The sequence below is a fragment of the Colwellia sp. F1 genome (assembly GCF_056238625.1).
On record NZ_JBWDLI010000006.1, the window covers coordinates 1 to 223213 of the forward strand.

Sequence of the window (223213 nt, forward strand, 5' to 3'; positions counted from 1 at the left end):
TTCATGCCCAACGCTTTGGCTAGTGCTAGGCACAATTAACCATGTGATTTTAGCTAAAATAAAAGCAATATAAATTAACAAGCCAAGACTCAGCGCTTGTGCTATTTTTTTATGCGGTAATTTTGCTAGCGCAGCATTAAGCGGTATAAGGTAATTAGTTAAAGCCATTAATTTTGTAAACTTCTTTTTTTGGGTTAAATCATTAAAAGTGCTCATTCACTTTTAAAATAAAACAGGTTGCTTCTAATTTAAGGCTAACGATAATACTTGACCATTAGCTCACCAACAAGCAATGTCCGTGGTTTTTTAACGAATATTTACAAAAGAAGTGTAAAAGAATGCGCGCTAAGGCGTAAATATGTTATTTTCCTACCGAATTATCGAGCCAAATTGGTTACACTTAACCAAGCTGTGTAATTCTCAACTAAGGGGATAAAGTAAACCGACCACTTTATGGCAATAAAAACTATGAATAGTTCAACTTTATTAGCTTCTGTTCAATTGATAGGCAGTTAAGGTATTATGACAAACTCTAAAGATATAGCATCTTCTTCAACGCGATTAGACAAATGGCTATGGGCCGCACGTTTTTATAAAACACGTGCTATTGCAAAACAAATGATAGACGGTGGCAAAGTGTTTTATAATGGTCAGCGCACTAAGTCAGGCAAAGCAGTCGCGTTGGGTGATGTCATTAAAGTTCGCCAAGGCTTTGATGAAAAAGAGGTAGAAGTGATCGCATTGGCAGACAAACGTCGCGACGCAACTTTTGCACAAACATTATACCAAGAAACTGCAAGCAGCATGGAGATTCGAGCTAAAAATAGTCTAGCCCGCAAGCAGGGAATTTTACTCAGCCCTGCCAGTGATACCAAACCGGATAAAAAACAACGCCGTAAACTACGTGAATTTAAAGAAAGGATATAATCGTTATGCCGACAACTGACACACATACAACCAACAACACGGCTGATGTACTTAATCGCTATTTATTTACCGATAGGCATGTACGTGGCGAATTAGTTCAGTTAAGTAAAAGTTACCAAAGTATTATTAACAACCACAATTACCCTGTTGGTGTACGTTTGTTATTAGGGGAGTTACTTGCTGCGACCTGCTTACTGACGGCAACCTTAAAGTTTGAAGGCGAGATTACTGTCCAGCTTCAAGGGGACGGTCCCGTCGGTTATATGTCTGTGAATGGTGACAACAAACAAAGATTACGCGGTATTGCTAAAGTTATAGAGTCCGACAAAGCAAATAATGCCCATTCATTAAGTGAAATCATGGGTAAAGCGAATATGATCATCACAGTTAAACCAAGCCAAGGCGAACCTTACCAAGGGGTTGTTGCTTTAGATCAGCCAACACTCGCCCAGTGTTTTTCTCGTTACTTTGAAATTTCCGCGCAAATTCCAACGCAAGTCTGGTTATTTAGCGATGACAATAAACAACAAGTCGCTGGCAGCTTAGTGCAACTGTTACCAGACGGTGATGGTAGCAGTGAAAATAAAGCACAGCAGCAACAAGATTTTGAACACTTAGCACAGCTCACTAATACCATTAAAGCAGATGAAATTTTTTCTTTAGAAGCAGAAACACTGCTTTATCGCTTGTATCATCAAGAAACTGTTAGCCTGTTTGACCCTCAGGTTGTTAGTTACCACTGTGGTTGCTCTAATAACAAATGCCTTGCTGCTATCGCACAAATTGAAGGCAGTGAAATTGAAGCTATTTTAGCCGAGCAAGGAAAGATCTCGATGACATGTGAATATTGCCTGACCACTTATGATTTTTTTACTGAACAATTAAAAAGTTTCATTTCGAAAGATAGCCATTAATTCCATCTCATTATTTTTTAAAAAATCAGCTAAAAAACACCCTTTTGGATAATTATTACGTCAAAGGGTGTTTTTGCACTCTCCCTTGCAGCCCTTGTTATTATTAATGTTGTAAACTTACAAACAATACCTATTATCTCAAGCACTACCATTCACGTTGCTTATAATGAAAACTTTCATACTGGCTTATTTTTTACTTTCGTTTTGTTAATTTATCAAATAGAATGTCGACTTATCAGCTTGATGAAAGTTTTCACCCGTTGGTACACACTTAAAATACACAATTCGCTCAAACTTATAATAGAGCTAAACTTTGTCATACCCTAGGAGTATATTTGCTATGGCCGCCCAAAAAAACTCAATTGACTTGTCGCAATACGGCATTAATGATGTTACTGAAATTGTTTACAATCCATCGTATGAGTTACTTTTTAGTGAAGAAACTAAGGCAGGCCTTAACGGCTTTGATAAGGGCGTAGTCACTGAACTGGGTGCAGTTAATGTCGATACGGGTATTTTTACCGGCCGCTCTCCTAAAGATAAATATATTGTCCGTGATGATATTACTCGTGATACGGTTTGGTGGTCTGATCAAGGTAAGAATGATAACAAACCCATGAGCCAAGATACTTGGTCTGAACTCAAGGGCTTAGTCACTCAACAGCTTTCCGGCAAGCGCTTATTTGTTGTTGATACTTATTGTGGCGCCAATGATGATACTCGCTTAAAGGTGCGTTTTATTACTGAAGTGGCCTGGCAAGCACATTTTGTAAAAAATATGTTTATTCGCCCAAGTGATGAAGAGCTAAAAACGTACCAACCTGATTTTGTCGTTATGAATGGTGCTAAAACGACTAACCCCAACTGGCAAGAACAGGGGTTAAACTCTGAAAACTTCGTCGCGTTTAATTTAACAGAAAAAATTCAGTTAATTGGCGGTACTTGGTATGGCGGCGAAATGAAAAAAGGTATGTTCTCTATGATGAACTACTACCTTCCATTGCAAGGAATTGCTTCTATGCATTGTAGTGCCAATGTTGGTAAAGATGGGGATACCGCAATTTTCTTTGGGTTGTCGGGTACCGGCAAAACAACGCTGTCTACAGATCCTAAACGCCAATTAATTGGTGATGATGAACATGGCTGGGATGACAATGGCATCTTTAACTTTGAAGGTGGCTGTTATGCTAAAACGATAAAATTAAGCAAAGAAAATGAGCCTGATATTTATAATGCTATTCGCCGTGATGCGTTACTCGAAAATGTCACGGTTGCAACTGACGGCACCATTGATTTTGATGACAATTCTCGCACTGAAAACACACGTGTTTCATATCCTATTCATCATATTGATAACATTGTTAAGCCAGTTTCTCGTGCTGGCCATGCTAAGAAGGTTATTTTTCTTACCGCTGACGCTTTTGGTGTATTACCGCCCGTTGCAAAGTTAACACCTGCGCAAACAGAGTATTATTTCTTGTCTGGTTTTACTGCTAAATTAGCTGGTACAGAGCGTGGTATAACTGAACCAACCCCAACGTTTTCAAGCTGTTTTGGTGCGGCATTTCTAAGCTTGCATCCAACCCAGTATGCCGAGGTTTTGCGTAAACGTATGACAGCTGTTGGCGCCGAAGCTTATTTAGTCAATACTGGTTGGAATGGCACAGGTAAACGTATTTCAATTAAAGCGACTCGTGCGATTATCGATGCTATTTTAGATGGCTCTATTGATCAAGCTGACACTACCATAGTGCCTATGTTCAACTTAGCAGTACCGAATACGATTGCCGGTGTTGAAGGTGACATTCTTGACCCCAGAAACACCTATAAAGATACTAATGAATGGCATAATAAAGCAGAAGATTTAGCCAAGCGCTTTGTTAGTAACTTTGACAAATTTACTGATACCGAAAACGGCAAGGCACTTGTTGCTGCCGGGCCACAACTGTAGCTTACGTGTCCAATAAAAAAGCCACTGACAATGTTATTGTCAGTGGCTTTCTAATATGCGCTCTGTGCACAAGGGTAAGTTCATAGATACAGGCTATAACCATATCGATGTAAGTAACTAAGACTATGGTGTACTAGCGTTTCAATGGCAAATACACTGTTGCTTGTAGCCCACCACTTGGTTTATTAGCAAGCTCTATACGTCCGCCGTGTGTATCAACAATACGTTTAATAATCGCTAACCCTAAACCACTCCCCTCTGTGCCCCGAGCTTTATCTCCTTGCGTGAAAGGTTGAAAAAGTCTTTCAATATCAGCCTCTGGTATCCCTTCTCCTTCATCAGTCACAATGAAATAGGCATAATTACCTTCACACCCCGTAATAACCTCTATATCTCCTTGGGTATAACGTAGCGCATTTTGAATTAAATTAGCCAACGCCCGTTTAATAGCAACATGATGTAATGGTATTTCTGGGCAATCATTGGCTGTAAAAACAATGTGGCGATCAGCTGGGGTTTCAACATTCAGTACTTCTGAAACAAGCAGATTTAAATCTCCTAACTCTGCCTTATCTTTTGCCCCGTGGCGAAGATAATCGATAAACTGGTCAATAATATTATTCATATCATCGATATCATTTTCGATCCCCTCTTTTAAAAAATTGTCCAGCTCTGACATCATTTCAGTTGCTAAGCGAATTCGAGTTAATGGTGTACGTAGATCATGAGAAATACCCGCCATTAATAGATTACGATCGCTTTCTAGTTGCTTAATCCCTTTAGACATATGATTAAATGCCTGCGTTACTGCCATAATTTCCGAGGTACCATGCTCGGTTAACGGTTCAGGAAAGTTACCTCGCCCTACTTCTTGAGCGGCCCGTTGTAGTGAACGTAAAGGACGGTTGAGTTGTCGAACAAAGAGCCAGCCGCCTGCCACACTCAAGACACCAATAATACCAAGAAAAAACACCAGTGGCGAAATGTTAGCTTCTTCTAAGCCCATAAGTGGTATTTTAACCCAAAGGTTAGGGGCTTGGGGAGGACGGATCCAAAATAGGTACTCATCGCCTTGAGAGATTCTAACTTCAGCAGGCCCGCCAAGTAGGGCTGACATCTGCTCACTACGATAAGGGTAGTACCCCGCCGAAGCTAAGCCTAACTGTAAGGCGTCTTGTTCAAGATAAACCCCAATACCAGTTTCATGATGAAAAGCTTCTGCCATTTTAGGGCTTAAGCGGGCATCGTCCAAATCGATAAAAACAACCCGAACTTGCTTAGCTAATAACTGATTTATTTGCTGCTGGTTTGGTTCAATAACATATAACGCAAAGGCAATATAAGAAACCACTTGGTTTACAAATAACAAAAAGCCTATCAATAAAACCGTTTGGCCAAAAGCACTGCGGGGTAATACGTTCATGAAAAGCCTTTAACGGTTGATGAAAATTGTACCGGCAACAAATAACCTACGACGCGATCACCTTTATTTATGTCATATGCTGGCAAGGAATACGAGCCTATACCGATGTACCATCAGGCACAAAAACATAACCTAAGCCCCAAACGGTTTGTAAATAGCGTGGTTTGGCTGGGTCTACTTCTAGCATGCGGCGTAATCGGGAAACTTGCACATCAATACTACGCTCAAGCGCTGAGTAGTCACGGCCACGTGCCAGGTTCATTAGTTTATCGCGCGACAATGGTTCTCTTGGGTGGGTCACTAGCGCTTTCAACACAGCAAACTCACCGCTTGTGAGTGGCATGCTTACATCACCTTTTACCATTTCACGGGTTGCTAAATTAAGCTCATATTCACCAAAAACAATATTGCTTTCTGCCATGGAGGGGGCACCAGGCGCCTCTTGTATTCTGCGACGTAATACCGCTTTTATTCTCGCCAGTAATTCTCGCGGATTAAATGGTTTAGGCATGTAATCATCGGCACCAATTTCTAAACCAATAATTCGGTCAACTTCATCGCCTTTTGCGGTTAGCATCACAATAGGAATATTATTGTTATTTTGGCGTAAACGCCGACAAATTGATAAGCCATCTTCTCCTGGCAACATTAAATCAAGCACCAACAAATGAAAGTTTTCCCGTTCAAGTAACCGGTCCATTTGCTCTGCATTTGCAGCACTTCGAACGACAAATCCTTGCTCAACTAAATAACGCTCTAATAAAGAGCGTAAGCGCATATCGTCATCTACCACGAGTATTTTTTGGGTTTCTTTGGACATTTTATTCTCACAAAAGTTAGGCTTTTTCTTAAAATTACTATAAGCGATATAGTAAATAATTCAAAAGAGCGTTTGGTAAATGTTTCAGGCTATTTGTTACAATTTATGACTAACTTCTACCGTTTCAAGTACGTTAAAAGACCGCCTACATGTAGTCATATTTATTGTAGATAATTAATGGCTTGTGTGGAAACGCATTGCGTAAAACTCTTTTTTCGTTCGCTGCGAGGTAAAGCGGCAATAGTGCTTTTTACTAACGCCATTTTTTCTTGTCGTTCTGCTTTGGGCAAATGTGCTAATTGAGCATGAAAACAACCTAATAGACCAAAATTTAACGCAACTTCGGATTGCATGTTATCCTGATCAAGGCAGCGCATAAGTTTTTCAGCTAGGCGGTTTTTGTCCATCTTGAGAACAAGCTCATCAAGTTGGTAGCTCACTGGCGCTATTTTCCGAGCTTCATTACAAGCATATAGCATATCGGCAACGGCAACAATTGGCGTAAGCTTTTGATGCTGCTCACTAAACTTTTCTTTCAACCAAGCATTGTGCTGTGCTGTTTGTTCACTCTGTGTTTGAGTGTTTTGCTGTGCACTGACGGGTAAAGCAAGTATTGATATGCACAAATACAGGGAGATTACAATTTTTTTCATTTGGTCACTTAGCTTACTTGTTAATAAGTAAGCTAAGTATACCGTTTCTGTTTTAAGATACTAGTTTCGAGTTTTTCATCTTACCTTCGTTTATTTGCTAACAATAGTAGCTCTGCTCGCTCGATTTAAACCAATACTTTTTGTTCTAATTTTCACTGGCGCTTTTACCGCCACGGGTTTGCTGTACGTTTGCCAATGACCATCTTGCTCTTGATATTCTATTGGCAAACCTTTAATAGCGGTATTGGCTTTTAATTGACCTTTTTCTATAATTGCACCAACGGTCGGTAAACGATAAAAAACACCAAAGCGTTCTAATTTAGCTAATTCTTTTAGGCCGATGGTTTGTGAAAAAGCTAACCAATCTTGATCTCTTTTTATTTTTAACGCTGGGGTAAAGTAGCCAGTATCTTTATTATACTTTTTGCCGTTATAGTCATACGGCAACTGCCAACTTGCTTGGTGCCAAGCACGTTCAGCTAAAGCAAATAAGCGCGGATAAATCATATACTCTGCCCTTTCTTCACTACGCACAGTTTCACTCCATAACTGGCCCTGAATACCTTTTACGCGATAACCTTTTGCTAACGGTTGATGGCTAATATTGCCCTGTTCATCGGTTTGTAACCTGTCATCCACTTCAAAATATTTTCCTGAGGTATCGACACGAAACTCAGCATGAGCCGGTAGGTTATCTGGCATAAAGTTAAACAGTGAACGTGTGGTAGTGCGTCGAGAAGCCCAGTGGTAACCTGGCTCTTTTGGGTCAATTTGATAAGGAAAATCAAAATAAAGCACATCAGGGATAGACAGTACCACATTCCAACCGCGACGTGACTGCTCACTTACCTGCTGGTTAGCGCCCCACGGCAATGCCCCCCAAATATAGGAATAGGTATCGGCCGGCATGTTTTCAACACCTGTTGTTTGCAAACCGTCATTCCAACCGCCAACATCAATACCTTTATTAGCAATCATGGTGGCAACACGTTCAATAAAGTGTGCAGCTAGATGCGCTTTACCAATTTTTGACATTAACGGCTGACAAGCTGGTGAGTCTACCCAAGCCCCTGCTGTTTCGTCCGCGCCAATATGATAAAGCGTTAATGGGTGCTCTGCCTGCTGGTGCATTTTTTGTAATTCATCGACGACTTTATTCACAAACTGGTAGGTCGACTCCATACAAACGTTTAACGTATTGTCATTATAGTTTTGAATAGATCGATATTGCGTTTTGTCGGAAAAATCTGATAACAAATACGCTTTCGCTGCGACTTCATCGCCTTGTGCCATAAAGCTATTGTATCTTGCCTCCATTGATTTAATGGCGGCACGAGAATGCCCTGGCATGTCTAATGACGGAATCACCTGAATATGATGTTTAGTAGCAAAGTGTAAAATGTCTTTGTAGTCGTCGACTGAATAAAAACCATCACGCTCGCTTGCTTGTGCGCCACCAAGCTGTGGCTGTAAACATCGCTTGTCAGATAAATCCATGCAACGGTTACCACCGACTTGCGTAAGCTCAGGCAAACCGGGTATTTCTAAGCGCCAAGCTTCATCTTCAGCTAAATGTAAATGGAGTTTGTTTAATTTATAAGCGGACATTTGTTCAATTAAACGAAAAATAAATGCTTTGTCATGAAAATTTCTTCCTACATCGACATGCTGTCCGCGATACTCATAATGCGGTTGATCTACGACAGTAAGTAAAGGTAGTAGCTGGCTATTTAGTTGTATTAAGCTCGCGATACTTTGTAAACCATAAAATGCGCCAACATCATCATGTGCCGTGATCGTGATGTTATCTTTATTAATGGTTAGCTGATATTGACCTGAGCGCCAATCACTCGGCTTAGTTGATTTTTCATCTACTGTTATCGATAGGGTTGATTTTGCCTCTTGAACGACTGCAAACCCTAACAAAGCTAAACGCGATAATGCTGCTGAAACTGCAGACTGATTTACGCCTGCTAAAGAAAGTTTCACGCCTTGAGAAAAGTTAAACTGGCCAGTACTATCTAAAACTTTAACTGACGTTGGGGTAGGAATAATAGCGTAAGCTAGTTGTTCAGCATTTTGCTCTAGTTGCTCAAGATCTGCCTCGTTTTCATATAGCCAAGCCGGTGATGCATATTCATTTATATCGCCTACTGACGAGATTATTTGTGTTGGTAGATTAGTAAAAGGGATAACCCAGGGCTGTTGCTCTAACCCTGTAACTGGGTCGGTATACGTTTGCGTACTTTTTATCACTGCAGGTTTGAGATCATTGGCGGCGAGCCAATAATTAGGCATTAGTTGTGATTCGGTTAGTAAACTACTTTGCACCCATAACTTCACTTTTTTAGTTTCGTTTGCTTTAAAGCCTGAAAAAGTTGTCTTAGGTGTAATTTGGTTAATATCACCGTTAAGATGTGTTAAGGTAAAGTCACTACTGCGGCTTGCATAAGTAGGGTAAACTTGCGAAAAGTTAATGGTAAAACCATTAACGGCTACAGTCGTTGGATTTGTTAACCAAACTTCTGCGCCATAACAGCTTACGACTTCTTTACCTTCTGCGTCGGGGCAATCTGTTTCAATATTTGAGAGAAATTTATACTGAACTTTTAACGTATTGGCTAATGTATTCAGTTGCGGTTGATTTATGCCTAAGGTTTGAGTTTGCTTTGGTGGCTCGCTTTGACACGCCACTAACAAGAGCAATAATGGCACTGTTACTAGAGTATAAAAAGGTAATTTGGTCAATAGTATATCCTTTAGTTTTTTTCATGGTTAAATTAATACTATTTAGGTTTTATCTAAATACTATTATTTAGCTATTGATCTTATTGGACTAAAAGGAATTTCCCCACCAATTCCACAGCTAACATTAAGGTTAACACAACTAAAAATAACTAACCCACTTATATTTACCATACTGACACTTAATCTCGCACTTGCCCTTAGTATCACTGCGCTAATGACTAGCAAAATGCTATTAAGTAGACCTTTTTACTTTTAACATACCATGTTTTACTGCCATAGTTTGCGCTAAACTTACCACCTCGCTATGACAGTGTTGCTTTTGTGTATCTTATTGAGAAAGTAAAAATTTCAAGCATTCATTCCATTTTTATCGTATATTTAACATTGTAAACTTTAACTTTTGCCCTAGCTCAAGTTACGGTTTCATCATTAGGATTGTGAACGCTTAAAAAAGTGTCAATACATAAGCCCTTATTTTCACTTTTTAAATACAATGAAAAAAATCAGGAAGAAATTATGAATGCAGATAAAATTATAGAGCAACTCACAGAGATGACTTTACTCTACGGGCCCAAGTTGGTCAGTGCAATCGCGGTATGGATCATTGGTGGATGGATTATAAAAGGTATCAGTAGTGCTTTTAATAAAGCATTGACCAAAAGCAAAACCGATCCATCGTTAATACCTTTTTTAAATGGTATTGTTAACGGCTTATTAAAAGTAATGTTGGTTATCACTGCCCTAGGTATGCTGGGCATTGAAATGACGTCATTTATCGCTATTCTTGGTGCTGCCGGTTTAGCTGTGGGTATGGCACTATCTGGCACATTGCAGAACTTTGCTGGTGGTGTAATGCTGCTTATTTTCAAACCTTTTAAAGTCGGTGATTTTGTTGAAGCACAAGGATATTCAGGTACTATTTCTCAAATACAGATTTTCAATACCATAATGAAAACGCCTGATAATAAAACGATTATTATCCCTAATGGAGGCTTATCTACCTCATCAATGATCAATTACTCAACCGAGGCCAAAAGACGCGTTGATTGGACTATTGGTATCGCTTACGGTGATGATGTAGACAAAGCTAAGGCTGTGATTAAACGCCTATGTGCAGAAGACCCCCGCATTTTAAAAGACCCTGAAGTATTTATTGCAGTATCAGCATTAGCAGATAGCTCTGTCAACTTTGCTGTAAGAGCTTGGGTAAATGCTGCTGATTACTGGGGTGTACATTTTGAATTAAATGAAAAAGTATATAAAACGTTTGAAAGTGAAGGATTAAATATTCCTTACCCTCAAATGGATGTTCATATCCATAAAGATGCTTAAGTATCTAACCTTAAAAAAGGCTAACCAAACAAATTGGTTAGCCTTTTTTATATGAAATATTATTAATAGCTTTAGTAAAATTAACCGCTACCTTGTAGCTAACTTTTTTCCTGCCTTCTATCAATTGAACTACGTACTATGTTTACTGCAAACCAATAGGCTATGACCCAAACCTATATCGTCAATGCGCTGCTCTATCATTAAACCACTCGCTTCTACTAACGCGATAAATTTATCTGCCGCATACATACGACTATTGCCATTAGCAAAACAAGTAAAGTAAAGTGAGGTCGCATTTAAACTAAACGCTGCGGCATCAAATCTTTGAGCATCCCAAAACGTTTCTAAAATAAACACACGTTGCGACCCCGAGATACCGTTAGCTATATTTGTTAGAATGGTTTTAATTTGAGGCTCTGAGAAGCAATCTAAAAATTGGCTCATCCAATAAATATCAGCATTGGCAACTAGCGCTTGCTCAGGGTCTAACATATCACAAGGAAATTGATGAAAACGATCAGTTAAACCCACTTTTGCTATATTTTCTTGAGCTTTTGCTAATTGTGGTGGCAAGTCCATAATGGTCACCTCAATCTCATTATTATACTGTAAGCATTTAGTGGTAAAGCGCCCAGTGTTTCCACCAATATCTACAATGTGCTTAGGGTTGTTGGCAAAAACTAAAGGTAGTATTTCATCAAAGGCATGATCTGAATAAAAGTGGTCAAATGCAAACCAACTTTCCCGACTTTTCTCTGGGAGATCAGCTAAATGGGGGTACAAGGTTGACCAATCACCAAACACTTTCAACCCTTCGGGTTTTCCTGTTTTTATTGACTCAGTAAGCTGCGCTAATCCTTGATAGCCAAAGTGTTGGGTAAAATCAAAATTAACCACAGACATTTCATCATGTAGCAGAAAAAAAGCCACCTTGGTTAAGGTGTAACGCGGGAGAGTTGGTTGCGCACCTTGCTCAGGCTTGGTGTCAACAGTCGTCACTAACCCGCAAGTTAAGGCAAAATCTACTAAAACACTCACACCATACTCACTAACATTGACGGCATCGACAATGTCAGTTAATAGCACACCTGCACGCCTGTTTTTATCAATGTATTGTAAAATCCCTAACTCTTTCATCGCAACGGTTGCCTGAAAAATATAGGGTGAAAAGGCAATATGCTGCGCCTTAGATTTAGCCTCCACAACTGAAAGCTCACCTTGCTCAGGTAATTGAATCATTTATTTTTATCCATATAACATGTTTATTAATACTTAGTATTGAGTGACTTAGCGCTCACAGTGCTTTAAATATTAACGGTAAAGTTAGGGCGAGTAAACGGCTTATTTACCTTCATTACGTTAATGTACTTTTCAGCATTAAAAACGCTGAAGAGTCATTAGTAAACAGCGATTTTTTACGCTATTATTTATATTCACAGCACCATCCATCACTATAAAGGAAATAAAACACTATGAAAAAATTAATTTTAGCTCTTGTACTTGCTACGCTAACCACTTCGGCTTATGCACGAGATGATATTAGCAAATACTCTATTGCTAACCTACTTAGCTCATCAAAAGCGAAAGAAGTACTTTTAGATGTACCTTTATATTTTTCAACCCAAAAACACAAACCTGTTGCTAAGAAATATGGCGAGGTGGCAACGAATAAAAAAACCAATGCCTTTATGAAGTCTGACACTGAAGCTTGTGAATGGGTGATGTTAAGCGCATTAATTGCCTTACAAGAGCGTGCAATGCGTGAAGGGATGGATGCTGTAGTTAATATAAAGTCTAATTATAAAAACAATATTTTTGCCAGTGAGACTGAGTTTGTATGCGGCGCTGGGAATGTAATGGCGGGTGTAGCATTAAAAGGGACCTTAGTAAAGTTTAAATAATAGCTTAAGGTAAGTGAGCAGTAACCGCTTAAGTTTACGGGTTACTGCAGCTTTAAAAAGTATAAAAATTGGATAAGGCAAATTAAGAAATTTTTTGCTATAACGCTCGATAAAGGCTGTATATTTATAACAACAAGCTTTGATTAATTTCATGGTATATATCAGCCGCATTAATAAGCGAGCTGGCAGTGAGCTTAGGGACGCCATAAACAATACTTTTAACACCAAACTCTGCTTTAATGTGCTTTAACAATAAAGCAAAGTCTCCATCACCTGATAACAGCACCACGGTGTCAATATTACCGCTGGCCGCTGCAGTTAACACATCTATCGTAATGCCCACGTCCCAGTCGCCTTTTGCTGAGCCATCGCTACGTTGAATAAAGGGTTTTAATTTCACAGTAAAACCAATATGTTTTAACGCTTTTTGAAATTTATGCTGTTGCTCATCGCTGCGCTGTATCGCATAGGCATTTGCTTGCACTATAGCCCCTTGAGACATGAGTGCTTGCCAGATAACACGGTAATTAAATTGCCGTTGATAGGCGTCTCTTGTGGTATAATAAATATTTTGTACGTCAACAAAAACAGCCATTTTTTTCAAAGCTTTTTCCTTTAACCGTTAATTAACTATCATCTATAATAACAGTTATTTATGCATTACTGTCGATTGAATAACAAGCAAATGAAGTGCTTATCTGTTAATTCGTGTTATCTTGAAGTGGTTTAGGTATAAATGGTAAACTTACCCCTTTGAGCTTCCTTCATTGTTAATAGTAGCAGCCATGACATCTGTAATACGTTCTTTTTTTTATTTATTATTAAAACTCCCGCTGAGTTTATTCTTACGTAGCAAAATAGTACTCGATGCAGCAATACCTGCTGAGAAATCAACACAACCTATTTTTTATATTGTGAGCCATCAATCTGCCAGTGACTTATTAGCACTTCAAAAGGCCTGTAAAAAACAAAAATTACCTGATCCCTTTAGTCGCGTTAAAATCAATAACAAACTTTTTGACCGCACTATCTGCTTAGCCAAGCCTACAGCACTGTTTGGATTTAAGCGCAGTAATACCAAGGCATTACAGCAAGGTCTAGCTGTCCTAAACGAGCACCATAGCGATAAAAAATTAGACGCCCAACTTATCCCCGTCAATCTTATTTGGGGGCGTATTCCTACCAAAGAAAAAAACAATGCCACTGTATCTTCTTTACTAGCCGAGCAAGCTTCACCCACTTGGTTAAGAAAGTTTTTTATCGTATTATTTTTAGGTCGTGATAATTTAATACGCTTTAGTGAGGCCGTATCTTTACGTAACATGTCTGACAATCACGGTAATGATGAAGATAGCGCCCATAAATTATTACGCGTAGCACGCTTTCATTTTTATCGTCAAAATATTGCAGCAAAAGGCCCTAGGCTTATTCATCGTCAGCAAATGTTTACCGCATTATTCGCTAATCCCGCCGTAAAACGCATCATTAAAGATGAGGCTAAAAGCAAAAACATAAGTGTCGATAAAGTGAAAAAGCAAGCCCATAGCATGATGGATGAGATAGCAGGTGATTATAGTGTGTCTTTAGTGCGTCTGGGCGAAAGAATTTTACGTTGGTTATGGGCTAGGCTATATACAAATATTAAAGTAAATAACTCGCAAGTATTGAGGAAGTTAGCACAAGATGGCCACGAAATTATTTATGTCCCCTGCCATCGCAGTCACATGGATTACCTATTACTGTCGTATGTGATTATGCAAGAAGGTTTAGTTATGCCCCGTATTGCCGCGGGCATAAATTTAAACTTTTGGCCTGCAGGGCCTATTTTTAGAAAAGGTGGAGCTTTTTTTATTCGAAGAAGCTTTGCGGGTAATCGCTTATATTCAACTATTTTCCGTGAATATTTGGGCTTACTTTTTGAACGAGGTTATGCTGTAAAATATTACACCGAAGGCGGTCGTAGCCGCACCGGTAGATTACTAGCCCCTAAAACTGGCATGTTAGCGATGACCATTCAAAGCTTATTGCGCGGAATAGAACGCCCTTTAACTTTAGTACCCGTATACTTAGGCTATGAACACGTGATGGAAGTAGGTACCTACCATAAAGAACTTAGCGGTAGCGAAAAGAAAAATGAGTCTATTTGGGGGGTACTAAAAGCGATTAAAAGCTTACGAAATTATGGCAATGGTTATGTCAACTTTGGCGACCCCATTAATATCAATAAGTATTTAGACACAAATATAGCCAATTGGAAAGACGCCATTGACCCCGTCGAGCCACAAAAACCAAACTGGCTAACGCCGACTATTAACGATATTTCACACCAATTAATGACGCGTATTAATCAATGTGCTGCACTAAATGGAGTCGCTCTCGTTGCTTTAATTTTACACGCCAGTGAAAATAAAGCACTAGCAAAGTCTGACTTAGAAAAACATTTAGATTTCTTCCTCACCATTCAACGAAAAGCTCCTTTTAGTGAGCAATTAACCATACCCGAAGATGACGGCGCAGCGCTACTTGCTCATGTTATTTCGTTAAATAAAGTGACTATTTCCGAAGACAGTTTTGGCACTATCATTTCACTTAACAGCTCAGCAAGTTTAGAGATGCGGTATTATCGTAATAATATTCTTCATACTTATGCGCTAACCTCGTTAATATGTAGATTATTAGTTCACAATAATAAAATTTCGCACGAGCAAGTTATTGCACAATGCATTAGCTTATTAACCGCGCTCAAAGATGATTTATTTCTATGGCAAACGCCCGAAAAAATCACCTCACAAGTTGAGAGCCTACTAGCGGCCTTAGCAAGTACAGACATTATCAAGCAAACAAATGAAAACTGCTGGGCATTAACACAAAACACTCAACAACTAAACCAAGTACACTTAATGGCTGAGTGCATTGATGAGAGTATACAACGACTCGCCATCATCAGTTCATTAGCAACACGGTTAGCGCCACTGACCAGAAGGGAGTTAGAAGAAAAGGTAGTAGCCATTGCTAAACGTTTAGCGATTTTAAATAATATAACCGCCCCTGAGTTTATTGATAAAAAGTCACAAGCAACATTAATCAATACCTTACGAGAGCAAGGGTACATGACATTAAATGAAGATGGCTTACTTGCCGTATGTACTAGCATGGTTGAGCTTAAGTCGACTGTAACTAATTTAGTCTCTATTGAAGTACTACAAAGTATTGCAAGATAAGGCGTTAACAAGCCAAAAGCCGCTAACAAGTTTTGTTATCGGCTTTTATCTCTGCAAGTATTGGCCGATTAACAGCCTATTACTATAGGTGTTTAGCCGCTGACTGCAACGCTAACGACACCTGCTCAATACCTTCTTTAGCAATTTTATTACTGAGCTCGGCTTGTTTACTACTTAACAAAGATATCCCTTCAACTTCCATATCAAAAGCTTTCCATTCCCCTGTTCTTTTATTTTTTCTCATTTTAAAAACAACATTAATTGTAGGCGCATTCAGTTCAATTATTTGCATTTTTATTGCCACAATTCTTTTACCTTCAACTGACTTTTCAGGTTCAAAAATAACTTTTTGGGTTTTATATTGCTGTAAAGCCGTAGCATAAGTGCTTGATAAATGAGCGCGCATGGCACTAACAAATTGCGACCGCTGCGCCTTACTGATGGTTTTTAAATGCTTACCCAAAATACGATATGACGCATACCTATAGTCAATTGATGGCATTAATTCCTCTTCAACAATACGCTGCATGGTTAAAGGGGAATCTTTAATTTCCTGTTGGCTGGCAGCAATACGAGTAAACAAATTATTACCAACACTTTCTAAAACAACATAAGGAGACGGAGGCGTCTCAGATGATAAGGCTAATGGGGAGAATGCCAACAGTGAGAACACTAGCAAACAGGCCATGACGATATTTTCTATACGTTGCATTTAATTACTCCTAAAATAGTTATTTTGCTAACTGATGATTGCTAGCAGAACATACCGACCGGACGGTATGTCTAATAAACGAATCATATCACCGACCGATCAGTTTGTAACTATTTTTTTAATGCACGAATATAAAGACAAAGCTCTAGAATAACTTGCTGAAATAACGTTTTATTGCGTGAGCTTTTACTTAACGTTGTCGCGCCATGAAAGCTTGCCACAATAAAATAAGCTACCTGAGCAAATATTAAACCTGAACGCAAGTCACTCTTTACTCGCTCTAACGCTTCAACAATTAGACCGTTGAGTTTTTCTTGCATTGATAAAATACGTAAACGAAAACCTTCATCAACATTTGCCATTTCTTCACAAAGGTTATTTAATGGGCACCCACTCACCGCTTCACTAGCAACCATACTTTCACACATACCAGTAAAGAACTCACACAAACCTTCTATTGGATCAACTTGGCTTAAGGCTGGTTGCCAAGTATCTAAAAATGCTGGTACATAGTTTTCTTCAAAAACGGCATAACCTAACGCTATTTTGTTATCAAAGTGATAATACAAAGCACCTTTAGAGATACCACAACGGTTAAGTATGCTCGACAAACTTGTGGCTTGAAAGCCATGTTGATGAATTTCATCTGCAGCGACAGCAAGGATTTTTTTGCGTGTTTTTTCAGCATCACTCATGATTACCGCTCTTAAGGGGGATAAAATAGACCGGTATAAATACTAACAAACCCATTGGTCTGTTGCAATTAAGCTAAACTGAGTTACTCACCTGTTATGCTCAAACAGGACTGTCATCCCGCTATAGTTGCTTTTATAATAAGAAAACAATTAGCCGACGAAGATTCTACACCACATCGAAAACACCAATTATTTGCCCCTTGGTGTTTTCTAGCATAAACCAATTTTAGGTTACTAGGATTATTTTTTAAGTCGACGTGACACTAAGCCCATTATTCCTAAAGCTAAAATAGCAAGTGTTGATGGCTCTGGCACAGAAGTTGTTGAAGTAGTAATTTGAAAAGCCGCTGTGTTGCCCGTAAAGTCAAAAAATTGTGTTGTAAAGTATGATATATGAATACTGTTATCTGTAAATGACAATGAAGGCGTTATGTTGGGAGTCACTAAATTATTACTCAGCAATGTTATGCCAGATATATATTCATCACTATCAAATTGAATATTATCAATATAGACATCAAAGGTTTGAAAATCCCAATCATCTTGTGAGTCTAACAACAATATATTAGTTAATGGATTATAATCTATCCAAACCAAACCACCTCCCCAACCGCTCGGGTTGTGTAGGTAATCTCCATCAGCTGGGGTAAATTCATAACCTGCACCAATAGACTGTGCAAGTTCTTGATAAACAAGCGCTGTTCCTATACTTGGAAGGTCGGAGTGGGTGACAAAGTCGCCTTGTATCAAATTAGCACTAGCAACACTGAGTAAACTGCTCGTCAGTAATATTAATCCCGTTATAGTTGCTTTTAAAAAGTTCATTTGAGTATCCTTTACAGTAATTTTGGTAGAGTGTAGTTGTAATAGTAATTTAAAACAAAGCAAAAGGCATACCAAAAATAAAATATGTTTAAATTACAAAAAGATAGTTACAATTACAATGCCAATATAAATTATATATGTAAAAAAATACGACACTAAAATAGCTTACAATATTGTTAATAGCATAAAGTAAATCGCAACTGTTAAAGCATACAAAAGCTCTGTTTAGTGAAAGCCTTTAATTTTATGAAAGAATTTACTATTGTTGGTCAGTATTGATACACTCTAGCTTTAAACAATAGCAAGGTGTAAAATATACCTTACGGGTACCCTGTATGTATATTAACCACAACAGCATAACTTAAGCACCTAATATTAAATTATTAAATGACTACGCGGTGTTTCAAATGATTACAATGGAAATGGAATTTATCCCTCCCTTAAACATAAGGAAATAATGTGGCGATTACAATAAAAAATTATTCCAAGACTGAAGAGAGAAGGTTTATTCTCAAGCTTTTTGCCTTAGTTGGTTCGTTAATGACCGGCATAATGGCAATTGTTGCGCTATTTGCGCAAAATTTTCCGTTATTTTTCAGCCTAGTCATCTCGTCTATTATTTTTATCTCTCCTTTCTTTATTAAATTGAAAGATGAAATCGCTAGTGCCCTTGTTTTATACCCGCTTTATCTATTAATGTTTTATTTGGTCCTCACCGGTGGTAGTGGTGGTACCGGTCCTGTGTGGATTTTTATAATATCACCAGTGACATTTTTTATACGTGGCTTAAAGCGAGGGATTGTTGATATTACATTCTTTATTATTGGTGTAATCATGAGTTTGATTTTAGGTAGCCACTTTAAAATTTATGAATATGACTCTCCAGAATTAATATTAAGAACTATCTTATCTTTTATTATAGTGGCACTGTTAAGTGGTTTATATGAGTATTTTAGGGATAAATATAATCAAAAACTTATTGCTTTGGCTAACGCCAATGAACTATTGGCCACAACAGACTCGTTAACTAATTTACCCAATCGTCGCTTTACTTTAGAGCAACTCACGTTAAACGGTAAAACCCGAGGTAATACTGAGTGCCTTTCTATTGCCTTAATCGACATTGATGATTTTAAAAGAATAAATGATACATACGGCCACTTAGTTGGTGACCAGGTACTAAAACATTTGTCTGATATTTTTGTAAAAATGAGCCGGCATAACGACATTGTTTCTCGCTGGGGTGGAGAAGAGTTTTTATTTGTATTAAAAAGCACAAACATTGAAGGCGCTTTTAACCTAGTTGAGAAACTTCGCCTAAAAGTGGAGTCTTCACCAATGAAAGTAAACAATAACGACCTATACCTTACTTTCAGTGCTGGCGTAGCTGAACTTTCACCTACAGACACTTTAGACACAGGTATTAAAATCGCGGACGATAATTTATACAAAGCCAAGAGAAACGGTAAAAACCAAGTATATTACTGACAGTATACTCCCCTCTCTTGCACTCTGATTTTTTAATCCGCGCTTAGAGTACCCTAGGGAAATCAAATACTTAGAAACCTGCTAAAACAATTTTTCCGATTGATTTCCCTGACTCTATTTCTTGATGGGCTGTGCGTAAGTTAGCGGCATTGATCGCCCCTAAATTCTTGCCTTTTGTGGTTTGAAGGTAGCCTTGGTCAATTAATTTTTTAATCTTGTTCAATATATTATGTTGTTCATTCATATCTGCTGTGGTGAATAAAGAGCGGGTAAACATAAACTCCCAGTGTAGCGACAAACTTTTCGGCTTCAGTTTTTTAATATCTATCGACTGTGGGTCATCAATAAGCGCTATCTTTCCCATTGGCGCTAATAGCTCAACATAACTGTCTAGGTATAAATCTGTATGAGTTAAGCTTGCGACATGGGTTACTTGCCCAATATTAAGTTGTTCAATTTGAGTTACTAAGGGTTTTGAGTGATCAATAACATGATCTGCGCCCAGTTTTTTTACCCATTGCGCTGAACTGTCGCGTGAGGCAGTAGCAATCACTGTCGCCCCTGTTAAAACACGCGCCAATTGAACTAAAATAGAGCCAACACCACCTGCCGCACCAACAATTAAAAGAATGTCATTTGACCGCGCTTTACTACCTGCAGACTGTTGCTTAATAGCCAAGCGTTCAAACAGTAACTCCCAAGCCGTGAGAGAGGTTAGTGGTAAAGCAGCGGCTTCACTGTCTGATAAACTTTCAGGTTTATTGCCAACAATGCGCTCATCAACTAATTGATATTGCGCATTACACCCCTGACGATTTAAATCGCCAGCATAAAAAACATTATCACCCGCTTTAAATTGGCTAACTAGGTCACCTACTGCCGTAACTTCGCCAACGGCATCCCAACCAATTACTTTATATTGGCCTTTTTCTGGGGCAACATTTTGACGAATTTTACAATCAACCGGATTAACCGCAATAGATTTAATCCGTACTAATAAGTCATGGCCTGATGCAACAGGTTGCGGTAGGTCAATATCAACTAAAGATAAAGGATTATCTATAGGTAAAGACGCTTGATAGCCAATCGCTTTCATGAGTGTTCTCCAAGTGGGTTTATATTTGCCAGCGTTGATTCGTAAGAAATAGGTATCAGCGGGTTAATATTTTAGTAAATACCTGACTTTAGTAAATACTGAGCAAACCTAAACCGCTTTAAGGTTAAATAATAGCAGTACGCCTATTGCAACTCAATAGACGATCGGTCTATTATTAATAAAGAAAAATAAAATTGCATAATGGATGAATAAAATGAACACATCTACAGTAAAACCACGCCGTGGCAGGCCAGCAAAAGTATCAGCTGATAACCAAGACACCAAAGCTAGGTTAATTCGCAGTGGCCTTGAACAGCTTACTGAAAGCGGTTTTGCTTCGTCAGGCATAGATAAAATTTTAAAAAAAGTGCAGGTGCCCAAAGGTTCTTTTTATCATTACTTTGCCAGCAAAGAGGCATTTGGACAGGCTGTGATAGAAAACTATGCGAAATATTTTGCTAACAAACTCGACACCTGTTTGCTCGATCAGTCTTACCCGCCCTTAACGCGCATACGTAACTTTGTCGAAGACGCTAAAATAGGCATGAGTCGTCATCATTTCAAACGAGGCTGTTTAGTCGGTAATTTAGGTCAAGAAGTCGACTTACTGCCTGAGAACTACAGACAACTACTTATTAATATTTTTAACACTTGGCAAGATCGCATAGCAAAATGCCTTAAAGCGGCACAAAAAGCCGGTGAAATATCAAATCAAGCGAATTGTGAGCTATTAGCCGAATTGTTTTGGGTTGGCTGGGAAGGCGCCGTTAGCCGCTCAAAACTAATACAGAGCACCAAGCCTTTAGATAATTATTGCGATCATTTTATCTCGAGCTTACCTAAGTAAAAATTTATTTACCACTCAATAGACGATCGGTCTACAAAGGAGAATATTATGTTTAAAGGTATTTTAATTGAAAAAGATGATAAAAGTTACCAAGCAAGCGTTAAAAGCATTGATGAAAGCATACTACCAGAAGGTGATGTTACCGTTAGCGTTTCACATAGTACGCTTAACTATAAGGATGCTTTAGCTATCACAGGAAAAGCGCCTGTGGTTAGGCAATTCCCCATGATTCCTGGCATTGATTTAGTCGGCACGGTAACACACAGCGACAGTAATAAATTCACTGTGGGTGATGCCGTTATGCTAAATGGTTTTGGTGTAGGAGAAAACCACTGTGGTGGCTTGGCTGAAAAAGCGCGCTTAAAAAGTGAATGGTTGCTCCCGCTACCAAAAGCATTTTCACCACGCCAAGCAATGGTCATTGGTACGGCAGGCTATACCGCAATGCTTTGTGTTATTGCGCTTGAAAAACATGGTATTACACCCGACAAGGGTGAAATACTGGTCACTGGCGCTAACGGCGGTGTTGGGAGTTTTGCCATTGCTATACTGTCTAAACTCGGTTATAACGTTGTTGCATCAACTGGGCGAATTGAGCAAGCGCAATACTTAGAAAAATTAGGGGCAAAGGACATTATTGATCGTAATACCTTGTCTGAGCCTGGTCGCCCCTTAGCCAAAGAACGATGGGCTGGCGCTATTGATTCAGCAGGCAGCCACACGCTAGTAAATATTTGCGCTAGTATGCAATATGGTGGCGTTGTTGCGGCTTGCGGCTTAGCACAAGGCATGGACTTGCCTGCCACAGTTGCCCCTTTCATTTTACGTGGTGTTACATTAGCCGGTATTGATAGTGTTATGCGCCCTATCGAAGACCGACTAGAGGCCTGGCAGCGCCTTGCTGACATTTTAGCCCCTGAGGTGTTTGACGTTATTGCTACCGACATTAGCTTAGAAGAAGCACTGATGGTGGCAGAAGATTTAATTTCTGGTCAAGTGCGTGGTCGCGTTATTGTACGTATGAACCAATAACATAGAAAATACACAATCGATTGTGTAGCGGGGCAATGGCAAAGTCATCTGCTACACAATATTTCATCTTATCAAGCGTTAAGACATAAATATATTGGTGCTTACGCCCTTCTCTCTCGCAATTACTCCTGCTTTAAGTATATACTTAAGAAAAATAAAATGACTGACCAAATCACGCTTTGAACGCCATTGAAATAAAAGACTTAAGCTTTAAATACCCTCAAAATAATTATTATTCCTTAAGCGGTGTTTCCTTAAACATTAAAGCACAGCGCTGTACCGGCATTATTGGGCCAAATGGTGCAGGTAAGTCGACCTTTATTTCTGCTTTATGTGGTTTAATCCCTAACTTTGAGGGAAGCATTCAATACTTATCAAACGCTGGTAAACCTTCTGCAACATTAGTTGACAGTGTTCAAAGTAAAGTAGCGCTAGTACCGCAAGAATACGCGTTTTATCCTCAGTTAACGGTGTTACAAAACTTACGTTACTTTTTATCGCTATGTCTAGTGAATAAAAATGAGTGGACAAGAGTGCTTAATGATATTCTTAACCAATGTGAGTTACAGCATGTTAAAAATAAAAAAGCCAAGCGTTTATCTGGTGGCTACAAACGCAGACTCAATATCGCTATTGCGCTGGTGAAAAAGCCCGAAGTATTGTTTTTAGACGAGCCAACCGTTGGGATAGATCCCGAGTCAAGAGCGGTAATTATTCGCCTGCTTGAACGCTTTAAAACACAAGGAAAGACCTTACTTTTCACCTCGCACATGCTTGATGAAGTAGAAAAGATTTGTGACGATATTATTGTTTTTCGTGATGGTAAAGCGCTGATGAATGAAGAAAAGCAAAAAAATAATATTTTACTTTCGATCAGTTTTAATCAAGCACCTGAGAATAGTAGTTTTTTAAATTCATATAAACAAAATGCGCCGCTTTCCTATCAAAAAATACTGAAATCCCAGGCTGAATTGTCTACTCAATTACAGCTATTATCTCAATTTTCAGCGCAAATCAGTCATCTCAATTACTCTGCCAATTCTGTTGAGTGTATTTATCATCATACACAGGTGGCTCAATGATACTTAACAGTTTAAAAAAAGAAGCTCTCATCCTTATCAATGATATTCACAGCATTGGCGTGTTGTTGATCTTACCGGTCGCTTTTATGTTAATTATGACCTTTGCTATGAGCGGTCAAACAGAAGATGCTCTTGGTAAAGTAAGTATCAAAATTAACACTAATACCCAGCATGTATATGGTGATGCTTATCAGGCCTATTTACAGCAACAAGGTTTTACAATAACCACTGATAAGAGCGCGGCCGATCTCGTCATTGCCTTGCCTGATAATTTTGACGAAAAAATATTAACGGGGTTATCAAAAAACTCTATTACATTAAAGCTCAATTCAACGGTTACACCGTCGATGCAACCTATGATAATTCAATTAGTGCATGCGGCATTATCAAAATTACGGCTACATGTTTACATGCTAGATATCGGCGATTTAGACGAACAAACCTCCTTAGCAGAGCAAGTAACCGAGATAGATAACAACGCCAATGTTGCGCACTATTTTTTAATTAATACAGCCGAGCAACCCTTAACGTCACCAACATTATACAGCGTGCCTTCATGGATTATTTTTGGCATTTACTTTATTGTGTTACCTGTTTCTATTACCGTCATCAATGAACAACAAAATGGCACGCTCATTCGATTAAAAACCTTTCCTATTAGTACTTCGCATTATTTTTTTACCAAAGTCAGCGCTTTTTGTCTGTTAAGCACTGTCCAATTTATCCTCTTAAGCCTCATTGGTATTTTCGCTGTGCCTGTACTCACCGCGCAGCCTACTATTGCTGTTGATAACTGGCCACTTTATACTTTGTCTGCTTTGATTATAGTTATTTCGGCGAATGCCTTGGCTTTTATTATTGCGGCATTAGTCAACAGTTATGAACAAGCCATAGTGCTAGGTGGCGGTATTAATATATTATTGGCGGCAATCAGTGGCTTTATGGTACCGATGAATATTATGCCAGAAGTAATGACAACGATAGCCAGTTGGTCACCTTTATATTGGTCAGCCGAAATTATTCGAGCAACCTTTATGCACAACAACACTGAGTTAATATTTGCCTACTTAACTAAGCTATTACTGTTTAGTGTGATAGGTTTTACGCTAGCAAGATACTTATTTGTCATAAAAATTAGGAAGTTAATGTGGAGCTGACACAGTTAAAAGAAAACCTTAAAAAACTTATTGTACAAGAGTGTGAAAAAGAAGATGACATTACTTGGCAAGAAATTTTAGACGATGAGCAATTATTTGGCTCAGACTCACGCATAAATTTAGATTCACTTGACGGGTTACAGTTATCACTGGTGTTAAAGAAAACTTTTGGGGTAAAAATAGAGGGCTCAACAGAAAGCCGAAAACACCTCACCACCGTTAATAATATAGCCGCATTAATTAATGAACAAAAAGCTTAATACGCAACAACTTTCCGAGCAAAAAGTGACAGACAATTTAGCAGCTGTCGTGGTTAGTGCGTCCTCGTCTATGAGTGCATTAGGGCAGCAACAAGACTTAGCTAATCTAACAAGTGACCCACTACCTCTGGCGAACGTGCCTGTGGGTGATAGGTACGCTTTATATTACGCAATAAAAAACAAACCGCTCAAGAAATCTTTTCAATTGATGATGACCTTATTAATTGAACAAATCACGCTATTACTAGCACAGTTGCCCCTCACCGATGCGCAATTAAAAAAGACCATGCTGTTTATTGGCTCAACTTCTTTAGACATTGGCTGTGTTAAATCAAAAAACAGCAGCGCTATTTGGTTATCGCAAACCGATAAAATAGGCCAACAACTTGTCGATCACTTTTCACTGCATCCACTTCATTTTACCTTTAATACCGCCTGCACTGCTGGAACTAATGCGCTTGTATACGCCACGCACTTCATAAAACAAGGTAAAGCTGAACATGCCATTGTTATTGGTTTTGAGTTTTTTAACCAATTATCACTTAATGGCTTTGACTCCCTTGATTTAATAAGTAACACCAGTGTTAAACCTTTTTCTACTGAGCGCGACGGTTTGATCTTAGGTGAAGGGATAGGCGCGGTGTTATTGTCGAAAAGCCAACCTAAAAGTCAGCCCGAACAAGGGTATTTAGAAATACTTGGTGGCTATTCCGCTTGTGATGACTACAGCTTAACCATTACAGAAGAAGCAGGCACACATATTGTTGAGGTAGTCGATAAAGCCTTACAAAACACCGGTATTAAACACAGTGATATTGATTTAATCAAGGTGCATGGCACCGCTTCAATTAAAAGTGATTTAGCTGAATATAACGCGTTAAAACAATTATTTAGTGCTATGCCCAAGGTTTGTGCCTTTAAATCATTCATTGGCCACACACTCGGTGCATGTGGGGTAATTGAATTAGCCCTGTTTGACCATTTCACCCGCAATACCTATTTACCTGAGCAACCTAAACAAACATTAGCGGAGGCAAATGAACATAGCGAGGCATTAGCCTTACCTTTTGTAACATCGGCTAGCCAACTAGCACAAGCGCAAACGCTGTTGTTTAATCATTTTGGTTTTGCTGGTAATAATGCCGTATTAGTTATTAAAAAAAGTGGGCCGAGATAAGCATGAGCAAACTGCAAATAAAAGCACATGAAGTAGTACGTTTTCCCACTGATGTACTAGACAAAGAAATAAGAGCAACGGTTAAAGCAGAAACAGGCTTTTCAGTAAGACGTTTAGATAAAGTGACACTGATAGCATTAAGTGCTGTCGACCGATTGTTAAAGCACAACGACACAGCAAAAAACCTCGCGTTATACAGCGGCGCTGAATACATGTCGGTTGATCTTTTTCAGTCTGTTATTATTAGTATGGAAAATAACGACACTATTCGCCCTTATGATTTTATCGCCACCGTTGGTAATGCGGCCAACTTTTATCTCACCAAAGAATTTAATATAAAAGGGCCTAATATTTTTCTAGGCTCCAGTAAAAATACGCTACTGAAAAATGCTTTACTGGCACAAATGGATATAACACTAGGACATTGCCAGCAAGCAATCATTGTTATTTGGCATATAAACAATGAAGAGCAACGCTGCCATGCTTTATTAATCGAGCCAGCGACTGCAGTAGAAAACATGAAAGAATGGCAAGTATCAGTCAGCACAAATGACGAATTATTAACTTTAGCGACACAGGGAAAATACCCAATTTTGTTGTCTTTGTCTGACAAATAAACTCCATGCCTATCATTGCACTTGCCGCCCACATTAATGCACCTTGGTTTACTCAGCAACATACCTATTGGCTTACTCAACTCAATAAAAAAGAAGCGCATCGCTACACTTTGATGAAGAGTAGGCGTAAACAACAACAAATGTTATTAAGCCGAGCCTTACTTAACCAAGCATTGGCCAAGTATAACTTTTCACTAAATGGTGCTTACGACATTGTAAATTACGCCACCTTAGTGCTACCTAATACCTCACAAACCTTCTCAATTTCTATCACGCATAGCGGTAACATGGCTGCCATTGTGATAAGCGATAAAGTCGCAAAAATAGGGATTGATATCGAACAAATAAAAAAAAGAAACTTTACGGAATTAGCCGCTGAAATATGCACAGTGCCTGAATTAGCACTGCTTAACAAGCGCGACAATATTAAAGCTGATTTTTATCAATTATGGGCAGTTAAAGAGTCTTTAGCCAAAGCCAGCCAAAGCCCACTCAACCATTTATACCAATGTGACTGCTCAACCGCACTCATGAATGACATCGGTACAATTACCTGGAAAAACAGCCACTACCATTTTAATCACCTTAATATTGAAGGTTATAAAGGCACTATTACAACCGATAGAGCACATATTCCTCCCATTGTAATAAATAGCGCTTCGCAGTAGCAAAAACTCACCGCCATAACAATGTGAAATTCATGACATTTGTCACATCAATTTAGTGACAAAACTCTCTACAATCATTTTATTGTTTACTTAATACTATTCCTGTCAACTAAACAGGAGAGTGACATGAAGATCAATAAAACATTAATGACGCTAACATTTATTATTGCTGTTGAACATAGCAGCGCAAATTACTTCCGCAATAGTATTTGATTTGCCAAGTCCTTTTTATCTAGGACCTTCTTTAGCGTGTTCATTAAGTCTTTTGGTTTACGGTATTTTTAGTCAAAAAGAATACCTACATGCTCACTTACAACACAAAAAAAATCAACAAATTGAACAGTTAGCCGCTATTGCTGAACGCGAACGCATTGCTCGAGATATGCACGACTTACTCGGACATTCTTTATCTTCATTAGCATTAAAGTCAGAGCTCGCTGAAAAATTAGCAAACAAAAAACAGTTTAATGATGCCAAAAAAGAGATGTCTGAAGTGGCCGCTCTTGCTAGGCAAACGTTATCATAGGTGCGTTTTGCGGTAACTGGTCTAAAACAACGCGGCTTACGTGCATCGCTTGAAAAATCAGCGAGAGAATTACAAAACATGGCGTTTGAAACGCAATGCTATATCCACACGGACAATTTACCACCCATGATAGAGTCAACCTTAATCATGCTGAGTAAAGAATGGATAACTAACATTTTTAGGCACAGTAACGGCAATAGCGCTTCTATTACCCTGACTTCTGAGTTAGATAATGTCACACTGATTATTAGCGACAATGGTACAACTACTGAGATAAAACCAGGCAATGGCATACAGGGTATGCGCTCGCGGGTCGCAGAGTTAGGTGGTTCTCTCAATATTAATTATGACCATGGCGTGAAGCTAGCCGTAGTTATTCCATGCGCTACAATAAAAGCAAAGCCAGAGGAGTCAGTAACTGTATGATCAAAATACTCGTCGTTGAAGATCAAGCCTTAGTACGCGGTGCCATTTGCAGTTTATTAGCATTAGAAGATGAGATAGAAATTGTTGGCCAAGCTGAAAACGGGCAAGTGGCATTAGCTATGTTAAAGCACATTAAGGTCGACTTTATTTTAAGTGATATCGAAATGCCTGTCATGTCAGGTTTAGCGTTAGCCGAAGCGATCCATGCTGAGTTTACAGGAATCGACATATTAATCATGACAACTTTCTCTAAATCGGGATATATAAAACGTGCCATGGCTTTAGGGGTAAAGGCTTTTATTTTAAAAGAATCACCCACTGAATATTTAGTTAGCGCAATTAAAAAGGTACAGAATGGCCAGCGCGTTATTGCCCCTGAGTTGGCACTAATGGCGCTAGATGATAATGACCCACTGTCAAACAAAGAGCGCCAAGCCATAAAGTTAGCAGGCGAGGGGCTAAAAACGGCAGAAATAGCCCAAACTTTGTTTTGTCTGAAGGAACCATCAGAAACTACTTATCTGAAGCTATATCTAAACTCAATGCTGCCAATCGTATTGATGCAGCGCGAATAGCCAAACAAAAAGGCTGGATTTAGTGCTAAATAAAAGCACTAGTGCTTAATGGTAACTATTGATAGTATTAATAGTTCAATTGTAACATCTCATGGGCAATACCACTTTAATACCCCCTAACCCATTGAAAAGCCTCAGTACTAACAATAATAAAAGGTAATTTCGTGAGCAGCAAAGAATATTTATTCCATCACCCTATTTGCTTTTGGTTTGGCTGTATTTTAATTACCTTAGGGGTACTTTCACATATGCCTATGTTTGTCCATGCCGCACAAATGAACTACCACATGGCGGGCATGGCAATGGATATGACCATGTTAATTGGCATGGCACTAATTCCCGTAGGTTTAGCTTTTTCTTGCCATGGCTTAATGCCAAGGCTAGCAACCCTACGCGTGAATAATGCCACTGACATAATACCGTTTCATGTTGCTGATACCAGCCCGTTAAACAAGGAGCATATAAAATTAGTACTGGCACTATTAATTGCTGTTATTGTCGATGTTATGAAACCTGCCACACTAGGTTTTGTTATGCCCGGCATGACCCGTGAATATCAAATTAGCAATGAAACGGTAGGCATTGTCGCTTTAGTTGCGTTAACGGGTACTGCTTTCGGCTCTATTTTATGGGGACGAATGGCTGATTTATTGGGTCGTCGAGCTAGCATTTTATTATCAGCACTGATGTTTATCGGTACAGCAATTTGTGGCGCAATGCCCAGCTTTGAGTGGAACCTCATTATGTGCTTTTTAATGGGTTTATCTGCCGGTGGTTTGCTTCCCATTACCTTTACCTTAATGGCAGAAATGATCCCGTCGCACCATCGTGGTTGGTTACTTGTTTCATTAGGGGGGATTGGCACCTTGGTCGGCTACTTACTCGCTTCAGGCGCTGCAGCCCTACTTGAGCCCTTATTTAGCTGGCGCGCTTTATGGTTATTAGGGCTTCCTACAGGGCTTTTAGTGATTTTTTTAAATCAATATATTCCTGAGTCACCCCGTTTTTTAGCTAACGCTGGCTTAGTTAATCAAGCAAAAGCTGTATTACACAAATACAATGGTAAGTTGAATGCGCCACTACAAGCGGTTCCCACGGTAACGGCTGAGTCTGTCACCTTTACTGATCTCATGCGCAAACCTTACGGACTGATCACAATCGCTTTGTTCGGTACCGGTATTGCTTGGGGTGTGGTTAATTTTGGTTTTCTTTTATGGCTACCAACCAACCTTAGGGCAATGGGTATGAGCGCTGAAACAACCAACGGTTTATTAGCACAATCAGGTTTATTTGCACTCCCTGGTATTGTTGCCGTTATTTGGCTATATCACAGCTGGAGTAGTATCAAAACCTTGGTAATGTTTGTCATTTTAACTGCGCTTAGTTTAGCTTTATTTGTTACTGCTGACGCACTGAGCCAGTTAGATAAAACCATTATCATTATATCTACTGTGCTGTTATTGGTGAGCAGCAGTGGTGTAATTGCCATGTTAATTCCCTATGCTGCTGAGATTTACCCAGTACAACACCGGGGGATTGGTGTTGGATTTATCGCTGCTAGCTCTAAAATAGGAGGGATAATTGGCGCTATATTGGGGGTAAGTGGCTTATTCGAACAAGTGGGTTGGTCAGCTTTACTCTTGGCTATACCACTTACTCTCACCGCCATTGTTCTTATAAAAAATGGTATTGATACCCGAGGCCGACGTTTAGAAGACATTCATGGTGAATTAACTAATCGATAAGCGAAAAAACCGACAAAAAAGCCTTGTTTTATTGAAAACAAGGCTTTGCATTACCTACTTAACGGTTTTATTGTCAACAGTATTCACTGTAATCAAACCACTTAAAATGTATAACTGATGCCAAACTCAAATGAACGCTCTGGCCCAACATAAATACCTTGACGTAAGCCTGTAATATAACGTTTATCGGTTAAGTTCTTCACCGAGCCAAACAAACGCAAATTATCGGCAACATTGTATTGCGCTGTTAAATCAAGCAAGGTATACGATGGCATTAAACCACCCCAAATACCGCCTGCTGCGCCTGATGGTATAACTTCTGTATTACTTGCATCACCATATTGCTCACCACGGTGATGTGCAGTCAGTGCGGTATTAATACTCTCGTATTGATAATTTAACGATACGTTAGCGACTATTTTAGGTGCATAAGGTAATCTTTTACCTTGGTTTTCACCACTTAAAAATTTTGACGTCGGCACCCAAGTAGCGTTACTGTCAATACTAAAGCCACCGCCAAGGTGATAGGCTAACATAAACTCCATACCGCGATGCTCTGTTTTGCCGGCATTAGACTGTGACAAGTTTGGATCGCTGTTACCCGTGACCACTTGGTTGCTGAAATCCATAGCAAAGGCTGCTACTTCATAACTAATATCTCCCTGGCTACCACGCAACCCTAATTCGTAGTTGGTAGAGCGCTCACCGTCTAACTCTTGGTCAGTTAAACCATCAAGCGCCACACCATTAGAAGCGGGTGAAAATGCACGATAAACACCACCATAAACTTGTGCGAATTCATTTAGGTTATAAGTAGCACCAACCCCTGGCAATAATTCAGTATTACTTGTTTTAGCGGTAGCATTATTTTCTGTTAAAATAACCCGTTTTTGCTCATATGACTCAACCCGAAGGCCTGGTGTTACTGCAAAGTTTTCACTCAGTTCAATGCGTGTTTGCCCATGTGCAGCATAACTTTCTGCTGAATCAACACGATGACGGTCATTAATACCGGTGCGGTCAGCACTACGTACGGCTCTGATACGGGTATCATTTGACTCTTCTTGCATGAAACGTACACCAAATTCACTATTAGCTGTCATCCCAAAAAGGCTATGATCTAAAGTTAAACGGGTTTCTATGCCTGCACGCTCAAATGAACGGTTATTACCTGTTAAATCATCTGTATAAACCCAACGACCGGCTTCATTTGAAGCGTCGGTATCAACACTATAGCGCCAGTAATCTCGGCTTACTTCACTCCAATAAGCTAAGGTTTTTAACGTTGCTTGGCCTGAAATTGTTAGTTCGTGGTTGATATCAAAAGCGGTTCTATCAGTTAAAAACTTATCGTCAGCGCCAGGGTTATAATCTGCACCTGCAAGGTAATCGTCTACCAGTAAACCGCGATAAGAGATATTAGCATCATTTTCATAACGCGATAATTTAATACCAAGCTTTTGGTCATTACTTAAAATAACCCCGGCTTTAGCCATTACATCGGTCATTTCATAGCCTTTATCCATAAAGCCATCACTAGTTGCGTGCGTTGCTATTACCCCAGCAAAAGCATCGCCTGAGGCATTTTTTCCGCCTGCCTCTAAACTAATTTCTTGCATATTAAACGAGCCTGCTCTGCCGGTGAGCATGACGCCGTCATCTGGTGTTTTGGTTTGATAGTTCACAACGCCGCCTATGGTTGATGGACCATAGCGAAGTGAAGACGAGCCTTTTAATACTTCCACTTGCTCAATACGTTGAATACGTGGGTTAAAATACCGGTCATTACCAATAAATAAACCTGGAGCCACTGGCACGCCGTCTTCTAACATTAAAGATTTAGACTCGCTTGCAGACAAACCACGCATACCTATATTAGCAACAATCGCTGTTTCTTCTTCACTTTTCGTATTGACACCTGGAATTCTGCGCAAAATATCTTCAGTAGACAAGGGTTGAATTTTTTCAATTTGTGCACGGTCAATTAGCACAACTGAGCCTGTATGCTCTGATATTACCGAGTTAGCATTACCAAGTACTTGAATCACCTCCAAGGTAGGCATAATAGTTTTATTTTTATCTTCAGCAATATTACCTGGTTGTTGAGCCATATTATTGAACGAGACTAAGGCCAGCGTAATCGCTAACGATAGAGAAGTTTTCGTTGTTTGCATACTGAGAAACCCTTAAAAGTGAAATATAATTATTAAATTGGCGCAATTAAAGCATGTAAACAAATGAGAATCAATATCATTAAGGTTTGATTTTTGTATTAAGTTAACAAGATTTGCTTTAGATCAGTAAAGCTTGATACAAGTACAGATAAAAAGTAACCGTTTAGTGAGGGTTACAAAAATATAGCTCACAAATTTTTACACACTAACGAAGCCTCAACATTCAACTTTATCTAGCCAGCGCCTCAAAAAACCATAAGGCAACCTATTAACTTTAGCTATTGATTCAAATTCCCCTTGAAAATGTCAGGCGATTAAGCACTGATTCAAGCGTGTTGATAACTCAACTTCAGCACTTCATAGGCGGCGTGAATATCAATAAAGTCTGCTGCACACCCCCCTTTATCGGGGTGAGTTACGGCTATTTTCTTTTTATATCTGTGACGTACCTCTGACCAACAGGCACTTTTTGTTAACCCAAACACTGCTAACGCCGTATCAATTTTATCTAGCGCACAGTATTGCTGCCAAAAACGCGAAAAAAGCCGACCAATTTCTTCAAGACTAATACTGTGTAAATTAGACCAATTTAAATAGTAATGAGCTAGCTGCGTATCACGGCTAACCAAAGAAGGCGTGCCTGTTCTAGGCGTGGTAAAATTATGTTTATTGGGGCTTGCCATTAAGTAAATATTTAATGGTGAAATGGTTAATGTAAAGCCCTTGTTTTGCATGTCGCTTTGTAGTTGGTAAAGGGCATTCATGACAAAAAAGTTCTTTTGAAAAATAACTATTTGAGCATCTAACTGTTGATTAATAAGCGACATAAGTTTTTGCTCACAAAGGTGCACTAAATCAATTAGCGTACAAGCACTATGTTGTGCTTTTAAATAGCGAAGTATGGGAATTATTAACGGGTTTTCCACCGCTTGCGACTCCTTTATTGTACAGTCCAATATTGCCACTAGCCTGTACTACAAGGTTAATAGCGTGGTAAAAAAATACTGGTATCGCTGATAAAGATTAACGTTCTGTATAATACCCTACTTTACCCTACATATTATGACTGAAATAACTGGCACAGCACTAAACAATATAGAAATTGATAGGCACTAAGAGGCATAAAATCCATAACAGCCTAAAATTATAACAATAAATTGCACTTAATTTAGTTGAATTACCTTAGGTGCTTAGGTAGAATTCGCAACATTCACCCTCATCCTTTTATTTATTTGCGGTATAAGTTCGCGGCACTAACTCGCGCTTTTCATTCGCGTTTTTTATCCGCACCAGAACAATAGGCAGTTACCATGGAAATTCATATTGAAAAATGCGCTGCTTGGTGTGGAAACTTACGTACAACTCAACACTGGCAACAGTGGGCTGCAGGCAAACTTGCTTATGAAGACCAAGATGATTTACCACTTTTAAAAGAAATTCCTGCCATGCAACGCCGGCGTTTAAGCCGATTTGCTAAATTAACCATGCAATGCGTACTTGATGTTGTCACGGATGAAGCCAATCATCTCCCTTGTGTTTTTTCATCTAGACACGGCGATTTACACAAAACATCAAAACTGATAGAAGATGTTGCCCAAGGCAGTGACTTGTCGCCCACCAATTTTGGTTTATCTGTACACAATGCTGTCGCTGGGTTGTACAGTATTTTTTCAAAAAACAAGCACACCATGACAGCAACCTCTGCTGGTGAAGATTCTTTTTTAATGGCGCTTATTGATGGCTACGCCAAATTAAATAGCCAACAGCTAGACAAAATCTTAATTGTTTATACTGATGAGGTTGTGCCTGATAAATACAGTCAATATGTATCACCTGTTGAAAAAACCATTGCTGTTGCCTTAGTTTTAACACGCCAGCAAAGCGATACGAATGCCACCATTACCTTTAAACCACAGCCAAATAACAGCATTACCACAAGGTTTCAACCATTAGCATTTTTATCGTTTATCTATGGGCAAGCTCCTCATGCTACGATTAACTCTACTCGGTATCAGTGGCAGCTAAGTAAAATATGATTAACTACTATTGGCGTGTGATTGCGACAGGCTCTGCATTTTCATTATTTGGTTTGGGCGCTATTATTCTGTCATTATTCTTCTTCCCTATCATTAGAGTACTATATTTAGGACAGGAAAATAAACGCCGAACAAGCGCACGTAAAATAGTCCATAAAACATTTAAAATGTTTGTTGCCTATATGCAGCTGGTGGGCATCATGAAATTAGAAATTGAAAATGAGCAGTTACTCAAAGCCAGCAAAGGCAACATGGTTATTGTTAATCACCCGTCATTAATTGACGTCGTCGTGCTCATTTCTATTATTGAAAATGCTGATTGTGTCGTAAAAGCCGGCTTATGGAAAAACATCTTTTTACAAGGGGTTGTGCGTAATACTGGCTACATTAATAATGAAGCAGACCCAGATAAATTCTTGCAAGATTGCAAAGAGTCGTTTGACGACGGTAATAATTTAATCATTTTTCCTGAAGGCACAAGAACCACACCAGGAGAAGCGATGAAATTTAAACGAGGTGCTGCTAATATAGCGCTACGTACAAAAACTAACATAACACCAATATTATTATTTGTTACACCAACAACATTAAGTAAAGAATTAGCCTGGTATCAAATACCTAAAAAAAAATTTACTTTTAAATTAGTGGTAAAGCCAGAGATTTCAATAGAGAAATACTTAGCCGCTGATGTTATTTCAAATTCGGTAAGGACACTTACCAGAGACTTACTAAAATATTACAATGAGGAACTCAGCATTTATGAAAGAGTTAATTAACCAAGTAAAACAATTAATTATTGATACTTTAGAATTAGAAGATATAGAGCCTGCAGATATTGACGACGACGAAGCATTGTTTATTGATGGCTTAGGTCTTGACTCAATTGACGCTTTAGAACTGGGTGTTGCCATTAAAAAAGCGTATAATGTAAAAATTGATGGCGATTCAGCAGACAGTAAAAAGCATTTTTACTCGGTAACCTCATTGTGCCAGTTTATAGCTGAAAATAAATAATTAGGTAGATATTTTACATGAAAGATAGAAATGATATTTACGAAATGATAAGTGATATTTTAGTCACTCTTTTTGAAATAGACGCGGAAGATATTTCACTGGACGCTAACTTATATGAAGACATGGATCTTGACAGTATCGATGCAGTAGATTTAGTGGTTAAGTTACGAGAGATCACGGGGAAGAAAATCGACCCAGAAGATTTTAAACTGGTCAGAACTGTAAAAGACGTTGTTGATGCCGTAGAAAAAATAACAAATAATTAATGACTCATTAATAGTGATAAAAACCATAGCGTTAGGACTTGTTTTCTTTTTATATCCCTTTATTGTATTTTTGGGATTAAAATGGTTTGAACCTTCAATACTTGCGCTTGCCTTAGTGTCATTAGCTTTGTTAAGAGTTTACTTTTCTAGCAACAAAAAGGCGATTCCGCTAATTAACATTGTGGCTATTAATGCTATTTTACTGCTGAGCTTCACTATTTTTATTAATTCAGCTTTTTTACTTAAACTCTACCCTGTGGTGATAAGTTTTAGCTTTTTTAGCATTTTTATTTACTCTATTTTTAAACCACCTGCCGTTATAACACTTATTGCCAGTGCCCGAGATAAAATAACAGAAAATGGCGTTAAGTATACGCGAAATGTCACCTTAATTTGGTGCGGCTTTTTTATTGCAAATGGCGCTATTGCTTTATGGACAGTGTTTCAAAGTGATGAATATTGGGCTTTATATAATGGCATTATCTCTTATGTATTAATGGGGATATTATTTGCGTGTGAATGGCTAGTTAGGCGAAATTTCAAGAAAAATGATCGATCAAATTACATTACCTAATTCAAATACTTTCTTTATCGAACAAAAGGCTAGCTTCGCTCAATGGCTAGGCTCGGTAAACTATCACCGCCAGTGTTTTGTCAATAACTCGGCCAGTACTTGGTTATTATATTGTGATGATGCTTATCAATTTTCAGTACTATTCTTCGGTTTATTAACTGCCAATAAAAAAGTTATTCTTCCTCAAAATGGTACCGCTAATCAATTGCAAGCATGCATGGGTTTTGCTGACGGTTTTGCAGGCTCTGCTGAGTTAGCCGTTAATAATGTCATCACTTATTGCCCACAAGGCTCGTTAGCTCTCTCTCGCCCTTTAAGTGTTGCTAGCACGAGCGAACTTACACTTTTTACCTCAGGCTCTACCGGTGCCGCCAAAGCAATTTATAAAAGCTTTCAGCATTTACTAACTGAAGTAGCACAATTAGAAGCTTGTTTTGGCGATAAGCTCAATAATTCAACGGTTGTATCTACTGTATCACACCAGCATATTTATGGCCTTTTGGTTAAATTAATTTGGCCAATTTGGTTTGGCCGAGACGTTTTATTACAACCTTATGAATACCCTGAACACCTATGTCACGATATACATAAATATAACTTACAAAAAATCACCTTAATAAGCAGCCCTGCACATTACCACCGCCTTGTTAAAGACAATGTTTACCGTGATATTAACAACAACATTTGCGCTTTATTTTCGTCTGGTGGCCCATTAAGCCTCGAAGCAAGCCAACAACTTGAGCAGCAGCTAGGACAAAGCCCAATAGAAATTTATGGCAGTACTGAAACTGGTGGCATAGCATGGCGACAAAGATCACTTGACAAAAGCAGCCTTTGGCGGCCTTTTAGTGATATAGAGCTTTCTACGCAAACCGATTCTCAGTGCTTAATGCTAAAATCTCCTTACTTTGACCATTGCGGCTGGTATATTACTGATGATCAAATAAAAATAGCATTAGATGGCCGCTTCGAACTACTCGGAAGGGTTGACCGCATTGTCAAAATTGAAGAAAAAAGAGTCTCACTTGACCATGTCCAACATTGCCTAAAATCCCTTGATTTTATTGACGATGCCTTTTGTTTAACGCAACTAAATAAGCGAGGTTTACAAATAGTGGCGGCGATAGTGTTAACTGATTCCGCTAAACAAGAATTAGCAAACAGCAGAAATTTGCTGTTTAATCGCAAAATCAAATCGCACTTAATCAATGATTTGGAAGTTATTGCCATACCAAAAAAATTTCGTTATTTAGCGGCTTTACCTTATAATTCGTCGGGGAAATTAAATAAATTAGCCATGGAGAAATTTTTTGAATAACGCGGTAATACTTCCAAAAATAGATCACATTGAACACAATGAAGAAACAATAACATTATCGTTAACCATTTCTGAAGATATTTATTATTTTGCTGGGCATTTCCCTAATGCACCTATTTTAGCTGGTGTAGTACAAGTACACTGGGCTTTGCACTACCTTAACAAACACTTTTCTATGCCAGTCAGTGATTATAAAAGTATTGACGCACTTAAGTTTCAAGTAATCATTGCGCCTAATTATCAAGTCAAGCTTTGCCTTAAAAAGCTTAACGATAACAAGTTTAGTTTTAGTTATAGCTCAAAACACGGCGAGCATTCTTCGGGTAGGGTTGTTTACCAATAATGAAATACTGCTTTGTTATTCCTTGCTATAATCATGACCTTGTCATTCGTGACACTGTTATTGCACTCATGCACTACCCATTTCCTATCATTATTGTTGATGATGGTAGCCAAGCTTCAACCAAAGCCGTATTACAACAAATAGCGCAAGAGTTTGACCAAGTCCAGTTAATTCATCACCTTGAAAATGGTGGCAAGGGCGCAGCTATGCAAACTGGGCTAGCGGCTGCCATAGAAAATAATAACACTCACGCCTTACAAATTGATGCTGATGGTCAACATGACTTAAATGATTTACAAGCTTTTTTTACTGAAGCAGAGCAATACCCCAACGCCTTAATAAGCGGACAACCGGTTTACGATGATACTATTTCTAAGGGCCGTTTTTATGGCCGTTATATCACCCACTTTTGGGTCGCACTTGAAACGTTATCATTTAAAATTATCGACTCTATGTGTGGTTACCGTGTATACCCACTTGCTGAATACCAACAGCTGATCAATACGGAAAGTTTAGGCAAGCGCATGGACTTTGACATAGAGGTTATGGTCAAGCTTATTTGGCAAGGTGTCGACGTACGCTTTGTTAAAACAAACGTGCATTACCCGGAGTTTGGCACCTCTCATTTTCATGCATTAAAAGATAATGTGTTGATCAGTAAAATGCATACCCGTTTATTTTTTGGCATGTTGTGGCGTTTACCCACACTATTACGCAGAAAGCTATTTCAACACAAAGGAAGCTAGATTTTATGGAGACTAAAGACGACCTACATTGGTCTAAATTTAAAGAGCGTGGTTCAATCTTTGGTATAGAAGTATTGGTTTTTATTCATAAATACCTAGGTAACTGGGTGTTTAAAGTTATTTTGTTTCCCGTGATGGTCTATTTTTATTTAACGGGTAGCGTCGCCCGCAATAGTATTCATCATTATTTAAGCAACCTTAATGCCCACCAACATCACATAACATTAACTAAAGCCCAGCGCTTTCGCGAAGGTTTTAAAGTTTTTTATAATTTTGGTTTAGCGATTGTTGATAAATTTGACGCTTGGTTAGGCAAGGTCAATATCGATGATATTGACATTGTCAATGATGGTGCCTATCAGGCGCTATTAAATGCTAATGGTGCTGTTATTTTTAGTGCCCACTTAGGTAATATGGAAGTTTGTCGCGCCATTTTTAGTTCTGGTGATCATAAACGCAAATTAAATGTGATTACTTATAATGAACACACCCCTTCTTTTAATAACTTTTTAAAAAAAGTTAATAAAGATGCCGCAATAAACTTTATTCATATTAATAATTTTGGCCCTGCTGACTCGATTCAACTGAAGCAAAAAATTGAAGAAGGTGAGTCTATTGTTATTTTTGCTGACAGAACCTCAGTTAATAACCCTGACAGCGTTTATCAAGTACCTTTTCTTGGTGAAAACGCCCCATTCGCCAAAGGGCCTTTTGCCTTAGCCGCTATTATGGAATGCCCAGTATTTTTAATGTTCTGTATAAAAGAAACAGGCAGGTACCAAGCTTATATTGAAGAGTTTGCCCAACCCACCAAAGTAAAACGCAAAGAGCGAACTGAGTACTTTAGAGGGCTAGCGGCTAAATACGCCCAGCGATTAGAATATTATTGTTATAAGTCACCATATCAATGGTATAACTTTTTTAATTTTTGGCACAACAGCAAAAATACAACACCGAAAGATTAAAAAAAGTTAATAGCAAAATAAGACTAACTACAATAATTGTCATATTAAAACACAGAGACGAAATAGTTTTGGAGAGAAATAAGTGACCACCCCTAAAAATAAAACAATTTTATTTGGTGAAGGCAATTTAACCATTGAAGATATTGTAACCGTAGCAAAATCTCATGACCCCATTGCTTTGTCAAAATCGCAAGACTTCAAACTACGCATAGACTCTGGCGTAAAGTTTTTAGAAAAAATATTGCGTGAAGAGGGCCACATCTATGGCGTAACTACCGGCTACGGTGATTCTGTTACCTACGAAGTGCCCACTGAACTCATTGAAGAGCTACCTATGCACCTAACGCGCTTTCATGGCTGCGGGCTAGGGGACTTTTTCACGCCTGAACAATCTCGCGCTATTTTAGCCACTCGCTTAGCTTCATTAACACGAGGCTATTCAGGCGTTAGCTGGAATTTATTAGACTTATTAGTTGCGTTACTTAACCATAATATTTTACCTGTTATTCCACAAGAAGGCTCAGTAGGCGCCAGTGGTGATTTAACGCCATTATCCTATATAGCAGGCACACTGATTGGTGAGCGTGACACCTATTACCAAGGTGAAATTGTTAACGCCGCCACAGCACTTGCACAAGAAGGCTTAACACCTATTAAGCTGCGTCCTAAAGAGGGCTTAGCCATTATGAATGGTACAGCTGTCATGACCGCTTTAGCCTGTACAGCCTATAAAAGAGCTGAGTATGCCACTAAATTAATGGCCAGAATAACCGCCTTATCAAGCTTGGCCTTAAAAGGTAACAGCAATCACTTTGATGATATTTTATTCAGTGTTAAGCCACATCCAGGGCAAAATCGCATTGCTAAATGGATTCAAAACGATTTAAATCATCATGAACACCCAAGAAACTCTCATCGTTTACAAGACCGATACTCCATCCGTTGTGCGCCACATGTTATTGGTGTTTTAGCTGATAGCCTACCTTGGCTTAGAAGCATGATTGAAAATGAATTAAACAGCGCAAATGACAACCCTATTATTGATGGTGTAGGTGAGCACATTCTACATGGCGGCCACTTTTATGGTGGTCATATTGCGATGGCAATGGACTCAATGAAAAACTGTGTCGCCAATTTAGCTGATTTAGCTGATAGACAAATCGCAACCTTAGTCGACATTAAAATGAATAATGGTTTACCACCTAACTTAACCGCCTCAACCGGTGAAAGAAGACATATTAACCATGGGTTTAAAGCAATACAGATTGGCTGCTCTGCCTGGACCGCTGAAGCCTTAAAGTTAACCATGCCAGCCAGTGTTTTTTCTCGATCTACTGAATGTCATAATCAAGACAAAGTCAGCATGGGCACTATTGCAGCACGGGATTGTTTAAGAATATTACAATTAACCGAACAAGTGTTAGCAGCAACATTGCTGGCAGCCGTACAGGGTGTTCGTATAAGAATGCTAAACGATGAACTTAGCCGCGCTTCATTAACTGATGACGTTCGTGTTATGGTTGATGATATAGCTGGTTTTTTTGACTTACTCGAAGAAGATCGCCCTACTGACGCAATTTTACGCCAAACGATAGAATATATTCAAAACGAACGCTGGATTCTTTATGCGCAAAACTAAAGGCTTTTTAACGGTAGCTCATGAGATTGATGTGCCGTTTTATGATGTAGACGCCATGCGTGTTGTATGGCATGGCAACTATGTCAAATACATTGAAGACGCCCGCTGTCAGTTGTTACGTAAATTCAACTATGACTACAATGATATGGAGGATTCGGGCTATTTGTGGCCGATTGTTGATATGCGACTTAAATATGTTAAATCAGCAAAGTTTGGCGATAGAATTCGTGTTGAAGCAACACTGGTTGAATATGAAACACGCTTAAAGATTGCTTATCGAATATTTAATATTGCCACCAATAAAGTATTAACCAAAGCTTATACTGTACAAGTTGCTATTAATATGGAGAATAGTGAAATGCAGTTTGAGTCCCCTAAAATATTACTGCAAAAATTAGCGCCACTTTTAGCCAGTGAACAATATTAACAATGAACATATTTACGGTTTTGCTATTATTATTTCTCGCTACTTGCTCGATATCTATTGACGCAAGTGAGCACATTGAACAGGACGCCAATGCAAGAGAAAACACCACTAATCGCGACACAGCAAAAGCCACACCCGGCGCCAGCACGCATCAAGTAAGTGCCAAAAAAGCAGGCAACAAACAAGCACAGGCTTTAGCAAGCCTACTTGTAAAACTGCAGTTAATGCAAGGCTTAGCAAGCTTTACACAAAAAAAACACCTTGCCTTTCTTAAGACTCCAATAATTTCAACCGGCGTATTAAAAATTTATAACAACAACGTTATATGGCAAGTCAACACACCTGTTTTTTCTAAACTGATCATTATTAACGATAAAGTATGGCAATTAATGCACCAAAGCAGCAACAAAGAGCAAAGTAAAGAGCCAGACAATTATCAAGTGGTTGCTAGCCATGCCAGTGTTGAAACCTTAGTTCGCGCTGTATTCACTGGCGAAATTAATCGTACACAATGGCATATTAGCCTTACTGAGCAACAATGTTTGCAATTAGCGCCAAAAACGCTAGTTTTATCACAAACAATTAAAGAGATTAAGGTTTGTCTACCCGATGAGCCAGATGCTAACCAGTTAGGGCAAAGGTTTGTAACCATCAAAGATGCCCAGAATAATTTAACTGAAATTGAGCTTAACACCATCACTAACCAACTTTCAGATGAAGATATTCGTGAATTTAACATCAATTAATAAACTCTACCTTTGGCTAGCACAATGTACTGTATTAGTATTGCTGTTAGTGTTGGTGGTGCTTGAAAAGCCACTCTCATTTAATACAAATTTAACCGCTTTATTTTCCACTGAGCAGAATGTTCAATGGCAAGCAGCGCAAAAGAAAATAGACGCCAATTTACATACCGGCTTACTTTATCTTGTTGGTCACCCGCAACAAGATAAAGCCACTCAAGCAGCAGAAAGCTTAGCGCAACAATTAGCTAAAATATCCGGTATTTCAACCGTTTTTGCCCAGCTTGATAACATCCCAAACCAGCAAAATATGCTCGACAGTTACACCGGCTTTGAGCAACAACTATTAACACCAACTTATACAGCGCATTTGGCTCAAGAAGATCAAAACGTTTTTGATTTACAATTTCAACTATTAAATCAATTAGGTGACCAATTAGTGAGCAAAACGCTTACTGAAGACCCTACGTTAGCATTCGCAAATTATTTAAACCGCTCACCATTTCCATCAAGTGCGCTTACCCTCACGCCTGATGGTTATTTAACACTTCGCTATCAAAACATGCATTATATTTTAGTAACCATGAGAACAAGCGAAGACGCCTTTCATCTTAATAGCGCTAAGCATATTGTGACACAGCTTGATCAGGTAAAAAAACAGCAAAACATAGATTATATCCGTACTGGAGCAATATTTTATAGCGTTGAAGCCAGTGAGCAAGCAAAGCAAGAAATGCAATGGTTAGGTGGTTTATCGATAGTAGCAACACTGTTATTAATTTATTTTGCTTACCGGCGCACCATAAGCCTTGTGTGCACTATTTTAGTCATTAGCATTAGTATTGCTTACGGGTTTTTAGGGCTTAACTTGTTTTTTGATGAGGTGAATATATTAACCATTGTTTTTGCGATCACCTTAATAGGCATTGCAGCTGATTATAGCTTTCATAGTCTAACTGAGTTAGAAAATACCACGCCAACACTGAAAAACCCATTAAAAAGCGTGACCGCTTCACTGGTGTTAACTTTTATAACCACAGCACTAGGGTATGTGCTATTAGTGCTAGTGCCTATTGTTATTTTTAAACAAATAGCGGTATTTACTATTTTTGGCTTACTCGGCGCGCTGGTTACTGTATTATTAGTGTTTCCTTATTTACATCATAAGGTTAACTTTCAAACCAGCCCAAAGGGCAGCAACCAGCACAGCGGCACTCAAGATGTGAATCTCAAGCATAAAGATAATAACAGCGTTTTTTTAGCAATCAATAAACATCACCAACTTATACTAAAAAACTGGCAAAGCCATCTTTACTTATTAATCATTTTACTGGCACTGTCTATTACCGCCCTCACTCAAAGCCCTTTTTCTGATAATGCGAAGTCTTTTTATCAAGTGCCAGTACACTTACTGCAAAATGAAAACAAAGTAAAACAAATGCTTGGACAAAAGTTTGATAATCAATACTTGTTATTACAGGGTGACAGCCAGCAACAGTTACTCGAGCGTGAAGAAAACGCAATTACGTTGCTCAATGAAATGCAATTGAATAACCGCTTTAGTAGCTACCAGGCTGTCGCCAGTTGGCTACCTTCAATAAAGCAACAACACAAAAACAACACCTTATTATTGGCAGCAAGTGAGCAAGGTCAATTTACCGCTTTAGCTAAGCTACTAGGCCGTCAAACCCTTGAAGTAAAACCGCTTGAGCAGTACTTATTACCGGATGCATGGTTTGAAAGCTCCCTTGGCAAAACATTTAAGCATTTATGGCTGCAAGACAATAACCAGTATTATTCTATGATTAAGTTTGCCGGAATAAACGATGCAAGTAGGCTTGCTCAAGAGCTAAGCATGCTTGAAAATAGTGTTTTTGTTGACAAGCTGGCCGACACAGAAACTGAACTCGCCACTTTCCGGCTAGTGCTAGCGTTTATATTTATGGTGGCTTGTTTAGCTGGCTTGCTCGTGTTTTATTGTCGCTATGGCTTGAAAAAGGCGTGTTATGGCGTGGCGGTACCTGCCTGTGCTTTTGTTATTGCACTAGCGTTAAGTGCTATTTTACAAGGTAATTTAACCTTATTTAATTTAGCAGCTGGCTTAGTTATTTTGGCATTAGGGCTTGATTATTCTATATTTTATGCCGAACATGGCTTTTCAGTATTGATTACCAAAACCACATTAATGTCAGCATTAAGTTCAATTTTTGTCTTTGCCATCTTAAGCTTTAGTTCTACGCCTGCTGTGGCAAGTTTTGGACAGACGGTATTTTTGGGTATCGTCATCACATTTTTATTTTCGCCAATAATCACTAAAATTTCAGGGAAAAGAGGTCAGAATGACAATAAATGAAAAATTTGATGTAATTATCATTGGTGCAGGCCCTTCGGGTTCAATTGCTGCTAGCATACTAGTGCAAAAAGGATGGCGAGTGCTTGTCATAGAAAAAGAGCAGTTTCCTCGTTTTTGTATTGGTGAGAGCTTATTACCGCAGTGTATGGCTTTTATTGAAGAGGCGGATATGCTTAACGCGGTGCAATCACAAGCGGAAAGTTTGGGCTTTCAATATAAAGATGGCGCGGCATTTTATCGCAATGGTGAGCATTGTAATTTTGATTTTAGTAAAAAATTTAGTGCCGGCGCAGGCAGCACTTTCCAAGTAAAACGTGCTAATTTTGATAAAGCACTTGCCGATAGGGCTGAAGAGATAGGCGCTGACATTCGCTATAAGCATGAAGTTACTGCCGTTGAGTTTACCCCAGAGTCTGCGATAGTGTCGGTTAAGAATGAGCATGAATCTCTTAATTTTGAAGCAGAATTTCTTCTTGATGCCAGTGGTTATGGCCGCGTACTACCGAGGTTATTATCACTAGAGTTACCCAGCACTCTTTCTGATCGGCGCGCGGTATTTTGTCATTTACAAGATGGTATAACCGATAAACACTACGACAGAAACAAAATACTGATTACGGTACACCCAGAAAAAAATGATATTTGGTATTGGTTAATTCCTTTTTCTGATGGTACTGTCAGCTTTGGTGTGGTTGGCGATGTGAATTACTATAACCCAGCTCACACCAGCGAAGAAGCCTTTGATAGTTTTCTAACGCAAGAACCCTATCTAGCAAACCTACTTAAACAGGCAAAGAAAATAACACCTATAAGAACATTGCAAGGTTATTCTTCCAATGTTACACAGCTATTTGGTGAGCGGTTTGCCCTGTTAGGTAACGCAGGAGAATTTCTAGATCCTGTCTTTTCTTCTGGTGTCACTATTGCTATGTATTCAGCATCATTAGCGGCCAACCTATTAGACAAACAACTCTCTGGTGACCATGTAACTTGGCAAACGGAATACGCCGACAATTTAAAGGCTGGCGTTGATGTATTTAAGCACTTTGTAATGTCTTGGTATGATACCGAATTACAAAATGTTATTTTCTTTCAAAAAGATGACAATGACGTTAAGTCTATGATTTGCTCTATTTTAGCTGGCTACGCATGGGATCAAGAAAATCCGTATGTTAATAAAACCGAACGTAGACTGAGCGCATTAGTAGACATTTGCCGACAAGGTAATCAAGGTTAATGCGCGCTTTGTATCAGCAACCCCAATACGCTGTATGGGGTATTGTATTGTTTTTTATAACCTCTTGCGCTGTCGTTAGCCCTAAAAACCAAGACACTAACTTTTATCAACTGCAAGCCCTACCGTATGCTTTACAGCATAAGGTATTTTTAGAGTCATTAACCTTTGAGCAAGCACACAAACGCACATTATTAACGCAAATAGAAACGCAAGAACACACGGTAAGCCTTGCCGCTATGACTTACAGCGGCTTGCCTGTACTGCAAGCCAAGTGGCATAAGAATGAAGGCTTGCAGGGTTTTGTCAGTGCAACTTTCGATAAAAGCATGGCTTTGCGTATCATTCGAGATATTCAGCTAGTAAAATGGCCCGAAGACAATATTCGCTCTGGACTTTTAATCGATTATAACTTATCAAGTGTTAAGGAAGGCCCTGAGCACTGGGTTCGAGAAATAACAAAAGCAGGTAAGCGTATTGTCCAAATCACTTATACCAAACACAAAATTGTCTTAATTAATGCGCTTGAGCATTACCAATTAACCATTGAGCCTGTGAATGAATAACACAAAAACCATTGAACTCTATATCAGTGACTTTGCCCTAGTAAACCCGCTAGGCAGTAACTTGCACGATATTAAAAAGAATATGCTACAAGGTGTGCGCAGTGGGCTAACTGAAAACGCCCAACTGCCTAATGAAGGCAGTTTATTTGTGGGCGCAGTTAACAAAAACTTACCTGATATCACCAACAGAGCAAAACACTTTAACACCCGTAATAATCAATTAGCAAAACTGGCTTTGCAGTCGCTTGAATGCGAGGTTAATGATTTAAAATTAACAGTTTCATCTGAAAAGATTGGTGTTATCGTCGGTACTAGCACTTCAGGTATTTATGAAGGTGAAAAGGCTGTTAAAGCTGAACTAGCAACAGGAGAGTTTCCGCCTGACTATGATTATCGCATGCAAGAAATGTTTAACTTAGCCGAATTTATTGCTGATGAACTTGACGTTAAAGGCCCAGCCTTTACCATTTCAACCGCTTGCTCTTCTAGCGCTAAAGCCTTTGTTACGGCAAAAGAGCTTATTCTATCTGGCGTCATTGATGCGGCTATTGTTGGTGGTGTAGATGCATTATGTGGTATGACAGTCAACGGCTTTTCTGCACTTGACTCAACCTCAAGTGGCCTATGTCAGCCGTCGAGTGCAACAAGAGATGGCATTAATTTAGGCGAAGCGGCTGCTTTGTGCGTACTGCGAAAAGACAAAGGCAGTATAAAGCTTTTAGGCTGTGGTGAATCAAGCGACGCACATCATATGTCTGCGCCGCATCCAGCCGGCGAAGGTGCCATTAGTGCCATGCAACAAGCAATCGATACGGCGGGCATTCTCCCTAACGAGGTCGACTATATTAATTTACATGGTACCGCGACCGAAAAAAATGATGCCATGGAAGCCAGTGCCGTTCATGCAGTTTTTGGTAGCGACACCCCCTGTAGCTCAGTAAAGGGTATGATAGGCCACACGTTAGGGGCGGCAGGCGCGACTGAAATTGGCTTATGTTGGTTAATGATGCAAGACAACAATCGGCATTTTATTCCCCATTGTTGGAACCATAACAAAGACGACTCATTAGCAGCAATCGCACTAACAGATGTTGGCCAACAAAGCAGCAAGCCAATTAAGCATTGCCTGTCAAATTCATTTGCCTTTGGTGGCAACAATGTCAGCATTCTTATTGGGGTTTAATATGACTCAAAGTTCTACAATAAATAAAAAACAAACAATCTTTACAATTGACCAAGTACTCCCGCATGCTCACCCAATGATACTGCTTGATTCACTGGTCAGTTTTTCTGAAGACAAAGCAAGCTGCTGCCATTTAATTACCGAGCAAAGCTTGCTCTTTGACCCAGAGCTACAGGGTGTGCCAAGCTATGTAGGCATAGAGTATATGGCTCAAAGTATTGCCGCTTATGCCAATGCAAATGAACTGATCAATAACAAACCAGTTGAGATTGGGTTCTTAGTCAGCAGTCGTAAATACAAGTCTGACTTGTCTGTTTTTAAACTGGGCATGGCATTGCAAATTACGGTACAGCAACTCTATAAAGATGAATCAGGGTTAAGTGCCTTTGACTGTGCTATATTCGTTAATAATAACGAAGTAGCTTCAGCACGGGTTAATGTATTTCAACCCGAAAACCCAACAGGGTTTTTAGCTGAGCAACTTTCTTCACCCCAAAACGCATAAAAAATACTGCTATTTAATCGAATAAATTTTACTTTTTTAAGAGGCTTATTGTCAAAATGAGACGTGTTGTTATTACAGGAATGTCGGCTATAACGGCATTAGGCCATAACTGGCAAGATTTTGAACAAAACTTGCGCAAAAAAATAAATGCTGTGCAAGTTGATGAAAAGCTAAAAAATATTGATGGTTTAAATACTCACTTATCTGCCCCCATTTTAGATTTTGTTAAGCCTGCCCATTACACCCGAAAACAAGTGCGCTCGATGGGCCGAGTTTCGTTAATGGCAACCACCGCCACTGAAACAGCACTTGCTGATGCCAACCTCTTAACAGGTGAGCATTTTAACTCTGGCAGAATGGGCGTTGCCTACGGCTCATCAATCGGTTCTACAGAGCCTTTGATCGCCTTTGGCGATTTATTAAAATCAGGCAATATGCAAGGCGTTACCGCCACCAGTTATATAAAAATGATGAGCCATACCACCGCGGTAAATATCGGTGTTTTCTTTGGTATAACCGGCCGCATTTATACCACAAGCTCTGCTTGTACTTCGAGCTCGCAAGCCATTGGCTATGCTTATGAAGCGATTAAGTTTGGTAAACAAGACATTATGGTTGCCGGTGGTGGCGAAGAACTCTGCCCGAGTGAAGTGGCTGTGTTCGACACACTTTATGCAACAACGACTAAAAACGCACAACCTAAAAAAACACCGAGCCCGTTTGATAATGAGCGCGATGGTTTAGTTATTGGCGAAGGTGCCTGCACTCTTATTTTAGAAGAATATGAACATGCTGTTGCTCGCGGTGCACCTATTTATGCCGAATTAGTCGGTTACGGCACAAATTCAGACGGTGTCCATGTCACGCAACCAACAAAAGAAACAATGGCAAAAGCAATCACAGAAGCCATGATTGATGCGAATGTTAAAGCGCAAGATATAGGTTATGTGAGTGCACACGGCACAGCAACGGATCGAGGCGACATTGCTGAAACCAATGCTACTGTCGACGCTGTCGCTAAAAATACTCCCATTAGCTCTTTAAAAAGCTACTTAGGCCATACGTTAGGTGCTTGTGGTGCAATAGAGTCTTGGGCCAGTATTTCAATGATGAATAATGGCTGGTTTTCACCGACCATAAACCTCGGCAATATTGACCCTGAGTGCGGCGAGTTAGATTACATTACAGGTGACGGACGAATGATTAATACTAATTATGTGATGAGCAATAATTTTGCTTTTGGCGGTATTAATACCTCATTAATATTCAAGCGGATGGATTAGCAACATGAAAAATGTTCTCGCACAAGCGCACGTGCCCGAATCTAGCTTTGGTAAGTGGTTTCTTCGTAGTCATACTTGGACTAACTATGTACTGGAAGTTGCAATGGAGGATCTCACCAAACTACTGAACGATAACACAACAAAGTTTGATGTTATTGCCGACGTAGGTTGTGGTTACGGGCGTTCATTAGAAAAACTGCATAACAGGTTCAACCCAGAAAAGCTTATTGCTATCGACATTGACCCCGAAATGATTGCTGCGACTAAAAAAGAAGTAGCATTGGCACAGTTACCGAATGTTGAGTATGTTTGCTGCTCTAGCTCTATGATTGATTTAGCCGACAACTCGGTTGATATGTTACTCTGCCACCAAACCTTTCATCACTTAATTTACCAAGAACAAGCAATTAATGAGTTCTTGCGCATATTAAAGCCTGGTGGCGTTTTATTATTCGCTGAATCAACAAAACGTTATATTCACTCGTTTATCATTAAATTGCTTTTTCGTCACCCAATGAAGGTGCAAAAAACAGCCGATGAGTATTTAGCCCTTGTTCGCAAGGCAGGTTTTTATGTTGCTGAAGATAAAATCTCTTATCCTTTTTTGTGGTGGAGTAGAGAAGATTTAGCGATTAAAGAAAACTGGTTTGGCATTGCCCCACCCGCAGAGCGAGAAGAGACCTTAATTAACCTGGTCGCACAAAAGCCAATAAAATAGCCAAACCAAGGTGCTTTTATTTGTATGATGCATTTGTCATGTACTAGTATGCTAAGTAACCTAAGCTTGATATCAGTTGGCGTTAAATTATGCCCCACTTACCACGGACAGATCTTAACGCTTATAAAGCCACACATTAGCGCGCCATACAGAGATAATTGACATGTTTTTTTGAAAAGCTTATGGTCTTTATACCGTCAGTATGGCTGATAAAACCTTCTTTAATTTTCTGACAGCTAAGACAGTGAGTAATAACCAATGAATGTTACAGAAATAATGAGTGAAGATATCATTTGTGTTGATCTAGATGATAGGCTGACTGTTGTTAGAGAATTGTTTATACAGCACAAGTTTCATCATTTAATGGTAACAGAGAGCACGAATGAACTAGTGGCTGTCATTTCTGAAAGGGATTATTTAAAAGCCACCAACGCTAACCTAGAGTTACCGACAGCTAACGCAAAAGACTTAGCGATGTTAAATAAACGCGTCCATCAAATTGTTTCTAAAAAACTCGTGGCAATTGATCAGTCTACGTCTTTTATTGCCGCGATAAAAATATTTCATGATACGGGCGTATCATGCCTACCGGTTGTTAATAGTGATAAAAAACCGATAGGAATAATAACATGGCGAGATATTGTTCACTGGCTTTACAGTAAAACTAACAAGCCATCGCCAGCATAGACTGCCCAAATTCAAGGTAAGCATTCACGTCTTCGCTAACACCTTTTACTTTAAGACGATCAGCGTAAGCAAGTCGTGCGCTCATTACTAACCAAAATGTTGCACTAACAAAGCCTAAAATACGCCATAACGTTGTCTTTGCCCACTTAAGCGCAAACGTAATAGATAATACATAGATAACAAAGCCTGCTAATTTAGACGATGCCCATCCATTGACTAGTGGGTATAACTTTAAAGGATTAACCGCGACCAAATAAATAACGCTACAAATAAATAGCGTATATAAAATATGTGGGCCTACTTTCAGTAGCTTATTATTGGCCTTGTCAGAGCCTTTCATCATTAACACAAAGTTAATAACGAAAAAGATAAACGTCAACATAATTATTGTCAGGTGTGCGTGCTTAACCATCATGTACATGTGATTTATTCCTACATTTATTATTTTAATTCAGTGTTAATCCAACTTTTTCTCGTGTAAATATACCCGTACGCATGGTGTTCTATCAAGCAACAAGTCCTGCCATCTTCTACTATTTACGGGGTTAACTCAAATGTTCTCGCGATATTGTTAATACTAAGTCTTGGCAAATTCAACAATGTGGTAAAGATAAAAACCTCAAAGCCGCCAAAAGCTGAGTTGAACCACACATACACCCTATGTTAACTTGATAGCTTGTAGGGTTTTTGGCTCACCCATTTTGCCACGGCATAATTAACTTCCTTTTCTTTCACACACTTTAGCGCTGCCTGTAATGCCTCACTGCGGAATAAATAAGCATTGTCATTAGACACTAAGTCTAATATATGAAACTTCTCTAACTGTTGATGCGTTTGTTTATTTGGACACAATAGCAATACTTCACAGTTTGAATCTTTCGCATCTTTGATCGCATTTTCCAGCGCAAGACCAACAGTGACATCTAGCATGGGCACATCCGTCAGATCGAGGATCATCACATCATAATTTGCAACACTTTTGTGCTGTTGAGAAATGGCCTTAGCGACGCTAAAAATCATTGGCCCTGACAGGTAGAAGAACAGTACTTTACCATTCGCTTTTTCAAGCAAGCCCCGCTCACTGTCTGTTAAAGGAACATCATCCCCATCAGCATCACTGATTGCTTTAACTTGACGTGCTTGCTCTCTGCTTAACCGTTCAATCACGATAATGTTAGAAATAAACACACCAAGCCCAACCGCGACAATTAAGTCAACAAAGACGGTGAGTAGCATTACACCGTACATTATTACCATCCCCTGAATACTGACTTGGTGCGCCCGTTGAATAAAACTCCAATCAAGAATATTAAAACCAACATACACGGCAATACCTGCCAACACAGCCATGGGAATAGGCTCTGTTAGCCCTCCCGCCACTACCACTACCAGCGCAAGTACTAAGGCTCTCATTATACCTGACATCGGAGAACGGGCGCCAACTTGTATGTTGGTTACAGTACCCATGGTTGCACCAGCCCCCGGTAAAGCACCAAAAAGCCCTGAAATCATATTGGCAATACCTTGACCACGCAGCTCTTTGTCTGAGTCGTGTTCTTTACGTATAAGCGCATCAGCAATTACCGCTGTCAGCAAAGTATCGATACAACCTAATGTACCGAGCACCAGAGCATCAATCACCATTTTAGTAAAAATTTCCGTATTAAAATGTGGAATAATTATAGAGGGTAAGCCAGCGGGTATTTCGCCAATTCTGCGAATACCTTCGCTACTGAAAAAAATCAAAGATAATACAGTAACAACAACCAAAGCAATGAGCTGCGCAGGAACGTATTTACGATATTTTTTAGGGTAGAAGAACAAAATACCTAAGGTAAGTAGACCTAAAAACAACTCACCAAATTTAATATTAGCTAACATAGTGGGCAGGGCTGATAAGGTGCCCATGACCCCACCCGATGGGTTCGCTTGCCCCAATAATGGCGACAACTGCAATATAATAAGAATCACGCCAATACCCGACATAAAGCCAGAAATAACACTATAGGGCATTAAGGTGATGTATTTCCCTAGTTTTAGAGTGCCTAGAAGAATTTGAAATGCACCTGCCATCATAACGATAGTAAAGGAGATTGCCATGCCCGTTTCTGGATATTTAGCCATCATGCTAGTTAATACGGCCGTCATTATTACTGTCATAGGGCCCGTCGGCTCTGAAATAAGACTAGATGAGCCACCAAACAAGGCGGCAAAAAAGCCGACCATTATCGCGCCCCAAAGCCCAGCTTCCGCACCTGCACCGGATGCCACACCGAAGGCGAGTGCTAAAGGTAAAGAAATGATTGCTGTGGTAACCCCACCGAACAAGTCACCTTTAACGTTAATGTCTTTAAAACGATTGCCAAACAAAGCGTTAATCCTCTTTTGAAAATAGGGTTACCATAGTTATACTCTTAATTTAATACATTTATAAACCAAAAAGTGCACGTTACCTGTACTATTTAGCACAAAAAATCAACAATGAGAAAAGATGCATCTTAAAAGTAAAGTATAATGATTATACACTCGATATTGATAACCCAATATATATTTATAACCCAATATCAATCACGCCATGCCAGTCATCTACCCGCCCGTTTAAATTGACATGTGTTAATGAGGCACTAATAGTGGTAGGAATATTACTGATTACTACAGCGTTTTTGGCATATAACTCAACCCCATTAAACTCTGCTTTACTATTCTCAAGGTAAGTAATGGTTAGTGCACTTAAACGCCCACCCCAAACTTCGGTATTACTGTTATGTAAAACCATCGCGTAACCTTCACTATGGTTAATTTTTAAATGGTTAAACTGAACAGCTGAATGATATAACGTAATTTTTTTTGCGTGTAAATTAGAAACGATCCCTTGCGGGCAGTTATGAATACTAACCAAAGAAAATTGTGTATCATTTAACCGTGACAAGGCATCATTTTTTGCGCAATCAATGGTAATATTTGCATTGGTTATGGTTATTTTAGGTGGTAATACTGCCTGATTACCGTTAATAAAAGCCTCTATTTGTCTAACTATTTCATCTGGGTATTCTTTTTGCGGTGAATGGCCAGCATCTGGGAAAATAAAGACAGAATGGGTATCAAGTAAGTAACTTAGCATGGTGGCCACTTGCACAGGCATCACCTGATCTTTCCCCCCCCAAATAATGAAAGTTTCTGGCGACTTTTGTCGAATAAGCACTGATAATTCTTCATTCATTACCGCAAGGGCGGCAATAGCATTAATATTATCTTCCAGTATAAATTTTCTGCCAACTGCGCTAAGTAAGACCTTGGTTGGGTCGGGAAGAAATTGATTTAACTTACTCACAGCACTTTTTACTGCAGACGAATATTCTTGCGCCACAGGCAGTTTATTACCCACATAATTAGCGGCAACGTGTTCACTGTAAGAAAATTTATTTAAAAAACCTGCGGCATCTATCAATATTAATTTATTAGCGAGTTCAGGCGCTTGTAGCGCTATTTGCACTGAAACATTGCCCCCCATAGAATGGCCTATAAGATAGTTAGTGCTATTAATAAGGGGAGGCAAAAGTTCAATTAATAAGGTGGCATATTTTTGTGGAGAAAAAAGATTTTTATTGCTATCAGACAGACCAAAACCGGGGAGGTCAAGCAATAAGAGATCATAGTCTTTTGATAGCCCCATCACTAAAGCTTTAAAGTCTTCCGCAGAACCACCCACTCCATGAATAAGCGTAATAGAGGGTTTTAACGCCTGCTTTTTTGTTTGATAGAAAGTAACCGAGCTATTATATTTTTCAGAATATACAACATTTTCTTCCAACCCGTAACTTTTGTGCCAATCATTAGCGAATGCTGGCGCAGCAAAAAGTTGCAACACTAATGCAATAACAAGGCAATAATAGCTGCTGTCACGGCTGTTATTTCTATACCGTTTTACAAAAAAGATACACACCTCCAAACGTTAACTTACATCCCGCTACAGCGCTGCTAATACGGGTTATATTTCTATCATGAATAATCTATATTTTTATTGCTAACAATGCCGCTTCTTCTATCGCTTTTTGTGCATCAATACGTTTTGCTATATGTGCACCACCAATAACATGGCACTGTTGTGGGGCAAGTGCAGCAGAGTATAGGTCATTTTCAATTTGTCCTGCACATAAAATAATTGTATCAACATGAATGACACGTGGCTTTTTTCGGATACTAATATGTAAGCCTTGATCATCAATTTTATCGTAAGTCACGCCAGACAACATAGAGACTTGCTTGTTTTTCAAACTGGCACGATGGATCCAACCCGTGGTTTTGCCTAAATCCGCACCAGGTTTTCTTATTTTGCGTTGTAACATGTAAACTTTTCTAATAGGCTCGCCATTGTTGGCCGGTTTTAATCCACCAGTGTATTTCATGTTTAAGTCTATACCCCAGTGATCAGCAAAAGCTTCAGCATCTACTGCCTTTACGGTATTAGTAATAAGCTCGGCAACATCAAAGGCAATACCACCCGAGCCAATAATGGCAACATTATTTCCCGCGACCTTCTCGCCCGAAATAATCGCTTGATAAGAAACCACACTGGGATGGTCAATGCCGTCTATGTCGGGTAAGTTGGCTTTCGTCCCTGTCGCTATGACCACTTCATCGAAATTCGACAGGGTAGCAGCATCAACGCGCGTATTAAGATGAAGATCAACCTTATGCTGGGCTAATTGGTAATGAAAATAGCGCAGTGTTTGATAAAAATCTTCTTTCCCTGGAATTTTTTTTGCTAAATTAAATTGGCCGCCAATTTGCTGCTCGGCTTCATATAAGTGCACTTGGTGACCACGTTGCGCCGCATATAAAGAAAAAGCCATGCCTGCAGGCCCCGCCCCCACAACGGCTATTTTTTTGGGAGTATTTGTCGGTATTAGCGCCAGTTCTTTTTCACGCGCTGCAAACGGATTTACTAAACAAGTCGCAACTTTATTTAAAAATATATGGTCTAAACACGCTTGATTACAAGCAATGCAGGTGTTAATCGCTTCTGGTTTGTTACCTTGCGCCTTGACGACAAAGTGACTGTCTGCGAGTAGCGGCCTTGCCATTGATACCATGTCAGCCCAGTTATTGGCTAAAATATTTTCCGCCAATGCTGGCGTATTAATTCTATTGCTGGCAACAATAGGCAACGATATTTCAGACTTTACATACTGACTAACGCTAGCATATGCCCCCGGAGGCACCATGCTTGCTATGGTAGGTACCCTTGACTCATGCCAGCCAATGCCAGTATTAATAATAGTGGCACCAGCCAACTCCATGGCTTTAGCTAACATAATAACTTCTTCAAGCGAACTGCCATGCTCTACTAAGTCGAGAATTGATAACCGAAAAATAATGATAAAGTTTTTACCAACGCGCAAGCGCGTTTGTTTCACTATTTCAACGGCAAAGCGAATTCTGTTTTCATAGCTACCGCCCCATTCATCTTGTCGGTGATTGGTTGTTTTAACAATAAACTGGTTAATTAAATACCCTTCTGAGCCCATTATCTCAACACCGTCATAGCCTGCTTCTTGTGCTAAAACCGCAGTAAGTACAAAATCTGCTATTTGTTTTTCTACTTCTGCACCAGTAAGCTCTCGTGGTGTTAATGGAATAATAGGGGATTGAAGCGCCGAAGGCGCGACAATTTGTTTTTGATAGGCATACCGACCTGCATGCAAAATTTGCATGCATATTTTTCCGTCAACTTCATGTACTGCTTTAGTAATAAGTTGATGGTCTTTAACATCATCATGAGTTGTCATTAAGGCGCGATTTGGGGCAAGCTTGCCTTCAATATTAGGCGAAATTCCGCCAGTAACAATTAACCCCACCCCACCTTGTGCTCTTAACGCATAAAAAGAAGCTAAGCGTTTAAACCCGTCCGCCGCCTCTTCAAGGTTAGTATGCATAGAGCCCATTAATACTCGGTTTTTTAATTGGGTAAAACCAAGATCTAACGGCGTTAACAGTCGAGAATAAGGCATATATTAATAGTCAGTGAGCTAGATTAATGATAAAAGCGTATTTTATCAGGTGTAAGCTGACTAGCAACAACGAGATTGCATTTTCTCATCTTTATTGCCAACATAGTAATTGCTACAGTAGTAAAGTTAAGCTGCCTGAAAACACAACATAAGGAATACACAGTGAAAAAATTAACGCTTAGATTAAAAAATAGTATTAATACCGCAGCATTATCATTGTTGATAATGAGCATGATTGGCTGTACTTCAACCTTTGACTCGTCAAGCTCAAATGCCTCAACCAACAAAAGTGACCCTGCCTTTTCAGAAGGTGCCACCGTTGTTGCGCTAGTGAATATTCACGCCGACTACGCTAACAATCGCCTTTATGCATTAAACTACCAAATGTCTAACTTAATACCTATGTGTAGTAAGTTTGTTATCAAAGATATTGGCAGCAAAGCAATTGAGATTTCACACCAAGGCAAGGTATACAATTATTTATGGGATAAACATACTCGCTCTGCAGGGCAGTCTTTGGCGCAAAACTTTAAAACCTTTTTTGGTGAACGTTGCGACAGCAATAGAGTTAAGCAGCTAAGTAAGCTAGACCAAAAAGGCATTGCACAAGGCACACCTTTATTAGGTATGACTAAAGAAGGTATAAAATATGCTATGGGTACACCACCCGTTCATGCAACACCTACATTAGAGCAAAACAGCTGGACTTATTGGGTAAATAAATGGGCTAGAAACATTTTAGAATTTGACAACAATGGCAAGTTAGTTCGTATTATTCAATAACGACACTCGCTTATAACCAAGCTACTTCAAGATGCGCGCTTGATGATGTCTGAGCTAATCACGGCTCAGGCGCATCTTATTATGACTAACTACGCCTTAGTTGGTAAGGCGTGTTCTTAAGCAGATTAATTTCGCCATGAAAATTACCACCGTGTTAGTACTCGCCGTGCTTTTAACCTTATTTTCAAGCAAAGCTAATGCACAAAACGATGTTAAAAACTTACTTATGAGCGGAGAAACCTTGCAAATTAGGCAAGCTGCTCGAATGATGACCGCTAATAAACAAAATACCGCTGAAAACGCCCGTTTAGTAGCCCGCATACTTGAACAAGAATTTGACAATGCCCCTACGAATAGAATTGATGCGCTGTCTTGGGGCTGTCGCGCTTTAGGTGCAACAGGCGACCACCAATATTTAGCCTTACTAAAAAAAATTCAGCAAAGTAACAGCGCCCATAGAAAGCTAAGAAAATATGCTGCAAGTGCTTATAAAACGCTACTTGCTACAAAACCAGTGTTTACGCAAAGTGGTGCTATAAAAACCCAACATAATATTAAGCTAAAAAACCAAACAAAATTAACAGGCCTAATACCGAAAGCATCACTTAACGCCACGGAAAGACAAATATTTGCCGTAGCCAAAGGCGAGTGGCAAGCAATTAAGTTTATTGCACAGCAACTAACAACGCCAAACACCACTGAAAAACCACCTCTCACCTTACTCGATGCATTAAGCCAATTTTTAATTGAAATGCATCACTACACGTTAGACAGTGAAAAAATTGATGTACTTGCTTGGATTTGTCGAGCATTAGAAGCAAGTAAGGATGGTCGATATAAAGCTATTTTACAAAATGTTGCCAGCAAAACAAGTAACAAAAAATTGCTTAATTATGCAAGGTCTGCGGCGCAGACACTGACACACACCCCTAGCACTTATCTCATTGGCAGTGTTGATTTTAAGCAGATACTAGCTGAGCTAGCACAAGAATAAGCGCTATACCTCCCTCACTGCTATAAGCGTCATCAATAATGAAAACGCGACGATGACACCCCATGCTTAGCGTCTTTTGCGTTTTCTTTTTGATTTTCTGTGTTTTAGGTTCACGGTAATGTCTTGGTCTGCTAATAGCTTGATTACACTATCTTCCGGCGAAGGCTCACCACCAAATAAACTTGGATTCGTTGAAAAACCAATAGGCTCTAGCGGTATATCATTAGAAGACTTATCTAGTTCGCCATTATTATTAAGATCTTGGAAAACTCTAAGTGCATACCTTCCGGGCTCTAATTGAGCAAACTTAACACTGTGATTGGCACTTTGGCTAAACTCTGCTTTGGCCTTTTGGTTAGTAGCCGCTGCTTCCTTTAGCTTTTGTTTATTATTGCCTTTTTCAAAAGCCCCCTTGTTTTCATCACGAAGAGCAAGCACCTTTTCACTGATCAGCTGGGCGTCTGCCCAACGGTTAGAATGTTCATCGGTGAGCAAATAAAGCTCCATCATGATGTTTTTATCTAAAGCTGTCACTTTTTTTATATGAACCGTCAACGCTAAAGCAAACACCGAGTAAGATACTAGTGTAAGACTAAAAAAAAAGGCTGTCAGGGTTAACTTAATCATGAGTTTGATTTTATTTAGTAGTGATTTCGGTATAATATACGCATTAAATTATACCCGTCTTAAATTTAATGAGCAATTAGGTGGTACTTGGTGCGAAAAATCCTCGTTGTTAGCTACTCTCAAACTGGTCAGCTAACTAAAATTGTTGACTCAATCATGGCCCCTTTGCATGAAAACAAGGAAATCCAAGTTGATTCCCTCATTATTAAACCAAAAGTGAAATACCCTTTCCCGTGGTCATTTTTTAAGTTTTTCCAAGTCATGCCTGAATCAGTCTATCTGCAAAAAATTGCATTAAACACCCCAACAATTAATGCTGGCACAACCATTGAAGATGCAGAGCAGCCCTATGATTTAATTGTTTTATCGTATCAAGTATGGTTTTTATCACCATCTTTACCCATCTCAAGTTTTTTACAATCAGCACAGGCTAAAACGTTATTTAATAATACCCCTGTGATGACAGTCATCGGCTGTCGAGGTATGTGGTTAACTGCACAAGAAAAAATGAAAGCCTTACTCGCTAGTGTCAACGCTAGGCTCGTTGATAATATTGTTTTAGCCGACCAATGTGGCGCGGGCTTTAGCTTTTTAGCTACACCATTATGGATGCTCACTGGTAAAAAGAAACCGTTATCTTGGGTGCCTGCTGCCGGTGTTTCGGCACAGGACATTGCTCAAGCAAAACGCTTTGGTGTGGCATTAAATACTAGGCTTGTTGAAGACAGTAGTGCTATAACAACGCCAGTCATGAGCAACTTAGCTGCTGTTAAGGTAAATGAAAAATTAATTTTAAGTGAAAAAATAGGCCACCGCAGTTTTAAAGTATGGGGGAAGCTGCTCATGCTTCTTGGCCCTCAAAATTCACTAAGGCGGTATGCTGGTTTGTGCTTTTATTTCATGTTTTTACTGGCATTAATTGTTACTATTGTGCCTATTACCGCATTAGTCATTAAATTAATTTCGCCTATTTTCAAAAAAAACATAGCAAAACAAAAAGCTTATTACGCACAACCCTCAGGAGAATAGAAAACAATGGCACAACGTGTTTTCATCAATAATCTTTCAGCCTTTCTGCCAAATGAAAAAGTAAACAATGCTGAAATGGAAGATATTATAGGTAAAATTTCTGGCAAAAAGTCTAGAGCTAAATCAGTTATATTACGTAGTAATGGTATTAAGTCTCGGTATTATGCCATTGACAAAGCGACTGGTGAATATAATTACACCAACGCTGCTTTAGCTGCAAAAGCGGTAAGAGGCTTATTTAACAACGACAATGACTTAAGCACTATTGATTGCCTGGTTGCCAGTACGTCAATGGCCGATCAAATAATGCCAAACCATGGGGTTATGGTGCATGGTGAGCTAAAAAATCCGCCTTGTGAGGTTGTGTCAACGGCGGGTATTTGTTTATGTGGCTTAACAGCGCTCAAGTATGCTTTTTTAAATATTAAAGCCGGTGAAAGCCATAATAGTGTGGTGGTTGCTAGTGAAGTTGCCTCAAGCATTATGCGCGCTGAAAAGTTTGAAGCTGAAAGTGAATATAAATTAGCACAATTAGATCAAAAACCAGAAATAGCCTTTGAAAAAGACTTTCTACGTTGGATGCTATCCGATGGCGCAGGTTCAGCTTTATTGTCTGACAAGCCAAATTCACATGGTTTGTCCCTTGAGATTGATTGGATAGAAACCTTGTCTTTTGCTAATCAAATGGAAGCCTGCATGTATGCGGGCGCAGAAAAAGTTACCGGTAACCTGCAAGGGTGGATGAGGTTTAACGATGAAGAACGTGCTCAACAGTCTATTATGTCGGTGAAGCAGGATGTTAAAATATTAAATGACAATATCGTTGCTATTACTGTAGAGCAAGCCTTGTCAAAAATAGCACAAAAGCGTCAGATCACACCTGAAGATTTTACTTATTTTCTACCGCATTATTCGTCAACCTACTTTAGAGACAAACTTTTTGCTGGCTTAGAAAACATTGCTTTTACTATTCCTTATGAAAAATGGTTTACCAATTTAACTGAAAAAGGCAATACAGGCTCGGCCTCTATCTTTATTATGCTTGAAGCCTTATTCAACTCAGGCCGCTTAAAGTCTGGCGATAAACTTTTGTGTTACGTTCCTGAAAGCGGACGTTTCTCTAGTGGTTTTATGCAATTAACTGTATCTTAAGGTTTGTCATGAAAAAGGAACAAGTCCCCCAAGACAGTTGTAAATCATACGATGGCCATAAAAAACTTATTTATGCCGTAGATGACAATGGCCACTATCAAGGCGTGCAGTCTTCGGGCTGGGAGGTGGAAGGTTTTGCCACTGAAATGGCCGTTCAAGCGCTAGACGAGCAAGTAAATAAAATGAAGCTCGCTTTGTTAGCGGGTGAAGTTTCGCCAATTGCGTATTATTTGCCTTTATACCGTTTTGACTTAATGTCGCTTGCCCACGCCACTGGATTCTTTCAATGGCAAATTAAGCGTCATATGACGACGGCTATTTTTGCCAAGTTATCAACTAAAAAACTCACTAAATATTGTCAAGCATTTAACATTTCACTTGAGCAATTAACACGACCGGTTATTAACGAATGAAAGCAATTGAAAATACTATAAGCCACCAGCAATCTTCTCATTGTGAATCAGGCGTGGTCGCCAATATGCTCAATTCGCAAGGTATGAACCTTTCTGAGCCCATGGTTTTTGGTCTATCTTCAGCACTGACTTTTGTTTACTTACCCCTAGTAAAAGTTGGCGGTTTACCGTTAATCGCCTATAGAATGCCGCCCAAATCAATTATTTCTGCTGTTTGTAAAAAGTTAAATGTGAAAATGACCTCACAAAAATTTTCAAACCCCGAAGCAGGAATGAAGGCATTAGACAAAGCCTTAAGTGAAGGTAAGCTCGTTGGCTTACAAACCTCGGTTTATTGGTTGCCCTACTTTCCTGAGGATATGCGTTTTCAATTTAACGCTCATAATTTAACAGTTTATGGTAAAAACGAACAAGGCGACTATTTAATTAGTGACCCTGTATTTGAAACAGTGGTTACCTGCCCTCCTGATGACTTAAAACGCGCACGCTTTGCCAAAGGCGTGTTAGCGGCAAAAGGGCTAATGTATGAAATGGAATTACCCAGTAAAGCCGTTGATTTAGCGCCTCAGATTAGAAGCAGCATTAAAAAAACCGCCAAAATGATGAATGGCCTTTTATTACCTTTTTTTGGTAATAAAGGTATTAGACATTTAGCTAAAAAAATTAAAACCCTTAAACACAAACCTCACCAAGATGCAGCGTTGTTTTTAGGTAACATAGTTAGAATGCAAGAAGAAATTGGTACCGGTGGTGCTGGCTTTCGCTTTATGTACGCCAGCTTTTTAGATGAAGCTGCCACACTATTAAATGATGACACTTTATTTGACATATCAAAATTCACTACTGAAATAGGCGATTTGTGGCGCGAATTTGCCATGAAATCAGTACTATTTTGTAAGAACAGAAAAAACGTCACCATAGACGATGTTGCTGCTAGCCTTGAAGTGTGTGCAGCACAAGAAGCTATGTTACGTGCTAAATTATTGCAGTGGAGTAAATAGATTATGAGTCGCAGCGTATTAGTTACAGGGTCAAGCAAAGGTATTGGCAAAGCCATTGCGATAAAATTAGCAGATATGGGGTTTGATATTTGTTTACATTACCATTCAGACATTAGCAGCGCCAACCAAGTAGCACAAGAAATCAGTGCTAAAGGTGTCAAGGCAACTATGGTTCAATTTGATGCCGCCGATAGAGCGCAAACCAAAGCAGCATTAGAGCAGCATATCACAGCACATGGCAGCTTTTATGGTATTGTTTGTAACGCGGGCATTTCTGCAGACACAGCATTTCCCGCTATGACAGCTAACGAGTGGGATAGCGTAATTCACACGAATTTAGATGGCTTTTATAACGTACTTCACCCATTAGTGATGCCTATGGTTAGCGCACGCAAAGGAGGACGCATTATTACCATATCTTCTCTTTCTGGTGAAATAGGAAATCGCGGGCAAGTGAACTACAGCGCCTCTAAGGCAGGTGTTATTGGTGCAACAAAAGCTTTAGCACTGGAACTTGCTAAACGCAAAATCACTGTAAACTGTGTTGCCCCAGGATTAATTGAAACTGAAATGGTTAATGATTTACCAATTGCTGAAATGAAAAAAATGATCCCCTTAAGAAGAATGGGCAAACCCGAAGAAGTAGCCAGTGCCGTCGCCTTCTTGATTTCTGATGACGCCAGCTATATCACAAGACAGGTAATTTCAGTCAACGGTGGTGTTGCCTAACCCTTGAAAAAGTATCAAGTACTATTTGCCCTTTTGGCAGTCACTGTATTAAGCAAAGCTGCAAGTGAACCTATGCTGCACAAAACACCTAATGAAAAGACTACGCGCTATTCATTAGGTGTTGGCATTTCTATGATGACAATTGATGACTATGTCGGTGCTGACGAGTCACAATTCTATATTTTACCCACACCTTATCTCTATTACCAAAGTGACGCTGTGCTTATTGACCGCAATGCCTTTGAAGGAAATTTATTTAAAAGTAAAAAGTGGCATCTAGTCTTAGATGCAGCAGGCTCAATACCGGTAAACAGTGACGAAAATAAAACGAGAAAGGGTATGAAAGACTTAAATTGGGTCGGCGAGTTAGGGCCTTCTTTAGAATATTACTTTACGGGTAACAGTCGTACTAACAATCGCACCTATATAGATCTTTCTCTACGTAAAGCCATCAATACTGACTTTAAAAAAATATCTGATACGGGTTGGACCGGACACGTTAGTCTGAACAATAAACACCAATTCCAAACAACTATTCTTGGTGGCAAAACCATTATTGATAGCTCAGCTGCCTTACTTTTTCATACTGATAAATACGCACAATATTTTTATTCCGTAACGGCCAATGAAGCCAATGAAAATAGAGCTGCTTATACTGCTGAAGGTGGCTATGCTGGAGCCCGATTATCGCTAGGGGGGACTTGGCGAAACGGTAATATTTGGCTTGGCGTGTTCACACGCTACACGCACTTAAATAATGTAGCGTTTATAAATAGCCCATTAATACGATCTAAAACAAACTTATTGCTGGGTATGTCTGTATCCTATATATTTGTAGACAAGTAGCGCACAACAGCGTTCTCAAAAACCACAGAGATGAATGAGGTTAATATGAACAGCGAACGAGAACTTTCCTATGTGTGGAGCCGTAAAATTCGATTGTTTCATTGGCTGAACGTGATAGCCATAACATTGCTTATTGCCATTGGTTTAATTATTTTCAATGCGAAATTACTCGGCGTCAGTAGCGATGGAAAAATACTATTAAAAACGATTCATGTCTTGGTTGGCTATACCTTTGCAGCCAATTTAATTTTTAGATTAATAGTTGGCTTTGTTGGTAAAAGCCACGAGCGTTGGAAACAGGTATTACCTTTTAACAAGGGCTTTACACAAGAGTTAATTGACTTTTCCCAACATAAAAAAACAGCCCATAAAGAGCACAACCCAGCAGGAAAACTGATGGTTTTCGCCTTATTATCATTAATGTCTATTCAAATGGTTTCAGGTTTAGTGATTGCTGGCACAGATATATATTACCCACCTTTTGGCAAGTATTTTGCTGAAAGTATCGCTATTGATAAACAGCAAGTTGAACTCATCAAGCCTGCGTCAAAAGAAAATGTTGATGAAGCAGCTTACCAAGCAATGCGCGCTGTACGTAAACCTTTTATCACCGCACACGTTTATGCTTTTTATGGGCTCCTTCTGTTAATTCCTTTACATATTTTAGGCGTTATTATTGCTGAAAGAAGAGAAAAAACTGCTTTGGTTTCTGCCATGATCACCGGCTATAAATACTTACCAAAGGATCAAGAGTAACCGTTATAGGTACTCAATAAAAATGCCAATAAAAATAACCATACCTACCCAGTGATTATGCAAAAATGCTTGAAAGCATTTATCACGCTCACGTTGACTAATTAACATTTGTTGATAACTAAATAAGCCTGCGGCAATAACTAAGCTTAATTGGTATGGCCAACCAAAGGCTAATAAGTCTCCCACGGTAAATAACAAACCTAATACAAGTAACTGCATAAAGCCGATAATGCGCTTGTCGTACTTACCAAATAAAATAGCGGTTGATTTAACCCCTATTTTTAAATCATCGTTTCTATCTACCATAGCGTACATAGTGTCGTAAGCGACTGTCCATAATAGATTAGCAGAAAATAACAGCCAAGCAACGGGGGGAATTTCGCCCTGAGCTTCAGAAAAAGCCATGATCATCCCCCAACTAAATGCAGCCCCCAACACCACTTGTGGTAACTGGGTATAGCGCTTCATAAAAGGATAAGAAAAAGCGAGTAATAACGCCACCACCGACAAATAAATGGTAGGCCAAGTAAGGGTTAATACTAAGCCTAACGCAATACCTATCAAGAGACCAAACAGACTCGTCGCTTCTTCTTTACTTATTAGCCCTGTCACTAATGGTCTATTTTTAGTACGCTCAACATCGCCATCAACTTTCATATCAGCAATATCATTAATAACACAGCCAGCGCTGCGCATAACAAAAACACCGAGACTAAAAACCAATAATAAATAAAAATTAGGCCAGCCATCGCTGGCAATCCACAACGCCCAATAAGTTGGCCACAGTAATAAATAAGTACCAATTGGCTTATCCATACGGGTAATTAACTTAATGGCTAGCCATTTTTTATTTAATTTACTCAGCATGCTTGGCTCCAGAATTTCCTGTTGATTGATAAGCAAAGGCGCCCGGCAAAAACACTTCTGCCACCATGAGCGGCTTATTTTCAAGTATAAAAATTGAACGCCTACCCCATAGGTTTTCAACACAGTGCGGAACCTTATTAGAACACCGTTTAGTTGACTGTTTACCGGAAGGGTATGGTGGTTGACGAGTTAATTGCAAGCTTGTTGCTAATTGCCCCACTGCACTTGTATTATTGAACTTTGCAACTTGAATAGCTTGCCGCTGTAATGATGGGTTATTAAATATCACTTGCCCCAATGATTGGGTTCCTAAATCGGCTAAGGCCTGCTCTGCCCCTGTTAAACTCGACAAGGGTAGTAAGCTTCGGGCGAATACCTGCGGCTGTTCATCACAATAAAGTAATACTTCGCGAACTAATACTCTCTCTCCTGCAGGAATCCGTGCTACAGCTTCACTCTCGTGACAAACATCTATTTTTTGACCTAGTAATTCCACTCTAAATTGACCACAGTGTGATTTTAAGCGTGAGGTAAGTGAGTGAGGATCAAGCAGCCAACTTTTTAAGTTGTCATCAAACATATGGTCGTTAGCATCGTGCCAGCAGCCAGACAGCGTAACAGGGAACAATAATTGTAAATTCATAAACGACAAGCCAAAGTAAAACAATGTAAGCATCAAAATCATCATATTGATAGCATCACACTTATGGAGACCTCAGTGATAATAGCATTTTTTTTATCTGAACTCATTTTACCAAGCAGTTAAAGTATTAAATAAAGTGAATTTTATCAGGAAAAAAAACGATTTCAGGTTATGATTAGTATTATCGCTCTCACTTTTATATTTATGCTACTTCGAGAAGTAAACATTATGTTTAAATACTTATTAATTGCCACTTGTTTGTTAATGCCATTAAGCGCCAAAACGGCTGATTACGCCTATTTTGGTTTCGAGCCTGACATAGTCACTAATTACATTGCGGTAAAGAAAAAGATGGGTTATGTGCGTTTAACAGTTGAGTTAATGGTACCTAGCCAAAACATCAATCTTGTGGAGCATCATGCGCCATTATTACGCGATGCCATTATCGACATTATTGGTAAACAGCCCGAAGCAAAAATAAAGTCAATTAAGGGGCGCTCTGAAATTCAACTTAAGTGTGAAGAGGAAGTAAAAGAGCTACTAATCCAAGAAACAGGTCAACCACTCATTAAAAAATTATTATTCACACAATGGTTAGATAATTAACGCTAACGCTTTGCAAAAAATAGCGATAAAAAAGCCAAAGATTTCTCTTTGGCTTTTATCTTTTGCTTTAAAAAACCAAAAACCTAACTAAAGTCATGGGTAATTAACGTTCAAGCGGTACTTCTTTCGTTACTGTTACTCTAGCTTCAATGCGACGGTTTATAGCATGTGCTGCTTTATTGTTACCTGCGTCAAGTAAACGCTCTTCACCAAAGCCTACTGCAGACAAACGATTACTATCGACATTAAACTTATTCACAAGTACATCAACAATTGCCTCTGCGCGCGCTTGTGAGATTTTTTTGTTATAAGCCGCACTGCCTACTTTTGAAGTGTGACCTTCTATTACTAGTGAAACATGAGGGTAGGCAATTAAAAAATCAGCCATTTTTTCAATTTCAGGGTAGTATTCAGGTTTAACCTCTGCTTTGTTGTTATCAAAGTTAACAACTAATTCCATTGAGCTTGTTTTTTCAACAAAAATAGTACAACCATATTGATCTACTTTATCGGCAATGGGGGTATTGGCACAGCGGTCTTTCCTGTTTGGAACGCCATCATTATCGTCATCTCTACCTGTAACGGCCGCTGCAAGGCCCGTTGCTGCAGCACCGGCTTTTTCTACCATTGATGATCTTTTCTTTCTTACTGGCGTTGACTTATCATTACCACCAAAGAAGTAAATAAAACCGAAACGTGCGCTGGTCTCATTAAAGTTACCCGAAAATTCATGATGGCCTTTGGCTTCAAGATAAAATGCGGCACGTTCACTAAAGTATTCACGGTAACCAGCACCTAAGTTTACTGACACATTTTCCTGCCCAATATCTAAATATCCTAAGCCACCCAACACATAAAAATTTTGTTTAGTAGGAAAGTATAAACCAGCGACATCAGCGACATAAGGTTTATCAAAGAAACTATTTTTCTTAGTTAGATTAAGCTGGCTGAAGGCTAATCTTGCTTCCATAGATTCAGTAAAGCGGTAACCTAATTCAACACCAAAACCACTACCGTGATCAACCTTGGGTGCAAACGGATCAGAGGCTTCTAATGGATCTGAAGGAACACGTCCATCGTCTGTGTTCAAGTACATAAAATGAGCACCACCATAAAACTTACCAACAAGATCTTCCGCGGCCGGCGCTTTCTCTGCAGCAAATGCACTTGTTAATAATAAGGGGGAGGCTAAAAGGAGAGTTTTTAAGGCAAAATGCTTATTCATAAGTTAATTTCCATGTTATAGGTTATAAATAGATAGATTTACTTTTATACTTTAACAGTTTTTTAATATTTACACACGACTATTTTGTAATATTTATACTCGGCTAACTAACGATTTTCACACGATAAATAGCGAACAAACATCCTGTAATCAACCCCAGCAAATGAGCGGTATTAGCAACATTCACCGGCAGCAAATCAACAAACCCTAACACTAACCAAAACAAGAGAAAGCCAACAACAGATTTAGAGAGTGACAACCCTTTCTCTGGCGCTAAAAAGCCATACCACCAAACAAAGCCTACTAACGCATAAACTACGCCAGACAAGCCGCCAAAGTTTGCCCCGGACACAAGAAATTGGCCTACATTTGAAAAAATAGCCGATACTAGCAGCAGGTTAATTAAGACCCCTTTACCCAATACTTTTTCAATATCACCACCCAACTGCCACCACCACATGGTGTTAAAAACAATATGCAATAAAGAAAAGTGGAAAAATGCGGGCCCTATGATACGCCAAGGTTCTGCGGTAAAAGTCGCTAAAGATAATCGAGGGTAAAATTGTAGCAGCGCAAAAAAATCTTGTGCCCAACCTAAGCTACTTGCGACAAAGACCAACCAACACAATGCAAAAATAACTAGGGTAACAATACCTGCATGTGCTAAAAAGTTTTCTTTAAAACTCATTAGCAAGGTTTGCTCTCCTTTATTCAAGGCTACGGTTTCACCATGGTACCAAGCCGCTTGTTGGTATTTTTGGTCAAAAGGTTTTTTAACAAAATGCTCAAATTCACTTTGGGCTTGCGCCATTTTATCGGCTGCGCAATACACTGTATGACCTTGACCATTTTCAGCCACGTTATTAATAGCAGATTCCGTAACAACCTTTGCATCAATGCCTAAACTGAGTAAATAATTAGCGAAAAGCAGTGCAATATTATGTTGTTCAAGTTGCACTAAAGGTTGCAAGCTTTGATGTTCTGCCATTAAATCCCCCCCTTAGCGTGAAATATGGTCAGGATACTGTACTTGCCACTGAGTAAAGCCTCCATCAAGAGAATACACTTGGGTGAAGTCTTGACTCACTAAAAATTGAGCGGCTTGTTGGCTAGCATGGCCGTGATAACAAACCACGACGACAGGAACGTCAGGGTCTGCATCACGTAAAAAGTCAGCTAAATTTTCATTGGTTAAATGCAGTGCATCGGTTATGCGCCCGTTAGCAAAAGACTCTGCATCACGTATATCAACGATAACATGGTTTTTTTTTGCTAATTCTTTATGCAACTCATTAACTTGCATATGTTTAAAACTGTCTTGATTATCTATCACTATAATTCCCAATTTAAAATAACTTTGCCTGATTTTCCTGAACGCATCATATCAAACCCTTGCTGGAAATCATCAATTGAATAATGATGGGTAATAATCGCTGACAAGTCCAAGCCTGATTGGATAAGGCTGGCCATTTTATACCAAGTTTCAAACATTTCTCGACCATAAATACCTTTAATTGTTAAGCCTTTAAAAATTATTTGACTCCAATCAATCGCCATGTCCTTACCTGGAATACCTAACATGGCAATTTTACCACCATTATTCATATTGTCTAACATACTGGTGAATGCGCTAGGCACACCTGACATTTCTAAACCAACATCAAAACCTTCGGCCATACCTAATTCATTAATCACATCGGTTAATGCCTCGCTAGAGACATTGACAGCGCGTGTTACGCCCATTTTTCTAGCCAGATCTAAGCGGTATTCATTCACATCAGTAATCACTACATGGCGAGCACCCACGTGTTTTGCTACTGCAGCAGCCATAATTCCAATGGGCCCTGCACCGGTGATTAACACATCCTCACCCACTAAATCAAACGACAACGCAGTATGTACCGCATTACCAAAAGGGTCGAATATAGCCGCTAAATCATCTGTAATTTCATCGGGTAACTTGAAAGCATTATAGGCTGGAATCACTAAGTACTGGGCAAAAGCTCCGGCGCGATTAACACCAACACCAACGGTATTGCGGCATAAGTGTGTACGACCACCCCGACAATTTCGACAGTGACCACAAGTAATGTGCCCTTCTCCCGACACCCGGTCACCTAATGTAAACCCTTTTACCTCTTGACCAATACCAACTACCTCACCTGCATACTCATGACCAACAACCATAGGAATTGGAATGGTTTTTTGTGCCCATTCGTCCCAATTGTAAATGTGAATATCGGTGCCACAAATTGCCGTTTTTTTAATTTTAATTAACAGGTCGTTATGCCCCATTTCAGGTTTATCTGTCTCGGTTAACCAAATACCTTGTTCTGCTTTAATTTTTGCTAATGATTTCATAGTTTTTCCTTACAAGGCCACTTAGTCTATTACCTTCATTGCTTTACCAATGCGGGTAAACGCTGCTATGGCTTGGTCTAACTGAGCTTTTGTATGTGCAGCTGAAATTTGTGTACGAATACGCGCCTGCCCTTTAGGTACAACAGGAAAGGAGAAACCTATAACATAAATTCCTTCGGCCAGTAGTTTGTTGGCCATATCACTCGCCACCTTGGCATCGCCTAACATCACAGGCACAATAGCATGGTCAGCGCCAGCACAAGTAAAACCTGCCGCTTCCATGTTACGGCGAAAGTAAGCCGTATTTTCTGTTAGCGTTTTACGCAATGCGTCGCCCTCGGCTAAGAGTTGCAACACGTTTAATGACGCGTTAACAATAGCGGGCGCAAGTGAGTTAGAAAATAAATATGGACGTGAGCGTTGGCGTAACCATTCAACGACCTCTTTCTTGGCTGAAGTATACCCCCCCGATGCGCCCCCCATTGCCTTACCTAATGTGCCTGTAATAATGTCAACACGCCCCATAACTTGGCAGTACTCATGACTACCGCGCCCGTTTTCACCAACAAAACCCACCGCATGTGAATCGTCAACCATGACCATGGCATTATATTTATCAGCAAGGTCACAAATACCTTTCAAGTTAGCAATCACACCATCCATAGAAAACACTCCATCGGTAGCAATTAATTTAAAGCGTGCTCCTGCAGCATCTGCTGCGATTAAGCTTTGCTCTAATGCTGCCATGTCATTATTAGCATAACGAAAACGCTTCGCTTTACATAAGCGCACACCGTCAATAATAGAGGCATGGTTAAGCGCATCACTAATAATGGCATCTTGTTCCCCTAAGAGTGTTTCAAATAACCCCGTATTAGCATCAAAGCAGGAGGAATATAAAATAGTATCTTCCATGCCTAAAAACTCACTAATACCTTGCTCTAATGCTTTATGAATATCTTGCGTACCGCAAATAAATCGAACTGAAGCCATACCAAAACCATGCTCATCTAGTCCCGATTTTGCGGCCGCAATAAGGGCGGGATCATTCGCTAAACCTAAATAATTATTAGCACAAAAATTAATAACTTCTTCACCTGTCTTTACGGATATTTTAGCTTGTTGCGCCGTCGTAATAACACGCTCAGCTTTGTATAGCCCATCGGCTTTTACCTGACTAATTTGTGCTTTAAGATAATTACAAAAGGTTGCTGAATTATTGTTAGACATGCGAAATTCCTTAGCTTGAAAGATAGATTAATAAACACCTTGGTTATTGTACGCGCTTACGCCAATTTATACACAAACGCTGGCCGAACAATGTTTCTTTTAAAGTAAGCCAATGTAAAATTATGATTACGACGTTAGGCTAATTTGGTACAATTATCGTTAAACTACTACCGAGTTAATTATGATGAATAATTTATGTTTGCGTTACTAAGTTACCGACTCCTCTTCTTGTTACTAACCCCCATTATACTATTGGCTTTATTATTTCGCTCGTTCAGCAACCCTCAGTATCGCCAGCGCTTAAGTGAACGGTTAGGTCTTTTACCTACAACAATAACCTCTAACGGCTTACCTAGTTCCAGCAAAAAAGGCATCGTAGTACACGCGGCAAGTGTCGGCGAAGTCATCGCACTAAGCCCCTTGGTTGAGCAACTATTACAGCAATATCCACACTTACCCATTACCGTGACAACATTTACACCAACCGGGTCAGCCCAAGTAATAAAGCAATTTGGCTCACGTGTGCAGCACACTTATTTGCCCTTAGATATTTTCCCTTGTACTTTTTGGTTTTTAACGCGTTTACAACCACAACTCATCATATTTATGGAAACAGAGCTGTGGCCCAACTTAATTGCTCAATGTGCGAGTAAAAGGATAAAACTGCTGTTAATTAATGGTCGGCTATCTGCTAGTTCAATGAAAAGCTATAAAAAAATCAGTGCGCTAATAGCGCCCACCTTAAATAATTTTGACAATATACTGTGCCAAAGCCATGACAATTTAACTCACTTTTTGCAATTAGGCGCTGATCCTAGGCGCTGTAGCGTATCGGGTAATCTAAAATTTGATATTAGTATTAACCCAGCAATCAAAGCAAAACAAAAGATGTTAGCAAAGTTACTACCCAATAATCGCTCGCTCTGGTTAGTGGCCAGCACTCACCCAGGCGATGAAGCAATAGCCTTAGCCGCCTTTGCTATAATAAAAGCCTTATACCCAACATTATTACTGGTACTGGTACCAAGGCACCCTGAGCGCTTTAGCAGTGTTGCTAAGCTCTGCACTAACCAAGGCTACACACTGGTTAAACGCAGTGAACAAATACCAGTTACTAACCAACATATCTGGTTGCTCGATACCCTAGGTGAGCTAATGCCAACTTATGCTTTAGCAGACATTGTGACTATGGGCGGCAGCTTCAGCCATATTGGTGGACATAACCCTTTAGAGCCGGCCTTATTTAAAAAGCCTATTATTGTCGGTAGCGACATGACTAACTTTACCGATATTTTATTGCAGTTAAAACATAATCAAGGCGTAGTGCAATTGCCTTTAAGTAAAGACACAGGTTCACACCAACTCGCACAAGCTGTTATCGACTTACTCGAAAACAGAGAAGATGCCAAGACTTTAGGCGCCCAAGCACATAGAGTAGTACTGAATAACCAAGGTGCAACTAAACGAACCTTGGCTCAAATAGAGACGTTAGTTATATGAATAAAGTTATACAAACAGCGGTTTTTAACGCGGGTAATATCTACTGCCTTTTTGATCGCAATGCTATCACGGATTTTTCTCCTGACATGCTTTCATCACACTACTGGCGAGAAAAAAATGCAATTACAGGCTCAGCACAAGGCCGAGGAACAACTTGGTTTGTACAACACAGCGACCCTATTAATAAGGTAGAGAAACACTGGGTTTTGCGCCATTACTATCGGGGCGGTTTAATTGGCAAAATCATTCATGATAGCTACTGGTTCAGCTCACAACAAAATACCCGCGCAAGCCGAGAATTTTCTTTGCTAGCACATATGCAAACCTTAGCTTTGCCAGCACCTAAGCCTATCGCTTATCGTACCTTGCGCCACGGTTTTTTTTATCGTGCTGACTTACTCAGTAGCCGTATTGAACATGCACAAGATTTGGTCGCTATTTTAAGCAAAGAAACAATCAGTGATGAATTATGGTTTACCATTGGAGCAACTATTCACCGTTTTCATCAGCACGGTATTTATCACCATGATCTAAATGCTCACAACATATTAATTGATCGCGATAATAAACCTTGGTTAATTGATTTTGACCAAGGAGCGCTAAGAAAAGCCCAACCAAGTTGGCAACAAAATAATATGCAACGCCTGTTACGCTCTTTTAATAAGGAAAAGCAGAAGCTTTCTGTCTTTCATTGGCAGGAAAGTAATTGGGCAGCATTATTAGCAGGCTATCATAAAAGCTAATCTTGTTTAGCGCATCATAAAATTATTAAGTTATCTGATGCTGCATATCAACATTACAGTATTTTCCCGTTAGACTGTTTCACTGTTTAATGCGATATTATTCTTGCCATTCATACAGTTAAACTGCATCTAATGCTCTTTGACAACGCTGCCTGTACATATCTCTTGCTTTTATTAGCTCCGGCATTGCTGCTTCCGTTGTATAAGGGCGTAAAATTACTAGTATTTTCAAAACACCTTGATAAAAAACTGAGTCATTAATTTCACTCACTAGGCTTTGTGTTTGATGAAAACTCACCCAAAAGGTGTTGATAATACGTAAAACACTAACAATATCGGCCAATTCTTCATCATGAAAATCAATAATACCGGCTTTTCTTAATGAAATTAATAACTGACTAACGCGTTCGGCAATTGATTCTTGCACTTCAACATACTTTTCTCGTAGGCTTGGATTTTTATCTAACAATACTGGCAGGTTACTATAAAAAAACCTAAATTTTAGCAACATTTGAAAAACCGCATCCATATATAGAATAATCGCATCAAGTGGTTTTACATCGCTGTTAACTTGAGGGAATGTATCAAGCAATAAGTCACGCGCATACTCTTCGTAAATCGATAAAATAATATCTTCTTTATTACGAAAATGATAATACAAATTACCTGGGCTAATGCCTAAATAGGCTGCGATATGATTAGTGGTAACATTTCGCTCACCTTGCTCATTAAATAATGTAATGCTCGCCTGAATTATCTTGTCGCGGGTTTTCATAAGAGTTACTTCTTTCTTGTGGTTTAACGTAATAAATTCGCTTGCGCATAAATAAGTGACTACTGTTTTGTATAAATTGGTATAAATACTTATTTGCTACCCGACATACTATCAAAATATATTAAACTTAAAACCTTTTTTGAGTAAATACTTTAATATCTCGTGATCTTTTCAGTGCTCAAAGCCCTTGCCGCGCCACGCATACTTTACACTGAATAACAGCTGGTATTATTTAGATATTAATCAGTACTATAGCTAGGTTTATAACAACATACCACCGCGGATTACGTTAAAAGTATGGCTGGATGAATTATGACTATTTACCCATTTGATGGTCTTTTTGCTGTTAATGCTTGTCACAAACTGAGCTAAGCCATTACAATGCGTTGGCATTCACCCATAAATAAAAGATAAAATATGAGCATCAAAGCAATTTACCCTGGTACGTTCGATCCCGTCACAAATGGTCACTCAGACTTAATTGTTCGCGCGAGTCGCCTATTTAAGGAGGTCATCATAGGTGTTGCTTCAAGCCCCAGCAAAAAGCCTCGTTTTACACTGGAGCAACGGGTTGAAATGATCAGGCAAACAACAAAAGATTTAGATAACGTCACTGTGGTTGGCTTTAGTGGTCTATTAGTCGACTTTGCTAAACACCACCAAGCCAAAGTTTTAATACGGGGCTTACGTGCTGTCTCTGATTTTGAATATGAATTTCAACTAGCCAATATGAATCGTCGTTTGTCGCCTGATTTAGAAAGTGTCTTCTTAACTCCTGCAGAAGGAAATTCTTTTATTTCTTCAACATTGGTTAAAGAAGTTGCCTTACATAAGGGCGACGTAAGCCAATTTGTTCACCCGATTGTAAAGGCAGCGTTAGAAGACTTATCATAATCGTATATTTGGCTCAGCCGCTAAAGCTGATGCCATCATAACCAACAAGCACAGTAAAAAGCATGCAGCTGCCCTAATTCTGTACCGGTATCCAACGTCAATCCTGCTGACAATGGGGGCAATACACAGAGCTTCTATTTGATTGTCTAATTTCAAGCAATATTTCATTGCACGTTAAACACGGTTTACCCGCCCGGCCATAAACAAATAACGATTGTGCGAAATACCCTGGTCGGCCATCAGCTTGAGTGAAGTCTTTTAAGGTTGTCCCTCCCTGTTCAATGGCAGCACTTAGTATTTGTTTGATAATATCGGTTAAACGATTAAAACGTTTTTTGCTAATAGATTTCGCTAATGTGGTCGGTAAAATCCCTGATAAAAACAAGGCTTCATTTGCGTAAATATTACCCACCCCAACCACTATATGATTATTCATTAAAAAGGTTTTAATTGCTACCTTTCTATCTTTGGCTTTGTTGAATAGGTAATCGTGACAAAAATCGTCCGTCAGCGGCTCTGGCCCCAGCTTACTTAACAGCCCTTGCTCATCTTGGTGCTTATCAAGCCATAACACTGCGCCAAACCGCCTAGGATCATTTAAGCGCAGCACCGTATTATTATTAAAAACCAACTCAAAATGGTCGTGTTTGGCAACCGCCACACTGCCGTCAATAACACGAACGGTACCTGACATGCCTAAATGTAAAAGTAGCGTACCTATCTCAAAACGAATTAACAAATATTTAGCTCGTCGGTCAACCCCTAATACCTTTTGCCCGGCTATTTTTTGTACCTCTTGTGGAATAGGCCAACGTAATTGCGGGTGGCGAACGATCACCTTGGTTACAGTGTTGTTAATAATATGCGGGCTTATGCCTAAACGGCACACTTCTACTTCGGGTAATTCGGGCATAGGTACTTACTTAGATATTTAGGTATTTTATTAGCTGGTTAATGACTCACTCTCGTTACCAAGGCATCTCACAGGATCGGAATAAGTTGCTGGCTCATGGTAGCCGGTAGTGCTAACCATCGTTTTTTTTGCTGATGATAAACTAATAGTTGTTCAACCAAGGGGTAAAGTGTAAATTTTTGCGCTTGCTCAACGCCAGCTAAGCTCAGTGTTACTTCAATGCCTTGGTAGCCATCTACAATGACATCAGCTGCTTGCAACAAGCCACTGCCTTGCTGCCAAGCGAGCATAATTTGTTCAATTTGTTGGTTTGTTAAGTCAAGTAACACACCTTGGCTCGTTGTTTTCCACGCCCTAGCAACGCGTTCAAATATAACTGAACTATGATTTGGCGAGTCAATAGCAAGTGTTAAGATAATACTGTGTTCAGGTAAAAGCAGTGCGTCGTTGCCGTTGTCTTCTGGAAACAAACGATTATTAGTGCTATTGATAAACAAAATAATTAGCATCACTGAAAAGATAATAACATTATTCCATGCAGCTTTTGAAAGTTTCATAATCCATTCACTGATAAATTAAAGATAACTCATATCATACTAAAATTTTTCCATAAAAATCAGGAATTTTTAATCGCGCCGATTGGCTTCTGTTGGTTAATACTATGGCGCATCAAATATTGTTCACTTAGACCAATATCAATAAAAGTAGCCGAAATATTCTTTCTTCTCTTGTAACGTCTCAGCTTTATAGTAAACAGCAGGCATAAAAAAACCCAGTTTAACTGGGCTTTTTAATTTATCTAAAGTAAAAATTAATTACTTAATTTTAGCTTCTTTATAGATTACGTGCTTGCGAGCTTTTGGATCAAATTTTTTGATTTCCATTTTCTCAGGCATAGTCTTTTTATTTTTATCAGTAGTATAAAAATGACCTGTACCGGCACTAGAAACTAAACGAATTTTATCACGCATAATATTCTCCTAGAAAAGTTTTTAAACTTTTTCGCCATTGGCACGGATATCAGTTAATACTGCATCAATACCTTTTTTATCGATAATACGCATTCCTTTCGGAGTTACACGTAATTTAACGAAACGATTTTCACTCTCTACCCAAAAACGGTGAGATTGAAGGTTTGGTAAAAAACGGCGACGAGTCGCGTTTCTTGCGTGAGAACGGTTGTTCCCTACGATTGGTTTCTTGCCTGTTACTTGGCAAACTTTAGACATTTGAGTCACTCCAAAATTAATATAGCTCGAGCTTATTTTCTTCTAAGGGCATTCCCCAAGACCGTCGCCTCAGGATCCTGAAAAAGGTGGCATATTATAGAGAAAGTCCATTATTAATACTAGCCCTAAGAGAAAAAAGCATTAAAAAAAGTTTTAAAACACGTTAATTCATTATTAATCAAGCAATTACAAACATTAAAAAGACAAATGTTTATTTATAATTGCTGAGCCGAATCCAATAATACCTATTTATTTAGGTTAACGACAGCCGATTTCTCCCTGTTCAGCAAATGAATAACACTGATGGCCCGCAATAATAATATGGTCTAATACGGTCACATCAATTAGCTGTAGTGCCTGCTCAAGTCTTTGCGTAATTTGCTTATCAGCTATACTCGCCTCAGCAATACCGGAAGGATGATTATGCGCTAAAATAACTGCTGCAGCATGGTTGGTTAACGCCTTTTCTACAACTACGCGAGGGTATACCGCCGCTGCATTGAGTGTACCATAAAATAACCGTTCAAATTTTAAGACTTGGTGCTGGTTATCCAAAAAAAGTACTGCAAACACTTCCCTAGTTTCATTACGCAACTCACTTGTTAAATAATCTTTTGTTGCTTGTGAAGAAGTTATTGCGCTACCTTGTTGCACCAATTGCTCTGCCAAGTAACGTTTCGACATTTCTAAACAAGCTTGCAACTGGACAAATTTAGCACTACCTAAACCATGGTGTTGACAAAACTCGCTTTGATTTGCACGAAAAACATTGGCCAAACTTCCAAAGTTAACCAAAAGCTTGCGCGATAAGTCAACAACGTTACACCCCTTCACACCGGTTCGTAGAAAAATGGCCAATAACTCAGCATCACTTAAACTTGCAGGCCCTAGGGTTAATAACTTTTCTCTTGGTCGCTCCGCACTCGGCCAGCTCTTTAAAGTTTGTTCATCTACTTCATCGTGTCGTGCTATTTTTACTTTACACATGATCGGCTTCCTTGCTGTTTTTGTTGAGGATTATTTTTTCAATAAACTAAAATAAATGCTATCGTATAAATAATATTATTTATTAGTTTAAGATTAGCAGATTATGCAAATTCTACAGGACAAAAAAATTGTTCTTGGTATTAGTGGTGGTATTGCCGCTTATAAAACGCCTGAGTTAGTGCGCAGGCTAAAAGAGCAAGGGGCTCACGTTCGAGTAGTAATGACTGAGGGGGCAAAAGCATTTATTACCCCACTAACATTACAAGCAGTATCGGGCAATGCGGTATCTGACAGCTTACTTGACACCCAGGCTGAATTAGCCATGGGTCATATAGAGTTAGCAAAGTGGGCTGACTTAATTATTATAGCCCCTGCAACTGCAGACATTATTGCGCGCATTGCTGCTGGCATGGCAAATGATCTCCTGACAACATTATGCTTGGCAACAAGCGCCCCTATCGCTATAGCACCTGCAATGAATCAACAAATGTGGCATGCACTAGCAACACAAAGCAATATAAAGACACTCAGTGAGCGTAACATTCAAATATGGGGTCCAGGCAGTGGCGAGCAAGCTTGTGGCGACATTGGTTTAGGGCGTATGCTAGAAGTTGATGACTTAGTTGCTTTAAGTAACGACTTCTTTAGCGATAAATATCTACAAGGCCAGCACTGGGTAATCACCGCAGGGCCGACTCGAGAAGCAATAGATCCCGTCCGTTATATTTCTAACCACAGCTCTGGAAAAATGGGCTACGCTATCGCTCATGCAGCTTTACGCGCTGGCGCTGACGTTACATTAATTTCAGGGCCAGTAACCATTAAGGCGCCTATTGGTTGCCAATTAGTGTCGGTTAATAGTGCTGAAGAAATGCACCAACACGCATTAAGTATTGCTGCTAACTGTACCACCTTTGTGGCTTGCGCTGCCGTTGCAGACTACCGCGTGGCTAAAATAGCGGCACAAAAAATTAAAAAGACAAACGATGCCATGCAGCTAGAGTTAGTTAAAAATCACGATATTGCTGCCGATGTTGCCCGTTTGAGCAATAAGCCTTTTATGGTGGGTTTTGCCGCTGAAACACAAAATATTGAAGCATACGCTCGTGGTAAATTAGTCCGCAAGAATTTAGACTTAATAGCCGCTAATGATGTAGCGAAATTAGGCCAAGGATTTAATAGTGATAACAATGCTCTAGTGTTATATAGCGCAATTGATAAAATAGCGATACCGCTAGCGAATAAACAAATAGTGGCACAAAAGCTAGTCTCGCTGATCCACCAACATTATTTGGCAAAGCAACATTCATCTGAACATTCCTAAAAGCAAACCCTAATAACAAAAACAAATTAATAGAGAATACTTTACTATGTCAGTTAGCCCTAAAAGTACGCAAAAAGTTAGCCGCAAACAACAAATATTAGAAAGCTTAGCGCTGATGCTTCAGTCTAGCCCTGGCCAGCGTATCACTACCGCTAAACTTGCGGCCGAAGTTGGTGTGTCAGAAGCTGCGTTATATCGACACTTTCCTTCAAAGGCACGCATGTTCGAAGGATTAATCGATTTTATTGAAGAGTCCATTTTTTCTCGAATTAATTTAATTTTATCTGATCACAAAGAAACCTTAGTACGGTGTCATCATGTCTTGCATGTACTCTTGGTATTTGCAGAACGTAACCCCGGTATGTGCCGCATATTATCAGGCGATGCCTTGATGGGAGAAAATGAGCGTTTACGTAACAGGGTGCATCAGTTTTTTGAAAAACTCGAGTCGCAATTTAAACAAATATTACGTGAACGAAAATTACGTGAAGGCAAAACCTTTACCATTAGCGAGCAAGCGCTTGCTAATATTTTAGTTGCCTTTGCTGAAGGGAAAATTAGCCAGTATGTACGCTCGGGGTTTGATAAAAAACCAAGTGGCGATTTCAATGAACAATGGCAGTTTTTACTGGCCAATAAGTAACCAACAGGCGGAAGAATATGAACACATTAGCACACCTTAAACCAACTAAGTTATGGCAATTATTCGAAAAAATTTGCAGTATTCCTCGCCCATCCAAGCACGAACAAAAAATATCGGCTTGGATTCAAAGCTGGGCGCAAGCGCTTGGTTTATCAGTGAAAGAAGACGCCGTTGGTAATCTTTTTATTAAAAAGCCTGCCACCGCAGGTATGGAAAACCGTCAAGGCATTATTTTACAAGCTCATATGGACATGGTGCCGCAAAAAAATAATGATACCGTACACGATTTTTTAACCGACCCAATTCAACCTTATATTACGGAAAGTGGCGACTGGGTTACCGCAAAAGGTACAACCTTAGGCGCTGATAATGGCGTGGGTTTAGCATCAGCCTTAGCTGTTTTGGCCAGTAAGGACATTGCTCATGGCCCTTTAGAGGTATTGGTAACCATTGACGAAGAAGCTGGCATGTCTGGCGCTTTTGGGCTGGAAGCAGGCTGGCTAGACGGCGATATTTTAATTAATACCGACTCTGAGCAAGAGGGCGAAGTGTATATGGGCTGTGCTGGGGGTATTGATGGCACAGCAACCTTTACTCTGGCCTTTGATGAAGTGCCGACAAACTATCAGGCCTTTAATTTATCGATATCCGGTTTAAAAGGTGGTCATTCTGGAGTTGATATCCATACTGGCAGGGCCAATGCTAATAAATTATTGGTGCGCTTTTTACTTGATGCCAGCCATGTTGTTGACTTACGTTTAACCGAGCTAAACGGTGGCAGTTTGCGCAATGCCATTCCTCGTGAGGCGAATGCAAGCTTTGTCATTCCTACAACGCAAGTTACAGTACTAAAAACACTGTTAGCGCAATACTTGACGACCATACAAGGTAATTTAAAAGCAATTGAAACAGATATCGACATGCTTTTAATTTCACCAGAAGACTTTGAACAGTGCTGGAGTATAGCCACGCAAAAGCAAATTTTGCACGCACTTAACGCTTGTCCTAATGGGGTTATTCGCATGAGCGATGACATAGCGGGCATCGTTGAAACGTCATTAAATTTAGGTGTTATTCGCACCCGAGGTAAAAACCTAACAGCCTTAGTATTGATTCGCAGTTTACATGACGATGGCCGTCTCGAAACACAAGGTACTGTGCAATCTATATTTGAACTGGCTCAAGTCAGTAACATTACTTTCAGTGGTGCCTACCCGGGTTGGCAGCCAAACCCTGACTCAGCCATTATGAAAACAGTGAGCGACACTTATCAAGCACTATTTAACAAAGTGCCCGCTATTATGGTGATTCATGCGGGTTTAGAGTGCGGTTTATTCAAAAAACCTTACCCACACTGGGATATGGTTTCTATAGGACCGACAATCAAGTTCCCACATTCTCCTGATGAAAAAATAGACATTGCCAGCGTAGAAAAATACTGGCAGTTATTGGTTGCTGTATTAGCCAAAGCACCGCAGAAATAATACCTACATAAAGCGGCTGAAAACTCACAAGGGCTTACACAATTGCTTACATATTCTGTTCCCCCCTTCTTTCTTCCAGCTCTCGATTTTTGTCAAGGTACATATTCAACATAGGCAGGGCCGCTCTCTACTGATAGGCCCTCGCAAGCTAAAGCTTGCATTGTTTATTTGCTGCATAAAACGACTAAAAAACCAACGAGAATGATTATCATTAACTTGACAAATGTGCTATTTTTATTTACTATTTTGAGCTATGAATCGGTTATAACTCTTAGTTATATACGGGCTATAAAAGCTAAACTTAGGTTATAAAAATATTACCTCAAGGCTATAAGTAGATTATATGTCACACAAAAAATACAGCATGATTAAGCTCACTTTAATCACCACCTCATTTATTTTTACCGCTTTTACTAGCCTACTTACTCAGGCCGCGACAGCAGAAGAGGTCAATGTTTACTCATACCGTCAATTATTTTTAGTAAAACCATTATTTGACCAATTTACCCAAGAATCAGGTATTAAGGTGAATGTTGTTTTTGCTAAAAATGGTATGGCTGAGCGCTTAGCTAGAGAAGGTGAATACAGCCCTGCTGACCTTGTACTCACCACAGACATTAGTCGCTTAATTGAGTTACGTGACCGCAATTTATTACAAGCAAACACTTCAACCGTACTGGCTGAAAACATTCCTAGCCAATACCGCTCGACTGACAATACTTGGTTTGGTTTAACCACACGTGTTCGTAGTATCTTTTCAGCTAAACGCTTGGGTAATATTAATATTAATTACGAAGACCTTGCAGATGAAAAGTATCAAGGTCGTATTTGTACTCGCAGTGGAAAACACCCTTATAATGTTGCTTTAGTTGCCTCAATGATTGCAGCAAACGGCGAAGCAAAAACCCTAACTTGGTTAAAGAAACTTAAAGCAAATTTAGCCCGCAAACCTCAAGGCGGTGACCGAACCCAAATTCAAGCAATTCATCAGAACTTATGCGACATAGCAATTGGTAATAGTTACTATTTTGGTAAAATGCTCACAGATGAAAAGCAAAAGGTTTGGGCCGATGCCGTCAATATTAACTTCCCTAACCAATCCAATAGAGGAGCACATGTTAATATTTCAGGTATGGGTTTAGCGAAACACTCGCCCAATACTAAAAATGCTAAAGCGTTAATGGATTTTTTAGTCTCTAAAGAAGCACAAAAACTCTATGCTGACACTAATATGGAATACCCTGTTCGCGCAGACGTTAACTCCTCAACACTGGTCGAGTCATGGGGTAAATTTAACGCTGATCAACTTTCATTAGAAACGATAGCCCATAACCGACAGCTAGCATTAAAGCTTATTGATAAAGCCCGGTTTGATTTATAATTATATTACCTAGCTTTTTATTGCGACATTAAGTAAAGATGACTTTGTGATAACCAAATCTCAAAACAAACGTTGGCAAGGCATTTGTTACCTAATTGCAACAACACTAATGTTACCGTTATTGGTGTTGTTGTATGAAGGTATTAATGCTTCTACCGGTTTATTTTATCACCTTTGGCAAACAGTCTTACCTGACTATATAAGTAACACCTTATTATTAGGTGTTTTTGTCGTTGTATTGTCAGTTTTTTTTGGCGTCGTCTCAGCGGCACTCGTTGTACACAGCAATGTTGCTGGTAAAGCTGTTTTACGTTGGCTGTTAATGTTACCTCTGGCCATGCCCGCTTATTTAATTGCTTACCTGTATACTGACTTATTCGATTATGCTGGCCCTGTACAGCGCACACTAAGAGCCTGGTTTAACTGGCAATCCCCAAGTGACTATTGGTTTTTTGACATCAGAACGCTCGGCGGTGCGAGTATTGTGATAGCGTTAGCACTTTTTCCTTATGTGTATATGTTGGCCAAGAATGCATTTGAACAGCAAGACCAAAACCTGTTAAAAGCAAGTAGACTGTTAGGCTTGTCTACTAAACAAAGTTTTTACAAAGTCGCGCTACCTTTAGCGCGCCCAGCTATAGCCGTTGGGGCAAGCTTAGTTTTAATGGAAGCCCTAGCTGACTTCGCCACAGTACAGTATTTTGCCGTTAACACCTTAACCACCGCTATTTATGATACTTGGTTAGGTTACAGTGATTTAGCCACTGCCAATGCATTAGCCAGTGTGCTTATGTTATTTATTCTGTTTGCCGTGGTCGCGGAGCAACGCGCCCGTGCAGGACAATTACATCAGTCAAACCGCATCAATAAAAACCATCATACGATTGTGCTTTCATGGTTCAGTCAGATATTAGCAAGTAGCTTTTGCTGGCTATTAGCCATTGCCGGTTTTATATTACCTTTTACCATGCTGTTAATCATGGCATGGCAATACAGTACAAGTGAACAGCTACTCGCATTAACTGAGTCTGCTTTTAATAGTGTCAATATCGCTTTTTGGGCGGCGAGTTTATCTGTTCTTTTCGCTTTAATATTAGCCTTATTTAAGCGTTTAGGTAAAAATAAATGGCGTTATTGGCCAATGCAAATTTCAGGTTTTGGTTACGCTATTCCCGGCACCGTGTTAGCAATGGCGATGATGTCAACATTGGCTCCCCTTGACTACATGATAAATGATCTGGCCAAATATTTTACCTACCCCGCCCCAGGGTTAATACTTTCAGGTACCATTTTTGCTATTATTTTTGCTTACACTGTACGTTTTGCAGCTATCGCCAATGGCGCTATTGACAGTGGCATAAAACAAATTCCACAAGCACTTGATTTAGCACCAGCAAGCCTAGGTGCCAGTTTAAGCACTATGTTAAGCAAGGTTCACTTACCCTTATTAAAATCGTCAATTTGGGTAGCTTGGCTATTAGTATTTATTGAAGCAATGAAAGAGCTACCAGCGGTACTGTTATTGCGACCCTTTAATTTTGAAACGCTTAGCACACAAATATATCAACTAATTTCTGATGAAATGTTAGAGCAAGGCGCGCTAGGGGCAATTGTCATTGTGTTATTGGGTTTGTTACCTATCATTTGGTTAAACAAAAAAGACAAAACTACCGGCAACACATCAAGTTAGGAATAAATGTGACTGAATTACTCAATATCAACGGCCTTTGTGTAAGCTTACAAGAAAAAGGCATTTTATCTAACATTAATTTAACGCTTGCAGAAGGTGATATTCTTGGCCTGGTTGGGCCCAGTGGTTGTGGTAAAACAACGCTTCTAAATACCATTGCTGGCTTTATTGAACAAACACAAGGGCAAATTTTCATTGGTAACACCCTGAGCATCAGCCCAGAAAATCTTGTGCCACCACAGGAAAGGAACATCGGCATGATCTTTCAAGACTATGCACTGTTTCCACATTTAAACGTAGAAAAAAATATCTTATTTGGTATCGCTAAATTAACAAAACAAGAACAACAACTAAGATTAAAGCACTTAAGTGAACTACTTGAGTTAACCAACTTGAACCAGCGTTTTCCTCACCAACTCTCTGGCGGGCAACAACAAAGAGTGGCTATTGCCCGCGCATTAGCACCACAGCCTAAGCTATTATTACTTGACGAACCCTTTTCTAATATTGATGCACGTTTACGTAATGAGCTAATGTTAACCATGCGGTCTTTACTAAAAAAACTCAACATGACCGCCATTTTTGTCAGCCACAACAAAGACGAGGTCTTTACCTTTGCCGATACCATTGCCGTTATGCACCAGGGCACTATTTTGCAAACAGGCAACCCAGCCAAGGTTTGTCAACAACCGTGCAATTGGCAAGTGGCCGATTTCTTACAGTTAGGCAGTTGGATACCATTAAAAAGACATGGCCAGTATGGGTATCAAACCGCACTTGGCAACCTAAAGCTAATAACCGACTCGGTTGGGGAGGATATTATTGACAAAGAAGGCGAAACAAATATTAGCCCCAAAACAAATAAGGTAAACGCTAAAAACAAACAACAAACATTATTATTAAAGCCCCAGTTTGTTGAATTGTCTGCTTCAATTCCCAATAACGTCCGTGTTGCCCATATTTCTGTGACAGAGCAAGGCTATCATTACCTGTTGTCAAGCTTAATTGAAGATAACGAATTGAGCTTTGAGCAATTAAACTTTTACCACAGTGACTTATTTTCCCTTGGCCAGACGCTAGCCGTCACTATAAAGCCTCACACTTTGGTGATTTTCCAAACCGACTAGCTCACCGCTAAAAACAAGTTACGATGGCAAAAAACAAATTCATAACTTGAGCTAAGACCAATTAAAATGTTAACTTAACTAGTCGAACTGCTATTTTAGCAATGATGTTACAACAAGGTGTTTGACTAACTGTAAATACTGTATTGAGCATTCAACTAGTGGTGTTGTCGCCCATTACTTTTTCATCAAGTAAGCAGCTGCCAGTAAAAATATACGCAACAATATTAACTTTTCTCTTGAGACTCTACTCAGTTGCTTTATAACCTTGATAGTACCTTTTATAATAACAACCGTTTAAGCAGTGCCTATATTTATGCTAACTCAAATCGCTTGAAACAGGCTTATTATCAGGCACGTTAACGCCACTAAATCTTGTTTGGGAAAAAAGTAACATTGTTATTCGTTATTTTTACGTTAGAATAGAAAGCTAATTTATATAGGAACCCCACTATGATTCAGCCACAAAAAATAATAATTGCTGATGATCACCCTTTATTTAGACAAGCGCTACTGGGGACATTAAAAACCAAGTTAAGCCAAACAGTATGGCTTGAAGCTGAAACCATTACAGAGCTAGAGCAACAACTACAGAACCATAGTGATAGTGACCTATTATTATTGGATTTAAATATTCCCGGTGCCCATGGCTTTAGCACTTTAATATACGCGAGAAACCATTTTCCACAAATTCCAGTCGTGGTTGTGTCAGCCCATGAAGATCAAAACACGATTGGTAAAGCAATGGAATACGGTGCTGCAGGCTTTATCCCTAAATCAACACCCGTAGAAGATATTTTTACGGCTATTATGGCCGTTTTAGCGGGAGATATCTGGTTACCTAAATCATTTGATGGTTCCTATGAAGCAAGCGACTCTGATGATATTGCCGACCGAGTAGCCAGTTTAACCCAGCAACAATATCGAATTTTGCTCATGTTTGCTCAAGGTTTACTTAATAAGCAAATAGCCTATGACTTAAATGTTTCTGAAGCCACCATAAAAGCGCATGCCACCGCTATATTTCGTAAACTTGATGTACGTAACCGAACACAAGCCGTGATTGCTATTGCACAACTTGGCTTAAGTGAATCAGGCTTTAAGTAAGGCGGTAGCCCTTAGCGAGTTTAATCGCCATAATCAACTTGTAACTTCTGTGCTAATTTGGCACTCATTAAAGCCCTAAGTGCTGCAGGTTTTACAAGTTTTCGCATAAAGCCAACATCGGCTCTTTTAGCTTTTTCTTCAATACCTAACTCCGTTGTTGCAGTAATTAATATTGCGGGAATATAGTAATTACAATCTTTGCGCATATCAGCTATTAAGGTTAACCCATCTGCTTGCTCTCCTTCTGGCAACCCTTCATGGTAACCGAGTTGGTAATCTACTAGTAAGATATCAATATCACTTTGATGATTAGCAAACTCTATTAATGCTGTCTCTCTTGAGTCTGCAGCAAGAATATTACACTGCCAAGCCGAGAGTAATTCAACCATACCGCTTAATACGTCAGGGTCATTATCAATGCATAATACGGTAATGCCTTTTAACCCCATATTACTGACCGGTATTACTTGCTTTGGCTTCATCATAATAGGAGTTGCTTTTTCAACTAAAATAGAAAACTTACACCCCTGCATTTCTCGCGATTGCAAACTTAATGAATGCCCTAATAATTGCACCAATGACTGAGTAATATTTAAGCCAAGCCCTAAACCTCTAGATGATTGGCTAGTTGGCGTGTCTAGTTGCGTGAACTGCTCAAAAACTAATATTTGTTTTTCTAATGGGATCCCTGGACCATTATCAAGCACTTGAATCATCACTTGTCCTTTAAGTACTCTCGCCCCTAACAACACCTTGCCTGGGCTGGCATACCTAAAGGCATTACCGACTAAATTTTGAATAATACGTCGAAGTAAGTGTTTATCTGATTTCACCCACATTTTTGTTTTCACTAATCTAAACTCAACTTTCTGTTCAACGGCCAATGCAGTAAACTCTTGCTCTAAATCATTAAATAAGTCATTGAGCGAAAACACCGTTATACTCGGCTTAATATTACCACCTTCCAAGCGGGCAATTTCGGCTAAATCGGCCAGCAAGTCATTAGCTGCTTTTAGGGATTTATCAATATTATCAACTTGCCGTTGCTGCTCTGATGTTAAATCACTTTGCTCTGTTAACGCTGAAGTAAATAAACGCGCGGCTTCTAAAGGTTGCATTAGATCATGGCTACAAGCTTTTAAATACTGACTCTTTTTAATATGTGCTTGCTCTGCTTTTTCATGGGCTTTAGCCAAGGCTTCATTAGTTTTAGCTAAGGTTAATGTGCGCTCGTAAACACGGGTTTCTAAATCTAAATTAGCCTCTTTTAACACTTGCTCTGCTTGGCGATAAGCAGTAATGTCTGAAAATAACATTACAAAACCGCCACCTGGCAATGGGTTACCTTCAATTAAAATGGTTTGGCCATTGGCTTGCTGTCTTTCTGAGCTGTGCGGACTACCTTTGCGTAAATATTCTAGCCGCCTAAAGACTTGTGTATCTACATCGCCTGCTCCACATAAGCCACGCTTCACATTGTGACGAATTAAGGCCTCTATTGGGCTGCCCACTTTTACCAGTTCGGGGGGGTAATCAAACAAGTCTAAATATTTTTTATTCCACGCTACCAATTTTAACTCTTCATCAACAATTGAAATACCTTCACTGGCATTTTCTATTGCGCTTTGCAGTAAGTTTTGTGAAAACGCTTGCTTTTGACTTGAAGCATCTTCAACCAATACAGCCAAATCATCTAACGCGATATCTCGGCCATCAAGCGTAGACGATAACACTAAGCGCGCTGACGAAGCCCCCATCACCAAAGCCAGAGTATTTTCGGTTTGTTGTAACAACAATTGGTTATAGGTCGCATTACCCAATTGTTTTTTATTATGTGACGACAAAAATAAACTAAAGCTCGACTTCGCTTTACTCTCACCAACAAAGCGCGAAGCAAGTAACTCTAATTCACTGACATCTAGCTGGCGTTTTTTTTCTACTTTTAACACAGTTGGCGACTGCCACTCTAAAAACAGTGACGCTTGTACTCGCTCTTGCACGCTTTGACGGCTAATTTGCGACAGCGCCCACATCACAATAATATTGGCACCTAAACTAAAGAGTGTGGCTGTACTTTTCGACGACAATAACCCTTCTGCAAAGGGGGTTGGATATAAGCCAAATTGTGGTAAAAAATTCAAAGTTAACCACAAAATAAAGCCGACCAAAATACCAGCATAAACCCCGACCAAACTGGCACGTCGCCAGTAAAACGCAACCACTAGCGCCGGTGTTAGCTGGGCAAAAGCGCCAAAAGCAACTTCTCCTGATGAGGATAGCGTGTCAGGTGACGCCATACTAAAAACACCATAGCCAGACATTATTACAAAGAGTATTAAGAGCTTACGAATATTGAGTAGTCGCTGCCTAAAAGTATCGTAATTAGTTTGCGCCACCTTCTGCCGACGATAAAGTAAAGGAAAGACTATTTCATTACTGATCATGGTACTTAAGGCGATGGCTGAAATTATCACCATAGAGCTAGCCGCAGACACTGCACCAAGAAACGTAAATAATGTTAACCAAGTTTGCTGGCCAATACTGGGTAAAAACAATACATAAGAGTCAGACGAAACAGTGTCTCCCAACAATAATTGCCCTGCCAACCCTAACGGCGCGGCAAAAAAGGCAAAAATCAATAGATAGACCGGAAATACACGTCGGCCTAACCAAGTATCTTTATTGTCTTTTAACTCAACAATCATTACCTGAAACTGCCTAGGCAAGGATAAAAACGCAGCCATGACGATCACTAACATGGCTAGCATAGAGCTAACATTGCCAGCATTCATTTGTTGTTCAAATTTTAACGAAGCATTGGACTGTTGCCAAATATCTAAGGGAGAATCAAATAAAGAAAAACAAACAAATAAACTAACCGCCAAAAAGGCAATAATTTTAACCAAAGATTCAAAGGCAATGGCTAGCATTACACCTGGGTGACGCTCTGTTACGTCAATGTTTCTAATACCAAACAAAATAGTAAACACTGACAATACCAAGCTAACCACTAGGCCAATATGCCAACTACTTAAGCTTTGATCTGCCTGTAATTGCTGAAAAGTATACACCATGGCTTTTAACTGCAGCGCGATATAAGGCATAGTGCCAACAAAGGCGACAATCGTCACTATAATGGCAAGGTTATGTGACTTACCAAAGCGAGATGCCAGTAAATCAGCAATAGAGGTTAAGTTTAACTTTAAGCTAATGCGAATAATTCGCTGAATAAACGGCCAAGCAAAGAGGAAAAGTATGATGGGGCCAAGATAAATAGGCAAATGTGACAAAAAGTTAGTTGACGCTTGACCCGCAGTACCTAAAAAGCTCCAAGAAGTACAATAAACCCCTAGTGTCAGTGCGTAAATAACACTTTGGCCTTTTTTGGCTAATTGATTCCGGTATTTATCCCCTAAATAAGCAATGATAAACAACAAACCAATGTAAATTAAACTAATACTAACTAATTGCCAATTGGGGAACATTACGCTTCTCTACTCTTGGTGGATACAATGCTGCTTTATGTATTTATTGCCATACTGCAGGCTTATCATGCCGCATTAGTATATTTTATCAATATATCGACAAACTAGCATGAGAATAAATACGACCTTTAGCTAATACCAACGCTGATGTATTTTCCCTTGAGTATGCGAATAATTATTTAACCTCAACTCGACGTATTGTTAATGACTTGAAATAGTTATTAAGCCAGACCTAGCCTATTTAATAAATACCCAAGCATCATACGAAAATTTTTGTTAGAATTCGTCACGAACCAAGGAGTGCAGTTTTATTTACCTATTAATATATCATTAGGCTAAATAAATAGCTGCTGAGATGTTGATGAAGTCAACAGACCCTTTGAACCTGGACGGGAATTAATCACTAATAATATTAGTTATTAAGACAACCGGCGTAGGAATGGTTAGTGATCACATCGCAGTCTCTCATGACAACCTCCCAGTGCCGTATCCCATAGTATCAATCCCCAGAACATCAATTGATTTAATACTTATGAGATCTTTATGAACTTTACCCAATCGACACTTACCTTAGCAGTTTCGTCACTATTAATGTCTGCTTCTCTTTATAGCCAACATGCCAACGCTGATGACTTAACCCCCCGTAAATCAACCATCGAAACCATTACTGTTACCAGTGATTTTAGACAACAAAATCTCTTAAAAACCCCCAGTGCTTTATCCGTATTAACGGCTATTGAGGTAGAGCAACGTAACGCTCAAAACCTTGAGGAGTTAATTGCTGTTATCCCTAATGTTAATTTCGCTAGTGGCGCTCAACGGGCGCGTTATTATCAAATTCGTGGTATTGGTGAGCGCAGTCAATACAATGAACCAATAAACCCGTCGGTAGGTATGATCATTGACGGCATTGACTTTACCGGCATTGGCAGTATCGCTAACCTTTTTGATGTACAACAAATAGACGTATATCGTGGACCGCAAGGTACTCGCTTTGGCGCCAACGCACTTGCTGGTCTATTCAATATCACCACGAATACACCCACGGATGAATTTGAGGGAAGTATTAAAGTTGATGCTGGTAATTATCAAAGCTACGGTTTAGGCATTGCACTTTCAGGCCCTGTTTCAGACACGGTTAATTATCGTTTAGCGGCTAATCAATACCAAAGTGATGGTTTTATTGAAAACACGTATTTAAACAAAAGTGATACCAATAATCGTGATGAGTTAAGTCTTAGAGGAAAGCTATCAATTCAAGCAACTACTGATTTAAGTATTGATTTATCGGCATTTCATTTTGATTTTGACAACGGCTTTGATGCATTTTCATTAGATAATAACCGCAACACTTTATCTGACCAACCGGGTGTTGACCAACAAAAAACCAGCGCTTTCGCCGCCAAGTTTACCTACCAAGGTTTTGAAAATTTCATCCTAGAAACCTTACTAAGTCACGCTGACTCAGATTTAACCTATGGCTTTGACGAAGACTGGGCTTACGACGGTATTTCGGCACCTGAAAATATTGACAATCAAGATTATGCTTATTGGGAATACTCATCTACTGATTATTACTTTAGAAAAAAATCGACACAAACCGTTGAATTGCGAGCATTATCAAACAAAGGTAGTGAATTGTTCAACAACACCACGGCTTGGGTTGCAGGGGTTTACTTTAAACAAGATGAAGAAGATTTACACCGCCAGTATACCTATGCCGACAATGATTTCACTTCATCGTTCAAGCCTCAAACGCTTGCAGTTTATGGTCAACTTGATAGCCAATTAAATGATCAATGGCTTTTAACAACGGGCCTTAGAATTGAGCGACGAAGTGCTGATTATATTAACTCCAATGGGCTAAGTGACAGTACCGACGAAAACATGTTTGGCGGTAAGTTAGTTCTGAGTTACCAACAGGATAATGATACCTTTTGGTACGGCTCTATCAACCGTGGCTATAAAGCGGGTGGTGTCAATACCGACGGTAGCCTCACTGATGATTTACGTATTTTTGAATCAGAATACTTAGTTAATTATGAATTAGGTTATAAAGTCTCCTTGCTAGATAACGATGCCTTTATTCGTGCTGCTGTTTTCTATATGGACCGAGTGGATGTACAAGTAAAAAGCTCTAAAGCGCTTGTTAGAGATGACGGCAGCGCCGAGTTCATTGATTACCTTGGTAATGCTGCATCAGGATCAAATATAGGTTTTGAAGTTGAAGCCAATTGGCAATTTAATGAATTTGTTGAGCTTTATGGTTCGTTAGGTTTATTAGACACCGAATTTAACGATTTTATTAATGCCGACGGCGCCTCGTTAAGTGGTCGTCAACAAGCCCATGCGCCAAATTATCAATATAGTTTTGGTATGAACATGCGCCCAACGCAAGACTGGTTAATTAACCTATCGGCTGATGCGAAAGATGGCTTTTACTTTTCAGACAGCCATAATGAAAGATCAAAATCTGTTGAGCTGCTAAACGCATCTGTTAGTTATTTACAAGATCACTACCAAGTAAAAATATGGGCACGTAACTTAACCGATGAAAGCTATGCCAACCGCGGCTTTTATTTTGGTAACGACCCAAGAGATGGCTACACTAACAAGCAATATACGCAGTTATCAGAGCCACTAGTCTTTGGTGTGACACTCGATTACCAGTTTTAACCTTTGCACGCGCACATGAGCTTCACTGAAAAGCAGCAAACTTATGCGCGCATGCTATCAATATTAACGTTATTAGTGTGCCATTTAGCACAAAATTTTAGTGGTAATTTAGCGCACGACCTCATTACTTAGTGCGCTCAACCTAAGGATAAATTATGCAAATATCTATTGAATTAAGTTTATACCCACTCGCTGAAACTCAATATAAAAGTGAAATTTGGGCTTTTATTAGGCGCTTGCGTGATACAAAAGGGTTAGACGTTGTTACCAACGGCATGAGCACACAGGTATTTGGTGATTATGATTTAGCCGTACAGACAGTAATGGCCGAAATAAAACAAGTACACAGCAGCGTAGGCGCAGCCGTTTTTGTCTGTAAATTTATTAGTGGTCATCATGCACAGCCAGAAGCAGAAAGCTAATGGCTGAGTTGTTAATTAGCTTTGTTAATTACCTTACTGCGTTACCTTGGCTTGAACTCCTAGCCATGTTGTTAGCCCTTGCCTATGTTTTATTAGCAGCAGCAGGCTCAATATGGTGTTGGCCTGCCGCATTAATTAGTACGGCAATTTATACTTATGTTTTTTATGACGTATTACTCCTAATGGACAGTGCCTTAAGCGTCTACTACTTAATTATGGCCATTTATGGATATTGGGCTTGGCGACAGCATACACCAACAAATAATAACAACAATTCAACACCTTTAACCGTTGTTTCTTGGCGGCCAAGTTTCCATCTAAAAGCCTGTTTAGTGCTAGCCGTTATTGCGCTTATGTTAGGTTATATTATGGCAAATTATACGCCTGCTAACTTTCCTTATTTGGATACTTTTACCACAGTTTATGCCGTGTTCGCCACCTACCTAGTGGCACAAAAGGTGCTTGAAAACTGGCTGTACTGGATAGCCATCGATGCTAGCTCAATTTATTTATATATCGAAAAAGACTTAATGCCTACCGTGGTTTTGTTTATCCTTTATACTTTTATCGCTATTTGGGGATACTTTAAATGGCGGAACTTGCATACTGAAAAACCCATGATAATAAACCACAGTGTTAATGGTTAAGGCTGATGGCACCTCATTTAAGTACCTTGGTATGTTTTAATCAGCTAAACACCATTACGCCTATTTCCGGCGGTCTAAGCAGCCAGTGCTACCATGTTCAAGCTGACAATAAACATTTTTTTGCTAAACAAATAACATCCACTAACGAGCCAAGTGTATATAAACAAGCAGCGCTAAATAATATTAGTCCGCAGATTGTTTACTATGACCAGCACTGGCTGGTAACAGAGTTTATTGCAGGAGAAAACTTATCCGTTTCTGCCCAAACGATTGAGGATAAAATAGCAATATCCACGCAATTAATGGCGCAATGCCACCAACTGAACGTGCAAACAACTCCGCTAATGCCCAACAATGTTATTCGCTTGCTCATGTTAGAACAATCGTTCTCTGCTGAGCAAAAAAAGGCATTGCAAGGTTATAGTGAAGCTCTTATAGCGCCGCTTAATGTAGCATCGCGCAACATTAACGATAATGTTTGTTGCCACGGTGATATTAACTTTAGCAATATTGTAATTTCATTAAAAAATAAAGCCTACTTAGTTGACTATGAATGCGCGATTGCAGCACCTGCAGAGTATGATTTAGCCATGTTCATAGCAATAAACTCTCTTAATGACAATAGAATAGAAACTATTATTAACCAGTATAAAGAGCATATTAGCACTGAGATTAACCCAACACTTTTAAATACGTATTTACCGTTTTGCTATTTTATTAATGGCTTATGGTACAGGTGTGCTTACCAGAAAAGCCACAGTAAAAAGTTTGTACTTTTACAAGCGCAGCAATGGCAACAGCTGCCTTTAAATCACAAGTTATTCGGCTTAAATGATAGTATTTTTTGACCTTTAAGGCTCAACTTAACCGTGTATTAGTCGCGCTTATTCGTGTGAGTTCTCGTTATTTTACACAAACACTGCTCAACAAATATAAGATGTGTGCAGCCTTTACAAAAGCTTATTTACCTAAAGCTCTTTGTTTGAATCGATTGCAAAGCGCTAATAGTTCTTGTATTTTAATTATCACTATAAATGTCGGATTGTTACCTATGCCCGTTGAAACTATTTACAAAGTGACGTTACACCCTTTTATCAATGAGTCAATTGCCAGCCTTAAAGCCATGACCAATCTAACAGGTTCTGCGGCTAATGCTTTTATGGATCAAGTTGATGACTTTCGTTTTAAAGGTTACGCTGTTTGCTCAGAAGTCAGCGGCTGTATTAATGGCGTGATTATGATGCACCATTACCCTGAAACCGCCATTGCTATCGGCAACTCTGTTTGCGAAACCATGTTCGATGAAGAATACAACTATACTGAAATAAATGAAGAGCTGAGCCATGCCTTAGCAGAGTGGGGTAACACTATTATTGGCCGCTCTACCGACTTATTAAGCCGCCATAATTTAGAGTTTGACTTTTCGAGCCCTTATTTTGTTCATCATTTTGACGACATGGAAAAATACTTAAAAGGCGTAAAAGAAATTGTGACCGTACCAATTAATATTGAAGGTGTTGGGCGTTATTATTTCAATTTACTCGTACGCGCTGTTAATTTCCAATCAGGCGGGGCGACTCGTGAAGAAAGTGTCGGTATCGCTAACCCTCATCAAAAACCATTACCAACCAATAGTAAAATTCTCTTAGTTGATGACAGTTCAATGATCCGTAAAGCCTTAAGGCGCTTCTTAAGTGATTTAGGCTATAATAATATTATTGAAGCTGACGATGGCTCTACAGCCGTTACTATGGTTGAAAATGAAGCTCCTGATTTTATGTTCATGGACGTTATTATGAACAAGATGAACGGGGATGAAGCATTAAACACTATCCGTAGTAAAGGTTATGATGTACCCGTGGTTATGTTGTCATCAGTCACCGAACAAGCCCTAGTGAAAAAATGTGAAGCGAGCGGTGTTTCTGGTTTCATCTTTAAACCTATTCAAGCAGGTAATGGGGCTGAAATTATCAAATCTTATTTGAAAATTGCTTAAAGCAAAGACCAGCAACCTAGATATAGCCAGCATACATTTTCCATAGTCAATGCTAATCCATTTACATCCTGTAAACCGATATGGCTGGCTTTTATTGAACTAACCTGCTCCCAATTATGCTAAATAACATTCAACAAACCTGATAATCAAAATATAAACAACTTGTTATTCCTTTTGTGATACTTGCCCCAACTTTGCAAATAGAGGAGTGATAACACTATACTAACGACTATGCCTTTACATTGACAACGATACTTTCTATGAAATTACCATCATTATGGCTACGTAGCCTTTTAGCATTACTCATTTTTAGCATAACAATAACAGTCTCGGCAGCAACGGCTCCTCTTACAGACTTCACCCCCTCTGTTCAACCAGCAACTGATACCGAAAAAACCTTAGTTATAGGCATAAAAACAGCGCCTCCTTTCGCCAAAGCAGAGGGTCAATCATACAATGGCTTAGCCGTCGATCTATGGAAAGAAGTTGCAGACGAACAAGGCTGGCGCTATCGTTTTCAAGAATACGATTTAGATGGCCTGTTAAACGCAACCATTAATGCACAAATTGATGTCGGCTTAGGCGCTATTACCGCCACCGCTGAGCGCGCCAAACTGATGGACTTTACCCACACAATTACCAGCTCTGGCTTATCTGTTGCGGTTCGCAGTGAGTGGTCTTCAGGTTGGCTTGCTGTGCTAGCGGCGCTAGCATCACCAGCATTCTTAAAAGTTATTAGCATGTTAACTATCTTGCTGTTGTGCGTTGGTTTTATTGCTTGGCTTTTTGAGCATAAAACCAACCCAGAGCAGTTTGGTGGCAGTAAGGCAAACGGGTTATTTTCGGGTTTTTGGTGGGCTATGGTTACCATGACTACCGTTGGCTATGGTGACGTAGCTCCACGCACTATAGCAGGTCGCTTGCTAGGTATGGTGTGGATGCTTACCGCGCTTATTATTGTGTCATTTTTTACCGCATCAATTACCAGTGCACTCACTATTGGGCAGCTTAATAGTAAGTTAAGTAATGCTAATGACCTTGTAGGTATGCACATCGCCAGTGTTAAAAATAGCACCAGTGCAAGTTGGTTAACTAACCGAAAACTAAAATTTGATGACACTGACAGCTTAAGCGACGCCTTACAGCAATTAGCAGACGGCAAGGTGGATGCCGTGGTTTATGATGCACCGTTGCTACGATGGACCATTAACCAACGTTATACTGGCAAACTACAAGTGCTGCCAATTACGCTAGCACGGCAAGATTACGTCTTCGCGCTACCAAACAACAGCACAAAGCGTGAATTAATAAATACCTCACTATTAGAACGAATCAACTCGCCTGACTGGCCAGAGCGTGTTGCCACGTACTTTGATGGTAATAAGTAACCTGTCAAGAGCAGTGCTAGTTTGCTTCTTGTTAATGCAGAGAACCTGCTAGCACTTCAATACCATTATGTTATGCTCAAACAGCACAGAACATGTTACCGCCTAGGAAATATGGCGTGCTAAGCGAGCTAATGTTCTCAGGTTTACATTAACCGCTATCAACGCATTGTCTGTGTAACAAACTCAGCAATGTATCGGCCACCTTTAATATTAGCAATCAAACGTAACGTGTAGCTATCACCTTTATTGCCAGCAAGGTTTCTTAATTTTGTTTTGTTTTTCCAATAGTAAGGGCTTTCTTTCATACCTAAAGGGTAAGCTGTCATTTTATTGTCTTTATCGACTAAAAATAGTGTAGCACTATCTAATGGGAATGTACTGTTCAGCACAGTAATGCCATTTTTATCTGAAACATCTATTTTAAACTCACCTGATGTAAGCACACAGCCTTGGTTTATCACGTCACAATGCCCTTCTGTCGCTAATTGAATTACTTTTTCTTGTGAAGCTTTATACTCACTATAATAGTCAGCAGCACCATAGCTAATAATAGCGAGAATAGGGGCAACCATAAAAGCAATTTTTAGGTGTTTGTTCATATATATTTCTACTTTATCAGTGGGTTAATAATAAGAAGATAACTTAACAGAAAAAGCCAAGCGACTCTTTAAAAAAATCATCGCTTGGCTTTTTATTTTCTTTAAAACGTAATCTTTACAATATTATGTTTTAATTTTAGTGATCGTGTGCTGGACTTACGTCACCTGGTATACGCATATTCTCTACCATAGCTTGAATATTTGCTGGTGCTGGGCCGGTAAATTGCAGCACGATGAAAGCAACAGCAAAGTTAACCAATGCACCAACGGCACCAAATGCGTTAGGTGAGATACCAAAGAACCAATCTGCTCCCATATCACCTAAGAATGAGGTACCAGGGATAAACATAATACCTTTATGTTGGAACACATACAGCATAGTAACACCAATACCTGAACACATACCCCAAATGGCAGCTTTACCACTGATTTTCTTAGAGAATATACCCATCATTAATGCTGGGAAGATACTTGACGCTGCTAAACCGAAGGCCAAAGCAACAGTACCGGCAGCAAACCCTGGTGGATGCAAGCCAAGATAGCCTGAAACCAGTATCGCTAGTGTCATCACCACACGCCCAGCCAGTAATTCATTTTTCTCTGAAAGATCAGGCGTTAATACACCTTTCATTAAATCATGAGAGATTGACGAAGAGATTGCTAACAACAAACCTGCTGCCGTAGAGAGTGCCGCTGCTAAGCCACCCGCAGCAACTAAAGCAATAACCCAGTTAGGTAAGTTTGCAATCGCAGGGTTTGCTAATACCATAATGTCTTGGTCAACTTTCACCATTTCATTGGGTAATATTTCTATCTCTTCACCAGTCATGGCATGTTTTGTTGTAATCGTGTTATCTGTTGTATTTGAGGTATATTGAATTTTGCCATCGCCATTTTTATCTTTAAACTCTAGCAATCCAGTGTGCTCCCAGTCTTTAAACCATTCTGGGCGTTCACTGTACTCAAGGTTTTGCCCTGCTACCGGTTCAATAGTATGCATTAAGTTAAGGCGTGCCATAGCACCAACGGCTGGAGCAACAGTGTAAAGTAAAGCAATAAACACTAATGCGTAACCTGCTGAAGAGCGTGCTGCTTCTACAGATGGAACCGTAAAGAAGCGCATAATTACATGTGGAAGACCCGCCGTACCAATCATTAATGAAATGGTATAAGCAAACATGTTTAGCGTGCCGCCTAAGTTAGATGTTGTATATTCTTTAAAACCTAGGTCAGTTACAACCAAGTCAAGCTTATCAAGTAAGTAAACACCACTGCCATCGGCTAACGTGCTACCTAAACCTAATTGCGGAATTGGGTTACCTGTTAACTGTAATGAAATAAATATTGCTGGAATGGTATAAGCAAAAATCATCACAACATATTGCGCTATTTGCGTATAGGTAATACCTTTCATACCACCAAGTACCGCATATACCCAAACAACGGCCATACCAATACCTAAGCCTAAGCCGTATTCAACGTCTAAGAAACGTGAGAAAGCAACACCTACACCCTTCATTTGACCAATTATGTAGGTTAAAGAAGCAATAATTAAACAAGCTACGGCAACAATACGTGCTGTTTTAGAGTAGTATCTGTCAAAAATAAACTCTGGCACGGTGAACTTACCGTGTTTGCGCATATATGGCGCTAGTAGCATGGCGAGTAGCACATAACCACCGGTCCAACCCATTAAGAAAACTGAACCACCGTACCCTAGAAAAGAGATCATACCCGCCATTGAAATAAACGACGCTGCACTCATCCAGTCGGCACCAATTGCCATACCGTTTTGCATAGGGGTAACGCCGCCGCCTGCCACATAAAAATCACTGGTTGAGCCAGCACGCGCCCACCAAGCAATACCAAAATATAAGGCAAAAGTGCCAAAGACTGCAATGTATGTATATAGTTCTAACTCATCCATGCTTAACCCTCCGAATGGTATTTTTTATCAAGCTGATTCATTTTGGCACCATACCAAAAGATTAAAGCAAGAAATGAGTAAATAGAGCCTTGTTGAGCAAACCAAAAACCAAGTTTGTACCCACCTAGCTGAATTTCATTTAAGGGTTCTACCAGTAGTAACCCTAACCCAAATGAAACGATAAACCAGATTACAAGACATATAAAGATTAGGCGAATATTTTCCGACCAATAGGTTTCTTTATTTTCCACAGTAGTCTCCTAGCGACGTTATTAGCCTTTTATTCACATTAATGTGTTTTTTTTATTAGGCTTTAATTGTAATAATTTAGCAAAAGTGTGGATATCGATTTCTGTCGGCTATCTTTATCAATACAAAACAAAAATCCATATTCAACTTCAACTTTTATACCCATGCTGCCAGCATCAAATGAGGCAACATGGCTATATTCAATCTAACAAGCTTTTTTTTTATAGGGTATTAAACTTTAGTCTAGATCAATGTTTTAACGAATAAACACAGCTAAAACAGGGGATTATTTAGTACTTATAGGCCTGACTACTTCACGACATACCTACGCACTAGGGCACGAGAGCTAAAGAGAGTATGTGGTATCATTAGGGGAAGTACACCAGCATAACGCCAACTAACCTTGAACAAAAAAGCGTGCTCAGTACACGCACCCAATAACTGAGCAACAACGAATAAACAGCCGGATACTTTACTTCTTGCACCATTTGACCAGCGCCAACATCCGAGTTTTTTGCCCACCCACTAAGCACCACAACGATACGCCTAAAGGGTAAATTCAACCAAGTGCAACTTTAGTCTAGGTTAGGCCTTCAATGGTTGACTACCTACACCCATCGCTCTAAATTATTATGATAAGAACTTATATCAACAATATGCTTGGTTGCTATATTAAGCCACGCTTGGTCGCCAATAAGCTGGCTAGACAAATTAGCTTCAGGGAACTCAATATGGACACTGAACTTTCAGAAATTTATAGCTTCATTCAAAATATTCCCCCTTTTGATAGTTTGCCTCAATCTACTCTGGCACGCTTAATTAGAGAATTAGATATTAACTACGTGCGCAAAGGAGAGTTTCTGCCGCCAAAGGGCATTAATGAACCACGCTTATATATTGTGCGCAAAGGGGCTCTTAGTTGCCTTGCTAGCAACGGCGAGTTAATTTCTCGTTTAGGTGAGGGAGACTTGTGCACTGAGTTTTGTAAACCTAACGCACCCTCACCAGCTATGCATGAGTCGCATAAGGCAACGCCAGCCACACAGCGACAAGTACAAACCGACGAAGATAGCCTAGTGTACAGCCTTGATGCACAAATATTACGCGATGTTGGCGAACAATACCCCAGTATTAGCGACTACTTTAACCACGACTCTGCTGAACGACTCAAAAAGAGAATGTCTAAGGTTAATGAAGAAGCGATTATTTCTTCTAGCTTAATGAATATGCCAGTCAGTAATTTTTATCATGCCCCTATTGCGGGTATTGACGTGAGTAAGAGCATACAACAAGCTGCGATACAAATGACAGAGCAAGGCTTTACTTGCTTGGTGATATTCGATAATAAAATATGTGTTGGTATTGTTACCGACAAAGACATTCGTCGCCGCTGTGTTGCGCAAGGGCTACCCATTACGACGAGTATTTCTGAAATAATGACTCGCGAAATGAGCACAATTGATATTAAAAATAACGCTTATGACGCACTCATGACCATGACAGCAAAAAACATACAACATTTACCTGTTACCAAACAAGGTGAAGTAGTTGGCATGGTTACCGTCACCGATTTAATGAACAATGAAGGCCATAACACTGTTAATTTTTCTAGCATTATTCATAAAGCTAAAGACTTACCACAATTAATAGAAATAAGTGCGCTGTTACCAAAACTACAAATTCGCTTAGCAAAACTTGGCGCCAGTGCCGATCATATTGGCAAAAGCATTAGTGCCATTACTATGGCTTTTACCAAGCGTCTTATTGAACTAGCTGAAGAAAAGTTTGGCGCCTCACCTGTGCCTTATGCCTGGTTAGCAGCAGGTTCACAAGCAAGACAAGAGCAACTTGCCCATTCTGATCAAGACAACGCCATCATCATCTGTGATTCCATGAAACCAAGTGACGACAGTTGGTTTGAAAACTTAGGTCACTTTGTTTGTGATGGCCTAGCCAGCTGTGGTTTTATCTACTGCCCTGGCTATATCATGGCCACTAACCCTAAATGGCGGCAACCGGCCAAGGTTTGGCAAAAGTATTTTGACGCTTGGGTTGACACTCCTAGCCCTGAGGCATTATTAAACTCCAGTGTTTTTTTTGATTTAGACACCATTTATGGTGATGCTCGCTTACTTGATAACATTCGCCGTAATGTCTTGAAAAAAACACAAAGTAACAGCTTATTTATTGCTCATTTATCTAAAAACGCTTTAGCGTTACGTCCGCCGTTAGGGTTTTTTAGGGATTTTGTTTTAAAACAAAATGGCAAACATAAAGATACATTAAACCTCAAGCATAACGGCATCGCTCCTATTGTTGACCTTGCTCGTATTTATGCGCTATCTCAAGGTATAAGTGCGGTTAATACCATTGAACGCATTAAACAAGCCGCAGGCACAGCAGCTATTACCAAGTCGTCTGCAGAAAACCTAATAGATGCTTATGAGTTTTTAGGTGTGTTACGAGTACAGCATCAAGCAGAAAAATTAATACAGGGGTTAGAGCCTAATAATTATATTTATCCTAAAGAGCTTTCAAGGCTAGAACGCGAACATTTAAAAGATACTTTCAAAGTAATTAAATCCTTACAAGAAGCAAGGCAAGCAAATTTCTAATGGTTAATAATAAATTTATTCATTACTTGGTTGGCTACGAAGCTAAACGCAAGCGGCTATTAAAAAAAGCCCCTGAAGGAGCGCTGAAAGACTTTTTAAGCGTCCCTTTTCCTGCGCTTAACGCACCAATATCAGAAGTGCCAATTTTAGCCGTCGACTTTGAAACCACAGGTCTTGACGCTAAAGTAGATAAATTGCTCAGTGTTGGTTTTGTCTGCATGAAGCACGATCATGTCAAACTTAACTCCTGCTATCATCAAATTGTAAAAACCAGCAACAGGCTAGAAGAGAGCAATGTTGTAATTCATCAAATCACCGACGAACAAAAAGAGCAAGGCCAACCCCTACGGATTGTTGTCGAAAAATTACTGCAAGCGTTAGCAGGCAAGGTAATGCTAGTGCACTTTGCCCGTATAGAGCGGCAGTTTTTACAACACGCCTGCCTTGAGCTTTATGGGCTAGCACCAGATTTCCCCATCATAGACACCTTAGTTATTGCTAAACGGCAATTAGATAAACGTGATGTCGCTTATGACCCTTCAGCGCTACGTTTATCAAAATTACGCCATAAGTTTCAATTGCCTGACCACTACGGCCATAATGCACTTAATGATGCCATTGCCACCGCAGAGTTACTGCTTGCGCAAGTTCATAGCAAGGCAGCAACTGAAAACGTGCTGCTAAAAGATGTGCTTTTATAGCCCCTTACCCATAGCTTTCTAGTTGCGAAGCTAATCAGGTCAGTTACAATAAATTTATTAACCTAGCCCTTGATAACTCGGCTTGGTGTACATAAAGAGACGTCTTTCAATTTCATTACAATACGGTTGCGCTGCATTTTCCCTATGGCAGCCTTCAATAAAGGATCACTATGAATGCATTACTTAGCGTCGGTAACACCGGCACCACACTCACTATTTTAGAAAAATCAGCTTATGCAGCTTGGTTAACAAGCCAAAGCCAACATATACAACACTGGCTCAAACAAACAAATTATCAGAGTGAAGGGTTGGCGTTAATACCCCATTTTTCACCTGAAGCCGAAACCGCACTCGCGCAAGCCGTTTACGTGGTTAATGATGCTACCCATTACTTTTCATGTGGTGACTTAATCAAGCAGTTGCCACCAGGACAATACAAACTTAACGCCGCACCGGCGCACCAGCAGGCAATCTGTTTTGCTTGGTTGGTCGGTGCTTATGATTTTTCTCGCTATAAAACTAACCCTAAAGCACAAATACTACCTAGCTTGCAGGTTAATGAACAAATATTAGTGGATAACGCGATAAAATACGCCGAAGCAACAACGTTAGTACGCGATCTTGTCAATACACCTGCAGCCGATATGATGCCAAAAAATATTGCTGATGCAGCACAGTCCTTAGCGGATAAGTTTGGCGGTCATGTCTCACAAATTATTGGCGATGACTTACTCACAAAAAATTACCCAACAATACACGCTGTTGGGCGCGCAAGTACCAATAAGCCACGTTTAATTGATGTTACTTGGGGTGATCACCAACACCCAAAAGTTACCTTAGTTGGTAAAGGTGTTTGCTTTGACAGCGGTGGCTTAGACCTTAAACCCGCGGCGGGTATGCGTAATATGAAAAAAGACATGGGTGGAGCTGCGCATGTTTTAGGTTTAGCACACTTAATTATGTCTCATAATTTACCTGTTCATTTACGTGTGCTCATTCCTGCGGTTGAAAATGCTGTTTCTAGTAACGCCATGCGTCCTGGCGATGTAATAACCACACGCAAAGGCTTAACCGTTGAGATTGATAATACCGATGCCGAGGGACGCCTAGTGTTATGTGATGCTTTAGCAGAAGCAGACAATGACAACCCTGAGTTAATAATAGATTTTGCCACCTTAACCGGCGCAATGCGCGTTGCGTTAGGCACTGAGTTACCGGGGTTTTTCTCTACGAATGACCAGATCGCACAAGGCATCACTGACGCCGGCAATAAAATCAGTGATCCTGTATGGCGTATGCCCTTATACCAACCTTACAATGACTTATTTAGCAGTACCATTGCCGATATGACAAACTGCTCTGCAGGACCTTTTGGTGGCGCCATTACTGCAGCGCTCTATTTACAACGCTTTATTGGCAAAGAAACCAACTGGGTTCACTTTGATGTAATGGCGTTTAATGTGCGCGCTTTATCAGGTCGCCCATTAGGTGGTGAAGCCTTTGGTATTCGTGCTGTGTTTGACTATTTACACGCTAAGTACCAGTAACGTATTAGTAAGGCGTACAACAAAGAACATGCCCAGTAAATGGGCATTACTTTATGCTTGCCCTACTTTATTATTCACTCAATATGGCACACTCAGCAGGCTTATTTGATGTGTATCATAGATCAACTAAAGTCTTATTTTATTGCTTCATGATTCTGTTATATTGCCCATTTACTTTGCGTAAAGGCTTGGTTCTTAGTCGTAGTTGAAAGGTCACCATTCATGAATAATAAATTAACATCCTGCATACTATTAGCACTTGTGTTCACATTGCCCAATGTAATTTTTCATTACGTTAGCGCAAGTATTTTTTCTTCATTACTCTTATCAACACTTGTGCTTGCAGGTATCAGCTTTGCTAGCATTTTGTTCGTTGCCAGATTCGGTTTAACAACAAATAAGCAAGCCACAGTGGACGACAAACAACAGGATAACCCAAAAGACTCTACAATAAACTTTAGCCAAACTGGCGCTGAAATAGGCGCTAAAGTCAGTGAATTAGCAATCAACTCAGCTGAAATTAGTTTTTTCTTAACAAAATTAAGCCAAGCCATTGAAAAGTCCAGTAGCGATGTTGACCGCTTAGCAACTGCTGCCGAGCAAATGTCGACCAATAGCAAACAAATCAATGACAACGCCGAACTTGCTTCACAGCAATCAAACCAAGCCATGAGCGCAAGTTCATCAAGCTCACAGCAATTATATGATAATATTTCTGTGGTTAATCTACTCAACGAATCCGTTAACAATGCAGCTAGCAAAATTCAATCACTTGAAGAAAAAGCCTCTGAAATACAAAACATTACTGACGTTATTGATGCTATATCGTCACAAACAAACTTATTAGCCTTAAACGCAGCCATTGAAGCAGCTAGAGCAGGCGAGCAAGGCCGAGGCTTTGCTGTTGTTGCCGATGAAGTCAGAGCGCTCGCGGCTAAAACCGCTGACGCGACAGATCAAATAGGCGAAATGTTAAAACAAATCAGCAAAGAAACCAACGAGACCACCGCGGTAATGACCAACATAGTGCAGCAAACAGGTAGTATAGTGCAGACCATGACCAATTTATCCCAATCATTTACTGATATTGATAACCTGATGTCTGAGTCAGCGGCGGCGGGTAATCAAATTAGCCAAGCATTACAAGAGCAAGACCTAGCGGCGGCTGAAATATCAACCTCTGTGGTCAGCTTGCATGACTTCCTAGTCGACAAAAGCAATGAAACCCAACATATATCTCAGCAAGCTGAAACTTTGTCAAATAGTACAGAGTCTATTTTTGTTTACCTGTCAGAATTTAATAGTAACACGCGCATTAACAGCATGTGTCAACAAGCAACATTAGCCGCTAAAAAAGTCGGTGAGCTGTTTGAACAAAGTATTGCCGCTAATAAAATATCACTAGAGCAACTGTTTGATTTTAATTATAAGCCCTTGGGCAATAGCGATCCCAAAAAATTCACCACTGGGTTTGATGCCTTTACTGACCAACACCTGCCACAAATTCAAGAGCCTTTATTAGAAGAGTTCAATGAAATGATTTATGCCGGTGCCGTAGACGTTAATGGCTATTTCCCCACCCACAACCAATGTTTTTCTCAACCACTCACTGGCGACCCTCAAATTGATATGGTGCATAATCGCACTAAACGTTTATTCAATGACCCTACAGGCATTCGTTGCGGCCAACACACCGACAAGTTTTTATTACAAACTTACAAACGCGATACGGGCGAAATAATGCACGATGTTTCTGCACCTATTTTTGTCAATGGCAAGCATTGGGGCGGCTTTAGAATTGGCTTTAAAGCGAAATAAGAACAGGTACGAAGGAGAGTCAGAGCGGACGCTTAGTCTTTTCCTCGATCTTAGTGCCTAGTTCCTAGTTCCTAATTCCTAATTCCTAATTCCTAATTCCTAGTTTCTAGTTTCTAGTGCCTAGTACCTAGTTTTTAGCGCGAGAGTCTACTGATTTTCCCTAGTCCTCACTCCCCATTTCAATAACGCTAGACTAAAGTATAAAGCTAAAAATCATCACTTTAGACTTAGGTCTAATTTATTTAAGCCCACTTTCACCTTACCTTAATAGCTGAACAAATATTACACATGATTAACATAGTGTTTAAAAAATAATAGCAGAAGGCGAAGCTCCTTGCTTCGATAATAAAAAATAATTGCGATAAAAACACTACAAAAATAACTGCCTTGGCAGACACTACGGGGAAATATAATGTTTAAAATTCAACAAAGTAAATTATTATTAGCGGCGGGTCTTTTCGCTATGACTGGTGCCGCCCAAGCCGCTTTCACTTTCGATCTTGCTGATGACCAGCAACTCACCTTTGGTGGCTATATTAAAGCGGACTTACGCACTATCAGTGGCGATGTTAGCTCCCCCGTTACTAACGACGACTATTGGATTGGTAATGGCGCTGTGACCAACGATTTATCAACCACTAAATTTTCAGTTAATGAAACCCGCTTTAATGCAAAATATGTTCATGGCGATGTTACCGGTTTTATCGAAATGGATTTTTACGGTGGTGGTGGTAATCAAATTGTTTCAAACTCGTCTCACCCAAGAGTGCGCCACGCTTTCATTAAATATAAAAATATTACCGTAGGGCAAACTTGGACAACTTTTCAAAATACCAGCGCTTTAGCTGAAGCAGTAGATTTTGGTGGCCCTTTAAATGCTTCTGCTTTTATTAGACAAGGCCAAATTCGCTACACCAATGGCGGTTTACAAGTATCGTTAGAGAACCCACATTCTGATAAGGGTGATAGCAGTCAAGACACTATTCCTGACATTATCGCTAAGTACACCTTTAGTGGTGACTGGGGTAATGTGTCAGTGTCAGGTTTAGCACGTCAGTTAAATACTGCTGCTACCGAAGAAGTTGCAAGCACTACAGAAACAGCCCTTGGTTTTGGCATTGCAGGTCGTATTAAAACCTTTGGTAAAGACGACTTTCGCTTTCAGGTACACGGCGGTAATACAGGCCGTTATGTTGGTGTAGTGGCGGCAAGAGACTTGGTCGGTCAAAAAGCTGAAAAAACCACGTCATTTATGGTCGCTTACCGCCATTTTTGGACAGACGACATGCGCTCAAATATATTTTATGGTAGCACAGAAGCAGACTTAGCCAACACTAAACGTAATCATGTCGCCGTTAACTTGTTCAAAGATTATACCAAGCAACTGTCATTTGGTGTTGAAATAGGTAACTATGAAATGCACGAAGCCAATAAAGATTCAAATTACTTACAACTGTCAGCTAAGTACGTTTTATAGGATTAAAAAACACAATGAACATGCTCGTTTTGCGTTAGTTAACCTCCAACCGAGGTTATTTTTGGGGAAGCTTTTTGCTTCCCCTTTTTTATAGCAAAAGCATAATATTCCTCTATACTTAGTACAGAAAAGAAACCTAGCATGTACTCGCTTGTAAAGGTGTGCTTTTTCATCTGTTCAAACGCCTATAAATATAATAGTTCACATTAAAAAGGCGTAAATTATTAATCTTGTATTCGTGACACTTACCAGTGAGGTTTGCATGCCATTTTTACGTAAATTTACCATTCAACAACGATTTATCTTACTGCTGATTTTAGTCTTGTCAGGCTTTGTCGTGTTAAGCTCAATTAGTTTATCGCAAGCATATCAGTCGTTATTACAACAAAAACACAATACCAACCAACAAGTGGTAGAAGCAGCGTATAGTGTTATAGAGCACTTTTATCAGCAACAAAGTGACGGCCAACTAGATGAAACGCAAGCCCAGAAAAAAGCAATAGAAGTACTCAATAGCTTACGGTATGAAGGTGATAATTACTTTTGGATAAATGATTTTACACCAACGATGATCATGCACCCAATAAAACCCGCATTAAATGGTACAAATATAGGTGGAATGCAAGACCCTGATGGCACTGCCCTGTTTATTAATATGGTGAGTATTGTACGTGATAAAGGGCAAGGTTTTGTCCCTTATAAATGGCCTAAACCAGGTGTTGACCAAGCTGTTGATAAAATATCTTTTGTTAAAGGCTTTACTCCTTGGCAATGGATTCTTGGCTCTGGTACCTATATTGATGACGTGGACGCAACTTTTACCACACAAAGAAACACCTTATTAACCTATTCATTTTTATTGATTGTTATTATTATATTTCTTGGTTATTTTATTGCCAAAAGCATTACCGTTCCCACCAATACGGCTGCTAATTTAATGAAAGACATTGCGCAAGGTGATGGTGATCTAACCCAAACACTAGATGACCAAGCACAAGATGAAATTGCTCGCCTAGCACATTATTTTAACGAATTTACTAACAAAATGCGCGACTCACTTGCTGACGTAGCAAACAATGCAAACATTGTATTGAGCCGTGCACAATCTGTCGCTGATGCCAGTGAAAGCGCCCAGTCATTAACCCAACATCAAAGCGATATTACCGCCCAAGTTGCTACTGCCATGGAGCAAATGACTGCTCAAATACGTGATGTAAGCAACAATGCTAGCGCTGCTGAAAATGCCGCCACTGACGCCAGAAATAATACCCACCAAGGTAAGGAGATTATTTCAAATACGATTACGCAAATGCACTCGTTATCAAGTAATATTGATAACGTATCACAGGTGATCACTACCCTAGCCGCTGAAAGTGACAATATCGGGTCAGTACTTGATGTAATTCGTGGTATTGCCGAACAAACTAACCTATTAGCTCTTAATGCAGCTATTGAGGCAGCAAGAGCTGGCGAACAAGGACGCGGCTTTGCGGTTGTTGCTGATGAAGTGAGAACACTTGCTAATAGAACAGAGCAAAGCACTAACGAAATTCAACTCATGATTCAAAAACTGCAAACGGGTGCCCAACAAGCCGTTACTGCGGTAAAAACCAGCCAAAGTATTGCCAGCCAAACCGTAGAGCAAACGAGTAAAGCAGACGACTCTTTATCGGAAATAGATAAATTAATGGCGTTAATTTCTGAAATGAACACACAAATTGCCCGCGCCACAGAGCAGCAAACTCAAGCCGCTGATGAAGTGAATTTACGCATTAATGACTTAGCAAGCATGACAGATGAATCCCTCAACACGTCATCTTCATTTATGGGTGCCAGTGCAGCATTAAAATCAAGTAGCCACAATATGACAGACGTGGTTAGTCATTTTAAGTTTTAAGTTTTAAGTTTTAAGTTTTAAGTTTTAAGTTTTAAGTTTTAAGTTTTAAGTTTTAAGTTTTAAGTTTTAAGTGAATTAAAAAGCCGGTATACACCTTGGTGTATACCGGCAAAGTCATCAAAAGTTTTTAATCAACTGATTCAAAGGAATAGGTTGAATCAATAATGAGAAGAAGAGGCTTAGTGTATATGTGTCCTGAAACATACACTCTTTGCCATCCATAATGCCGAGATTACCATTCATCCAGAATGTAACCACTAAGTTACTCACCTTCCTATTGGTCAAAACGCCTGAGAGAGCATTCATTTGCCTTAACCAATAAACAAATGATAATCATTATCATTTGCATCGTCAAGTGTTATTTTCAATAAATTTGATTATTTTTTTCACACACTGATCGATATTATTAACTTTATTGAGGATAAGGTGAATTAAGCGTGTTCTGGGGAATAAAACGAGGGAATACGGTTTGAATTTAACAGTGTACGGTTAACATTCCGCCTACTAAAATAGTAGGCGGGAGCTTAGTCATTTACTTTTTTAACTTAGCAAAAGCATCGGCAAAGGCGTTCCCCATCACCGCATTTTCACCCATGGTGTTTCTACTTTTATGCTGTTTTTTGTGTACTGGCCCTTTCGCTCGTTTATTGTGTGGTTGTTCGCTTTTAGCATGGTGGCTGGCGGCGTTACTTTGCGTTTTATACTGCCCACTTGCTCTATCATGTTTTGTCTTGCCATTGGTTTCAGCGTGACTAACAGCGTCATCTAAGCGCATGGTTAAACTAATACGTTTGCGCGCTGCATCAAGTTCCACCACTTTTACCTTAACAATTTCACCGGCTTTTATAATTTCACGTGGGTCACTAATAAATTTGTTTGTGATAGCCGAAATGTGCACTAATCCGTCTTGATGCACACCGATATCAACAAAGGCACCAAAATTAGCCACATTAGATACCACACCTTCTAGCACCATACCCACGGCTAAATCGTTGATACTGTTTACGCCTTCAGCAAAGGTTGCCGTTTTAAATTCAGGCCTAGGATCACGATTTGGTTTGATCAACTCTTTAATAATTTCATTAATCGTTATTTCACCAAATTGCTCAGTAGCTAACTCGCTAATATTAACGCGCTGCAACTGCTCAGCACTATTTAATAAGTTAGCACTGTCAATATTTAACTGCTTAATAATATTTTCAACAATAGGGTAGGTTTCTGGATGAACCGCACACTGGTCAAGTGGGTTATCACCACCATTAATGCGTAAAAAGCCTGCCGCTTGCTCAAAGGCTTTTGGCCCTAGGCGTGCCACTTTTTTTAATTGTTGTCTATTAACAAAAGCGCCTTGTTCATTACGGTATTGCACTATGTTATTTGCCATAGTTTTATTTAAGCCGGCAACGCGCGTTAGTAGGGCTGCCGAAGCTGAATTCAGGTCAACGCCAACGGCATTTACACAGTCTTCAACAACATTATCAAGGCTTTGGCTCAATTGACTTTGGCTAACGTCATGTTGATATTGGCCAACACCGATGGCTTTAGGGTCTATTTTGACCAACTCGGCCAATGGGTCTTGTAAACGCCTCGCGATTGACACAGCGCCACGGATTGACACATCAAGATCAGGAAATTCTTGCGCGGCAAGTTCAGAAGCTGAATACACAGACGCCCCCGCCTCACTAACGATCACTTTTTTGGGTTTCGCTAAACCTGTTGCGGTGTCAAGCTCGGCAATGACTTCTCCCACTAATTTATCACTTTCACGCGAACCGGTACCGTTACCAATGGCAATTAATTCAACCTTATGTTGGCGACAGATGTTCACTAAAGTACGCACTGATTTATCCCAATGATTTTGTGGCGCATGTGGGAAAATAGTCGTGGTATGTAGCAATTTACCAGTGGCGTCGACAATAGCAACTTTACAGCCTGTGCGTAAACCAGGGTCTAAACCGAGTGTGACTTTTGCCCCAGCGGGCGCTGCCATTAATAAGTCAGATAAATTTTCAGCAAACACTTTAATCGCTTGTAATTCTGCTTGTTCACGCAGCTGGCTTAAAAGCTCAGTAGTTAAACTCTGGCTAAGCTTGCTTTTCCAAGCTAAACGTACTGTGTTAGTTAAAAAGCTAGCGGCCTTTTGTTCACTATTGTTTGTATAAAGTCGTAAAGTAAAATGCTCAGCAATAAGTTGTTCTGCGCTAGAAACTGCGTTTTTTTCTTGGTTAGGGTCTACTTCTACCTTAAGCTGTAATAAGCCTTCGTTACGCCCGCGTAACATAGCAAGCATACGGTGTGAAGGTACTGTTTTTAGTTTTTCACTGTGTGCAAAGTAGTCTTTAAACTTGATCGCCTCTTGTTCTTTGCCTTTAACAACTTGGCTAGTTAGGTGCGCTTGTTTAAGCATGTGCTGACGCAGTTTTTGCAATAAATTAGCGTCTTCACAAAAACGCTCGGCCAAAATAGCACTAGCTCCTGCTAATACCGCATTAACATCATCAAAACCAGTAGTATCATTTTTGCGTGCGTTATTCAGGTATGTTTGCGCTTCTTGCTCAGGATCAAGCTGCCACTGATTAAATAACCTATTCGCTAACGGTTCAATGCCGGCTTCTATGGCTATCTGCCCTTTTGTACGACGCTTAGGTTTATAGGGCAAATACAAATCTTCTAACCGCGTTTTGTTATCAGCACTGGTTATTTGCTGAGCTAACGCTGCTGTCAACTTACCCTGTTGCTCTATACTCGTTAAAATAACTTGACGTCTGGCTTCTAAATCACGCAAGTAAACCAGTCGCGTGGCTAATGCGCGTAAATGGTTATCATCTAAGCCTTGCGTTGCTTCTTTTCTATAACGCGCAATAAAAGGCACGGTTGCGCCATCGTCGAATAAATGAATAGCGGCATTAATTTGTGAGGTTTTAACGTTAAGTTCTTGAGCAATTTGCTCACTGATTTGCTCGGCAATAGCTAACATTGGTTTACAGTTCCAAGATGAAAAAAGTTATTGTGCTTAATTAAGAGGTAAATCATACCAGAAAGTCGCTTTGGCGAATAACTACTAATCTCTATTTAGCCACTTTTGTTTGCACTTGCGCCAACTAAGCTAAACTAAACATTAGCCCTAGCACTATGGTGCTAAATAATAATCAAGCTAAACCCGCTACTATACTTAGTATGGTAAATATTAAAATTACGACTCCCCTCGTTTAGCCGCATAAGGATATGCTGCATTTTTTATTAATTAAACATCAAGAGTTATCACGAGAAGTTTTGAACTGAGTGTTAACTTTAACATTAGGAATTTATTATGCTAAAAGGTAAAACAGCTTTAATAACAGGGTCAACCAGCGGTATAGGTTTAGCAACAGCACACACGTTAGCAGAGCAAGGTATTAACTTGGTTTTGCATGGTTTGATGGGGCAAGCAGAAGGGGAAGCCTTAGCGGAAGAGTTTGCCAAAAAATACGAAATAAAAACCCTGTTTGATAATGCTAACTTGATGGACTCTAGTGCTATCAGCACTCTCATGAGCGACGCCATCAAGGTAATGGGCGCTATTGATATTTTAATTAACAATGCGGGTATTCAACACACCGAAAGTGTCGCCACTTTCCCCGAAGATAAGTGGAATGCCATTATTGCTATTAATTTAACTGCTGCTTTTCATACCATTCAAAAGTCTTTACCCAGCATGAAATTTAATGGTTGGGGCCGCATCATTAATATCGCCTCTGTGCATGGTTTAGTGGCCTCATTAAACAAGTCTGCTTATGTTGCAGCCAAGCACGGTATTGTCGGTTTAACTAAAGCTGTCGCGTTAGAGTGTGCTGAGTTAGGTATTACGGTTAATGCGGTTTGCCCTGGCTGGGTCGACACGCCACTCATTAATAACCAAATCAATGAAATTGCACAAAAACAAAAAGTTGAATTTGAGCGCGCTAAATATAATTTGGTCACGGCCAAGCAACCCCTGCCTGAAATGATGGATCCGCGTCAAATAGGTGAATTTATTTTATTTTTATGCAGTGATAGCGCGCGCAGCATAACAGGCTCGGCCTTGCCGATGGATGGCGCTTGGACAGCACAATAAGCTTTTTAGCATACACATTTACAAATAACGCCACGAGGAAAAACATGACAACTAATAAAGGTGAGCAAATTCGCCGGCAAGTAATGGGTGAAGACTTCGTCGATAAAGCATTGAACAATACCGATGAGTTTAGCCAACCTATGCAAGCATTTATTAATGACCATGGCTGGGGCTCAACTTGGCAGCGCGAGGGTATAGACTTAAAAACCCGTAGCTTAGTCACTGTGGCCATGCTAGCCGCTTTAAGAGCACCACAAGAATTAAAAGGGCATATTCGTGGTGCGCTCAATAATGGTGCTACAATAGAAGAAATACGTGAAATACTGCTTCACAGTGCAGTATATTGTGGCGCACCTGCCGCACAAGAAGCTTTCCGCGCTGCTAAAGAGGTGCTTGAACGCCATTAACTTTCACTGACTAAGGCATCATTATATCATGGACACTTCTTTTTTTAGTTGTTTGCCCACCCCTATAGGTGAATTGGGCATTTTTGCCGATAGCACTGCTATTTATCGCGTAGCATTTTTAGATAAGGTTGAGAGCCTTACGGTGCTAGGTGCTAAAGCAACTAAAGAAAATGTGCTAACCTTACAAGCTAAAAAACAGCTTACACAGTACTTTTCTGGTGAAATAACTACCTTTGATTTACCCCTAGCACCACAAGGTACACCTTTTAGGCAGCAAGCTTGGCAAGCCCTGCAACAAATACCTTACGGCGAAACTCGTTATTATGGCCAACAAGCAGTACTGATGAACAATAAAAAGGCTGTCCGTGCTGTCGGCGCTGCCAATGGCGCCAACCCAATTGCTATTATTATTCCTTGCCACCGCGTTATTGGTAAAAACGGCAGTTTAACCGGCTATGCTGGTGGCTTAGATAGAAAAGCGTATTTATTAAATTTTGAAAAAAATTCGGCTTAAGCAAGCTCAGTTTTTTGCAAATAATAGTCTTACCTTATTCAACCTACAGGGCTGTTAGCGCTAAATGACTTCTGCTTTATTGCGCCTTTAACTTCCGTCTAATTACCTTCATATACTACTAAAGAGCCACTTATTTTTTCCTGTTGTTTCGTTAGTCTAATGAGGTGTTTAAATTTCAATCAATTTGCTGTTAAACACCTTATGGAAGATTTTCGCTAGGATAAGTCAAAATAAAATAACAATAGGCTTTTTATGAAACAACGCATATGTAATAAATTACAACAATATAAATCTACGCTAATACCCACCACTTTACTCGCTCTACTACTTATACTCTCACCGCAAAGTTTTGCTGGAAGCTGGCAACAAAACGTTAGTATTGCTGGTTTTAATAATGTTCATATATACACACCTGATTCTAATTCAACGATAGGCACTGGCAAATCATTACTCATCGTTTTACATGGCTGTGTACAACCCATTAGTAATTACTTAACAGCCAATCTAGCACAGGCTGCTGAAGAACACGGTATGGTGATCGCTGTACCTGATGCAATGAACAAAGCAGGTTTCAGTTGTTGGTCATATTGGCAAGGCGCAGTATCGAGAACATCAGGGGATTATAAAAACCTAATTACCCTAGCAAATACATTAAGTAGCGATAGTACTCGACATATTGACCCTAAACAGGTTTACATTTCTGGGTTATCGTCTGGGGCGGCAATGTCAGCACAAACTGCCTGTTTAGCGCCTGACGTTTTTGCTGGCGTTGCACCAAGTGCAGGGCCAACCATTGGTACTAGCTCAGGTGGCGCACTAAATACCTGCGAAAGCGTATCAGCAACAACGTTCAAAGCGCGCTGTGAAGGCTATGCTGGCGCATCTAAAAGCCATTTAAACACACAAATAGCCGTCATCGCTCACGGTACTGCAGACACCACTGTCGACACGTGTTACAACCAACAAAATGCCAATGGATTTGCTAAAGTCTATGGCGCTAGCCAGCTTTCAGGCACAAATAGCATTGTTGACAGCCCTGGACACACGGCTTCAGAAACGCTCTGGTCTGATAACAAAGTAAGCATGCTTTGGCTAGATAACCTTGATCATTCTTGGTCAGGTGGCACAGGCGCTTCTGGCAGCTACATTGCTAGCAACAGTATTAACTTTGCGCGTTATTTGGGGCAGTACTTTGCCAACAATAACAAACGTGTTGACCGCAACACTGGCCCTGTAATTTCTAACCATAATGCAATTGATAATGACAGTCGTTTTACTATCACGGGTACTGCTATAGACGCACAAACGAGTGTTAGTCATGTTGCTTTGACCATTTACGCTTTGGATTCTGGTGCGCCTGTGATGGTGAGCACGATCAATAGTAACGTAAATGCTAATGACGGCAGCTATCACATTATTTCTATCGCCTTAGCCGATGGTTTATACAAAGTCTCTGCTATCGCGACAGATGACGAAGGTAAAGCAGGTGAAGCTGTCTCTGTCACCACCAGAATAGGCCCAGAGCCTCCAGCAACAGCACCTGCACTATCAAACATTGCTGCCACAACGTCAGGCCAATGCGCCACTATTACAGGCACAGTAATTGATATAAACCAAAATCTACCGACATCGGGCATTATTGTTAGTTTTTCTACTGGTGATGTAACCGCTACAATTGATAATAACCAATACACTGCTAAGCAATGCAACCTACCTGGTGGTAATAATACTGTTACGGTAACAGCTACTGATACCACAACCTTATCAAGTACTGACAGTGTGCAATTCTCAATTGATGCTGGCATTACCGGTGATTACAATGTGCATATTAATGCTGGTCATATTACTTGGGGTTCAGGGTATTCCGCCTGCTACCTTGAGTTTGGTACAGCAGCTTTTACCATGCGTGAAGTTTCAGCGGGCAGCACCCAGTGTCAATGGAAAGCAGACGGTGCACCTAGTTGTACAGGCCCCACTCAGACTTGTGCTACTACAGATGTTACAACAGACACAGACAATGATGGTATCGCTGACGACCTAGATAACTGCCCAACTGTTGCCAACCCAACCCAAGATGATGCTAATAATAACGGTATTGGCGATGCGTGTGACTCAACACCACCGCCGCCAAGTGAGTGTACTGAGGTTAACGCTAGTAACTATGCCCATGTGCAAGCTAATCGTGCAACGACTAATGGTTTCTATACTTATGCTATTGGCTCAGGAACAAGCATTGGATTTTATAATATTTACACTCAAACAACCCTAGCAGAAACTTCACATAATTATTATGAGCTAGGTAGTTGCCCTTAAAAACAAAGCATTAAACGGTAATATTTTATTGCTCTCTTTGCCCTTTGGCAAAGTGGAGCAACCTACTTTAAAGAGAATTTATATGACAAATAAAATAACAACGTTAGTTACAAAATCATTGCTTACTTTAAGCTTAGTCATCATTACAGCAAGCGCACAAGCTGACTGTGTTGATAACGTAGTACTGGTACACGGCAATTCAGGCTCCCCCTCAGACTGGGATAATACCTACGATGCATTAATGGCTAACGGGTACCATAACAACCAAATATATCGTCCTTCCTGGGGCAGCGCTTATGCAGCCAATAATAACCATAGTGGCTCTGAAGAAACCCCTGTACGCAATGCGATCAATGCTGCCATAAGTAGCTCATGTACAGGTAAAATTGATATTATTAGCCACTCTATGGGGGTTACCTTAGCTGCTCAACAAATTGTAAAACTTAATAAAAGCAATAAAGTAGACTCCTTTGTAGGGGTTGCTGGTGCGTATCGAGGTTTATGGACTTGCGGTGTTTACCCTTGGAATGTTTATATGCCAACCTGTGGCTATTATGGTTTATCGGTCTCTAGTCCTTTTCTTGATTGGCTAGAAAACAAAACTATTGCCAGTCGCATTTATTCTATTAAGAGTTGGAATGACCAAATTGTTTGTGGCAGTGGTGTCTGTACTGTCGGTGGCGTGCATTCGAGCAGCATACCGAATGAAAATGCTAGTTACACTTATACCCTCGACCATTTTGGTTTACAAACAAATACGGCAAGTAAACAAGTAGCATTGCTGAAGTAGAATCCATGCAGTAACGAGTAACAAAAAAGGGTGGTCAAAACGACCACCCTTTTTAAGGTTTAACAGGTTACTTTCTAATAAAGTCGCCTATCAACTGATACGTTTGTTCACACTCTTCTTCTACTAAGCTATTGAGCAACATATACGCGTGGATCATTCCGTCAAATGCATGTCGCTCTACTTTCACACCAAGTTTACTTAAAGCATCACCATAGGCGATACCTTCATCTCTAAGCGGATCACAACCCGCTGTAAAAATAAGGGTTTCTGGCATACTGGCATCCATTGGCATAAACAAAGGCGACACCTGTTTAGCCGGTTCATTATGTTGAAAGTAGTTGTCAAAGTACCAAGCAATTTTTTCTTTTTCTAATAAAAACCCAGTACCATTTTCATCAATAGACGCGCAGCTCAACGTGTAATCAACGCTTGGGTAAATAAGCACTTGCTTATCAATATTAATATCTGCGTTATTAATATTTTGGCTGACAAGCGTAGTGCAGATAGCACCGCCACCACTGTCGCCCGCAACAATTAATTGCTGGCTAAAGTTTATCTCTGTTAATAATTGTTGGTAATTAGCAAGCGCATACTGGCAGTCATCTATACCAGCAGGGTAAGGAAACTCTGGCGCTAATCGATACTCTATCGCAATAACAATACAATGCCCTGCTTTCGCAATTTTACGGCTGATGGGATCGTACAGCGCAATATTACCACACATATGCCCGCCACCATGAAAGTGCAGCACAACGGGTAAAGCTTGCGTTGGATCAGGGCTATAAATACGTACCCCAATACTGTGTGTTGCTGCGTCTAAAGCACTTTCTTTTACGTAAGCAAGCTCTGGGCCTTCGCCAATAAAAACGGCCAGGTTTTCTATGTTGCCTCGCACTAACTCAGGTGTTAATTTAACCCCGTCTGCTTTTGCCTGTTTGGCCGCTAAGTTGGCTCGCTCAATAAAGCCTGCAATTTTTTCTGAAATTATGCCTCGCATTTTAAGTCCTTCTCATTATTTGGCACATTTATTTTTACATCAGTCTTTTTCTTGGTTTCTGGTAAAAAGAAACTGCCGATAAAAAACGTGCTACTAACCACGGTAATTAAGATGAAAGCTGAGGTGTAATCACCGCCATTTATGTCTACCAACTTACCAAAGCTCCATAACACTACCGTAGCGACTAAGTAACTTATTGAATAAAACAAACTAAAGACTACGGTCACTCTTTGCCCGGTCATTTTGGGTAACTCATGAGGAATAGTAACAAGCGCCGTCACTGGGAAGAAAATGAAGAACCCTAACGCCATGCCACATAGCGTTTGTAATATATCTGATTGACCAAAAGATAAACCCAATACGGTAAGAGTGACAACTAACCCTGACCAGCGAATAACAGGAACACGTGCACTAATTTTTTTACTATAAATAATGCCTGCTAAGGTACCCACAATGCCTGAGCCAATCACTAAAGCACTTTGGCTAATGCCCGCTTTAGGGTAAAAGGTAAATAAACAAATATAAAAAGCGAGAATACCAGAGTATGTCAGCGCATAAATCCAATTAAACTTATCCTTTAAACCATCGACATACGAATAGTGCGCTTGCGGCGCTTCGGTTTGCTTTGTTACCGACTGAACGTCACTGGTTTTATTTTTCACTAATAGCCAAACAAAACTGAACACTATGCTTAGCAAGGAAAATAGTATCAGTGTATGTTTCCAGCCACCAGCTAGGTTATTGAAATTGGTCATTTGCCATAAAATAATACCGGTTCCAACATTAAATGCTACGGCGTTTATACCATTGATAGTTGGCCTTTCTTCTGGGGAAAACCAGGCCATAACAATGGGGTTAAAATAAACGATCATAAAAGCGCCACCCAGCCCCATTAAAAACCGACTGGTTAATAGCAGCTCATAGTTAGGTGCCAGCGGTGTTAATAAGCCAACAGAAATTAAAATACCTGAAACAAAAAAGGCTTTTTTGACCCCTAATTTTAAAGCCAAGCCTGCGGCCATAAAGGTACCAACAATTTTAGCTAAGGTAACCGCACCACTAATAAAACTGGCCGACGCCAAACTGTCAACCTGCATTGCCGCCATTATCTGGCTCATGCTTGCGGTACCACCAACCCATCCCATGGCAAATAAGGTATAGCTAGCAAAGACAATAACGGCCACTAAGTATTTGTTGTTTACTTGAGGTAATCTCATGAAAAATCTCGTCCATAAATGACTAATACCCATCAGCTTAACGAAATAAATAACTCAATGATGTACTACCTTCGTTCGTTACACTTTGCTTTAGTGCATGCTATGCTTAAAAATTAAATTATCTGTAGGTGTCAGTGCATAATGCTGAAGTTATCGGATAAGCATTTCTCCCAAAAAAAGACACTGAGGAATTTTTATTGTTAGTTTGGCTTTCCCTTGACACATGGCTTATCTCCTTTTTATCGATTGCTTATTTGCTGTTACTTTTTGTGGTCGCTTATTGTGGGCAAAAACAAAGTAATAAAAAGTGGCTTTCTCGCCCTTGGGTATACAGCCTGTCACTAGGGGTTAGCTGTACCTCTTGGGCGTTTTACGGTACCGTTGGCCAAAGCGCTACCACTGGTGCTTGGCTTGCCCCGCTTTATATAGGTTCAATTTTATGTTTTGTTTTAGCTTGGCCAATGTTGCTAAGAATACTGCGTATAACTAAAGCACAAAACCTCACCTCAATTGCCGACTTTATTGCTTGTCGGTATGACCGTTCTCCGGTGATTGCTGCTACGGTTACTATTGTTGCCTTACTTGGCACCATTCCCTATATAGCCCTGCAGTTACGAGCCATTAGTAAAAGTTTTGATTTATTAACCGGCTCTTATCAATCAGGTATTAGTACGACCTTTGTTGTTACCCTGGTCCTTATTGTGTTTAGTGTATTGTTTGGTGCAAGACAAGTAGTGGCCAATAAACAAAACCAAGGTTTATTATTAGCGATAGCTTTTAGCTCAATCATTAAACTATTTGCGTTAACCGCTGTGGGCATTTTTGCCACTTTTTTTGTTTTCGACGGTATTAGTGATTTGCTTGCTCAAGCAGAAAGCATGAAACAAATACAAAAAACCACGCCAGAAAGTAGTATTTATTTTGCAATTTCACAAGCCATACTGGGCATGATTACTATTTTCATTTTACCGCAGCAATACCACATGTTGATGATAGAAAACCATAGTGAAAATGAACTCAGAAGTGCGCGTTACCTCTACCCTTTATACTTTATTGCTATCAACATTTTTGTCTTACCCATAGCCCTAGCCGGACAAAGCTTATTTCCTGGCGGCAATGTTGACGCCGACACTTACGTCATCACTATTCCATTATTTTTTCAACAAGCCTGGTTAGGTGGCTTAGCTTATATAGGTGGTTTAGCCGCTGCAACTAGCATGGTTATTGTCGCTACTATAGTACTGAGTACCATGGTGGCGACTGAAATTGTTAACCCATTTTTATTACACCACAACAGTTTGATCAGTATACAAAAAACGCAGCTTTCTAGTACTTTATTAAATATACGCCGTGTAGCCATTGCATTGTTACTATTATTAGCCCTAGGCTTTGAACGTATTATTGACCAACAAAACCACCTTGCCACCATAGGTTTATTATCCTTTGTGTTACTCTCGCAATTAGCGCCACTTGTTATTGGTGCTTTGTACTGGCGAAAAGCCACCACTAAGGCTGCTTTAATTAGTTTAATTGTTGGCAGCACCATTTGGCTATATACTTTGTTGCTGCCCACTATGCTGCCTAACGCTACTTGGCTGCATTCAGGCCCGTGGGGGCTAACTTGGCTTAAACCCTATGCACTCTTTGGGGTTGCATCACTTGATCATATTAGCCACGGTTTACTCTTTAGCTTGTTTGCCAGCACCAGTTGCTTTATTATTATTTCTCTCTTTACTAACCGCAGTGTTTCAGAAAAATTACAGACTGAACTCTTCACTTATCAGCAGCCTGGTACATTAGATTACCAACTATCAACCAAAGATTTATACCATTTACTACAACGTTTTATTGATGATAAAGCGGCAAAAACATTTCTGAATAACCATGCAAAACAACTCTCAAGCAACACCGCGAGCAGTGACTTAATTGAATATACACGCTTACAATTATCAAGTGTTCTAGGCTCGGCTTCTACCCGCATGGTAATGAAAGCGATTACCACCAAGCAAGGCATGCCATTACAAGAAGTGGTCAATATTGTTGATGAAGCAAATAAGCTTTTTCAGTTTAACCGTGAACTGCTACAAGCGGGCGTTGAAAACATAGAGCAAGGTATTAGTGTCGTTGACGCAGATATGCGCTTAGTTGCTTGGAATAAGCGCTATGTTGAACTACTGAACTACCCCGAAGGTTTTGTTTGTGCTGGAAAGCCCATTGCAGACCTAATACGATTTAATGCTGAGCGTGGCATTATCGTCACTAACAACAAAACAGATAAAAGCAGTAGTAATGACAATGACGACTTTATTAAACGACGCATTCGTCATATGCGTCAAGGCAACAATCACCATTTTCAGCGGGAAATGCCCAACGGTATAGTCCTAGAAATACGTGGTCAAGCTATGCCAGGTGGTGGGTTTGTTAGTACTTACTCCGACATTACCGCCCACATTGAAACAGCCAACGCCCTCCAACAAGCCAATGATAATCTAGAGCAAAGAGTAGCCGAACGCACCCAAGAGTTAAGTAAAGCCAAAGCGGAGGCTGAAGCTGCTAACACCAGTAAAAGCCGTTTTTTAGCGGCTGCGAGCCATGATTTAATGCAACCTTTTAATGCCATGTCATTATTTACTAATATGCTAAATAAAAAAGCAAAAGATACCGACTTAAAAGAGCTCGCCAATAACATCCAAAATTCGCTGACGGCAGCAGAAAGCTTACTATCAGATTTAGTCGAAATTTCAAGATTGGACAACAGCTCACAAAAAATTGAACCACACTGTTTTTTAATTGACGACTTACTCAGCCCTTTAAGCAAAGAGTTCACTGTGTTGGCCCAGCAAGCCAATTTAAAGTTTAGCTATGTGAAATCAAGCTGCGCAGTAGAAACAGACCCTATTTTACTACGTCGTATCATTCAAAACTTTTTAACAAACGCTATTAATTATTGCCCACAAACCAACCGCCAAGGCAAAGTATTGCTAGGCATTCAGCGCCGAAAAGAAAATATCATTATTAATGTGTTAGACAACGGGCCAGGCATACCAAAAGATAAACACGAGATGATTTTCAAAGAATTTGAGCGTTTAAATGAAAACCAAACCAGTGCTGGCCTTGGGCTAGGTTTGGCGATTTCAGACCGCATTGCTAAATTATTAGGCTTGACTATTTCACTCACCTCAACCGAGGGCAAAGGCACTTGCTTTAGTATTGTATTACCACGTAGTGACACGACTGAGCCGAAACAAGCAACACAGAAGTCCGCCTCACTTGCGTCGGGTAAAAATGAATTTACACATTTACAAGTGCTATTAATTGACAACGAAGTACTAATGTTAACGGCTATACAAGCGCAATTAGAGGAATGGGGCTGTCACGTCATAACAGCTAAAGATGAAAAGAGCTTAACAAGCGCGCTAGCCAACCAACAATTTATCCCAGCTATTATTATTTCTGATTATCATTTAGATCATGATAAAAATGGGGTAGATCTTGTAGAAAAATCGCTTAATCAATACCACTGGCAAACACCGGTAATTATTTGTTCAGCAGACCCTTCTGAGCAGGTAAGAGAGCACACAAGTCAGGCGAAGTTTAATTTTATGCGTAAACCAATCAAAGCCTTAGCACTGAAAAAACTAATGCGACAACTATTATAACAAGCCGTGATTAAAGCGCTAAATCAGTATGGTTTTAGCCATATTAGCAGAGCAGAAACAATTGCTAATGTGCCTTTTTTTACGTGCTAACGCGCCATAGTTAGCTTATCTTTACCTTTGATCACTTTTTTTAATGCCTCGTTTAACCTGGGAATTAATGCAGCATGTCTTTTATTTAACACGTGATAAACATCGGCTCTTTTAACTTCAACTGTTTGGAACTTTTTTCTCAACTCTACCATTTTTGTGGTGGTATCGTCACCAAAAAAAATGTAGTCAACCCGTCCTAAGTATAACATTTCCGTTGTTTTTGCTTTAGAGGTAATTAAGGTGATTTGGGCCGCAAGTGGCGTAATATTTTCAATAAGACTTTGGGTATAATGCGAAGCTAACCGTGCTTCTTTATTTAGCAACACAGATTGACTGCAAGGAACATTTTTAGCACACGCTAAGAAAAAGCTGAGGGTTGATAAAGGCGTTGGTACATGCACAATATTTTCATAATCTTTCGTAGGGAGTAACACTTTGGCAGCATCGGCATCAAAAATCCCCTCATTTAAATTTTTAATAGATCTGTGGGTATTACTAACAGAAGAAAGCTCTATCTCAATCCCGGCTTCTTTATACATGGCTTTAATTAAGGGTAAATATAAGCTTTCAACAGCTGGGTGCCCTACATGAGATACCGTGAGTTTTTTAGCTGTTGCTATGGTGAAAGCCGTATTCACGAATAAGAGCATCGCGAGTATAAAACTCATAAAACGCATCGTTTACCTTCCTTGCCTTTAAAAGAACCGCGGGACATGAGGGTTTGCATCATAGCGATTGTTTGCGCGACAAGCAACAACAATGATTAATTACCAACCAAAGTTAACACAAAAAACATACCGACCTTTTAGTTTATTTACTGCATAAATAACTGCACATAATCACGTAAAGACAGAGCCCACTAGTGTGTTATCAAGCTTTTTTCTAACCTAGGTTACAAGGAAGCATTTTCTTTTGGCGCTAACATCAACTGTTGGTATACCAAGCCCGCTTGAGTTCGGTTATAAACACCCAGTTGCAATAATATCGCTGACACATGTTTTTTAACGGTATTCTCTTTTATGTCTAAAAGACCGGCAATTTGTTTATTTAATTGTCCGTCTGCAATCAAGGCCAGCACTGTATATTGCTGCGGTGTTAATTGCGCTAATTGTTGCGCTAATTTTTTATGCTTTTGTGCTAACTCATTATCTTTATTAATCGGCATATTTTCTGGTAACCAGGTGCCACCGCCAAGCACCACAGTAATTGCTTGTGCAATCATTGCTAAATCCACTGATTTAGGAATAAACGCCGCTGCGCCAAAGTTAATGGCTTTTTGCATAATGTCGGGGTTTTCGTCTGACGACACCATAATAACAATTAAATCAGAATGATTATTTTGTAATTGAGTTAACCCGGTAAAACCATCATTGCCCGGCATGTGTAAATCTAAAAATACAATTTCTAACGCGGGTGCTTGGGCGATTACCTCAAGTAAACTGTCAAAACTTGATGCCTCTTCAATACCTGCGTCAGGCATACAGTCAAACACGGCTTGCTTGAGTGCCGTACGGAACAACGGGTGATCATCGGCGATAGCGACTTTTGCTTGGTTCATACAACACCTTTTGCTAAGAAGTTATAGTTTATGTGCTTTATCTTTACTGGCATAAAGCTCAATCTACCTAAGCTAATATAACAGTAAACAATATTAATACTATCAAAAAAAAAGCTGGTACATACCAGCTTTTTATCTTGCATTATCACTTGCGAGTTGCAACCGCTCTTAGAAACGGTAACCCACGGTTAAGTGTGCAGTCATTGGGTCATTGTAGTAAGCAACTAAAGTGGTGTCGCCACCTGTCCCAGGGGTATAATTACCATCATCATCTTGACCCACGAAGGTATAACCGCCAACCTTAGCCTCTTCGTCTGTGATGTTTTTCAAATGAATACCACCATACCAGTTACCTTCCATACTTTCCCAAGTCACACTGGCATTAAGTGTCCCGTAGCCGTCTTGAACTAACATGTCACTGTCTTCAAATAAGAAGTAATCATCACGGTAGTAGTAACCACCAGTAAAGATAAAGTAACCTACATCAGTATCCATAGTGTAGTTAGCCGCTAAGTTCATGGTGTACTTAGGTGTATTTGCAATACCGACTAATGGATCTTTTAATGTTTCCTCTTCTTCAATTTCAAGATCAATATATCCCATTGAAAAATCAATTCTTAGGTTATCCGTTGCCGCATAAGTTATTTCAGCTTCAAGACCATGTCCGTTCGAGCCTTTAATGTTACGTAAGTTTTGAGCTAAAGTACCTTCCGGAGCATCTGGATCAATGGTAATGTATTGACGATCTTTATGCTCTAAAGCAAATACAGTGATGTTAGTACGTAAAACAGAATTCCAATCTTTCTTAATACCAAGTTCAAGTGAATCTAATATTTCAGGGTTCGCTGCTTCTTCATTGCCACTAGCGCGTGGGTTAAAGGTGCCTGATTTAAAACCTTGTGAATAACTGGCAAAAATCATGGTATCAGAATCAAGCTGGTACTCGACGCCAAGCCTTGGGGTAAAACGCGACCAACTTGCTACTTTAGGTGCATCTAAAGTGCCATCGCCATTAGTGTCGGTACCTAAGACTCTAGGGAAAGAAACATCGCCTCTTACATAACCAGGGATCCAACCATCAGTAGGATAGATATTTGTAAGTGCTGTGCCAGTCTCTACGTAGGCTGATTTTTCTTCATCGGTGTAGCGCCCGCCCACCGTTAATGAAAGTTTTTCAGTAATATCAATACTACCTTGTACATATGCCGCGACACTCTTACTGTCGTTACAGCCAGATACTTCAAGCGTATAACCATCTGCACCTATTCCTCTACCTAGGTGTCCTAAAATAGCATCAAATACACCACAAGACTCGCCGTCATAAGCATAAATGCCGCTGACAATAGTAAAGCCATCACCTATATAGTTTGCTTGTAATTCGTGGCTAGTATTTTCATCATCGTATATCGCTGGTACGTCAAAAACATCTACGGGCGTGTTATCAAAGTCAATGTTAGTAATTGAAATACCTTCTCGAGAGGTGCCCACGTATTTTAATGATAACTCATTAGTCGCCTGCCATTCTGCCATAAAGCTAAAACCTTCGAGCTCAACAGAGTTAGCAGTAGGCAAACTGGTGTAAGAGTCATAAACGCTGTCAGGTTTAGGGGCATCAGTTACAATACTTGGTAATAAACGATAACCGCCCTTTGCATTTGAGTCATCCGACGTTTTATCCCACGCTACCCGCATAAATAGATTATCTGTTGGGTGGTATTCTAAGGTTAGGCGCGACACTGACAAATCTTTATTGTAGTTTTCTTTACTTTGGTCAGGTAATGCTGACACTAAAAATTCACCAAAACCATCTCGGTTGAGTTCAGCATGGCCAAAGCCAAGAAATAACTTATCTTCAACTAATGGCACTTGACCGGTTACTTTCAAGTCTCTTTGATTATAACTACCCAAAGTGCCCTCAATGTTAAACTCTGTCTCACCAGACATTTGCTTGGTCACGTACTTTACCGCACCACCAATGGTGTTTTTACCGTAAAGTGTTCCTTGTGGGCCGCGCAGTACTTCAACACGCTCTACATCTAATAAATCAAGCACAGCCCCTTGTGGTCTCGCCATATATACGTCGTCAATATAAATACCGACACCGGGTTCATAACCCCACAATGGATCTTGCTGACCAACACCACGAATAAACGCTGTCAGTGTAGAGTTGGTACCACGGCTATTTTGTAGCGTAGTATTCGGTGAGAAACGTTGTATTTCAGTAATCACTGAGATGCCATTTTCAGCAAGTTCAGCTGAGCCAATTGATGTCACCGCCACAGGTACCGATTGTAAGCTTTCTACCGACTTACGTGCTGTTACTTCAATATGCTCTAGGCCTTTTTCTTTTACTGCAGGAGCGTTGGTTGCTTCTTGTGCCAATGCAACATTAGTCGTTAATGCTGTTGCAATTGCTAACGCAATATAACTTCTTTTGCTATAACTTTTTTTGCTGTGAGAACGTTTCATAATGAACCCTTATTTAATAATTATTGTGTTATTGGTGAGTGCGTTTATATTTTTAGTGCCGCTGTTTTACCAACTGATATCACTCTATACGATTAACTTATAAAAATAATTAGCACTATGGTGCCATACGTAATCTATTGTTTTATTTTGCTTTTCTTAATAATTTTTTGTAAACCCCAAAATTCAACCACATGTTTGGCTGTACTCAATGGCGAAGCAAGCACATAGTCTGCAACCTCACCACCATTAACAACTTTTGGATTGACCATAATTCCATGGTTTCGATCCGCTACTTCAACTAATTGCACTTGTACTTCCTTACCTTTGTGCCAATTGGTCATGGTATAGCCCCGCTTTTCCTTAATAACAGGCGTTGAAACTCCCGTTGATAATTGCGCCCACTGGGTCGCAAGCGCTGATGAGTTTAATGGGTTAACAATGCTGTCATTCGTGCCAGTCCACACCGATAATTGAGGCCAAGCTGTACGTTGTGGTTGTATTTTTTTAACCAATGAGACTAACTCTGCTTCTGTTTGCGATGGACCATTTCTCATGCAAGAGATCCCCGTAAGCAAGCCGTCAGCACACGGAAAAGGAATACCCGCAACCACAGCGCCAGCGGTAAAAATTTCAGGATAATTCACTAATAAGCCGCTAGCCATGGCACCACCAGCAGACAAACCTATGATATAAACTTTTTCGCTAGCCAGTGTTTGCTTTAACGTCGTGATCATGTTTTTAATTGATAATGTTTCGCCTTTATCTTTGGTGAAATCATCGGCTGAATACCAATTAAAACAATGTTTAATGTTGTTTGATACAGCTTGCTGGGGTAGTAGTAGCGCAAAATTATGTTGTTTTGCTAAACCGGCTAAGCCACTTTGTTGCGCCAGATTTTCTGCTTGTTGTGCGCAGCCATGTAGTAATACCACCAGTGCTGGCGACTGGCTATTCGCCTTGGGCGTGTAATAACTGGCGCTTAGCTCGCCAGGGTTTTCACCAAAGCTGTTTAATTCAACAAATTGCGCCAATGCTGGCTGGCTTACGAGCAGTAATGCAATGGCCATAAAGGAGGTTTTTAGGTGTTTTATTATTGATAAAATTGTAGGCATAATAAGATAACCAAAATGAGAAGGTAGCTTAATCATGCGTAAAATGGGTACAGGAGGCAATGGTACTTTAGTTCTCAATTGACTCTGCCTTAACGCGCGTTTGGTATTGTCTGTTGTGGGTGGTTTGCCTATAAGTTGCCTAGTCTATAACTATTTACTCAAAAACGTGATGCAGCATTAATGCTATCTATTTATTGACAATATAAACAAGGAAAAATCACCAATGGCAGCAGCAAAACCTCGTAAGATAACATTAGGCATCATTGGCCTTTTATTAATATTAGTTGTTTTATACGCACTTAGCGATGCTTACACGCCAAGCTCTTCAAGAGGTATAGTATCGGCCAATGTGGTAGAACTAGCCCCGCGAGTTAGCGGTGAAGTGACTCAAATTCATGTTATTGACGACGCGGCTGTAGAAGCGGGCACACCGCTTTTTAGTATTGACGCTTATCCTTATGAATTGGCCGTACGCCAAGCAGAAGCAAACCTAGAAATGGCACTGCAAAATGTTAACGCCTCTAGTGCTTCTATTGTTGCGGCGCAGTCAACGGTCACTCAAGCGCAAGTAAACCGAGATAACTTACGGATAGAATTACAGCGCATTATGCGCTTGGAAGACAGAGGCTTAGCTGCTAAAGCCCAAAGTGATAACGCTAAAGCCAGTGTTGCTGACGCAGAAGCTAAACTAGTCACGGCCAAGGCTAATTTAGCGAGTGCAAAGGCCGCTTTAGGCCCTATCGGAGCAGACAACCCGAATGTTGCTGTCGCTTCTGTTGCTTTAGCGCGAGCCCAGTACGATTTAGTATCAACCACAGTAAAAGCGCCACATAAAGGTGTTGTTACCAATGTCAATCTATCGCAAGGTCAGTTTATTAGTGCCGGCAGCCCAATACTTACCTATATTGATGCCGACGCTGCTTGGATAACCATAGATTTACGTGAAAACCAATTAAGGTTTGTTAACAAAGATGATGACGTTGATGTTTTATTTGACGCCGTACCCGGCCAAATATTCAAGGCAAAAGTTGCCAGTATTGCTTGGGGAATAAGCGCCGGCAGGGCAAGCCAAGGCGGCTTAATTGTTAACCAAACAGAAAGCCGCTGGTTCGAGCCTGCCAGACGTATTCCAGTAAAAATTGAGTTAGCCGATGGTATGCAAGCATGGCCTAAAAATGTCCGGGTTGGTGGCAAGGTGCATGCGGTTATTTATGCTAAAGGTAGCAATAACCCGCTAAGCTGGGCAGCAATGCTATTACAACGATTGCGTTCATTTGGCTCATATATCTACTAGGCGATAATTTATGTATGTAACGCCAGCACCCTCAGCACTTGACGACCCACTTTATGCAATACGCCTAGCGGCAACCGGCGTATTAGCATTTTTAGCAGTGACTATATTAAACCCAGGGTTACCGCCATTAATTGCTGCTTTGCCTATCGGTTTAGTGGCCGGGCAGCGTAAAGCGTTTAATCTAACAAAAGCAATAGCAGGCCCTATTACCATTATTATTCTTGTTTGGTTAATGTCAGAGTTGATCGGCTTTTTACGGCCACTGCCTGCAGTATACATAGTCAGTATTTGGTTGATTTATTTAGGTAGTTTTTATTTAATTTTAAAAAGTGGCGCGCAAGCCGGCATGTTAATTATTGTGATCACCGTACTGATGTCAGTCATGGGTATGCACGGTATGGCAAGCTTAGAGGCTACTAGAGACGGGTTCATTCAAGCCGCAATAGTGTCTTTAATTATTACACCCATAGTTTTTATGCTTTTTCCTCCGCGCACCAAAGAAAAACATATCGATACGCCTATGCCAACTGAAGGCAACATTGCTGTAGGCGCTGCTATTCGGGCAAGCGTATTAATTATGCTTAGCTTTTGGTTATACTCAGTGATGACCAGCGCCGACATTATGTTAGCGATTATTGCCGCCATGGTTATTGTATTTCCAACTAAAGAAGCCGTTTATTTTGAAGCAAGCCAACGTATTCGTGCCACTTTTTATGGTAGTGCGATGGCCTTATCTATTTTAGTCGCTTTTACTTTTGCCCCCCACTTACCCATTTTATTATTGCTTATATTTTGGGGCGGGGTATGGCTTGGCAATAAAATGCTCTACGGTAAAAGACCCAGTATGGTGTATCAATACGCGTATTCCGTTGCGCTCGCGCTTGTGGCTGGGGCTGTTACCACTCAAGACCCAACCTATGCCACCTTCACACGGGTAGTGCTGACGGTTATTGGTGCTACAGTAGCGGCAGGCCTTGTTGCACTTTTAGATGCCACAACTCGCTGGTCAAAAATACCCGAGCCAACAAATAAAAACGGTGAAGCTGAGGCATAGTAAGAGATATAGTGTCTATGCTAAAATTGCTAGAGGCACTACAGTCGCTATAGGCACAGCAAGGTAACCAAAATAGCTTGGTGATTAAGGTGCAACGCCAATAGGTCAAAAGCTTAATAAATCAATAGATAATCGTTAACACTGTCCAATATTTTTCGCCTGAGGGTGTTGTTACCACGGCTTCATCGTCTACCTCTTTTTTTAATAACGCGCGCGCCATCGGTGAGTCGATAGAAATATAATCCTTACGGCCAAAAATTTCATCTGGTCCAACTATTTTAAACCTCAGTTGTTCACCCTCTTCATTTTCAAGCGTAACCCAAGCACCAAAAAACACTTTACCGTCTTGCTGGGGGTTATAGTCAATTACCTTAATGTCTTCTAAGCGCTTTGTTAAGTAACGTACACGGCGATCAATTTCTCTTAAACGCTTTTTATTGTACTGATAATCTGCATTTTCAGAGCGGTCCCCAAGGCTCGCTGCCCATGACACTTTTTTAGTCGTTTCAGGGCGTTCAACCTTCCAAAGGTGCGTTAATTCTTTTTGCAGTAGTTCGTAACCTTCGCGGGTAATTAAATTTGTTTTCATCTATTTTGTCTCAGAGCATAAACTTGTTATTTCACTAAACGGCTTCTAATTGGCACTTGGCAAACATCTAATACAGGCGGCGGTTTTTTATAAAAAAAATCACCTTCTCTGGCACGACGTTTTGCTAAGCGTTCTGCAAATTTTATCGCCTCTGTATTTTCAACTTCAATAATAATACGGTCTTGTTTCGCTACATCCGCCATTAACTGCATACTAACAATAGGCGTGTGATCTCGGCTATCAACCGCATATTCCCCCTCAATGGTTGAGGTTCGCTTAATGGCTTGAATATGTTCCATACCATAAACAACGCGGCCAAAAATGGTCATTATTTTATCTAAGTAGCGTGGCGCTTGGCCAATAACCACATAAAAGTGGCTAGAGGCAGAATCAGCTTCATTGCCTCGTGCCATAGCGAGCGTACCAGGGCAATGCGTTAGCCAAGCACTACCGTCATTATCACTCGCTAGTGCAAAGCCGTTGTTAACACCCGTTTTTTTGGCAAATAAGTCATTGTTTTGTACCAGCGTAAAAGCCTGTTTTGTATCAAGCGTAAATGTTTCCTCTATCGCCAATAAAGGCACTGATTTATCTTTAACGCTACCCTCCTTTGGCCCCGCTTGGGCAACAAAGCCATCAATAACGCGATAAAATTGGGTGCCATCATAAAAAGATTTTTTAACTAGTGCAGAAAATTGCTCAACATGCTTGGGTGAAAATTGTGGCGCTAATTCAATCACCACTTTACCGTGTGGCAAAGTCATTAATACTGTGTTATTCAAATCTAAAGACCGCCACTGTTGTTCAGAAGCATTACAGGCATGAATAAAAAAAAGTGATAGTAAAATAAGTAGTTTGGTCATTATTGAGTACGTCATTTTGCTTTTATCAATTTTCATTGTTGTCTTATTTTAGCAAGGTAAATTCAATGCTATCATAGCATTGAAAAATAACCTTGATAAAAAGCTAAAGCAAACACTGAAAGTAAATATTTGATCACGGAGCCGTTAATGAACAAAAGTATTATCACCAATTTAATTGCCTTAATTGCTACTTTATTAGGTTTTTACCTCGCCAATGCTATTTTATACACTGTAGGGTTATTTGCGTTATCTGGCGCTATCACCAATTGGTTAGCGATTCATATGCTATTTGAAAAGGTGCCGTTACTCTATGGCTCTGGCGTGATCCCAGCCCGTTTTGAAGAGTTCAAATTAGCGATCCGTGCGTTAATGATGGAGCAATTTTTTACCAAAGAAAATATTGACCGCTTTTTATCAACCGGCTCAGGTGCGGCAAGTAGCATTGACTTAACGCCCGTGATAGAAAAAATAGATTTAACTCCGGCTTTTAACAATTTAGTCGCGGTTATTGAAGAATCTTCATTCGCGCCTATGTTAGCCATGGTAGGCGGCAGTGAAGCGTTACAACCAATGAAAGCACCTTTTATTGAAAAGATGAAACAATCAATACAAGAAATCAGCCAAAGTGAGCAATTTTCTACCTTACTTAGGGAAGAGTTAGAACAGCCAGACATGATTGAAAACCTACAAACTAAGGTCAGTGATATAATTGAAAAACGCTTAAACGAATTAACACCGCAATTAGTGAAAGAGATCATTCAAGCGATGATAAAAAAACACTTAGGCTGGTTAGTAGTTTGGGGCGGCGTTTTTGGTGGTATTATTGGTTTAATCGCCGCACTGACCAAACAATTGTAACGGCAACGAAACTCACTTGAAATAATTGAAAAAATAAAACACATGAAGTACTGTGCGTGTTTAATTATTGCTGCTTGAACAAGCAAGACGCTGTAAATCCATCCATGGACGCTCTACACAAGCATCCATGCTTGTAAAGCTTGCTTTTATCAATTCAGCAAAACTTAATCGATTCAAGCACCTGCACTTACAGCAAGATTTAATAACGATATAGCCAGCCTATATTTTACTACTTTTCATACAAACAATGAGTACGCATTAAATGGTTAAAGACTATGGGTTGCCCTTTATTAGTAATGAAGATTTGTTTTTTCATGTAAAAGACACTATTGAGAAATATCGCTTTAAAATAAATCTTAAAGAGTTTAATAAAAATTTAATTGACCCAATAAAGCTCACGTTTGATGCCAAGGTTTACGGTAAGACTATAAAGAATATTATTGAAACTGAATCTATTAGACAGATAGACAAATCCAACACTAACCATATAGGCTACTTCCATCAAAATATTTTTAAATATTTGGGTGACGGTTGGCAAGTACCTGATGAAGGTTACGATGTCATCAATGAGCGTAAAAATATATTTGTCGAAATGAAAAACAAGCACAATACTATGAATTCATCTTCCGCAAAAAATACTTATATAAAAATGCAAAATGAAATTTTAGGGAATGATGAAGCTGTTTGTTACTTAGTCGAAGTGATAGCTAAAAACAGTCAAGATATTATTTGGACAATTAGCCTAAACAAAAGAAAAATGTCTCATAAAAACATCAGACGTATATCTATTGATAAATTTTATCAATTAGTAACTGGAAACGAAAATTCTTTTAAGGAATTATGTCAAGTTCTCCCTACTGTGATTGACGATGTCATTGCATCTATTGATATGGGAAAAATTGAAGGTAGCGTATTTACTGAGCTTAAAAACATTTCTCCTAACTTATTAAAAAGCATCTATCTACTTTCTTTTAAAAAATACCAAGGTTTTTCTGAATTAATTTTATGAATACGAAAAAATATACCGTCACTCAAGTATCAAACAGTCTTGGTGTTTCGCAAGCTATCATTGAAGGCTGGGAAAGATCTGGGAAATTAGTTCCTATCCGTAAAGGTAAGGAGGTTTATTATACTGAGGAAATTTTACAGCACCTGGAAATATTTAAGCAATTTAAAAATAGTACTTGGGAACATGAGCAACAGATCAAGCCTGACCGAGATTACACTTCGATTGAGCTTTTTGCTGGTGCAGGTGGGCTTGCTTTAGGTTTAGAAGAAGCAGGGTTTAAAGTTGCCTTGCTGAATGAAGTAGATAAGCATGCTGGGAATACTTTAAAATTAAATCGCCCAAATTGGAATGTATTGGTTGGTGATGTTGCTAATTTAGACTTCACTCATTTTAAAAATAAAATAGATTTTGTTTCTGGAGGTTTTCCATGCCAAGCCTTCTCCTATGCTGGTAATAAACAAGGCTTTGGTGACACCAGAGGGACATTATTTTTTGAGTTTTCTCGCGCCATCGAAGAAATACAACCCCGTGTTTTCTTAGCTGAAAATGTGCGTGGTTTACTAAACCATGAGAATGGTAGAACTATTGAAACAATTAAACATAAAATTAACGAAATTGGCTACACTTTAATCGAACCCGAAGTATTAAAAGCTATTTATTATCGAGTACCACAAAAGCGTGAGCGCTTATTTCTAATAGGTATTCGTAACGATTTAGCTAAGGATTATCATTTCTCTTGGCCCTCTAAGTTTAAACGAGTTATGACATTAAAAGATGCTTTGAAAAAAGGTGAGCTATTTGAATGTGATGTACCCGAATCACAAGGTCAAACTTATCCAAAAAGAAAAAAAGAAATATTAGATCTTGTGCCTCCAGGTGGTTATTGGCGTAATTTACCAGATGATATACAACGTGAATATATGAAAAAAAGTTATTTTTTAGGTGGTGGAAAAACGGGTATGGCAAGAAGGTTGAGTTGGGATGAACCCAGCTTAACTCTTACCTGTTCACCCGCTCAAAAGCAAACAGAGCGATGTCACCCAACTCAGACCCGCCCCTTAACTGTTAGAGAATATGCACGTATCCAAACATTTCCAGATCATTGGCTTTTTAGTGGCCCCTTAACAAGCCAATATAAACAAATCGGAAATGCTGTTCCTGTTAATTTAGCAAATGCCGTTGGTGCAAGACTTATCGCTCTCTTAAACTCGTTAGAAGTTAATGCTCCGACTGTAACTTATCCTATTCAAGACTGGTCTCAAGATCCTCAGCAGATGAGTTTTTTATGGGAGAAAAGAGCTGAATATTTAGCCCGATAAATAGTCCTGAATTTATCAAATAGAGTTTCTAGTTTAATAACCTTAATTTTGCTAATCATTTGAGCTATGCTGAACTTTCGCTTTTCGTTCGTTATTTTTAATTCAAGGGTGTACAATTTGTTAATATTTGCACCCACCATAATAAGGTAAATCACAACCATGTTTGCTAGCTTAAAAGCTTCACCTGCCGACCCTATTTTAGGCCTATTAGCTAAGTACCGCGAAGACACTAACCCTAAAAAAATTGATTTAGGCGTAGGCGTTTATAAAAATGAAGCCGGTGAAACCACCGTACTTAATTGTGTAAAAAAAGCGGAGCAGCATCGTACTGACACCGAAACCAGCAAGGTTTATATTGGCCCAACTGGCTCTCCTCTGTTTAATGCTGAAATGGCTACACTTATTTTTGGTGCTAACCATAAAGTATTAAATGAAAACCGTGCCCGCACAGTTTCTACTCCTGGTGGCACAGGCGCGTTACGCGTAGCGGCTGAGTTTATAAAATCATGTAAAGCCGGCGCAACTATTTGGGTAAGTAACCCAACATGGGCCAATCATACCGGTTTATTTGAAGCCGCGGGTTTAATTGTAAAAACCTACCCGTATTATGATTACGACAATAAAAATTTAGACTTTGACGGTATGTTAACCGCGCTTAAACAAGTGTCGGCTGACGACGCTGTGTTATTACATGCTTGCTGCCACAATCCAAGTGGTATGGATTTAACCAACGAGCAATGGCAACAAGTGGCAGACGTGGCAAAGTCTGTTGGTTTTACACCGGTCATTGACATGGCTTACCAAGGCTTTGGCCAAGGTTTAGACGAAGACGCTTACGGTTTGCGTCTAATGGCGCAAACCGTAAAAGAAATGGTGGTTTGTAGCTCTTGTTCAAAAAACTTTGGCTTATACCGCGAGCGCATTGGTGCCTGCACGGTAATCGGTGAGTCAAGTCTGCAAGCAGACATCGCTTATTCTGTGGTTTTGTCGGTAATAAGGGTTATTTACTCTATGCCGCCCGCCCATGGTGCAGCCCTAGTTGAAACGATTTTATCGTCTAGCGAATTACGCAATGAATGGTACAGTGAATTAGCACAAATGCGTGACCGTATAAATGGTAACCGCCAACTACTGGTAGATAAATTAAGAGAAAATGGCGTCACACGTGACTTTAGTTTTATTGCCGAACAAGCGGGTATGTTCTCTTTCTTAGGTATAACGCCTGCACAAGTACAGCAACTGCAAGACGAATATAGCATTTATATGGTGGGCTCTAGCCGCATGAGTATTGCCGGTATTGCTAACAGCAACATTGACTACTTAGCGCAATCTATTGCCAAGATTTTATAATAATCGTTACTTCATCTATTTTATCTCTTGTAAAACAAAGGAAAACACTGTGACTGTCCCCGGTAACCTATTTATTCTTTCTGCACCAAGTGGTGCGGGTAAATCTAGCTTAATAAAAGCTATGCTTGAACAGGGTCAAGAAACATCTACCAGACCAATGCAGGTTTCTGTATCGCATACCACGCGCGCGCCGCGCCCTGGAGAAAACAATGGTGAGCATTACCATTTTGTTTCTGTGGATGAGTTTAAGTGCCAAATTAAACAAAATGTTTTTTATGAATATGCCGAGGTGTTTGGCAACTATTATGGCACTTCTGCCGCGGCTATTGATGCGCAACTTGCCCAAGGGATTGATGTGTTTCTTGACATTGATTGGCAAGGAGCACAACAAGTTCGCATGAAAAAACCGTCAGTTACTACCATATTTATTAGCCCACCGTCACGAGAAGTACTAGAAAGTCGTTTACGTGGCCGTGGCCAAGACAGCGAAGCAGTCATCGCTGAACGTATGGCACAAGCACAACAAGAATGCTCTCATTTTCAAGAATTTGACTACATCGTTATTAATGATAATTTTGAACAAGCCTTGGCTGATCTCACTATTATAGTAAATAATCAACGCTTAAAGCGTAGTCAACAAGTGATACAGCATAAAGTGTTACTTGATGAATTAATTTGTTAATTCATTTTTGATTGCTCTAGTTAGCCTTATAAACGCGCTTATTACGTCGTGTTTTACCTATTTTTAAGGTAAAGTGTAGACAAACAAGGCTTTTGCTTGCTAAATGTCTTCGCGGTGCGTAAAATGCACCGCTATTTTATGAATTTTAAGTTGGAGTGATCACATGGCTCGCGTAACTGTTGAAGATGCCGTAGAAAAAATCGGTAATCGTTTTGATTTGGTGCTAGTTGCATCACGTCGTGCTCGTCAAATTGCCACGGGCGGCAAAGACGCTTTGGTTGATATTGAAAATGACAAACCAACGGTATTAGCTTTGCGTGAAATTGAAGCGGGTTTAATTACCACCAGCGTTATGGATACCTCAGATCGCCATGAACAGATTCAGCAAGACACTGCTGAGCTTGATGCCGTTGCTGCAATTGTTGGTAGCCAAACACAAGAATTAGATTAAAAACACGTTTTCAGCTTGTTTTTCATCCACTTTAAAGCGCGTAATCTATTCTGTAATAGTTACGCGTTTTTTATTGCTTTGCATTTGCCGCAAAGCCACGTATTCTAATGCTATACCGCTATTTTAAAATTACTTGGGAGTGATAGGTGTATCTATTTGAACCATTAAAAGAATTATGCTCAACCTATCTATCAAAAGAACAGGTTGACCTACTACAACACGCCTATATTGTTGCCCGAGAGGCGCACGATGGCCAAATGCGTTCAAGTGGTGATCCTTACATCACTCACCCTGTTGCGGTCGCCCTAAATTTAGCACAAATGCGTTTAGACCACGAAACCTTAATGGCAGCACTACTGCACGATGTGATTGAAGACACGCCAGTAACCAAAGATGAATTAGCCGAATTATTTGGCCATACTGTGGCTGAATTAGTTGAAGGTGTTAGCAAGCTAGACAAATTAACCTTTGATAACAAAGAAGAAATGCAAGCGGAAAACTTCCGCAAAATGATCTTAGCTATGGTGCAAGATATTCGCGTTATCTTAATTAAGTTAGCTGACAGAACTCATAACATGCGCACTTTAGGCTCACTAAGGCCAGACAAACGTCGCCGCATTGCGAGGGAAACGCTAGAAATATACGCACCAATCGCTAATCGCCTTGGCATTCACGATGTTAAAAACGAATTAGAATTACTCGGCTTTAAAGCCCTTTACCCTATGCGCTCAAGGGCGCTTAAGTCGGCCGTAAAAAGCGCCCGTGGTAACCGCAAAGCCGTTATTGATAACATTCAAGAAGAAGCAGCCACACGTTTAAAAGAAAGCAACATTGCGGCAGAGATTGTCGGCAGAGAAAAGCACCTCTATTCAATTTATCGCAAAATGCTCAATAAAGAATTACTGTTTAACGAGGTTATGGACATTTATGCGTTTCGCGTGATTGTTGATGATAGCATTGACGACTGCTACCGTGCTTTAGGTGCCATGCATAACTTGTTTAAACCCATTGATGGCCGCTTTAAAGATTATATCGCTATTCCTAAAACGAACGGCTATCGCTCGTTACACACATCACTTATTGGCCCACACGGCATTCCAATTGAAGTACAAATACGTACCAGAGATATGGATCAAATGGCCGACAAAGGGGTTGCTGCTCACTGGCTTTATAAAGAAGGCGGCGAAAATTCTGATACCACTGCGCAAATGAAAGCACGCCGCTGGATGCAAAGTTTATTAGAGCTACAACAAAGTGCTGGCAGCTCGTTCGAGTTTATTGAAAATGTAAAGTCTGATCTGTTCCCTGAAGAAATTTATGTGTTCACCCCTAATGGGCGCATTATTGAGTTACCGGTAGGCGCAACGGCAATTGATTTTGCCTACGCTGTGCACACTGACGTGGGTAATTCTTGTGTTGGCGTAAAAGTTGATCACAAACCTTACCCTATGAGCCAACCGCTTGATTCGGGCCAAACCATTGAAGTGATCACGTCAGCAGCAGCCAGACCCAATGCCACTTGGCTTAACTTTGTTGTAACCGCTAAAGCAAGATTGCAAATAAGAACGTATCTGCGTAGCCGCGAAGAGACTGAGTCAAAAGCGCTTGGTGACCGCCTTTTACGCCATGCCTTAGGCAAAGTGAAACTTGAAGACATTAGCGCAGAAAAAATAGCGCAAGTGGTTGAACAAAGCGGCAATAAGTCATTCGATGCATTGCTCACTAACATAGGCTTAGGCAACGCCTTAAGTATTGGTATTGCGCGGCGTTTAACCGACGAATTTACTGAAGACAGTGAACTGCCTCCAGTAGCAAACAAAGCCAAAATGCCAATAAAAGGCACAGAAGGTATGTTAGTCACTTATGGTAAATGCTGTCGCCCTATTCCTGGCGACGTTATATTAGCCTACCTTAGCCCAGGTAAAGGTTTAATAGTGCATCAGCAAGGTTGTCGCAATATTAAAGGACATGAACCGGGCACATTATTTCCAGTAAAATGGGATAGCAATATAAACAAAGAGTTTATTGCTAAACTGCGGATTGAAATAGTTAACAACCAAGGTGCGCTAGCATCGTTAACCAGTGTTATTGCCAAATGCGGTTCAAATGTACACAGCCTAAACTCAGGTGAAAAAGACGCAGGGCTCTATGTTATCGACATAGAAATAACCTGTCGTGATAGAATTCATCTAGCTGATATTATTCGCAAAATAAAAGTGATGGTTGGCGTACAGCGAATCATTCGAATTAAATAAACTCAATCTACATATAAATATAGAAATAATAGGATATACAATGAAAAGCATTATCTCCACTGATCAAGCACCCAGTGCTATTGGCACCTATAGCCAAGCAGTTCGAGTCAATAACACGGTTTATTTGTCAGGACAAATACCCCTTATTCCTGAAACAATGGAAGTGATTGAAGGTGGTTTTAGCGAGCAAACCGAACAAGTTTTTAAAAACTTATCTGCAGTGTGTGAAGCTGCCGGTGGTACTATCAATAACATGGTTAAAGTCAATATTTTCATGACCGACTTAGACAACTTTGCCACAGTGAATGAAATTATGGCGAAATACTTTAAACAGCCCTACCCGGCTCGTGCCGCTATTCAAATTTCAAAATTACCTAAAAACGTTGATATTGAAATTGATGGCGTAATGGAATTACCAAGCTTACGCTAAAATGTTGGTTATAAATTAAAACTTATACCGCACTGGCTAGGCTACTTGTTAAAATGCTTATAACCCTTAGCTCAACGGACTTTAGCTGGCCAGTTTACCTAAATCTCGCGCATGATAAATCCCACACATTTAGCATGTTGACTTTACTATTTGAAACATTATGACACCAGAAAGACTGCAACGCATTAATACCATGCTAGATAAACGCCAACCAGACCTAACCGTGTGCATGGAAGGCGTGCATAAAACCCATAATTTAGCGGCAGTTGTGCGTACATGTGACGCCATAGGTGTAAGCGACGTGCATGCGGTATGGAAAAGCGATGAAGCTGAGGTTCGTGGCGGTAGCGCTGCAGGTAGTCAAAACTGGATTGATGTGCATAATTATCATCAAACTACCGACGCAATTGCGGTATTAAAAGCACAAGGTATGCAGATACTCGTTACTAATTTGTCTAATACTGCCATTGATTTTCGTGAAATAGATTACACTAAACCCACAGCAATAATTTTAGGGCAAGAAAAGTTTGGCGCCTCAAAAGCTGCCCTTGAATTGGCCGATCAAGATATTATTATTCCTATGGTTGGTATGGTGCAATCGCTCAATGTTTCTGTTGCTTGTTCAGTGGTACTGTATGAAGCTCAGCGCCAACGACAAATAGCAGGTATGTATAATCAACCGCGCCTAAGTAATGAACGACGTCAACGTGTATTGTTTGAAGGCGGACACCCCGTATTTGCACAGGCTTGCCAGCGTAAAGGCTTACCGTACCCCAGTATTGATGATAAGGGCAACATTATTGCAGGCGATGATTGGTGGCAAAAAATTCAAATGGATAAAAGTGCTTGGCAGCATAGCGATGATTAGCTGTTAGCACACAAAATCATGGAAGCATTAACGCAACTATCACAAGTTGCCCTGTCTACCCTTAAAGGCGTCGGACCAAGCATGGCAGCAAAGCTTGAAAAACTAGGCTTATTTTCAGTACAAGATTTATTATTTCATCTGCCACTGCGCTATGAAGACCGAACGCGTATTACTACCATTCGACATTGCTTACCTGGCACCCATACCAATATTATTGGTGAAATAACAAACAGCCAAATTACCCACGGTAAACGCCGTATGTTAGTGGTGACCTTAAACGACGGCACCGGTGATATTCAACTATGTTTTTTCAGTTTTTCAGCAAGCCTTAAAAACAGCCTCAATATCGGTCGAACAATACGCTGTTACGGTGAAATAAAGCGTGGGCCACGTGGTTTTCAAATTGTTCACCCTGAGTATAAATCACTTGATGATGACAGAGCCTTAACACCAACAGAAGAAACCCTCACACCAGTTTATCCAACCACTGACGGTTTAAAACAAATATCACTGCGAAACTTAACCGACCAAGCCCTTGTCCGATTGCAACGCGGCCAAGTAGAAGAGCTATTGCCGCCTCACATATTTGACGAACAATACTCCCTTGCGCAAGCGTTAACGATAATTCACCGACCACCACCCGAGGCGTCAACCAGCCAGCTTGAAAATGGTAAACACCCTGCGCAAATACGGTTAATAAAAGAAGAGTTACTCGCCCATAACCTAAGCATGTTAAAGCTCAGACAAAACAGTGATGTGCACCAAGCAGTCGCGCTTAATTTTAATAAAGAGGTAGAAGATGCTTTTTTAAAAACCCTGCCTTTTTCACCCACTAACGCGCAAGCACGCGTAGTCACTGAAATTAAGCAAGACTTAGCTAAAGCGCAACCTATGATGCGACTAGTACAGGGTGATGTGGGCTCAGGTAAAACGCTAGTCGCCGCATTAGCGGCCATCAATGCAATAAAGCAAGGCTTTCAAGTAGCGTTAATGGCACCCACTGAAATTTTAGCCGAGCAACATGCCATTAATTTTGCCCATTGGTTTAACCCGTTAAACATTACTGTGGGCTGGCTTGTGGGTAAAACCAAAGCCAAAGCTAGGCGCTTAGCATTAGCGCAAATAGAAAGTGGCGAAATGCAAATGGTTATTGGTACCCATGCGCTTTTTCAAGCCGATGTAACTTTTAACAAGTTAGTCCTTATTATTATTGATGAACAACACAAGTTTGGCGTACATCAGCGCCTCTCATTGCGTGAAAAGGGCGTGTTTGATAGTAACTATCCGCATCAGCTTATTATGACAGCGACACCAATTCCGCGCACCTTAGCCATGACTGCTTACGCCGATTTAGACACCTCAGTGATTGATGAATTACCCCCTGGGCGCACGCCAATTAATACGATTGCCCTGCCTGACTCTCGCCGAGACAATGTTATTGAGCGCATTCGCGAAGGCTGCATTAACGATGGCCGACAAGCTTATTGGGTTTGCACCCTGATTGAAGAGTCTGAAGTTTTGCAATGCCAAGCTGCTGAAGATACAGCTGTTCATTTACAAGAACAATTACCTGAGCTGAACATTGGTTTAGTACATGGCCGCATGAAAGCCGATGAAAAGCAGCAGGTAATGGACAGCTTTAAAGCCGGTGATATGCACTTATTGATTGCCACCACAGTCATTGAAGTCGGTGTAGATGTACCTAATGCGAGCTTAATGGTAATCGAAAACCCTGAACGCTTAGGTTTGGCGCAATTACACCAACTTAGAGGACGGGTAGGCCGTGGCTCAGTCGCCTCGCATTGTGTATTGCTTTATAAAGCCCCGTTATCAAAAACCGCCACCAAACGTTTAGCGGTACTGAGAGAAAGTAACGATGGTTTTGTGATTGCCGAAAAAGACTTAGAAATTCGCGGCCCTGGCGAGCTACTTGGCACAAGGCAAACAGGCTTAGCTGAATTAAAAATAGCCGACTTAGTGCGTGACGGCTATTTAATTAGCGACATTAAACAAAAAGCTTACTTACTGTCTCGACAAAATCCTGAGTGCGCCCAAGCACTTATTCAGCGCTGGCTAGGTAACAAAGAGCGCTATTCAAACGCATAAACGTGCTCGTTAGTATTGTTTAAATTGCTCAGGCATATTAACTATATTCGTTGTACTATTTACTTACGATACTCATATTTTACTTTTAAATCAGCACTTTTCCTACCATTGGGATTAATGTAGCGCGCTTTAGAAAGTTCAGAAATACTAATTATGAGTTCTGTGTCGCTAACCCAGTGTAGCTCAAGCCCTGTTTCCTCAGGACGCCCGTCAAAGGTAAACAGCTTTTCTGCGGTTAGCTTAGGGTTGTCGCTTTTTATATCAACACCACCAAAGAAGTCTGTTGTGGCTCCACCACAATCGCCAAGAGATATTTCAGCTATTTGTTTTCCGTTAGGGGAAGCGACAGACTTTACTACTTCATGATAGCAAGCAGATTCACAACCTTTGAGGATAAATGAAAAAGCAGCCCAAAAAACTACTAACACCCAAAAGGAATATCCACCAAAATTAAATAGGGCTTTCTTAATCACAGCACGCATTGGCTCTCCATGTACAACTACCACCCAAATAACGAGATAAGTGAAGTTAGTGACAATAGCAAGAAAGGACAATAAGCGACCAAAAAATCAAAAACAACTATTTTTCGTCCTAACTTAATTACTTTTTATTGCTCAACCATAAGCTCTGAAAAGCCATACCCTGTTAATGCTTTAATCACTTTAGCCACATAAACAAACAACCCTATTAGCATCAGCATTGAAGGAATGGCAATAACGGGGTAGCTCATTAACGTCATGTGACCAAGTTGCTCATTAAATGATACTGTGCCGGCTGGGCTGGTAACAAGCCACTTAGCCAACACGTAATTCATAACGGCTGAAAAAACAAAGGTTAACGCTAGTAATTTATTCGCAAACGCCATGCTTGTTTTAAATTCGTTCGTTTTACCTAATTCAGCAAGCTTACTATAGACCATGTCTACTTTGAGAATTGACTCATTTAGCAAAATTTTTGCAATTAATGGCTTGCCATACATACCTGATATAATGACGAATACCGCGATTAATGCCGGTATTGATGCTTCTTTTATCGCTAACCATTGAACATTTAATTCAAATAAAGCAATTCCGCCTGTTAATAAAATACTAAAAAAACCAAAGACAGAAATTAAGTTAGTTTCTTTGATCCTGATATAATCATAAATAGAGTAACAAATAGGAAAGGCTAAGGCGGTGATTAGCCCTAACACAACGCCTAAATCTTCAGGGCCTGAAAACTTCATCAGCAGCCAAGACGGCAGTGCTACATTAAATATTATTTCCAGTAGTGGTTTACTTTTAGGTTTTTCTGGTTTCATTGAACAATCTCTATTCATAATGGGTTGGTTAAGGTTTTACCGCTGTAATTAAGCATAACTCTAATGCGCTTCATCCCAGTTATCACCTATACCTGCTTCTGCAATAAGCGGCACACTTAATTTTACCGCATTATTCATCAGCGCAACCAGTGTATTAACCGTTTCTTCAACAATATCTTGATGAATTTCAAAAATTAACTCATCGTGTACTTGCATGGTCATTTTCACCCGGTCATCATTTTGTTCAGTTAGCCAAGCAGACACATCAAGCATGGCTTTTTTTATAATATCTGCCGCTGTGCCTTGCATAGGCGCGTTAATCGCTGCACGTTCAGCGGCCTTTCTACGCATACCATTTTTTGACTTGATTTCAGGTAAATATAAACGGCGACCATATAAGGTTTCAACATAGCCTTGTTCACTGGCTTGTTGGCGTGTGTCTTCCATATAAGTTAACACACCAGGGTAACGTTGAAAGTACTTGTCTTGATATTCTTGCGCTTGCTGACGCCCAATATTTAACTGTTTCGCTAAACCAAAAGCAGACATGCCATAAATCAAACCAAAGTTAATGGCTTTAGCACTCCGACGCTGATCGCTTGTTACCTCAGTTAAGGCAACACCAAAAATTTCAGCAGCGGTTGCCTTGTGAATATCTTTACCTTCACTAAACGCGGTTACTAGGCCCTTGTCATTCGACAAATGCGCCATAATGCGCAATTCAATTTGCGAGTAATCAATGGCAATAATTTTATAGTTTTTTGGCGCAATAAAGGCTTGACGAATTTTACGGCCTTGTTCACTACGAATTGGAATATTTTGTAAATTAGGATCGGTAGAAGATAAACGCCCAGTAGCGGTAACCGCTTGATGGTACGACGTATGCACTCGGCCTGTTTTTTCACTCACCATTAACGGTAGTTTGTCCGTATAGGTTGATTTTAATTTACTTAAGCCTCGGTTTTCTAAAATAATTTTAGGTAAGGGGTAGTCTAGCGCTAGCTCTTGCAATACCTCTTCTGCAGTAGAAGGTGCGCCTTTGGGCGTTTTTTTAATAACGGGTATTTTTAACTCTTCAAACAATATTTGCTGTAATTGCTTAGGCGAACTTAAATTAAAGCTTTTACCTGCCAAATTATGCGCTTCAATTTCAAGTTCATTTAACCGTTGGCCAATGCTGTGGCTTTGTTGGTCAAGTACGTCACAGTCAATTAACACCCCCGTTTGCTCCATCTTTGCCAGCACTGAAATTAACGGTATTTCAATGTCGTTAAACACACTTAATTGCCCTGGTAATTGCGCAAGGGCTGGAAAAATAGCTTGGTGTAAGCGCAGGGTAATATCGGCGTCTTCAGCGGCATAATGGCCGGCTTTTTCAATAGCTATTTGATTAAATGTTAACTGCTTAGCACCTTTACCCGCAATTTCTTCAAAACTCGCTGTTTTATAGTCTAGATATTTAAGCGCTAATGCATCCATGTTATGGCGTGTTGCTACACTGTTATAACAATAAGATTCAATCATGGTATCAAAGGCAATACCCTGCATTGTAATATCATAATGGCTTAACACATTAGCGTCGTATTTTAAGTTTTGGCCGATTTTTTTAATGTCTGTACTTTCTAATAATGGTTTTAACTGCGCTAGCACCCAATCTCGGTCTAACTGCTCGGGCGCACCAACATAATCATGCGTTAAGGGCACGTAAGCAGCTTTACCTACTTCTACTGCAAAAGATAACCCCACCAATTCAGCTTTCATGTAATCAACACTCGTAGTTTCAGTGTCGAAGGCAAAAGCCGTACTATTTTTTAGTTTATCTAACCAAGTAGTAAAGCTGGCTTGGTCAAAAATAGTGTCGTATTCGCAGTCACCCACGTCTACTGTTTCTATATCTGTTGTTTTGGCTGTAGTAGACGTTTTTACCGCAGTATTTGCTGCCGTCTGGTTACTTGTGTCGCTATTTTTTTCTAAATCAGCAAGTAAGCGTTTTAATTCAAACTCTTGGTAGAGCGCTGTTAGCTTTTCAATATCAGGCGCAGCTGGTTGTAATTGCTCTACACTTTGTTCTAATTCAACATCACACTTTATAGTCGCTAGCGAGTAAGACAGGGGTAATTGTGTCAGTGCTTCGCGTAAATTTTCACCTATTTTGCCTTTTACTTTATCAGCATTGGCAATCACTTCAGCTAACGTGCCATGCTCTGTTAACCATTTTACCGCTGTTTTAGGGCCGCACTTTACTACGCCAGGTATGTTGTCAACTTTGTCACCCATTAAGGCAAGGTAATCAATTATTTGCTCAGGGCGTACACCAAATTTTTCACTAACACCTGCTTCATCTAATTCTTCACCGCTCATGGTGTTAATTAAACGCACATGGGGCGTTACTAACTGCGCCATGTCTTTGTCACCGGTAGAAATTACGGTTTCAATGCCTTGCTCGCTTGCTTGTTTAGCTAACGTACCAATAACATCGTCGGCTTCAACGCCCGGAATAACTAATAAAGGTAAACCCATTGCACTAATAATATTATGCAAAGGTGCTATTTGTGTGCGTAAATCATCAGGCATGGGGGGGCGGTTTGCTTTATATTCAGGATATAAATCGTTACGGAACGTTTTGCCTTTCGCATCAAAAATAACAACAACATTGCCATTAGGGTAGTCTTTTTTCAAACTACGAACCATGTTTAATACACCGGTGATCGCTCCCGTTGGTTGACCGTCAGCAGTGGACAATGCCTGCAGGTAAGGCACATGATATGCGCGAAATAAATACGAAGAGCCGTCAACTAAAATAAGCGGCGATAAAGGTGATTTTTCTACCGAAGTTGTCATAAGAAATTTGTCTAAACTATAATATAGGGTAAGCATGCCACAAAGTGCTCTGCAGCTCTACTACGGTGTGATAATTGTCAAAAGCTGATTGTGGATAACTTTGTTAGTAAACACGGGGAGCTACCAGAAAAATATAAACCTTAGTTCTGGCGAAACAAATTAAACCTATGATTTTGTTAGAAAAAAGGTGGGGTAGCATTCTTTTTACACACAATGTTTTTAATTTCAACTTTTGTGGATAAATAAATTTGTTTTCGCTATTTTTTTGATTATATAACCAACAATCAAAAAATAACGTGCCAAGAGATTACCAGATTTTTACAACTTTACCAGTACAATATTTCACTTTTTTATTGTATTTATTACGGCTAAAAATAACAAAGAAATGTAAGCCTTGAGTAGCAAGACTTTCAACTTAGTCAAGCCAATTTAGGGGTAAAAAAAATATATTTCTCTTGACTCATTTTAGCAAAGTAGTCATCAATGGCTGTAACAGAGGTAATGAAAAAGTAGCTGCTGAAGATGAAAAGTAAACCGCCAAACTATGCTCGCAATATAGCTCGCATAGTTTGCTTGGTTTTGGTTGAATTTTGCGCTTATGTTATTAAGTGATTTTGTTGATTACATAGTGACAAACTCTTCTGCCGAAGTTGGGTGAATCGCAATGGTGTTATCAAAATCAGCTTTAGTGGCGCCCATTTTCATCGCGACAGCAAAACCTTGTAATAATTCATCACTTCCAAAACCTATACTGTGTAAACCAACAATTTTTTCATCTGCGCCAGTGCAAATCAGTTTCATGCGCGTGGGGTCACGGTAATCTTCTGTTATGGCTTGGTAAAGTGCAGTAAATTGTGAGTTATATACGGTGACGTTAGCTTCGCCATATTCAGCAATCGCCTCGTCTTCAGTTAAGCCGACGGTAGCAATAACAGGGTGACTAAATACCACGGTAGCAATGCCGGTATAATCTAAATGCTCATCGGGTTTGTTATTAAATAAGCGCTCACATAAGCGGCGACCCGCAGCAACGGCAACAGGGGTTAGTTGTGCACGACCGGTATTATCACCGACCGCATAAATGCCAGGCACATTGGTGTTTTGATATTTGTCAGTAACAATAAAGCCTCGCTCATCTAATTCAACGCCTGCTTTATCTAAGTTAATATTATCAGTGGCTGGCTCGCGACCAATTGCCCATACAAGCGCTTCAACTGGTCCAATAGCCTTACCATTAGTAAGGTGCACCATTAACTGCCCGTCGGCTAGTTTTTCAATGCGCTCTGGCGTGCTATTGTTATGTAGGGTTGGGCCATGTTTTGCCATTTGCTCTACTAAGGTATCGCTTAACATATCGTCAAAACCACGTAAGGGTTTTTCTTTTCTTACCAATAAGTGCGTTTGCGAGCCTAAACCATGGAAAACACCGGCTAACTCGACAGCAATGTAACCTGCGCCAATCACAGCCACCGACTTTGGTTGCTCTGTTAAAGCAAAAAAACCGTCTGAGTCAATACCAAATTCTGCGCCTTCAATTTGAGGAATTAACGGACGCCCACCGGTAGCAATAGTAATATGGTCTGCTGTGTATAAAGTGCCGTCAACCTCTACGGTATTTTTATCCACAAATTTAGCAAAGCCTTGAATTACCGTAACATCGTTAGCGTCAAACCCACGCTGATAAGCCGCATGAATACGCTCAATATAAGCTTCACGGTTTTTCACTAAGCGATCCCAATCAAAACCATTATTCTCTACTTTAAAGTCACCTAGGTTAAAACCATAGTCATGAGCATATTTTAACGCATCACTAATTTGCCCCGCGTACCACATAGCCTTTTTAGGAACACAACCAACATTCACGCAGGTACCGCCAATATATTTGGCTTCAATTACCGCCGCTTTTTTACCTAATCTTGCTGCTCTATTAGCTGATGCGATACCACCACTACCTGCGCCTATTGATAAGTAATCAAAATGTTGAGTCATAATGTCTTCCAAAAGTTAATTTATGTATGTTGGTTATGTACAGTTTTATACTGTTAGATCTGGGGATAAAATACAAATTTTCAATCATCATTTTTGCCAACATCCAATACAATTATTTACTAGCAGGCAAAAACTTGTGCGCGCATAAGATAAACGCCTCTTGAATATTTCATATTTGTCATCACATAGTTTAGTATTGTTCCTTTATTTATGCTTATTATGACTAATCCTTTATTACCACAAACTGTGAAAAATCTTGCTTTACCTGCTTTCTCAAAAATAAAACCTGAGCATATTAAGCCTGCGGTAGCGCAAGCAATAGCTGACTGTAAGGCAACTATTGAAAAAGTACTTGCAGCAAACAAAGTGTTCACATGGGAAAACCTCGTGCTTCCCATTGATGAAGTTGACGATGTGTTATCAAAACTATGGTCGCCAGTTTCTCACATGAATTCTGTCGTGAGCAGTGACGAACTACGTGATGCCTATGAGTCTTGCCTACCTTTATTGTCAGAATACGGTACCTTTGTTGGTCAACACCAAGGGTTATTTCAAGCATATCAAAGCTTAAAAGGCAGTGAGCAATTTAAGCAATTAAACACGGCACAGCAAAAGGCGATTACTAATGCCCTGCGTGATTTTGAGTTATCCGGCATTGCCTTAAGCGATAATGATAAAAAACGCTACGGTGAAATTGTTAGCCGTTTATCCGATTTAAGCTCTAGCTTTAGTAACAATGTTTTAGATGCAACCCACGCTTTTACCGTTAACATTACCGACGAAAAAGAATTGACTGGCTTACCTGCAAGCGCTTTAGCTGCTGCCAAAGCCTTAGCGGCAAGTAAAGACGAAACGGGTTATACGTTTTCGTTAGACTTCCCTAGCTACTTACCTGTAATGACCTATTGTGACAACCGTGACTTACGTGAAAAAATGTACAGTGCCTTTGTCACCCGCGCGTCTGATCAAGGGCCTAATGCCAATGAGTTCGATAACAGCGCCATCATGAATGAAACCTTAGCCTTGCGTCATGAATTAGCAAACTTACTTGGTTTTGCTAATTACGGTGAAAAATCACTAGCAACAAAAATGGCTAACAGTACTGACGAAGTCATGGGCTTTTTACAAGACTTAGCGGTAAAATCTCAACACCAAGGCGAGCAGGATATTAAAGAATTAAAAGAGTTTGCCAAAAGTGAGTATGCGCAAACTAATCTTGCAGCATGGGATCTCGCTTATTACAGCGAAAAACTAAAACAGAACCGCTACGCAATTTCTGACGAAGAACTCCGCCCTTACTTCCCTAAAGATAAAGTGGTTAGCGGCCTATTTATAGTAGTGAATAAATTATTTGGTTTAACAATTCAAGAGCGCGCCAATGTAGACACCTGGCATAATGATGTTAACTTTTATGATGTGTTTGACCGCACAGGCGAATTACGCGGCAGTTTTTATTTAGACCTATACGCCCGCGAGAAAAAGCGAGGTGGCGCTTGGATGGACGACTGTGTTGGGCGCACGCAATTAGCCGATGGCACTATTCAATACCCGGTTGCTTACCTTACCTGTAACTTTAACGGCCCTGTTGGCGATACGCCTGCACTTTTCACCCACGATGAAGTAGTGACGCTGTTTCATGAGTTTGGCCATGGTTTACACCACATGCTAACACAAATTAATGTTAGCGCTGTATCTGGCATTGATGGCGTACCTTGGGATGCGGTTGAACTACCAAGCCAATTTTTAGAAAACTGGTGCTGGCAGCCACAAGCATTAGCGTTTATTTCGGGACACTTTGAAACAGGTGAGCCATTACCACAAGCCATGCTAGATAAAATGTTAGCGGCGAAAAACTTTCAGTCTGCAATGCAAATGCTACGTCAATTAGAGTTTAGTATTTTCGACTTTACCATGCACGCTAATTACCAGCCTGATGCGGCAAACAATAGTGACTATATTCAACAAACTTTGAACCAAGTGCGTGAAAAGTATTCCGTTGTGAAAACGCCTGACTTTAACCGTTTTCAACATGGTTTTAGCCATATATTTGCGGGTGGTTATGCCGCTGGTTATTACAGCTACAAATGGGCTGAAGTATTATCTGCTGACGCTTTTGGGTTATTTGAAGAGCAAGGGATTTTTAATACCGACACTGGCAATGCCTTCTTAACTAATATTCTTGAAATGGGTGGCAGCAAAGAGCCAAGTGAATTATTTGAAGCATTTAGAGGTAGAGCCCCTGAAATATCGGCGTTATTACGCCATAGCGGTATTGAAGCATAACGCATGAGCACCAACACCACAGAAAAATTTAGCCAGTTATACCAACGCGCCGCCGACAGAAAAGGTGGCGTGCCGGCATTAGAGTTACTGCTTGGGCAAAAAATTGTTGGTAAAAAGTTATTAAGCGATGACGCCGCGACACAAAGCGTGGCGAAGCTCAGTGACGACAGAGTTTTATCTGCTTTTACCAAGCAAATCTTCAAATCGGGCTTTGTTTGGCGTGTGGTGGAAAATAAATGGCCAGACTTTGAAGAAAGCTTTTTCAATTTTAATATTGAAAAAGTACTGATGATGCCGGAAGAAATGCTTGAGAAGAAAGCCGCTGATCCTAAAATCATTCGTAATTACAACAAAGTTAAAACCATTCAAGCCAACGCGCAAATGATTTTCGAACACCAAACAACGCATAAAACCAGTTTTGCACAATTCATCGCCGACTGGCCGAGTAATGACATTATTGGCTTATGGGCGTTTTTGAAAAAGCACGGACAACGTTTGGGCGGTAATACTGGCCCTTATGCACTGCGCTTATTAGGCAAAGACACTTTTATTTTAAGCTCAGACGTTGAAGCGTATCTGAGAGCGCAAAAAATCATTGATGGCGGCTTACAAAGTAAGAAAAGTTTAACCGCTATTCAAACGTATTTTAACCAACTTCAGCAAGCGTCTGGTTACAGCCTCACGCAACTTAGTCGTTTAATCGCCTTTGCCAATGGCGATAACTATATGCATGTTCAGGTTGAGCAAGTCTAATGGATGATTTATCTAGCGCTGCCTCACCCTATGCACATATCGCCGTTGCCTACTGTGATACCATCGACAGTGATCGCTGCAAACTTATCGCCAAAAAGTGGCATTTAGCTTATATCGGCGATGCCGCTGCGGCAAGTAAGCAACCCCAATTACAGTTTTTATTGCAACTGAACCAACACGCATTAGAGCTATTAAAACTAGACGAGCCTAAACTCGGCGGCATTAACGTGGATTTTGTTGAAGGTGCCATGGCGCACCGCAGAAAATTTGGTGGTGGTAGAGGCCAAGATATCGCCAAAGCGATTGGGCTAAAGCACGGCTTCACACCGCATGTTTTAGACGCTACCGCGGGGCTAGGACGCGATGCCTTTGTACTAGCAAGCTTAGGTTGCCAAGTCACCTTAATGGAGCGTATGCCTATTGTGGCCGCTTTACTTGATGACGGGCTAGCGCGAGCAAAGCTTAATAGTGATGTGGGTGAAATAGCCAACAGAATGAAGCTAGTACATGCCTCGTCTATTGAAAACATGCCATTGGCCGAGCAAGTAGACGTGGTTTACCTTGACCCTATGTACCCACACCGTGCAAAGTCAGCCGCAGTTAAAAAAGAAATGCGCGTGTTTCAGTCATTAGTGGGTGAAGATTTAGATGCCGATGCCTTACTTGAGCCCGCCTTAGCACTCGCCAAGTATCGCGTTGTTGTTAAACGCCCAAGCTATGCACCACCGCTGGCTCACAAAAAACCAAGTACCTCAATAAAAATGAAGAAAAACAGATTTGATGTTTATGTAAAGCAGGCAATACCTAAGGAATAAAAAAGAATAGGATCTTGATTTAAAGTAATTAGTTGCTGCAACAATACATTGACAGATCGAGCGAGTCTAATGCCATTGGACGCCTTGCTAAAAGATAAGACTCTTGCATGAAGGTGTTTATGAATGACTGCTTGGAGCCTAAAGCCGGCATTGATACATTATTCCATTATTCCATACACTCTAAAAATTTAAATGAAGCCGTTTTTCAATAAGACTATAAAAGTCAGATAAGTTATTCAAGTAAACTCATGATGAAAGTATTTACTCCTCCCAATAAATAAATTTTTGCACTGGTTGTAAGTGGCTAACAGGTGGTAATGATAATGTTTGCATATTCCCCATTGATAAAGCTGCGTGTAAGGGCAAAGTGGCGGTTGCCTTTAAAGTTAATTCTTCAACTTGTGGCACTTTAATTATACGGACAACACTACGGTCTCCATATTGAGCGATAGAGGGAATATAAGGTCGAAGTTGGGTAATAAATTTATCTAAGAACCATGAGTCTACATCCCCGCCAATAATAATTGTTTGACAGTTAAGCAGAGTTTCTAATGAGTGTATCGCTATGCGCATCGGCTCAGCAGATTTTTCTAACCACTGCTCAAACTTCTTTGGATTGTGATAACAAAACTCCATCAAGTCTTTATGATTATCAAACCTCTTACCAAAGTGTGTTTGTAAAGAATTCAGTGAGGCGAAATCATTCAAGCGCCCTAGCTCAACGGTTGTTTCATCGGTTTCAGGCGTAACAAACATTTCACCAATAGCCCCGGTTAAACCGTTAGCGCCGAGTAATATACTTCGAGCATAAACAACCGCTGCTTCAACAACATCTGAAATATGTACACAAATAAAACTGTGTAAGTGCTTAGCTTCACCATATAGCATTTGATAGACGGCGCAAGCTGAAGCAGTATTTTCTGTCGCTATTGGTAGCGATAATGTATCTGTTAACGCATGTTTAAAGTCCATGCTTTTTTGATAGGTTGCTAGGTTATGCTCTTTTTCACTAACAAACGTAATACCCACACCAAGCAGTTGAGAAGGGGTTAATTTTGCTTTAGCCAATAGAATATTAAAGGATTCACTGACCACGGTTAACTCATTGCCTTGTCTGTACTCTGCTTGCATTGTTGCAATAGCAACACCTGTTAACGAAAAAATTCCCAGCTCTACCTTGTGTGAGAACATACGAATCGAAAAGCTATAACAACCTTCTCGATTGAGATCTAGCATTTTTGAAGGCTTGCCAACAGCACCTTCTTTTTTTATACCCATTTCGACCACTAAGCCATTATGGATCAATTCTTCCACCATATTAGTAATCGTTTGCTTGGTTAAGTGTGTACGCCGAGAAATTTCCACTCTGGAAATTGGCCTTTGAGTTACTATTTCTGAAAGCACTAAACGCAAGTTTAAGACTTTATTTTTTTTTGAATTTGAGCCTTTCAAGTGAGCATACACCTATGTGAAATTAATTGTAATCATGACTATTGTACGTACTTTAAATTATAAAGTACCGTTTGTTAAAAATTTTGATCTATTTCTCCCTAAAAACATTAAGTCAAAACATTTGACTTAATGTTTTTTATCTTTAATATAGTGTTTATTAGACAATCAAATCAGACTTCTTTATGACACTACCAAGTAATTTTCATGGTTGTAATAATTACAACTTAATAAACAAAAGCATTGTGCTTGCCTTGGCGCTTTTGAGCATGTTTTTCACATCTCCATTATTAGCCATTGACTTTAACAGTATTACAAATGCAGATAAATCAGAAAATATTACTTTATCTGCACAACAAGTCGCGCAATTAAAAACTAAAAAGCTAACAGCAGCATTAGTTTGGCATGGTTCTAGCTCTTGGGTTAGTGCCGTTAACCAAGGGGCTACAGAAACTTTTTCAGAGCTTGGTATAAATGTTGCTGCGGTGACCGACGCACAGTTTGATCCCGCTAAACAAGTAGCCGACTTAGAAAATGTTAGTGCACTCAAACCTGATATCATTTTGTCACTTTCTGTTGATAGTACCAGTACTAAGAATAGTTACCGTAATGCGATTAGTAATGGCGCTAAATTAGTCTTATTAAGTAACCCTATTGAAGGTTTTGTTCACCATAAAGATTATGTCGGCATCGTTACCGATGACATGTTTGGTATGGGGAGAGCCGCAGCAGAGTTAGCCATTGATGCATTAAGTCAATCAGATTCTGGTAAATTAGGCATGATTTATCATGATGCCAAGTACTTCATTACTAACAACCGAGATAGCGCATTTAGAGAGGCCTTAAGTTCAGCTCCCAATATAGATATTGTTATCGAGAAAGGGTTTGTTAAAGAAAGTGATACGAGTAATATTGCCGCAGCAATGGTACTAAAGAACCCAGAAATTGAAGCTATTTATGTTTCATGGGACAGTGCAGCTGAAGGGGTAATAGAAGCATTAAGATCATTAGATAGACCTGATATTAAAGTAATCACCCATGATTTAGGGGTAAATAACTTATTAGATATGGCAACCAACAGAAACTTATACGGCACAGTCGCCGATAGACCTTATGACATTGGCGCAACTATGGCTAAGTTAGGTGCGTTGGCAACACTTGGAGAACCAGCAGCCCAAGTCACCATAGTACCTTTTGATAAGGTCACTAGAAAAAACATTACAACGGCATGGCTAGAAGCATTTAAAAAGCCTTTACCGAAGTTATTAACGCAAGCATTACAACAGTAAAGGATCCCCTTATGAGTGCTAAGATGTTATCACTAAACCAAATGAAGCAATTTGCTTTACAACGAGAAGCGTTTATTTATTATATTTTCTTCTTTGTTTTATTCTTTTTCGCGGTCATCTTACACGACACGGCTTTTTTAACCTTATCCAACTTTATGAATATTGTTAAACAAACCGCGCCGTTAACTATTATGGCAGTAGGCTTAACCTTTGCTTTAGCGGTAGGCCATATCGATTTATCTATTGGCTCTGTTGTCGCATTAAGTGCATTAGTTGGTGCATTATTATTACAGCACACAGGCATTCCACTCGCGGTTTTAGGTGCGCTTTTAGTGGGGGTTACCGTCGGTTTAATTAATGGCTTACTTATTGAGCGGCTGCAAGTATCTTCGCTACTTATTACCTTAGGTACCATGGGGATAATCACCGGTATTGCGAGGCAATTAACCAATTTAGAGTCAGTTCCTATTATTAATCCAGAGTTCACCTATTTATTTGGCTCAGGCAAAGTATTAGGTATGCCGATATTACTACTGTGGACCATAGTGATTGGTGGCTGTGCTTATATTATTTTGAAAAAACTTGCTGCAGGAAGACATCTTTTAGCCGTTGGCGGCAACCCTGCAGCAGCAAGAGCGATGGGGATAAAAATCACAAAAATACGCGTTTATGCGTTAATTGCCTCATCAACAGCAGCCGCATTAGCAGGCTTACTTTATGCAGGACGTTTACATGGCGCTCGCTACACCTTAGGCGAAGCTGATTTATTAACGGTTATTGCAGCAGTAGCCATTGGTGGCACGAGTTTATTTGGTGGCAGAGCTTGCATTGTTGGTGCCATTTTAGGCACCTGGTTAATGGGCATAATTAACAATGGCTTAATTCTCTCAGGTTTTTCAACGAATGAGCAAATGATTACGCGCGGTATTATTTTAGTAGTTGCGGTGGCTATTGGTGTTAAAGAGGTACGGAATAATGGTTAGATCAGCATTAGATCAAGTTGCTTTAGAGCTTAGCTCAATTAAGAAAAGTTTTGGCGGCGTACATGCACTACAAGACGTGACTTTTACCATAAATAAAGGCGAGGTTGTGGGTTTATTAGGCGACAATGGCGCTGGTAAGTCGACCTTAGTTAAGTGTATTTCAGGTGTACACGCACCTGACGGCGGTGATATTAAAGTTAACGGTAAATCTGTTTATATTAGTTCACCTGAAGATGCCCGTGCTGCCGGTATAGAAACAGTATTTCAAGATTTAGCAATGATTCCAGAGTTTGATATTGTGCAAAACTTATTTCTCAATAGAGAGATTAAGCATAAAAACCCGGTTCTGCGCTGGTTAGGCTGGCTTGATACTAAAGCAATGACTAAGAGAGCAAGGAAATCTTTAAATCGCTTAAATACCCGAATCCCCTCTTATAATGAGCAAATTCATAACTTGTCGGGCGGTCAACGACAAGCAATAGCCATTGCAAGAGCGGTAAATTGGGGCGCTGATATTGTTATTATGGATGAACCCACTGCCGCACTTGGTGTTGAACAAAGCGCGCAAGTAAATGAGTTGATCAAGGTGATTAGCTCACAAGGTGTTGCCGTACTATTGATCAGCCATAACATGCAGCATGTCGTCGAAACTTGTGATCGCGCCGTTGTTTTATATCAAGGTCGCTCTGTTGCCGACGTTGCAGTGCCTGACGTAACTAAAGAAGATTTAGTTGGTCTTATCACTGGCGCTAAAGAAATAGCTGCTTAGTTACCATAGTTTTCATCTAAAAATTACATTGCGAGCCTGATTAATCATATGATACTCGCGATAGGGCTTCACTATGCCTAAGGGCCTAAGGAATGTGAAATGAGTTACCTGAAAAAAATTGAACAACTTATCCCAACGTTAACTGTGGAAGAAAAAGTAGGTCAACTTTTTGTATTGGCTTTCGCCGGACAAGATAATGAGTATGCGCTCGATTTAGTAAAAAACATGCACGTTGGTGGCTTCTATTTAACTGATGACAATGCACACACGTTAAAAGAAGCGAGCATCTTGTCAGGGCAATTACAGAACCAAGCGGCCTTACGTGCTTGTGACGCGCCTTTATTATTAGCGGCAGACCAAGAAGGTGCTTGGGGGATCTTAACCAAAGAAACTGATTTAGGCCCTGGTAATTTAGCGCTAGGGGTAGCAAACGATGTCAAGCTAACCGCCAATATGTATCAAGTGTTTGCAGAGCAAATGCAAGCGATAGGTTACAACACGTTACTATCGCCTTGTGCTGACGTTAATAGCAACCCAAACAATCCAATCATAGGCCAACGCGCTTTTGGTGAAACACCTAAACATGTCGCCCAACATGTCGCTGCTGCGGTGCAAGGTATTAATCGCACCGGAAATATAGCCTGTGCTAAACATTTTCCCGGTCATGGTGATACCGCAACAGACAGTCATCGTGCTTTACCTGAAGTGGCTAAAAATATAGATCAATTACTAAGTGAGGATCTACCTCCTTTTATTGCGGCTATCAATAATGATGTTGGCATCATTATGACCGCGCATATTAACTACCCAGCAATTGATGCCCAGTACCCAGCAACCCTTTCTAAAAAAATATTAACTAACGTATTAAAAGAGCAGCTTGGATTTAAAGGGCTCATTATTACCGATAGTATGAATATGTGGGCGATGAGAAAAAACTACTCTCCCAGTGAAGCGGCTATTCTTGCACTCAAAGCAGGCGCTCATTTGATTATGCTCAGTGAAGAGCATTATGAAAACGAAACAACACCTTACAAGCAAATACAACAAGAGACTATTACCGGTGTCGTTGCTGCAGTACAACGTGGTGAGCTTAGCTTGGCTCAAATTGACGAAACATTAAAACATGTTTTGTGTTTTAAATATCAAAAAGTTAGCGATAAGACTTTCACAAGTAATGCGTCAACGAATGCGAGTAAAAATACGGCTAAAAAATCTGCTCAGCAGGCGATTAAAATACTTAAAAATGATAAGGGGCTTTGGCCATTAGGGCAAACTGATTTCTACTTTACCTGTGCTGTGAACCCTACCAGTTATGAAAATCTAGTCAATAGTCGTGGTATTGGTCCTAATGATGCGGTTCCGGCAAGCCAAGTCTTTCATCAACAATTACAGCTGTCAAAAGCAAACATGATTTACCTGCCCTATGAAGAGTTTTCTCAAGTGTTACAAGGCAATAAAACACTTGATATAAAATGCCCACTTGTCATATTGACTGAAGATTACCCCCTACCAGGAGAGTCTTTTCCTTTGCAAGAGCAGCTACAGCGTATCGAACAAGCTCAGCGCTTATTTGCAAAAAATCTAATGGTTTTAGCGCTTCGTTCAGATTATGAGTTTCAAGAATTAAACCAAAAAAATGAAATAAGTACCTATATTTGTGCTTACTCAAGTCGTTCAGTTAGTGCTAAAGAGCTTGCAAAACGAATTCTTGCAAAGAAATAAAAATTTTAAAGTAAATTGTTCTAAATAATTGGTTGACATTTAGTCAAAATGATTGATTATTAAATTAGTAAAAACAATTTACATAATATTTTAAATTAACTTAAAAAAATTTCACCACAAAAATAAAAACTACAACAAGTAAGAGGATAAAGGTATGTCATTAAAGTTCGCTGATATAATTAAAAACAACACCGCGATGCGCTTCATTTCATTTAGCACAATTGCATTAACCGGCGCCATGAATAATGTCTCTGCAGCTGAAACTAAAGAGAACAACCTAACAGATACCAGCAACATAGAAATCATTGAAGTCAAAGGAATAAGAGGCAGTTTAACTAAAGCGTTAAATACCAAACGATTTAGTGATTCTGTATTAGATTCAATTTCTGCCGAAGATATTGGAAAATTCCCTGATAAAAACATCGGTGATGCGATGCAACGAATTCCAGGTGTTACAGTTGTTAGAACATACGGTGAGGTAAACGGTGTTACGATTCGAGGTACTGCACCTGAGCATAGTATGGTGCTTCTTAATGGGCAAAATGTTGCGAGTGTTGGCTGGTTTGATTTAGGTGGCATAAACCGTAGCTTCAATTTTGAAATGTTAGCATCCGAGCAAATTTCTGGCATGGATTTATACAAGTCAGTAGAAGCAGATGTTAACGAAGGTGCTATCGGCGGTACGGTTAATCTACAAACTCGTAAACCACTAGATCTAGACTCAGGTACCATTTTTGCTTCTGTTGAGGGCGCATACCACAAAAACGCTGAAGACTGGAGTCCGGCTTATTCAGCATTAGGTAGCTGGAAAACTGACGATGAAACATTCGGTTTATTAGTAGCTTACTCAAATGAAGAGTCTAAAGTATACCGTGAAACCTTATCTAGTTTTGGTACGCCTAGCACTAGCCTCACTGCTGATAATGGTGCATCTCACAACTCTTATGGTGCAATGTCATCGATTGTATTTGATGAAGACAGAGAACGTACAAGTACGCAATTAACCATGCAATACGCCCCGTCTGATAATCTATTAATGAGCTTGAATTACAATTTATTTGAGTTAAATAATGACCATAATAACACAGCAATGTTCGGTATAGTTGGCTTTGGTACACTCGATGGTAACTCTATTACAACAAACAACGCTGGCGTACTTACGCGCGGAACAACGAACGGTGCTAGTGGCGCAGGATTACCACCCTTATTTAATAATACGGTTTTACGTAAGCCTGAAATGCAAACCGATGCGCTCAACTTTACGCTAGAATATATCGTGAATAATTGGTCAATTGGTATCGTGGCAGGCAGTTCTAGTGCTGAAGGACGCACATTACAGAGCAGTACGTGGTGGGGTGACACGGACAATGCCGCTAATGGCGGTTATACCTATGATGTAGCAGGCGCACTTGAAATTATTCCAACCAATTCAGACTATCTAAAAAGCCATGATAATTTTGATATTTTTCAAGAGTTTACCTATATAAACTATGTGCGTGATAACGATATTGATTATATTCAATCTGACATTTCTTATCAGCTTGATAAAGGCATACTTACCACGCTTGATTTCGGCTTAAAATATCAAAGCCAAACCTTTGCCTCACGTGGTGATTATCGTGATGTCGACGTAAATAAAGCAATCGCTGACGGTTTAACACTGGCTGATTACAATGGTGGCTTTGCTACCGGTCTACATAGTAAAGAAGGACGCACTGGCAGTTTGTCGGCATTTCCAGTAGCTAGCAGCGCAGGAATATGGGATTATGCCCAGCAGAATCAAGCTGATACCACCACAACGTTAAGTCAGTTCTCAATTGAAGAAGACATTACCGCATTCTATGTTAAGGGTAGCTTTGAAGGTGATGGTTTTCGCGGTAACGTAGGTTTACGTTATGTTGATACTGATGTGTTATCAAAAGGCAGTATTGATGGCGTGCCTTCAGAAGGGAAGAAAGACTACAATAACTTTTTACCCAGTGTAAATATCGCCGCAGATATTTCTGACGACCTTATTTTCCGCTTTGCTGCAGGCTCTACTATCTCGCGCCCTGACTATGATGCGATGCAAATGGCGGAAACCATTTCCGTGAGCTTTGGAACAGCCACTGTCGGTAGCCCTAACCTAGAACCATACAAAGCTGACCAATACGACATTGGCTTAGAGTGGTACTTTAATGATGCTTCAATTGTTGGCGCAACCTTCTTTATTAAAAATATCAGTGACTATATTGAAACAACCTCTGCAGTAGAACCTTATGACGGATGCTCAGAGGCTTGTTTAGTTACTCGTTCTCGTAATGTCGGCACAGGTGCCGTAACAGGTCTAGAGTTACAAGTGCAACATGCCTTTGACAATGGTTTTGGTGTACAAGGTAATTACACCTATACCGATAGTGAAGTGACAAACTCAGCGGGTAAAACAGTTCCACTAAATGAAGTATCAAAAAACTCATTTAACCTTTCAGCTTACTATGAAGACGATAACTTTAGTGCACGCTTAGCGTATAACTATCGTGATGAGTTTATGCGTCAATACAATAACAGCGGTAGCGGAAGCGTAAATGATGCTTACAGCCAGCTAGATGCTTCTATCATTTGGCATGCTATGGATAATCTTGATATCTCTCTTGAAGCCGTAAACTTAACCAATGAAGCATTGGTGTTACGCCAACCTGACTTTGGCAATGTAATTCACAGTATTGATGAATTTGGTACTCGCTACTACCTTGGTGCCAGCGTTAAGTTTTAATCAAACAAAGATGTTCATCGTATACCCTCTTCTCATATGACAGGTTTGACACGTTCCTGTTATATGATTAGTTATCGTTTACCTTACTGGCAACAGTGAAATTAAACGATTTACATGTGGTAATGGACTACCACTTTAGGCCGAGCCAGATTTGTTTAAATCTGGCTTTTTTATGTTTACTGCCCTTCTTCTATTTAGTTAACCTTTTAGCGTTCTCGTATTTTAATCATACGGGGATCAACTGAAGTGCTTGGATATTGGTTCTCTGCTTGGCGTCGCGGTGGCGACTGCACAAAAAGGGGAACGACCACTCCGCTCCCCTTTTCAATCCACAGAGCGTCCCGCTCAGCAGAACATTCAATCACCAGCTAGCCTAAACCTCGATACCTGCCCATTTATCTTCCCTGAACAACGGCAGCCCTCGACGCCCTGTCTCGGGTCGAGGTCTACCTTTGCTAGCTAGTGATTAAATTACTGAGATGGGAATTGGTGCACTTGGCAACACCTGATTATGTAGCAATGGTCATACCCGAGGTCTCCTTATCGGGGATTAGACCCTAGTAATATAGATTACCGACAAGTAATTTAGAGAGTGGCAGTTAAAATACCACCGACTCATAACCGCCTAGTCCGCTTATTCAAACGCTAAGTTGAGTAAATGTGTACTCTATTTCCTTACCGATAAATGACGTGCATAAAAAACAGCGACTTGTTAGGCCGCTGTTTTTTGTTGTTACTGTACTAAATGTACTAAAGTGAATATTAGTTACATGAAACTTCAGTCCAGAACCAAGTAGACGTAGAGGTTGGTGTTTCCCAAACCCCCGGGTTATGTTGAGCTTCAAAACATGAACCGTTATAAGAAACAACATCACCATTGTTCACTGCTGTTTGACCTGCAACCCATGGCGTTATAGTTGACCCTGCGTTGTCATCAGTAATAGTTACTGAGGTAGAGGCAACATTACTCAGTGCACCATCACTTACCGTTAAGCTAATGCTAGCAAGAGTATCAGCGGAAACGCTAGCAGCAGTAAATACAGGGTTAGCTGTAGTTGATGAGCTGAAACTACCGACATTAGCTGGTGACACACTCCACTGATAAGTCAAAGTATCATTCGTATCAGGATCACTCGAGTTAGAGCCTGTTAACGTGATATTTCCACCTTCTAATACACTAGCAGCAGATGCAGAAATAACCGCTGTTGGTGAGTTATTTGTTGGCGCAGAATCAGTTACCGTCACCGACGTAGCCGCTGTATCACTCAATTCTCCGTCACTTACCGTTAAACTAATACTCGCAACCGTATCAGCCGAAACACTCGCTGCGGTAAATGTTGGGTTAGCCACCGTTGATGAACTAAAACTACCGGCACTAGCTGGCGAAACACTCCATTGATACGTTAATGTAGTATTAGCATCAGGATCCGTCGAGCTTGCACCGCTGAAACTAATAGAGTTACCTTCAACAACATTTGCCGCAGACGCTGAAATCACTGACGTTGGCGCATTATTTCCTACTGTAGCATCAGTAACTGTTACCCAGGTTGAAGCACTATCACTCAATTCTCCATCATTAACCACTAGCGTAATATTTACACTGGTATCAGCAGTAACATTAGCGGCCGTAAAAATAGGATTATCTATCGTTGGAGAATTAAAACTACCGGCATTAGCTGGCGAGGCACTCCATTGATAGGTTAGTGTTGTATTCGCATCAGGATCAGTAGAGCTAGCACCTATTAAATTAACATTTTGACCTTCAACCACTGTCGCTGCCGAAGACGACACAACTGCTGTTGGTGCATTATTACCTGTATTTGTTCCTGCGCTTACCAACACTCCATGAGAAACTGCATTGCTGGCTAACCCGTTTACACCTTTTAACTGAAAATAGAACTCAGTTGTTGAGGCAACCGTTGGCAAAGTAATAGAAGTACTTAAAGATGTTGTGTTGCTAATCGTAGCCAAAGGAGAAAGTGGCTCAACTTGAGTCCATTGATAGTTGCTTGTACCGGTAACACTACCGCTCACATTGATAGTATCTCCGCCATTTGCAGCAGTATCACCATTAGCAGTAATCACCGGTCTGGCTGGAATTGTGATACCACCGAGCTGAGAGATATCACCAGTCATTTCAGAAAACATCTCGGTAGTTAGGTCGGCTAATTTCAGACCAACAAGCTCTTTAGTATTCCAAGTATCTGTGCCTATCTCTAGGTTACCGGCTGCGTTTTCAAAAGCGCTCAAGTCAGAAACGGCGACATGTCTTTCAGGAACAATTTTGTCGAGCATTGGACGGAAACCCGTAATGGTTTCTCTCGTACCACCCCAACCCTGCACGTAGCTTTTTGCATGGACAATATAGTCATCCATATTTGTCGGTAGGCTACTACTAGGTACGCCTTGTAATACAATCGATTGGTTACCCGGAAGTGTTAATACTGAACCTGTTTGATCACTCGTACTAGTAATAGTCATTTGGGCTAAAGGGGAGCCAGTCCACTCTACACCAAGAGATATGCGATCTGTTCCAAGCGTAAAGTCGCTGATAACGGTCTGCGTATTACCTGAAGCGTTTTTCTGGATAACTATTTGATCTTTGCCCTCACCTGTTACAACCGTATCATTGCCCCAACCTGCAAACAGCATTTCAGGGTGTTGTGTTCCAGAAATAGTGTCATTACTCGGCGTGTCAAATAAAGTATCATGTCCTTGGAACATATCCATATAAAAGCCAGCCGTTGTGCCCGTTTCATCACCAGTATCTGTCCCCTCAAAAATAGCATTAATAACACCTAAAGCGCCGCGTAAATGTGTTGCGGCGATAATACCTGACATAGTAATAGTAGTGGTTTTAGTGACTTGTTGGCCATTTTCAATATGAATATAATCATAACTTGTGCCTAATATATCTGACCAATCTTTACCGCGCTCCTGCATCAATTCACGAAACTTAATATAGTTAGAGCGCATTAACGAGCGAATGATCTGCTCTTGTTTTGCTGGTATACGCATATCATCAAACTGATAAATATCGCTCTTACCACTAAAGGTACCTAACCATTCATTAACCTGCGGTGTTAATAAATCAACGGTGCCACCTTCCCATCTAAATTGAATCGTTTCTTTAACACCGTTACATGTAGCTTCACTTTGTCGACCGGTACCAGTAGCTGCCCACTCACTTGCTGGCCGAGCGGAGTAATATTTACTCAAGCCACCTACTGTTTGAGGAATATAATATCCAGAGGTGATCAACGTCGCTTCACCGTTTTGATAACCAACAAAACCCCAAGCATTTAGCGAGCTATACTGCATTTTTCTGATCATTCGCTTACGATCGGCAAGAGAAGCATTATTATCGTAAAAGCGATCAACATCTAACTTTTGGAAATACCTTTTAACTGAGTGGGTTTCGCCTACCACACTTCCATCACAAGCTAAATCTATGCGTCCAGGAATATCATTACCTTGAGCATCTTTTTTTAAGTAGCTGTATGTACGGGCCGTATTATCGTTGTAACCCGTTTTATAACTATTAACAATTTCATCAGTGGCATCAGGCAAGCCTGACTCAAAACCACGTAATGCATCTAAAAAGTCTGTCATATCTCCAGCAGTTGCCAATTGGGACTGCCCGCCAACTGTTAAAAATATACAGGCGGTTAAATATTTCATTTTTGTTTTTATTGTTACTTTCATACGGTGTAGTTACCTTTTGCTGTTAGTAGTAATGGTTAACCACCTCAAAGATCTTTTGAGGATGGTGAAGAGCACTTGCTCATCAACTACGATGAGGTTAAAAATGCACCAATAACAAATTAGTTAGCCCACAAAAATAAGTCAAGTGTTTTTACTAATTAAAAAAATAGAATTGATGGTAATTTTAAAACTATAAGTTCAAGCAGATAGAGTAATTACTTTATTAAATGTAATGCTTGGTTTTATATATTTACTTCGGGACTCACAATAAGGTTTGAAGTGGTCAAGTAATGCTGCTTGCCAGAGTTGAAGTAAGTAAATTGCCTTTCACTGTTCTATTAATAGGCTTTATGGTGCATATTTTTTTGTGCTGCGATGACAAAAGATAATAGAGTTTAATTTTTCAAATTTAAAACGATGATATCAAGCCTATAAATTAATTCTAAAAAGGCAGTATTAGCAGGGGTGAATCAATCAGCAACAAATAGTGATGATATAAACAAGGTTGCGCAACAACTTGATTGTTTATCAAAACAATGCAAAATCAGTTAAGACTTTTGCCCTGCCCAACGTTTTGTTGTGCCAATATCAATGTCAAACAAATCAAGTACTCTTGCTACGCTATGATTAATAATGTCATCTATTGTTTGTGGTTTATTGTAAAACGCTGGCATAGGGGGCGCGATAATAGCGCCTAATTGCGAGGCTTCATACAGCAACTTACAATGCCCGGTATGTAGCGGCACTTCTCTTGGCATCAACACTAATTTACGGCGCTCTTTTAAGGTAACATCAGCAGCGCGTACTATTAAGCTGTCGGCATACGAATGCACAATCGCTGACAGTGTTTTCATTGAGCATGGCGCAACGATCATACCGTCAGCTTTAAAGGAGCCGCTAGAGATACTCGCGGCTTGGTTTTTATTACTGTGTACTACATCAGCTAGCGCTTCTACAGATTGCAGCGAATGTTCAGTTTCAATGCTGATATTAAGCCGAGCGTACGAACTCATAATTAAGTGCGTTTCTACGCCTTCAACCGCTTTAAGCATTTCTAATAAGCGAATGCCGTAAATAACACCACTTGAACCGCTTATCCCTATAACTAAACGCATTAATTTATTCTCTGTAAAAGCACACTAATGTTGTTAGGCTAAATATACCTAACCTTGTTACTCAGCATCCATAATGGTCGGCGAGCCTGTTTTTGCAAGCTCTGCTAAGTCTTTGTCAATGAAGAATAACGCTTTGCCGTCTTCACCCACTAATTCAATTTTATCTAAAATACTCTTAAAAAGCTTCATTTCTTCATGTTGCTCAGAGACATACCACTGAAGAAAATTAAACGTAGAGTAATCTTGCATGGTAAATGCTGTGTGAGCCAAGCCGTTAATCGCTTCTGTCACTATTTGTTCATGATCAAACGTTTCACGGAAAACATCACCTAAAGAGCCATAGTTAGTGCTAGGAGCTTCAATGGTACCAATAATTGGCATAGCACCTGTTTCACTTACATAAGTGAACAAACGCTTCATGTGATCCATTTCTTCATCGGCATGTTTACGCAAAAACTCTGCTGCCCCTTCAAACCCTTGGTCTTCACACCAAGCACTCATTTGTAAGTATAAATTTGAGGAAAAAAACTCCAAATTAATTTGGTCATTAAGTTTAGCAACCATTTCTGATTTCAACATAAATTTACTCCATTAGATTATTAAATAACTATTGGTGCATAGTACACGTATTGCCACCAAACTTAAACGTGTAGCTGGCTCTAGCCAAGCAAAATTATTGAAATAAACGGGCTTAACACTTAGCTGGGCTACGGGGATAATGTTATCATCCACCTTATTCATTGAAATTGTAACAACACACTAATGAAAGAAGTAACCAACACCGACGTATTAATTATTGGCGCTGGCGCAGCAGGCTTAATGTGTGCTGCCACTGCTGGCTACCGTGGCCGCAGCGTAACTGTGGTAGACATGGGTAAAAAAGCTGGCCGAAAAATTTTAATTAGTGGTGGTGGCCGTTGTAATTTTACTAATCAAAATACCACGCCAAGTAATTATATTTGTCAAAATCCGCATTTTGTAAAGTCAGCCTTAAGCCGCTATACCGCTGATGACTTTATTGAATTAGTCGACCGCCACGGGGTTAATTATCATCATAAAACCTTAGGCCAACTTTTTTGTGACGACAGCGCGCAAGACATTGTAAACGTGTTACTAACCGAATGTGAATGGGCAGGCGTTAGCGTAAATCTACGCACCGAAGTACTTTCCGTTACGCAGAATGATGATCAAACCTACCTCGTACACACGTCTGGCAAAACCTACCAATGCCAGTCTTTAGTGCTTGCCTCTGGCGGCTTAACTATGCCCAAATTGGGCGCATCACCTATTGGTTATAAAATTGCCGAACAGTTTGGCTTAAACGTATTGCCCACAACCGCTGCATTAGTGCCCTTCACCCTGCATGACCATGACAAAAAACGCTTTGACGGTTTGTCTGGTATCAGTATTCATTGTAACGTTAGCAGTGAAGACGGCACCAGTTTTAAAGAAAACATCCTCTTTACCCACCGTGGCTTGTCAGGCCCGGCCATTTTACAAATATCTTCTTATTGGCGCGCAGGCCAGGCCGTAACGATTGATTTACTACCCGAAGAAAACTTAACAAACACCATTAACACATGGCGAGAGCAGCAAGCACAAAAATCGGTTAAAAACTTACTCAGCACCATTTTGCCTAAACGCTTTGTTGACGTATTAATGAACGACGACATTAGTGCCCCTATTGTCAGTGACAAAGCCATAAACCAATTAAACCACAATGAAATTGAAACACTCAGCAACTACCTGCATCACTGGCAAATAAAACCTAACGGCACAGAGGGTTACAGAACGGCCGAAGTTACCTTAGGCGGTGTTAACACTGACGAATTGTCGTCTAAAACCTTTGAAGCCAAACAAGCCAAAGGCTTGTATTTTATTGGCGAGGTTATTGATGTTACCGGCTGGTTGGGAGGCTACAATTTTCAATTTGCCTGGAGTAGCGGTGTTGCCTGTGGGCAAGTGGTTTGATTATGTGGCGGAGAATCGGCCTTAACCTAATTTAATTGCTATTGTTCTTTACTTCATTTAACACTTGTTTAGTAAAGCACTGAAAAACACTGAATGCTTCTTGCCAGGTAATGATATCCCCATAAACCATCCGAACAACATATAGGTTAAAGCGTTCTTTATATAGCTTATTTTCTTCAAGTATTTGCAAACCAAACAGCAACTCACTGATAGGGTCATCAACAAATTTTTTATGTTGACCCCCATAACGAGAAATATCCTCAATTATTACTTTAGTAACTATTGAAGCTACTAACTCAATACCCTTAACATTAGCTTTTTGGATGTAATAGGTGTCATAAATATGCCGGATTAATGCAGGATCATCATCTCTTTCATTATCACGCATTAAGCTAGCGGTTCTTCTCAGCATTGAAATTAACTTTTCAGCTTGTGTACTTATAATGCTATTAAAGTTCATTGCTTTTATTTCTGCTGCTTTTTTCATAATTACCCCAGGTTAATGTGCTGAGGTAATTATTCATAGGTACCATTAACATTGGTATATGGGGGGTTAATTGTGCGCTTACTTTATTAATAATTGATGCCAACATTAGGGTTTATATTTTCAATGTAATGCTGGCACTTTTTATGCGAAATCAAATATAGCTTACTGCACAGACTTCCACTTATTATAAATAGTTGTAGCAAGTGCCTCATCTTTGAACATCAATTGAGGCGCACCACCACTATCAACAATTGATACGTTGTCATCAGACAATAGTTCAGATAAGCGAATATCACGATTGTTGTATAGCCCCATGTGAAGCGTAATTTTATTGTAAAAATTCAGCTCATCATCCCACTTTTCATAAGACCAAGTGATATTCATTTGTTCACCATTTTCAGTTAGTCGCACATTTTCTGCATCTAAAAACTCAATTTTAACGAGTGCAGGCTCTGGTTCAGAGTCACTATAACTAGCATCATCAAATAGCAAGAATCTTGTTTCTCCGGCTAAATTTTGAAGATCCCAATGACGTAATCCGCGGCCATCGCTTTCAAGCCATAGTGATTGTCCATATCCTAATTTAATAGGCGACATTATCACCAAATCCTTGTCTGATAATGGTACTGATAGTGATAACTTATCTGAAACATATAAGAATAAATCGCCATCCCCTTCATCACTTAAATTTAACGTATTACCATCTATAGTGTAATTTTGGCTATTATCTTCTAACGTAACAACGCCATTATCAAAAATGACTTCTCTAATACCTCGATATACAAACCTAGGAAATGTTGTACTTGCCATATACAAAGAGCCTTGCAAATAATCCTGCAATGACGGTATTAACTTACTGTAGATAAATTCTCCATACTGAATTTGAATATTAGCGTGCGCTAAATCAACTTCATCATTAAGTAACGAGTTGTTAATATAAGAATTTGCATCAATCATTATATTAGTGAACGCCTTAATATCATTTTCACTGTGTTGACTAGTAAATTGTGATGTCATAAACCTGGCCAGTATGTGCACATGAGGCTGCTGACTATCAGTTGAAGCAATATAATCGCCACTAATCAAGCTTTCAGATAAATTAAGTTCTGCCGCAATATCGGCCATTGTTCTGCTTTCATTTAGCACGTCAATAGTGGTAAAGGGCGTAATCACATTAGGCTTATCGCTAGATATTTCAGCCACCATTTCATAGCTATTTGCCACAAAACCCGCAATATCACTGTCGGTTGACTGCCCTGCAGCAATGTTAGCCACTAATAACCCTTCAGCGCCATCCGGTAACGCGATTTCACCGTTTTCATTAGTAACACCAATAACATCACATGATGTTGAATTAGGTCGAATTAAGCAAACCTCAACATTACCTAAATACCCATCAATCACTTTATATACTGTTGCTTTTGGGTCTATTGGTTGAGGATTTGTTGCGTTATCGTCACTATCAGAACCTCCGCCACACCCTACTAAACTAGATAAAACTAAACTGGATAAAATTATTTTTTTAAGCATTTATTACTCCGTAGTGTATTAAAAAAAATAACATTTTTAATGATTGTGTTATTAATTCATTTTTAATGTTGACAAAACACTGACGAAAAATAATAAAAAAACCACAATAGAAATAAATATTGTTTATTTGTTCAATATATTAATGTTAGTTTGTCTTTTTTATTGTTAATGATTTACAGGGCTAATAATTAACATGTTGTATGAATTATTTGTAAAAGCGATTACTCTTTCTCAAGAAGAAAAAAAACGTTATCTCGTTGAAATAAAAAAATCTCACCCTGAATTATTCGATGAATTAATGGCAATGCTCAAAGATGATGAGATGAGTGAAAATTTAGATACTCATTACTGGTCATCGCTTATGTCTAGTGAAAGTGCTTCTTTTGTTAATTCACCCGAAGAGTTAATTGGCCATGTTATCACTTCATTCCAACTGATCGAATTAATTGACAAAGGTGGTATGGGCAGTGTTTACAAAGCGCAGCGCTGTGATGAACAGTTTGAACAAACTGTTGCGATTAAAATAATTCACAGTGAACTTGAGCATGTAATTGGCAAACATGCTTTAATTCGTGAAGCCGGTTTTATGGCAAAACTAAGCCACCCAAATATTGGTAAAGTATTTGATGCGGGTGTGAGTGACGATGGTTATTACTTTATCGTTATGGAATATATCAACGGCTGTAGCATTACTGAAAAATTTAACAACTCCTCTATAAATCACTCTACAAAACTTCAACTTTTTTGTAACCTATGCGAAGCCGTTAATCATGCGCACCAAATGCAAGTAATTCATGCCGACTTAAAGCCTGCCAATATTTTAATAACACAAGATAACCAAGTAAAAATTTTAGATTTTGGCATATCAAGAATGTTTAATAGCCGAAGTAGTGATAATTCTTCTACTTATACTGCTTACGTAAAAGCAATGACGGCACGTTACGCTAGCCCTGAGCTACTCGCAGGCCAGCAACCAACTATGTATAGTGATATTTATGCACTAGGTAAAATATTCAACTCTTTATTCAAACAACAAAAAAATAAAAATAGCGCTTACCAAATAGAACTTGAAGCTATTGTAAACAAAGCCACTCATCACAAAGATATAGCGCGTTATCCGTCTGTTCTTGAGCTAAAAAATGACATTAAGCGTTTTATGTCTGGTCATATTGTTAGCGCCTACCAAGCAACGCACTTCTACCGTATAAAAAAATTCATCTTTAAGCGCCACCCTATATCAGTGTTATTAGGCCTTATTATTGTTGTTATTATTAGTACGTTAATGACCCACTTAGTGACACAGTATCATGATTTGAAAAATGAAAAGTACCAAGCAGCACTGATGCTAGAAAAATTTTCATTAGTGCTGAATTTAGATTTAGACACAAAATCAGAAATGGAGATGGCATTAGCCAATAATTTTGGCAGCCAAAATAAAAATGAAAAAGCGTTATCGCTTTATAAAAAAATAACTTCAAGAGTAAGCCAGTTAAAAAACACTGATATTGCTTTTGATGCCGGCAGCAAAATAATCAAGCTATTAATTAAAACACAGCAATATAGCCTAATTGAAAAGACCGTAAATGAGTTAACACAAGCACTTAATTTCCGCCCTAATACAGGTATTCCCGACACCATATCTCAAGCGATGTTTTATCATTTTTATTTGAGTTTCACCTACCACAACAACCCAAATGAAAACAAAAATTTATATAAACCACATACACAATTGGTGCATGATATTAAAGATACCTATTGGCCTAAATTAACGGCCCAGCAAAAAACAGAGATTAATTTTTCAATACAAAGTGATGAAGGAACCCAGAACTTACCAAAGAATAAACATTCGTTATATTATCCTGAGTTTAAGCATATTTTACAGGAAAATTCGTTATTCGATTATTTAAATAACATCATTTTTAATCCGAAAAACGACAACGTTTATTTACCCAAACCCAAAAAAATTACTACTTTTTTAGAATCTGATCCTATTTTTTGGGCTAGCACACATATACGCAATAGAGACAATAAAAAAACTAACTCAGCAACTTTTTCTACCGGCATTACTACGTTTCAAGAGTACAGTGGTATATATGAAGTTAAAAAAAATATCTTATCGGTGAATTTTGGCGAAGGTGCAGAGGCTGATCATTTTATTTATACGTCGAGCTTGTTAGCGCTATCTATACCCGAAAAAGGCGATCTCACCATTATGGCGCATAATGATTTTTTAGATAACAACACATTCTCATGGACAGAACAAGAGTTGTTAAATAACGAGTGGTATCACATTTATGATGGCGCAATAAACTCAAATGCACCAATCAAACCTTCTATGGTTAAAATTAACTTTCAAAATTCAAACGCTGATTTTATAAAAGATAGTAAGGTAATTAGTGGGCAATGGCGCATCAACAAACAGGATTTAACGCTAACAATACTGAACAGTAATCAAGTACCGATTAAGTTAGTTAAATCTGTTAGTGACGAAAATATGATTATCGTAAAAGATAAAATATCAAATATACCATCGTTATTCATAAAACATAAAACACAAGCTGAATTTATAATTAGCTACTGGAAAACATTAGTAGAATAATTAATTATTTTTCAGTGAATTAGCGCTATACACACCTGTATTCTCGTATTAATTTATTCTGGTATGATGAGTTTCTTCCTGATAGTATTCGCACCATATTAAAAATGTAACAATAATTAACAATCACTTTATCGTTACCTTTGTTGTTTAATTAGTGGTTATATTTATGTTAAATGTCATGTTGAAAAACTCATCAAAAAAAGTGTTTAGTCTTTATTCAATCTCTTCATCTATTTTATCTGTTTTTTTTATTAACGGTAGTTTCGGCAATGTGGCACACGCTTTCTCGCAAGAAGAAAACCTCGATAAAACGCCCTTTATAACACAAAAAGTTGAACGCATATTAGTAACAGGGTCTCGTATTAAACGTGCTGAATATGAAAGTGCTAATCCAATACAAATAATTACCGCCGCTGATATAAAAAACAGAGGCTTTAATACCGTTTATGAAGCATTACAAGCGAATACCGCCGCTAATGGTGCTAACGAGATTGGAGGTTCAGCAAGGAACCTCGAAACCATGAATTTACGGGGTTTCGGCCCAAATAGAACACTCTTTTTAATGAATGGTAAACGTGTTGCCAATTATCCACGTGTTTATGATGATAATTATAATGTCTTTAATTTGGCAAGTATCCCGGTTAGCGTTGTTGAGCAAATAGAAATTATCACCAGTGCTAGCTCTTCAGTATATGGCTCAGATGCGGTCGGTGGCGTGGTTAATATTATTACGAAAAAAGATATTAGCGAGACCACGCTTGATGCTCAATTTACTACTTCTGATCATAATGATGCACAAAATAAACAGTTATCTCTCGTCACGGGCGATAGCACTGATAAATTAACGTGGACATTAGCATTAGAATACACCAAACAAGATAGGTTTATTGGCAAGCAGCGTCACTGGTTAGATGATCGTTTCGACACACCAGCTAATATTGAAGAACAGTCAGAATTTGCTACACAATTACCACGTTCGCTTGCTGTTTTTATATTAGAAGATGACTGGGTAGCGTTAGATCCTGGTCAAGCAGTATGCGATCAGTACAACGACCTAACCTATACCGGTATCTCGTTTATGGGTAATTATTGTGGCCGGGACGGCACTGGCGATAACTCTTTTGTTAATGAAAGAGATAACGTCTCTTTATACTTTTCAGGTGAGTACCAGCTAACACAAAATCATACACTCACTTTTGATACCTTATATTGGCAAAGTAACGCGATTAACCTTACTCAACAAGGGTGGAGTTCCGACTATTTAAAGGATGAAATAACGAGTAGCGATACATGGTCAGGTGATGGGCAATTTACCGTTGAAGATGGTACCTCATATATGATTATGCGGGACTTTCAGCCTGAAGAGCTACTAAATGGTAAAGGCCAAGAAGAGTTATTTGACGAACAAATGCTTAACACCTCTATTACCTTACAAGGACCGATTTTTAATGACTATAATTACCAAGTTTACTTAAGCCACAGCTTAGCAAAAAACACACAAACAAGTTATCAGTTAAAAAAAGAAGCAGCCTCTGATTATTATGTGAGCCATAACAATAATACCGGTGCGCTTACTGTTGATTTTGAAAAATGGTGGCAACCGCTAGATACCGAAGGATTTAACACTATTTTCGGGCTAGATAAATCAAGTTCAGATTCAAGTGTTACGAGTGTTGGTGCAAGTATTACCGGTGAAATTAATAGTATTCCCAGTAATCTAATACATTTTGCAACCTTTATTGAGTTTGAATCATCTCAATATGACTTAAATGAACATCCAAGAACACTTAGTCAAGAAGGCCAAGGTTGGGTTGGGAAAACAGGCACAGAAGGCAGCGGAAAGCGAAGTAGATATGCATTAGGTGGTGAACTAAGATCATTAGTTGCAAATAACATAACAGTTGAGTTGGCTGCTAGATACGATAAATATAATGACGATAGTTTAGCCAGTGTGGCGCCAACGTATAAACTAGGCATAGAATGGCGACCTTTAAACGAACTGTTAGTTAGAGCAACTCACGGCACAACATTTCGAGCGCCAGATTTACATAATGTATTTAAAGGTGTATCGGGTAGTTATGGTTTTATGGGGGATTACGTCTTAATTGACTCATGCAATGCTTTTAATGAAGGAAATTACGATGGTATTTTAATTGGCCATGATGATTTAATTTCGTTAGCGAAAACCTGTGATGAAGATTTTGACTTTAGCGGTTTTTATAGTGCATTTAATGAGTCGTCAGGCAATAAAAAATTAAAACCCGAAACTGGCCACACCACAACAGTTGGTTTCGTTTGGTCACCTGATAATAATACGGCGATAACCTTCGATTTATACAATATCAAGCTAAAAAATATGGTTGTACCTGACAGTTTATATAACATTAATATTAACGAGTACCTGTGTTTAACTGGCCAATTGAGTTTGACCGAGGGTACTTGCACCGCAACATTAGCGCAAATAGATAGAAATGGCGAAGCGGGGTATGACTCGTTTAAAATAAATACCGTTCACACCAGTTTTATTAACTCTGCAATGAAAGAAACAACAGGGTTCGATTTAGGAATAAACTTAACACTTCCTTTAAATGACAACTATCAACTAATGCTTGATTCCGCATACAACCATGTACTTGAAACTAAAGTACAAACTTATGCTAACGAATCTATCGACAACAATTATCGTGATAATTATTACAATTACGATTTACGCTCAAAAGTCAATACTGCACTCACCTTAAAAGCACAGCAATGGCATATATCACTAACTCATCTTCGTTATGGCTCTAGCCCTAACAATGTTGACCCTGGTGATTGGGAGCAACTTGAAGAAACACGTTATACGCCTTTAAATTTATATAATATGGTAATGCAATATCAATTTGCTCAACAAAAATTAAGTTTAGGTATTGTTAATTTATTCGATAGTAGAGCAAAGTCAGACGCTTCCCAGCAACAGTACCCTTACTTTAATATGAGTGTTTACCCAATGAACTCAGTGGTAATAGGCAAGCAATACTCGCTAAGTTATCAAATGGTTTTTTAGGTCTGAGTTAACAGCTAAAAGCCGCATGAAAATAAATGTGGTTTTTAGTCTTTGCTACGTGGGTGCATAAGTAATTTTGAAATTGTTATAGTATTTTTATTTACTCTATGACTAGGAAGGTGGTGATTGAGTTTCCTAAACATCTCTACTACCAAAATATTTAGCGCCAATAAGTTAGGTAATGATTACTTTGTCGGAGATATTCACGGACAGTATTCACTACTAATTGAACAGTTAAAAAGTGCTGGTTTTAACTTTAAAACTGATCGATTATTTGCTGCTGGCGATATAATAGACAGAGGATCAGAGTCTGAAAAATGCTTAGAATTATTAATAGAGCCTTGGTTTAATTCGGTATTAGGTAACCATGAGCAGCTGTTTTTACAAGGGTTTAGCGATGCCAGCTTTTGGAAAGTACTTGTTGATAATGGCGGTAATTGGATTAACAACTGGCTTAATAGCCCAAGTAAACTACTCGCTTGGGCACACTTAATTAGAATTAAGATGCCCTTATCATTCACCGTAAAAAACAATAGTGGACTCATTGGCGTGATCCACGCAGATGCGCCTGCCAACTGGTGTGAATTAAACACGTTAAAGGTCTCAGAACAAAATATTACTCCGTATATTTGGCAAAGAAGAGATTTAATGAAGCCTACAGGTGACGCGATAAAAAATATTAGTGCAGTCGTTCATGGTCACAACTCAGTAGAAAAACCGATTGTGATTAATAATCAACTATGGATAGATACCCTGCAAAAAACCAATGCATTAACTATTTTACAAGACTCGGAAGTTTTTGATTTAATAAAAGGTAAAAATTAACATGGAAGAAAAAGACGTTATAAAGCTAATTAATGGTTGGCAAAAAGGGGAAGCTAAGTCCACTCAGTTATTAATGAATTTCGCTTATTTAAAAATTAAAGAATATGCTCAAACTAATCACGAAAAACTACCTGAAGACGCCAATACAGCCATCATTAGTATGTCGGCTACCGATATTGCCCACGACGCTTATATCAAATTGTCAAAGGCAGAGGCGTTAATTTCAATTGACACCCAACGTCAATTTTACAGTTATTTAAACTCAGCCGTAAGAAACGTGTTTATTGACCATTACCGTAAGCAAGTAAAAACAAAATCTAGAAACCCAGAAAAAACTCAACTTAATTCTCCACATGTTTTAAATAAAGTAGATGATAACGCGGATGAAAATACCGCCATTATCACTATGAGCAGCGAGATTGAAGAGTTATCAAAAAAATTCCCTCGCCAAGCAGAAACCTTAGAGCTACGTTACTTTGCTCAGCGTAGTAATAAAGAAATAGCAAGGTTACTAGATGTATCCGTTAGAACCATTGAAAATGATTTACGCTTCGCTAAGGCATGGCTTAAAAAAAGGTTAGCTGTATAGGGCATAATTGAATAATCGGTTTTTCACACGTATACATTTAATTTTGTGGTTTTTTATTTAGTTTACGTAACTTATTGACTGTTTTGGTATTTGCTAAATTGTTACTAACGATTAGAGCGTATCAATAAATTAAACACAACTATTTTAGGATTTTAAATGACTCAACCATTTAACAAATTACTTATTCTTAGTACCTTAATGTTAACTTTATCAGCTTGTGGCGGAGGCTCTGAAGAGCCCAACACTCCATCAACAATTGCTCCACCGGCATCACCAAAAATATCACTTTCATTAGCAAAAACTTCATTAGCAATTAATGAGCAAGAAGAATCTAAAGTAGCATTAACTCTCAATTATACGGGAACCGGAGACATTTCATATACGCTATTTTTTGAACCTGCTTTAGATGGCGTCTCCGCACAAGTTGTGAATAATGAACTTATTATAACTATTAGCGAATTAGAGAACGATATATCCTCAATATTATCTATTACCGCTTCATCAAGTAATAATGATGTGGCGGCTATTAATAAAAAAATGGATCTATCTCTAATAAATACCTCTGCGCTAACCGTTTTAGCTGAAGCTCCATTCTGGACAGATATAGAACAAGTAGGGAAGTTTGATGATTTTGATAATGCTATTCATTTTTATGCAAAAGCAGCTTATTTAAGTGGTGGTATAAAAAATAGCTATATTGATGAGAGATTAGCAGCATTTAGTTTACTTAAACAAAATGCTATTGATAAAGACTATTCGACTGAAATAAATCAATTGGTTGAGGCTATCACGAGTTATCAAAATAATCTAAGTACTGAAACCGAATTAGCAACGGCTTTAGCAAATGTGCAAACCTTAGTTAATAGTGAATTGGCCAAACTAGCAAACAATATTAATGAACTCGCGGCATTAACTAACGAAAATCTACCTTCCTTGCCGCCACTAACTTATCAATATAATGAACAGTACCAAATTTTTTCAGGCCTAATTGGTAATTCAGATATGGGAGCCTTTGAAGGCGACTTATGGGTATTTAATCAACAATTTAGCTTTCTTGAGACATTAATTCCAGTATTGGATAACACAACGATTTGTCTAGTAAATTAGGCTTAAGGATAAAGATAATGAACAAAACACTATTAGCCACAGCGCTTACTTTATTTAGCTTACTTTCTAGTGATGCTGTTATTGCAAAAGAAATTACACTCATTGTTAAGGAAGTAGGTAGTGAACAGTTTAAATCAATAACCGTTGATGAAAGCGAAGTAGAATCAATTAAAACTGATAGTAAATATTTATCTGTTGAAGAAGACATTTGGGTAAAATCACCAATACCTGTTATTAAGAAAAAAGAAGAAAAAACATACCAAGCTACACCAAAAACTCGCAGTAAAAATAGTAGTGACAGGCAGAATTCTGATGAGCAAACACCCAATGATCCTGACTTTTTCTTTCAATATTATTTTAAAGAAAAAGAGCTAAATGAAGGCTCAAGTGAAATTTTAAAAGGAATGGCGAAGTCAATTCAAAATAAAAAATTAAGAATAGCGGTTATTGATGGTGGTTTTCATGATCACCCTGATATGGAGTGGAGCTACGGTTATAACTTCTTTAAAGAGTGGGGAGAAGTACGTCAACCAGAGTTTCGCGACTTTAATGATGCGGTTAGTGAAGCAACAGGGTGCATTGAAGGGCATGGTTTAGGTGTAGCTTCTATCATAGGAGCAAAATCTAATAATGGAATTGGCATATCAGGCGTTATTGATGCCGACATTATTGCCCTGAGAGTGTTATCTTGCGGTATAGGCCCTTTAAGCGGCGTAGCAGATGCTATTGTTCATGCCGCAGGCGGAAAAGTAGACAACATCCCTACTATTGAAAAAGTTGATATGATAAATATTAGTATTGCTGGTCCTGTAGGCTCATGTCCAAATTTTGTGCAAGAGGCGATTGACTTTGCTAATCAACAGGGTGTAATGATTTTTGTTTCTGCCGGTAACGACAACGCAGATATAGGCACCTATGTACCAGCAATATGTAAAGGGGTTTATGTTTCTGGTGCAACAAACCAAGAAGGTTATAAAGCTGAGTTTTCAAATCATGGTGCTGTTAGCTCTATGTCCCCAGGTGTCGATATTATGGGTTACGCTGCTAGTTACTCTGAAGGTGAAATTTTATTAAATGAGGGCTGGTGGGAAGGTACAAGCCAAGCATCGCCATTAGCATTAGGTATTGCGGCTTTAGGATTACAACATAATCCTGATTTAACGCGTGATGAATTATTCACTTATTTGAAACTCTCTGCGACTCCTATACGAGAAGACATATTAAATGCTGATCAAGATTGCTCAAGCAACCGCTGTGGTGCTGGATTATTAAATGCTGATGCTTTTATGAATTATGTTCAAGCCTCTACAAATGGTGGTGTATATCAGTTACGTCATGCGTTATCAACTAAAAGTAGCTGTGACCAAACACTGCTACTTTCTCAGCTGGGTAATAACTTACCCTTGTGTAAAATGCATGAATTTGTGATAGCGGATGGTATTGGGAAAGGCAACAATTATCAGCTATTAAGAGTGGTTAAAGGTGCTAAAATGAATGCACAAAATTCAGAATTCCTTTTAGAAAGCTCAGAAAAGACCATATTAGTTGAAGGTATAGATTTAGAAGCTTATAACTATGGCGTTAAAATTTGTTTGAATGATAATTGCGACAATACACCTATTATAAAGGTTAATATAGATGATGCTATGTTACCTCAAGTATGCCCCTAACCAAAATATTACCCCCATAAAAAGGGTACTGTATTTTAGTAAGTATCAGTTAATTAACCCAAAATCTGTTTAAGCAACGGTCATAGAGTTTAGCTCTACGTCACTGATATTAAGAGATGGCTTATCGCCCTTTAAGCAATAAGCCACTAATCCCGCGAGTAGATTGAGCATAAAACCATTAACACTACGAGAATTTGACACCTGATACTGTTTACAGAAAATCATTTAAGTCACTGTTTTATCTTGATAGCTTGTTTGTTTATGAGCTTTATGAGTTAATTATATAAATGTATTTTTATTAAAATAGGTTGACGGGTTGATCTCTTCAGACTTATATTGTCGGTAACACGCCCGCCAAGCCTCTTTTGAATGCTCAAATTGTGCGGGCTTTTTTATGTCTGCTTTTCTAAAACTTAAGAAGACATAATGACTCAATTCAACAAGCCAGCTATCAGTGTAACAAGCCAAATTGAATGAGAATCTTTTTAAACGAACTTACCAGCACAAAAGTTTCTTAAAAGAAGTTTGTGAAAGTTGGCTTTCTACTTTAAATTTTATATGAAACTTCTGCGCCCACCATAGCCGTCTTGGGAATAGAGAGCTTGCAATCCACCCTAAAATACCTCGCGGTGGTATTTGGCAATTACCCAATAGGCTAGAACCAAGCCAAGTCCAACCAAGCCGAAATATTTACATGATCTTATTAATACTCGCACATTTAATGAAGCAGGTTAGCCCGGATAGCCCGGATAGCCAGTATTATAACAAGGTAAACGTTAGGTTTTTAAATGCACTCCTCAGCCTAAATTAATAATAAAATAGGCCGAGGAGCGTTGTCCGGAGTGTTAATACTTAACTTAATTTTTTAGCGAGTGCATTGTCTAATGCTAACTTACCTGAGCCAGACAGGGCTAATGAAACGCTCGCTGCGAGCAAGGCTAAACCAAATTCATAGCCGTTATTTGACATAAATAAACCATTGGCAAAGTGCACTGAAAAAATAGCCACCACCATGGTCAATGAAAGCACAATAGCCGCTGGGCGTGTTAATAAACCTACTAGAATAAATAAACCACCAAAAAACTCGGCACTACCGGCTAATAACGCCATAATAAAACCCGGTGCCAAACCAATTGACTCCATCCAACCGCCCGTACCTTCTAGGCCGTAACCGCCAAACCAACCAAAAAGTTTTTGTGCACCATGGGCCATAAAAATAATCCCTATAGGGAAACGTAACGCTACTGCTGAATAACCTGCGTTTGAAGTAGTTAATTTTGTTAATAATGTTTTCATTTTAAAATCCTTAATTTTATTTTAGTTGATTTGGTTAAATATTACTTAATTGATGACTGCTGTACTTTTACTGCTTAACGTTTGCTATTTCTGCTTGTGCAGCAGCAAATCTGTCATCACCGCCGGGCATGTTAAGGCCTTCTGCGTAAATAAAATCAATATCATCAATGCCGATAAAATTAAAAAAACTGGTTAGGTATTGCGTTTGTGAGTCGCTACTTGTGCCGGCATGCATTCCGCCCCGCGCTGCAACAACAATCACTTTTTTATTTTTTAATAAGCCAACGGGGCCATTTTCAGTATAACGAAACGTTATACCTGCTCGTGCGACTCTATCTACCCAAGCTTTAAACGTTGACGGTACGCCAAAGTTATACATAGGCATAGCGACTACTAACGTATCTGCGCTTGCTAATTCTTGTATTAAGTTATCAGAAACGCTGGCGAGTAAGGCTTGCTGTTGAGTTCGCTCACTCTCTTGTGTCATCCACGATCCCATTTCTTCTTGGGTTAAATGAGCTAGTGCTTTTTTTGCCAAATCACGTTCAACAACATTCACTGCTGACGTTGCTGATAAATTAGCAATTAACGCTTGCGCCAATTTAGTTGAATTACCTTGCTCACCATTGAGTGACGACTTAATAAATAAAATATTGTTCATAGTTACCTCTTATCTTTTTTATCATCTTAACTTGGGCTAGTCTTTATTATTACCACTAGCATGAAACTTGATGAGCACAGTATTGATTAAAACGAAGGAGAACAAAATTACTAATTTACGCACATTTCATTCTGTTAAATAGAATGTTATTGCTGATTTCTTTTTCGATTAAGTAAACAATAGGTTCTTTGTAACAGAATGCACCGTTAGTTTTTTTATAATATTGTTACCTTAAAAAGAATGTTAACTTTATTACAAGCAATACAAGAGAACTTATAACGGTAAGTAATAGTCACTGTTTGCAGTTCAACCATTAATCATTTAACAAAAGTGAGTACAACATGGCAAAAGTGTTAACAGCAACCGAACACGACCTAGGTGGTTTGCAGGTAAAGCGCGTATTACCTCATCAAGAAAAACGTATGGTAGGCCCGTTTATTTTCTTTGACCAAATGGGCCCTAGCGACTTTCCAACAGGTAAAGGCATTAATGTTCGCCCCCACCCTCATATTGGCCTATCCACTTTAACTTACTTATTTGCAGGGAATATTTTACATCGCGATTCCCTTGGTAATAACCTTGAGATAAGCCCTGGTGATGTAAATTGGATGACTGCCGGTAAAGGTATTACACACTCAGAGCGGGAGTCTTTTGAAGTAAGAGCCAACCCACATAGTATTAGCGGCCTACAATGCTGGATAGCATTACCGGAAGATAAAGTTGAAATAGAACCCGCGTTTATCCATGTTAAAAAGCAAGACTTACCACACTCTACTTATAAAGATGTCATGATGAGGCTTATTGTGGGTGATGCCTACGGGTTAAGCTCGCCGGTAAAAAGTTATTCTCCCATGTTTTATATTGACGTAGTGGCTGGTGAAGAAAGTACCATTACTAAACCTCACCCAACACAAGAAACCGCGATATACGTTATTAGTGGCAAAATTGAAATAAATGGTGCGGCTTATGGTGCAAGTGAGTTTGTTTTATTAGACGAAAATGATCATGATATTACCATGCTCGAAGGTGGACGATTTATCATGCTCGGTGGTGAAAAATTTCGACAGGTGCCTTACTTGCACTGGAATTTTGTCGCCTATACCAAAGAACGAATAGAACAAGCCAAAAATGACTGGAAAAGCGGTAAGTTTCCAATCATTCCTGGTGATAATAAAGAATTTATTCCATTATAAAGCGATAAACCTAAAACAGCAGCCTATGGATGGGTATAAAATAACAGCCATTTTATGCCCATTCTGTTAACAAGGTCACAATAACACGCTATGTAGTGGCTTATTACCATCATAAAAAAGGGGATCCTATGTTAGAAATGGCAGTCATCTATTTAGCTGCGGCCATCGTCGCTGTGCCCATCGCTAAACGCTTAGGTTTAGGTTCAGTGCTTGGTTACCTCATGGCCGGCATTATCATTGGTCCTTTTGCAAGTGAGTAATAAAATGCTGAGAATTTCATTAGAGCAATGGCGCATGTTTCTTGCTGTTGTTGAATTTGGTGGTTTTAACCAGGCAGCGCAGGGTGTACATAAAAGCCAATCAAGTATCCACAATGCTGTCAGTAAAATAGAAGCCTCGTTGGGGATAAAGCTATTTCAAATTGAGGGGCGTAAAACCGTCTTAACTGAAGCTGGTCAACTAATACTGCAACGGGCAAATTACTTACTTGAAGAAGCGAGAAAAATTGAAGGTATTGGCCAAACATTAAGTGAAGGGATCGAGACTAAGTTAAAAATTGCGGTAGATGAAATATTTCCTCGCACTGTGTTATATCAAGTGCTGGAAAATGTTTCTTTACAATACCCATTACTGCAAATTGAATTAATTGAAACCGTACTCAGCGGTGCGAGTGAGTTGCTCAGCCAAGATGATGTAGAAATAGCCATATCTCCTATTTCCCTGGGTGCTAACTTTAGTGAAAGCTTATGCTATATCACCTTTAACGCTGTCGCGAGCCCTACGCATCCTTTACATAAACTTAAACGCAAACTCAACTTAGTCGACCTTAAATCTTACCGGCAAATAGTAGTGCGAGACTCAGCGCATTTACATAAAGGAAAAAATGCTAGCGAAGGCTGGTTAAAGGCTGAACAGCGCTGGACGGTAAGCCATATGCAAAGTTCCATTGACATGATTTGTCAGGGCTTAGGTTTTGCTTGGTTACCGGTTAACTTAATTGAACAACAACTACGCACTAAGCAACTAATCCCTTTACAGTTAAATGAGAATAGGCAGCGATCTACCCAACTTTACCTGACGTTTAAAGATGTTGACTCACTTGGCCCTGCTGCTAAAAGTTTTATTGCAGAGCTGAGAACACAATGCCTTAACATGCAAAACACCTCAAAATAAAGGCTTCACAAACATTCTTTAAATATGAACAAACCATACTATTAATGCTAATTTTAATCTATTCACAAGAACAATAAGATCTCTGCAAGACAATCAACTGAAGAGGTTTATCCATGAAATATATTAGAAAGTCAGCAGATAGAGGTAAAGCAAATTTTGGCTGGTTAGAGAGCAAACATAGTTTTTCGTTTGGTAATTATTACGACAAAAGACACATGGGTGTTTCGGTATTACGAGTAATCAACGATGACATGGTGATGCCAGGTAAAGGTTTTGGTGAGCATGGTCACCGAGATATGGAGATTATTTCCTATGTCATCGAAGGCGCGCTAAAACACGAAGATAGTACAGGTAATAGCTATACAGTACCTGCCGGTGACGTGCAGCGTATGAGTGCTGGTCGTGGTGTAATGCACTCTGAATTTAACGCGTCAAAAAAAGATAAAGTAAAGTTTTTGCAAATTTGGATACAACCTAATGTAGCAGGCATAAAACCCAGTTATGAGCAAAAAAGTATTCCCCAAAAGGGTAAATTAACGTCATTAGTTAACCCCAATGGTGATAACGGCGCTTTGTCAATTAACCAAGATGCCAGCCTGTCGCGTTTAGTGTTAAAAAAAGACGAAGATATTACCTTTAACACCGACCAGCGTATTGGTTATTTACATCTTATTAAAGGTCAATTAAAAGCAAACGGTGAACAGTTTTCTGCCGGTGATGGTTTTGCTGTTGAACCAGCGCAAGCACTAGCAATAAAAGCTGACTCTGGTATTGAAGCGCTATGGTTTGACTTACCCATGGCTTAAATAACTACAGCTTGGGATATATTTACAAAGCGACTAGACAGCGCTACCTTACCAAGATATTCCAAGCACTTAGAAGTAATCTGTATATTTTAACAAGTGCGTGATTAAAACATAATAATATTAAATTATTTTAAAGCATAGGTATCATTTAAGATGGCAATGGAAATATCAGCAATACTACTTATCGCTGCGGTGGTTTTACTTATCGGTGTTTCCAAATCAGCTTTTGCTGGGGCACTGGGCGTATTTGCCGTGCCCCTGTTAATGCTTAAATTTAGCGCTATTGAAGCAATAACCTTAATGTTACCCTTGCTGATTATCGCCGATATAATGAGCGTAAAAAGTTTTTGGAAAAAGTGGGATACCGCGCTATTGGCCAAGTTAATACCCGGTGCTATTATCGGTATTGTCTGCGCTAATTTACTGATGGATTTTGTGAACGCAAATCTCCTACGCTTTTTTATAGCCTTTATTTGTATTGCCTTTGCCGTTAAAAACATTGGCTTTAAAAAACAGCAACTCAGTTTCGTTAACAATCGCTTCGGCGCGTATGTTATGTCAGCAACATCAGGCATCACCAGCACATTAGTTCATGCTGGCGGCCCGCCCTTAATCATCTACTTTACCGCCATCGGGTTAGCACAAACAAAATTTGTTGCGACCGCAGCCGCTTTTTTTGCCCTGATGAACATCATTAAACTAATCGGTGTTGTCTCTTTAGGGTTATTAACTTTTGATACTGTACTTACAGCAATTCTATTTGCTCCTTTAGCCTTCCTTGGCAATTGGCTTGGCGTTAAAATTAATCAACGCTTAGATAAACAACGCTTTTTAAAGATAATGAATTATCTCTTGTTACTATTAGGCCTTTGGTTACTCTGGGCATAATAATGCTCATTCGTCGCCATATATAAGATACTTTATGGACAATAATATTAGGTATGTGCTTTGCCTTAAAGCGCATACACCTTCAACCTTCTAAAGGTAACCCAAGCCTTGCCTTTGTAACCTTAACTTGAACTCTGTGTACCAAGTGGTAAAATATGCTCTTTCGATATTGTAATAAGGCATTTAACATTGACCAGCGGCCGTAAGCGTGAATTTGACTATGAAACAGCCTTAAATGCGGCTATGCATACTTTTTGGAAAAAAGGCTATGCGGGCACATCAATGGCTGATCTTATTGAAAGCATGAACATCAACAAACCCAGTATTTATCGTGCGTTTGGCAATAAGGAGTCTCTTTTTGTTAAAGCAACACAGCATTACCTCGAAACAAAAATGCAACCCCACTTTGCGTTACTTAATGAGAAAAGTACCTCACTCCCCCAACGTTTAAAAAAGCACCTGATGTCAATCATTAACATGCAATGCGATCCAGAACATGCATTAGGGTGCTATATGGTGTTATGTCAATCAGAGCTAGTGAGTGGCCTTATTCCTAGTGAAGCAACACATGCTTTACAAACAGCCGAGTTAATACCAACAAAGCATTATGCTGATTTATTTAACACCGACAGTGAAGCGATTCAACTTGGTTTAAATAAACATGCTAAAGCCAACGCACTTAGCCTTTATACCGTTTTAAAAGGTGCTGCTGCTATGGCTAGGTCAGGCGCTACTCAGTCTGAGCTAGAGTATTCTGTAGACAGTATCCTTAAGGGAATAGGCGCTACACATTAACACAATAACTACTCGCTACCTTTGGTAAAAGGCTTTTACTCGGCTCTTTGCTCTGGTTTATACCCAGTCTTTCCCGTAATACACCCACCCTCCGCCAAGTAAAACGGTGACCCTTTAAAAAACTAAAAGTACTCAATGAACATAAACCTCTAAAGCATTATCTGCATTCATTCAACAGCCAGCAGGCAATAATTTATCATCAACGTTATTGCTTTTAATGTACCGATAGGTACAATTGAGAGGAAAACAATACCAATCGGTACAAATAATTAATTTCAAGGACATTACAATGACATCATTAACTATCCATACTATTGAATCAGCACCCGCAGCAAGCAAGCCGCTATTAGAAAGCTCGGTAAAAGAGTTTGGTATGTTGCCTAACTTGCACGGCGTGCTCGCAAGTTCACCGCAAGCGTTAGAAGGCTATCAAGTGCTTCATAATCTCTTTGCAAAAAGCGCGTTTAACGCTGAAGAGCTTACGGTTGTTTGGCAAGGCATTAACGTAGAGCACGGTTGTCATTATTGCGTACCCGCGCATACAGGCATTGCGCATTCAATGAAAGTAGACCCTGCATTAACTGAAGCATTACGTAATCAAGAAAAAATGCCAACGCCAAAATTACAAGCCTTATTAGATATGACGCTTATTATTGTGCGTAATCGTGGTAATGTAACACAAGCACAATTAAAAGATTTTTATGATGCTGGTTATAATGAACAACACGTTGTTGATATCATTTTAGGCCTTGCGCAAAAAGTTATAAGCAACTACACAAACCATATTAGCAACACACCCGTTGATGAGCCCTTTGCACAGTTCGCATGGACTAAAAAGTAAACCAGACTAAAAACATACCAATGTAATGTAGGAGTAATCTTAATGGCTAAACAATACACACCACCCAATATATGGACATATGATGCTGAAAGTGGCGGTAAATGGGCAAGTATAAACCGCCCCGTTGCTGGTGCAACCCATGAAAAAGTATTACCGGTTGGTAAACATGCCCTACAGCTTTACTCTCTGGCCACACCCAACGGCCAAAAAGTAACCATTATGTTAGAGGAGCTGCTGGCGCTAGGTAAAGCGGCAGAATACGATGCTCATATCATTAATATTGGCGAAGGTGAGCAATTCTCTTCAGGCTTTGTTGCTATTAACCCTAACTCTAAAATTCCAGCCATGGTAGATCAATCCACTACGGAGGCGCTGCCTATTTTTGAATCGGCCTCAATTTTAGTGTACTTAGCAGAAAAGTTTAATGCCTTCTTGCCCAAGCAGACGCCCAAAGAAATAGCCAAGCGCACGCAAGTGATGAATTGGTTATTTTGGCTGCATGGCTCAGCACCCTATTTAGGTGGCGGCTTTGGCCATTTTTATAGCTACGCACCTGAGAAGTTTCAATACCCTATTGACCGTTTCACCATGGAAGTAAAGCGTCAATTAGATCTACTGAATAAGCAGCTGGCAGAAAATGAATTTATTGCCGGTGACGAATTCAGTATTGCCGATATGGCAATATGGCCTTGGTACGGTAACCTCGTATTAGGCGAAGTTTATGATGCAACGGAATTTCTGCAAGTACACGACTACACCCATGTACTACGTTGGGCAAAAGCGATATTAGCGCGCCCGGCAGTACAGCGTGGCCGCATAGTAAATAGAACTTGGGGCGAACCATGGGAACAGCTTGAAAGCCGTCACAACGCTGAAGATATTGATAAAGTGCTTGCCTTAAAGCCCGAGTAATCGTCCAACTCATTAGCTGAATAACCTCCTACATAACCGATGTAATAGGCAAAACAATATCGCTGTTGTTTTGCCTTTTTTCACTCGCAAAAAAACACCCCTGCTACTCAATTATTTTACCTGCGCCATGTTGTATGGTTATAGCAAGTATTGCGCTATAATTACCTACTGAGTGCTCTGTCATTATCGGCTTTACACCGTATTTAACTAAGCAAACATAATGGTGTGCATACTGTCATTAACTAGGTAAAATTGTCTTACTGGTTATTGTTATCCAAATTAAAGTAAAGGTAGTTGAATTTTATGGATTATTTTGAACAATTAGGGGTCAGCAGAGCTGCGACAACCGTCGAAATAAAAAAAGCCTATAGAAAGCTCGCTAATAAGTATCACCCTGACAGAAATGACAGCACTGACGCTGTAGAAAAGTTTCAATCAATTCAAGAGGCTTATGATGTGATCTCTGATCCTAAAAAGCGCTCTTTATATATTAAAGACAACTATACTGTCATTACAGACCCGCGTGAAATTGCTGACTCTTTTTGGCAAAGTGCTTTAAGTTAAATAGTAAATATGATTTTTCTAGGAACAGAATAAATGCAAGACGAAGTGAAAGTACCAGATTATTTGGCGGATGATTTTTCTTTATTTTTAGAGAACATGACGTCGTTAACAGACCCTGAAAATCCTGATTTATTGTCAAATTATTTAACGAATTTATTTCAACAACTGAATGAAATGCCATTACTATTTAATGGCATGGTAGATCAACTCGCCATGGCTATATCAACTAAAATCAGAGTGGATAGCAAAGCCTTGGCAAAAATAGGGCTTACAAAAGTACCTGCTTGGGCAGACGTAAAACCTTGCGTTGGCGTTCACGCCGACGCCAGAGCCTGTATTACTGAAATAATGACACACGCAGAAAATGATTTAAAAACGGCAGTGTTGCTAATTCATTTTTATAACAGCTATGACGCAACACCTTTAAAGCACACCACTGATGACTATGATGATCAGTACGACGACTATAGCGCTAATGACGACTACGACGAGAACTACTAAGCTGCCTTGATGTACAACTTGCGCTATAACGTAGCCCCAAGTGGCTAGTTTCATTTATTAACCTAATTTACAACGGTATAAACTTAAGGAATTATTTTGACAACAAATACATTAGTTCTGGCCAGTAACATTATTGAAGAAGCACAGCATAGTGGTAGACGCGCCGGTACAGCATTAGAAAAAGTAGCCGCAGAACAGGGCGATGACACTATGCTAGCGGTGTTAACCGAAATGGATATTTTAACTGTGGCTAAAATTGTACGTGAGCACGACGCGACTATACCTTCTATAGCCACTTGGTTAATGGACGCTGACTCTATTAAACAACTCTTAAATGTTGAACCTTCCTACTGGACCAACATGGAAGAAGACCAGGTATTTTGCGCACAAACAGAAGCTCACAGCTTATTAACACAAATCTTTTTGTCTTCTGATGACAATGAAAAACAACTAGAGGTATTAAATGCCATTGTTGATGATGATTTTGGCTTGCTGTACTTGTCCTTACCCTTTGTTGGCCATGACTTTTCTGAAATTGAAGAAGACGAAGAACAAACCTCCGGTAGCATTGAAGAGCTACTCATGAAAATAAAATCATTAAGTGAAGAAGCATATCGTGAAGTATTAACCGTAAGTACAGACGGCACACTTGAGAACATTGAAAAAGCGTTAAAACAAAACGCCAATAAACAAAGGGTCACTGCTGTTGAAATGGATACTGACGATATGTTTGCGCCACTTTAATTGCTTAGGATTTATAAATGAGAATTGCACAGTTAAGAAATCGCCCTTTTCTACTTTTGGTTTTAAAAGACGGAGAGAGTGATGGCTATTTCAGCGCCGAGTTTATGCATAAAACTAAACTGCAGTTGGCTGATATGTCGTTGCGAATAGCCTCTGACAACTTGTCGATAATTTATGCGGACCAAATTAAAAAAGGCTGTGAAATTGTACTGGGTATGTGTAACTTAGGTTTATTAGACCTTTGTAATAACGACACTGAAAAAGCCAAAGAAATCCTTAAATCACAAGGGATTGTTTATTGCTTTAGAGCAGGCTGGGCTCAATATGCACAGCTGAAAAAAATATCGCCATCTTATTTCGAAGAAGTGTCGCTTAGCCAGTACGCTTTAGCAATAAACGATACCTCTGACATAAGAAAAATGCACGCTGCCTTGGCCAGTGAAGGTTACCAAAGTGCTATGTTATTGCGAGTTCATAAGAGCATTGCTCAAAGTTATAGTGCTAACACCGTCATGATTGAGCACGACGAAGATGTGCTTATGTTTGAGCTACAAAAATTTCTTAATACGGCCATTGCATTACGGCTAATTGATAGCGATAAAAAAGTATTTACTACCTCGTTATATCAAGCATTAACGTCTTATCTAACGGCAACCGATAAAGAGAAATTGCTTATAAAGCTAGCGGCTTGTATTGAAAGCTTTAGCACAGCGTTACCGCCATCAACACGTGAATACCTGCAAGATCTTGGTTTGTTAGCTTATGATGAATTAACTGGGTTAATTAAACAACCAACCAATATTACTGACTTTTTGCCAGAAATATTAGAATTACCTATCACGGTGACAAATGAATTACATGACGATTTTGAAGGCGGCTACGACTTCCATGTAGATGATGATGACGACATTGCTTATTTAAGGCCTGACGAGCAGTGATTTACTCGGGTTCATTTTGAAAGTGATCTGTAGCTCGTGGCTTTGCTTACACGGATGTAAGTACTTAGGTTTTGTCTGGCACTATAAACCTGTAGCCCGACAAGGTATATTTGTACCTTATCTTTGTTGGCCTAAAGACCAACCTACACCTTAATGCACCTTTGTAGCTCGTGGCTTTGCTTACACGGATGTAAGTACTTAGGTTTTGTCTGGCACTATAAACCTGTAGCACGACAAGCTATATTTGTACCTTATCTTTGTTGGCCTAAAGACCAACCTACACCTTAATGCACATTTGTAGGTCGTGGCTTTACCCCGACAAGGTTAACGACTTATTTCATGAGTGCTTAGCAAGCAACCTGATATCATTCCCTGTTGGTGACTCATGCGCTCTTAGTGAGAATGCTGGTAACACCGCGATAATATGGTCAAAGATATCCGCTTGTATATTTTCATATTCTCCCCAATTCGTCGTGTTGGTAAAAACATAAATTTCAATGGGCAACCCCTCACTACTTGGACTTAACTGCCTTACAAGCAAGGTCATATTTTGATGAATATGCGGGTGGTTTTTTAAGTAGGTTAATAGATACTGCCTAAATGTGCCAACATTGGTGAGGCGACGGCCATTTTGTAATACCGACATATCTACTTTTTTGTCTTGGTTTTCCTTTTCGATTAACGGCACTTTATTGGTGATGTATTCACTTAATAAAGATGCTTTTTTCAGTTCTGCTATTTGTTTTTCGTCTAAGAAGCAAACGCTGCTCATTTCAAGCTTAATACTACGCTTTATTCTTCTACCGCCTGATTCAGACATGCCTCGCCAGTTTTTAAAGGAGTCTGAAATAAGCGCATAGGTTGGAATGGTGGTTATGGTTTTATCCCAGTTTCTTACCTTGACCGTTGTTAAGGCAATATCTATTACATCTCCGTCTGCGCCATATTTTGGCATTTCAAGCCAATCACCGACTGCCAACATATTATTTGCCGACAGTTGTATACCCGCCACTAGGCCTAAAATAGGGTCTTTAAAGACCAACAACATTACCGCAGACAAAGCTCCTAAACCACTAAGTAAGATAAGGGGGGACTTGTCCATAAGCAGCGACACGATAAGAATACCCGTTAAAATACTGGCAATTAGCTTTATGGTTTGTAGAATTCCTCTTATTGGGAAATGTACTTGGCTAGAGCGCTTGTCAGCTATTACTTGCACAATATCTAATGCTGTAAACAACGACAATAACGAATAGATAATTATCCACTGGTCTGTGACTAACGCAATGATATGTAAAAAAGCCACGCCTTCTGTTAACCAGAGTTGCGCTTGAGTAACAACGACAACACCCTGAAAAATGAATGAAAGCCTGTTAACTAACTGTAAAGTTAATTTTGCCGTAGCACTTTGCTCATGCCTTTTATCTAATATTGAAAAGCGTGTTTTAAGAAAGTACTTAGCTAAGCTTCTAAGAAAATAATGCAATGCGATGGCAAAGGTGGCGATCCAAAGTAGTACAAGTATGTCGTACCATAAGTAATTGTTACCTGGTAGGTATTGTTCAAACCAGGTTAGAAAATATGCTTTTATTTGCGATCTGATCTCCGTCATTATTTATCTCTACCTATTCTTTTATTAACTTTCCACGCTAATTTACATTTTTACACATTAAAAAAACCGGCCTTAGCCGGTTTTTTATACTACGATAAACCTTATTAACAAAAATACTTATAAAACCATCGTGCTTTTCAGTTTGTTTAAGGCATTTTTTTCTAATTGACGCACACGCTCAGCCGAGATTTGATATTTGCTTGCTAAGTCTTGCAAGGTGGTTTTGTCTTCTGCTAACCAACGCTTGTTAATAATATCTTGGCTACGTTCATCTAATGCCACTAATGCAGTTGATAAACGAGTATTAGCATGGTTTTCCCAGTTGGTATTTTCTATTTCAACCGCGATGTCTGACTGCTTATCTTCAAGGTATAAAGCAGGTGAGAAATTACTTGTACTGCCACCGTCATCTTCATCTGAAGATAATTCAAATGCTTGGTCATGGTTACTCATGCGGCTTTCCATTTCCAAGACGTCTTTAGTGCTTACACCTAAGGTTTCTGCGACTGTGTTAACTTCATCATTGCTAAACCAACCCAAACGCTTTTTATTTTTACGTAGGTTAAAGAAGAGTTTACGTTGTGCTTTGGTGGTTGCTACTTTCACTATACGCCAGTTTTTCAGAACAAATTCGTGAATTTCTGCTTTGATCCAGTGCACAGCAAATGACACTAGACGCACACCCACTTCAGGGTTAAAACGTTTAACGGCCTTCATGAGGCCCACGTTTCCTTCTTGTACTAAATCAGCCTGTGCTAAACCATAGCCTGAATAACCTTTAGCTATATGAATAACAAAACGTAAGTGTGACATTATAAGCTTTTGTGCTGCTTCAAGGTCATTTTCATTATAGAGGCGAGTCGCGAGATCTTTTTCTTCTTCTGCGCTAAGCATAGGAATGCTATACGCTGATTGCATGTAAGATTCAATACTGCCACTACGTGGTACTGTAAGCTGCATTGTATTACTCATATAATTACCTCAAATTCATTAATATTTTTTTACTTCACTTTTACTTAAATTTAATACCTAGGATCGGATTCATATTCGCTCGGTATTATAACATAAATCAAGCCAATTAACTATTAGCCTCTTACTAGTAAATTTGAGCGATGACAAACACTATCTTAATAGAAAGGGCAAAACAAGATGATCTTTCATTAATTTGATTAAATATTTGTTAAGAAGTGTGTAATTTCAAGTCGGTTGAATAAAACTTTATTCTGCGTTGGGCTCAATAGCGCGTATATGCTTACGTACTGATATATAACTACCTGCTAAACCTAGTACAACAGCAATGGCTATTAACAATAAGGCTTCCGTAAACTCTAACCCTTGTAGTTGAAAATTACTTTGGTATAAATCTGTTAATTTAGTTATACCGTCAGTTAAATATTGTGCCAGTATGGCTACTGCTAGCCAAGACAGTAAGCCTCCAAAAATGCCGTACCACATGCCGCTGTATAGAAATGGTCTTTGAATAAAGCTGTCGGTTGCGCCAACAAGTTTCATGACTGCAATGGCATCTTTTTGGTTTAAAATAGCTAAACGAATGGTATTACCCACAATTAGTACAACCGATGTACATAATAGCAAAGCTACACCAATCACAATGTCTTCTATTAATTGTGCAATTGCTTCTAAGCGTGTTAACCATTCAAGGTCAAGCTTACCTTGGTCAACTTCACGTTCTTGCCTTAGTTTCACTAATAGCTCATTGGCCGCACTTGCTTGGCTAGCCCTGGCTGTTGGTGTAACCAGTACTGTAGCGGGTAATGGGTTTTCGTCTAAATACTCAAGGGATTGCCCAAAGCCTGATAGTATTTTGAATTCTTTTAAGGCTTGTGTTGCTGAAATATACTGAACGTCACTCACCTCCGCATAAAGTTTAATGCGCTTCACTAAGTTTTGGGCGCTTTTATCACTTGTCGACAATTTTAAAAATAAGGTGATTTGTGAGGCACTGTCCCATTGCTCACTGACCTGCTCTGCATTTTTGACAAATAAATGTAATGTTGCGGGTAAGGCTAAACTAATCCCTAGCACAAATACCGTCATCACAGAGGTAAACGGTGTACGCCATAGGTCACCTAAACTGCCAATGGCTTGCTGTACATGGCGAATAGGTAAGGTTAAAAGCCGGCCTATGAGAGAATTACGCTGGCTTAAGCCACTTGAGTGCAAATTGTTACTCATAAGCACCCCCTTGAGTGTGTAGGCCGTCAACAATACCGTCGTTGATCATAGTGCCTTCTTTTAGTGTCAAGGTGCGATACCTCATGCGGGCGATTAAGCCAAGGTCATGCGTGGCAATAAGCACCGTAACACCTGCGGCATTAAACTCTTCAAAAAGGCTAATAATATCAAGCGATAGTTTAGGATCTAAATTACCTGTGGGTTCATCGGCCAATAATATTGGTGGCTTGTTCACAATAGCGCGCGCAATACCGACTCTTTGTTGTTCCCCTCCGGACAGCATATGAGGAAAACATTTTAACTTTGAACCTAGGTGTACTTTTTCTAATGCGGTTTCAACACGTTTTTTAATTTCGCGGTGACTAACTCCTTCAATGATTAGCGGTAAGGCGACATTGTCAAAGATGGTTCTGTCCTTTAGGAGGTTATGGCTTTGAAATATCATACCAATACCACGACGAACATAGGGAATTTGTTTGTAGGTAATGCTAGCAAGCTCAGTGTTGTTTACTAGTATACTGCCCGAGCTAGGCTTTTCCATCATAGAAATTAGTTTTAATAATGTACTTTTACCTGCGCCAGAATGACCGGTGAGAAAGGCCATTTCGCCAGCGGCTAAACTGAAGCTTACTCGCTTTAAAGCCAAAAAGCCGCCGGGATAGGTTTTATTCACATGGTTAAAGCTAATCATAATTATTATTTTTCGCTCTTAAGCTGTCTTGTTGGCTTGAGTTTACCCTGTATTGATAGCTTGAATAACATTGTTGGAATAAATACCAACCTATTGTTCTTTGGTAAACAAGGCATCGATAAAGTCATCACTATTAAATGGGCGAAGGTCGTCAATGCCTTCACCAACCCCTAAATAACGAATAGGAATGTTATATTGGTCGGCAATAGCAAACACAACGCCACCTTTGGCTGTTCCGTCAAGCTTGGTCAGGGTTAATCCCGTTAACCCTACAGCTTCGTTAAACAGCTTTGTTTGACTTAGCGCATTTTGGCCGGTGCCAGCATCAAGGGTTAACATGACTTCATGGGGAGCATTTACATCGAGTTTTTTCATTACTCGCACCACTTTTTTCAACTCTTCCATTAAGTGCGCTTTATTTTGCAAACGCCCTGCGGTGTCAGCAATAATAATATCAACATTACGCGCTTTTGCAGCGCTAATTGCATCAAAAATAACTGAAGCGCTGTCTGCGCCAGTATGCTGGGCAATCACGGGAATATTGTTGCGCTCACCCCAAACTTCTAATTGCTCTACTGCTGCGGCTCTGAAGGTGTCACCTGCAGCTAGCATAACCGACTTACCTTGTGCCTGGTACTGTTTAGCTAGTTTACCAATGGTAGTGGTTTTACCCACCCCGTTCACACCTACCATTAACATAACAAACGGACCATCAGCCTCAGGAATAGTTAATGGCTGCGCAGCTTGTTCAATGACCTTTTTTAGTTCTACTTTTAATAACTCATAAAGTGCTTCAGCGTTTTTTAGTTGCTTTCGGTTAGCGCTTTGTGTCAGTGAGTCAATAATTTTTAGCGTGGTTTCAACGCCAACATCTGCCATTAGCAAGTGTGTTTCTAGCTCTTCAAATAAATCGTCGTCAATTTGTTTGCCGCGAAATAGATCAAATAAGCCCCCACCTAAGTTGTTGCGTGTTTTACTTAACCCTTGCTTTAAGCGGGCAAAAAAGCCAACTTTGGCATCACCTTTAGCCGGTTTAATCACTTCTGGCTGCGCTACTGGTGCTGTGCTCGCCTCCTCAACCAATGCAGGTTCTTCAGTGACTTCTATAGGATCAACTGGGTCAACTGGATCATTTTCGTCAGTAGCTTCAGTTAATTCAACAGGCTCAACCTGCGCTACTGGTTTATCTACTTTAGCCTCTGCTGTGTTCAACGGCTCTGCGGCTGCCACTTCAGCGACTTGCGGCGCTATTTCCCCTGCTTCTTTCTCGACGACATCTGGCACTACATTTTGCACAGTAGCATCAGTTTCTGTTGATTTATCAATAACTTCCTGGTCGACAATCGTTTGATCTGCGGATGTGTTATTTTCATCAACCGTTTGATCTTTTTTACTCTGGCCAAAACCTAGCCAGGAAAACATACCCTTTTTTTTCTTAGTCACTTTATTCGACCTAACAGTTATTAGTGTACCTAAGCGAATTCAACTAAAGGTTTCTGTTCGCTTGGATATCATTATGGTGTAAAATTGACATTATATTAGCATTAAAAATGATAGCTGTCAGTGATATGAGCAAAGGTAGAAAACAACAAAACAAAAAGGCTGCGCCTGGAAATATCCGTATTATTTCTGGTAAACATAAGGGCCGAAAACTACCAGTATTAACCGCTGATGGCCTACGCCCCACTGCAGACCGTGTAAAAGAGACACTCTTTAATTGGCTAATGCCATATATTTATGGTGCAAAATGTTTAGATTGTTTTGCCGGAGCGGGAAGTTTAGGTTTTGAGGCCTTGTCTCGTGGCGCAGCAGTAGTTAATTTAATTGAGTTAAATAAAGCAGCAGCAAAGCAATTATTAGTCAATAAACAATTACTGCAGTCTGACGATATTACTATTTATAATACCGACACCTTAATGTTTTTAAAAACGCCTTCTACAATAAAATTTGACATTGTTTTTATTGACCCTCCCTTTAGACAAAGCTTCATTACGCAAACCAGCGAACTGTTAAATGGCGGCTGGTTAAACGACAATGCTTTAATTTATGTTGAGATGGAGGCGCAAGGAGAGCAAAGCTTACCTCGTAACTGGCAATTATTGAGAGAAAAGATTGCTGGACAAGTGGCGTATCGTTTGTATCAACACACGGCTGCAAACGCGCATTAACATTTAGCTCTGTTAATGCTTTTGATTATTTGCACAACGTTAGTTAATTTCTATACCAAGATTAGATAAGCCTTCAGACAACACCATTGCTTTTGCTAGTTGGCATGAGCGTTTATTTTCAGCAGCAAGTTTTAAAAAGTCAAACAATTCATATTGCGTTTCTTTTTCCCACACGGCTAAAGGGTGTTCACTAATGGTGCTAGCTTGTATGTCGGTGATGCCTTCGTCTGTGAGTAATAACTCGACATAGTAACTCACACTATTATGTGACAATAAACTCACACTGGTAATGTCTTTATGGCCTTTGTCTGCACCATTAGACTGAATTAACTGCAATAAAGACATCATTGCCATGCAAACGTCAAGGGCTGGCAAAACACCAAAGGTGTCAAACGCTTCGGGATTTGGGGTTTGTTCTTCTAGCTTATTCAGTTGCGCGTCAATATTAATTTTAACGCGGTTATTTTTGTCTAGCCACTGCCACACTATATCAAGCTGATTTCTTAATAGAGTATAATCACCAAACTGACTACTTTCACTAAACATTTGATAGTTTGGTAACATTCGTTCAAGTAGCGCGCTAGCAAAAGCCACTTGTTGCCAGTGACTTAGTTTTACAAAAGGAAAATTAATGGCCAAGTTTTTCTCGATTATAGTCTACAGTTAAAATAAGGGCGGCAAAGGTTGTATTATAAACGAGGTTATCACTTTAGTGAAAATAATTTATTTAGCATTAACTGGTTTGCATTAATTGTTTTTGTGCGTATTCAAACTTTAAGCGATACTCAGTAACCTTGTTTTCTAGTTCATGTATTTGTTCCATAAACTTCTCTTTTTTCTCTTGTTTTTGTGCGCTTATTTCACTGTTTGCATCGCGCAATTGTTTAATTGTTTCTCGCACTTTATCGTTGTCTGACTCTTGCTTGTCTCGGTTTGCGCGTAAACGCGCCAGTGTTTCTGCTTGTTCTTTTTTAGCTGAGGCTACCTGCGAGGTTAGTGATGCAATTTCTTTCTCAGCCGCGTTAAGGCTTGCTTGCCCTGATTGTAAGTTAGCTGCTAACTCTTCATTTTTTTTCTCTAATTGCGTTATTTTTTCTATCGCCTCTTGTTGCTCTTTTTGTTGTACTCGTGTTTTCTCTGAAAAGCTTTTTTGTTCGGCTTCATGTTGTGCTTGTAATTGCGTTTTTTGTTCAATCAGTTTATTGAGTTCTACTTGATGATTTTTCAACGCGCTGGCTTGTTGTTTTATTTGCTCTTCTAAAGGTGCTTGCTTAGCTAGTTGTTCGGCCAATGCTTTAGTCTGTTTTGCTAGCTCACTTTCTGTTTTTTGTTGTTGCTCATTGATTGTGGTTATTTTTTTGTCAAATGTCTGTTTCAACTCATTTAATTGGCTGTCATGGGCTGTTTCACTTTGCTTTGCCGTTGCCGCTGCCTGGGTTAATTGCTCATTAAGTTTTATAACCTCTTGTTTTGACTCACTTAACTGACTGTCATAGGCTGTTTCACTTTGCTTTGCCGTTGCCGCTGCCTGGGTTAATTGCTCGTTAAGCTTTGTAATCTCTTGTTTTGATTCACTTAATTGGCTGCTATAGGCTATTTCACTTTGCTTTGTCGCTGCCGCTGCCTGGGTTAGTTGCTCGTTAAGCTTTGTAATCTCTTGTTTTAATTCACTTAATTGGCTGCCACGGGCTGCTTCACTTTGCTTTGCCACTGCCGCTGCTTGGGTTAGTTGCTCGTTAAGTTTGGTAATTTCTTGTGTTTTGGCTGTTAATTCTGCTTTAAGCGTTTGCTCACTCGCCTGCTGCTTTGCTTTTTGTTCGTCTAATTGTTGCTTAACTGTATTTTTTTCTGCTGTTAATTCTGCACTGAGATCGGATAATTTTTTATCTGATTTTTCATCTGTTGCTTGCAAGGCTACTTGCGTTTTAGCCGCTTTATTTTGCTCGTCAGTTAACTGGTTTTGTAAATTAGCAACATTTTGTTCTAGCTGATTAATTTTATCGGTGAGGCTTTTGTTTTTTGCTGTAAACTGTTGCTGATTTTCTTGTAAGTTATTCTGCAGCGCTAAATAAGCGGGTGTTTGCTCCACGTTTACTTCTTTGCTCGCTATGGTAGGTGTGGCCGCAGTAATAAGCTGGGTTAGTTTTTCTTCAATTTGAATATAAACTTCGCTTGCTAAGCCTTGTATTTGCTCTTCTACTTCTTTAGAAAGTTTATTATTTTTTTCCATTATCTATCACTCTCCTATTTTTATACTTAATAAATTAGCACAAGAATGACTATATCTAAATACACAAATGCTTTTATTTAATTTTTCAACAAAAAAAGGAGCATAAGCTCCTTTTTTATTTATAAAATATGTGGTTATAAATTAGCTTTCTGCAACAGCTTCTTCACTTTTAACTGGAATTATTTGTACATTTGCAACTTTAGCGCCAGAAGAAAGGTTACGTAATTTAACGAGGTTGTTTATTTGTGTTAATGAACTTAACATTGAATAAATGGGGACAAATAAACCGCGCTTATGAAAATCAAGCACTTTGTCGTCAGATAAATTTTTAATTTTATCTTCATTAATCGTACTGATGCCGACGAGTTTCTTTTTTTCACCTGTAGCGAGTGTGATGTCTAATTCAAGGTCTTGAAGTAAGTCGTTGTCTTGCATTTCTTTAATGAAGTTTTCTGTCATACGTTCATTGTCATACAAACGCCCTAAAGCTTGCTGTACGTTAGTAAGTACTTCTGATTCTTTGCCGTCTTCTTCAAATAACGCTAGTTCTTTATCTTCACCAACAAATTCGCTGTCTAGATCAATACAAGCTGTTAACGTGTTTTCTTTGTCTGGGTCTAAACCAAGAGAAAAAGGCACCATTGAAATGCTTTGCGGCATTGATAGTGCTGTCCATTTATCGTCTTGCAAAAATAAGTTTTCGCCTGCTTCTAAACCTAACATGGCCACACTACGAAAGCGCTCTGAGTCTGGGTTTTTAACTAAAACAAGAGGGAAGCTTGAAGAGGCTTGTGCATATTCAACTGCCGCAACAGGAATAATATGCTGACCAGCAACGTGTGAGATATTACGTGTATTAGCAATTTTTAAATTTTGATGTTGTTCTTTTCTTACTGGAACGAAGTTCGCCATGATTTATTCTCTTGTTTGGTGCTATTATTCATACACTGTTTGCGTTTTGAATATAAAAGCACGTTTTTATAATTGTGTAATTGAATCAGTGAAATTAATTACTGCGTTCTTTTTTTCGGTGTAAGTAAGTTATGGAGGCTGCTTTTTCGCTTTCAATGCTAAAATTAAAATAATTTATCAAATATTAATTTATTTGTTAATTTTTAACCGTTTATTCAAGATAAAGGAATTAACTAATAAAATGATTTTCGTAAAAACATTATTCTGTTTTAGTGTGTTACTGGTGTCACTGCCGGCATTATCCCAACCTAGGTTTACGGTGCAACACCAACGTAATGAGCAAAATTTAGCGCAAATACAAGTAAGTAATCAAACCATTGAAACCTTAATTTGCTCTGTTGCTATTGATGGCTATAAACTTTATTTTCGCTTACCTGCTCGCCAATCTTCAGTGTGGTATAAAGCAACTGATCCACGCTTTAATTACAGTAACTTTAGTACTTGGTGCGATTACTTATATTTATATCCTAACCACCCGTCCAAATAAAGCCCCCTTAAACTATTACGGTAAAAGAAGGGTATTAACTTACACGGTGTAGGGCACAGACCTTATTACCCGAAGGGTCTCTAAGATAAGCCAGGTAAAGGTCACCTATTGTACCTTTTCTTACACCTGGTTCATTTTCACAAGACGCTCCACCATGTTTTAAACCTGCAGCATGCCATGCGTCTGCTTCTTTCGGAGAGCCCGCTGCAAAACCAATAGTGCTGCCATTACCATGGCTTGCTTCACCGCCATCAATAGGTTTAGTGAGTGCAAAAACGCCTGTATTGGTAAAGTAAAAGCAACGGCCTTTTTCATCCATAACGCCAGGTTTGTGGCCTAATTCAGCCAAAATGGCATCGTAGAATTTTTTTGATGCTTGAACATCGTTAGCACCTATCATGATATGACTAAACATTTATACTCCTATTGAAGTTTTCGGTTGTTTCACTGTGTAAAATATTCTGCAGTATTCCGCTATTTTACGTCAAGTTTAGGTTAAGTGTTTTTCTGTTCTATTTTGGTTACAATTTCACCAACATGAACGTTGCATTCACCACAACGTGGAAAGGTATGATTGTACTGCATGATTTCAACATAATCATCTTCGCCATCAAGTATGGCTTCTTCAATTTGGTCAATATATAAATCACTACAAGTACAGACAAGTGTTGGGTCTAATGCTTTTCTGTGTGCGTCCATTGTTCTAAAATACCCTTAAATGTGTACTGAAGTAACACCATCACAGCCATTTTAACGTTTATTGTGCTTATAATGGTAATTTCTTTAGCGCTTAAGATAACAACCATAATACACGTTGATAGTAAATTGTATTGTGCTTTCTGTTACATATATACCGTAGTCACTGGGGCTATAATAGCGTAACATTTATAGGGCTATCTCAAACCACCGCAAGATCAAATTTAGGAATGTTATCGACTTAATGGCTTTGAATATTACCAACCTCTTCAACACCATCAAACTGTTTTTTTATTGTCGCGTTAACCTATTAATCATTCTTTTTGTATTTTTTAGTTTGTCTCATAGGGTGTATGCAAGTAATTTAACTGTCACAATTAATGGTGAACTACCAAAAGCTGTGGAAAAAAATATTCGTGCTTACTTAGGTACACTACCCGACAATGATTTAGAGCGCTCTGCGTTTATTTATAGTGCCAAAGATAACGCTAACAAGGCATTACAGTCGCTAGGGTATTATCAAGCGGATATTGCCATGGCTGTTAATAAAAACCCTTGGTCATTAACGCTCACTGTTTTATTACCGCAGCCAACCATACTCGATCAAGTGAACATACAGATAAGTGGCGATGCGCAGTACGACCCGACATTTACCACGTTAATCGCCCAACAGGGGTTACAGCAAGGCGATAACCTTAATCATGGTAACTATGAAGCATTAAAATCTGCGCTATTATCGTTAGCGCTGCAGCGTGGGTATTTTGATGGCAACTTAACTCAAAGCAATATCACCATTAAAAATGATTATCGCTTAGCTGACATTACGATCAGTTATGACAGTGGTCCACGCTACCGGTTTGGTGAGGTTACCTTTGCTGAGTTTGAGCTAACCCCTACGCTATTAACAAGCTTGGTTCCCTTTAAGCCGGGCACCTATTACAGCACAAATAACATGCATAAATTGCAGCATCAATTACAATCTACTCAATACTTTGGCAGTGCGCTTGCTATCCCCCAAGACCCTATAATTGATAAAGATAAAGAGCAATACGTTGTACCGGTAAATGTGTCATTAAAGCCAGCCAAAAGCCATCATTTTGATTTAGGTATAGGGTACGCGACTGATACTGACTTTCGCTTATCTGCAGGCTGGCGTACACCTATTATTAATAAATATGGGCACTTTCAAGAAACTAAAATTAAGTATTCTAAGATAAACCCTACGGGAAAATTTATTTACAGTATTCCTTTAAGCCACCCTTTTGAAGATGTTTTACAGTTTAAAATAGCCGTTGAAAATGAAGATTATGCTGACTTTGTCACAAAGTTTTATTCTGCCCAAGTTGGCCAAGTTGTTAGAGAAAGCAACTGGAATAGAGAGCTTTATACACGGGTTCATTTGGAGTCTTGGCAATATGACCTAGATGAAAACAAACCAAACATTCTTTGGGCCGAAGAAGATAATACGCAATATATTATACCTGGTGTAACCTGGTCTAAAACCACGCGAAAAGGCTTTGCTTTAGACCCAAGCTCTGGCTTTCGACAAACCTATAATATTGAAGCTGCACATTTGCAAGCAGGCTCTGATAATACCTTTTTCAGAATTCACGGGCAATGGAACTATATAACAACGTTAAAGCCAAACCATAGGTTAGTCGCTCGGGCTGAACTGGGCGCTATTTATATCGACAGAGATGCCCAGTTGGCCCCGTCACTACGCTTTTATGCCGGCGGCGACCAAAGTATTCGGGGATTTTCTTATCAGTCAATAGGCCCAACAATACCAGCATCGTCCAACCCTGATGAAAGTGAATACATTGTTGTAGGTGGTACGCGATTGGCTGTGGCAAGTGTTGAATATCAATATTATTTAAATAAACAATGGCGTCTTGCCATGTTTACTGATGGTGGCAGTGTGACGAATAAGGGGAGCTTTGAACCTGTTTATTCTTTTGGCGCTGGAATACACTATATTTCGCCTGTGGGCGCTATAAAAATAGAATTTGCTCGTGGTTTTGATAACGAAGATGCCAATTGGCGCTTACATATTAATTTAGGTGCAGAACTATGAGTTTTCTTAACACAAAAACATGGCGCAACCTAATGATTTTTAGTCGAAAAAGTCGCTGGCACAAGGCAATAACTTGGTCTCGCTTAAGCTTTGCTCTAGCCAAGTACGTCACTTTAGGTTTTTGTTTGGTTACCATATTATTAACAACTCCATGGGGCACTAAATTAACGTTAGCTTTACTTAATCATGTTAACGGAGTAACCATTGATTACCGCAGCGGTTCATTAGTGCGAGATGTTCAACTCAACCGCTTTCAGTTGTCGTTAGCACCGCTAGATATTGATATTAAAGGCTTATCAACAAACGTTGACTTTTCTTGCGCATGGAAAAAAACCTTGTGTATAACATCACTAACAGCCGAAACCTTTTCTTTACGTTACCTAGACGACGCAACTAACGAAATACCGGTAAGTGACGTGGCTGACAACACATTATTTGAAATGCCCTTTGCTATTAACGCTGATACGGTAGCAGTAAATAAATTGCACCTAGTGATTAATGATACTGAAGTTAGTGCTCAGCAATTTATGACTAAATTAGCCGTTAAAAAGCGTGAATTTTCACTGTTACAGCCTTCAATTGCTCAGTTAACAGTACTACTTAAACAAGAAGTTACACCAAGCAGTACCAGCTCAGAGCCCCAATTAACCCGCATTTTAGCCCAGCTACCTGAAGTTTATTTACCTACGTCGCTTATTGTTGAAAAACTCATCATTGATGAGGTTGTTGTAGTTACACGAGCAGTAGACTGCCAACAAAATTGCCAGCAGCCATTGTGGTTGTCATCACATAATCAGCTAAGTGGCACTTGGGCTCAAACCAATATCGCTATTAGCCAATTTAACACCACAACCGCTAGTTTCTCCCTCTATGCACTTAGCGCCAAGGCTAAATTACAACCGCCGTATAAAATAGAGGCTCAATTAGTCAGTCACCTCAATGATGTAGCGCTATGGCCTGAAATATCAAACAGCACACAACATATAGCATTAGAAGGCTCTTTTGAAAAATTAGCCTTTGAGTTAAGCAGCAAAGGTAGCTTACAGCTTACCAGTAAAGGCGAATTGAATTTAGTTGACCAAGCTCTGCCATTAAACCTAACCCTAGTTGGTGACGAAATACCAATGCCCTTCTCTTTGGCTCAATATGGCAAGCCTTCTTCCTTATACTTAGTGCTGTTTGGCGACCTAAACAAGCAAAGCATTGAATTGACCAGTCAATTAAGCAGTTATGGCTACCATAATGCCAAGGTAAAGCTACTAGCAAACCATCAGCAGGGTGTGTTCGATATTGACCAATTACGCTTAAACGACACAGCTTCAGCAAGTCACTTAGACTTACAAGGAGAGATTTCCGTGTTGGCCAATGATATTCGTTGGCAATTGTCAGCCAACTCTACCGGGATTAGTTTACCCACCATAGACACTAAGGTGTTAAACCTGCCTAATTTAGCGACTAATTTAGCAAAAAACACAATAAATGGCCGATTACAGGGCAAGATAAACAGCGAAGGAAGTTGGTCTGAAAAGCAATGGGCTATTGCTATAAAAGACACGCATGTATTTGGCAAAATAAATGGCACTGATCTGAACATAAAAAGTGATATTGGCTTAAGTAATTCAGGCCATGTCGAGGCTGGAAGTTTATTCGTTAGTTTTAATGACAGCCAGCTAACGCTCGAAGCATCTAATACTTCTTTTTGGGATCTTACGGGGAGTTTATCGGTTAATCATCTTAATCAATGGCACCCCGACTTCAAGGGTATTTTTAAAAGTAACTTTACCGTGACTGGTGCTAAAGACAATCCTGTTATTCGTTTAACTAGCCAAACTTCACAGCTTAACTGGCAACACCTACACAGCAACCTATTGAATATTAACGGTGTATATCAGCCAATGAATGACCATACTGTGCAACTAACACTGCATAACGACCAATTAAGGTGGGTGAACGAAAATAAAATAGTGTCTGTTGACGATTTCAATATTAACCTAGCGGGCGACGCCAAACTACACCACCTAGAGGTTGATTGGCTAGGTGACTTTATTGGGCAATTTTCTTTAACCGGGCGTTTAAATGATACCTTTAGCCACTGGCAAAGCACTATTGACAAAAGTTTACTCACGTATCAAAAAATAACGCTAAAAAATGATAAAAACTTCTCTTTAAATATTGATTTAAACAACAGCAGCATTACGGTGTCCGAACACTGCTGGCAAGGGGCTGGTGTGAGTGCTTGCTTACCTAAAGAGTCTTTAATTGGTCAGTCTGGTGATATTTATGCTAACTTAGATGCTGATTTTTCCACCATAGACAAATTATTTTTACCCAAAAACGCTGAGTTAATTGGGAAAATTAAGGGTGATATTAAAACAACATGGACACAGCAAACGCCTATTAAAACCAAGGCAAATTTTGATTTATCAGCAGGCTATATTAAAGCCAGCGATGAGTTTGATGAATACCAGCTTTCACACTGGTCACAAGGTGAGTTGTCTTTTTCGTTTGATGACCAATTGTTTACCGGTAAATTTGCGCTAACCGATACGCCCGACAACCCCCTTATTCATGCCAGCGCTGCTATTCACTTTATTGATGACGTCCCCATTGACGCTAAAATTGTACTGAATCAATTTAATCTACAGCCTTTTCAGTCAATTATAGCTGCGGTAGTTAACCTACAAGGTAAAATAACGGCTGATATTAAGGTTAATGGTACGCTGAATAAGCCGCTCATTAATGGCGGAATAACACTCGATAACGCCAAATTAAAATTAAGCCAAAACGCGAATAGTTTTGACAATATTTTCACCACATTTAACATAAAAGATAACCATGCGACCTTACTTGGTGGTTTTTCTCTAGCAGATAAAAAAGCCAATATAACCGGTGATATTTTTTGGCAAGATAGCTTAATTTTTGACGTAAATTTAGCTGCCGATACTCTACCATTAGTTTTTCCGCCAGAACTCATGATGAATGTGTCGCCTAATTTAAATTTTTATTTTAAAGAGAAAATACTCGCTATCAGTGGCAATATTGATGTACTAGAAGGTAGTTATAACATTGAAAAATTGCCTGAAGGTAGCGTAGAGCATAGTGATGATGTCATTATTGTCGATGAAAATGGCCAAGCGATTGTTAAAGATCCAAGAATGTTTGATATTCGTACTAATGTTAATGTCAATGTAAACAAAGCCTTCGAAATAGCTGGCCAAGGGTTACAAAGTCATTTATTTGGCCAATTACTGGTAAGCCAAAAAGAACAACAACCACTACAGATGTTTGGCAATATTCAATCAGATAAAGGCACATTTGAAGCTTACGGCCAAAAGCTAAGCATAGAAAAAGGTGAACTGACCTTTAATGGCCCTGCAGATAAGCCCTATATTGAACTACGTGCCAGCAGATATATTAAAGCGGATGATGTAGAAGTAGGGATACAAGCGTCTGGCTTAGCTGACGCCTTAAGTATGCAACTTTATTCTTCGCCGACCATGCAGATGCCTGAAATATTGTCTTACTTAGTACGCGGCCGAGGATTAGATGCTGGCACGGGCGATGCGGCAACAGCAGCCGGCTTAATGCTTGGCTTAGGTATAACGAATAACATTGGTTTATTTGAAAAAATTGAAAAAATATCACTTATTAGCGATCTGTCGGTTGATACCGAAGGTGATGGCGATAAAACCCAAGCAACCGTGAGTGGTTATATTGGTAACCGCGTTTATTTAAAGTACGGCATTGGTGTATACGAGCCAATAAATGAGCTAACCGTAAGAATGTATATGTTTAATCGCTTTTGGTTAGAAATCGTCAGTGGTATTGAACAGTCTACCGACATTTACTACTCCTTTGATATAGATTAATTAACGCAGTTATATTGCCCAGTTATGTTAACTTAGCTGTATCAATTATTAACACAGAAATCCCGCAGCTACATCAACTTGGCTAATTAATCAGTTATTAATCTTCTTGACCACGTTAATTGGGGGGTTGTATTAGTAGTGGCTTTGTTGCTCATTAAGAAAGTTTAATTTTGCAATATAGCTTTTTTTTGTGTCTTTTAAGTTTACTAGCGCAACCGCTTTTTTCATTGATTTTTGCGACAGTAATACCTTACCCTGCTTGTAATAGACCTTAGCAAGACCGAAGTAGAACTCATGTTGCTCATCATTAAGCTGAATGGCCTTTTGGTAATGCTGTAAAGCCTGTTGATATAACTGATGAGAGAAGGCTTCATTACCGAGTAAGGCGTGATAATAAGGGTTACTCTTTCTCACTTTATCAATATATTTTTCAATAGGTAAAGCCTCGCTAATACGACCTTGTTTATTGAATAATAAAGCTAAATTTCCTAACGCAGAAAGATTATCAGGGTTTAAGCTAACCGCATGGCTATACACTTGCTCTGCCATGTCATAATACCCCGACAGTTTATATAAAATCCCGAGGTTGCCCCAAGCAGAAGAAAAATTACCATCACTGAGCGTCGCCTGCTTAAGATATTGATAGGCTAGTGGGTAATTATTATTTACAAGTGCATGTGCACCTTTATTATTATAAAACATCGCTAACAGTGTTTGTTTTTTAATAATAGTTGAGGGAAACCTTTTCTTGGCAACAAAAGGGTCAAAATCGATTACCGTTGTTTTATCACCCCAAATTACATGCTTTTTACCATGACTCTTTTCTTTCACTAATAAATTTACATGCCCTGTTAATAAACTATATTGGTTGTTACTTACCCAATACTCAGGAATATTGACCTCTTGAAAACTAATATTCATGTCTGCTTTTTCAACTAATGCATACGCCATAATGGTCAGAGACATACAGTTTGCCACCTTACTTTCATACGCTTGTGATGCCGTAACATTAGCATTGCCGTCATACGTTAAGGCTATTTTTTCTTCATTAAAAAGGTGTTCAAGTAAAATTGACGCCTTTTGGTGAGCGGGAAGGTCATTCATCAACTTTGTTTTAACCAAAGTAAGCATATTGTCATTAAGTTGAAAAATTTCTTGCGCTGTTTCTATATAAACCGGCGTTAACGAGTGAAACTGTTTATCTAAATATAAGTTTTTTGGTGAAGTAACTTGGCTAACATAGGGATAATAATTGCTTTGGCAAGCAAACAACAGTGGCAGACAGAATAAAATGCTGTAGAAGTTAGTGTTCATGATCGCTCCAATAAAATAGAGTCATAAACAAAGCCTAAGACAAATATTGCCATCTTGCTACTTAGACTGTTAATTATTTATATTTTTTATCCATTAAACTTTTGCATAACTTAAGAAATTTCACAGTATTAAAGGCTTCTCCACCTAAAACACTCCTTAAACAAATGATAATAGCAGGCAAGCCAAATTACCTGTTGCACAAGTCACTAACTGCATTATTGCTGGCGAGCACCGAGAAACCTTGTAGATAACAACCGCCTCAGCATATTTATTTACCGGAAACTTAGCTAAACAATTATTAGCTGGTTGTCTATTTTCTTTTAAACCTCATACTCAAGCTAAAGCTGAAAACCTTGTATATCTTCAGCTCAGAATAACCTAAGCACTCTTTATCCTGCGCTAGCGGAGAGTGTAATCACTAATATTATAAAGCAAATAACTTAGGCAACATTAAACTTATAGATGGAAAAAATGTAATTAATAATAAGCCTAATAACTGTAAACCAAAAATAGGTAACAAGGGTTTTATTACTGACGTAATTGTTTGCCCTGAAATACTGCAAGCAACAAACAACACGGTGCCCACTGGTGGTGTTACTACCCCAAGCGCCAAGGCATAAACTAATATAATTCCAAAATGAACAGGATCAACGCCTAAACTGACAACAATAGGTAAAAATATTGGTGTGAATATCAACATGGCAGGTGCCATATCCATAAACACACCCACAACCAATAACGCGGCAACAATAAGCAATAGTACAATGTGTTTATTGTCACTAAAACCAGAAATCAAGTGCGAAACAGTATCAGGAATAGAGGCAAACGTCATGGTCCAACTCATCATTCCTGAACAAGCGATTAAAAAGAGAATTACCCCTGAAACTAATGCGGTTTCCATTAAGATATCAAAGATTACTTTTGCGCTAATCGTACGATATAAAATAGCTAATGCTAAGCTATAAATCACGGCGACGCCAGAGCCTTCAATCGCGGTAAATAATCCCCCTAAAATACCTCCCATAACAATAACAATCATGAATAGACTCGGCAAAGAACGATTAAACACAGCGAGAGATTCTGACCAGCCAACACTATCTTTTTCAGCGCGGTAACCTTTTTTACGAGCATAGAAATAGGCATACAGCATTACCGACAGCGCCATAATCATACCTGGGATATAGCCTGCCATAAATAAGGCGATGATGCTGGCAGAGCCCCCCGTTAATAATGAGTAAACAATCAGCGCACCAGAAGGAGGAATAAGCATGCCACAAGGGGCTGAGGCCGCATTCACAGCCGCAGTCATCGGTAAGTCATATTTTTGTTCACGAGCAACAGGAGTAATAATGCCTCCAATAGCAGATGCCGAAGCAATCCCAGAGCCAGACAAGGTACCAAAAAGACCATTTGCAACAACATTGGATTGCCATAAGCTACCCGGAATTCTGCGGCCTATGAGCATAGATAAGTCAATCAATCGTCTTGCTAAACCCGTTTGGTTCATTATACTGCCCGCAAGAATAAAGAAGGGCAAAGCTAGAAAACCAAAACTGTCTAAACCATTAAAAATTGTTTGCCCTGCGGTCGGAAATAACGGAGCAAAATCAACTTGTAAAGACAGCGTAAATAACCCCGCTATTGCAAGGCCAATCGCAATCGGCGTACCTAATATTAAAAAAGTGAAAAATACGGCAAACAAAACAACTAATGAAAATATCTCAATGTGATTTTGCACCCAAGCACTAAACAAACTTGTTTGAGCAAAAGTGTAACAACTCGCACAAATGAAAATAATAACTAAAACAACTTGAGTTAAGTCGAGCAGTTTGGCTTCATTTTTTAATAGTTTAGCTAACGAAATAAGTTGTGAAGCGATGATCATAAGACCACACATCAACATACATAACTGTAAAAAACCAATAGGCACTTGAAACATTGCCGTTTTCATAGCAATGTTAGCAGAAAACGATTCGGTACCGGCTACCGAAAATGCTAAACCAAATAACATCACTGTTATTGCATTAAAGAGCTTAAGTTTAACTGCCATCTTAGTAGACACATTGTCTATTAATAAAGGTAAGTTCAAGTGTCTATTAGAGAAGAAGCAATAACCTCCTCCTATAATGCCTAACCAAATAAGCGCGTAACGTAAAAATTCTTGTGTGTATTTACTGGGTGAATTAAAAATAAAGCGAGAGGTAATTTGATAAGCAATGGCTACGGTCATGGAGATTAACAGTGCTACCAAAAAATACTGTAAAAATTTATTTAGACCGCCAACAATGCTTATATTTTTTTTCATTTCAGTAGAGTGCTCTATATTTTTATCTGACATATTGTTATCTAACATAGGGGTATCTGACATAGTTTTACTCGCAAGGTATCATGCATAACATTAGCTATACTGGAATATTAAAATTCACGCTCTTCAATTTTAAAGATTGCTTTAAGCAACGGTGCTTTTTCTTCATCCTGCATTTCAGCTAAATACATTGGTTTCACAGCATGCATTAATATAGCTTTATCAACAGGATAAAAAGTTACTCCTTCTTCAGCAGTTAACTTTTTTATTGCTAATTTCTCACCTTGCTCTGCAAAATCAATAGACTTATTACTAATAATGCTAAATTCTTCACTGATAAGTTTACGCTCTGCTGCCGACAAACTTTGTTCAAATTTCATGCTGGAAATAACAAAGTCAGTTAAGCGAGTATGTTCTGTTACTAATACATACTTGGCTACATCACTAAACTTGGCTTGATGAATGCCTGCAATACCACCTTCTGCACCATCAACAACTCCTTGCTGCATACCTGCATACAATTCACCAAATGAGAGTGCTGTTGGTACTGCACCAAACCTTGATAGCATTTCCATATAAGTAGGGCTAGATATGGTTCTTAATCTCAAGGCCGCTAAATCATGAAAAGACTTTATTGGCTTAGTGCTGTAAATACTTCTAAAGTCACTACTGAGATAACCTAAAAAACTGAAATTATGTTTTTTCGCTGATTGGAATAACGTTTGACGAAAACTTTGGTTATTCATAACCTCACGATATTCTTCAACCGAACGAAATAAATACGGCATATTCATAACCCCTAAGCTTGGTATTACAGACTCAAGCGAAGCGCTATTAATTAAACCTATATCTATTACACCACGCTGAATATGCTGAAAATATTGTAATTGGTTACCTAAAATTCCACCGTGAAATATTTTGAATTTTATTGAGCCTTTAGAGCGCTTTTCTACATTGTCTGCAAATTGCTTTAATAACTTACCTGCCGTGCCATTTGCTTGCACTGACGTGGCTATTTTAAAGGTTTTACTGGGTTGTGCCGAAACACTTATTTGGAATATAGATAAGTTGATTAAGGCCAACATTAACCAATATTTAAACTTCATCATAAAATAGTCATCTTATTAACAAGCTGTTATTTAAGTACATACTACCCACAAATGGTATCGATAACAATAATAATTGTAATTACTTTATCAAGCTGTAATATATTCATAAAATTAGGCGCTATTTAAACACGTTTCCTGCTTCAAAGAAGGTGTATTCTGTGTTCCATGTGTGCGTCCCTCCAGGCTTGATTTGCATATAAATATAGGGCTCTGGGCATATCGTATTTTCCATGGTCCAAAAGAATAGCTTTTGCAGCGGTTGATCGATTTTAGCGCTAACCCCTGCCCCAGTAATTTTATTCACAATTTGAAAGGCATTGTCATCAATTCCCGCTCCAAAGCCTTTTAAGCCCGTGCCTATCATCCCATTCATACCGTTTTTCAATACCTGAGGATACTGGATAGTGTTACCTTCAATGGAAATACGCCCTTTGAGATCGGCTCGAGTCGCTGTCAGTAAAAATGGGAATTTTATTTCAAATTCCGGACCACTCGGACGACCATCAATAACAAAAAAGTTATGATTAAAAACCTCAGTTTTTATTTCCTTTGTACCGGTATTTGTTAAGCTATGTGAGAGAATAAGTTCAGCTTTGTCTTTGGTTAAGGTTAATCGTTTTGTATAGTGATAGGCGTACCCTTTTCCATCTGACAGTGTGTGTGTAAATTCAACCCAATTTTTCGCTTGCTTGACGGCCCATTGCCCATGGTCAACTATTTTATAAATGCGGCTCCATTTGTATTTCTCTTCGTCTGGCTTTTCGCATAGCCCAACTCCTATCCGCATAAAGGTTTCGCCTACTTTAGCCGCTTTATACCCTAATACTTGATCGTTCGCCGTAAATGATTCGGCGGGCCCAACTATCTCATTGTGCAGCTCAGCGGTGTCTGTCCATCGGCCGAAATACTCGTGACCTTTATACCGAAGACTAGAAATAACTCCTGACCAGTCGAAGCGCGTACCACGGTAGTATCCTTTTTCTGGATCTGGAACCCAAACCTTCGCCGTTACAAGTCCGTTTGATATTTCGACTTGCGGAGAGTCGTTTAACTCAACAGCGCTCGACACCGTTGCAAGCATTAAGCTCATCACGCCTAAAAAAATACAATTAATATTCCACATCGCTATTCCTGTGCTAAAGCTTGTTTACATACATAACTTCTACTTTTATAAATCTTGATAGTAAATGGCAATAAACGAGCAACGACAAGGTTTGAAATGATAGCCATAAGGTAAAATTATTTACCAGCCCATTTTATGCTTAATAAGTTGAGTTAACTTTTTGGCATTACGTTCATGCTGATATACTCTTGGATGCTTGTCATAACCTGTATATTCAAAAAATATCGTATCAATATCAGCATTATTATCTATTTTTTTAATGCTAGACACCGCAGTTTTAACATAACTTGGCCACTTAGAGCCTTGCTTCGTAATATCCATACTGCCAAGCGCACAAATAATAGGTTTATTTGGATACCGCTGTTTAATTGATGTGACTAAATCGACATAAGATTGAATAATTTGCTCTGTCGTTGGCTCTGGTGATATATGCTTAGAATTTTTTACTAACCAACTGTCATTTTGAAGTAGGTTTATAACGATTATATCGGGTGTCCACTGAGAGAAATCCCATTTACTTTCGTTGTTACCAGCACCATTAATTTGATCAAAATATTCAGGCATGGTGAAGTCAAACCAGCTCACCATAATCCCTATACCACTTAACGAGATAGTATGATGCTCCGCATCTAAATTCCGTGCTGTTATTGAGCTGAATGATAAGTAGTTATTTTTTTCAGATAACGTCTTATCAGCGACATTGTCTGCGGATTCATTTCCCATTCCGCTAGTAATTGAATCACCAAAGAAAGCGATTCTTCTACTTGGCCTTGCCGGTGGCTTAAGTAATTTTTCATTATCGTCTAACGCTAAACCAAGAAACTTAGTTGCCCCTTCATGCCCCTCAGTACGTTTATATATCTCAACTGTATGCTCACCCTGTTTTAAATAATAGGCGACGGGATAAACATGACTACCTTGCTTTGCTTTTAGCACATGCGGATATTGGTCGTTACCATCAATAACAACATTGAAATAATTTTTACCTTCAGAGTCATCTAACTTAATTTTTAGCGATTTACCGGTAAATTTAGCCTTAATAGAAGTACCAGGCCAACTGATTAATGGTTGTTTAGGGTTAACAAAATCTATTCGGCCGGTATATTGAATAAGTTTATGATCAGGCTCAATAAAATTAGCGGCAAGCAAAAATCCATTGGGAAAAATGAAGCTTATTACCAGTAATAAATTCAACAATATATTATTTTTTTTTATCATTTAATTTATACCTATATTGGTTTGTATGTTTGCGAGTAAGTGATTTAAACAGACAACTTAACTTAGTAACTAGAATACACCAAAATGTTATCGATACCAAATCAATTGTTGTATACCCCATAAAAGCAAAATTTATAGAAATGTATTTAAACCGTGAAAAACCTTTATAACCAGAAATAATCTATATTCAATTTAGGTTTTTCGATGGAGTAATACGGTGTTAAATTTTTTTGATTGACGCCTAGTTATTTAAAATGCAGTATTAAACCACTGTTATCGATAACAATAGATAGTAAGCAAAATATCAGTATCTCGTTATTATGAAAAAGAAGCAAGGGTCAAAAAAATGAAAAACCTAAGAAAATCAATGCTATTTTTACTCGTCTCTATTTTAAATTGTAATCCGGGTTTAGCCCAAGAAGCCCCTAAGACAAAAACAACGCCGAATGACCAATGTATACAGTGGTGGCAAGAGTCTACATTTAGAACCCCTATTACAGCAATTGATGTGCAATGGAAATCGTGTATCACGATAAATGGTTCCAAAGGGCATATTCTTTCCGCTGAAAATTGGCAGGATAGTAAAAATATCATTCATAATATAGTGGATAACGTATCTAAAGGGGGAGAGTTTTTATTAAATATAGAACCCAATCAATTAGCACCATTACCACTAGAAAAAAAGAAACATTTAAAAGAAATATTGGCTTGGGTTAGAGAAAATAACGAAGCTATCTACGGTGTTTCTGTCAGTCCCTTTGATAAACCTAGATGGGGTCGTTATACCGCCAAAGATGGATTTTTATATGCCCATGTTTTCAATTGGCCAGCAGACGGTAAATTAGTTATTAATAGAGCGGCTAAACCAAGACAAGCAACTTTTATTTCAGATCCCCTCACCAAGTTGAAAACGACACTAATAAATGGCAAGTTAACCATTCAATTACCAGAAAAATCACCCGATGAAATTGCTTCAGTAATTAAAATAAAATTAATACCTAATGATGATTGGGAAAACTTAACTAGGTATAAAGACATGAACAAAGCACTAAAAGCACCATCGGAAAAAGAAAATAGAGTCGTATTTATGGGTGATTCTATTACTCAAAACTGGACTCGGGATCATGGTGTGTTTTTTGAGTCTAATCCATCTTATATAAATAGAGGTATTAGCGGCCAAACTAGTGGACAAATGCTATTGCGTTTTAGACCAGATGTTGTCAACCTGAAACCTAAAGTCGTTATTATTTCTGCTGGAACAAATGATATTGCAGGAAACAGAGGGCCAACCACAATTGAGCATATAGCGGGAAACATATTTTCAATGGCAGAGTTGGCAAAACAAAATAATATTAACGTTGTTCTCGCTTCTGTGCTTCCTGCAACGAGTTACTCTTGGAGTCCTTCTATAGAGCCGGCGGATAAAATTATTGCGTTGAATCAATTAATTAAGGCATACGCTAAAAGAAACAAGCTAATCTATCTAAATTATTACGCACCAATGGTAAACGCGAATAAAGGTTTAATCAAAGCGTTAGGAAGAGATACAGTTCACCCTAACGTCCATGGTTATCACATTATGGAACCACTAGTCCAAGAAGCTATTGCTAAAGCGTTAAAATAAGCCCTGGACTACTGATTGATTTAACTGTCATAAATAATGCTAGCTGACGTTTTATTCTCAAGCTTAAGGTCTGTAGGTGCTTTGATCGCTTTTTGATAAAAAGCATAACCTCGTCGTGTGCCTACCGCAATTATCATTGAGCTAGGGACAAATATAGGGTTAACTGTATGAAGCTTTATCGTATGGTTATTACCGTTGATAGTCGCTAGCACATTATTTGCAAGACCATGTCTGCTATCTAAAATACCTAAATCGACGGACGCAGAAGATGAATTTCCATATGGACAGCTTAATGCCTCAGAATATTTAGCGTTAGCTCGACAATTAATCAAGGTATCTTTATTGCCAATATTAAAACCTGCAGCGATACAGTCTATTACTTCACAGTTTTCAACGATATCTGCGGCGCCGCCTAAACCAGTACAAATACCACGTCGCATTTGATAAACGCTACAGTCACGAATGGTTGTTTTTCCTGTAGGGTATTGCTTTCTAAAGCTGTCATACAATCGAATGCCATCTTCACTTAACGATATGATTTCATTTGGCAAGATTTCTCCGCTGTCGCTAACGGTTACCCCTTCAATATAGCCTTTTTTAGGTACTTTAAAGCCACGGTCGTATGCGTAACCACTCTTTTCTGAGAGTAAATCATTAGTGGTTTTCACTAAACCATCCACATGACAGTTTTCAATTAAGGTATCATCAGCGCCTTGAACAAAAATAGCATGTCCCATTGCTCTCATGTGTACTTTACAGCCGATAAGTTTAACCCCTACTGCAGGCCAACCAACCCGTATTCCATTCATTTTTCTAACAACTGTGCCATTTATTCCATACAAGCTGCCATATCCCCAAGGAGTCGAACCTGACGTGGTAACATCTACATTTCTGAGCGTTACGCCAGAGCCAACAACATTGAATATTTTATTACGACTTTGATACCCTGCTTTATCCCCAAAGGTTTCTACTTTAACTCCTTCGAAAATGGTATTTTCACCAGACAAATCAATAACGCGATAAAAGCCATCAGCGCCGCTTGGGTTACCAAATAAACTAAACAAGGCGGTGTTAACGCGTAAAACAACACCACTTAAATCATAGTGACTATTCTTTCCTGTAAATGAAATGAATTTATGAGATAAGGCTGTTTCAAGGGTATAAACCCCAGGCGTTAAGCGTACTTTGATATTATCAATACTGGCATAATGCTGTAGTTCATCTAGCGAATTGATAACAACAAAGCGGTCAGAATAAGGTTGATTTAACTTACTGATATTTAAAGAAGAGCATGCTGAGGTTGCTATTAAGCATAACGCAGAAGATAAGAAAGTTCTGCGATTAACAGAGGTAATGTTCAAAAATCTGTGTCATTTCGGTAAACTGGTAAAAAACAGGAATGACACATGACAAATCAATTCAACTTCGAAGATGCAGTTAAAGCACTTCAATCAGGTAAAAAACTTACTGGTAAAGAGGGTGTATTAACATCACTTATCAAACAATTAACTGAGTCAGCCCTCCAGGCTGAGCTTGAACAACATCTTTCTAATGAACAAGAGCCTAACCGTAAAAATGGCTCTAGCACTAAAACCGTTAAATCATCCGTTGGTAGTTTTGAGTTAGACACCCCAAGAGATCGCAGTGGTAGTTTTGAGCCTCAACTCGTTAAGAAAAACCAAACCACGCTCAGTGATGAAATAGACTCAAAAATTCTATCCATGTTCAGTATGGGGATGAGTTATCGGGATATTAATAAACACATTGAAGATATGTTCGGTATGAACGTTGCCTCAGGCACCATAAGCGCCATTACCGATAAACTAATTCCAGAGCTTAAAGCATGGCAACAGAGACCACTAGACAGTCATTACCCTATTGTTTGGCTTGATGCTATTCATTATAAAGTCAAAGAAGATGGGCGCTATATCAGTAAAGCTGTTTATACGTTATTGGGATTAAATATTCACGGTAAGAAAGAGATACTTGGTCTTCACTTATCTGAAAATGAAGGGGCTAATTATTGGTTGTCTGTGCTTACCGATTTAAATAATCGTGGAGTTAAAGATATTCTTATTGCCTGTATTGATGGGCTAACTGGGTTTCCTGAGGCGATAAGAACTATTTTTCCAGAGACTGAAGTTCAATTATGTATTGTTCATCAGATACGCAAT

General features: G+C 39.5%; 192 protein-coding genes and 2 pseudogenes. 122 read left to right on the plus strand and 72 right to left on the minus strand.

Annotated features, from left to right (window positions below; all coding sequences use genetic code 11):
* The first annotated feature begins 522 nt into the window (after nucleotides 1–522).
* The 3 genes from hslR to pckA all read left to right on the plus strand — a co-directional run bounded on the left by hslR (nucleotide 523) and on the right by pckA (nucleotide 3792).
* Nucleotides 523–927 carry a ribosome-associated heat shock protein Hsp15 gene (gene hslR / locus AC0UA9_RS06975; protein ID WP_475658847.1) on the plus strand — a complete coding sequence of 135 codons (405 nt, stop codon included), beginning with the start codon at nucleotides 523–525 and terminating at the stop codon, nucleotides 925–927.
* Nucleotides 928–932: 5 nt separating this feature from the next.
* Entirely contained in the window at nucleotides 933–1841 is a 909-nt protein-coding gene (gene hslO, locus AC0UA9_RS06980) for an Hsp33 family molecular chaperone HslO (RefSeq protein WP_475658849.1), read from the plus strand.
* 340 nt (nucleotides 1842–2181) lie between these two features.
* Entirely contained in the window at nucleotides 2182–3792 is a 1611-nt protein-coding gene (gene pckA, locus AC0UA9_RS06985) for a phosphoenolpyruvate carboxykinase (ATP) (protein ID WP_475658851.1), read from the plus strand.
* Between the two features lie 133 nt (nucleotides 3793–3925).
* Here pckA and envZ read toward each other — a convergent pair whose 3' ends face one another.
* From envZ to AC0UA9_RS07005, 4 genes are all read right to left on the minus strand, one after another.
* Nucleotides 3926–5215, minus strand: coding sequence for a two-component system sensor histidine kinase EnvZ (gene envZ / locus AC0UA9_RS06990; protein WP_475658855.1), 1290 nt, complete (start codon nucleotides 5213–5215; stop codon nucleotides 3926–3928).
* A 97-nt stretch (nucleotides 5216–5312) separates the two neighbouring features.
* Nucleotides 5313–6035, minus strand: coding sequence for an osmolarity response regulator transcription factor OmpR (gene ompR / locus AC0UA9_RS06995; protein WP_475658859.1), 723 nt, complete (start codon nucleotides 6033–6035; stop codon nucleotides 5313–5315).
* Between the two features lie 161 nt (nucleotides 6036–6196).
* A complete protein-coding gene (locus AC0UA9_RS07000) occupies nucleotides 6197–6688 on the minus strand; it encodes a hypothetical protein (protein ID WP_475658863.1) in 492 nt (163 codons plus the stop codon).
* 90 nt (nucleotides 6689–6778) lie between these two features.
* On the minus strand, nucleotides 6779–9436 hold the full coding sequence (locus tag AC0UA9_RS07005) for a family 20 glycosylhydrolase (RefSeq protein WP_475658866.1): 2658 nt from the start codon (nucleotides 9434–9436) through the stop codon (nucleotides 6779–6781).
* A 516-nt stretch (nucleotides 9437–9952) separates the two neighbouring features.
* Between AC0UA9_RS07005 and AC0UA9_RS07010 the strand changes: the two genes are divergently transcribed.
* Entirely contained in the window at nucleotides 9953–10768 is an 816-nt protein-coding gene (locus AC0UA9_RS07010; protein ID WP_475658871.1) for a mechanosensitive ion channel family protein, read from the plus strand.
* A gap of 129 nt (nucleotides 10769–10897) precedes the next feature.
* On the opposite strand, the gene AC0UA9_RS07015 is transcribed toward AC0UA9_RS07010, so the two are convergent.
* Nucleotides 10898–12007, minus strand: a complete 1110-nt coding sequence (locus AC0UA9_RS07015; protein WP_475658876.1) for a class I SAM-dependent methyltransferase — start codon at nucleotides 12005–12007, stop codon at nucleotides 10898–10900.
* Between the two features lie 233 nt (nucleotides 12008–12240).
* Here AC0UA9_RS07015 and AC0UA9_RS07020 point away from each other — a divergent pair, with 233 nt between their 5' ends.
* A complete protein-coding gene (locus tag AC0UA9_RS07020; RefSeq protein ID WP_475658878.1) occupies nucleotides 12241–12669 on the plus strand; it encodes an excinuclease ABC subunit A in 429 nt (142 codons plus the stop codon).
* 124 nt (nucleotides 12670–12793) lie between these two features.
* On the opposite strand, the gene AC0UA9_RS07025 is transcribed toward AC0UA9_RS07020, so the two are convergent.
* A complete protein-coding gene (locus tag AC0UA9_RS07025; RefSeq protein WP_475659154.1) occupies nucleotides 12794–13264 on the minus strand; it encodes an NYN domain-containing protein in 471 nt (156 codons plus the stop codon).
* Between the two features lie 190 nt (nucleotides 13265–13454).
* Between AC0UA9_RS07025 and plsB the strand changes: the two genes are divergently transcribed.
* Nucleotides 13455–15890, plus strand: a complete 2436-nt coding sequence (gene plsB / locus AC0UA9_RS07030) for a glycerol-3-phosphate 1-O-acyltransferase PlsB (RefSeq protein WP_475658881.1) — start codon at nucleotides 13455–13457, stop codon at nucleotides 15888–15890.
* A gap of 82 nt (nucleotides 15891–15972) precedes the next feature.
* On the opposite strand, the gene AC0UA9_RS07035 is transcribed toward plsB, so the two are convergent.
* From AC0UA9_RS07035 to AC0UA9_RS07045, 3 genes are all read right to left on the minus strand, one after another.
* The gene (locus AC0UA9_RS07035) at nucleotides 15973–16602 is read right to left on the minus strand and encodes an MlaC/ttg2D family ABC transporter substrate-binding protein (RefSeq protein ID WP_475658885.1); all 630 of its coding nucleotides are present in this window, start codon (nucleotides 16600–16602) and stop codon (nucleotides 15973–15975) included.
* Between the two features lie 110 nt (nucleotides 16603–16712).
* Nucleotides 16713–17297 carry a TetR/AcrR family transcriptional regulator gene (locus tag AC0UA9_RS07040; protein WP_475658888.1) on the minus strand — a complete coding sequence of 195 codons (585 nt, stop codon included), beginning with the start codon at nucleotides 17295–17297 and terminating at the stop codon, nucleotides 16713–16715.
* Nucleotides 17298–17537: 240 nt separating this feature from the next.
* Nucleotides 17538–18122: a PEP-CTERM sorting domain-containing protein gene (locus AC0UA9_RS07045; protein ID WP_475658891.1), complete on the minus strand. Its 585-nt coding sequence runs from the start codon at nucleotides 18120–18122 to the stop codon at nucleotides 17538–17540.
* Between the two features lie 459 nt (nucleotides 18123–18581).
* Between AC0UA9_RS07045 and AC0UA9_RS07050 the strand changes: the two genes are divergently transcribed.
* The gene (locus AC0UA9_RS07050; protein ID WP_475658895.1) at nucleotides 18582–19610 is read left to right on the plus strand and encodes a GGDEF domain-containing protein; all 1029 of its coding nucleotides are present in this window, start codon (nucleotides 18582–18584) and stop codon (nucleotides 19608–19610) included.
* A 70-nt stretch (nucleotides 19611–19680) separates the two neighbouring features.
* Here AC0UA9_RS07050 and AC0UA9_RS07055 read toward each other — a convergent pair whose 3' ends face one another.
* Nucleotides 19681–20706: a zinc-binding alcohol dehydrogenase family protein gene (locus AC0UA9_RS07055; RefSeq protein ID WP_475658899.1), complete on the minus strand. Its 1026-nt coding sequence runs from the start codon at nucleotides 20704–20706 to the stop codon at nucleotides 19681–19683.
* Between the two features lie 214 nt (nucleotides 20707–20920).
* Here AC0UA9_RS07055 and acuR point away from each other — a divergent pair, with 214 nt between their 5' ends.
* The 12 genes and pseudogenes from acuR to AC0UA9_RS07115 all read left to right on the plus strand — a co-directional run bounded on the left by acuR (nucleotide 20921) and on the right by AC0UA9_RS07115 (nucleotide 30818).
* Entirely contained in the window at nucleotides 20921–21553 is a 633-nt protein-coding gene (gene acuR / locus AC0UA9_RS07060; RefSeq protein ID WP_475658901.1) for an acrylate utilization transcriptional regulator AcuR, read from the plus strand.
* Between the two features lie 48 nt (nucleotides 21554–21601).
* Entirely contained in the window at nucleotides 21602–22585 is a 984-nt protein-coding gene (gene acuI / locus AC0UA9_RS07065; RefSeq protein WP_475658905.1) for an acrylyl-CoA reductase (NADPH), read from the plus strand.
* A 179-nt stretch (nucleotides 22586–22764) separates the two neighbouring features.
* Nucleotides 22765–23667, plus strand: coding sequence for an ABC transporter ATP-binding protein (locus tag AC0UA9_RS07070; RefSeq protein WP_475658909.1), 903 nt, complete (start codon nucleotides 22765–22767; stop codon nucleotides 23665–23667).
* On the plus strand, nucleotides 23664–24824 hold the full coding sequence (locus tag AC0UA9_RS07075) for an ABC transporter permease (RefSeq protein ID WP_475658913.1): 1161 nt from the start codon (nucleotides 23664–23666) through the stop codon (nucleotides 24822–24824). Before AC0UA9_RS07070 ends, AC0UA9_RS07075 begins: the two co-directional genes overlap by 4 nt.
* Complete coding sequence (locus AC0UA9_RS07080) at nucleotides 24815–25084, plus strand: acyl carrier protein (protein WP_475658916.1); 270 nt, start codon at nucleotides 24815–24817, stop codon at nucleotides 25082–25084. The genes AC0UA9_RS07075 and AC0UA9_RS07080 overlap by 10 nt, the downstream gene beginning before the upstream one ends.
* Complete coding sequence (locus tag AC0UA9_RS07085) at nucleotides 25068–26261, plus strand: beta-ketoacyl synthase N-terminal-like domain-containing protein (RefSeq protein ID WP_475658918.1); 1194 nt, start codon at nucleotides 25068–25070, stop codon at nucleotides 26259–26261. The genes AC0UA9_RS07080 and AC0UA9_RS07085 overlap by 17 nt, the downstream gene beginning before the upstream one ends.
* A gap of 2 nt (nucleotides 26262–26263) precedes the next feature.
* Complete coding sequence (locus AC0UA9_RS07090; protein ID WP_475658920.1) at nucleotides 26264–26878, plus strand: hypothetical protein; 615 nt, start codon at nucleotides 26264–26266, stop codon at nucleotides 26876–26878.
* A gap of 5 nt (nucleotides 26879–26883) precedes the next feature.
* Nucleotides 26884–27546 (plus strand): 4'-phosphopantetheinyl transferase family protein, encoded by a 663-nt coding sequence (locus AC0UA9_RS07095; RefSeq protein WP_475658922.1) that lies wholly within the window; start codon nucleotides 26884–26886, stop codon nucleotides 27544–27546.
* A 214-nt stretch (nucleotides 27547–27760) separates the two neighbouring features.
* Nucleotides 27761–28072, plus strand: coding sequence for a histidine kinase (locus AC0UA9_RS07100; RefSeq protein WP_475658924.1), 312 nt, complete (start codon nucleotides 27761–27763; stop codon nucleotides 28070–28072).
* Nucleotides 28073–28498 carry a sensor histidine kinase gene (locus tag AC0UA9_RS07105; protein ID WP_475658926.1) on the plus strand — a complete coding sequence of 142 codons (426 nt, stop codon included), beginning with the start codon at nucleotides 28073–28075 and terminating at the stop codon, nucleotides 28496–28498.
* Nucleotides 28495–29096: pseudogene (locus tag AC0UA9_RS07110) on the plus strand (response regulator transcription factor). Before AC0UA9_RS07105 ends, AC0UA9_RS07110 begins: the two are co-directional and overlap by 4 nt.
* 141 nt (nucleotides 29097–29237) lie before the next feature.
* Nucleotides 29238–30818, plus strand: a complete 1581-nt coding sequence (locus AC0UA9_RS07115; RefSeq protein ID WP_475658928.1) for an MFS transporter — start codon at nucleotides 29238–29240, stop codon at nucleotides 30816–30818.
* A gap of 101 nt (nucleotides 30819–30919) precedes the next feature.
* Here AC0UA9_RS07115 and AC0UA9_RS07120 read toward each other — a convergent pair whose 3' ends face one another.
* Both AC0UA9_RS07120 and AC0UA9_RS07125 read right to left on the minus strand, forming a co-directional pair.
* The gene (locus AC0UA9_RS07120; RefSeq protein WP_475658930.1) at nucleotides 30920–32992 is read right to left on the minus strand and encodes a TonB-dependent receptor family protein; all 2073 of its coding nucleotides are present in this window, start codon (nucleotides 32990–32992) and stop codon (nucleotides 30920–30922) included.
* Nucleotides 32993–33318: 326 nt separating this feature from the next.
* Nucleotides 33319–33918 (minus strand): DNA-J related domain-containing protein, encoded by a 600-nt coding sequence (locus AC0UA9_RS07125; RefSeq protein WP_475658932.1) that lies wholly within the window; start codon nucleotides 33916–33918, stop codon nucleotides 33319–33321.
* A gap of 384 nt (nucleotides 33919–34302) precedes the next feature.
* Here AC0UA9_RS07125 and AC0UA9_RS07130 point away from each other — a divergent pair, with 384 nt between their 5' ends.
* The 20 genes from AC0UA9_RS07130 (at nucleotide 34303) to AC0UA9_RS07225 (ending at nucleotide 51592) form a co-directional block, all read left to right on the plus strand.
* Nucleotides 34303–35028 (plus strand): beta-ketoacyl synthase chain length factor, encoded by a 726-nt coding sequence (locus AC0UA9_RS07130; protein ID WP_475658935.1) that lies wholly within the window; start codon nucleotides 34303–34305, stop codon nucleotides 35026–35028.
* Complete coding sequence (locus tag AC0UA9_RS07135) at nucleotides 35025–35804, plus strand: lysophospholipid acyltransferase family protein (protein ID WP_475658938.1); 780 nt, start codon at nucleotides 35025–35027, stop codon at nucleotides 35802–35804. Before AC0UA9_RS07130 ends, AC0UA9_RS07135 begins: the two co-directional genes overlap by 4 nt.
* Nucleotides 35788–36042 carry a phosphopantetheine-binding protein gene (locus AC0UA9_RS07140; RefSeq protein ID WP_475658941.1) on the plus strand — a complete coding sequence of 85 codons (255 nt, stop codon included), beginning with the start codon at nucleotides 35788–35790 and terminating at the stop codon, nucleotides 36040–36042. The genes AC0UA9_RS07135 and AC0UA9_RS07140 overlap by 17 nt, the downstream gene beginning before the upstream one ends.
* 17 nt (nucleotides 36043–36059) lie before the next feature.
* Entirely contained in the window at nucleotides 36060–36308 is a 249-nt protein-coding gene (locus AC0UA9_RS07145) for an acyl carrier protein (protein WP_475658943.1), read from the plus strand.
* 13 nt (nucleotides 36309–36321) lie between these two features.
* Nucleotides 36322–36882: a COG4648 family protein gene (locus AC0UA9_RS07150; protein WP_475658946.1), complete on the plus strand. Its 561-nt coding sequence runs from the start codon at nucleotides 36322–36324 to the stop codon at nucleotides 36880–36882.
* A complete protein-coding gene (locus AC0UA9_RS07155; protein ID WP_475658949.1) occupies nucleotides 36857–38200 on the plus strand; it encodes an AMP-binding protein in 1344 nt (447 codons plus the stop codon). Before AC0UA9_RS07150 ends, AC0UA9_RS07155 begins: the two co-directional genes overlap by 26 nt.
* Nucleotides 38193–38543, plus strand: a complete 351-nt coding sequence (locus tag AC0UA9_RS07160; protein WP_475658951.1) for an ApeI family dehydratase — start codon at nucleotides 38193–38195, stop codon at nucleotides 38541–38543. The genes AC0UA9_RS07155 and AC0UA9_RS07160 overlap by 8 nt, the downstream gene beginning before the upstream one ends.
* Nucleotides 38543–39289, plus strand: coding sequence for a glycosyltransferase family 2 protein (locus AC0UA9_RS07165; protein ID WP_475658953.1), 747 nt, complete (start codon nucleotides 38543–38545; stop codon nucleotides 39287–39289). The genes AC0UA9_RS07160 and AC0UA9_RS07165 overlap by 1 nt, the downstream gene beginning before the upstream one ends.
* A 5-nt stretch (nucleotides 39290–39294) precedes the next feature.
* Nucleotides 39295–40254, plus strand: a complete 960-nt coding sequence (locus AC0UA9_RS07170; RefSeq protein WP_475658956.1) for an LpxL/LpxP family acyltransferase — start codon at nucleotides 39295–39297, stop codon at nucleotides 40252–40254.
* A gap of 82 nt (nucleotides 40255–40336) precedes the next feature.
* Complete coding sequence (locus AC0UA9_RS07175; protein ID WP_475658958.1) at nucleotides 40337–41893, plus strand: HAL/PAL/TAL family ammonia-lyase; 1557 nt, start codon at nucleotides 40337–40339, stop codon at nucleotides 41891–41893.
* Nucleotides 41880–42320 carry an acyl-CoA thioesterase gene (locus AC0UA9_RS07180; protein WP_475658960.1) on the plus strand — a complete coding sequence of 147 codons (441 nt, stop codon included), beginning with the start codon at nucleotides 41880–41882 and terminating at the stop codon, nucleotides 42318–42320. Before AC0UA9_RS07175 ends, AC0UA9_RS07180 begins: the two co-directional genes overlap by 14 nt.
* Nucleotides 42321–42322: 2 nt before the next feature.
* Nucleotides 42323–43066: an outer membrane lipoprotein carrier protein LolA gene (locus tag AC0UA9_RS07185; RefSeq protein ID WP_475658962.1), complete on the plus strand. Its 744-nt coding sequence runs from the start codon at nucleotides 42323–42325 to the stop codon at nucleotides 43064–43066.
* Nucleotides 43047–45416, plus strand: a complete 2370-nt coding sequence (locus tag AC0UA9_RS07190; protein WP_475658964.1) for an MMPL family transporter — start codon at nucleotides 43047–43049, stop codon at nucleotides 45414–45416. Before AC0UA9_RS07185 ends, AC0UA9_RS07190 begins: the two co-directional genes overlap by 20 nt.
* The gene (locus AC0UA9_RS07195; RefSeq protein WP_475658966.1) at nucleotides 45403–46653 is read left to right on the plus strand and encodes an NAD(P)/FAD-dependent oxidoreductase; all 1251 of its coding nucleotides are present in this window, start codon (nucleotides 45403–45405) and stop codon (nucleotides 46651–46653) included. The genes AC0UA9_RS07190 and AC0UA9_RS07195 overlap by 14 nt, the downstream gene beginning before the upstream one ends.
* A gap of 47 nt (nucleotides 46654–46700) precedes the next feature.
* Entirely contained in the window at nucleotides 46701–47216 is a 516-nt protein-coding gene (locus AC0UA9_RS07200; RefSeq protein WP_475658969.1) for a DUF3261 domain-containing protein, read from the plus strand.
* Nucleotides 47209–48399 carry a beta-ketoacyl-[acyl-carrier-protein] synthase family protein gene (locus AC0UA9_RS07205; RefSeq protein WP_475658971.1) on the plus strand — a complete coding sequence of 397 codons (1191 nt, stop codon included), beginning with the start codon at nucleotides 47209–47211 and terminating at the stop codon, nucleotides 48397–48399. Before AC0UA9_RS07200 ends, AC0UA9_RS07205 begins: the two co-directional genes overlap by 8 nt.
* Before the next feature lies 1 nt (nucleotide 48400).
* Entirely contained in the window at nucleotides 48401–48904 is a 504-nt protein-coding gene (locus AC0UA9_RS07210) for a hotdog family protein (protein WP_475658973.1), read from the plus strand.
* A 56-nt stretch (nucleotides 48905–48960) separates the two neighbouring features.
* Complete coding sequence (locus AC0UA9_RS07215; RefSeq protein WP_475658975.1) at nucleotides 48961–50187, plus strand: beta-ketoacyl-ACP synthase; 1227 nt, start codon at nucleotides 48961–48963, stop codon at nucleotides 50185–50187.
* Between the two features lie 4 nt (nucleotides 50188–50191).
* The gene (locus AC0UA9_RS07220; RefSeq protein WP_475658977.1) at nucleotides 50192–50905 is read left to right on the plus strand and encodes a class I SAM-dependent methyltransferase; all 714 of its coding nucleotides are present in this window, start codon (nucleotides 50192–50194) and stop codon (nucleotides 50903–50905) included.
* A 258-nt stretch (nucleotides 50906–51163) separates the two neighbouring features.
* Nucleotides 51164–51592 carry a CBS domain-containing protein gene (locus AC0UA9_RS07225; protein ID WP_475658979.1) on the plus strand — a complete coding sequence of 143 codons (429 nt, stop codon included), beginning with the start codon at nucleotides 51164–51166 and terminating at the stop codon, nucleotides 51590–51592.
* Here AC0UA9_RS07225 and AC0UA9_RS07230 read toward each other — a convergent pair.
* From AC0UA9_RS07230 to AC0UA9_RS07245, 4 genes are all read right to left on the minus strand, one after another.
* Complete coding sequence (locus AC0UA9_RS07230) at nucleotides 51570–52013, minus strand: SirB2 family protein (protein WP_475658981.1); 444 nt, start codon at nucleotides 52011–52013, stop codon at nucleotides 51570–51572. The two genes, AC0UA9_RS07225 and AC0UA9_RS07230, sit on opposite strands and share 23 nt — an antisense overlap.
* Nucleotides 52014–52255: 242 nt before the next feature.
* Nucleotides 52256–53962 (minus strand): SulP family inorganic anion transporter, encoded by a 1707-nt coding sequence (locus AC0UA9_RS07235; RefSeq protein WP_475658984.1) that lies wholly within the window; start codon nucleotides 53960–53962, stop codon nucleotides 52256–52258.
* A 181-nt stretch (nucleotides 53963–54143) separates the two neighbouring features.
* A complete protein-coding gene (locus AC0UA9_RS07240) occupies nucleotides 54144–55535 on the minus strand; it encodes an alpha/beta fold hydrolase (RefSeq protein ID WP_475658986.1) in 1392 nt (463 codons plus the stop codon).
* Nucleotides 55536–55602: 67 nt separating this feature from the next.
* Nucleotides 55603–57603: a 2,4-dienoyl-CoA reductase FMN-binding domain-containing protein gene (locus AC0UA9_RS07245; RefSeq protein WP_475658990.1), complete on the minus strand. Its 2001-nt coding sequence runs from the start codon at nucleotides 57601–57603 to the stop codon at nucleotides 55603–55605.
* A 162-nt stretch (nucleotides 57604–57765) separates the two neighbouring features.
* Here AC0UA9_RS07245 and AC0UA9_RS07250 point away from each other — a divergent pair, with 162 nt between their 5' ends.
* Together AC0UA9_RS07250 and AC0UA9_RS07255 are read left to right on the plus strand one after the other, a co-directional pair.
* The gene (locus AC0UA9_RS07250; RefSeq protein WP_475658993.1) at nucleotides 57766–58386 is read left to right on the plus strand and encodes an outer membrane protein assembly factor BamE domain-containing protein; all 621 of its coding nucleotides are present in this window, start codon (nucleotides 57766–57768) and stop codon (nucleotides 58384–58386) included.
* Between the two features lie 136 nt (nucleotides 58387–58522).
* The gene (locus tag AC0UA9_RS07255; RefSeq protein ID WP_475658995.1) at nucleotides 58523–59380 is read left to right on the plus strand and encodes a hypothetical protein; all 858 of its coding nucleotides are present in this window, start codon (nucleotides 58523–58525) and stop codon (nucleotides 59378–59380) included.
* A 66-nt stretch (nucleotides 59381–59446) separates the two neighbouring features.
* On the opposite strand, the gene AC0UA9_RS07260 is transcribed toward AC0UA9_RS07255, so the two are convergent.
* Nucleotides 59447–59914 carry a DUF2141 domain-containing protein gene (locus AC0UA9_RS07260; RefSeq protein ID WP_475658999.1) on the minus strand — a complete coding sequence of 156 codons (468 nt, stop codon included), beginning with the start codon at nucleotides 59912–59914 and terminating at the stop codon, nucleotides 59447–59449.
* Between the two features lie 183 nt (nucleotides 59915–60097).
* Between AC0UA9_RS07260 and AC0UA9_RS07265 the strand changes: the two genes are divergently transcribed.
* Genes AC0UA9_RS07265 through AC0UA9_RS07295 form a run of 7 tightly spaced genes read left to right on the plus strand, consistent with a single transcriptional unit; the run spans nucleotide 60098 to nucleotide 65933 of the window.
* On the plus strand, nucleotides 60098–61036 hold the full coding sequence (locus tag AC0UA9_RS07265; RefSeq protein ID WP_475659003.1) for a dialkylrecorsinol condensing enzyme: 939 nt from the start codon (nucleotides 60098–60100) through the stop codon (nucleotides 61034–61036).
* Between the two features lie 6 nt (nucleotides 61037–61042).
* A complete protein-coding gene (locus tag AC0UA9_RS07270; protein ID WP_475659006.1) occupies nucleotides 61043–62188 on the plus strand; it encodes a beta-ketoacyl-ACP synthase III in 1146 nt (381 codons plus the stop codon).
* Between the two features lie 8 nt (nucleotides 62189–62196).
* Nucleotides 62197–62601, plus strand: coding sequence for a DarG family dialkylresorcinol biosynthesis protein (locus AC0UA9_RS07275; protein ID WP_475659010.1), 405 nt, complete (start codon nucleotides 62197–62199; stop codon nucleotides 62599–62601).
* Nucleotides 62598–63602, plus strand: coding sequence for a BtrH-related acyltransferase DarH (gene darH, locus AC0UA9_RS07280; RefSeq protein WP_475659015.1), 1005 nt, complete (start codon nucleotides 62598–62600; stop codon nucleotides 63600–63602). Before AC0UA9_RS07275 ends, darH begins: the two co-directional genes overlap by 4 nt.
* A 3-nt stretch (nucleotides 63603–63605) precedes the next feature.
* Nucleotides 63606–64331, plus strand: a complete 726-nt coding sequence (locus tag AC0UA9_RS07285) for a 3-ketoacyl-ACP reductase FabG2 (RefSeq protein ID WP_475659020.1) — start codon at nucleotides 63606–63608, stop codon at nucleotides 64329–64331.
* 3 nt (nucleotides 64332–64334) lie between these two features.
* Nucleotides 64335–65177, plus strand: a complete 843-nt coding sequence (locus AC0UA9_RS07290; RefSeq protein ID WP_475659024.1) for a MipA/OmpV family protein — start codon at nucleotides 64335–64337, stop codon at nucleotides 65175–65177.
* A gap of 45 nt (nucleotides 65178–65222) precedes the next feature.
* The gene (locus AC0UA9_RS07295) at nucleotides 65223–65933 is read left to right on the plus strand and encodes a cytochrome b/b6 domain-containing protein (RefSeq protein ID WP_475659029.1); all 711 of its coding nucleotides are present in this window, start codon (nucleotides 65223–65225) and stop codon (nucleotides 65931–65933) included.
* A gap of 3 nt (nucleotides 65934–65936) precedes the next feature.
* On the opposite strand, the gene ubiA is transcribed toward AC0UA9_RS07295, so the two are convergent.
* Together ubiA and AC0UA9_RS07305 are read right to left on the minus strand one after the other, a co-directional pair.
* On the minus strand, nucleotides 65937–66800 hold the full coding sequence (gene ubiA, locus AC0UA9_RS07300) for a 4-hydroxybenzoate octaprenyltransferase (RefSeq protein WP_475659030.1): 864 nt from the start codon (nucleotides 66798–66800) through the stop codon (nucleotides 65937–65939).
* Nucleotides 66790–67443, minus strand: a complete 654-nt coding sequence (locus tag AC0UA9_RS07305; RefSeq protein ID WP_475659031.1) for a chorismate--pyruvate lyase family protein — start codon at nucleotides 67441–67443, stop codon at nucleotides 66790–66792. The genes ubiA and AC0UA9_RS07305 overlap by 11 nt, the downstream gene beginning before the upstream one ends.
* Before the next feature lie 228 nt (nucleotides 67444–67671).
* Between AC0UA9_RS07305 and AC0UA9_RS07310 the strand changes: the two genes are divergently transcribed.
* On the plus strand, nucleotides 67672–68049 hold the full coding sequence (locus AC0UA9_RS07310) for a flagellar basal body-associated protein FliL (protein WP_475659032.1): 378 nt from the start codon (nucleotides 67672–67674) through the stop codon (nucleotides 68047–68049).
* 103 nt (nucleotides 68050–68152) lie between these two features.
* Here AC0UA9_RS07310 and AC0UA9_RS07315 read toward each other — a convergent pair whose 3' ends face one another.
* The 5 genes from AC0UA9_RS07315 to AC0UA9_RS07335 all read right to left on the minus strand — a co-directional run bounded on the left by AC0UA9_RS07315 (nucleotide 68153) and on the right by AC0UA9_RS07335 (nucleotide 72865).
* Nucleotides 68153–69274, minus strand: coding sequence for an OmpA family protein (locus AC0UA9_RS07315; RefSeq protein ID WP_475659033.1), 1122 nt, complete (start codon nucleotides 69272–69274; stop codon nucleotides 68153–68155).
* 103 nt (nucleotides 69275–69377) lie between these two features.
* Nucleotides 69378–70262 carry a rhomboid family intramembrane serine protease GlpG gene (gene glpG, locus AC0UA9_RS07320; RefSeq protein WP_475659034.1) on the minus strand — a complete coding sequence of 295 codons (885 nt, stop codon included), beginning with the start codon at nucleotides 70260–70262 and terminating at the stop codon, nucleotides 69378–69380.
* A 12-nt stretch (nucleotides 70263–70274) separates the two neighbouring features.
* A complete protein-coding gene (glpE, locus tag AC0UA9_RS07325; protein ID WP_475659035.1) occupies nucleotides 70275–70607 on the minus strand; it encodes a thiosulfate sulfurtransferase GlpE in 333 nt (110 codons plus the stop codon).
* Nucleotides 70607–71635 carry an L-threonine 3-dehydrogenase gene (gene tdh / locus AC0UA9_RS07330; protein WP_475659036.1) on the minus strand — a complete coding sequence of 343 codons (1029 nt, stop codon included), beginning with the start codon at nucleotides 71633–71635 and terminating at the stop codon, nucleotides 70607–70609. Before tdh ends, glpE begins: the two co-directional genes overlap by 1 nt.
* A 21-nt stretch (nucleotides 71636–71656) precedes the next feature.
* Entirely contained in the window at nucleotides 71657–72865 is a 1209-nt protein-coding gene (locus tag AC0UA9_RS07335; protein WP_475659037.1) for a glycine C-acetyltransferase, read from the minus strand.
* 195 nt (nucleotides 72866–73060) lie between these two features.
* Here AC0UA9_RS07335 and waaA point away from each other — a divergent pair, with 195 nt between their 5' ends.
* Nucleotides 73061–74365, plus strand: a complete 1305-nt coding sequence (waaA, locus tag AC0UA9_RS07340; protein WP_475659038.1) for a lipid IV(A) 3-deoxy-D-manno-octulosonic acid transferase — start codon at nucleotides 73061–73063, stop codon at nucleotides 74363–74365.
* A complete protein-coding gene (locus AC0UA9_RS07345) occupies nucleotides 74362–75108 on the plus strand; it encodes a 3-deoxy-D-manno-octulosonic acid kinase (RefSeq protein ID WP_475659039.1) in 747 nt (248 codons plus the stop codon). The genes waaA and AC0UA9_RS07345 overlap by 4 nt, the downstream gene beginning before the upstream one ends.
* 118 nt (nucleotides 75109–75226) lie before the next feature.
* Here AC0UA9_RS07345 and AC0UA9_RS07350 read toward each other — a convergent pair whose 3' ends face one another.
* Nucleotides 75227–75883, minus strand: a complete 657-nt coding sequence (locus tag AC0UA9_RS07350) for a TetR/AcrR family transcriptional regulator (protein ID WP_475659040.1) — start codon at nucleotides 75881–75883, stop codon at nucleotides 75227–75229.
* 417 nt (nucleotides 75884–76300) lie between these two features.
* Here AC0UA9_RS07350 and coaD point away from each other — a divergent pair, with 417 nt between their 5' ends.
* Nucleotides 76301–76777, plus strand: coding sequence for a pantetheine-phosphate adenylyltransferase (gene coaD / locus AC0UA9_RS07355; protein WP_475659041.1), 477 nt, complete (start codon nucleotides 76301–76303; stop codon nucleotides 76775–76777).
* Nucleotides 76778–76874: 97 nt separating this feature from the next.
* Here coaD and mutM read toward each other — a convergent pair whose 3' ends face one another.
* From mutM to radC, 5 genes are all read right to left on the minus strand, one after another.
* Nucleotides 76875–77690, minus strand: coding sequence for a bifunctional DNA-formamidopyrimidine glycosylase/DNA-(apurinic or apyrimidinic site) lyase (gene mutM / locus AC0UA9_RS07360; protein WP_475659042.1), 816 nt, complete (start codon nucleotides 77688–77690; stop codon nucleotides 76875–76877).
* A gap of 68 nt (nucleotides 77691–77758) precedes the next feature.
* Nucleotides 77759–78247, minus strand: coding sequence for a hypothetical protein (locus tag AC0UA9_RS07365; RefSeq protein ID WP_475659043.1), 489 nt, complete (start codon nucleotides 78245–78247; stop codon nucleotides 77759–77761).
* Nucleotides 78248–78505: 258 nt separating this feature from the next.
* Entirely contained in the window at nucleotides 78506–78661 is a 156-nt protein-coding gene (rpmG, locus tag AC0UA9_RS07370; protein ID WP_033078277.1) for a 50S ribosomal protein L33, read from the minus strand.
* Nucleotides 78662–78682: 21 nt separating this feature from the next.
* Entirely contained in the window at nucleotides 78683–78919 is a 237-nt protein-coding gene (gene rpmB / locus AC0UA9_RS07375; protein ID WP_475659044.1) for a 50S ribosomal protein L28, read from the minus strand.
* Nucleotides 78920–79177: 258 nt separating this feature from the next.
* Complete coding sequence (gene radC / locus AC0UA9_RS07380; RefSeq protein ID WP_475659045.1) at nucleotides 79178–79906, minus strand: RadC family protein; 729 nt, start codon at nucleotides 79904–79906, stop codon at nucleotides 79178–79180.
* A 103-nt stretch (nucleotides 79907–80009) separates the two neighbouring features.
* Between radC and coaBC the strand changes: the two genes are divergently transcribed.
* From coaBC to AC0UA9_RS07415, 7 genes are all read left to right on the plus strand, one after another.
* Entirely contained in the window at nucleotides 80010–81230 is a 1221-nt protein-coding gene (gene coaBC / locus AC0UA9_RS07385) for a bifunctional phosphopantothenoylcysteine decarboxylase/phosphopantothenate--cysteine ligase CoaBC (protein WP_475659046.1), read from the plus strand.
* A gap of 46 nt (nucleotides 81231–81276) precedes the next feature.
* Entirely contained in the window at nucleotides 81277–81873 is a 597-nt protein-coding gene (gene slmA, locus AC0UA9_RS07390) for a nucleoid occlusion factor SlmA (protein WP_475659047.1), read from the plus strand.
* A 17-nt stretch (nucleotides 81874–81890) separates the two neighbouring features.
* Nucleotides 81891–83357, plus strand: coding sequence for an aminoacyl-histidine dipeptidase (locus AC0UA9_RS07395; RefSeq protein ID WP_475659048.1), 1467 nt, complete (start codon nucleotides 81891–81893; stop codon nucleotides 83355–83357).
* A 364-nt stretch (nucleotides 83358–83721) separates the two neighbouring features.
* Nucleotides 83722–84738, plus strand: coding sequence for an extracellular solute-binding protein (locus tag AC0UA9_RS07400; RefSeq protein WP_475659155.1), 1017 nt, complete (start codon nucleotides 83722–83724; stop codon nucleotides 84736–84738).
* A gap of 46 nt (nucleotides 84739–84784) precedes the next feature.
* Nucleotides 84785–86428: an ABC transporter permease gene (locus tag AC0UA9_RS07405; protein ID WP_475659049.1), complete on the plus strand. Its 1644-nt coding sequence runs from the start codon at nucleotides 84785–84787 to the stop codon at nucleotides 86426–86428.
* An 8-nt stretch (nucleotides 86429–86436) separates the two neighbouring features.
* Nucleotides 86437–87555 (plus strand): ABC transporter ATP-binding protein, encoded by a 1119-nt coding sequence (locus AC0UA9_RS07410; protein ID WP_475659050.1) that lies wholly within the window; start codon nucleotides 86437–86439, stop codon nucleotides 87553–87555.
* A gap of 450 nt (nucleotides 87556–88005) precedes the next feature.
* Nucleotides 88006–88659, plus strand: coding sequence for a response regulator transcription factor (locus AC0UA9_RS07415; protein ID WP_475659051.1), 654 nt, complete (start codon nucleotides 88006–88008; stop codon nucleotides 88657–88659).
* 20 nt (nucleotides 88660–88679) lie between these two features.
* On the opposite strand, the gene AC0UA9_RS07420 is transcribed toward AC0UA9_RS07415, so the two are convergent.
* Nucleotides 88680–92144, minus strand: a complete 3465-nt coding sequence (locus tag AC0UA9_RS07420) for a hybrid sensor histidine kinase/response regulator (protein ID WP_475659052.1) — start codon at nucleotides 92142–92144, stop codon at nucleotides 88680–88682.
* Between the two features lie 543 nt (nucleotides 92145–92687).
* Here AC0UA9_RS07420 and AC0UA9_RS07425 point away from each other — a divergent pair.
* The 6 genes from AC0UA9_RS07425 to AC0UA9_RS07450 all read left to right on the plus strand — a co-directional run bounded on the left by AC0UA9_RS07425 (nucleotide 92688) and on the right by AC0UA9_RS07450 (nucleotide 99273).
* Nucleotides 92688–94820 (plus strand): TonB-dependent receptor, encoded by a 2133-nt coding sequence (locus tag AC0UA9_RS07425; RefSeq protein ID WP_475659053.1) that lies wholly within the window; start codon nucleotides 92688–92690, stop codon nucleotides 94818–94820.
* Nucleotides 94821–94975: 155 nt separating this feature from the next.
* Nucleotides 94976–95242: a hypothetical protein gene (locus AC0UA9_RS07430; RefSeq protein WP_475659054.1), complete on the plus strand. Its 267-nt coding sequence runs from the start codon at nucleotides 94976–94978 to the stop codon at nucleotides 95240–95242.
* Nucleotides 95242–95889, plus strand: coding sequence for a nicotinamide riboside transporter PnuC (gene pnuC / locus AC0UA9_RS07435; protein ID WP_475659055.1), 648 nt, complete (start codon nucleotides 95242–95244; stop codon nucleotides 95887–95889). Before AC0UA9_RS07430 ends, pnuC begins: the two co-directional genes overlap by 1 nt.
* 5 nt (nucleotides 95890–95894) lie before the next feature.
* Entirely contained in the window at nucleotides 95895–96737 is an 843-nt protein-coding gene (locus AC0UA9_RS07440; protein WP_475659056.1) for a phosphotransferase, read from the plus strand.
* A gap of 203 nt (nucleotides 96738–96940) precedes the next feature.
* Nucleotides 96941–97885, plus strand: a complete 945-nt coding sequence (locus AC0UA9_RS07445; protein ID WP_475659057.1) for a response regulator — start codon at nucleotides 96941–96943, stop codon at nucleotides 97883–97885.
* Between the two features lie 260 nt (nucleotides 97886–98145).
* Nucleotides 98146–99273 carry a transporter substrate-binding domain-containing protein gene (locus tag AC0UA9_RS07450; RefSeq protein WP_475659058.1) on the plus strand — a complete coding sequence of 376 codons (1128 nt, stop codon included), beginning with the start codon at nucleotides 98146–98148 and terminating at the stop codon, nucleotides 99271–99273.
* 158 nt (nucleotides 99274–99431) lie between these two features.
* Here the strand turns inward: AC0UA9_RS07450 and AC0UA9_RS07455 are convergent, their stop codons facing one another.
* The 3 genes from AC0UA9_RS07455 to AC0UA9_RS07465 all read right to left on the minus strand — a co-directional run bounded on the left by AC0UA9_RS07455 (nucleotide 99432) and on the right by AC0UA9_RS07465 (nucleotide 102050).
* Nucleotides 99432–99872 (minus strand): hypothetical protein, encoded by a 441-nt coding sequence (locus tag AC0UA9_RS07455; protein ID WP_475659059.1) that lies wholly within the window; start codon nucleotides 99870–99872, stop codon nucleotides 99432–99434.
* 136 nt (nucleotides 99873–100008) lie between these two features.
* Nucleotides 100009–101799, minus strand: coding sequence for a sodium:solute symporter family protein (locus AC0UA9_RS07460; protein ID WP_475659060.1), 1791 nt, complete (start codon nucleotides 101797–101799; stop codon nucleotides 100009–100011).
* A gap of 2 nt (nucleotides 101800–101801) precedes the next feature.
* Complete coding sequence (locus AC0UA9_RS07465) at nucleotides 101802–102050, minus strand: DUF4212 domain-containing protein (RefSeq protein ID WP_475659061.1); 249 nt, start codon at nucleotides 102048–102050, stop codon at nucleotides 101802–101804.
* Between the two features lie 729 nt (nucleotides 102051–102779).
* On the opposite strand from AC0UA9_RS07465, the gene AC0UA9_RS07470 reads away from it, so the two are divergent.
* The 6 genes from AC0UA9_RS07470 to AC0UA9_RS07495 all read left to right on the plus strand — a co-directional run bounded on the left by AC0UA9_RS07470 (nucleotide 102780) and on the right by AC0UA9_RS07495 (nucleotide 112103).
* Nucleotides 102780–104663, plus strand: a complete 1884-nt coding sequence (locus AC0UA9_RS07470) for a putative nucleotidyltransferase substrate binding domain-containing protein (RefSeq protein WP_475659062.1) — start codon at nucleotides 102780–102782, stop codon at nucleotides 104661–104663.
* Nucleotides 104663–105364: an exonuclease domain-containing protein gene (locus AC0UA9_RS07475; protein WP_475659063.1), complete on the plus strand. Its 702-nt coding sequence runs from the start codon at nucleotides 104663–104665 to the stop codon at nucleotides 105362–105364. The genes AC0UA9_RS07470 and AC0UA9_RS07475 overlap by 1 nt, the downstream gene beginning before the upstream one ends.
* Before the next feature lie 170 nt (nucleotides 105365–105534).
* On the plus strand, nucleotides 105535–106911 hold the full coding sequence (locus AC0UA9_RS07480; RefSeq protein WP_475659064.1) for a leucyl aminopeptidase family protein: 1377 nt from the start codon (nucleotides 105535–105537) through the stop codon (nucleotides 106909–106911).
* Nucleotides 106912–107133: 222 nt separating this feature from the next.
* Entirely contained in the window at nucleotides 107134–108729 is a 1596-nt protein-coding gene (locus AC0UA9_RS07485) for a methyl-accepting chemotaxis protein (protein WP_475659065.1), read from the plus strand.
* A 412-nt stretch (nucleotides 108730–109141) separates the two neighbouring features.
* Entirely contained in the window at nucleotides 109142–110206 is a 1065-nt protein-coding gene (locus AC0UA9_RS07490; RefSeq protein ID WP_475659066.1) for a DcaP family trimeric outer membrane transporter, read from the plus strand.
* Between the two features lie 262 nt (nucleotides 110207–110468).
* On the plus strand, nucleotides 110469–112103 hold the full coding sequence (locus AC0UA9_RS07495) for a methyl-accepting chemotaxis protein (RefSeq protein WP_475659067.1): 1635 nt from the start codon (nucleotides 110469–110471) through the stop codon (nucleotides 112101–112103).
* A 532-nt stretch (nucleotides 112104–112635) separates the two neighbouring features.
* Here the strand turns inward: AC0UA9_RS07495 and AC0UA9_RS07500 are convergent.
* Nucleotides 112636–115080, minus strand: a complete 2445-nt coding sequence (locus AC0UA9_RS07500) for a Tex family protein (RefSeq protein WP_475659068.1) — start codon at nucleotides 115078–115080, stop codon at nucleotides 112636–112638.
* A 333-nt stretch (nucleotides 115081–115413) separates the two neighbouring features.
* Between AC0UA9_RS07500 and AC0UA9_RS07505 the strand changes: the two genes are divergently transcribed.
* The 5 genes from AC0UA9_RS07505 (at nucleotide 115414) to AC0UA9_RS07525 (ending at nucleotide 120220) form a co-directional block, all read left to right on the plus strand.
* Nucleotides 115414–116196 (plus strand): 3-hydroxybutyrate dehydrogenase, encoded by a 783-nt coding sequence (locus AC0UA9_RS07505; RefSeq protein WP_475659069.1) that lies wholly within the window; start codon nucleotides 115414–115416, stop codon nucleotides 116194–116196.
* 44 nt (nucleotides 116197–116240) lie between these two features.
* Nucleotides 116241–116603, plus strand: a complete 363-nt coding sequence (locus AC0UA9_RS07510) for a carboxymuconolactone decarboxylase family protein (RefSeq protein ID WP_475659070.1) — start codon at nucleotides 116241–116243, stop codon at nucleotides 116601–116603.
* Between the two features lie 28 nt (nucleotides 116604–116631).
* Entirely contained in the window at nucleotides 116632–117117 is a 486-nt protein-coding gene (locus AC0UA9_RS07515) for a methylated-DNA--[protein]-cysteine S-methyltransferase (protein WP_475659071.1), read from the plus strand.
* 252 nt (nucleotides 117118–117369) lie between these two features.
* Complete coding sequence (locus AC0UA9_RS07520; protein ID WP_475659072.1) at nucleotides 117370–119430, plus strand: extracellular catalytic domain type 1 short-chain-length polyhydroxyalkanoate depolymerase; 2061 nt, start codon at nucleotides 117370–117372, stop codon at nucleotides 119428–119430.
* Nucleotides 119431–119512: 82 nt separating this feature from the next.
* The gene (locus AC0UA9_RS07525) at nucleotides 119513–120220 is read left to right on the plus strand and encodes an esterase/lipase family protein (RefSeq protein ID WP_475659073.1); all 708 of its coding nucleotides are present in this window, start codon (nucleotides 119513–119515) and stop codon (nucleotides 120218–120220) included.
* Nucleotides 120221–120287: 67 nt separating this feature from the next.
* On the opposite strand, the gene AC0UA9_RS07530 is transcribed toward AC0UA9_RS07525, so the two are convergent.
* Both AC0UA9_RS07530 and AC0UA9_RS07535 read right to left on the minus strand, forming a co-directional pair.
* Nucleotides 120288–121217 (minus strand): alpha/beta hydrolase, encoded by a 930-nt coding sequence (locus AC0UA9_RS07530; protein WP_475659074.1) that lies wholly within the window; start codon nucleotides 121215–121217, stop codon nucleotides 120288–120290.
* Complete coding sequence (locus AC0UA9_RS07535; protein ID WP_475659075.1) at nucleotides 121205–122434, minus strand: MFS transporter; 1230 nt, start codon at nucleotides 122432–122434, stop codon at nucleotides 121205–121207. Before AC0UA9_RS07535 ends, AC0UA9_RS07530 begins: the two co-directional genes overlap by 13 nt.
* A 197-nt stretch (nucleotides 122435–122631) precedes the next feature.
* On the opposite strand from AC0UA9_RS07535, the gene AC0UA9_RS07540 reads away from it, so the two are divergent.
* Entirely contained in the window at nucleotides 122632–126093 is a 3462-nt protein-coding gene (locus AC0UA9_RS07540) for a PAS domain-containing hybrid sensor histidine kinase/response regulator (protein WP_475659076.1), read from the plus strand.
* Between the two features lie 86 nt (nucleotides 126094–126179).
* Here AC0UA9_RS07540 and AC0UA9_RS07545 read toward each other — a convergent pair whose 3' ends face one another.
* From AC0UA9_RS07545 to AC0UA9_RS07560, 4 genes are all read right to left on the minus strand, one after another.
* Nucleotides 126180–126851, minus strand: coding sequence for a type 2 periplasmic-binding domain-containing protein (locus AC0UA9_RS07545; protein WP_475659077.1), 672 nt, complete (start codon nucleotides 126849–126851; stop codon nucleotides 126180–126182).
* A 224-nt stretch (nucleotides 126852–127075) separates the two neighbouring features.
* On the minus strand, nucleotides 127076–127741 hold the full coding sequence (locus AC0UA9_RS07550) for a response regulator transcription factor (protein WP_475659078.1): 666 nt from the start codon (nucleotides 127739–127741) through the stop codon (nucleotides 127076–127078).
* Between the two features lie 168 nt (nucleotides 127742–127909).
* On the minus strand, nucleotides 127910–130210 hold the full coding sequence (locus tag AC0UA9_RS07555; protein WP_475659079.1) for a TonB-dependent receptor: 2301 nt from the start codon (nucleotides 130208–130210) through the stop codon (nucleotides 127910–127912).
* A gap of 134 nt (nucleotides 130211–130344) precedes the next feature.
* Nucleotides 130345–131400 carry an extracellular catalytic domain type 1 short-chain-length polyhydroxyalkanoate depolymerase gene (locus tag AC0UA9_RS07560; protein ID WP_475659080.1) on the minus strand — a complete coding sequence of 352 codons (1056 nt, stop codon included), beginning with the start codon at nucleotides 131398–131400 and terminating at the stop codon, nucleotides 130345–130347.
* 145 nt (nucleotides 131401–131545) lie between these two features.
* Between AC0UA9_RS07560 and AC0UA9_RS07565 the strand changes: the two genes are divergently transcribed.
* Both AC0UA9_RS07565 and AC0UA9_RS07570 read left to right on the plus strand, forming a co-directional pair.
* Nucleotides 131546–132616, plus strand: a complete 1071-nt coding sequence (locus tag AC0UA9_RS07565; RefSeq protein WP_475659081.1) for an HlyD family secretion protein — start codon at nucleotides 131546–131548, stop codon at nucleotides 132614–132616.
* 10 nt (nucleotides 132617–132626) lie between these two features.
* Nucleotides 132627–133670: an FUSC family protein gene (locus AC0UA9_RS07570; protein ID WP_475659082.1), complete on the plus strand. Its 1044-nt coding sequence runs from the start codon at nucleotides 132627–132629 to the stop codon at nucleotides 133668–133670.
* Nucleotides 133671–133791: 121 nt separating this feature from the next.
* Here the strand turns inward: AC0UA9_RS07570 and greB are convergent, their stop codons facing one another.
* Complete coding sequence (greB, locus tag AC0UA9_RS07575; RefSeq protein ID WP_475659083.1) at nucleotides 133792–134259, minus strand: transcription elongation factor GreB; 468 nt, start codon at nucleotides 134257–134259, stop codon at nucleotides 133792–133794.
* A 26-nt stretch (nucleotides 134260–134285) separates the two neighbouring features.
* Complete coding sequence (locus AC0UA9_RS07580; protein ID WP_475659084.1) at nucleotides 134286–135158, minus strand: peptidylprolyl isomerase; 873 nt, start codon at nucleotides 135156–135158, stop codon at nucleotides 134286–134288.
* Nucleotides 135159–135269: 111 nt separating this feature from the next.
* Here AC0UA9_RS07580 and AC0UA9_RS07585 point away from each other — a divergent pair, with 111 nt between their 5' ends.
* From AC0UA9_RS07585 to recG, 10 genes are all read left to right on the plus strand, one after another.
* A complete protein-coding gene (locus tag AC0UA9_RS07585; protein WP_475659085.1) occupies nucleotides 135270–135980 on the plus strand; it encodes a DUF445 family protein in 711 nt (236 codons plus the stop codon).
* Between the two features lie 262 nt (nucleotides 135981–136242).
* On the plus strand, nucleotides 136243–136989 hold the full coding sequence (locus AC0UA9_RS07590; protein WP_475659086.1) for an Eco47II family restriction endonuclease: 747 nt from the start codon (nucleotides 136243–136245) through the stop codon (nucleotides 136987–136989).
* Complete coding sequence (gene dcm / locus AC0UA9_RS07595; protein WP_475659087.1) at nucleotides 136986–138308, plus strand: DNA (cytosine-5-)-methyltransferase; 1323 nt, start codon at nucleotides 136986–136988, stop codon at nucleotides 138306–138308. Before AC0UA9_RS07590 ends, dcm begins: the two co-directional genes overlap by 4 nt.
* Nucleotides 138309–138467: 159 nt before the next feature.
* On the plus strand, nucleotides 138468–139658 hold the full coding sequence (locus AC0UA9_RS07600) for an amino acid aminotransferase (RefSeq protein WP_475659088.1): 1191 nt from the start codon (nucleotides 138468–138470) through the stop codon (nucleotides 139656–139658).
* Between the two features lie 49 nt (nucleotides 139659–139707).
* Nucleotides 139708–140340, plus strand: a complete 633-nt coding sequence (gene gmk, locus AC0UA9_RS07605) for a guanylate kinase (RefSeq protein WP_475659089.1) — start codon at nucleotides 139708–139710, stop codon at nucleotides 140338–140340.
* A gap of 163 nt (nucleotides 140341–140503) precedes the next feature.
* Nucleotides 140504–140791, plus strand: a complete 288-nt coding sequence (rpoZ, locus tag AC0UA9_RS07610) for a DNA-directed RNA polymerase subunit omega (RefSeq protein WP_475659090.1) — start codon at nucleotides 140504–140506, stop codon at nucleotides 140789–140791.
* A gap of 146 nt (nucleotides 140792–140937) precedes the next feature.
* Nucleotides 140938–143046: a bifunctional GTP diphosphokinase/guanosine-3',5'-bis pyrophosphate 3'-pyrophosphohydrolase gene (gene spoT, locus AC0UA9_RS07615; RefSeq protein ID WP_475659091.1), complete on the plus strand. Its 2109-nt coding sequence runs from the start codon at nucleotides 140938–140940 to the stop codon at nucleotides 143044–143046.
* A 40-nt stretch (nucleotides 143047–143086) separates the two neighbouring features.
* Complete coding sequence (locus tag AC0UA9_RS07620) at nucleotides 143087–143476, plus strand: RidA family protein (protein WP_475659092.1); 390 nt, start codon at nucleotides 143087–143089, stop codon at nucleotides 143474–143476.
* A gap of 160 nt (nucleotides 143477–143636) precedes the next feature.
* The gene (trmH, locus tag AC0UA9_RS07625; RefSeq protein ID WP_475659093.1) at nucleotides 143637–144344 is read left to right on the plus strand and encodes a tRNA (guanosine(18)-2'-O)-methyltransferase TrmH; all 708 of its coding nucleotides are present in this window, start codon (nucleotides 143637–143639) and stop codon (nucleotides 144342–144344) included.
* A gap of 18 nt (nucleotides 144345–144362) precedes the next feature.
* Nucleotides 144363–146450: an ATP-dependent DNA helicase RecG gene (recG, locus tag AC0UA9_RS07630; RefSeq protein ID WP_475659094.1), complete on the plus strand. Its 2088-nt coding sequence runs from the start codon at nucleotides 144363–144365 to the stop codon at nucleotides 146448–146450.
* Nucleotides 146451–146509: 59 nt separating this feature from the next.
* Here recG and AC0UA9_RS07635 read toward each other — a convergent pair whose 3' ends face one another.
* From AC0UA9_RS07635 to gorA, 4 genes are all read right to left on the minus strand, one after another.
* Nucleotides 146510–146932, minus strand: a complete 423-nt coding sequence (locus AC0UA9_RS07635; RefSeq protein ID WP_475659095.1) for a hypothetical protein — start codon at nucleotides 146930–146932, stop codon at nucleotides 146510–146512.
* A 125-nt stretch (nucleotides 146933–147057) separates the two neighbouring features.
* Nucleotides 147058–147750 (minus strand): VC0807 family protein, encoded by a 693-nt coding sequence (locus AC0UA9_RS07640; RefSeq protein ID WP_475659096.1) that lies wholly within the window; start codon nucleotides 147748–147750, stop codon nucleotides 147058–147060.
* 60 nt (nucleotides 147751–147810) lie between these two features.
* Nucleotides 147811–150591, minus strand: a complete 2781-nt coding sequence (gene polA, locus AC0UA9_RS07645; RefSeq protein WP_475659097.1) for a DNA polymerase I — start codon at nucleotides 150589–150591, stop codon at nucleotides 147811–147813.
* A gap of 621 nt (nucleotides 150592–151212) precedes the next feature.
* Nucleotides 151213–152580: a glutathione-disulfide reductase gene (gene gorA, locus AC0UA9_RS07650; protein WP_475659098.1), complete on the minus strand. Its 1368-nt coding sequence runs from the start codon at nucleotides 152578–152580 to the stop codon at nucleotides 151213–151215.
* A 219-nt stretch (nucleotides 152581–152799) separates the two neighbouring features.
* On the opposite strand from gorA, the gene prlC reads away from it, so the two are divergent.
* Genes prlC through AC0UA9_RS07665 form a run of 3 tightly spaced genes read left to right on the plus strand, consistent with a single transcriptional unit; the run spans nucleotide 152800 to nucleotide 156431 of the window.
* A complete protein-coding gene (gene prlC, locus AC0UA9_RS07655) occupies nucleotides 152800–154863 on the plus strand; it encodes an oligopeptidase A (protein ID WP_475659099.1) in 2064 nt (687 codons plus the stop codon).
* Nucleotides 154864–154866: 3 nt separating this feature from the next.
* Nucleotides 154867–155616 carry a DNA-3-methyladenine glycosylase I gene (locus AC0UA9_RS07660; RefSeq protein ID WP_475659100.1) on the plus strand — a complete coding sequence of 250 codons (750 nt, stop codon included), beginning with the start codon at nucleotides 154867–154869 and terminating at the stop codon, nucleotides 155614–155616.
* Complete coding sequence (locus AC0UA9_RS07665; protein ID WP_475659101.1) at nucleotides 155616–156431, plus strand: class I SAM-dependent methyltransferase; 816 nt, start codon at nucleotides 155616–155618, stop codon at nucleotides 156429–156431. The genes AC0UA9_RS07660 and AC0UA9_RS07665 overlap by 1 nt, the downstream gene beginning before the upstream one ends.
* A 261-nt stretch (nucleotides 156432–156692) precedes the next feature.
* Here the strand turns inward: AC0UA9_RS07665 and AC0UA9_RS07670 are convergent, their stop codons facing one another.
* On the minus strand, nucleotides 156693–157883 hold the full coding sequence (locus tag AC0UA9_RS07670; RefSeq protein ID WP_475659102.1) for an ROK family protein: 1191 nt from the start codon (nucleotides 157881–157883) through the stop codon (nucleotides 156693–156695).
* Nucleotides 157884–158149: 266 nt separating this feature from the next.
* Between AC0UA9_RS07670 and AC0UA9_RS07675 the strand changes: the two genes are divergently transcribed.
* From AC0UA9_RS07675 to AC0UA9_RS07695, 5 genes are all read left to right on the plus strand, one after another.
* Nucleotides 158150–159169: a substrate-binding domain-containing protein gene (locus tag AC0UA9_RS07675; protein WP_475659103.1), complete on the plus strand. Its 1020-nt coding sequence runs from the start codon at nucleotides 158150–158152 to the stop codon at nucleotides 159167–159169.
* 11 nt (nucleotides 159170–159180) lie between these two features.
* Nucleotides 159181–160152 (plus strand): ABC transporter permease, encoded by a 972-nt coding sequence (locus AC0UA9_RS07680; RefSeq protein WP_475659104.1) that lies wholly within the window; start codon nucleotides 159181–159183, stop codon nucleotides 160150–160152.
* Nucleotides 160145–160921 carry an ATP-binding cassette domain-containing protein gene (locus tag AC0UA9_RS07685; protein WP_475659105.1) on the plus strand — a complete coding sequence of 259 codons (777 nt, stop codon included), beginning with the start codon at nucleotides 160145–160147 and terminating at the stop codon, nucleotides 160919–160921. Before AC0UA9_RS07680 ends, AC0UA9_RS07685 begins: the two co-directional genes overlap by 8 nt.
* Before the next feature lie 99 nt (nucleotides 160922–161020).
* A complete protein-coding gene (locus AC0UA9_RS07690) occupies nucleotides 161021–162643 on the plus strand; it encodes a glycoside hydrolase family 3 protein (RefSeq protein WP_475659106.1) in 1623 nt (540 codons plus the stop codon).
* A 154-nt stretch (nucleotides 162644–162797) separates the two neighbouring features.
* Nucleotides 162798–165395 (plus strand): TonB-dependent receptor, encoded by a 2598-nt coding sequence (locus tag AC0UA9_RS07695; RefSeq protein WP_475659107.1) that lies wholly within the window; start codon nucleotides 162798–162800, stop codon nucleotides 165393–165395.
* A 762-nt stretch (nucleotides 165396–166157) separates the two neighbouring features.
* On the opposite strand, the gene AC0UA9_RS07700 is transcribed toward AC0UA9_RS07695, so the two are convergent.
* From AC0UA9_RS07700 to ftnA, 3 genes are all read right to left on the minus strand, one after another.
* Complete coding sequence (locus tag AC0UA9_RS07700) at nucleotides 166158–169100, minus strand: hypothetical protein (RefSeq protein ID WP_475659108.1); 2943 nt, start codon at nucleotides 169098–169100, stop codon at nucleotides 166158–166160.
* A gap of 548 nt (nucleotides 169101–169648) precedes the next feature.
* On the minus strand, nucleotides 169649–170215 hold the full coding sequence (locus tag AC0UA9_RS07705; protein WP_475659109.1) for a UbiX family flavin prenyltransferase: 567 nt from the start codon (nucleotides 170213–170215) through the stop codon (nucleotides 169649–169651).
* A gap of 57 nt (nucleotides 170216–170272) precedes the next feature.
* The gene (gene ftnA / locus AC0UA9_RS07710) at nucleotides 170273–170794 is read right to left on the minus strand and encodes a non-heme ferritin (protein WP_475659110.1); all 522 of its coding nucleotides are present in this window, start codon (nucleotides 170792–170794) and stop codon (nucleotides 170273–170275) included.
* A 183-nt stretch (nucleotides 170795–170977) separates the two neighbouring features.
* Here ftnA and AC0UA9_RS07715 point away from each other — a divergent pair, with 183 nt between their 5' ends.
* Nucleotides 170978–172186, plus strand: coding sequence for a BaiN/RdsA family NAD(P)/FAD-dependent oxidoreductase (locus tag AC0UA9_RS07715; RefSeq protein WP_475659111.1), 1209 nt, complete (start codon nucleotides 170978–170980; stop codon nucleotides 172184–172186).
* 31 nt (nucleotides 172187–172217) lie between these two features.
* Here AC0UA9_RS07715 and AC0UA9_RS07720 read toward each other — a convergent pair whose 3' ends face one another.
* A complete protein-coding gene (locus AC0UA9_RS07720) occupies nucleotides 172218–172673 on the minus strand; it encodes a nucleotidyl transferase AbiEii/AbiGii toxin family protein (protein WP_475659112.1) in 456 nt (151 codons plus the stop codon).
* A 162-nt stretch (nucleotides 172674–172835) separates the two neighbouring features.
* Nucleotides 172836–174203: a hypothetical protein gene (locus tag AC0UA9_RS07725; RefSeq protein WP_475659113.1), complete on the minus strand. Its 1368-nt coding sequence runs from the start codon at nucleotides 174201–174203 to the stop codon at nucleotides 172836–172838.
* Nucleotides 174204–174396: 193 nt separating this feature from the next.
* Between AC0UA9_RS07725 and AC0UA9_RS07730 the strand changes: the two genes are divergently transcribed.
* The 6 genes from AC0UA9_RS07730 (at nucleotide 174397) to AC0UA9_RS07755 (ending at nucleotide 184039) form a co-directional block, all read left to right on the plus strand.
* Complete coding sequence (locus AC0UA9_RS07730; protein ID WP_475659114.1) at nucleotides 174397–176802, plus strand: serine/threonine-protein kinase; 2406 nt, start codon at nucleotides 174397–174399, stop codon at nucleotides 176800–176802.
* Nucleotides 176803–176968: 166 nt separating this feature from the next.
* Entirely contained in the window at nucleotides 176969–179848 is a 2880-nt protein-coding gene (locus AC0UA9_RS07735; RefSeq protein WP_475659115.1) for a TonB-dependent receptor plug domain-containing protein, read from the plus strand.
* Nucleotides 179849–179974: 126 nt separating this feature from the next.
* Nucleotides 179975–180673 carry a metallophosphoesterase gene (locus AC0UA9_RS07740; RefSeq protein ID WP_475659116.1) on the plus strand — a complete coding sequence of 233 codons (699 nt, stop codon included), beginning with the start codon at nucleotides 179975–179977 and terminating at the stop codon, nucleotides 180671–180673.
* Nucleotide 180674: 1 nt separating this feature from the next.
* The gene (locus AC0UA9_RS07745; protein WP_475659117.1) at nucleotides 180675–181262 is read left to right on the plus strand and encodes an ECF-type sigma factor; all 588 of its coding nucleotides are present in this window, start codon (nucleotides 180675–180677) and stop codon (nucleotides 181260–181262) included.
* Nucleotides 181263–181460: 198 nt separating this feature from the next.
* Nucleotides 181461–182369 carry a hypothetical protein gene (locus AC0UA9_RS07750; protein WP_475659118.1) on the plus strand — a complete coding sequence of 303 codons (909 nt, stop codon included), beginning with the start codon at nucleotides 181461–181463 and terminating at the stop codon, nucleotides 182367–182369.
* Between the two features lie 17 nt (nucleotides 182370–182386).
* A complete protein-coding gene (locus AC0UA9_RS07755) occupies nucleotides 182387–184039 on the plus strand; it encodes a S8 family peptidase (protein ID WP_475659119.1) in 1653 nt (550 codons plus the stop codon).
* A 69-nt stretch (nucleotides 184040–184108) separates the two neighbouring features.
* Here the strand turns inward: AC0UA9_RS07755 and AC0UA9_RS07760 are convergent.
* From AC0UA9_RS07760 to AC0UA9_RS07770, 3 genes and pseudogenes are all read right to left on the minus strand, one after another.
* Nucleotides 184109–184237, minus strand: a pseudogene (locus AC0UA9_RS07760) (IS982 family transposase); the annotation flags it as partial.
* Between the two features lie 654 nt (nucleotides 184238–184891).
* Complete coding sequence (locus AC0UA9_RS07765; protein ID WP_475659120.1) at nucleotides 184892–185335, minus strand: DoxX family protein; 444 nt, start codon at nucleotides 185333–185335, stop codon at nucleotides 184892–184894.
* Between the two features lie 67 nt (nucleotides 185336–185402).
* The gene (locus AC0UA9_RS07770) at nucleotides 185403–185996 is read right to left on the minus strand and encodes an FMN-dependent NADH-azoreductase (RefSeq protein WP_475659121.1); all 594 of its coding nucleotides are present in this window, start codon (nucleotides 185994–185996) and stop codon (nucleotides 185403–185405) included.
* Between the two features lie 341 nt (nucleotides 185997–186337).
* Between AC0UA9_RS07770 and AC0UA9_RS07775 the strand changes: the two genes are divergently transcribed.
* The 12 genes from AC0UA9_RS07775 (at nucleotide 186338) to AC0UA9_RS07830 (ending at nucleotide 195351) form a co-directional block, all read left to right on the plus strand.
* A complete protein-coding gene (locus AC0UA9_RS07775) occupies nucleotides 186338–187189 on the plus strand; it encodes a pirin family protein (protein WP_475659122.1) in 852 nt (283 codons plus the stop codon).
* Between the two features lie 128 nt (nucleotides 187190–187317).
* Nucleotides 187318–187449 (plus strand): hypothetical protein, encoded by a 132-nt coding sequence (locus AC0UA9_RS07780; protein ID WP_475659157.1) that lies wholly within the window; start codon nucleotides 187318–187320, stop codon nucleotides 187447–187449.
* 4 nt (nucleotides 187450–187453) lie between these two features.
* Nucleotides 187454–188362, plus strand: coding sequence for a LysR family transcriptional regulator (locus AC0UA9_RS07785; protein ID WP_475659123.1), 909 nt, complete (start codon nucleotides 187454–187456; stop codon nucleotides 188360–188362).
* Between the two features lie 113 nt (nucleotides 188363–188475).
* Nucleotides 188476–189168, plus strand: coding sequence for a pirin family protein (locus AC0UA9_RS07790; RefSeq protein WP_475659124.1), 693 nt, complete (start codon nucleotides 188476–188478; stop codon nucleotides 189166–189168).
* A 153-nt stretch (nucleotides 189169–189321) separates the two neighbouring features.
* On the plus strand, nucleotides 189322–190056 hold the full coding sequence (locus tag AC0UA9_RS07795) for a sulfite exporter TauE/SafE family protein (RefSeq protein ID WP_475659125.1): 735 nt from the start codon (nucleotides 189322–189324) through the stop codon (nucleotides 190054–190056).
* A 189-nt stretch (nucleotides 190057–190245) separates the two neighbouring features.
* Complete coding sequence (locus tag AC0UA9_RS07800) at nucleotides 190246–190851, plus strand: TetR/AcrR family transcriptional regulator (protein ID WP_475659126.1); 606 nt, start codon at nucleotides 190246–190248, stop codon at nucleotides 190849–190851.
* 289 nt (nucleotides 190852–191140) lie between these two features.
* Entirely contained in the window at nucleotides 191141–191692 is a 552-nt protein-coding gene (locus AC0UA9_RS07805) for a carboxymuconolactone decarboxylase family protein (RefSeq protein ID WP_475659127.1), read from the plus strand.
* Nucleotides 191693–191734: 42 nt separating this feature from the next.
* Nucleotides 191735–192604 (plus strand): glutathione-dependent disulfide-bond oxidoreductase, encoded by an 870-nt coding sequence (yghU, locus tag AC0UA9_RS07810; protein ID WP_475659128.1) that lies wholly within the window; start codon nucleotides 191735–191737, stop codon nucleotides 192602–192604.
* 303 nt (nucleotides 192605–192907) lie between these two features.
* Entirely contained in the window at nucleotides 192908–193168 is a 261-nt protein-coding gene (locus AC0UA9_RS07815; RefSeq protein WP_475659129.1) for a DnaJ domain-containing protein, read from the plus strand.
* Between the two features lie 33 nt (nucleotides 193169–193201).
* Nucleotides 193202–193669 (plus strand): hypothetical protein, encoded by a 468-nt coding sequence (locus tag AC0UA9_RS07820; RefSeq protein WP_475659130.1) that lies wholly within the window; start codon nucleotides 193202–193204, stop codon nucleotides 193667–193669.
* Nucleotides 193670–193765: 96 nt separating this feature from the next.
* Nucleotides 193766–194413 carry a hypothetical protein gene (locus tag AC0UA9_RS07825; protein ID WP_475659131.1) on the plus strand — a complete coding sequence of 216 codons (648 nt, stop codon included), beginning with the start codon at nucleotides 193766–193768 and terminating at the stop codon, nucleotides 194411–194413.
* 17 nt (nucleotides 194414–194430) lie between these two features.
* A complete protein-coding gene (locus AC0UA9_RS07830) occupies nucleotides 194431–195351 on the plus strand; it encodes a DUF6178 family protein (RefSeq protein WP_475659132.1) in 921 nt (306 codons plus the stop codon).
* Nucleotides 195352–195688: 337 nt separating this feature from the next.
* On the opposite strand, the gene AC0UA9_RS07835 is transcribed toward AC0UA9_RS07830, so the two are convergent.
* The 5 genes from AC0UA9_RS07835 to ftsY all read right to left on the minus strand — a co-directional run bounded on the left by AC0UA9_RS07835 (nucleotide 195689) and on the right by ftsY (nucleotide 201272).
* Nucleotides 195689–196963, minus strand: coding sequence for a mechanosensitive ion channel family protein (locus AC0UA9_RS07835; RefSeq protein WP_475659133.1), 1275 nt, complete (start codon nucleotides 196961–196963; stop codon nucleotides 195689–195691).
* A gap of 117 nt (nucleotides 196964–197080) precedes the next feature.
* Nucleotides 197081–197935 (minus strand): RNA polymerase sigma factor RpoH, encoded by an 855-nt coding sequence (rpoH, locus tag AC0UA9_RS07840; RefSeq protein WP_475659134.1) that lies wholly within the window; start codon nucleotides 197933–197935, stop codon nucleotides 197081–197083.
* Nucleotides 197936–198181: 246 nt separating this feature from the next.
* Nucleotides 198182–199159 (minus strand): permease-like cell division protein FtsX, encoded by a 978-nt coding sequence (gene ftsX, locus AC0UA9_RS07845; protein WP_475659135.1) that lies wholly within the window; start codon nucleotides 199157–199159, stop codon nucleotides 198182–198184.
* Nucleotides 199152–199850, minus strand: a complete 699-nt coding sequence (gene ftsE, locus AC0UA9_RS07850) for a cell division ATP-binding protein FtsE (protein ID WP_475659136.1) — start codon at nucleotides 199848–199850, stop codon at nucleotides 199152–199154. Before ftsE ends, ftsX begins: the two co-directional genes overlap by 8 nt.
* Before the next feature lie 90 nt (nucleotides 199851–199940).
* The gene (gene ftsY, locus AC0UA9_RS07855) at nucleotides 199941–201272 is read right to left on the minus strand and encodes a signal recognition particle-docking protein FtsY (RefSeq protein ID WP_475659156.1); all 1332 of its coding nucleotides are present in this window, start codon (nucleotides 201270–201272) and stop codon (nucleotides 199941–199943) included.
* Nucleotides 201273–201418: 146 nt separating this feature from the next.
* On the opposite strand from ftsY, the gene rsmD reads away from it, so the two are divergent.
* The gene (rsmD, locus tag AC0UA9_RS07860) at nucleotides 201419–202018 is read left to right on the plus strand and encodes a 16S rRNA (guanine(966)-N(2))-methyltransferase RsmD (RefSeq protein ID WP_475659137.1); all 600 of its coding nucleotides are present in this window, start codon (nucleotides 201419–201421) and stop codon (nucleotides 202016–202018) included.
* A 39-nt stretch (nucleotides 202019–202057) separates the two neighbouring features.
* Here rsmD and AC0UA9_RS07865 read toward each other — a convergent pair whose 3' ends face one another.
* The 3 genes from AC0UA9_RS07865 to AC0UA9_RS07875 form a co-directional block, all read right to left on the minus strand.
* A complete protein-coding gene (locus tag AC0UA9_RS07865; protein WP_475659138.1) occupies nucleotides 202058–202657 on the minus strand; it encodes a YjaG family protein in 600 nt (199 codons plus the stop codon).
* Nucleotides 202658–202751: 94 nt separating this feature from the next.
* A complete protein-coding gene (locus tag AC0UA9_RS07870; protein ID WP_475659139.1) occupies nucleotides 202752–204248 on the minus strand; it encodes a hypothetical protein in 1497 nt (498 codons plus the stop codon).
* A gap of 141 nt (nucleotides 204249–204389) precedes the next feature.
* Nucleotides 204390–205160, minus strand: coding sequence for a SapC family protein (locus AC0UA9_RS07875; RefSeq protein ID WP_475659140.1), 771 nt, complete (start codon nucleotides 205158–205160; stop codon nucleotides 204390–204392).
* 241 nt (nucleotides 205161–205401) lie between these two features.
* Between AC0UA9_RS07875 and AC0UA9_RS07880 the strand changes: the two genes are divergently transcribed.
* Nucleotides 205402–205707 (plus strand): hypothetical protein, encoded by a 306-nt coding sequence (locus AC0UA9_RS07880; protein ID WP_475659141.1) that lies wholly within the window; start codon nucleotides 205402–205404, stop codon nucleotides 205705–205707.
* A gap of 34 nt (nucleotides 205708–205741) precedes the next feature.
* Here AC0UA9_RS07880 and AC0UA9_RS07885 read toward each other — a convergent pair whose 3' ends face one another.
* Nucleotides 205742–206122: a VOC family protein gene (locus tag AC0UA9_RS07885; RefSeq protein ID WP_475659142.1), complete on the minus strand. Its 381-nt coding sequence runs from the start codon at nucleotides 206120–206122 to the stop codon at nucleotides 205742–205744.
* Nucleotides 206123–206202: 80 nt separating this feature from the next.
* The gene (locus AC0UA9_RS07890; protein ID WP_475659143.1) at nucleotides 206203–206406 is read right to left on the minus strand and encodes a (2Fe-2S)-binding protein; all 204 of its coding nucleotides are present in this window, start codon (nucleotides 206404–206406) and stop codon (nucleotides 206203–206205) included.
* A gap of 241 nt (nucleotides 206407–206647) precedes the next feature.
* On the opposite strand from AC0UA9_RS07890, the gene AC0UA9_RS07895 reads away from it, so the two are divergent.
* Nucleotides 206648–208477: an autotransporter assembly complex protein TamA gene (locus AC0UA9_RS07895; RefSeq protein ID WP_475659144.1), complete on the plus strand. Its 1830-nt coding sequence runs from the start codon at nucleotides 206648–206650 to the stop codon at nucleotides 208475–208477.
* The gene (locus tag AC0UA9_RS07900; RefSeq protein WP_475659145.1) at nucleotides 208474–212346 is read left to right on the plus strand and encodes a translocation/assembly module TamB domain-containing protein; all 3873 of its coding nucleotides are present in this window, start codon (nucleotides 208474–208476) and stop codon (nucleotides 212344–212346) included. Before AC0UA9_RS07895 ends, AC0UA9_RS07900 begins: the two co-directional genes overlap by 4 nt.
* A 132-nt stretch (nucleotides 212347–212478) precedes the next feature.
* Here AC0UA9_RS07900 and AC0UA9_RS07905 read toward each other — a convergent pair whose 3' ends face one another.
* The 5 genes from AC0UA9_RS07905 to AC0UA9_RS07925 all read right to left on the minus strand — a co-directional run bounded on the left by AC0UA9_RS07905 (nucleotide 212479) and on the right by AC0UA9_RS07925 (nucleotide 219415).
* Nucleotides 212479–213660: a tetratricopeptide repeat protein gene (locus AC0UA9_RS07905; protein ID WP_475659146.1), complete on the minus strand. Its 1182-nt coding sequence runs from the start codon at nucleotides 213658–213660 to the stop codon at nucleotides 212479–212481.
* A 424-nt stretch (nucleotides 213661–214084) separates the two neighbouring features.
* Nucleotides 214085–216028, minus strand: coding sequence for a TRAP transporter large permease (locus AC0UA9_RS07910; protein WP_475659147.1), 1944 nt, complete (start codon nucleotides 216026–216028; stop codon nucleotides 214085–214087).
* Nucleotides 216029–216075: 47 nt separating this feature from the next.
* On the minus strand, nucleotides 216076–217074 hold the full coding sequence (locus AC0UA9_RS07915) for a TRAP transporter substrate-binding protein (RefSeq protein WP_475659148.1): 999 nt from the start codon (nucleotides 217072–217074) through the stop codon (nucleotides 216076–216078).
* 118 nt (nucleotides 217075–217192) lie between these two features.
* Nucleotides 217193–218197, minus strand: coding sequence for a hypothetical protein (locus AC0UA9_RS07920; protein WP_475659149.1), 1005 nt, complete (start codon nucleotides 218195–218197; stop codon nucleotides 217193–217195).
* A gap of 120 nt (nucleotides 218198–218317) precedes the next feature.
* On the minus strand, nucleotides 218318–219415 hold the full coding sequence (locus tag AC0UA9_RS07925; protein ID WP_475659150.1) for an SGNH/GDSL hydrolase family protein: 1098 nt from the start codon (nucleotides 219413–219415) through the stop codon (nucleotides 218318–218320).
* 346 nt (nucleotides 219416–219761) lie between these two features.
* On the opposite strand from AC0UA9_RS07925, the gene AC0UA9_RS07930 reads away from it, so the two are divergent.
* Nucleotides 219762–221039 (plus strand): GDSL-type esterase/lipase family protein, encoded by a 1278-nt coding sequence (locus AC0UA9_RS07930; protein ID WP_475659151.1) that lies wholly within the window; start codon nucleotides 219762–219764, stop codon nucleotides 221037–221039.
* A 20-nt stretch (nucleotides 221040–221059) separates the two neighbouring features.
* Here AC0UA9_RS07930 and AC0UA9_RS07935 read toward each other — a convergent pair whose 3' ends face one another.
* Nucleotides 221060–222400, minus strand: a complete 1341-nt coding sequence (locus AC0UA9_RS07935; protein WP_475659152.1) for a hypothetical protein — start codon at nucleotides 222398–222400, stop codon at nucleotides 221060–221062.
* A 45-nt stretch (nucleotides 222401–222445) separates the two neighbouring features.
* On the opposite strand from AC0UA9_RS07935, the gene AC0UA9_RS07940 reads away from it, so the two are divergent.
* The coding region (locus AC0UA9_RS07940) for an IS256 family transposase (RefSeq protein WP_475659153.1) at nucleotides 222446–223213 on the plus strand (768 nt) is incomplete at its 3' end.

Bases quoted from the DNA above. Each gene is read 5' to 3' on its own strand.
- AC0UA9_RS07440 (WP_475659056.1), top strand. From the start codon at position 95,895: ATGGCACCTCATTTAAGTACCTTGGTATGTTTTAATCAGCTAAACACC.
- AC0UA9_RS07735 (WP_475659115.1), top strand. From the start codon at position 176,969: ATGTTAAATGTCATGTTGAAAAACTCATCAAAAAAAGTGTTTAGTCTT.
- AC0UA9_RS07120 (WP_475658930.1), bottom strand. From the start codon at position 32,992: ATGCAAACAACGAAAACTTCTCTATCGTTAGCGATTACGCTGGCCTTA.
- AC0UA9_RS07230 (WP_475658981.1), bottom strand. From the start codon at position 52,013: ATGTACATGATGGTTAAGCACGCACACCTGACAATAATTATGTTGACG.
- AC0UA9_RS07730 (WP_475659114.1), top strand. From the start codon at position 174,397: ATGTTGTATGAATTATTTGTAAAAGCGATTACTCTTTCTCAAGAAGAA.
- AC0UA9_RS07870 (WP_475659139.1), bottom strand. From the start codon at position 204,248: ATGGAAAAAAATAATAAACTTTCTAAAGAAGTAGAAGAGCAAATACAA.
- AC0UA9_RS07660 (WP_475659100.1), top strand. From the start codon at position 154,867: ATGAGCACCAACACCACAGAAAAATTTAGCCAGTTATACCAACGCGCC.
- AC0UA9_RS07510 (WP_475659070.1), top strand. From the start codon at position 116,241: ATGACAACTAATAAAGGTGAGCAAATTCGCCGGCAAGTAATGGGTGAA.
- AC0UA9_RS07455 (WP_475659059.1), bottom strand. From the start codon at position 99,872: ATGAACAAACACCTAAAAATTGCTTTTATGGTTGCCCCTATTCTCGCT.
- recG (WP_475659094.1), top strand. From the start codon at position 144,363: ATGGAAGCATTAACGCAACTATCACAAGTTGCCCTGTCTACCCTTAAA.
- ftsY (WP_475659156.1), bottom strand. From the start codon at position 201,272: ATGTTTTCCTGGCTAGGTTTTGGCCAGAGTAAAAAAGATCAAACGGTT.
- AC0UA9_RS07565 (WP_475659081.1), top strand. From the start codon at position 131,546: ATGGCAGCAGCAAAACCTCGTAAGATAACATTAGGCATCATTGGCCTT.
- plsB (WP_475658881.1), top strand. From the start codon at position 13,455: ATGACATCTGTAATACGTTCTTTTTTTTATTTATTATTAAAACTCCCG.
- AC0UA9_RS07040 (WP_475658888.1), bottom strand. From the start codon at position 17,297: ATGAGTGATGCTGAAAAAACACGCAAAAAAATCCTTGCTGTCGCTGCA.
- ubiA (WP_475659030.1), bottom strand. From the start codon at position 66,800: ATGCTGAGTAAATTAAATAAAAAATGGCTAGCCATTAAGTTAATTACC.
- AC0UA9_RS07480 (WP_475659064.1), top strand. From the start codon at position 105,535: ATGAATGCATTACTTAGCGTCGGTAACACCGGCACCACACTCACTATT.
- yghU (WP_475659128.1), top strand. From the start codon at position 191,735: ATGGCTAAACAATACACACCACCCAATATATGGACATATGATGCTGAA.
- AC0UA9_RS07345 (WP_475659039.1), top strand. From the start codon at position 74,362: ATGAATAAAGTTATACAAACAGCGGTTTTTAACGCGGGTAATATCTAC.
- AC0UA9_RS07035 (WP_475658885.1), bottom strand. From the start codon at position 16,602: ATGCAACGTATAGAAAATATCGTCATGGCCTGTTTGCTAGTGTTCTCA.
- acuI (WP_475658905.1), top strand. From the start codon at position 21,602: ATGTTTAAAGGTATTTTAATTGAAAAAGATGATAAAAGTTACCAAGCA.
- AC0UA9_RS07285 (WP_475659020.1), top strand. From the start codon at position 63,606: ATGAGTCGCAGCGTATTAGTTACAGGGTCAAGCAAAGGTATTGGCAAA.
- AC0UA9_RS07680 (WP_475659104.1), top strand. From the start codon at position 159,181: ATGAGTGCTAAGATGTTATCACTAAACCAAATGAAGCAATTTGCTTTA.
- acuR (WP_475658901.1), top strand. From the start codon at position 20,921: ATGAACACATCTACAGTAAAACCACGCCGTGGCAGGCCAGCAAAAGTA.
- AC0UA9_RS07530 (WP_475659074.1), bottom strand. From the start codon at position 121,217: ATGCGAGGCATAATTTCAGAAAAAATTGCAGGCTTTATTGAGCGAGCC.
- AC0UA9_RS07475 (WP_475659063.1), top strand. From the start codon at position 104,663: ATGGTTAATAATAAATTTATTCATTACTTGGTTGGCTACGAAGCTAAA.
- AC0UA9_RS07350 (WP_475659040.1), bottom strand. From the start codon at position 75,883: ATGAAAACCCGCGACAAGATAATTCAGGCGAGCATTACATTATTTAAT.
- AC0UA9_RS07725 (WP_475659113.1), bottom strand. From the start codon at position 174,203: ATGCTTAAAAAAATAATTTTATCCAGTTTAGTTTTATCTAGTTTAGTA.
- rpmB (WP_475659044.1), bottom strand. From the start codon at position 78,919: ATGTCTAAAGTTTGCCAAGTAACAGGCAAGAAACCAATCGTAGGGAAC.
- AC0UA9_RS07470 (WP_475659062.1), top strand. From the start codon at position 102,780: ATGGACACTGAACTTTCAGAAATTTATAGCTTCATTCAAAATATTCCC.
- AC0UA9_RS07695 (WP_475659107.1), top strand. From the start codon at position 162,798: ATGTCATTAAAGTTCGCTGATATAATTAAAAACAACACCGCGATGCGC.
- AC0UA9_RS07460 (WP_475659060.1), bottom strand. From the start codon at position 101,799: ATGGATGAGTTAGAACTATATACATACATTGCAGTCTTTGGCACTTTT.
- AC0UA9_RS07525 (WP_475659073.1), top strand. From the start codon at position 119,513: ATGACAAATAAAATAACAACGTTAGTTACAAAATCATTGCTTACTTTA.
- AC0UA9_RS07880 (WP_475659141.1), top strand. From the start codon at position 205,402: ATGATTTTCGTAAAAACATTATTCTGTTTTAGTGTGTTACTGGTGTCA.
- AC0UA9_RS07600 (WP_475659088.1), top strand. From the start codon at position 138,468: ATGTTTGCTAGCTTAAAAGCTTCACCTGCCGACCCTATTTTAGGCCTA.
- AC0UA9_RS07090 (WP_475658920.1), top strand. From the start codon at position 26,264: ATGAGCAAACTGCAAATAAAAGCACATGAAGTAGTACGTTTTCCCACT.
- AC0UA9_RS07830 (WP_475659132.1), top strand. From the start codon at position 194,431: ATGAGAATTGCACAGTTAAGAAATCGCCCTTTTCTACTTTTGGTTTTA.
- AC0UA9_RS07890 (WP_475659143.1), bottom strand. From the start codon at position 206,406: ATGGACGCACACAGAAAAGCATTAGACCCAACACTTGTCTGTACTTGT.
- AC0UA9_RS07490 (WP_475659066.1), top strand. From the start codon at position 109,142: ATGTTTAAAATTCAACAAAGTAAATTATTATTAGCGGCGGGTCTTTTC.
- polA (WP_475659097.1), bottom strand. From the start codon at position 150,591: ATGACAACTTCGGTAGAAAAATCACCTTTATCGCCGCTTATTTTAGTT.
- AC0UA9_RS07635 (WP_475659095.1), bottom strand. From the start codon at position 146,932: ATGCGTGCTGTGATTAAGAAAGCCCTATTTAATTTTGGTGGATATTCC.
- AC0UA9_RS07045 (WP_475658891.1), bottom strand. From the start codon at position 18,122: ATGAACTTTTTAAAAGCAACTATAACGGGATTAATATTACTGACGAGC.
- ftnA (WP_475659110.1), bottom strand. From the start codon at position 170,794: ATGTTGAAATCAGAAATGGTTGCTAAACTTAATGACCAAATTAATTTG.
- AC0UA9_RS07445 (WP_475659057.1), top strand. From the start codon at position 96,941: ATGCCCGTTGAAACTATTTACAAAGTGACGTTACACCCTTTTATCAAT.
- AC0UA9_RS07210 (WP_475658973.1), top strand. From the start codon at position 48,401: ATGACTCAAAGTTCTACAATAAATAAAAAACAAACAATCTTTACAATT.
- AC0UA9_RS07255 (WP_475658995.1), top strand. From the start codon at position 58,523: ATGAAAATTACCACCGTGTTAGTACTCGCCGTGCTTTTAACCTTATTT.
- AC0UA9_RS07500 (WP_475659068.1), bottom strand. From the start codon at position 115,080: ATGTTAGCTATTGCCGAGCAAATCAGTGAGCAAATTGCTCAAGAACTT.
- AC0UA9_RS07905 (WP_475659146.1), bottom strand. From the start codon at position 213,660: ATGAACACTAACTTCTACAGCATTTTATTCTGTCTGCCACTGTTGTTT.
- AC0UA9_RS07665 (WP_475659101.1), top strand. From the start codon at position 155,616: ATGGATGATTTATCTAGCGCTGCCTCACCCTATGCACATATCGCCGTT.
- AC0UA9_RS07775 (WP_475659122.1), top strand. From the start codon at position 186,338: ATGGCAAAAGTGTTAACAGCAACCGAACACGACCTAGGTGGTTTGCAG.
- dcm (WP_475659087.1), top strand. From the start codon at position 136,986: ATGAATACGAAAAAATATACCGTCACTCAAGTATCAAACAGTCTTGGT.
- AC0UA9_RS07335 (WP_475659037.1), bottom strand. From the start codon at position 72,865: ATGTCTAACAATAATTCAGCAACCTTTTGTAATTATCTTAAAGCACAA.
- AC0UA9_RS07485 (WP_475659065.1), top strand. From the start codon at position 107,134: ATGAATAATAAATTAACATCCTGCATACTATTAGCACTTGTGTTCACA.
- AC0UA9_RS07920 (WP_475659149.1), bottom strand. From the start codon at position 218,197: ATGTGGAATATTAATTGTATTTTTTTAGGCGTGATGAGCTTAATGCTT.
- AC0UA9_RS07015 (WP_475658876.1), bottom strand. From the start codon at position 12,007: ATGATTCAATTACCTGAGCAAGGTGAGCTTTCAGTTGTGGAGGCTAAA.
- AC0UA9_RS07925 (WP_475659150.1), bottom strand. From the start codon at position 219,415: ATGATAAAAAAAAATAATATATTGTTGAATTTATTACTGGTAATAAGC.
- AC0UA9_RS07685 (WP_475659105.1), top strand. From the start codon at position 160,145: ATGGTTAGATCAGCATTAGATCAAGTTGCTTTAGAGCTTAGCTCAATT.
- hslO (WP_475658849.1), top strand. From the start codon at position 933: ATGCCGACAACTGACACACATACAACCAACAACACGGCTGATGTACTT.
- AC0UA9_RS07715 (WP_475659111.1), top strand. From the start codon at position 170,978: ATGAAAGAAGTAACCAACACCGACGTATTAATTATTGGCGCTGGCGCA.
- AC0UA9_RS07215 (WP_475658975.1), top strand. From the start codon at position 48,961: ATGAGACGTGTTGTTATTACAGGAATGTCGGCTATAACGGCATTAGGC.
- AC0UA9_RS07875 (WP_475659140.1), bottom strand. From the start codon at position 205,160: ATGGCGAACTTCGTTCCAGTAAGAAAAGAACAACATCAAAATTTAAAA.
- AC0UA9_RS07820 (WP_475659130.1), top strand. From the start codon at position 193,202: ATGCAAGACGAAGTGAAAGTACCAGATTATTTGGCGGATGATTTTTCT.
- AC0UA9_RS07770 (WP_475659121.1), bottom strand. From the start codon at position 185,996: ATGAACAATATTTTATTTATTAAGTCGTCACTCAATGGTGAGCAAGGT.
- AC0UA9_RS07555 (WP_475659079.1), bottom strand. From the start codon at position 130,210: ATGAAACGTTCTCACAGCAAAAAAAGTTATAGCAAAAGAAGTTATATT.
- ftsX (WP_475659135.1), bottom strand. From the start codon at position 199,159: ATGAGTAACAATTTGCACTCAAGTGGCTTAAGCCAGCGTAATTCTCTC.
- AC0UA9_RS07570 (WP_475659082.1), top strand. From the start codon at position 132,627: ATGTATGTAACGCCAGCACCCTCAGCACTTGACGACCCACTTTATGCA.
- pckA (WP_475658851.1), top strand. From the start codon at position 2,182: ATGGCCGCCCAAAAAAACTCAATTGACTTGTCGCAATACGGCATTAAT.
- AC0UA9_RS07095 (WP_475658922.1), top strand. From the start codon at position 26,884: ATGCCTATCATTGCACTTGCCGCCCACATTAATGCACCTTGGTTTACT.
- AC0UA9_RS07165 (WP_475658953.1), top strand. From the start codon at position 38,543: ATGAAATACTGCTTTGTTATTCCTTGCTATAATCATGACCTTGTCATT.
- greB (WP_475659083.1), bottom strand. From the start codon at position 134,259: ATGAAAACAAATTTAATTACCCGCGAAGGTTACGAACTACTGCAAAAA.
- AC0UA9_RS07220 (WP_475658977.1), top strand. From the start codon at position 50,192: ATGAAAAATGTTCTCGCACAAGCGCACGTGCCCGAATCTAGCTTTGGT.
- AC0UA9_RS07745 (WP_475659117.1), top strand. From the start codon at position 180,675: ATGGAAGAAAAAGACGTTATAAAGCTAATTAATGGTTGGCAAAAAGGG.
- AC0UA9_RS07140 (WP_475658941.1), top strand. From the start codon at position 35,788: ATGAAAGAGTTAATTAACCAAGTAAAACAATTAATTATTGATACTTTA.
- AC0UA9_RS07420 (WP_475659052.1), bottom strand. From the start codon at position 92,144: ATGTTCCCCAATTGGCAATTAGTTAGTATTAGTTTAATTTACATTGGT.
- AC0UA9_RS07930 (WP_475659151.1), top strand. From the start codon at position 219,762: ATGAAAAACCTAAGAAAATCAATGCTATTTTTACTCGTCTCTATTTTA.
- AC0UA9_RS07025 (WP_475659154.1), bottom strand. From the start codon at position 13,264: ATGGCTGTTTTTGTTGACGTACAAAATATTTATTATACCACAAGAGAC.
- AC0UA9_RS07900 (WP_475659145.1), top strand. From the start codon at position 208,474: ATGAGTTTTCTTAACACAAAAACATGGCGCAACCTAATGATTTTTAGT.
- AC0UA9_RS07915 (WP_475659148.1), bottom strand. From the start codon at position 217,074: ATGATGAAGTTTAAATATTGGTTAATGTTGGCCTTAATCAACTTATCT.
- AC0UA9_RS07145 (WP_475658943.1), top strand. From the start codon at position 36,060: ATGAAAGATAGAAATGATATTTACGAAATGATAAGTGATATTTTAGTC.
- AC0UA9_RS07755 (WP_475659119.1), top strand. From the start codon at position 182,387: ATGAACAAAACACTATTAGCCACAGCGCTTACTTTATTTAGCTTACTT.
- AC0UA9_RS07170 (WP_475658956.1), top strand. From the start codon at position 39,295: ATGGAGACTAAAGACGACCTACATTGGTCTAAATTTAAAGAGCGTGGT.
- pnuC (WP_475659055.1), top strand. From the start codon at position 95,242: ATGGCTGAGTTGTTAATTAGCTTTGTTAATTACCTTACTGCGTTACCT.
- AC0UA9_RS07155 (WP_475658949.1), top strand. From the start codon at position 36,857: ATGATCGATCAAATTACATTACCTAATTCAAATACTTTCTTTATCGAA.
- AC0UA9_RS07075 (WP_475658913.1), top strand. From the start codon at position 23,664: ATGATACTTAACAGTTTAAAAAAAGAAGCTCTCATCCTTATCAATGAT.
- coaBC (WP_475659046.1), top strand. From the start codon at position 80,010: ATGCAAATTCTACAGGACAAAAAAATTGTTCTTGGTATTAGTGGTGGT.
- mutM (WP_475659042.1), bottom strand. From the start codon at position 77,690: ATGCCCGAATTACCCGAAGTAGAAGTGTGCCGTTTAGGCATAAGCCCG.
- AC0UA9_RS07835 (WP_475659133.1), bottom strand. From the start codon at position 196,963: ATGACGGAGATCAGATCGCAAATAAAAGCATATTTTCTAACCTGGTTT.
- darH (WP_475659015.1), top strand. From the start codon at position 62,598: ATGAAAGCAATTGAAAATACTATAAGCCACCAGCAATCTTCTCATTGT.
- envZ (WP_475658855.1), bottom strand. From the start codon at position 5,215: ATGAACGTATTACCCCGCAGTGCTTTTGGCCAAACGGTTTTATTGATA.
- hslR (WP_475658847.1), top strand. From the start codon at position 523: ATGACAAACTCTAAAGATATAGCATCTTCTTCAACGCGATTAGACAAA.
- glpG (WP_475659034.1), bottom strand. From the start codon at position 70,262: ATGGCAGAACATCAAAGCTTGCAACCTTTAGTGCAACTTGAACAACAT.
- AC0UA9_RS07495 (WP_475659067.1), top strand. From the start codon at position 110,469: ATGCCATTTTTACGTAAATTTACCATTCAACAACGATTTATCTTACTG.
- AC0UA9_RS07010 (WP_475658871.1), top strand. From the start codon at position 9,953: ATGAATGCAGATAAAATTATAGAGCAACTCACAGAGATGACTTTACTC.
- rsmD (WP_475659137.1), top strand. From the start codon at position 201,419: ATGAGCAAAGGTAGAAAACAACAAAACAAAAAGGCTGCGCCTGGAAAT.
- AC0UA9_RS07790 (WP_475659124.1), top strand. From the start codon at position 188,476: ATGAAATATATTAGAAAGTCAGCAGATAGAGGTAAAGCAAATTTTGGC.
- AC0UA9_RS07415 (WP_475659051.1), top strand. From the start codon at position 88,006: ATGATTCAGCCACAAAAAATAATAATTGCTGATGATCACCCTTTATTT.
- tdh (WP_475659036.1), bottom strand. From the start codon at position 71,635: ATGAAATCATTAGCAAAAATTAAAGCAGAACAAGGTATTTGGTTAACC.
- AC0UA9_RS07785 (WP_475659123.1), top strand. From the start codon at position 187,454: ATGCTGAGAATTTCATTAGAGCAATGGCGCATGTTTCTTGCTGTTGTT.
- AC0UA9_RS07765 (WP_475659120.1), bottom strand. From the start codon at position 185,335: ATGAAAACATTATTAACAAAATTAACTACTTCAAACGCAGGTTATTCA.
- AC0UA9_RS07720 (WP_475659112.1), bottom strand. From the start codon at position 172,673: ATGAAAAAAGCAGCAGAAATAAAAGCAATGAACTTTAATAGCATTATA.
- AC0UA9_RS07505 (WP_475659069.1), top strand. From the start codon at position 115,414: ATGCTAAAAGGTAAAACAGCTTTAATAACAGGGTCAACCAGCGGTATA.
- AC0UA9_RS07545 (WP_475659077.1), bottom strand. From the start codon at position 126,851: ATGAGTTTTATACTCGCGATGCTCTTATTCGTGAATACGGCTTTCACC.
- rpoH (WP_475659134.1), bottom strand. From the start codon at position 197,935: ATGAGTAATACAATGCAGCTTACAGTACCACGTAGTGGCAGTATTGAA.
- ompR (WP_475658859.1), bottom strand. From the start codon at position 6,035: ATGTCCAAAGAAACCCAAAAAATACTCGTGGTAGATGACGATATGCGC.
- AC0UA9_RS07305 (WP_475659031.1), bottom strand. From the start codon at position 67,443: ATGAATTTACAATTATTGTTCCCTGTTACGCTGTCTGGCTGCTGGCAC.
- AC0UA9_RS07795 (WP_475659125.1), top strand. From the start codon at position 189,322: ATGGCAATGGAAATATCAGCAATACTACTTATCGCTGCGGTGGTTTTA.
- AC0UA9_RS07885 (WP_475659142.1), bottom strand. From the start codon at position 206,122: ATGTTTAGTCATATCATGATAGGTGCTAACGATGTTCAAGCATCAAAA.
- AC0UA9_RS07425 (WP_475659053.1), top strand. From the start codon at position 92,688: ATGAACTTTACCCAATCGACACTTACCTTAGCAGTTTCGTCACTATTA.
- AC0UA9_RS07400 (WP_475659155.1), top strand. From the start codon at position 83,722: ATGATTAAGCTCACTTTAATCACCACCTCATTTATTTTTACCGCTTTT.
- gorA (WP_475659098.1), bottom strand. From the start codon at position 152,580: ATGACTCAACATTTTGATTACTTATCAATAGGCGCAGGTAGTGGTGGT.
- AC0UA9_RS07550 (WP_475659078.1), bottom strand. From the start codon at position 127,741: ATGAACCAAGCAAAAGTCGCTATCGCCGATGATCACCCGTTGTTCCGT.
- AC0UA9_RS07270 (WP_475659006.1), top strand. From the start codon at position 61,043: ATGGCACAACGTGTTTTCATCAATAATCTTTCAGCCTTTCTGCCAAAT.
- rpoZ (WP_475659090.1), top strand. From the start codon at position 140,504: ATGGCTCGCGTAACTGTTGAAGATGCCGTAGAAAAAATCGGTAATCGT.
- AC0UA9_RS07750 (WP_475659118.1), top strand. From the start codon at position 181,461: ATGTTAACTTTATCAGCTTGTGGCGGAGGCTCTGAAGAGCCCAACACT.
- rpmG (WP_033078277.1), bottom strand. From the start codon at position 78,661: ATGCGTGATAAAATTCGTTTAGTTTCTAGTGCCGGTACAGGTCATTTT.
- AC0UA9_RS07195 (WP_475658966.1), top strand. From the start codon at position 45,403: ATGACAATAAATGAAAAATTTGATGTAATTATCATTGGTGCAGGCCCT.
- coaD (WP_475659041.1), top strand. From the start codon at position 76,301: ATGAGCATCAAAGCAATTTACCCTGGTACGTTCGATCCCGTCACAAAT.
- slmA (WP_475659047.1), top strand. From the start codon at position 81,277: ATGTCAGTTAGCCCTAAAAGTACGCAAAAAGTTAGCCGCAAACAACAA.
- prlC (WP_475659099.1), top strand. From the start codon at position 152,800: ATGACTAATCCTTTATTACCACAAACTGTGAAAAATCTTGCTTTACCT.
- AC0UA9_RS07000 (WP_475658863.1), bottom strand. From the start codon at position 6,688: ATGAAAAAAATTGTAATCTCCCTGTATTTGTGCATATCAATACTTGCT.
- AC0UA9_RS07315 (WP_475659033.1), bottom strand. From the start codon at position 69,274: ATGAATAAGCATTTTGCCTTAAAAACTCTCCTTTTAGCCTCCCCCTTA.
- AC0UA9_RS07450 (WP_475659058.1), top strand. From the start codon at position 98,146: ATGAAATTACCATCATTATGGCTACGTAGCCTTTTAGCATTACTCATT.
- AC0UA9_RS07430 (WP_475659054.1), top strand. From the start codon at position 94,976: ATGCAAATATCTATTGAATTAAGTTTATACCCACTCGCTGAAACTCAA.
- AC0UA9_RS07895 (WP_475659144.1), top strand. From the start codon at position 206,648: ATGGCTTTGAATATTACCAACCTCTTCAACACCATCAAACTGTTTTTT.
- AC0UA9_RS07130 (WP_475658935.1), top strand. From the start codon at position 34,303: ATGGAAATTCATATTGAAAAATGCGCTGCTTGGTGTGGAAACTTACGT.
- AC0UA9_RS07275 (WP_475659010.1), top strand. From the start codon at position 62,197: ATGAAAAAGGAACAAGTCCCCCAAGACAGTTGTAAATCATACGATGGC.
- AC0UA9_RS07580 (WP_475659084.1), bottom strand. From the start codon at position 135,158: ATGAAAATTGATAAAAGCAAAATGACGTACTCAATAATGACCAAACTA.
- AC0UA9_RS07225 (WP_475658979.1), top strand. From the start codon at position 51,164: ATGAATGTTACAGAAATAATGAGTGAAGATATCATTTGTGTTGATCTA.
- AC0UA9_RS07055 (WP_475658899.1), bottom strand. From the start codon at position 20,706: ATGAAAGCGATTGGCTATCAAGCGTCTTTACCTATAGATAATCCTTTA.
- AC0UA9_RS07675 (WP_475659103.1), top strand. From the start codon at position 158,150: ATGTTTTTCACATCTCCATTATTAGCCATTGACTTTAACAGTATTACA.
- AC0UA9_RS07690 (WP_475659106.1), top strand. From the start codon at position 161,021: ATGAGTTACCTGAAAAAAATTGAACAACTTATCCCAACGTTAACTGTG.
- AC0UA9_RS07180 (WP_475658960.1), top strand. From the start codon at position 41,880: ATGCGCAAAACTAAAGGCTTTTTAACGGTAGCTCATGAGATTGATGTG.
- AC0UA9_RS07815 (WP_475659129.1), top strand. From the start codon at position 192,908: ATGGATTATTTTGAACAATTAGGGGTCAGCAGAGCTGCGACAACCGTC.
- trmH (WP_475659093.1), top strand. From the start codon at position 143,637: ATGACACCAGAAAGACTGCAACGCATTAATACCATGCTAGATAAACGC.
- waaA (WP_475659038.1), top strand. From the start codon at position 73,061: ATGTTTGCGTTACTAAGTTACCGACTCCTCTTCTTGTTACTAACCCCC.
- AC0UA9_RS07020 (WP_475658878.1), top strand. From the start codon at position 12,241: ATGAAAAAATTAATTTTAGCTCTTGTACTTGCTACGCTAACCACTTCG.
- AC0UA9_RS07705 (WP_475659109.1), bottom strand. From the start codon at position 170,215: ATGCGTTTAGTTATAGGGATAAGCGGTTCAAGTGGTGTTATTTACGGC.
- AC0UA9_RS07640 (WP_475659096.1), bottom strand. From the start codon at position 147,750: ATGAAACCAGAAAAACCTAAAAGTAAACCACTACTGGAAATAATATTT.
- AC0UA9_RS07805 (WP_475659127.1), top strand. From the start codon at position 191,141: ATGACATCATTAACTATCCATACTATTGAATCAGCACCCGCAGCAAGC.
- AC0UA9_RS07395 (WP_475659048.1), top strand. From the start codon at position 81,891: ATGAACACATTAGCACACCTTAAACCAACTAAGTTATGGCAATTATTC.
- ftsE (WP_475659136.1), bottom strand. From the start codon at position 199,850: ATGATTAGCTTTAACCATGTGAATAAAACCTATCCCGGCGGCTTTTTG.
- AC0UA9_RS07620 (WP_475659092.1), top strand. From the start codon at position 143,087: ATGAAAAGCATTATCTCCACTGATCAAGCACCCAGTGCTATTGGCACC.
- AC0UA9_RS07185 (WP_475658962.1), top strand. From the start codon at position 42,323: ATGAACATATTTACGGTTTTGCTATTATTATTTCTCGCTACTTGCTCG.
- AC0UA9_RS07910 (WP_475659147.1), bottom strand. From the start codon at position 216,028: ATGTCAGATACCCCTATGTTAGATAACAATATGTCAGATAAAAATATA.
- AC0UA9_RS07135 (WP_475658938.1), top strand. From the start codon at position 35,025: ATGATTAACTACTATTGGCGTGTGATTGCGACAGGCTCTGCATTTTCA.
- AC0UA9_RS07700 (WP_475659108.1), bottom strand. From the start codon at position 169,100: ATGAAAGTAACAATAAAAACAAAAATGAAATATTTAACCGCCTGTATA.
- AC0UA9_RS07585 (WP_475659085.1), top strand. From the start codon at position 135,270: ATGAACAAAAGTATTATCACCAATTTAATTGCCTTAATTGCTACTTTA.
- AC0UA9_RS07520 (WP_475659072.1), top strand. From the start codon at position 117,370: ATGAAACAACGCATATGTAATAAATTACAACAATATAAATCTACGCTA.
- AC0UA9_RS07535 (WP_475659075.1), bottom strand. From the start codon at position 122,434: ATGAGATTACCTCAAGTAAACAACAAATACTTAGTGGCCGTTATTGTC.
- AC0UA9_RS07780 (WP_475659157.1), top strand. From the start codon at position 187,318: ATGTTAGAAATGGCAGTCATCTATTTAGCTGCGGCCATCGTCGCTGTG.
- AC0UA9_RS07245 (WP_475658990.1), bottom strand. From the start codon at position 57,603: ATGCCTTATTCTCGACTGTTAACGCCGTTAGATCTTGGTTTTACCCAA.
- radC (WP_475659045.1), bottom strand. From the start codon at position 79,906: ATGTGTAAAGTAAAAATAGCACGACACGATGAAGTAGATGAACAAACT.
- AC0UA9_RS07515 (WP_475659071.1), top strand. From the start codon at position 116,632: ATGGACACTTCTTTTTTTAGTTGTTTGCCCACCCCTATAGGTGAATTG.
- AC0UA9_RS07590 (WP_475659086.1), top strand. From the start codon at position 136,243: ATGGTTAAAGACTATGGGTTGCCCTTTATTAGTAATGAAGATTTGTTT.
- AC0UA9_RS07310 (WP_475659032.1), top strand. From the start codon at position 67,672: ATGTTTAAATACTTATTAATTGCCACTTGTTTGTTAATGCCATTAAGC.
- AC0UA9_RS07085 (WP_475658918.1), top strand. From the start codon at position 25,068: ATGAACAAAAAGCTTAATACGCAACAACTTTCCGAGCAAAAAGTGACA.
- AC0UA9_RS07205 (WP_475658971.1), top strand. From the start codon at position 47,209: ATGAATAACACAAAAACCATTGAACTCTATATCAGTGACTTTGCCCTA.
- AC0UA9_RS07295 (WP_475659029.1), top strand. From the start codon at position 65,223: ATGAACAGCGAACGAGAACTTTCCTATGTGTGGAGCCGTAAAATTCGA.
- AC0UA9_RS07365 (WP_475659043.1), bottom strand. From the start codon at position 78,247: ATGAAACTTTCAAAAGCTGCATGGAATAATGTTATTATCTTTTCAGTG.